This window comes from Reichenbachiella sp., assembly GCF_039944555.1.
In the GTDB taxonomy this organism is placed as follows: Bacteria; Bacteroidota; Bacteroidia; order Cytophagales; family Cyclobacteriaceae; genus Reichenbachiella.
This window is the reverse complement of the sequence record NZ_JBDUYN010000007.1, coordinates 115,344-346,029: the sequence shown is the minus strand read 5'-3', so window position 1 is coordinate 346,029 and position 230,686 is coordinate 115,344. Positions and strand designations below refer to the sequence as shown.

194 protein-coding genes (1 of these 194 running past the window's edge) are annotated in these 230,686 nt (G+C 40.6%); 59 read left to right on the top strand and 135 right to left on the bottom strand.

Annotation, left to right across the window (positions count from 1 at the left end):
• Both ABJD64_RS10075 and ABJD64_RS10070 read left to right on the top strand, forming a co-directional pair.
• Positions 1–891 carry the 3' portion of an ATP-binding protein gene (locus ABJD64_RS10075; RefSeq protein WP_348178308.1) on the top strand. The gene continues 966 nt to the left of window position 1, outside the view, so 891 of the gene's 1,857 nt are visible here — the last part of the coding sequence; its start codon lies off the left edge, out of view; the stop codon is at positions 889–891.
• Complete coding sequence (locus ABJD64_RS10070; protein WP_348178305.1) at positions 888–1,520, top strand: response regulator transcription factor; 633 nt, start codon at positions 888–890, stop codon at positions 1,518–1,520. Before ABJD64_RS10075 ends, ABJD64_RS10070 begins: the two co-directional genes overlap by 4 nt.
• A gap of 415 nt (positions 1,521–1,935) precedes the next feature.
• Here ABJD64_RS10070 and ABJD64_RS10065 read toward each other — a convergent pair whose 3' ends face one another.
• The 20 genes from ABJD64_RS10065 to ABJD64_RS09970 all read right to left on the bottom strand — a co-directional run bounded on the left by ABJD64_RS10065 (position 1,936) and on the right by ABJD64_RS09970 (position 25,960).
• Entirely contained in the window at positions 1,936–2,577 is a 642-nt protein-coding gene (locus ABJD64_RS10065) for an SPOR domain-containing protein (protein WP_348178303.1), read from the bottom strand.
• A 177-nt stretch (positions 2,578–2,754) separates the two neighbouring features.
• Entirely contained in the window at positions 2,755–4,299 is a 1,545-nt protein-coding gene (locus tag ABJD64_RS10060; RefSeq protein WP_348178301.1) for an alkaline phosphatase family protein, read from the bottom strand.
• 73 nt (positions 4,300–4,372) lie between these two features.
• Positions 4,373–5,836, bottom strand: a complete 1,464-nt coding sequence (locus tag ABJD64_RS10055) for an FAD-binding oxidoreductase (protein WP_348178299.1) — start codon at positions 5,834–5,836, stop codon at positions 4,373–4,375.
• An 18-nt stretch (positions 5,837–5,854) separates the two neighbouring features.
• Positions 5,855–6,577 (bottom strand): hypothetical protein, encoded by a 723-nt coding sequence (locus tag ABJD64_RS10050; protein ID WP_348178297.1) that lies wholly within the window; start codon positions 6,575–6,577, stop codon positions 5,855–5,857.
• A 37-nt stretch (positions 6,578–6,614) separates the two neighbouring features.
• The gene (locus tag ABJD64_RS10045; protein WP_348178295.1) at positions 6,615–7,601 is read right to left on the bottom strand and encodes a heme-binding protein; all 987 of its coding nucleotides are present in this window, start codon (positions 7,599–7,601) and stop codon (positions 6,615–6,617) included.
• A gap of 40 nt (positions 7,602–7,641) precedes the next feature.
• Positions 7,642–8,493, bottom strand: coding sequence for a 5'-nucleotidase, lipoprotein e(P4) family (locus tag ABJD64_RS10040; RefSeq protein WP_348178293.1), 852 nt, complete (start codon positions 8,491–8,493; stop codon positions 7,642–7,644).
• Between the two features lie 59 nt (positions 8,494–8,552).
• Positions 8,553–8,948 carry an antibiotic biosynthesis monooxygenase gene (locus ABJD64_RS10035; RefSeq protein WP_348178291.1) on the bottom strand — a complete coding sequence of 132 codons (396 nt, stop codon included), beginning with the start codon at positions 8,946–8,948 and terminating at the stop codon, positions 8,553–8,555.
• On the bottom strand, positions 8,945–10,144 hold the full coding sequence (locus tag ABJD64_RS10030) for a ferritin-like protein (protein ID WP_348178289.1): 1,200 nt from the start codon (positions 10,142–10,144) through the stop codon (positions 8,945–8,947). Before ABJD64_RS10030 ends, ABJD64_RS10035 begins: the two co-directional genes overlap by 4 nt.
• Before the next feature lie 10 nt (positions 10,145–10,154).
• Positions 10,155–12,098, bottom strand: coding sequence for a GMC family oxidoreductase (locus ABJD64_RS10025; RefSeq protein ID WP_348178287.1), 1,944 nt, complete (start codon positions 12,096–12,098; stop codon positions 10,155–10,157).
• The gene (locus ABJD64_RS10020; protein ID WP_348178285.1) at positions 12,095–12,535 is read right to left on the bottom strand and encodes a hypothetical protein; all 441 of its coding nucleotides are present in this window, start codon (positions 12,533–12,535) and stop codon (positions 12,095–12,097) included. Before ABJD64_RS10020 ends, ABJD64_RS10025 begins: the two co-directional genes overlap by 4 nt.
• Before the next feature lie 171 nt (positions 12,536–12,706).
• Positions 12,707–13,027 (bottom strand): helix-turn-helix transcriptional regulator, encoded by a 321-nt coding sequence (locus tag ABJD64_RS10015; protein ID WP_348178283.1) that lies wholly within the window; start codon positions 13,025–13,027, stop codon positions 12,707–12,709.
• Between the two features lie 298 nt (positions 13,028–13,325).
• The gene (locus tag ABJD64_RS10010; RefSeq protein ID WP_348178281.1) at positions 13,326–14,696 is read right to left on the bottom strand and encodes a metallophosphoesterase; all 1,371 of its coding nucleotides are present in this window, start codon (positions 14,694–14,696) and stop codon (positions 13,326–13,328) included.
• A gap of 21 nt (positions 14,697–14,717) precedes the next feature.
• Positions 14,718–16,559 carry a c-type cytochrome gene (locus ABJD64_RS10005; protein WP_348178279.1) on the bottom strand — a complete coding sequence of 614 codons (1,842 nt, stop codon included), beginning with the start codon at positions 16,557–16,559 and terminating at the stop codon, positions 14,718–14,720.
• 102 nt (positions 16,560–16,661) lie between these two features.
• On the bottom strand, positions 16,662–20,060 hold the full coding sequence (locus ABJD64_RS10000; protein ID WP_348178277.1) for a GMC family oxidoreductase N-terminal domain-containing protein: 3,399 nt from the start codon (positions 20,058–20,060) through the stop codon (positions 16,662–16,664).
• Between the two features lie 242 nt (positions 20,061–20,302).
• Positions 20,303–21,589, bottom strand: a complete 1,287-nt coding sequence (locus ABJD64_RS09995; protein WP_348195091.1) for a HAMP domain-containing sensor histidine kinase — start codon at positions 21,587–21,589, stop codon at positions 20,303–20,305.
• A gap of 409 nt (positions 21,590–21,998) precedes the next feature.
• Positions 21,999–22,787 carry a M15 family metallopeptidase gene (locus ABJD64_RS09990; RefSeq protein WP_348178273.1) on the bottom strand — a complete coding sequence of 263 codons (789 nt, stop codon included), beginning with the start codon at positions 22,785–22,787 and terminating at the stop codon, positions 21,999–22,001.
• A 100-nt stretch (positions 22,788–22,887) separates the two neighbouring features.
• Complete coding sequence (locus ABJD64_RS09985; protein ID WP_348178271.1) at positions 22,888–23,925, bottom strand: hypothetical protein; 1,038 nt, start codon at positions 23,923–23,925, stop codon at positions 22,888–22,890.
• A gap of 5 nt (positions 23,926–23,930) precedes the next feature.
• On the bottom strand, positions 23,931–24,905 hold the full coding sequence (locus tag ABJD64_RS09980) for a ChbG/HpnK family deacetylase (protein WP_348178269.1): 975 nt from the start codon (positions 24,903–24,905) through the stop codon (positions 23,931–23,933).
• Positions 24,906–25,219: 314 nt separating this feature from the next.
• Positions 25,220–25,480 carry a hypothetical protein gene (locus ABJD64_RS09975; protein ID WP_348178267.1) on the bottom strand — a complete coding sequence of 87 codons (261 nt, stop codon included), beginning with the start codon at positions 25,478–25,480 and terminating at the stop codon, positions 25,220–25,222.
• Positions 25,481–25,684: 204 nt separating this feature from the next.
• Positions 25,685–25,960 (bottom strand): hypothetical protein, encoded by a 276-nt coding sequence (locus ABJD64_RS09970; RefSeq protein ID WP_348178265.1) that lies wholly within the window; start codon positions 25,958–25,960, stop codon positions 25,685–25,687.
• 67 nt (positions 25,961–26,027) lie between these two features.
• Here ABJD64_RS09970 and ABJD64_RS09965 point away from each other — a divergent pair, with 67 nt between their 5' ends.
• Positions 26,028–26,372, top strand: coding sequence for a hypothetical protein (locus ABJD64_RS09965; protein WP_348178263.1), 345 nt, complete (start codon positions 26,028–26,030; stop codon positions 26,370–26,372).
• Here the strand turns inward: ABJD64_RS09965 and ABJD64_RS09960 are convergent.
• Positions 26,369–27,310: an SOS response-associated peptidase family protein gene (locus tag ABJD64_RS09960; RefSeq protein ID WP_348178261.1), complete on the bottom strand. Its 942-nt coding sequence runs from the start codon at positions 27,308–27,310 to the stop codon at positions 26,369–26,371. The two genes, ABJD64_RS09965 and ABJD64_RS09960, sit on opposite strands and share 4 nt — an antisense overlap.
• A gap of 284 nt (positions 27,311–27,594) precedes the next feature.
• Between ABJD64_RS09960 and ABJD64_RS09955 the strand changes: the two genes are divergently transcribed.
• On the top strand, positions 27,595–28,335 hold the full coding sequence (locus ABJD64_RS09955) for a response regulator (protein WP_348178259.1): 741 nt from the start codon (positions 27,595–27,597) through the stop codon (positions 28,333–28,335).
• A 120-nt stretch (positions 28,336–28,455) separates the two neighbouring features.
• On the opposite strand, the gene ABJD64_RS09950 is transcribed toward ABJD64_RS09955, so the two are convergent.
• Complete coding sequence (locus ABJD64_RS09950; RefSeq protein ID WP_348196108.1) at positions 28,456–28,794, bottom strand: GIY-YIG nuclease family protein; 339 nt, start codon at positions 28,792–28,794, stop codon at positions 28,456–28,458.
• 208 nt (positions 28,795–29,002) lie between these two features.
• On the opposite strand from ABJD64_RS09950, the gene ABJD64_RS09945 reads away from it, so the two are divergent.
• From ABJD64_RS09945 to ABJD64_RS09930, 4 genes are all read left to right on the top strand, one after another.
• Positions 29,003–31,414, top strand: a complete 2,412-nt coding sequence (locus ABJD64_RS09945; protein WP_348178255.1) for a TonB-dependent receptor — start codon at positions 29,003–29,005, stop codon at positions 31,412–31,414.
• Between the two features lie 4 nt (positions 31,415–31,418).
• Positions 31,419–32,279, top strand: coding sequence for a DUF4249 domain-containing protein (locus ABJD64_RS09940; protein WP_348178253.1), 861 nt, complete (start codon positions 31,419–31,421; stop codon positions 32,277–32,279).
• A gap of 96 nt (positions 32,280–32,375) precedes the next feature.
• On the top strand, positions 32,376–32,825 hold the full coding sequence (locus ABJD64_RS09935; RefSeq protein WP_348178251.1) for a hypothetical protein: 450 nt from the start codon (positions 32,376–32,378) through the stop codon (positions 32,823–32,825).
• Positions 32,826–32,873: 48 nt separating this feature from the next.
• Positions 32,874–33,998, top strand: a complete 1,125-nt coding sequence (locus tag ABJD64_RS09930; RefSeq protein WP_348178249.1) for a helix-turn-helix domain-containing protein — start codon at positions 32,874–32,876, stop codon at positions 33,996–33,998.
• A 42-nt stretch (positions 33,999–34,040) separates the two neighbouring features.
• Here ABJD64_RS09930 and ABJD64_RS09925 read toward each other — a convergent pair whose 3' ends face one another.
• The 4 genes from ABJD64_RS09925 to ABJD64_RS09910 form a co-directional block, all read right to left on the bottom strand.
• On the bottom strand, positions 34,041–34,775 hold the full coding sequence (locus tag ABJD64_RS09925; RefSeq protein ID WP_348178247.1) for an SDR family NAD(P)-dependent oxidoreductase: 735 nt from the start codon (positions 34,773–34,775) through the stop codon (positions 34,041–34,043).
• Positions 34,776–35,070: 295 nt separating this feature from the next.
• Positions 35,071–35,541 (bottom strand): peptidoglycan recognition family protein, encoded by a 471-nt coding sequence (locus ABJD64_RS09920; RefSeq protein ID WP_348178245.1) that lies wholly within the window; start codon positions 35,539–35,541, stop codon positions 35,071–35,073.
• 308 nt (positions 35,542–35,849) lie between these two features.
• Positions 35,850–36,578: a LytTR family DNA-binding domain-containing protein gene (locus tag ABJD64_RS09915; RefSeq protein WP_348178243.1), complete on the bottom strand. Its 729-nt coding sequence runs from the start codon at positions 36,576–36,578 to the stop codon at positions 35,850–35,852.
• Positions 36,575–37,561: a sensor histidine kinase gene (locus ABJD64_RS09910; RefSeq protein WP_348178241.1), complete on the bottom strand. Its 987-nt coding sequence runs from the start codon at positions 37,559–37,561 to the stop codon at positions 36,575–36,577. Before ABJD64_RS09910 ends, ABJD64_RS09915 begins: the two co-directional genes overlap by 4 nt.
• A 242-nt stretch (positions 37,562–37,803) precedes the next feature.
• On the opposite strand from ABJD64_RS09910, the gene ABJD64_RS09905 reads away from it, so the two are divergent.
• On the top strand, positions 37,804–39,477 hold the full coding sequence (locus ABJD64_RS09905) for an amidohydrolase (RefSeq protein WP_348178239.1): 1,674 nt from the start codon (positions 37,804–37,806) through the stop codon (positions 39,475–39,477).
• A 45-nt stretch (positions 39,478–39,522) separates the two neighbouring features.
• Here the strand turns inward: ABJD64_RS09905 and ABJD64_RS09900 are convergent, their stop codons facing one another.
• The 9 genes from ABJD64_RS09900 to ABJD64_RS09860 all read right to left on the bottom strand — a co-directional run bounded on the left by ABJD64_RS09900 (position 39,523) and on the right by ABJD64_RS09860 (position 49,023).
• Positions 39,523–41,361, bottom strand: a complete 1,839-nt coding sequence (locus ABJD64_RS09900) for a CPBP family glutamic-type intramembrane protease (RefSeq protein ID WP_348178237.1) — start codon at positions 41,359–41,361, stop codon at positions 39,523–39,525.
• Positions 41,362–41,490: 129 nt separating this feature from the next.
• Positions 41,491–42,762 (bottom strand): helix-hairpin-helix domain-containing protein, encoded by a 1,272-nt coding sequence (locus ABJD64_RS09895; protein WP_348178235.1) that lies wholly within the window; start codon positions 42,760–42,762, stop codon positions 41,491–41,493.
• A gap of 149 nt (positions 42,763–42,911) precedes the next feature.
• The gene (locus ABJD64_RS09890) at positions 42,912–43,571 is read right to left on the bottom strand and encodes a hypothetical protein (protein WP_348178233.1); all 660 of its coding nucleotides are present in this window, start codon (positions 43,569–43,571) and stop codon (positions 42,912–42,914) included.
• Positions 43,572–43,573: 2 nt separating this feature from the next.
• On the bottom strand, positions 43,574–45,490 hold the full coding sequence (locus tag ABJD64_RS09885; protein WP_348178231.1) for a hypothetical protein: 1,917 nt from the start codon (positions 45,488–45,490) through the stop codon (positions 43,574–43,576).
• 1 nt (position 45,491) lies between these two features.
• Positions 45,492–46,898, bottom strand: coding sequence for a hypothetical protein (locus ABJD64_RS09880; RefSeq protein WP_348178229.1), 1,407 nt, complete (start codon positions 46,896–46,898; stop codon positions 45,492–45,494).
• 144 nt (positions 46,899–47,042) lie between these two features.
• A complete protein-coding gene (locus ABJD64_RS09875; RefSeq protein WP_348178227.1) occupies positions 47,043–47,318 on the bottom strand; it encodes a helix-turn-helix transcriptional regulator in 276 nt (91 codons plus the stop codon).
• Between the two features lie 241 nt (positions 47,319–47,559).
• Positions 47,560–48,270 carry a type II CAAX endopeptidase family protein gene (locus ABJD64_RS09870; RefSeq protein ID WP_348178225.1) on the bottom strand — a complete coding sequence of 237 codons (711 nt, stop codon included), beginning with the start codon at positions 48,268–48,270 and terminating at the stop codon, positions 47,560–47,562.
• Positions 48,254–48,865 carry an AraC family transcriptional regulator gene (locus tag ABJD64_RS09865; protein ID WP_348178224.1) on the bottom strand — a complete coding sequence of 204 codons (612 nt, stop codon included), beginning with the start codon at positions 48,863–48,865 and terminating at the stop codon, positions 48,254–48,256. Before ABJD64_RS09865 ends, ABJD64_RS09870 begins: the two co-directional genes overlap by 17 nt.
• Complete coding sequence (locus tag ABJD64_RS09860) at positions 48,805–49,023, bottom strand: hypothetical protein (protein WP_348179493.1); 219 nt, start codon at positions 49,021–49,023, stop codon at positions 48,805–48,807. The genes ABJD64_RS09865 and ABJD64_RS09860 overlap by 61 nt, the downstream gene beginning before the upstream one ends.
• Before the next feature lie 213 nt (positions 49,024–49,236).
• Here ABJD64_RS09860 and ABJD64_RS09855 point away from each other — a divergent pair, with 213 nt between their 5' ends.
• From ABJD64_RS09855 to ABJD64_RS09820, 8 genes are all read left to right on the top strand, one after another.
• Positions 49,237–50,364 (top strand): helix-turn-helix domain-containing protein, encoded by a 1,128-nt coding sequence (locus tag ABJD64_RS09855; RefSeq protein ID WP_348178222.1) that lies wholly within the window; start codon positions 49,237–49,239, stop codon positions 50,362–50,364.
• A 39-nt stretch (positions 50,365–50,403) separates the two neighbouring features.
• The gene (locus ABJD64_RS09850; protein WP_348178220.1) at positions 50,404–51,393 is read left to right on the top strand and encodes an alpha/beta hydrolase; all 990 of its coding nucleotides are present in this window, start codon (positions 50,404–50,406) and stop codon (positions 51,391–51,393) included.
• Positions 51,394–51,914: 521 nt separating this feature from the next.
• Entirely contained in the window at positions 51,915–52,103 is a 189-nt protein-coding gene (locus ABJD64_RS09845; protein ID WP_348178218.1) for a hypothetical protein, read from the top strand.
• 1 nt (position 52,104) lies between these two features.
• The gene (locus tag ABJD64_RS09840) at positions 52,105–52,956 is read left to right on the top strand and encodes a leucine-rich repeat domain-containing protein (RefSeq protein WP_348178216.1); all 852 of its coding nucleotides are present in this window, start codon (positions 52,105–52,107) and stop codon (positions 52,954–52,956) included.
• A 330-nt stretch (positions 52,957–53,286) separates the two neighbouring features.
• Positions 53,287–54,180 (top strand): hypothetical protein, encoded by an 894-nt coding sequence (locus tag ABJD64_RS09835; protein WP_348178214.1) that lies wholly within the window; start codon positions 53,287–53,289, stop codon positions 54,178–54,180.
• Positions 54,181–54,190: 10 nt separating this feature from the next.
• On the top strand, positions 54,191–55,564 hold the full coding sequence (locus ABJD64_RS09830; RefSeq protein WP_348178212.1) for a hypothetical protein: 1,374 nt from the start codon (positions 54,191–54,193) through the stop codon (positions 55,562–55,564).
• A 15-nt stretch (positions 55,565–55,579) separates the two neighbouring features.
• Entirely contained in the window at positions 55,580–56,125 is a 546-nt protein-coding gene (locus tag ABJD64_RS09825; protein WP_348178210.1) for a hypothetical protein, read from the top strand.
• Between the two features lie 192 nt (positions 56,126–56,317).
• Positions 56,318–59,236: a CHAT domain-containing protein gene (locus ABJD64_RS09820; RefSeq protein ID WP_348178208.1), complete on the top strand. Its 2,919-nt coding sequence runs from the start codon at positions 56,318–56,320 to the stop codon at positions 59,234–59,236.
• Positions 59,237–59,413: 177 nt separating this feature from the next.
• Here the strand turns inward: ABJD64_RS09820 and ABJD64_RS09815 are convergent, their stop codons facing one another.
• The 14 genes from ABJD64_RS09815 to ABJD64_RS09750 all read right to left on the bottom strand — a co-directional run bounded on the left by ABJD64_RS09815 (position 59,414) and on the right by ABJD64_RS09750 (position 76,723).
• Positions 59,414–61,576 carry an OmpA family protein gene (locus ABJD64_RS09815; RefSeq protein ID WP_348178206.1) on the bottom strand — a complete coding sequence of 721 codons (2,163 nt, stop codon included), beginning with the start codon at positions 61,574–61,576 and terminating at the stop codon, positions 59,414–59,416.
• Positions 61,577–62,620 (bottom strand): PorP/SprF family type IX secretion system membrane protein, encoded by a 1,044-nt coding sequence (locus ABJD64_RS09810; protein WP_348178204.1) that lies wholly within the window; start codon positions 62,618–62,620, stop codon positions 61,577–61,579.
• 3 nt (positions 62,621–62,623) lie between these two features.
• On the bottom strand, positions 62,624–64,495 hold the full coding sequence (locus ABJD64_RS09805) for a hypothetical protein (RefSeq protein WP_348178202.1): 1,872 nt from the start codon (positions 64,493–64,495) through the stop codon (positions 62,624–62,626).
• A 7-nt stretch (positions 64,496–64,502) separates the two neighbouring features.
• Positions 64,503–67,031 carry a hypothetical protein gene (locus ABJD64_RS09800; protein ID WP_348178200.1) on the bottom strand — a complete coding sequence of 843 codons (2,529 nt, stop codon included), beginning with the start codon at positions 67,029–67,031 and terminating at the stop codon, positions 64,503–64,505.
• A 489-nt stretch (positions 67,032–67,520) separates the two neighbouring features.
• Positions 67,521–67,961, bottom strand: coding sequence for a DoxX family protein (locus ABJD64_RS09795; protein ID WP_348178198.1), 441 nt, complete (start codon positions 67,959–67,961; stop codon positions 67,521–67,523).
• Positions 67,958–68,467 carry an N-acetyltransferase family protein gene (locus tag ABJD64_RS09790; protein ID WP_348178196.1) on the bottom strand — a complete coding sequence of 170 codons (510 nt, stop codon included), beginning with the start codon at positions 68,465–68,467 and terminating at the stop codon, positions 67,958–67,960. The genes ABJD64_RS09795 and ABJD64_RS09790 overlap by 4 nt, the downstream gene beginning before the upstream one ends.
• A gap of 66 nt (positions 68,468–68,533) precedes the next feature.
• Positions 68,534–69,502, bottom strand: coding sequence for a phosphatase PAP2 family protein (locus tag ABJD64_RS09785; protein WP_348178194.1), 969 nt, complete (start codon positions 69,500–69,502; stop codon positions 68,534–68,536).
• A 76-nt stretch (positions 69,503–69,578) separates the two neighbouring features.
• Positions 69,579–70,091 (bottom strand): heme-binding beta-barrel domain-containing protein, encoded by a 513-nt coding sequence (locus ABJD64_RS09780; protein ID WP_348178192.1) that lies wholly within the window; start codon positions 70,089–70,091, stop codon positions 69,579–69,581.
• Positions 70,091–70,567: a DinB family protein gene (locus tag ABJD64_RS09775; protein WP_348178190.1), complete on the bottom strand. Its 477-nt coding sequence runs from the start codon at positions 70,565–70,567 to the stop codon at positions 70,091–70,093. Before ABJD64_RS09775 ends, ABJD64_RS09780 begins: the two co-directional genes overlap by 1 nt.
• A 24-nt stretch (positions 70,568–70,591) precedes the next feature.
• Complete coding sequence (locus tag ABJD64_RS09770) at positions 70,592–71,764, bottom strand: PLP-dependent aspartate aminotransferase family protein (RefSeq protein WP_348178188.1); 1,173 nt, start codon at positions 71,762–71,764, stop codon at positions 70,592–70,594.
• A gap of 4 nt (positions 71,765–71,768) precedes the next feature.
• On the bottom strand, positions 71,769–73,160 hold the full coding sequence (locus ABJD64_RS09765; RefSeq protein ID WP_348178186.1) for an NAD(P)-binding domain-containing protein: 1,392 nt from the start codon (positions 73,158–73,160) through the stop codon (positions 71,769–71,771).
• A 256-nt stretch (positions 73,161–73,416) separates the two neighbouring features.
• On the bottom strand, positions 73,417–73,749 hold the full coding sequence (locus tag ABJD64_RS09760; protein WP_348178184.1) for a metalloregulator ArsR/SmtB family transcription factor: 333 nt from the start codon (positions 73,747–73,749) through the stop codon (positions 73,417–73,419).
• A gap of 135 nt (positions 73,750–73,884) precedes the next feature.
• Entirely contained in the window at positions 73,885–74,832 is a 948-nt protein-coding gene (locus ABJD64_RS09755) for a bestrophin family ion channel (RefSeq protein WP_348178182.1), read from the bottom strand.
• Positions 74,833–75,307: 475 nt separating this feature from the next.
• Positions 75,308–76,723 carry a pyridoxal-dependent decarboxylase gene (locus tag ABJD64_RS09750; RefSeq protein WP_348178180.1) on the bottom strand — a complete coding sequence of 472 codons (1,416 nt, stop codon included), beginning with the start codon at positions 76,721–76,723 and terminating at the stop codon, positions 75,308–75,310.
• 200 nt (positions 76,724–76,923) lie between these two features.
• On the opposite strand from ABJD64_RS09750, the gene ABJD64_RS09745 reads away from it, so the two are divergent.
• On the top strand, positions 76,924–78,351 hold the full coding sequence (locus tag ABJD64_RS09745; RefSeq protein WP_348178178.1) for a PLP-dependent aminotransferase family protein: 1,428 nt from the start codon (positions 76,924–76,926) through the stop codon (positions 78,349–78,351).
• Positions 78,352–78,418: 67 nt separating this feature from the next.
• Here ABJD64_RS09745 and ABJD64_RS09740 read toward each other — a convergent pair whose 3' ends face one another.
• Entirely contained in the window at positions 78,419–78,688 is a 270-nt protein-coding gene (locus ABJD64_RS09740; RefSeq protein WP_348178176.1) for a DUF983 domain-containing protein, read from the bottom strand.
• 169 nt (positions 78,689–78,857) lie between these two features.
• A complete protein-coding gene (locus ABJD64_RS09735; RefSeq protein WP_348178174.1) occupies positions 78,858–79,745 on the bottom strand; it encodes a helix-turn-helix domain-containing protein in 888 nt (295 codons plus the stop codon).
• Between the two features lie 117 nt (positions 79,746–79,862).
• Between ABJD64_RS09735 and ABJD64_RS09730 the strand changes: the two genes are divergently transcribed.
• Both ABJD64_RS09730 and ABJD64_RS09725 read left to right on the top strand, forming a co-directional pair.
• The gene (locus ABJD64_RS09730) at positions 79,863–80,192 is read left to right on the top strand and encodes a PadR family transcriptional regulator (protein WP_348178172.1); all 330 of its coding nucleotides are present in this window, start codon (positions 79,863–79,865) and stop codon (positions 80,190–80,192) included.
• The gene (locus ABJD64_RS09725; RefSeq protein ID WP_348178170.1) at positions 80,189–82,819 is read left to right on the top strand and encodes an ABC transporter permease; all 2,631 of its coding nucleotides are present in this window, start codon (positions 80,189–80,191) and stop codon (positions 82,817–82,819) included. Before ABJD64_RS09730 ends, ABJD64_RS09725 begins: the two co-directional genes overlap by 4 nt.
• A 23-nt stretch (positions 82,820–82,842) precedes the next feature.
• On the opposite strand, the gene ABJD64_RS09720 is transcribed toward ABJD64_RS09725, so the two are convergent.
• From ABJD64_RS09720 to ABJD64_RS09690, 7 genes are all read right to left on the bottom strand, one after another.
• Positions 82,843–83,358 carry a hypothetical protein gene (locus ABJD64_RS09720; protein WP_348178168.1) on the bottom strand — a complete coding sequence of 172 codons (516 nt, stop codon included), beginning with the start codon at positions 83,356–83,358 and terminating at the stop codon, positions 82,843–82,845.
• Positions 83,359–83,537: 179 nt separating this feature from the next.
• A complete protein-coding gene (locus ABJD64_RS09715; protein WP_348178166.1) occupies positions 83,538–85,661 on the bottom strand; it encodes an elongation factor G in 2,124 nt (707 codons plus the stop codon).
• A 220-nt stretch (positions 85,662–85,881) separates the two neighbouring features.
• The gene (locus tag ABJD64_RS09710; RefSeq protein WP_348178164.1) at positions 85,882–86,784 is read right to left on the bottom strand and encodes a prolyl oligopeptidase family serine peptidase; all 903 of its coding nucleotides are present in this window, start codon (positions 86,782–86,784) and stop codon (positions 85,882–85,884) included.
• A gap of 118 nt (positions 86,785–86,902) precedes the next feature.
• Positions 86,903–87,691 (bottom strand): hypothetical protein, encoded by a 789-nt coding sequence (locus tag ABJD64_RS09705; protein ID WP_348178162.1) that lies wholly within the window; start codon positions 87,689–87,691, stop codon positions 86,903–86,905.
• 322 nt (positions 87,692–88,013) lie between these two features.
• Positions 88,014–90,656, bottom strand: coding sequence for an ABC transporter permease (locus ABJD64_RS09700; protein ID WP_348178160.1), 2,643 nt, complete (start codon positions 90,654–90,656; stop codon positions 88,014–88,016).
• The gene (locus tag ABJD64_RS09695) at positions 90,656–90,994 is read right to left on the bottom strand and encodes a PadR family transcriptional regulator (protein ID WP_348178158.1); all 339 of its coding nucleotides are present in this window, start codon (positions 90,992–90,994) and stop codon (positions 90,656–90,658) included. Before ABJD64_RS09695 ends, ABJD64_RS09700 begins: the two co-directional genes overlap by 1 nt.
• Before the next feature lie 237 nt (positions 90,995–91,231).
• Positions 91,232–94,225 (bottom strand): two-component regulator propeller domain-containing protein, encoded by a 2,994-nt coding sequence (locus tag ABJD64_RS09690; protein ID WP_348178156.1) that lies wholly within the window; start codon positions 94,223–94,225, stop codon positions 91,232–91,234.
• Positions 94,226–94,761: 536 nt separating this feature from the next.
• On the opposite strand from ABJD64_RS09690, the gene ABJD64_RS09685 reads away from it, so the two are divergent.
• Positions 94,762–95,976, top strand: a complete 1,215-nt coding sequence (locus ABJD64_RS09685) for an NHL repeat-containing protein (protein ID WP_348178154.1) — start codon at positions 94,762–94,764, stop codon at positions 95,974–95,976.
• A gap of 114 nt (positions 95,977–96,090) precedes the next feature.
• Here ABJD64_RS09685 and ABJD64_RS09680 read toward each other — a convergent pair whose 3' ends face one another.
• On the bottom strand, positions 96,091–97,041 hold the full coding sequence (locus ABJD64_RS09680; protein WP_348178152.1) for an alpha/beta hydrolase: 951 nt from the start codon (positions 97,039–97,041) through the stop codon (positions 96,091–96,093).
• Positions 97,042–97,466: 425 nt separating this feature from the next.
• Positions 97,467–98,453, bottom strand: coding sequence for a helix-turn-helix domain-containing protein (locus ABJD64_RS09675; protein ID WP_348178150.1), 987 nt, complete (start codon positions 98,451–98,453; stop codon positions 97,467–97,469).
• Positions 98,454–98,589: 136 nt separating this feature from the next.
• Between ABJD64_RS09675 and ABJD64_RS09670 the strand changes: the two genes are divergently transcribed.
• Together ABJD64_RS09670 and ABJD64_RS09665 are read left to right on the top strand one after the other, a co-directional pair.
• Positions 98,590–99,027, top strand: a complete 438-nt coding sequence (locus ABJD64_RS09670; protein ID WP_348178148.1) for a DUF1761 domain-containing protein — start codon at positions 98,590–98,592, stop codon at positions 99,025–99,027.
• A gap of 147 nt (positions 99,028–99,174) precedes the next feature.
• Positions 99,175–100,092, top strand: a complete 918-nt coding sequence (locus tag ABJD64_RS09665; RefSeq protein WP_348178146.1) for a hypothetical protein — start codon at positions 99,175–99,177, stop codon at positions 100,090–100,092.
• A gap of 93 nt (positions 100,093–100,185) precedes the next feature.
• Here ABJD64_RS09665 and ABJD64_RS09660 read toward each other — a convergent pair whose 3' ends face one another.
• From ABJD64_RS09660 to ABJD64_RS09650, 3 genes are all read right to left on the bottom strand, one after another.
• Positions 100,186–100,977, bottom strand: coding sequence for a response regulator (locus ABJD64_RS09660; protein WP_348178144.1), 792 nt, complete (start codon positions 100,975–100,977; stop codon positions 100,186–100,188).
• On the bottom strand, positions 100,974–102,863 hold the full coding sequence (locus tag ABJD64_RS09655) for a tetratricopeptide repeat protein (protein ID WP_348178142.1): 1,890 nt from the start codon (positions 102,861–102,863) through the stop codon (positions 100,974–100,976). Before ABJD64_RS09655 ends, ABJD64_RS09660 begins: the two co-directional genes overlap by 4 nt.
• A 106-nt stretch (positions 102,864–102,969) precedes the next feature.
• On the bottom strand, positions 102,970–103,116 hold the full coding sequence (locus ABJD64_RS09650; RefSeq protein ID WP_348178140.1) for a hypothetical protein: 147 nt from the start codon (positions 103,114–103,116) through the stop codon (positions 102,970–102,972).
• A 264-nt stretch (positions 103,117–103,380) separates the two neighbouring features.
• Here ABJD64_RS09650 and ABJD64_RS09645 point away from each other — a divergent pair, with 264 nt between their 5' ends.
• From ABJD64_RS09645 to ABJD64_RS09635, 3 genes are read left to right on the top strand one after another with little or no spacing between them, the layout of a single operon-like run.
• On the top strand, positions 103,381–105,726 hold the full coding sequence (locus ABJD64_RS09645; protein ID WP_348178138.1) for a CHAT domain-containing protein: 2,346 nt from the start codon (positions 103,381–103,383) through the stop codon (positions 105,724–105,726).
• A 13-nt stretch (positions 105,727–105,739) separates the two neighbouring features.
• On the top strand, positions 105,740–106,423 hold the full coding sequence (locus ABJD64_RS09640) for a hypothetical protein (protein ID WP_348178136.1): 684 nt from the start codon (positions 105,740–105,742) through the stop codon (positions 106,421–106,423).
• 15 nt (positions 106,424–106,438) lie between these two features.
• Positions 106,439–107,551, top strand: coding sequence for a hypothetical protein (locus ABJD64_RS09635; protein WP_348178135.1), 1,113 nt, complete (start codon positions 106,439–106,441; stop codon positions 107,549–107,551).
• A 130-nt stretch (positions 107,552–107,681) separates the two neighbouring features.
• Here ABJD64_RS09635 and ABJD64_RS09630 read toward each other — a convergent pair whose 3' ends face one another.
• From ABJD64_RS09630 to ABJD64_RS09530, 21 genes are all read right to left on the bottom strand, one after another.
• Positions 107,682–108,275, bottom strand: coding sequence for a hypothetical protein (locus ABJD64_RS09630; protein ID WP_348178133.1), 594 nt, complete (start codon positions 108,273–108,275; stop codon positions 107,682–107,684).
• A 10-nt stretch (positions 108,276–108,285) separates the two neighbouring features.
• Complete coding sequence (locus ABJD64_RS09625) at positions 108,286–108,933, bottom strand: hypothetical protein (protein WP_348178132.1); 648 nt, start codon at positions 108,931–108,933, stop codon at positions 108,286–108,288.
• A gap of 405 nt (positions 108,934–109,338) precedes the next feature.
• The gene (locus ABJD64_RS09620; RefSeq protein WP_348178130.1) at positions 109,339–109,764 is read right to left on the bottom strand and encodes an HU family DNA-binding protein; all 426 of its coding nucleotides are present in this window, start codon (positions 109,762–109,764) and stop codon (positions 109,339–109,341) included.
• Between the two features lie 446 nt (positions 109,765–110,210).
• Positions 110,211–111,071, bottom strand: a complete 861-nt coding sequence (locus ABJD64_RS09615) for a hypothetical protein (RefSeq protein ID WP_348178128.1) — start codon at positions 111,069–111,071, stop codon at positions 110,211–110,213.
• Positions 111,072–111,076: 5 nt separating this feature from the next.
• Positions 111,077–112,042 (bottom strand): hypothetical protein, encoded by a 966-nt coding sequence (locus tag ABJD64_RS09610; RefSeq protein ID WP_348195082.1) that lies wholly within the window; start codon positions 112,040–112,042, stop codon positions 111,077–111,079.
• 321 nt (positions 112,043–112,363) lie between these two features.
• The gene (locus tag ABJD64_RS09605) at positions 112,364–113,233 is read right to left on the bottom strand and encodes a hypothetical protein (RefSeq protein WP_348178125.1); all 870 of its coding nucleotides are present in this window, start codon (positions 113,231–113,233) and stop codon (positions 112,364–112,366) included.
• 329 nt (positions 113,234–113,562) lie between these two features.
• Complete coding sequence (locus ABJD64_RS09600; RefSeq protein WP_348178123.1) at positions 113,563–114,138, bottom strand: hypothetical protein; 576 nt, start codon at positions 114,136–114,138, stop codon at positions 113,563–113,565.
• A 96-nt stretch (positions 114,139–114,234) separates the two neighbouring features.
• A complete protein-coding gene (locus tag ABJD64_RS09595) occupies positions 114,235–114,894 on the bottom strand; it encodes a hypothetical protein (protein ID WP_348178121.1) in 660 nt (219 codons plus the stop codon).
• A gap of 163 nt (positions 114,895–115,057) precedes the next feature.
• Positions 115,058–115,705 carry a hypothetical protein gene (locus tag ABJD64_RS09590; RefSeq protein WP_348178120.1) on the bottom strand — a complete coding sequence of 216 codons (648 nt, stop codon included), beginning with the start codon at positions 115,703–115,705 and terminating at the stop codon, positions 115,058–115,060.
• A gap of 134 nt (positions 115,706–115,839) precedes the next feature.
• Positions 115,840–116,652, bottom strand: coding sequence for a DUF3883 domain-containing protein (locus tag ABJD64_RS09585; RefSeq protein WP_348178118.1), 813 nt, complete (start codon positions 116,650–116,652; stop codon positions 115,840–115,842).
• Between the two features lie 456 nt (positions 116,653–117,108).
• On the bottom strand, positions 117,109–117,816 hold the full coding sequence (locus ABJD64_RS09580; protein WP_348178116.1) for an ATP-binding cassette domain-containing protein: 708 nt from the start codon (positions 117,814–117,816) through the stop codon (positions 117,109–117,111).
• Positions 117,807–118,691 (bottom strand): hypothetical protein, encoded by an 885-nt coding sequence (locus tag ABJD64_RS09575; protein ID WP_348178114.1) that lies wholly within the window; start codon positions 118,689–118,691, stop codon positions 117,807–117,809. The genes ABJD64_RS09580 and ABJD64_RS09575 overlap by 10 nt, the downstream gene beginning before the upstream one ends.
• Positions 118,688–119,647, bottom strand: a complete 960-nt coding sequence (locus tag ABJD64_RS09570) for an ABC transporter substrate-binding protein (protein ID WP_348178112.1) — start codon at positions 119,645–119,647, stop codon at positions 118,688–118,690. Before ABJD64_RS09570 ends, ABJD64_RS09575 begins: the two co-directional genes overlap by 4 nt.
• Positions 119,617–120,651, bottom strand: a complete 1,035-nt coding sequence (locus ABJD64_RS09565) for a hypothetical protein (protein ID WP_348178110.1) — start codon at positions 120,649–120,651, stop codon at positions 119,617–119,619. The genes ABJD64_RS09570 and ABJD64_RS09565 overlap by 31 nt, the downstream gene beginning before the upstream one ends.
• Entirely contained in the window at positions 120,648–121,382 is a 735-nt protein-coding gene (locus ABJD64_RS09560) for a class I SAM-dependent methyltransferase (protein ID WP_348178108.1), read from the bottom strand. The genes ABJD64_RS09565 and ABJD64_RS09560 overlap by 4 nt, the downstream gene beginning before the upstream one ends.
• 254 nt (positions 121,383–121,636) lie before the next feature.
• Positions 121,637–122,287: a hypothetical protein gene (locus ABJD64_RS09555; protein WP_348178106.1), complete on the bottom strand. Its 651-nt coding sequence runs from the start codon at positions 122,285–122,287 to the stop codon at positions 121,637–121,639.
• A 226-nt stretch (positions 122,288–122,513) separates the two neighbouring features.
• Positions 122,514–123,002, bottom strand: a complete 489-nt coding sequence (locus ABJD64_RS09550; protein ID WP_348178104.1) for a hypothetical protein — start codon at positions 123,000–123,002, stop codon at positions 122,514–122,516.
• Positions 123,003–123,387: 385 nt separating this feature from the next.
• The gene (locus tag ABJD64_RS09545) at positions 123,388–123,726 is read right to left on the bottom strand and encodes a hypothetical protein (RefSeq protein ID WP_348178102.1); all 339 of its coding nucleotides are present in this window, start codon (positions 123,724–123,726) and stop codon (positions 123,388–123,390) included.
• A gap of 206 nt (positions 123,727–123,932) precedes the next feature.
• The gene (locus ABJD64_RS09540; protein ID WP_348178100.1) at positions 123,933–124,691 is read right to left on the bottom strand and encodes a hypothetical protein; all 759 of its coding nucleotides are present in this window, start codon (positions 124,689–124,691) and stop codon (positions 123,933–123,935) included.
• A gap of 376 nt (positions 124,692–125,067) precedes the next feature.
• Positions 125,068–125,508, bottom strand: coding sequence for a contact-dependent growth inhibition system immunity protein (locus ABJD64_RS09535; RefSeq protein ID WP_348178098.1), 441 nt, complete (start codon positions 125,506–125,508; stop codon positions 125,068–125,070).
• 785 nt (positions 125,509–126,293) lie between these two features.
• On the bottom strand, positions 126,294–127,118 hold the full coding sequence (locus ABJD64_RS09530) for a universal stress protein (protein WP_348178096.1): 825 nt from the start codon (positions 127,116–127,118) through the stop codon (positions 126,294–126,296).
• A 128-nt stretch (positions 127,119–127,246) separates the two neighbouring features.
• On the opposite strand from ABJD64_RS09530, the gene ABJD64_RS09525 reads away from it, so the two are divergent.
• The gene (locus ABJD64_RS09525) at positions 127,247–127,540 is read left to right on the top strand and encodes a hypothetical protein (RefSeq protein WP_348178094.1); all 294 of its coding nucleotides are present in this window, start codon (positions 127,247–127,249) and stop codon (positions 127,538–127,540) included.
• Position 127,541: 1 nt separating this feature from the next.
• Here the strand turns inward: ABJD64_RS09525 and ABJD64_RS09520 are convergent, their stop codons facing one another.
• Together ABJD64_RS09520 and ABJD64_RS09515 are read right to left on the bottom strand one after the other, a co-directional pair.
• Entirely contained in the window at positions 127,542–127,844 is a 303-nt protein-coding gene (locus ABJD64_RS09520) for a hypothetical protein (RefSeq protein WP_348178092.1), read from the bottom strand.
• A gap of 170 nt (positions 127,845–128,014) precedes the next feature.
• Positions 128,015–133,951, bottom strand: coding sequence for a carboxypeptidase-like regulatory domain-containing protein (locus ABJD64_RS09515; RefSeq protein WP_348178090.1), 5,937 nt, complete (start codon positions 133,949–133,951; stop codon positions 128,015–128,017).
• Positions 133,952–134,077: 126 nt separating this feature from the next.
• Here ABJD64_RS09515 and ABJD64_RS09510 point away from each other — a divergent pair, with 126 nt between their 5' ends.
• Together ABJD64_RS09510 and ABJD64_RS09505 are read left to right on the top strand one after the other, a co-directional pair.
• Positions 134,078–135,031: a hypothetical protein gene (locus ABJD64_RS09510; RefSeq protein ID WP_348178088.1), complete on the top strand. Its 954-nt coding sequence runs from the start codon at positions 134,078–134,080 to the stop codon at positions 135,029–135,031.
• Positions 135,021–136,187 carry a hypothetical protein gene (locus ABJD64_RS09505; protein WP_348178086.1) on the top strand — a complete coding sequence of 389 codons (1,167 nt, stop codon included), beginning with the start codon at positions 135,021–135,023 and terminating at the stop codon, positions 136,185–136,187. The genes ABJD64_RS09510 and ABJD64_RS09505 overlap by 11 nt, the downstream gene beginning before the upstream one ends.
• Positions 136,188–136,195: 8 nt before the next feature.
• Here the strand turns inward: ABJD64_RS09505 and ABJD64_RS09500 are convergent, their stop codons facing one another.
• The 5 genes from ABJD64_RS09500 to ABJD64_RS09480 all read right to left on the bottom strand — a co-directional run bounded on the left by ABJD64_RS09500 (position 136,196) and on the right by ABJD64_RS09480 (position 140,021).
• Positions 136,196–136,471: a hypothetical protein gene (locus ABJD64_RS09500; protein ID WP_348178084.1), complete on the bottom strand. Its 276-nt coding sequence runs from the start codon at positions 136,469–136,471 to the stop codon at positions 136,196–136,198.
• 12 nt (positions 136,472–136,483) lie between these two features.
• Complete coding sequence (locus ABJD64_RS09495; RefSeq protein ID WP_348178082.1) at positions 136,484–137,431, bottom strand: aldo/keto reductase; 948 nt, start codon at positions 137,429–137,431, stop codon at positions 136,484–136,486.
• A gap of 164 nt (positions 137,432–137,595) precedes the next feature.
• A complete protein-coding gene (locus ABJD64_RS09490) occupies positions 137,596–138,111 on the bottom strand; it encodes a nuclear transport factor 2 family protein (RefSeq protein WP_348178080.1) in 516 nt (171 codons plus the stop codon).
• Between the two features lie 46 nt (positions 138,112–138,157).
• On the bottom strand, positions 138,158–138,793 hold the full coding sequence (locus tag ABJD64_RS09485) for a hypothetical protein (RefSeq protein ID WP_348178078.1): 636 nt from the start codon (positions 138,791–138,793) through the stop codon (positions 138,158–138,160).
• Between the two features lie 103 nt (positions 138,794–138,896).
• Positions 138,897–140,021 carry a helix-turn-helix domain-containing protein gene (locus ABJD64_RS09480; RefSeq protein WP_348178076.1) on the bottom strand — a complete coding sequence of 375 codons (1,125 nt, stop codon included), beginning with the start codon at positions 140,019–140,021 and terminating at the stop codon, positions 138,897–138,899.
• Between the two features lie 152 nt (positions 140,022–140,173).
• Between ABJD64_RS09480 and ABJD64_RS09475 the strand changes: the two genes are divergently transcribed.
• Complete coding sequence (locus ABJD64_RS09475; RefSeq protein WP_348178074.1) at positions 140,174–141,262, top strand: phosphatidylinositol-specific phospholipase C1-like protein; 1,089 nt, start codon at positions 140,174–140,176, stop codon at positions 141,260–141,262.
• Between the two features lie 17 nt (positions 141,263–141,279).
• Here the strand turns inward: ABJD64_RS09475 and ABJD64_RS09470 are convergent, their stop codons facing one another.
• The 3 genes from ABJD64_RS09470 to ABJD64_RS09460 form a co-directional block, all read right to left on the bottom strand.
• Positions 141,280–141,681 (bottom strand): hypothetical protein, encoded by a 402-nt coding sequence (locus ABJD64_RS09470; RefSeq protein ID WP_348178072.1) that lies wholly within the window; start codon positions 141,679–141,681, stop codon positions 141,280–141,282.
• A 324-nt stretch (positions 141,682–142,005) separates the two neighbouring features.
• The gene (locus ABJD64_RS09465; RefSeq protein WP_348178070.1) at positions 142,006–145,635 is read right to left on the bottom strand and encodes a M1 family aminopeptidase; all 3,630 of its coding nucleotides are present in this window, start codon (positions 145,633–145,635) and stop codon (positions 142,006–142,008) included.
• Positions 145,636–145,678: 43 nt separating this feature from the next.
• Positions 145,679–146,575, bottom strand: coding sequence for an ABC transporter ATP-binding protein (locus ABJD64_RS09460; RefSeq protein WP_348178068.1), 897 nt, complete (start codon positions 146,573–146,575; stop codon positions 145,679–145,681).
• 200 nt (positions 146,576–146,775) lie between these two features.
• Between ABJD64_RS09460 and ABJD64_RS09455 the strand changes: the two genes are divergently transcribed.
• The 13 genes from ABJD64_RS09455 to ABJD64_RS09395 all read left to right on the top strand — a co-directional run bounded on the left by ABJD64_RS09455 (position 146,776) and on the right by ABJD64_RS09395 (position 161,662).
• Positions 146,776–147,567, top strand: coding sequence for a histidine kinase (locus tag ABJD64_RS09455; protein ID WP_348178066.1), 792 nt, complete (start codon positions 146,776–146,778; stop codon positions 147,565–147,567).
• Positions 147,564–148,265: a LytTR family DNA-binding domain-containing protein gene (locus ABJD64_RS09450; RefSeq protein WP_348178064.1), complete on the top strand. Its 702-nt coding sequence runs from the start codon at positions 147,564–147,566 to the stop codon at positions 148,263–148,265. Before ABJD64_RS09455 ends, ABJD64_RS09450 begins: the two co-directional genes overlap by 4 nt.
• A gap of 175 nt (positions 148,266–148,440) precedes the next feature.
• Positions 148,441–148,803 carry a hypothetical protein gene (locus ABJD64_RS09445; protein WP_348178062.1) on the top strand — a complete coding sequence of 121 codons (363 nt, stop codon included), beginning with the start codon at positions 148,441–148,443 and terminating at the stop codon, positions 148,801–148,803.
• Positions 148,804–148,853: 50 nt separating this feature from the next.
• On the top strand, positions 148,854–153,770 hold the full coding sequence (locus tag ABJD64_RS09440) for a 2-oxoacid:acceptor oxidoreductase family protein (protein ID WP_348178060.1): 4,917 nt from the start codon (positions 148,854–148,856) through the stop codon (positions 153,768–153,770).
• A gap of 5 nt (positions 153,771–153,775) precedes the next feature.
• Complete coding sequence (gene rsxC, locus ABJD64_RS09435) at positions 153,776–155,125, top strand: electron transport complex subunit RsxC (protein WP_348178058.1); 1,350 nt, start codon at positions 153,776–153,778, stop codon at positions 155,123–155,125.
• Positions 155,115–156,134 carry an RnfABCDGE type electron transport complex subunit D gene (locus ABJD64_RS09430; protein ID WP_348178056.1) on the top strand — a complete coding sequence of 340 codons (1,020 nt, stop codon included), beginning with the start codon at positions 155,115–155,117 and terminating at the stop codon, positions 156,132–156,134. The genes rsxC and ABJD64_RS09430 overlap by 11 nt, the downstream gene beginning before the upstream one ends.
• Positions 156,131–156,835: an FMN-binding protein gene (locus tag ABJD64_RS09425; protein ID WP_348178054.1), complete on the top strand. Its 705-nt coding sequence runs from the start codon at positions 156,131–156,133 to the stop codon at positions 156,833–156,835. The genes ABJD64_RS09430 and ABJD64_RS09425 overlap by 4 nt, the downstream gene beginning before the upstream one ends.
• Positions 156,828–157,481: an electron transport complex subunit E gene (locus tag ABJD64_RS09420; protein WP_348178052.1), complete on the top strand. Its 654-nt coding sequence runs from the start codon at positions 156,828–156,830 to the stop codon at positions 157,479–157,481. Before ABJD64_RS09425 ends, ABJD64_RS09420 begins: the two co-directional genes overlap by 8 nt.
• Positions 157,478–158,059 (top strand): RnfABCDGE type electron transport complex subunit A, encoded by a 582-nt coding sequence (locus tag ABJD64_RS09415; RefSeq protein ID WP_348178050.1) that lies wholly within the window; start codon positions 157,478–157,480, stop codon positions 158,057–158,059. The genes ABJD64_RS09420 and ABJD64_RS09415 overlap by 4 nt, the downstream gene beginning before the upstream one ends.
• A gap of 24 nt (positions 158,060–158,083) precedes the next feature.
• Positions 158,084–158,269, top strand: a complete 186-nt coding sequence (locus ABJD64_RS09410; protein WP_348178048.1) for a hypothetical protein — start codon at positions 158,084–158,086, stop codon at positions 158,267–158,269.
• A gap of 40 nt (positions 158,270–158,309) precedes the next feature.
• On the top strand, positions 158,310–159,170 hold the full coding sequence (locus ABJD64_RS09405; protein WP_348178046.1) for a ferredoxin-NADP reductase: 861 nt from the start codon (positions 158,310–158,312) through the stop codon (positions 159,168–159,170).
• A 63-nt stretch (positions 159,171–159,233) separates the two neighbouring features.
• Complete coding sequence (locus ABJD64_RS09400; protein WP_348178044.1) at positions 159,234–160,100, top strand: (Fe-S)-binding protein; 867 nt, start codon at positions 159,234–159,236, stop codon at positions 160,098–160,100.
• Positions 160,101–160,357: 257 nt separating this feature from the next.
• Positions 160,358–161,662 (top strand): M20/M25/M40 family metallo-hydrolase, encoded by a 1,305-nt coding sequence (locus ABJD64_RS09395; RefSeq protein ID WP_348178042.1) that lies wholly within the window; start codon positions 160,358–160,360, stop codon positions 161,660–161,662.
• 56 nt (positions 161,663–161,718) lie between these two features.
• Here ABJD64_RS09395 and ABJD64_RS09390 read toward each other — a convergent pair whose 3' ends face one another.
• The 3 genes from ABJD64_RS09390 to ABJD64_RS09380 all read right to left on the bottom strand — a co-directional run bounded on the left by ABJD64_RS09390 (position 161,719) and on the right by ABJD64_RS09380 (position 164,080).
• Entirely contained in the window at positions 161,719–162,732 is a 1,014-nt protein-coding gene (locus ABJD64_RS09390; protein WP_348178040.1) for a hypothetical protein, read from the bottom strand.
• 123 nt (positions 162,733–162,855) lie between these two features.
• Complete coding sequence (locus tag ABJD64_RS09385) at positions 162,856–163,527, bottom strand: hypothetical protein (RefSeq protein ID WP_348178038.1); 672 nt, start codon at positions 163,525–163,527, stop codon at positions 162,856–162,858.
• Positions 163,528–163,564: 37 nt separating this feature from the next.
• Positions 163,565–164,080 (bottom strand): DUF6515 family protein, encoded by a 516-nt coding sequence (locus ABJD64_RS09380; protein WP_348178036.1) that lies wholly within the window; start codon positions 164,078–164,080, stop codon positions 163,565–163,567.
• A 169-nt stretch (positions 164,081–164,249) separates the two neighbouring features.
• Here ABJD64_RS09380 and ABJD64_RS09375 point away from each other — a divergent pair, with 169 nt between their 5' ends.
• Entirely contained in the window at positions 164,250–164,633 is a 384-nt protein-coding gene (locus ABJD64_RS09375; protein ID WP_348178034.1) for a hypothetical protein, read from the top strand.
• A gap of 101 nt (positions 164,634–164,734) precedes the next feature.
• Here ABJD64_RS09375 and ABJD64_RS09370 read toward each other — a convergent pair whose 3' ends face one another.
• The 10 genes from ABJD64_RS09370 to ABJD64_RS09325 all read right to left on the bottom strand — a co-directional run bounded on the left by ABJD64_RS09370 (position 164,735) and on the right by ABJD64_RS09325 (position 176,909).
• Positions 164,735–165,172, bottom strand: a complete 438-nt coding sequence (locus tag ABJD64_RS09370; RefSeq protein ID WP_348178032.1) for a DUF1761 domain-containing protein — start codon at positions 165,170–165,172, stop codon at positions 164,735–164,737.
• Between the two features lie 96 nt (positions 165,173–165,268).
• Positions 165,269–166,966, bottom strand: coding sequence for a tetratricopeptide repeat protein (locus tag ABJD64_RS09365; protein WP_348178031.1), 1,698 nt, complete (start codon positions 166,964–166,966; stop codon positions 165,269–165,271).
• A 129-nt stretch (positions 166,967–167,095) separates the two neighbouring features.
• Entirely contained in the window at positions 167,096–168,316 is a 1,221-nt protein-coding gene (gene dsrP / locus ABJD64_RS09360; protein WP_348178029.1) for a sulfate reduction electron transfer complex DsrMKJOP subunit DsrP, read from the bottom strand.
• A 28-nt stretch (positions 168,317–168,344) separates the two neighbouring features.
• A complete protein-coding gene (dsrO, locus tag ABJD64_RS09355) occupies positions 168,345–169,355 on the bottom strand; it encodes a sulfate reduction electron transfer complex DsrMKJOP subunit DsrO (protein ID WP_348178027.1) in 1,011 nt (336 codons plus the stop codon).
• A gap of 6 nt (positions 169,356–169,361) precedes the next feature.
• A complete protein-coding gene (locus ABJD64_RS09350) occupies positions 169,362–170,012 on the bottom strand; it encodes a hypothetical protein (protein ID WP_348178024.1) in 651 nt (216 codons plus the stop codon).
• A 1-nt stretch (position 170,013) separates the two neighbouring features.
• The gene (locus ABJD64_RS09345; RefSeq protein ID WP_348178022.1) at positions 170,014–170,718 is read right to left on the bottom strand and encodes a hypothetical protein; all 705 of its coding nucleotides are present in this window, start codon (positions 170,716–170,718) and stop codon (positions 170,014–170,016) included.
• 10 nt (positions 170,719–170,728) lie between these two features.
• Complete coding sequence (locus ABJD64_RS09340; RefSeq protein ID WP_348178020.1) at positions 170,729–173,038, bottom strand: molybdopterin-dependent oxidoreductase; 2,310 nt, start codon at positions 173,036–173,038, stop codon at positions 170,729–170,731.
• A complete protein-coding gene (locus ABJD64_RS09335; RefSeq protein WP_348178019.1) occupies positions 173,035–173,283 on the bottom strand; it encodes a hypothetical protein in 249 nt (82 codons plus the stop codon). Before ABJD64_RS09335 ends, ABJD64_RS09340 begins: the two co-directional genes overlap by 4 nt.
• Positions 173,283–174,584 carry an alginate export family protein gene (locus ABJD64_RS09330; RefSeq protein WP_348178017.1) on the bottom strand — a complete coding sequence of 434 codons (1,302 nt, stop codon included), beginning with the start codon at positions 174,582–174,584 and terminating at the stop codon, positions 173,283–173,285. Before ABJD64_RS09330 ends, ABJD64_RS09335 begins: the two co-directional genes overlap by 1 nt.
• 132 nt (positions 174,585–174,716) lie before the next feature.
• Positions 174,717–176,909: a DUF5916 domain-containing protein gene (locus tag ABJD64_RS09325; protein ID WP_348178015.1), complete on the bottom strand. Its 2,193-nt coding sequence runs from the start codon at positions 176,907–176,909 to the stop codon at positions 174,717–174,719.
• A 251-nt stretch (positions 176,910–177,160) separates the two neighbouring features.
• Between ABJD64_RS09325 and ABJD64_RS09320 the strand changes: the two genes are divergently transcribed.
• The 5 genes from ABJD64_RS09320 to ABJD64_RS09300 all read left to right on the top strand — a co-directional run bounded on the left by ABJD64_RS09320 (position 177,161) and on the right by ABJD64_RS09300 (position 180,735).
• Entirely contained in the window at positions 177,161–177,922 is a 762-nt protein-coding gene (locus tag ABJD64_RS09320) for a DUF5995 family protein (protein ID WP_348178013.1), read from the top strand.
• A 73-nt stretch (positions 177,923–177,995) separates the two neighbouring features.
• A complete protein-coding gene (locus ABJD64_RS09315; RefSeq protein WP_348178011.1) occupies positions 177,996–178,853 on the top strand; it encodes an AraC family transcriptional regulator in 858 nt (285 codons plus the stop codon).
• Between the two features lie 93 nt (positions 178,854–178,946).
• Positions 178,947–179,348, top strand: a complete 402-nt coding sequence (locus ABJD64_RS09310) for a DUF5367 family protein (protein ID WP_348195078.1) — start codon at positions 178,947–178,949, stop codon at positions 179,346–179,348.
• 2 nt (positions 179,349–179,350) lie between these two features.
• Positions 179,351–179,848, top strand: coding sequence for a DUF1772 domain-containing protein (locus ABJD64_RS09305; RefSeq protein ID WP_348195076.1), 498 nt, complete (start codon positions 179,351–179,353; stop codon positions 179,846–179,848).
• A 32-nt stretch (positions 179,849–179,880) separates the two neighbouring features.
• Complete coding sequence (locus ABJD64_RS09300; RefSeq protein ID WP_348181978.1) at positions 179,881–180,735, top strand: NAD(P)H-binding protein; 855 nt, start codon at positions 179,881–179,883, stop codon at positions 180,733–180,735.
• A 67-nt stretch (positions 180,736–180,802) separates the two neighbouring features.
• Here ABJD64_RS09300 and ABJD64_RS09295 read toward each other — a convergent pair whose 3' ends face one another.
• Positions 180,803–181,762, bottom strand: coding sequence for an aldo/keto reductase (locus tag ABJD64_RS09295; RefSeq protein WP_348181977.1), 960 nt, complete (start codon positions 181,760–181,762; stop codon positions 180,803–180,805).
• 114 nt (positions 181,763–181,876) lie between these two features.
• Between ABJD64_RS09295 and ABJD64_RS09290 the strand changes: the two genes are divergently transcribed.
• The 4 genes from ABJD64_RS09290 (at position 181,877) to ABJD64_RS09275 (ending at position 187,202) form a co-directional block, all read left to right on the top strand.
• Positions 181,877–182,224 carry a PadR family transcriptional regulator gene (locus ABJD64_RS09290; RefSeq protein WP_348181976.1) on the top strand — a complete coding sequence of 116 codons (348 nt, stop codon included), beginning with the start codon at positions 181,877–181,879 and terminating at the stop codon, positions 182,222–182,224.
• 55 nt (positions 182,225–182,279) lie between these two features.
• Entirely contained in the window at positions 182,280–184,892 is a 2,613-nt protein-coding gene (locus ABJD64_RS09285) for an ABC transporter permease (RefSeq protein WP_348181975.1), read from the top strand.
• 122 nt (positions 184,893–185,014) lie between these two features.
• Entirely contained in the window at positions 185,015–185,563 is a 549-nt protein-coding gene (locus ABJD64_RS09280; RefSeq protein ID WP_348181974.1) for a DinB family protein, read from the top strand.
• Positions 185,564–186,287: 724 nt separating this feature from the next.
• On the top strand, positions 186,288–187,202 hold the full coding sequence (locus ABJD64_RS09275) for a HAMP domain-containing sensor histidine kinase (RefSeq protein ID WP_348181973.1): 915 nt from the start codon (positions 186,288–186,290) through the stop codon (positions 187,200–187,202).
• A gap of 43 nt (positions 187,203–187,245) precedes the next feature.
• On the opposite strand, the gene ABJD64_RS09270 is transcribed toward ABJD64_RS09275, so the two are convergent.
• Positions 187,246–190,470 (bottom strand): two-component regulator propeller domain-containing protein, encoded by a 3,225-nt coding sequence (locus tag ABJD64_RS09270; protein WP_348181972.1) that lies wholly within the window; start codon positions 190,468–190,470, stop codon positions 187,246–187,248.
• 394 nt (positions 190,471–190,864) lie between these two features.
• Here ABJD64_RS09270 and ABJD64_RS09265 point away from each other — a divergent pair, with 394 nt between their 5' ends.
• From ABJD64_RS09265 to ABJD64_RS09250, 4 genes are read left to right on the top strand one after another with little or no spacing between them, the layout of a single operon-like run.
• Positions 190,865–191,356, top strand: a complete 492-nt coding sequence (locus tag ABJD64_RS09265; protein WP_348181971.1) for a nucleoid-structuring protein H-NS — start codon at positions 190,865–190,867, stop codon at positions 191,354–191,356.
• Positions 191,357–191,380: 24 nt separating this feature from the next.
• Positions 191,381–191,956, top strand: coding sequence for a hypothetical protein (locus tag ABJD64_RS09260; RefSeq protein ID WP_348181970.1), 576 nt, complete (start codon positions 191,381–191,383; stop codon positions 191,954–191,956).
• The gene (locus tag ABJD64_RS09255) at positions 191,953–192,786 is read left to right on the top strand and encodes a hypothetical protein (protein ID WP_348181969.1); all 834 of its coding nucleotides are present in this window, start codon (positions 191,953–191,955) and stop codon (positions 192,784–192,786) included. Before ABJD64_RS09260 ends, ABJD64_RS09255 begins: the two co-directional genes overlap by 4 nt.
• A 26-nt stretch (positions 192,787–192,812) precedes the next feature.
• Entirely contained in the window at positions 192,813–195,200 is a 2,388-nt protein-coding gene (locus ABJD64_RS09250) for a leucine-rich repeat domain-containing protein (RefSeq protein WP_348181968.1), read from the top strand.
• On the opposite strand, the gene ABJD64_RS09245 is transcribed toward ABJD64_RS09250, so the two are convergent.
• From ABJD64_RS09245 to ABJD64_RS09200, 10 genes are all read right to left on the bottom strand, one after another.
• On the bottom strand, positions 195,194–196,153 hold the full coding sequence (locus ABJD64_RS09245; RefSeq protein WP_348181967.1) for an NAD(P)-dependent alcohol dehydrogenase: 960 nt from the start codon (positions 196,151–196,153) through the stop codon (positions 195,194–195,196). The genes ABJD64_RS09250 and ABJD64_RS09245 overlap by 7 nt on opposite strands.
• Positions 196,154–196,170: 17 nt before the next feature.
• On the bottom strand, positions 196,171–196,389 hold the full coding sequence (locus tag ABJD64_RS09240; protein WP_348181966.1) for a hypothetical protein: 219 nt from the start codon (positions 196,387–196,389) through the stop codon (positions 196,171–196,173).
• A gap of 25 nt (positions 196,390–196,414) precedes the next feature.
• Positions 196,415–197,125, bottom strand: a complete 711-nt coding sequence (locus ABJD64_RS09235) for a DUF4386 domain-containing protein (RefSeq protein ID WP_348181965.1) — start codon at positions 197,123–197,125, stop codon at positions 196,415–196,417.
• Positions 197,122–197,307: a hypothetical protein gene (locus ABJD64_RS09230; RefSeq protein WP_348181964.1), complete on the bottom strand. Its 186-nt coding sequence runs from the start codon at positions 197,305–197,307 to the stop codon at positions 197,122–197,124. The genes ABJD64_RS09235 and ABJD64_RS09230 overlap by 4 nt, the downstream gene beginning before the upstream one ends.
• A gap of 65 nt (positions 197,308–197,372) precedes the next feature.
• Positions 197,373–197,744 carry a DUF6567 family protein gene (locus ABJD64_RS09225; protein WP_348181963.1) on the bottom strand — a complete coding sequence of 124 codons (372 nt, stop codon included), beginning with the start codon at positions 197,742–197,744 and terminating at the stop codon, positions 197,373–197,375.
• A gap of 112 nt (positions 197,745–197,856) precedes the next feature.
• On the bottom strand, positions 197,857–200,289 hold the full coding sequence (locus ABJD64_RS09220; protein WP_348181962.1) for a TonB-dependent receptor: 2,433 nt from the start codon (positions 200,287–200,289) through the stop codon (positions 197,857–197,859).
• Between the two features lie 73 nt (positions 200,290–200,362).
• On the bottom strand, positions 200,363–200,881 hold the full coding sequence (locus ABJD64_RS09215) for a hypothetical protein (protein ID WP_348181961.1): 519 nt from the start codon (positions 200,879–200,881) through the stop codon (positions 200,363–200,365).
• A gap of 21 nt (positions 200,882–200,902) precedes the next feature.
• Positions 200,903–201,301 (bottom strand): GntR family transcriptional regulator, encoded by a 399-nt coding sequence (locus ABJD64_RS09210; RefSeq protein ID WP_348181960.1) that lies wholly within the window; start codon positions 201,299–201,301, stop codon positions 200,903–200,905.
• Position 201,302: 1 nt separating this feature from the next.
• Positions 201,303–202,061: a hypothetical protein gene (locus ABJD64_RS09205; protein WP_348181959.1), complete on the bottom strand. Its 759-nt coding sequence runs from the start codon at positions 202,059–202,061 to the stop codon at positions 201,303–201,305.
• Positions 202,062–202,065: 4 nt separating this feature from the next.
• On the bottom strand, positions 202,066–202,902 hold the full coding sequence (locus ABJD64_RS09200) for an ABC transporter ATP-binding protein (protein WP_348181958.1): 837 nt from the start codon (positions 202,900–202,902) through the stop codon (positions 202,066–202,068).
• Positions 202,903–203,057: 155 nt separating this feature from the next.
• Between ABJD64_RS09200 and ABJD64_RS09195 the strand changes: the two genes are divergently transcribed.
• On the top strand, positions 203,058–203,648 hold the full coding sequence (locus ABJD64_RS09195; protein WP_348181957.1) for a hypothetical protein: 591 nt from the start codon (positions 203,058–203,060) through the stop codon (positions 203,646–203,648).
• 52 nt (positions 203,649–203,700) lie between these two features.
• Here the strand turns inward: ABJD64_RS09195 and ABJD64_RS09190 are convergent, their stop codons facing one another.
• From ABJD64_RS09190 to ABJD64_RS09125, 14 genes are all read right to left on the bottom strand, one after another.
• On the bottom strand, positions 203,701–204,705 hold the full coding sequence (locus ABJD64_RS09190; RefSeq protein WP_348181956.1) for a carboxypeptidase-like regulatory domain-containing protein: 1,005 nt from the start codon (positions 204,703–204,705) through the stop codon (positions 203,701–203,703).
• A gap of 187 nt (positions 204,706–204,892) precedes the next feature.
• A complete protein-coding gene (locus tag ABJD64_RS09185) occupies positions 204,893–207,484 on the bottom strand; it encodes an FtsX-like permease family protein (protein ID WP_348181955.1) in 2,592 nt (863 codons plus the stop codon).
• Positions 207,481–207,828, bottom strand: coding sequence for a helix-turn-helix transcriptional regulator (locus ABJD64_RS09180; protein ID WP_348181954.1), 348 nt, complete (start codon positions 207,826–207,828; stop codon positions 207,481–207,483). Before ABJD64_RS09180 ends, ABJD64_RS09185 begins: the two co-directional genes overlap by 4 nt.
• A 198-nt stretch (positions 207,829–208,026) precedes the next feature.
• Entirely contained in the window at positions 208,027–210,630 is a 2,604-nt protein-coding gene (locus ABJD64_RS09175) for an ABC transporter permease (RefSeq protein ID WP_348181953.1), read from the bottom strand.
• 1 nt (position 210,631) lies between these two features.
• Positions 210,632–210,970 (bottom strand): helix-turn-helix transcriptional regulator, encoded by a 339-nt coding sequence (locus ABJD64_RS09170; protein WP_348181952.1) that lies wholly within the window; start codon positions 210,968–210,970, stop codon positions 210,632–210,634.
• 156 nt (positions 210,971–211,126) lie between these two features.
• Positions 211,127–213,718: an FtsX-like permease family protein gene (locus ABJD64_RS09165; RefSeq protein ID WP_348181951.1), complete on the bottom strand. Its 2,592-nt coding sequence runs from the start codon at positions 213,716–213,718 to the stop codon at positions 211,127–211,129.
• On the bottom strand, positions 213,715–214,041 hold the full coding sequence (locus tag ABJD64_RS09160) for a helix-turn-helix transcriptional regulator (RefSeq protein WP_348181950.1): 327 nt from the start codon (positions 214,039–214,041) through the stop codon (positions 213,715–213,717). Before ABJD64_RS09160 ends, ABJD64_RS09165 begins: the two co-directional genes overlap by 4 nt.
• Positions 214,042–214,298: 257 nt before the next feature.
• Positions 214,299–216,194 (bottom strand): TonB-dependent receptor, encoded by a 1,896-nt coding sequence (locus ABJD64_RS09155; protein ID WP_348181949.1) that lies wholly within the window; start codon positions 216,192–216,194, stop codon positions 214,299–214,301.
• A 91-nt stretch (positions 216,195–216,285) separates the two neighbouring features.
• A complete protein-coding gene (locus ABJD64_RS09150) occupies positions 216,286–216,936 on the bottom strand; it encodes a hypothetical protein (RefSeq protein ID WP_348181948.1) in 651 nt (216 codons plus the stop codon).
• A gap of 59 nt (positions 216,937–216,995) precedes the next feature.
• On the bottom strand, positions 216,996–219,797 hold the full coding sequence (locus ABJD64_RS09145; protein WP_348181947.1) for a multicopper oxidase domain-containing protein: 2,802 nt from the start codon (positions 219,795–219,797) through the stop codon (positions 216,996–216,998).
• A 41-nt stretch (positions 219,798–219,838) separates the two neighbouring features.
• Positions 219,839–222,430, bottom strand: coding sequence for an FAD-dependent oxidoreductase (locus tag ABJD64_RS09140; protein WP_348181946.1), 2,592 nt, complete (start codon positions 222,428–222,430; stop codon positions 219,839–219,841).
• Positions 222,431–222,492: 62 nt separating this feature from the next.
• Entirely contained in the window at positions 222,493–224,373 is a 1,881-nt protein-coding gene (locus ABJD64_RS09135; protein WP_348181945.1) for a hypothetical protein, read from the bottom strand.
• A gap of 393 nt (positions 224,374–224,766) precedes the next feature.
• On the bottom strand, positions 224,767–227,430 hold the full coding sequence (locus ABJD64_RS09130; protein ID WP_348181944.1) for an ABC transporter permease: 2,664 nt from the start codon (positions 227,428–227,430) through the stop codon (positions 224,767–224,769).
• A 7-nt stretch (positions 227,431–227,437) separates the two neighbouring features.
• Complete coding sequence (locus ABJD64_RS09125) at positions 227,438–227,776, bottom strand: PadR family transcriptional regulator (RefSeq protein WP_348181943.1); 339 nt, start codon at positions 227,774–227,776, stop codon at positions 227,438–227,440.
• 216 nt (positions 227,777–227,992) lie between these two features.
• Between ABJD64_RS09125 and ABJD64_RS09120 the strand changes: the two genes are divergently transcribed.
• Positions 227,993–229,129 carry a tetratricopeptide repeat protein gene (locus ABJD64_RS09120; RefSeq protein ID WP_348181942.1) on the top strand — a complete coding sequence of 379 codons (1,137 nt, stop codon included), beginning with the start codon at positions 227,993–227,995 and terminating at the stop codon, positions 229,127–229,129.
• 9 nt (positions 229,130–229,138) lie between these two features.
• On the opposite strand, the gene ABJD64_RS09115 is transcribed toward ABJD64_RS09120, so the two are convergent.
• Together ABJD64_RS09115 and ABJD64_RS09110 are read right to left on the bottom strand one after the other, a co-directional pair.
• Positions 229,139–229,594, bottom strand: a complete 456-nt coding sequence (locus ABJD64_RS09115) for a hypothetical protein (protein ID WP_348181941.1) — start codon at positions 229,592–229,594, stop codon at positions 229,139–229,141.
• Between the two features lie 30 nt (positions 229,595–229,624).
• Entirely contained in the window at positions 229,625–230,515 is an 891-nt protein-coding gene (locus ABJD64_RS09110) for a hypothetical protein (RefSeq protein ID WP_348181940.1), read from the bottom strand.
• Between the last annotated feature and the right edge of the window lie 171 nt (positions 230,516–230,686).

The window sequence follows — 230,686 nt, the reverse complement described above, 5'->3', positions numbered from 1 at the left end:
ACTGTGCAGAAAATAGCCAATCAGCGTACTGACTTTGAAGTAAACCTTAGGGAAAAGGAAATTGCTCTGTTAGAAAAAGGTCAGACCCTGGACCGCACGTATATTGTTATTGCAGTCACCTTGCTTGTGTTGGCTGTGGTACTCTTGCTCTACTTCCGTCAGCGATTCCTCACCACCCAACTCGCGGCGGCTGAGCGTAGAAAAAGGAACGAGCAGAAAATCAAAGACCTGCTCTACACCCAAGAAAGCAAAGCGCTGCAGTCCATGGTGAAAGGACAAGATGATGAAAGGAAACGACTTGCGAAAGACCTGCACAACCACTTTGGAAATTTGCTGGCGACCATCAAAGTGAATATCAATGTCCTGGAGCACGAATCAATTCCCAACTACCCAACGCTTACGACATTAATAGATCAGGCTTGCACCGACGTTCGGAATATAGCACACGAACTCAATATGGGCATTTCAGATGATTTTGGGCTGGTGCCTGCTTTAAAAGAGCTAACAGAGCATTTGAAAAAATCGGGCCATATACAAATTGAATTCTCTGCTTCGATGTGCAATCACCCCATGGAAACGGACGAGGAGATCACCATTTACCGCATTGTACAAGAGCTGGTAAGCAACACCCTAAAACACGCCCAAGCCAGTAAACTCAGCATCTCATTGACCTGCTTTGAAGAGGACCATTTGATCAATATTATCGTACAGGACAATGGTCATGGAATTGAAGGTGCTGTTAAACATGCTGACTCAAGCGGAATGGGCATCAACACACTGAAAAAAATGATTGAAAACCTTCACGGTGAAATGATTGTAGATAGTAGTGCAAAAAAGGGCACCACCGTAAACATCGATTTACCGTTGAAACCAACCACAGAAGCACTATGATAAAGATACTAATCGTAGATGACCATCATCTTTTCGCAGAGGGCGTAAAGTCCATGTTCAAATCTGAAGATAACATTGAAGTTACTCACTACACCGCCAATGGCAATGAAGTGCTACACCTCCTATCTGAACATGAGATCGATGTCATTCTTATGGACATGAGTATGCCTATACTAGACGGAATTGCTACCATGACACTCATAAAAGAGAAAGGCTATGATGTGCCTGTGCTCATGCTCACCATGCACCAATCAATTAAACAGGTAAAAGGTGCGTTGGGAAAAGGTGCTCAGGGTTATATTCTAAAGGATGCTTCAAAGGCCGAACTAAAGCAAGCCATTGAGCTCACAAGTCAGCGTAAAAACTACTTTCATCCAAAGATTAGCGATCAGGTTTTCGACTATTTCCGAGGAAAGTCTTCCTCCAAAAATGAGATGAATGAATTGTCAGAACGGGAAATTGAGATTATCAAGTATCTGGCCGATGGACGGAATAGCAAGGCCATTGCTAAATCACTTTTTATTAGTGAGCATACAGTAAAGACACACAGGCGAAACATCATGCACAAACTCCATGTAAAGACATCAGCAGAGCTTATTAAGCTTGCCATGGATAAAGAAATCATTTAAGGGAAGGCCCTGACGTCAAATTATTTGAGAAACATTACCTAGATCATAAATGCGCACACATTTGCCATTCCCCTCTCGATAACTATCGCGATTGCCTGACCTACCCACACGAATGCTGCTCCGCAGAAGCCGAAGTGGTATGCTTGTTTAATGTAAGCCAGTCCGTTTTTTTATTACATTCATGGCAGAGCGGTACGATGCGCCAGGAATTGTCACCAGTTTTACGTTTCACGTGTGCACCCACCTTGGCGGGATTGCTGCAATTCTTTGTTCTGCAAGTGCCCACATCCTCTTTCGTGATGCGCTCCCAATGCTTGAGCCAGGAGCTGCAGCACTCACTGGCCCGGGCTGAATTTCTGTGTATTACTTTTACTTCCATAGTAGGAGAAAGATAATTTGTGGCATCTAAACCAAATTAATATTTCAAAATCCAGGGGGCGTCTCCATCAGTTGTACTGAACGAAGTGGACGAGCTCGTAGCCTGGTCCCAAGTGTCATAATCACCTAGAGACACCCGATAAAAGCGCTGACCATCATAGGGCTCAATGAGTCTTACACTATTTCCTTCTTCAGCCATTTTATTTGCATAATCCATGGCTAAATCACCATCTATGCTACTCGATACAATAATGTAGAAGCGTCCGGTAGCAGAAGTAATTCTTTCAATTGTTCCGGGCACTGATCTAGCTGCAATTGCTGCTATTTTTTCATTGACAAATGCCAATTGATCCTGAGGATATTGCTCTTCCGGAAAAAGAGAAGATGCTTCCGAGTAAGCCGACTGAGCAGCTTCCCAACTCTCTGCTTCAAATTCCCGATCGCCGTTTTCAATATATCGATCATAATCAACCTTTTTCTTTGCCTCCTCTTCTTCACGTTTTTTCTTCCTTGCTGCTGCGGCTTGTCTCGCCCTTTGCTCTTGTCGTGCTTTTTCTATGGCCTCTTGTTCTGGTATGTACATGAACCAATACCATGCACCAACTAGTCCAATAATTACAACCACTATGGTTACAACTATGCCTGTGGTCTTGCTACCACTACTTGAATTTTCATCCATTTTCGTAATTAGTATTTATTAAGGTCTTCAAAATTGAGTTTTAAACCCATTATGCTAAAACCTCAATTTCGGCAAAAGTCTTTGGAAAACGTTGCATGCGGTAATTAATTTCATTCAAAATGAATTTAAGAACAGTGAAATTGAAGAGTTTCCTGGTATTAATTAGTGCGAAATGAGTTAGGTATTGGCTTTGAATAAACTATTATAGGACTCTTGTATATATTCTAACAGATCCGCTGATTGCGGAACACTAGAGCCTGTCAATTCTTCCATAATGGTGCCGATAAGTCTGTGAAGCTCGTTAGTTGAATGCGATGCTGCTTCAATATCCCATTGTAATGGTTCAACTTCTACATCATTTTTATTGGGGACATCCAATGTTAGCAATCCGGAAAAATCAGGTGCCGCTTTATCTCTCTCAGTAAGATGACCTTTCAGTTTAAAACAATTTTGTACTGTCTTTATAATGGACGTATGGTCGAACGGAATATAACTTGCTGATCTGGCGATTAATCCTGGTTTGATGTATGGATTAATAACCACACAAGGGACACGCACGCCAAATCGATTGAAAAGAAAACCGTCCTGACCAGGGGTGTCATTTACATCAGGATTTTTCGCCCCACCTGGTGGAGGCACATGATCATAACATCCTCCATGTTCATCGTATGTGATTATGAGCAATGTTTCTTCAAACACTTCAGACTCACGGACGGCGTTGTAAATATCTGCAATCAATCGCTCCCCTGGGCGAATATCACTTGGGGGATGTTGGTCATTTTGACCAGAGCCTCCATAATTTGGTTCGAGAAAGGAATAACTGGGCAAGTTACCCTGAGCACATCGTTTTTTAAATTCATCTAAAGTACCAAAGTTCCTTTCAAACCTTGGATCGTGCAATTTTGTCATGATCAGACGAGTCAGTGAAAAGTGATCATTACCGAATTTACCCGCTTTGTCCTTTATATTATTGGAAGAAATATTGTTACCAAATATCCCCCAACTTAGATCTATTCTTCCACCATCAATTTCGTCCTGAATCTGGTTAAAGATAGTCTTCGCATCACACTGAGCTTTTGGTCCGTTATTAACATATCCAGTGGATGTGACTGCATGTACAAAATCACGGTTAGGAAGTGTCTGGCTAGGTACTGAGCAATAATATTGATCGCAGACTGCAAAATTCCGTGCAAGTTTACTTAGTACAGGTGTCTGCTCCGGAGTATAGCATTTCATGATAGAGCGTGGGTTGGTCGGTTCATCTCCAAAACTATAGGTGCCGTAGGTCATTGCATTCTGATAATTCTGTACAAAACCTGTGTTGATGGCTGGAGGTGGATACTGCAATGGAACATTATATTCCTGAAATAGCTGATAATTGGTATCCTTAAATCCTTCGCCAGGATCCGGTTTTGGCAAAGTAAAGTCAACAGGATTGGGCACCTCTTTGCCGTGAAATGTTTTTGGTTGGCCATTCCTCTCTACCAATACTTTCTCTTTAAAGGCAATTCCGTCAGTATCTAAGTTGTCCAGTGGATTCCACATGCCATTGGTAAGCCCTTCAAATTCCTGGCCCTCAGGTGGCCGATCGTACGGTGCCTTATCTTCATACAACCAGCCAAGCAAATTATCAAACGAACGGTTTTCCAACATTAAAACCACAACATGCTTAATAGTCGATTGCAGTTTTTCAACATTTGGTTTTGGTTTCTGGTTTATCATGTTTTTGACTTCATTAGCCTTGTGTTTTATATCGAAATAGCCATCCCCGCGAGGACTTCCCAAGTCAGTCTTTCTATTTGAAAATCGTCCTGTTCAATGGACTCAAATCGGTCAGCTTCTGATTAGGGTTAAATGACGAGCCAATTCCTTGTTGAAAGTTGAAGAAATTTTTAGGATCAACTTGTTTTTTGATGGCGTTGAGTCGAGCATAATTCTCCCCGTAATACTTTTCTGGCCAATCATGGAGCAATGGGTCAATGTAATTGACATAGGCGCCAGTAGCTCCTCCGGCTTTTCCAAGAGCCTCAAAGAACTCATAGGCCCACTCAACATTTTTTAAAGCATCTCCCGGCTGGTCGGCATCCCAGATGGACTTCACTTCCGGAATAAATCGGGCATGTCGATGTACAAATGCAGTATCTGCAGGGTTTCTGGATGCTATCTCGCCTCCAGATAAGGTCCAAACACAAAAACTGAGTGGAGAAGGCGCTTTACTCATATATTCGATAAACACCTTTGCGACATCATTGTTCATACCATGTTTAGGGAGAATTAATGAACGAATGTACGCGCTGTTTCCTGACACTTTTGTGGTGTTACCGTTGAAAAATTCCCAATCAGGAAGTGTCATATTTTTGAGATCTGTATTGATTGGCTTCAATTTCAACAGGCCTTGAAGCAGGTCCAAACCTTCGGCATACTCGCCGTTGAATACGGGAGTTAGGCCCAGGACCTTGACATCTTTTGTAGTTTCAACAAAATCGGGCTGATTACCCACAAAGCCATATACTGCCATTTCATTAGGAATAGTTTCCACCCATTCGTTGTAATAACCAAGGACTTCTTCGGCCTGTTCCAAATGATAGCGCATCTGTCCAACCAGCATTTTTTCTGATTTCGGTTGATGTACTTTCATTTCCATTTCAACTACAATACCGAAATTGCCTCCCCCTCCTCCCAGGCAGGCCCAGAAGACATCCTGATCCTCTTTTGACTTGCTATCGATTCCAATATGCCTCAGTGTTCCATCCGGAGTAATAATCTTCATTGAGAGAATATTGTCAATACTCATTCCATAGGATCTGGAGACAAAACTATAACCGCCTCCTAAAACAAAACCCGGTGGAGCAACCGTCGGACAGCCTCCACCAATTGGAACCAGCCCAGTACCAGTATCAGCCATGAACTTATAAACATCGAACCAGATGACACCCATTTGAACATGTGCTGTTTGCTTATCCTTGTTGAAGGTGATTGAATTCAGGTGCTTCATATCCATCACCAGACCATCATCATTAAGACAGTAGCCGGTTGCGCTGTGACCTCCTCCTTTAATGGTAAATGGAAGGTTATGCGTAATAGCGAATTTCAGTCCGAGGGCGACATCTTCTACAACTGTAGGACGAACGATAACCAGTGGTTTCAGCTGTATGCGTCCATTGTCAATTTGTGTGGCAGCTTCATACTCAGCATCGCCGGCTTGTAAGACGTACCCACTCAACTTTTGAGCTAATTCATTAATTGCTTTAGAAATCATGTTTTAATGGTTTTATAATTAATTGTGAGTCAGTGGATTAGCCATTGGTGTTTCATGAACATAAGAATCGAATACTTGCGTATTACTGATCATTCCCTGACTGGCCATCAAGAAATCGTCGTGTTCCTGACTCTTTAAGTATTCGCTATAGGAATCTTTACTCTGCCATAAAATGTTCATGGCCACATCATAATTTGTGATAGAAACATCTCTATGCAAATTGGCTACTCCCCCTATCGCAAACGTGCATACTCCTTTATGATTTGATAAGTATTTCAGGCATAATTCCGTGAATTGGTCTATCGATTCTGCTGAATTATCCGTCAGAGAAAAGTATATGCTGTGTACCATGCGTGGTGACTCGTTACTGGCTGGGATATGGCGTCCGTCGCTAGCAATTAAATCGCTGAGATAGGAATCAAGTACTCGCCTTCCTGTACCCGCGGCCCATCTATTCACTTCTGTTACAAATTGCTTGTGACTAGTATCATTTGAATTATACAGATCAAATGCTGCTTGGTTTTCAAACACTTGATTCATCGAAATATTAAAATCCCGATCATTTTCAAGTCGGAACACGTCTTCGGCCAATTCTGCAACCCAAAAGGACAACATTCCCTTTGATTTTGACAAATAGGCAGCACATGACTCTATAAAGCTTTCCCTGTTAGCAGGTGTGCTTCCCATGGCCAATGTAAAGTATGTGCTATGCATCATCTTTGGCAGATCTTTATTACTCATCGTGTCTTATATTCTTAAATTCAGGACATCTAATAAACTATCGCTTGGTAAGTGTCCCGACTGTTATATGAGGCCATTTAATATCTACCATGGTTTTTCCATCTGCTCCTGGAACAGGAAAGTCAAGAATGACAGTTTGGGTATATTGTAATTGAAGGAATTGACTACCATCCGGATTCTCAAGTGTATTGATCCAGAAGATTGCGGACATACTATTGGCATCTGCATTCTTAACAACAAATGGGATATTTACGATTCCCCCTTCAGTGCCTGGATCTTTGGTGACGGGCGTTCCATTGATACCACCTATCGGAGAAGCATTGACTTGCATAACTATGGTATTGACGATTTTTCTACCTAAGGCTTCTTGCTCTTTGTTTGATGCTATCAAAAGCTGATTGGGGTCAAGGATTGCACTTTTTGGTATGCCTGGAGGAGGCGTAGCATCGGTATAAGGTTTCAAATAGGCCTCACTCGTATCATTGATACGTGCGCCTGTATTTGGATCTAATGTAAAAGGAGTAGCATCCGCTACTCCAAACTGAGGAGCACCGGGAAAGGTAAAAAACGGCCCCTGAGCCAAAAGAGAATCTCCATGAGGAACTGTGCCCATTCTAGCCACTGTTGCTTCCTTCTGAACGTCATTTGCTGGCAGGTTTATCCAAAGTCCGGGTTCAATATGCAAACCTTCTCCTGTCTGGGCATCTTCCACTGTTTGCAAGTATCTTAGGCCCAAATAAGTAATGTCGGGCTGAGTATTTCCTCTGTTAGGAATAGGGCCAACATCATCGGTAAATTCAAGAGTCTCATTGATGGCATTGAGCTTGACCCGGAATTTGGTACCACCGGCAAAATCTGGCAGTGCAATCAAATTGAAACCTTTTCCTACCCACTTTCCTGGCAGCTCAGTCAGTGGACCAAGTGTAGATGGGGCCTTAGCTCCCAATGCTGTTTTTATAACTTTTTTTGCTTCTGCTGTACTCAATTTTGGCGTACTCGCGCGCAGGTTCTCATTATTGCTCATTTTTTGTTTGTTTGGCGGTTAAACTGATTTTTTTACTTTCTTAGTTTCCCGAAGGCATGCCCTTCACGCTCCTGAGGTTTAGCAAGCGCATGCTGTCTTTAAACTGAATATTTTCCGAAAATTTGTAATCGTATAATCTGAAATCCCAATCTCCGTAATTGGCGTTTGGAAACACTATGAATTTTTTTCCCCAACTTCTTTTTACACTATCAACTTTCCTTTTGATATCGGCATTCGGATATTTTTTGTCATAGAATGAATGAAAATCATTCAGATTATCACCTAGCAGCATCAGGATATTTTGCTCCGTGTACTTGTCCTCAACAACCTTTCTTCTTGCGACCTTACTACTCGTCTCAGCTTTAAAAAGCATATTTTCTTTTTTTGTTTGTGGAAAGCCGAATGCTTCCAGGTTTGCTTTAGTAGCATTGACATGTGAGGTATCTCGATTTGAAATGTAGAATACGTTTACCTCCATGCTGTCCGCATATTGAAAAAAAGAAACACTTCCCGGAATAGGATTTGCCTGGCGCAATTCGACCCATTCAGTCCAGCTTGATTCGCTATAGGTCATGTTGTTTTCGTATAGCCAACCATAGAAATCACTGTTGTCAAGAGCTGTTTCATCCAAATCGGTGATAATGACTTTGTCCCAATTGGCCTTTTCGCCTTTTAGGGCCATATCCAAACGAAGCCTGGCCATATTGTATGCCTGATGACATAGTGCCTGATATTCAGCCGCAGTTTGCTGATATAGAATTGACAAGACGGCTTGTTCGTCATTGGATCTCTGTTTAACAGATGGGTTTGCTGAATTATTTTGGCCAGAATCACATCCAAAGAGCGCAACAGTGGCAAGTAAGAAGGCGATAGATTTAGTATTGATTAGCATTATAAATCGATGGTTTTATTGATTAAATAGTTAGATCCAGTTAGTAATCTCAGAATCTGCTAGACATCATGAGGCTTTTCTTCCCGTATGAAGCCAGACAAAAGGTGCAAGGCTTCTACATGCATATAGGGTTTGCCGTCATTCTTATTACAAAGAAATAAATGGCTGTATTGTTTTAGGAAATCTGTAAAAGGCCCACTTGGATTATCCTTTCCGTTTGGCCCATACAGGTGTACATCGAAAGCATCCTGATCTTGATATACTTCATAAAAAACAATCTCGCCATCATAGGGCACAGGATTATTATAGCCCTCTATATTCACTTCATGAGGAAGGTAGACCAACGTGCCAGACTCCGCTGCTTTCACTTTTTCAGCAAGCGCATTGATGGCTGTTACTGCCTCGGTTTGCTTGCCAGGTAAAATGGTCCACTTTGCTATTACGGCGACCTTCATGATTGCTCTGGGCAGTTAGTAAATTCGAAACTCGGCCCTGCCATATATTCATTATCTCCTGCGGGGATATTCATCAGTTCGGTCGCCTTATATTTCAGATCATACATGAGGGGAATTCCAGTCTTAAGAACCTCTGGGTTGCCATTGCATGCTTCATTGATATTGTTCAGCAAAGCCATATAGGTTTCGTTAAATTCCAACGTTTTCTTATAGAGGTCTGAACCAACTTCGTAGTTGTCTAGCTTTGGGTTGGGTTTGAATTTATGAACAGCTTCCCAATCCACATGAAACTTTTCTCCAGTTGGAAGGCCCTTATTTGGGCTGTCTCTATGCGCAGAATCAGTAGGAGCGTAAAATCTCTCGTAGCGGATTTCCTTAAATCTGAAATAATGAGCATACTCATCCACTCCAGGCCCGAACCATTGATAATCATTGTCCTCATCGTAGGGCTCTGAAAATATGGTACCCAGAGTTCCCTCTCCCTGACCAACAATTTCGTTGATTAGCTCTTTAGCATCTTTCAGATTACGGACATTTATTATTTTGCCACCAGCTCCATAGTAATGCTCTCCTGTAACCTGAGCTACAGTTCCCGTAAATATGGTTTTCCCTTTTGATTTGGCTTGTTTTTCCAACACTTCCAGGTCCTCTATAAGGGCAGCATAAAACTCTCCAATACCACCAAATGAACCCTGTGAGTTATCGTCATTTTCATAAAATTGTTTACCTCCTTCGGGGTGCTCAATTTTTTCAAACTCCCGGATCGTAGCTGGTGAAAAATCGTTAAGCCCAACGATAAAGCCCGGCATCACATCTCCAGGCAATTCTGTGGGATAGTCTGGCGTGAACTTGCCCTTAATTTTTTCTCCAATGATAGGCTTTCCGCCAACGGCGTTTAGCAGATTGGCAACCATCACCATGTGCAGCATCTCTTCAATCACAACGCTTCTTATAATTTCGGCGGCGACTTGATTTGTACCATCTTTTATAGAATACAACGCACAGAGATATGGGGGAATCGTCGAATGTTCGAGTTCAATTGCCTGTTGTATGCGTTCCCGTAAATGCTCAATAGTTATGGGTTCCCTTTTCTCAGCAAGCTCAATGTTTCCATTATCCGATCGTTTCAAACTTGCATCATCGGGAACAAGCTGATGGCGTTTTGGATTGCTTTTTTGACTATAAGTTAGACTCATTGTTTTGTTTTTATTTTTTTAATCTTTTAAGAATCGCTTCTGCAGTTTTGAATGCCAAAGCGCTCATAGTAAGCGTGGGATTGGAAGTTCCAAGTGTTGGCATGTTGCCGCAGCCAACCAGATAGAGGTTATCATGATCCCAAGTTTTAGAGTCAGAATCTACCACAGAATTTTCCTTGGAATTTCCCATTCGATGTGTTCCAACGATATGACCCGCACCCCAAAAATTATAACCCTTGCCATTGTATTCGACATAATCAGGATCAAGGTCAGCACTATAGGCTGTATGATCTTCTACTCCAGCATCTGCAAATATTTGATCCGAAACTTTCTTGCTGGCCTCAAAAGCTTTTTTCATATAATCAGAAGCATCATAGTGAATCACGGGTCTATAGTTACCAATCGGATCTAGATATTCAGGATCAATAGTCACCCTATTGCTTGGTTCGGGTGCTTGCTCACACTCGAAGTGTAACAACAATTGTCTGGTCACTATGCCATTGATGTGGTCCCTCAATTCTTTACCAAACATGCCACCACTTACTGCACTTGCCACATCAGATCCGGGAGAAAAGACTGGCCATCCCCAACCCCAATTATCTAATGGTATGATACACGCTGCATGTTCTTTTCTGAATTCACCATCGCGAAGAGTGGGAATATTAGTAGTAGATCCGGGGCCCCTGAACGGATAAGCCTTCTCCGGAAGCAAGCCCCAGGTCAGTAAGCATAGATGATCCATTAGATTCCGACCTACTTGATCGCTAGAATTCGCTGCATCGGAAGCCAAAAGAATTTTTGCGTTTTCTATAGCACTTGCAGCCAGCACATAAATCCTACCTTTCGTCACATGAGTTTCAAATGTGGGAAGGTCATCATTATCATATCTTTTGTATTCTATTCCAGATACTTCTTTTGTTTTTTCATCAATCAGAACTTTGGAAGCAACTGACTGCGTTCTTATCTCCAATTTCTCCTGATCCGCCCTGCGCAACGTTTTGAGCGCATTGTACTTGGCCTGAACCGGACAAATGGGAACGCAGCTGGCATTGCCTTCACAACGATGACCTTCATTTTGGTTCCAAATAGCACCTACTGGTACATAATTTTCCTTTTCGGCGGCGTCTATCTTCTCAACTTTTTTGGTCTCCGAATTCCAATATTTATTGGTTTGAAGTTTGAGTTTTTCCTCCGCCGGTTCCCATGTGATGTCTCGAAACGGGTAGTCAGGATTCGGAATAGAATTTCTTCCCTGCGGCGTACTCACAAACATGAGCTCATATTCTTTGCCATTCATGTTCACTTTATTCACAGGTCTATTAAAATGCCCCATGACATTGGCATCCAAATAGCTTTGAGGAATCTTTTTCATTGGAAAGTTGTAACCAACTCCATAATTATTTTTGCTTACATCAGGTCCTTTCTGTTCTGCTACAGATCCGGAAACACCTATTTCCAGTTCAGCCATTTCATAATATGGCATGAGATCTTTGTAGGTAATTGGCCAATCTACCCCTTGTCCATAGCGAGTTTTCATTTGAAAATCATTCGGAAGCATTCTAGGAGTTGAGCCAAGCCAATGCATGGTTGTACCACCAGGGCCACGTAGACAGTCACTGCCAAAGGGTAATGGCCCGGCCTGTACCAAATATCCCTTGGTGCTAGGCTTGTTGCAACCTTCGATCGCCTGTATATCCAGAACATCAATGGACGGTGCATCTTTAAGGTTAGGGTATGGTGAATTAGGCGCTTTTGCAGGAGCCTTATAGAATCTATCAAGATAGCTCATGTAATTACCGAAGGCATCTGTTTTGTCCATGCTAATACCAGCCTCCAATCCAGCTTCGAGCAAGAGAACACTCTTTCCGGCTTGTGTCAGTGTTTTGGCCATGATAGCTCCTCCAATTCCTGATCCTAGTATGACCACATCGTATTCCTTTTCTCTATCTTTCATGACGAATGTTTTTTGCAGTTGATGTGAATAGGTCGCTCACTCCATGAGCCATATCCGGGTTGCTTCGCACCAGGTGGATGGGTTTCTGCTGCATCCCAAACCAACCCCTGAATGTATGATTCTGCATTAATCACTTGGCCTCCCCAATTTCCCATATACCACATGGTTATGATATTCTTCGCCAAACCCCGATAAGCGGAATCGGGTATAAGATTGAGTTTGATTTCCTTGTTGATTTCGTCTTCGTTTCCGCAACTCAGAATTCGTCTTGCTTCTACGTAGAAAAAGTCGAGAATCTCGGGATTGCTATTTGCAGCAACCGTATTATAGTAAGTATCCAACATCCCAGTACCCAACAGCTCATTTTTATTAAAACCAGTGAGGTAAACTGAAATCTCAAGAAAAATCTGGAGATCATCTACTTTACTTTTTTTCATGACAATTTTGATAAGATAATTTGTATAAACATTACTCTAAATGCCTTCTCTCGTCAACAAATAAGTATTCAATTGATCCGAGAATACACACTCTTCATGCTGTAATCACATGAGATCAAATATTATGATTATAACATACTAATGAAATACCTAATCTTGGGCATTTTGATTTTATATCAGATCAAATGCCAAGGCATATTGGAATAATTGTGGGATCGTATTGATTCGCAATTTTCTATATATATTTTTTCTGTGCTGCTCTACGGTTTTTCTACTGATAAATAGATGAGTAGCAATTTGAGGATTGTTGTAATCGTTGACAACAAGAGACAATACTTCAACTTCTCGCTTGGTGAGATTTAAGAACCTATTTAGGTTTTCTTTCCTAAATGATTCTTGCCTTCTGAATCGATTAATTTTGTGTTGATTAAACGTGTCTGTGAAAGCCAAAGTTGAGGTTGTTTTTTCCGGAGATAGGTTAGGTAGGTTCATAATATAGGTTTTGGATAATATATAGGTTCGGCAAGGACCTGACGTCCTGACTAGGGTTGAGCCTTTCAGCTCGCATCAAGAAAATAGTGGATTTTTTTACGGCATCAGCATAAGATATATCTTAGAATTACTCGGTAAATATATTCTGTCACATGCTGGTATATAAGATTAGCTAAAATTTGACTATAAAACTCATTTTTTAACACTTATTTTAATTGAAAGTAAGAATTATGTCAAGTAACAGGCGCCTGTTTGTTATGCTTCCTTGCCTGTTACACATCTATGAGTTTATTGCCGTTCAAAGCTCCTCTTGATGCACCAATTTTAATTCTTCGTCAGGCAGTATTGAATAGTAAAAGGCCTTCCCCTCTTTGTTCACCTTCAAATCCAGCATAACAAATCCGTTGGCATAAATATCGCCATTGTTGTCTACGACAGATTCGGGAATGATATCCGGAATGGGACTGATTGGACTGCCTTTATACTTTGCTGTAGCCCAATATGGGTTGCCTTCATCATAAATGATAGGAACAGCGCCATTGCCAATACATCTACCCTTCTCCAATCCAAGAAAGGGCTTGTAAATCTCGAGCAGATGTTCATGACCCCAAAACCAACCTGAAACCTTGTCCAGATACTTGTCAAAGTGCTTGAGCAGATGCTTGTTATGGCTGATTTTGCCGATGTTTAAGAACCTGGAAAAAAGCTGATGGTGTGAAAATAATAGAATGCGCTTATCCGAAGCTAAACCTTTATCCAGGTGATGATGATGCCATGTCACTTCTTTAATTTGCAAATGCGTGATATCCTTCCCTACTTCAAATACATTGCGATCGTTGTGCCCCGTATCCATGCCTTGCAATTGCCAGGAACTGTTGCCCAGAACAAAGTAGCTGGCTTCCTGCTGCGGGTAGTCTGAAGCCTGAGAGTTGGTTTTAGATAAGAAATCGTAGAATGGCTGCCCTCCGCTGTAGTAATCATGATTACCTGGAAGATTGTAGACGGGAGTGTTCACACCATGTTTTTTGCGACATTTTACGATCACATCCAGGTAATTATCCTGATACTCTTCTTCAGTTCCAGAATAATAAATGTCCCCTAAATGCAAGATAATGTCTGGTTGCTGAGCAAAGAGCTGATCCAAAACCAATTCGGCCTGCTCTTCCCCCGTACCCCAATCGGCGATCAAACCAACTTTCAAATCCTTATCTGGGATGTCATAGGCAAAATCATCCAGTTGCTTGTATTTCGCATACGATGGCTTATCATGATGGATCACGTAGGCATCAATCCATACCAATACTGCCTCTACCCACTTGGGATCGCATTGGGAGAATTTCAGTTCCTCTTTCTTTTCGTCTGCCTTGGCATCCAGCCCTGCCAGTTTGAGTAGTTTGTACTCCAGCAGGATCTCCATGCAATCGTCCAACACCCCTTTTTTATCTTTTTTGAAAAAAAGGAGCAGTTTGGTAAGTAGTTGGCTGATTCGGTGAATGAGGCCGCCTTCTGCTGCTGTTCGCTTTTCAATGACCCGAGACATGGCTGTCACCATTTCATGCTTGGCATTCATGCCCTTCACTCCTTTGGCTTCCTTTTTTACGTAGTCGTTGATGCCTGACAGCAACATTGAATAGCGCGGGTCATGAAAGTTGTGATGCTTGGATTTCATAAATCGTTAGGTTGGTTTGTGTTAAAGTTTTTTTATGTACTCGATTAAAGCGGTTTTGTCATCTTCAGGCAAATCAGTGCCATACAGATGTCCTTGGTTTCCATTTCCTGTATCAATGGTATTCATTTTGAAGCCAATGCGTTCGGCGTTGGCGCCTGCGGTCACAAAGCCCATTCTTGCTGTATCGTACTCGTTGTAGCCTTTATAGAATACTTGGGCACGATCTTCAGGCTTGCTGAGCAAGTCCTCCAAGTTGGGTACCGAACCATTGTGCAGATACGGCGCTCTGGCCCAAACACCATCCAAAGGTGTATTGGCGTAGCCATAGGTCTTGCGATAAGCCTGAAAAACAAATGGTGCCTTGTTGAATTGATGGAAACGGTCGACCAGCTGATTGGTAAAGGAATATAACCTGGAAGGGTCTGTGCCTACGTCTTCCAATAAAGTAACATGTCCGGTAGCAGGTTGACCAAAACTGTGACAGCTCGCACAATTCTGTTCGTAGATGCGCTTGCCGCTTGCAGCCAAATTCTCATTGATGGCATAAGGATATTTGGCAGGTGGTAAATCGAGCAGGAAACTCACTACTCGGTTGAAGTTGGCAGGGATCACAGACTCCGGTGTGGCACCCACGGCCATGGCAGCGGCATAGTTGCGCTCTGCCAGGCTGTTGTTGTTGCCATCCCAATGCAGATAGAGGCCTTCTCTTGGACGCTGATTCCAGATCTGAGGCAAATCTACCGTACCGATGGTATTATCCACCGGAAAATTGAAAATGTCAAACTTGGTTGGGTTGAAGGTATCGGTTCTCCCCTTGCCCTGAAGTGGCTTTTTCTTCTGCCAGGCATAGGCTACGGCTTGTCCTTGCAGCGACGTTTTGGCAAAAGGGATGATCACATTTTTGTAAATCATCCGTTCAGCAAATTTCATGTCCGTAATCTTGTCGATGTATTGCATCAAAGTATCGGGATTGAACCGGGGATCGCTGGCACAGTCATAGAGAAACCACTGGAATTGTTCTAAGTCCAACTCGTGTGCCGGGCCACCCAGGATCACATTGGACGGACCACCTGGCGCAGTAGTATAAGATCCGGTATGACAGAGTGCACAATTGGGCTCCACCGACCTGTATCCGATATGTCGTTGCGCAAAGCCAATGGGCATATCTTTCCCATCTTCATAAATCACCCCCAGCGATCGATAGCCTTCCAGTCCATTCTTGGGTAGTTTTTCCTTGAAAATCTCCGGCAATACCTTGAAGATGTACAGCGGAATTCTAGCTTTCATCCCCAATCCAATGGCGCCATACTTGAATTGATCCTCATCCTTTTCGTAGCTGATCTCAGGATGGACCTTCAAGATGTTTAGCCAAAGCTGATAGACCACAACAATCAAAAGCAATAACACAGGGAATACGGTATATCGCAGGATAGGCCGCACATAAATGGCTTGCGCCCACCGCAGCGGTGCTTTCAAAGCCCATATGACATCCGCAGTCTTCAGGCGGTTCTCCTCCGGCAGACCAAACTGCAGCAGGAAAAACAAAATCAGCAGCAAGACCCCATCCCAGGCCAAAAGCCCGTAAAAGGAACCCGGATATTCTGAAGCACTGATTTGATACAACCAAAAAAGTACGATCAATCCTTTGACTACCATCATCAGCCAGTTCAAACGCGGGCGCAACCCTGGGTCAGAAACGGCGAATGCAATGACGCGACTTAATGCGATAATCAATATACCTACAGCTTGCACCCAAATGTTGTATTCGAGATACGGCAGTCCAAGCTTACTGATGAGAGTATCGGGCGCCGCAAATGCCAACACGCCAAAAATTAAATTTGCCAGGATACCGAGCCAGCTCATGCCCCGGTACCATTTCAAGATTTCGTTCATAATAGTTTAGTTTTTCTCGATTAAATCAATTGGTTTTCCACTCTCGTCGGGTGGTTAAAATGGAAATAGCGCTTAGTTGGTCTCTTCCAGGTGTTCCAGAATCACAGGGAAAACATCCTCGACGGCATTGTCGCCAAAAATGCAGTCAATGTGACCATAGCCCGGAATGACTTTGCGACTGTACAATTCTGATCCGTTGGCCTCGCAGAGCCAATCATAGGTCTCTTTCGTACTTTCGGGCAGAAAGCAGTCATTCTTTTCACCCGAAATGAATCGGATTGGGATTGCCATTCGCTCCGGATGCGGCATGTAAATGTCCTCACCTTCCATAGTGACTACATGTTTCTTACGTACCAATTCTGCCAGGTGCTCCAAGGCCGTAATGTTGGCAATACCGAAGAGTTCGTGCAAGTTGTCGTGCAGCTCCTGGTTGAGTTTGTCATGCTCGTACAACAAGGAGTACAAAAAGCTGATGCGGTGACACACCGGACTGTTGCACCATTCTTCATAGGGCAACGGATAGACTTTTAAGATCTTGTCGTACAGCTTGTTGATCCAATTGGATTCGCTGTCGACATAGGCCGTCAGGCTGTCCACGCCAGCTTTGTCCAGGAATCCCGGGATATGCAGGCCAGATTTGATTTTTGTCAAGGTAGGTGCTACGATGTGAGTAGACACCTGCGAGCAAACTGCCGAGCGCACACCTTGTAAGCCAGCTAGCATGGACATGCTCCAGGTGGTACTCCCAAAGCAATGGACCACAAACTGTACATCTTTTGCGCCGGTGATGCTTTGGACGGTTTCTACAGCTGCCGGATAGTCGTATTTCGCGATTTCATCCCCTGAAGACTGATTTTTGGAGGCTGGCAGTTCGATGCTGGCCCGATAGTCCAACAACCAAACGTCGTACTCATGCGCATACAGGTATTCTAATAAATTGGTATCTATTAAATCCGTAGAGAAGATGCTGCTGGCTACACCGAGTCCATGCGAACAGATCACAGGCCCCTTCTTTCCGCCCTGATATCTAGTTAATCTGAGGTTGACACGGTCAGCCGTAGTAAACGGGTACACTTCAGGTGCCCCTACGCGTAATGGACGCTTCTTTCTGGCCGGTGCGTTAGGATCGAAGTATTCGCTTTTCTTCAATATACCCCCGTAGACTTCCCACAGACTTCCGGCGAAGAACTTCCCGAACTTATAAGTCGCTTCTAATTTCTCTTTGACGGATGAAGCGTTGACCGGCTTCATCGTCGTCATTTGCTTCAAGAAGTCCATCGGTTCGATATGTAAAATACCTTTGCCAATTTCCTTTCCCTGGTTGTTCTCCCCTTCGAAAAGGGTGATATACAAGGTTGATGTTTCGGGCCACAGTTTGGGTCCGTCCGTCTCGTCTATTTGCTTGTATCCTTCCATGAAGAACCTATCGCCGGTTTCGGATCGCATCGGCAACGCATAATTCATTCGCTTGGTATTGAAGGCTGCGTCGTAGTCTACAAACAGATTGAAGGTGCCACCTGCAACCATCAGTGGCTCAGGTGAGAGCCCAGGCGCAATCACCGAGCCCACGATCTCTGCCTGGTGCTTAGGGTCTTCCACCATCTGGTCTACATTGTCCGTTTGGATGGTCAGTGTAAACTCGAAAGGATTGGATTCGGTCTTTCCCGAGTCATAACCTTTTTGATAATCTGACAGCTGATCCTTGGACCAGAATCCTTTCATGGTTTCGGTAAAACGAATGCCGACCGTACCTTTCTCTGGTGTTGGTCGTGGCTTCGAGGGTAAACTGTAGTCAATGGACCAGTTATTTTCTTTGGCCAAAATGGCCATGTTACGCTCTGAGATGGCACTGATAGTAAACAGCGGATTCACACCCAGTGAAGCCGGAATGATCGACCCATCCGTGATATACAATCCATCGTGTATCTCTCCTTCCGGATCAAAAACCTGTCCTTTGTGATTGATGACTCCGGACTCAACATTGTCGCCCATGATACAACCGCCCAATGGATGGACAGAAATCAGATCTTTGTCGAAAGCTTTCGTCCAGATTGGGTTTTCCATATAGGTTCCACCCAGGGCTTCGGTGCATTTTTCCAGCGTATCGTTTGCCTTTTCGAAGATAGGTTCTCGACCTACGCCCGGCCAGTTGAGTTCTACACGATTCTTTTCGTTGAGTTCGATCTGACCATCGTCATTGTCGTGAGACATGATCAGATAAGTTTGGGTGTTTTTGACCGCACCGTGATAAGCGCCACGAACTAGACTGAGTGTCGCCCTTCCCAATTCCTTGACTTTATCTACCAAACCTTCATCGGTGTCTTTTCCGATCAGGCTGGTGATGCCTGCAAAGGCTGCCGGCAGTGCTGCAGATAGTGCGCCAGGTATAGAACCTTCTTCGATGATCAAACCATTGCGGTAATTTTCCGAGCTCTCGCGGGTGTCAATAACAGAGGTAATGCAGGGTCCTACATCATCCATGTTTTCGGGATTTTTGTTGCCAAACCCAATGCCGTTGATGGGTCCATCTGTATTGTATCCGAAGCCAAGTACATCGCCATTGCCCGAAAAGCGATAGCCCAATTTATCAGACATTTTGAGTCCGTTAGCCCTGGAGCGCAACATGATCTCTGTGCTTCCCAAAGTACCCGCAGACACGATGACATGTTTGGCTTGCACAAATAACAAAGGGGCATCGAATTTCTTTCTTCCCATACCGACGGGTTCAAAATAGACTTGCCAACCGTCTTCTGATTTTTTGATGTATGAAACGCTACACTCGGTAAAAATCTCTGCGCCGTGATTATGGGCATCAGGCAGATAGTTCATCTGTGTGGTGTTTTTGGCAGTATTGTTACAGCCAGACACGCAGTCACCGCAGTTGTTGCAGGCCTTCTGCTCTACACCTACATGATTGACCTGATCTTTGAAGTTGACATTGATGGGCGTTCGATAGAATGTCTTACCAAGGTACTCACCGGATTTTTGATGCGCTGCCAGCTTATCCAAATGCGGGAAGTTCTCCGGATAAGGACTGGGTTTGAGCATTTCTTCTGCGAGCTGATATCCACGCTCCATACCGGCTTTGTCATCGATCAGGGCTTGTGGCCATTTGCCGTTTTCAAAGACCCTGGGATCTACCTTGAGTGAAACATTGGCGTTAATCAAGGAGGTACCTCCCAGCCCACAGCCTGAAAGTACATTGATGCCTTTACCAACATGAAAATTGAATAGCCCCGTATCTGAACCGATTTTAGTTTTAGGGGTATCTAACTGCATTTCGGAATTGGCCTCCAGAAGGGTATTGGGAAATTCACCCGGTAAAAACTCCTTTCCTCTCTCCAGCAGACATACCGATCGGCCTGCTCTTGCCATTCTGGATGCGGCTATGCCACCGCCGTATCCTGATCCGATAACTACTACGTCGTAATTGTCCTTGATGTCTTCAAGGGAACTTGAGATGCTCTTCATATAGGTTGGTATGATTTAAGTTTAAGTTTGACTTGTTGGTTTAGGGTATGCCAAAAAGTACATTAATGTTTTTTGATTTAGTTAGGTTCTAACTCATGCGCTGACGGTCAATGAGATTCTCATGAAATTAGAATTAAAAATAAAATCTAAATGTATCAGCGATCAATCCCAAGGAGATACAAAAAGAAATTTTCATTGTACCATTAATTGTTCAATAAGTCCAATTCTCTCATGTGCATGTCTCAGCCTACTTCCTCTGCAACTTTTTCCTGAGGCAAGTAGATTTCGAAAATCGCTCCTTTAGGTTCTCCATCCTTAATCTTTAGGATACCATGATTCTTGATGAGCAAATCCTGGCAAAAACTAAGACCGACACCTGAACCGCGTTCTCCGTCTGTTCCGGTACCAGATTCCATGAGCTTGCTTTGCAGGATGCTACGCTTCGTGACGTCGTCTATTCCTGATCCGGAATCAGCAACCGCTATACACACGGAATCTCCGTTGGCCTTCACATTCACCTTGATGTTACCACCTGATGGTGTAAACTTGATGGCGTTGTGAATGATGTTTCGTACGATGACGTTGAGATGATTTTTATCTGCGTAAACGTTAGAGTTGATATCACCTGATCGGGTGATTTCGATTCCCTTAGATTTAGTCATATCAGCAAACAGGTCTATAATACTGTGGATCTCAGCATCCAGTCCGACATTGCCAGGGTTTACTTTTAAGCTACCCAATTGTGATTGCGCCCAGCTGAGTAGGTTGGTCATAGTCTCCTGAAGGATACCAATCCGTGCCCGGATCGTGCTCAAGTACTCCATATATTTCTCCTTTTCTAGTGAATTGAGGATGGATGGGTCTAACAGGCCTTGAACCAGGGCCAACGGTGACCGCAAATCGTGAGCAACGATGGAGAACAGTCGGTCCTTGGATTTGTTTGAGTCTAATAAGGCTTGTTCTTTGTTGATGAGTTGATTATTCAAGCGCTCGGATTTTTCAAGCGCTGCTATGAGCTGGTTTTTAAAAAAAACGATGAAATAGTACACTCCAATATAAGTGACTATAATCATGGCCAACAATTGATAAAATTCCGGTGCCATTGATTTACCGGTGAATACAAATCTTAAATAATTCAGGCTCACCAGAGCAACAAAGTTGAGAAGAAAGGAAAGATGTCTTCCTACACCGTTCAGTAAGATTATTATTGCAATTGCACCGGGAAAAAGAAAATTTTCAACCTCATTGGCGCGCCCTTCCCATATCGCGTGATAGCTTCCTGTGACCACCAGAACATGATAACCCATGAGAAAAACATACATTGCCTGCTCGTAGCGCTTTCTGTTGTTTAGAATCAGCACAGGAATGGGCACCAGGATCAATGTCACCAAATCTATGACTATACCTATGTAGTTTCCAAAGATAATATTTAGTACAGAAAGGGTTATAAGTAAGCCAGTACACAGAATTGCGAGCCTATTGATGATCTGCAACTTAGCGGTATCATAGGTACTCAACGACTCACTCATGCCAAGTGAATAGAGTTTATCTAATGTCTCAATTATTCTCAATTTTGCCAACAGAACCTTTTTTCTCAAATGTAATATACCATCAACTCATGATGGGTAATTAACCTAGGTTGGTCTCAAATGTACGCCTACTTTCGCATAAATGCGATATAGAAGCAACATGAATCAGTAAAATCACCTAGGAGATACCTAATAGAGATTTTGGACAAACATGTTAAAAACGTGTTTCAGAGAGGTAAATTGCCAACCTTGGCTTCCAACTTATTGAGTATTGTCATCATGCGTTGCTATACTAGTCTGATACTTATCAATCGAAAGCAAGGCGCTGAGTCATGAGACATAAGAAGACGAATCATGTAGGTTTTATGACTCCCACAGCATCAATTGAAGGACTAGAGGAGTAAATAAATTAGATTTTTGCTGCCTGCACATGCATCCAATCGAAATTTCGTGACCGGCCTAAACTCACCCATCCTTCACTCTCCCATATTGACCACCAATCTTTATACTCAGGCTTAGCAAATTCAGCCTTTTCAGAACTCCACCTTAATCGATTTCTATTAGGGTCATAATCCATAGCTATGCCCCAACTATGCATAGATGGTTTTCTTCCGCCCCGAATAGGTCTTATATTGAAACAACCACCCCAGACGTCCAGCCTAAGGTCAGAAATCTTTTGTTGACCGTAGGTTCGCAATACCTCATCAAGGACTCTCGTCAAACTTTCTGCTACTTTTTCATGACATTTGATTCTACCTACCGACTTGGTAAGTCTCCAGGAAAGTTTGTGTCGATAAGGTAAGTTTACACTGACCAAGCCAGCACCTTGATCACCAAAAAAGGTATTAAAGCTAGGTGTATATTGTTTTGGCCAATTATTTGGATTTACATCTATGATTTCCTCTGGTCGGAAAAAAGGCCGCTGCGGATTCATAAATTCCTGTGCATAAAGTGCCTCAAAAGCAACCTGGGTGATTGGTCCCCAAAATCCATCGATAGGCTTACATGGGATATTTTTCTTATTGGCAAAGACCTGAATTGCCGCTACTATCTTGCGTTGTCTGGACCATGAAGGATGAATTGCTGAGATAGTACTAAGAGCTGCTATCGTATTAGGCCCAATGATACCATCAATAGCACCGTTATAGTTTCCTTGATTTTTCAGGATTTTTTGGATCAGTTTAATTCGTTTTTTCATGACTAGGTTAAATTAGTTTTTGTTTCTGATTTTTACGTCAATCGAAGTGTGGCTACCATTTATGGTTCAACAAATCTTTTTTTGAATACAGCATGGACAGCTATTTAGAATCCAGCAACAATTCTAGTTCAGCCTCTTTCACAGCCAATTCTATCATCAGATTACCAGCATTTGTTTCATATTGAACCAAACTGTCTTGTATATGAGTGAGTTTTTTCTGCTCTTCCTGAGTCAGACTTTGCCCGCTTTCCTTTTTATCAGCCAAGTCGGCCTCCTTATCGGACAAATCCAAAATCTTATCCTGCAGTGCCTGATATTTGGTATTTTCAATAAGTATCAACTTGCGTAGGTCAAAAATTCGAGTATCTCGTTCTTCTTTTTTTATGGCCTCCCGCTGTTCCTTGTCCTGGGCTTCCTTTCTCCACTCTTCCACTTTAAAACTTTCTGCCTTGACCTGAGAAAAGAGCTGTTTGGCAGATGTGGCAGAAGAAATTAATGCCCCAGAAAGATCGAAGGCTGGATTGGCCAGCTTCTCAAAATAGTTTTTAGTGTCTTCCTGAAGTACTTTTTTCGAATCTTCTATGCCTTTCTCAAGCGCAAGTTTGAATTGCGGTGTCAGAAACTCTCCCGATTCATCCAGAGCAAATCCTCTAAAGTCATTTTCGATTCTGAATAGTATATTGGAGAGTTCAACTTTGGCATGATTGAAACTGCTGATAAAGTTTCGCTTTTCCATCCATGCGGTCAGCCATTTGTGTATGGCAAAAATGAAAGTCAAAACAACGGTGACGATAGAAGTTATCTTTTCACCGGTTTTCCATTCTCTGGCATTTACAAACTCTGTAGTCCCCCAAATGGCAAAAGGAATAAGAAAAATAAGTATGATCGTAATGAAATTATAAAGGTTTCGGTAAAACTGCTCATTCTCAATTTTGGCCTTGTACCAGACGATATTCATAATGTTTTCATGGCAGAACGAGCGAATCAACTCCTTGCTGGCCTTATTGAGAGAAAAATCCTTCCAACTCGATGCCTCAGAAAGCATCTCTACGCGCTCTGAAAAAATTTCGGCCTGTTCGATCAATTCCTCATGATAATCAGAATCCTTTTTTGGGGTGAATGCATATTCTCTACTCATAATTATTAAAGATTTGTCCAACTGGTAAGTGGATAAAATTCGTCTTCATAGTGTTGCTTAAAGGTTTTTAAACTTCTGAGCTCAGCCATTCGACTGTCGAAATATTTGTCGTTGATGCCATGATAGTCCAGGGATTTGGCTGACGCTCGATAGCCTTCAAGCAAATTGTAATTGTCGTCTATCAGGTGAAAAACATATTCGCACACCTCGTCATCCTGCAATTTTTGAGAGGATTTGAATACTTTCCTTCTTTTCTTTTTGGCCAACTTTTCTACTTTACGCTCACTAAGTTTTGCCAAGCCAAGAGGGCCATAATGTGCTGTATGAAATAAAGAAGGCATTTTGGGGGGATTCGTCATCGATTTTGCATAGTCTCCAATAGCTTCAGCAAACTCATCGATATGATCTACTTCCTTCTGTCGAAACAAATTTTTGAAGGCTATTTGGAGTGCCATTTGGCCTACAAAAAAATCATGCTTAATTCCCGGTTTTGCATGCACAGATCTAATCGGTATGACCGGATCATAACTATTCGCCACCTTGACAAGTACGTCAAAATAATCTTTGATGAAATAGAGGGAATTAAAATGCACACTCAAGTGCTTTACTCTTCTATCCGGAAGAACCTCAACTAGTTTATCAATTTGTGCTCTTATTTCCTTTTCCAATTGTACCAATTCCAGCACGCGGTCTGCTTCTCGTTTTGGCCTTTTTATGTTGCCATAATGTTTGAACTTAGAACCCTTTTCGGTAAAAAAAGAGGCACTGGTCAAAGCATATCCTGAGCTTATGGTTAGGTGAGCACCTACCTCAACATTAGGGCTTCTGTCCAGCAGAATTTCAACTGATTTCTCAAACCCATCTTTATTGGTAAATGTGGCCACAGAATTGATCAGCCCCATTTCAGCGGCATCCACAATTCCTTTGTCAATGGCAGGTACTACTCCAAAATCATCTGCTGTGAAAATTAGCTTGGCCATAGGTCAGGTTTAAAAATCTACTTGATTAATTGAATAAGAAGAATGGCCCAAGCAAGTGTATTCGGTTGATTCAGCAGCTTGGCCGGATGAAACGAAGACACTTCGTGTCGTGTCGTACAAGATTGGAAAAGTTAGGTTCTTCATGATTCAAGATCAGTCAAATTGACAAATCTCAAAAAGCTGCTCACTAAATTTAGCAAATAATGATCAACATATGAAATTGAAGTGCGTCAAGGGCCGCTCTTCTTCTTGCTTGCAGGCCTGCATCTAAGCTTTAGTAGAAATGATCAGTCAACCGAAAGAGCTACTCTTGGTTAGTTCATCAAGCTGATCCTGGACTCAGAATACAAATCGTAAATGGCCACAAGCGATTCGTGCGTGCTGGATTCTCCAAACCATTCATAGGCACGTATCGCTTCACGGTCTTCTGTATAGGCCGCCTCGTAGGCTGATTCAAATTCATCCCAGATGATCAGTAAGTAGCTATAACTGATTTTACTCTGCCTGCCTTTTTCCAGCCATGAATCAAAAAGTTCCTCATCAAGAGGTTTCGGGTAGTCTGAGCCGTCAAACATAGGGCACCTAATCTTGTAGTTTGAAAATCTTCAGCAATTTAGGAAACCTTATGTACTGGACAAAATTGTAGTTTTTATAGAGGTCTATTCTCTGTTTTCTTATGCCTTAGTTGCATAAGGCATAGACACCGGTAAATCTCATTATATAGATTCGATGTTTTGTCATTTTTTAAATACACTATCTCTAACGTTGTGATAAATTTATCAAGCCGACAATAGTCCATCCAATCTTGCCACAAAATCTTCTTGTGTGATTTCCGCAACAATGCAAAATGCCTCTGTCATGCCTTGGGTAGAGTTTTGTGTTTTAATCAGGTCATCAAATGATTCGCGATCCGACACCCTGAAAGCATCGAATACTTCCTTCCAGGTGCAAACCTGCTGAACTTCAATTAACTGCTCACAGGCGAGTAAAAAAACATCAAACAATTGAGGATTAATATTATTTGTGAGGGTTCCTGTTGCTTTGTAGTTTTCCATGGCCTAAATTTACTAAATAAATTAGTATTTATAAACTAACCGACCTAGTTTAACTAAAATAATTAGTATGACACTAGAGCCGGGGTATTATAAATTGAAGCGCGGAAGTAGCATAATGGCTACTTACCACTTCTTACGGGTATATTTAAAAGACGGGAAAAAATATTACCAATTGGATCATATGACCGAGCAATCAGTTCGTAGAGAAACAGCCGGAGATATGCATGCCGAAGGGTATACGATAATCAAAAAATATCCACCAAACAACGGACCTAAATACAATAAAGTCAAGGCCAAAATACAGTTTGAAGACGAAGAAGGTTGCCAGTTCGAAATGGTAGCACGATCGGGCGTGGTATTAGAATACATTTTCAAGCTATTCCCAAGATTAAAAAAAGGCTTCTGGACTTAGCAAAATATTTTCTCGTAATCCAAATTTGGCCATTCATACGGCTCTGTGATTTCTTGCACGTTGCCAGGAGTGGGATTGCCCTTTCTGTCAACCAGATTGCGAACTGATCGATATTCCAGCATTTCTTCGGTATAGGACTGACAAAGTGCCTGAATTTTAGATTTAAGTAGCTCCTGCTCTACCAGACCTTTAGGACAAGGTTCCAAATAAGCCTCTATCTGGTCATAATTCAAGATCACCGGCATACGAGGACCAGTACGAGCCAGTACTTTCGGATTGTTGTGAATCTTAGACATAATGTCGTTGGCTTTGCAAGTCAAAAAAGCAACCGTATTTTTCCTAACCAGTTCACCAGAGCTCTCATCCAGTAGTTGGTTCTTGTTGAAAATACTCGCCACATAAAGCGGCTTGCCCTCAACATGTGAAATACGAAAAGGGAAAGTAGTTCCCTTTTGATGATGGTGTTCGTAGAAGGCATCGAGTGTAACCACACACCTTCGCCTGAGGGCAGCTTCGGCAAAAGTAGGCTTGTCGAAGATGGTTTCTGACTGTGCATTCAGGCTATTCATCCATGGTTGATCAAAACTCGTATAAGACTCATGAATGGTCTCGCAAGATTTGTGTACAAACCCCCACTCTGCTACAGCAAATCGCGGCTTTTTGAAATCGGTCATCATGATAAATGATGGATGTGTATGCCCGTTGACATGATGGTATTCGGGCAGCTCTGCGATCATTTCGTCTACGCTAAACTTATCTGGATCTAATGTATCCGGATCAACCTTCGGTCTTAGTCTATCCGGATCCCTTTCCAGTTCCTTTTCGATGATCAGCTCCCAGAGCTTACGAACCATGTGTTCGACCTCATCATCTGAAGCACCTTCATGAATGGCATCCTTAATCTGTCTGGTTAGTTTGGCTTCTGCATCGTAACACATAAGCCTTGGAGTTGTTGTTCAAAAGTTCGAAGATAATCAGAATTGCGAATTACAACAATTCCGAATTTTTCAGCTCACCCTTCATATTGGCCGCCATGCAGGAGTGATAATGATGCCTCCTGTCTAGCACCAAGAGAAAATATGATAGTCTTCGAAACAAGACTAATTCTGATTGAAGCCTTGATGAGGTCATGCTAAGAGCATAAGTAGTCTAATTTTTAAAAGCATTCATCGAAAGTTTTATATAAAGGGAGGTCAAATTTGTATTTTGCGCCGCGATGAAGATGCAGAAAAAATACAAGGCGGTTTATATTGACGATGACAAAGTTTTACTAAAAGTAATGACCGCCTACGCACAGCATACCAAATGCGTCGATTTATTAGCATGTTATGCGAGTCCAATCGAAGGAATTATGGCGATTGACAATCTAAAACCAGATATCCTTTTTTTAGACGTCCAAATGAAAGAAATCGATGCTTTTGCCACCATTGAAGCCCTGGACCACGACCCTATCATCATCATCGTGTCCTCTCATTGGGAAAGTGAAGAAGAACTTATTCAGGCCGGTGCCTCCTGCTTTTTGACTAAACCGCTCAAAGGGCCTGATCAGATAGATGAGGCAGTAGAAAAAGCATTGGCTTTCGATGCAAGTGCAAGCGCTAAAAGAAATACTAAAAAACCAGCCATCAAGCTGGACTCCAATCAAGAGGTCTTACCTGAATTATTCAGATCAGACTCATCAAAAGAGCAATTCGAACAAAGTGAATCCTGGGCAGACTTTATTGTCAAATTTGAAAGGGAACATCCTACTTTTTTTGAAAACTTAAACAGTGATTTTAAGAGTTTGACGCCCAGTCAGCTTCGAATTTGTGCTTATGCAAAAATTGGATTTCCGATAAAAAATATTGCCACTAACATTGACCTGACTCTAGCATCACTAGAGTCTAGCCTATCAGAAATAAAGGAAAAATTGAGCATCGAACCGGACGATGATCTACGAGAATTTTTGAGCATTTATAATTAAAAATAGATTTCCGCTTGGGGACCTTTAGTTTGCTAAACAATGTCTCCTTGGTAGGTTTTTATTCTTGTCCCCCATGGTCTTATGATTGTGTATCGTTGGTTTTTTCTCTGAGACACTCTTTTAATTGAACCATACTGCATACCGCTTCCTTCTCAATTCCAAAGATAGCTGCTCCTCCATCTTCAATGCCTCTGACCTTGATGACATGGGCGCAATATGATTGTAAAGATTGGGACGAAGGTAGGTGCCATACTTTTGGACAATGCTTGATGACAGTTTGTGACCTTTCTTATTTCTGTATCCCGATTTATGCTGTTCAAATCTTTCCTTAGGCGTCTTGCTGGTCATGCCCACATATAGACACTCCAGGACCCCATTGAATTGAGGGTTTGCCGCCCGAAATCTGGCGTTTTCAGTAAAGACACGCTTAGATAATTCTACTACATAAACTTGGTACATCAATCGTGACATAGGATTCAATATAATTATTCGTCCGTTTTGTGAGACAATTTATTCAATCAGTTTCTTAAAATCAGATCTTTCCGTGCCATTGAATCGAACAATTTCAATTGATGTCACCTGTAAGTTGTTCGGCTCGTGCGGATCGAACATCTGCAACTATTGCACGGTACATTTTTGCTTCATGATGTTTAAAACTAATATAATCATGAAACGAAATAATTATCTAAAGCTACTTGTATTGCTTTTGTCATTGCCACTAGGAACTATGGCGCAAGAACAGAAAGTCACCCTTAGTGGCTATCTAAAAGACGGTGTGAATGGGGAAGATCTCATCGGTGCCACAGTCTATATTAAGGAAATGGAAACGGGCACGATATCGAATGTTTATGGTTTCTTTTCCTTATCCCTACCCAAAGGAAACTATACCATCACCGTCAATTATTTGGGATTCGAGCCGATCCTAAGGAGCATCAATCTCCAAACAGATGAATTGCTCACTATTGAAATGAAGGCGATCGCAGAAAGACTGGAAGAAGTGGAAGTGGTCGCCGAAAGCCCTACAGAGGCTGTTCAAAATTTGGAGATGGGTACACAAAAACTAGCCGTGCAAACCATGAAACAACTCCCTACCTTATTTGGAGAAGTAGATGTTTTGAAATCCCTGCAGCTTCTACCCGGTGTGACAAGTAACGGAGAAACTTCCAGTGGATTCAATGTGAGAGGTGGATCTTCGGACCAAAACTTAATGCTACTGGACGAGTCGACTATCTACAACAGTTCTCACTTGTTTGGGTTTATATCAGTTTTTAATCCTGACGCCATCAAAGATGTCAAATTGTACAAAGGTGGCATTTCTTCCATGTATGGAGGACGTCTATCCTCTGTATTGGATGTACGTCAACGAGAAGGTAATTCCAAAAAATGGCGCGCCAGCGGTGGTATTGGATTACTGTCTAGTCGTCTGACCATAGAGGGGCCTATTGTTCCTGAAAAAGGATCCGTACTATTTTCCGGCAGGCGATCCTATGCGGATGTTTTTCTTCCTCTGGTTTCTGGTGATGCCCCCACAGTCTATTTTTATGATTTCAACCTCAAGGCGAACTATATCTTGAATGAAAAAAACAGGTTATTCATCTCAGGGTATTTTGGGCGAGACAAGTTCAAGGTTGCCCAGGTAGCAGACAATTCATGGGGTAATACGGCATTTACTGCTCGCTGGAATCACTTATTCGGAGTCAATTTGTTTTCTAATTTCACCATGGTCTATAGCAACTATTACTACGGCCTGCAATACTTAGGATCCGGTGCAGAATACAGTTGGGATTCCAACATCAATAATTTCAATTTGAAGTCGGATTTCTCCTGGTTTCTCAATGGAGGCCATACTTTGGATTTTGGTCTCAATATCAACCATTATCAATTCCAACCCGGTGAAATCAGGCCAGCTGCAGGATCGAGTGTTACACCACAGGATTTGGATAAAAAGAAAGCTTTGGAACCGGCTGTATATGCAAGTTTCGAACAGCACCTCACCGATCGGGTTTCACTGAAGTATGGGTTGCGATTCTCTTCCTATTTCAGGTTAGGCAAAGAGACCATTTTGCAATACGCCAACAATCAGCCAGTGGTCTATGATGAGCAAAACCTATCTCATGAAAACGGTACAGTCATTGGCGAAAAATATTACAGCAACAACGACGTCATTGAGAGTTTCTACGGACTTGAACCACGCTTCACAGCCAGGTATAGCATGAGCGATCGTCATTCGATGAAGGTGGGCTATAATCGCATGCGACAGTACATTCATTTGATCTCAAATACCAACTCTCCTACTGCTTTGGACATATGGACACCTTCAGGGCCACATTTAGAACCCCAGACTGCGGACCAAATATCACTCGGCTATTTTGGGGTGACCTACAATGGTCAATATGAATTTTCTGTCGAATCTTTTTACAAAAAAATGCAAAACCTTCCGGAATATGTGGATGGTGCCGATTTGAAGTTTAATAACCATTTGGAGACAGAGCTATTGACCGGTGATGGTAGGGCTTACGGTCTGGAGTTGCTCTTGAAAAAAAACAAAGGAAAGCTTACGGGTTGGCTGGCATATACCTTGTCCAGAAGCGAGCGTAGAGCTCAGGGTAGTACTACACTCGATCCCGGTATCAATGATGGCAGCTATTTTCCCAGCCTTTTCGACAAGACGCATGACTTAACCGTGGTGGGTATGTATCAATTGAGTTCCAGATTATCCCTCAGTGGTAATTTCACCTTCCAGACAGGCATGCCCATCACCTACCCTTCAGGTCGATACGAGTATGGCGGTCTCTTGGTGGCACAATACGATGAAAGAAATCAAAACCGAATGCCGAACACGCATCGCCTGGATCTTTCAGTAACCTTAAGGCCCAAAAAATCAAATAGGAAATGGAAGGGTGAATGGGTTTTTAGTATCTACAATATTTACAACAGAAAGAATGCATACGATATCACCTTTGCTCAGTACGCCAATGGGGAGGATTACTCCGATTTTCTATCACGGAAAAATGAGACAACGGCCAAAAAGAATTATATCGGCATGTTTCCCAACATCACTTACAATTTCAAATTCTAAACAGATGAAAAAAATCATTCAAAACATAGGCTTAAGCCTAATCATTAGTCTTATGACCGCATGCAGCGAAGAAATAAACCTTGATATTCCGCAAGGGATCCCACGCTTGGTGGTAGATGGTAAAATCGAATTGAATGTCGAAACCAATGAGACCGTGGTAAACGTAAAACTATCCACTACAGCCGCCTATTTCGATAGCAGCGAACCACCTTTCCTTTCTGAAGTAAGTGCATCCATTTATGATGAGACTGGGACCATTTATCCTTTGACCGCACAGGCTCCCGGTATCTATGGAAACAGGGACTTGAACGGAACTATTGGGGCAGCCTACAGATTGGTGATTACCTGGAACGATGAGCGGTACGAAGCTGAAACCATCCTCTTGTCGGTACCCATGTTGCAAGACATTCATCAGATCAATCAGGAGGCGACTTTTTTCGATGACGCTGGAATTAAGTTAGCTGTCGATTTTCAGGACCCGGTTCAGGAAAAGAATTATTATCATTTCGAGCAGTATAGAAATGATTCTTTGCTCCTTACACCTACCAATGGCAATCAATTTCAACTGATTATTAAAGATGAGTTTTTTAATGGTCAAATGGTCGAATCTTATATACCTGGTGATGAATTCAGTTTCTTGCCTGGTGATTTGGGAAGGGTAAAAATGAGAAGTCTGGACAAAAAGGCATTTAACTATTACAAGCTCTTCTATGAAAAATCAGTTGACGAGCCTTCCTTCATTGTAGGAGAAACGCCGCCGGTGGCTATCAAGGGAAATATCATTAATCAAACTACGCCAGATCATTACGGTTTGGGCTATTTCCTGGCCACACAGATTACTACCAGATCTACCAACATTGAGTGAGATACTTTTAGCGTTCAACGTAAAAAAAATGACCGCTGGCTCATGGCCGACGGTCTCTTTTCCTCACTCTCGATCTTTTTATTTGATGACTAGTATATGAATTTTAAAAAATATTTCCACAACCTATTGGATCTCCCTACAAATGATTTGGATGAATATGTCGTGACGCGAGGTATTGGATATGAGGTGCTGCACCTTAAAAAATTGTGGACTATTAAAGTCAAATGTTATGGCTCGGTAGATGTCGGTCTGATCGAGCATATCCGGGAACAAGTGCATCTATATGCCATGAATCAAACGATTCGATATATCCTACTCGACTTCAATCGACCGATTCAGTTGGATGGTCTTCAGCTCAGCATAAGATCAGGAATCGATCAAAGGTTCAAGTTTATTAAATCAACCATTGTGCTACTACCCGATTGGTCTCACAAGAAGAGTTACATCAGATTTTTGAATCTAGTTGGATTGTATAACGTTCACTTTTTTTTTAGTCTTGCCGGGGCATTCAATTGGATCACTGCACATAATAGTGCGAAGAGTTAATCTATGTTTGTGGCATTTCTTTATAACAAAAGCTAAACTTTACTGAGAATGGATTTTATTGTCCTGGTCCTGAATCTAGCTGCTGCTCAAGGCTTACTTCTATCATTTTTTCTTTACTACAAACGAAAAAACCATGTCCCTAACTTATTTATTGCCAGTTATACGCTAATCACTTCTTTTGTACTTTTTATTTTTCAATTCAAGGATCAGGGCCTGTATATCTCTGTCGAATCCATACGCTATGCCACCTTCTTGCTGATCTATATAAGTGGACCCTTGCTTTATTTGTATACGAAATACTTGATTGGAGAGAAGCAGCAGATTGACACATCCATTATCAAACACTTTGCAGCCATCCCTGTGGTTATCGGCATAGAAATGTTATTTCCCAACAGTGTCCTCTATACCCTGGACCATGCTGATGAGCTCCATCCTGAAGATGCATTTGACCAGCTTTACATTCTCGAGTATATATTGATTCTGAGTACCATAGGATACCTCCTGATCAGTTTCAAGAAGATCTGGGTGTTTGATGGCTTGGCTCTTAATCTATTCTCCAATATGGAGTCGGCCAATCTCAATTGGTTGAGGAATTTGTTGCTGCTGTTCAGTGCATTTCTATTTATTCACCTGATAGATACAAGCTTAGATTACTTACAATGGGACCTGAAATTGTCATCCTATATCATGAAGTTGGGCTTTCCAGTTTTAATCTATGTTATTAGTTACAAGGCACTTACGCAACCAGAAATCTTTAAGGAACTCCGAACGTCCGAGCTATCGATGCCACTCAAACAAAGCTATCAATCCTCCGGTCTCAAGGAAGACAAGGCGAAACAACATGTGGACAGGCTACTTACATTCATGGAGGAAGAGAAGCCCTATTTGGATTGTAATCTTACTATTGAGGACCTGGCGAAATCACTGGGTATCTCCAGGCATCATCTTACTGAGGTAATCAACAAGTATTTGAAGAAGAACTTTTATGAGTTTGTCAATGAATTCCGATTAGAAAAGGTAAAGACCTTACTACTGGATAAATCGAAAACTCATATTACCTTGGTTGGCATTGCCTTTGAAGCCGGATTCAATTCCAAGACCACCTTTAATACGCTATTTAGAAAGGAAACCGGTTTAACTCCTACAGCTTTCAGGAAGCAACATACCAACTGATTTGATTCGATTTTAATGAAATATTGGGCCTTAGAGCTTATCTTATTTCGGAAACTTCACCCCAGTGAGCTGCTCGCAAACTAGCATAAACTCATCCTGAATACTTACATCATCTGCCTTAGCATGATAAGGTCTTTGCTGCTGATGATAAAAGTAACCACCACTCACCAATGCCTCCGGTTCATCACTGACCGCCAGCCAGGACTGCGTTTCGTATCCTTTCTCCAAGTTGCCTGTAGCATCGGAGCCACCCATTTTGGTAGGCACCCAACCAGGATCTACAGCATTGACATATACGTCTGACCACAGCCGTGCGACAGCCTTGGTCAACAATAAATCATGAAGTTTGGAGTCGGAATAGTTGATGCCATTCGTACCTCCCGCCAATTGCTTCAGTCGGGGCTGCCCTCCTTCGTGCATCCCGGAGCTCAAATAGATGAGTCTCTTAGGTCGTTGGATAAGACAAGTCAGGATGTAAGGTGCGAGCGTATTGACTTTGATGATCATTTCACTGGAGGCCTGGTAGACGCCGGCATTGTGAATCACGGCATCGAAATCGCCAAAAGCATTTGCATCCGCAGCCAATTGTTTGGTCTCCTCCAGGCTAGACAGGTCGCCAATTAAAACAGTTGCTGCACCATGCAACTTTTGCAATGCCTCCTGTCCTCTTTTTTCATTTCTGGCATGCAGTACCACTTGGTGACCTTGCTGTACCAATTGCCGTGCAGCTAGCTCCCCTAGCCCATCTGCTGATCCTGTGATGAAAATGTTAGCCATGGTTAAAAATATCGCTTATTGGTGAGGGATAAGAATATGATGTTGACATGATACGTTTGGCTTTTTTGAGATTAATAATTTTACTTTTTACCAAAAATTGTTCCTGTCAGATAACGATAACTTCGACCAATTAACTTGAACAATCCCATAATTATCCCTTCGAATACTATCTCCACAAAGATTCTTGCAATCAATTCTCCAATAAACTCCACAATAATCATAACATGATCCTAGCTTTTCGATTTGTTAGATCAATCTAAATATATAGCTTCTATAATTCTTTGACCAATTATCCTTACAATCCCACATCATTTTTAAAAGTCTCCCAGGGGAAGCCTTTACCAGGATCGAACTTCCTTCCAGGGTCCAGTGTTTCGTGCCGGTCCATTTTGGAGAGACCCTTGCCTTTCAGCTGTAGACAAAGTGCCACACCCGCGTCATACTGCTGCTTGGTCAGGTATTTTCTCTTGATCGCTTCCAGAAAAGTGCCATAGGTATGAAGCCCTGAGACCAAAAATTCGATACCTACCGTGTTGGTGTTATGACCTTTGGCATGCCAGGCCTTCTGATCGATGTTCCTTGTTTGGATAATGACTCCGGAAGGGCATACGAGATAGTGTGCTGAAAGACCGAGTACATCAAGCCATTCTTTGGCGTGATAATCTTTTTGTCCATTGTCAATATATTCGCCCATGGCATGAATGATGATCTTATCAGGGTTTTGAGATCCGCCACCGAACTGACTTTCTATTGTAGCTATTTGCATAAGATGATTTTTTAGGGTTAAGAGATTAATAGTTGTGCAAGTAGTAAGCCCGGATTGACACCCATGGCTACAGGAGACGTGCTGCGATAAGTATGTCTGAAGAAGTGAAATAGGTAAGGCAGCAAAGGTCTCATTTGATATTTGTGAAAACGTATCTCAAAAGGCTGCTCCTCAATTTAAAAAATAACGAGTGAAAAATGGTATGCTTTCAGAAATTTCCTGACGGTACCCTCCCTCTAATATTTCTACTACACGAAAATAAAATCAGAAGCACTTTTGGGTCGTAGGACTATCTCTGCTACCCAAACTCAGATTAGGCCATTTTTGTCTACCAGCGTTAGTAGTTCAGATTTTAGATTTTTGCTCACGGGAATTTTTACTTTGGAAGACAATACCAGTTGATTGCCTTCTATACTTTCTATTTTGTCCAAGTGAATGATGAACGATTTCTGACATCTGAAGAATCGATTTTGAGGCAGAATTTCCTTCAAGGCACTGATGCTCATCAGTGAGATTACCGTCTTGTTCGTCAGGTGGAACTTCACATACTTCTGCATGCTTTCGATGTATAAAATATCTTCAAAAGGAACCTTAACCGCCTTGTATTCGGACTTGACAAAAATATAGTCGTCTTTGGTTTCATTAGTCTGAACACGGTCAGTTCCGGAGTCCTTTGCTTTCAGAAGGGCCAGTACTTTAGAGACAGCCTTAAAAAGTCGGTCGAAACGAACAGGCTTGAGTAAATAGTCAACCACATTGAGTTCATACCCTTCAAGGGCATGCTCAGAATAGGCCGTGGTGAATATGGTGTATGGAGGCTTGTCCAAAGCTTTTAAGAGCTCAATACCAGTCAGATCAGGCATTTCGATATCTAAAAACATGAGGTCTATAGTACGCTCGTTTAATACTGCCATGGCTTCCATGGCCGTGTGGCATTTGGCGACGATTTCAAGATTTGGGATTTTTTGGAGATGAGTCTCTACCAAATCCTGGGCAAGGGTCTCGTCGTCAACAATAATGCAGGTATAGGATTTCATAAATTGAGGTCTATTTGCAGGTTAATCTTAAACATATGGTCAGCGGTATTAATTTCGAATTGATGCTTCTCCGGATAATAGTACAGGAGTTGTTGTCGTACATTCTCCAAACCAATGCCATTCTTCTTATTGGAAGGTGTATAAGAATTTTCGGTACGGAAATGTAGTTGACCTTCTTTAACTTCTAGGTGCACAACCAATACCGCGTGCGCATTGTAAGCCATATCACCATGCTTAAAGCAATTCTCTACGATGTTGATCAGGAGAAGTGGCACAATACGTTGTGTGCCTGCTACCCCTTTGGTGACCACCTGAATATTATGCCCTCCTTTGAGTTTTTTGAGCTGCTGTAAGTCTGTGTAGTTCTTCAGCAATTCCACTTCGCGCTCCAAAGGGACCAGCGCTTGCGTCCCTTCATAAATGACATAGCGCAAGAGGTCGGATAGTTTTTCAATCATCACGGGCGCATCGTCGTGTTTGATGACACTCAAAGAGTAAATATTGTTGAGCGAATTGAATAAAAAGTGTGGACTCACCTGAGATTTGAGCAATAGTAATTCTGCCTGTAATTTTTCATTTTTTAATGCCAGGCTACGCTGACGTTCTTGTTGAAACAAGATTACGTACCAATACAAAAAAGAAATCAGGACAAAGAGCGTATAGTTGAGTGTAAAGGAGATCAGGTCCTGTTGGAGATTTTCATCCATTGGACTCAAACCAGTCAAAATGAAATCATAAAGGATATAGATAAGTATCAGGAAGAACAGCAATCCGAAAAAGTAGATTGCTTTACCTTCCCCCTTCAAAAAACGGGGAATCAGAAAGTGCAAATTCACATAAAAAATACAGGCGTATATTAGGACTTCAAAAAAAGTATAGCCCACGGCTGTGGCGGTATCACTGACGAACAGAAAGTAGTCGAGAACGAAGAAGAATATAAATATCCAGAGCAGCAGATGATGGTAGGGCTTTACGCTTTGCATGAATCAAAAGTAGGATGGTTCTACGAGATAAGTAAAGTTGTGTAACGAAATGCCATCTTTTAGGCATAAGATCCCTGATTTTATCCATAATCCCAAAAATCATGCTTTCGTTCCTACTCGTTATCACTTGGTTGATTTTATTTTTTGGTCATTCTCATTCACAACATCTTGTGCCTGAGTTTGTCCTCGAATAGACGGTTTTGCAAAGGACTGATCAAGTAAATTCCAGAAAAATGAATCAAATGAAATTAATAACACTTTCCATTTTAATGATCCTTTCGTCTTGCAAAGATGATGCAATTCAGCCGGGTCCAAGTGTAGAAGAGGCTTATGTGAACGGAAAAATATACACCGTAAATGACAACCAACTCTGGGCCGAGGCCATGCTGGTCAAAAAAGGTGTAATCGTAGCTATCGGCACCAATGAAGAAATTCAGCAGGAAGCGACATCAAGTGCAACCACCATTGATTTAGAAAACAGAATGGTGATGCCAGGCATTCACGATGTGCATACGCATCCGTTGGAGGCCGGCACACGCAACGTGCACTTTACTCTGGAGGCCGTTGAAACGAATCCAGAAAACTATGCATCAGAGATACGAAATGCCGTACGTCAAAACTCAAATTCTGAATGGGTGGTCGGTGCAGGTTTCGAAACTTATATCTTTTATAGTGAAGGTGTCAGGTCTCCCCTGGCTATCCTTAACGACATCTCAACGACGAAGGCCATCGCGATTCTGGCACTCTCGGGACATACTGTCTGGGCCAATTCCAAAGCTTTGGCCCTTGCGGGAATCGATGCCGATTCACCTGATCCAGCTGGAGGTGTCATCATGAAAGATGAGAATGGGCAGCCCAATGGGTTGCTGATGGACAATGCCGGAGATCTGTTGCTGGAGTTGGCATTTGCCACTTTTGAAAACCGCGAGGACAATGACTACTTTGGACTACTAGAATATGGACTTCCCGAACTGGCCAGCAACGGAATCACTTCTACCTGCGACGCTCGGACTTTCTGGAAAAGGAATCAGCATTTAACCTGGAAACGAGTGGAAGAAAATAATCAATTGACCGCACGGGTCAATCTGGGACTGTGGGTTTATCCGGAGGAAGAGGACGCTTCACAAATAAGTACGCTCCAATCCTTATTCTCTAACGATCCCAATTCGCTACTGAAAATAAATCAAATAAAATTGTATTCTGACGGCATTACCACTAATACCACGGCCGCCATGCATGATAATTATTTGGTTGATATATTCAACCACCCGACTAACAATGGGTTGAATTATATCAGCCAGGACCGCATCGCTCAGTATATTTCAGCATTGGAGCCTATTGGATTTGATTTTCATATGCATACCATTGGTGATCGCGGGGTGACTGAAGCATTAAATGCGATCGAGCAAGTTGGTACTGGCAGTGGAAGGCATAGACTGACTCACGTAGAGTATGTATCCCCTACTGATTATGATCGATTTAGCCAGCTCAACGTCACAGCAGATGCCCAGGTGGCTGGAGACTATACCAATCCGGACTCCTGGCATGCAAGTGATGCATTGGTGAACCCATCTCTCAATGACAATTTCATTCCTATAAAAAGTATAAAAAACGCCAAAGCTAGAATTACGCTCAGCAGTGATTGGGACGTCAGTACGCTGAACCCTTTTGTAGGTATGCAAAATGCAGTCACCAGGACCCCACAGGAATTAGCTCTTTCCGATGCCATCAAAGCCTATACGATCAATGGCGCCTATGTGATGAGACAGGAAGATCAGGTAGGTTCTTTAGAAGTGGGAAAGGAAGCAGATTTTATCGTTTTGGACCAAAACATCATCGACATTCAACCTAATCGAATCAGTAAAACCCGGGTTCTAGAAACGTATTTGCGAGGAAAACTCATTTACCAACAATAGGTAAAGCATGAACTGGCTTGCATAGCATGCGTTGAGAAGATTTTATCAACCCAGTCGCGACATGGCTATAAACGCAAATAGATTGTTAGTCATATGAAAAGCAATACTTGGTGCTATGCTGTTGGACCTTCTTATCAATAGACCGGCAATCATTCCGAAAGTGAAATAGAATATGAAGAGGTTCAGGTTGTCATGAAGTAGTGCAAAGACCGTAGACTGAATCATATTGGCTGCAATAAACTTAATACGCTTCTCCATGGCATTGAGGGCAATTCCTCTGAACAAATACTCCTCATAAAAAGGAATAAGCACCACAATGAGCAGGAAACTCAAATACGAATGATAATAAGTGCTGATCGAGGTGAAATAGTCCTGAATCGAAGTTATAACTGAGGTGCTGACGTTAGGAAGTAGTCCTACTTTGACCATCGAAAAATATACAACTCTTAGAAGAAACGCCAATCCCACCCCTGTCAATATTCCCTTTTGCATGGACCATTTTTCCGCCAACAAATAGCGATAATCATTCTTCCTGATAAACATCAGGACAAGGACAAGCATCCCAATAAAATAAAACAGGCCTGTATTGGCAGTATCCAAACTTATACGGACTACTTCATCGATGTATAAGTCATTCAAAAAGTATGAGATCAATCCTTCATAGTTGAACACGAGACTCGTTAAAAATTCCAATAACAAGGCGGCCGAGCAAATGATCCAAAAATCACGAAGTCCCCAGCGGGATGCATTTAAGGAAGAATTCAACTCTTTCCATTTGAAATGATCTGACAGATAATGTAATGGTAAAACCCAGAGATATGGCAATACGAGCAACACAACTACAATAATGACCAAGATCAGAAGTTTTAAAGCATCTGTGATTTCCCAACCGCTCAACGGAGACTTAAAAATCATCATCAGGCGATATTTGCCAAGAGCATCATTTAGAAAGTTGGAGGTATTCAACCGATTATAGGTAGCCAGAGCTGTATCAGCTGGGCTATGTTTATAATCATAAGCAAACAATTCATGCAGAGTTGCTGACGACCCATAGGACACTTCCAGGTCCTTTAAAAAAAATTCCCGAGCCTCCTGAGGTTTTCCGTTTTCTATTAAAGCTCTGGCCACCATGCCATTATCAATCCAGGCAGTGGTATCATCTTTTACGAAATCATAGGCTTGAAGTGCCTTATCAGGCTCACCTAGTTTGAGTAACAGATTTCCTTTAGTCGTTGACTCCCAGGTTTCGTCGAGAGAATCGAGACTTCTAAACAACTGCTGTTTGGCCAGATCATATCTATTCTTCGCCATAAACTGTTGGGCCAGTAGCAAGCTCAAATCCAGGGAATCATTGAGTTCTTCGGCCTTTTCTGCATGAGTGATCACCTTCAATATCTCTCCCTCTTCATAGCTATACTGATGTGCTAGTTTTTCGTAAACCTTGGCCAGTTGGTAATCAGCCCATTGACCAGGTTTTAGTTGATTTTTGTCTATAATCTTCTGACAAAAAGTAATCACAGAATCACCATATAATTGCTCGAGTTTATAAAGGAGCACCTTCTCGTTTTCAGGAAAATCTTGAATAAGATCATTCAAACAGATTTCAAATTCCTCATAGTTCGAACTGTATCCGTCGTATTCGTCGTAGTAGGCCTGATTGATGACGATACACTTTTCTATCCTTGCATCTACATCATTTGGGTGTTGCTTGAAGTAGTTGTCGAATTCCAATAATATCCTGGCATATAGAGAGTCTTTCGAATTTTTGAGAGTATTGATATAATAGGCCGAACTCTTGGGTTTTTGATCCCTACCTTGGCTATAAGCAATAGCACTCAGACAACAAAATAGCAGGCAGAAAGCAAAATTTAGAATGGTGCGCATAGATATGTGATGAAACTCCAAATGGATAAAATCATACGAAAATAATCAAAAAAACATATCCCTAATTTGGAGCCATCCAGTTGCCTACTGTGCCACGGTGAATCATCAGAAATCAGGCTATACTTATGATTAAAACCTAATCAAATCTTTAATCTGATTAAGGCTACTTTGGCCTATGCCCGGAACATTGTCCAGATCATTTAATGTCGAAAATGATCCATTTGCTCTTCGGTATTCAATGATAGCCAGTGCTTTAGTTGGTCCGATGCCTGGAAGTTTTTCTAATTCGTATTGAGAGGCTGTGTTCACACTGATAAGTATCTTTCTGGTTCGGAACTTAGTTTCTGTCAGAATGGGAGCGCTCCATGTACCGTCGAACGAGGCATCGAATACAATGCCACCATCCCACCCGGTTCCATATATGGCCTTGTCCACTTCAATGGGATAAAAGTTTTTTGCTCCGTCGCCTACCCATACCTCCTTCTCTGCCCTGGTATCTGATACGCTATTTCGCAGCATTTCTACAATGTCCGCATTGGGATGTCCGTAAGCCCAGGCGGTCCATTCTTTGGTTACTCTTAAATCACCGAAAGACATGACTGCAATTTTTGGAGTCACGGCCTCTAAAAGGCGCTTCGTCGTACCGTTTTTGGAAGCGTGATGGCCAGCCACATAGAGATCAGCATCGATACTTACAGCATGCTTATCGACCAGCAGGTCTAATGCATCTTCTTCCAAATCTCCAGTGATCAGAATAGCTGATTGGCCGTAGGACACTTTCATCACTACCGAATGATTGTTTCCATTGGTATATGCCGAGTTACTTAGATCTTGTTGGTTGATCATAGTCCCCCAAAAGAGCTTTATTTGCGGATCTCCATTACTGCAGTCTAGTGGGTCGATGATATCATTTGTGATTCCCGATGCTCCAATATTGTCGGCAATGGCCTCGTGATATCCGATGTCGTCAGACGTATTGGCATTGGAAGCCAGATCTTTAATGGCATCTTGAATGGCATTTTGATTTTTCATACCTGATCCATATGTCTTTCCATTTGTAATCACATTATTGACCGTATAGCTATCAAAAACATATTTGGCGCCCAGGGTATGGTCGAGGTGAGCATGTGTCAAAACGAATAGATCGATAGTATTATTCAGATCATTGCGTTCCGAAAAAAAGTTCTGGAGATAATCTTTAAGACGCTCTTCCGAATCTACGACTGAATTGTTTTCTCCACCAGCATCGATCAATACGACGCCACAACTAAATTCAAGGAGTGTTGCGCTTCCCTGACCAACATCAATAAAGTGGGTTTTCATACTTCCGGTGTCAGCCTGAGCAAAACAGCGAAAAACGATAAGAAAATAGGTGATAATTGTTAGGACGGGCGCTTTCATGGCTTGAGGGTTAAGGGTTAAGGCCTATCTCAAAGCGCTGCTGACATAAGTTATGAAATAAAAGGAAGGGTACCAAAAAATAGGACTTAAATTGGAGAACTACAGCATCAGATAAGAGCGTCGGCAAACACCTGTTGCATTGGCAATGTTTACTTTCCTATTTTGAATACCAAAGTTTTGTTTTGGTGATTATCCTCAAATTGCACGTAAATAACCGGTTCCTTTTTGTAACCCCTGACCTTTAGCAGACCATGGTTCAGCCACAACCCGTTAGACATTTTGCGGATGTTTTGCAAAGAGAAATCCACCCGTTTTGCTTTTCTTCTATTATTCCATTTAAGTAATTTATTTTTCGGAATCGACTGGTCTTTTGAAACTTTAATTTTGAATCGTTTAGGATCCAGAGCGGCCGGTGAAGTCCTGATCAACTGCGTTTCAAGCAGTCCCCTTTTGGCCTTCTTGAATCTTCTTGTTATATAAGTACGTTCTTTCTTATTCACGAATTTTTCGCCTATTCTGCTAGAAATAAATCCATAAGATTGGTAGGATAAAGAAGTGTGATTGCCTTTAGCAATTGAGTCAAGAGCTGAGCGAGAGGAAATCGTATTACCTTCACTTCCGTAGATATTGGCATAATTCGCAGTAGAGGTCATCGAAGTACCTCTAACCACCCAGACACAAGGAGACTTATCTAACTTACCGTTCAAGCAATGGTTTTCCTGAAATGTTGTAAACTGATTCAGATGGGAAAGACCTGAACATCCTATACAAATAATGGCTAAGACTGGAAGAAGATACATAATTCGCATGACTATTCAGATTGACTAAAAACGTTTTTCATTCCTTTCAGAAAAGCCTGAAAAATTTTCTGATTTATTCCTAAACTAAAATAAGGATCGGGCTCATCTCCCGCTAATGTACCAAAGTTTGCTCCTACTCCCAGACTTGCGTACGTATTGAAATCATAGGTTAAGGCCATGCCCAACACCTCAGCATCATTCGCAAACAACCGAGGAGAAAGCACTATCGCAATTCCGAGCTTTTTAATCGAAAAAGCAGGGTCAAAAAGTTCATTGCTAACAACGGTACGGTTTCCGAAGGTAAGCCCTGCCTCAAATAGTATTGGATACCCTTGCCTGGAGGGGCCTGCCAGTTCATTCCCTATCACAGGAAACGGAATATATCTTAGACGGAAGACACCCAATTCCTCAGCCGGATCAAGGGCCGGCAATTCTCGGTTTTTGAGCTTGTAGTTTCTATAGAGGATTTTGGCCCAGGCAAGTTTTTCTTGATCTAAAATAATGTCAGATTTTTGAACGCCTATGCCAGTAAATTTTTTATCTGTCAGTTCAACAATTAGTCTTTCCTTAACAGTATCCTCAATTGCAGTTTTACCTGCTACTAAAGCTACCAGCGTTTTATCCAAGTCAATATCCAATTTTTTGAAACCCTCCAGTTCCTTTATCAAATGTGCGATAGTGTCACTTCTGCTTACATAGACACAATTGAAATTAGAAAGAGATTCTTCAATCTTATTCTTAAGACTATCGAACTTTAAATAATTATTGTGTTTGATTGAGTCTTGCAACGTCTTGAAATATGAATAAATGACATTAGCGTCTGAGCTCTTCTTTTTAGTAAAGTCCTCACTCCAACTGTCATAGATACCCCGCAGCACCGAATCGATGCTATCAAATGGAACGGTGTTAGGAGCAATGTTTAAATTCAAGAGCTCATTTTTTTTAAAAAGAACATCCCTGAATGGCCCCGGTCTCAAGACATCATACCTTCCTTTGACAGAATCGTAATTATTGGTCAGCCTAGATGCTAGTTTGTCGAGTGTTCTTTGATAAATTTTATCTACCTCCTTTTCGTCAATATTATATTGGGAAGCTTTTAACTCTTCAAGTTCATTGACAATGATAGTAGAATCAGCTTCCCTAAAAACTTTGAGCGAGTCTATCAGTCTATTATGAATTTCGGTAAGACCTGCGTCTACAGCAGTATATTTTATTGTTTTATTGGTTTCAGCATAATTCTCTGAAAATTTCCCAAGTAAATTGTATAGAGTATCTGTTTGCTTTTTGTAATTCAGCGAACGAGAAACTGAATCAAGAGACAGACTAAAGTGTGCGTCAACATTTTTCAAAATTCCGAGATATTTCTTTTCGGCAAGAACAGGAGATAGAAAATAGTATTTCAAGCTGTCAACTAGCAAGGTTTTTTTTCTTTCTAGCTCGTCTACTCCATTTTGTAGTTTATCCAATCGGTAATTGAGACTATCTGGTTTAAATTTCTTCTCTACAGTTTGTATTTTTCTTTGAAGAAGCATATAACTTGTCTGAATGCGTGATAAACTATCTGCAAACTCTGTCAACCTGTCAAGGGTTATTTTCGTCTCTACCTCATAGCGCTGGATCGACTCCCCCAGTTCGAAATTTGGTAATTTTGTCTCCCAATAAAGGCCATTCATAAAAGGCAATGCCTCTCTTCGATAAACATTTCCAGCATAGTACAGCGTGATAATAACTTCAAGGGTAAGGCCTCTAAACGCAAACACAGGGTAAAACCTTAAAACATTGATCTGGTCTATTTTAGGTTGGCCGTCGATAGAGTTATTTACTGCATAGTAACTTAACACATTTACTTTCTTTTTCTGTGCGATGGATAAAGAGCACAACAATACAAGAACTGAAAGCAAAATAAATCGCAATCGAGATTTCACCATTTTAATTGAATTTCAATGGATAGCTGACTTGAATCGTGGGTGACGGGTCTCCCTCACTATCCTTCTTGGCTATACCTATGATAATCATAGGTGAGCCTGGTACACTATTCTGAAATGAGACGCCTACGGACCACATTGATCTGGCTTCCGTCCCAGTATCTACTTCGCCAGCCATAATACTTTTATCCAGAAATTGATAAAATCCCGCCAGTCCAAGGATAAGATTGCCCTGAGTATTATAAAGCACACCACCTCCGATTTCATACGACGATCTGGTATCAATATTATCTCCTCTGAGCACATGATGAGTAAACAAAAAATTAGTCTGGAAACGTGGATTGATCTGGTATTTAAAAGCTACTCCCAATAGGAATGGCTGCTCTACATTTTCATCCTGGACTACCGTGGTATCTCCCAATGCAGGGTTAGACATGTCCTTAGAAACCTTCACACTGTCAGGGTTGGACTTAAACATTTCTCCTGCCCCATTGATATACACGCCAATTTCCAATTGTCTTCCCTTACTACTTCTGTTTGTTTTTAATGAGGCATATAACCCACCTCCTAAATTTCCTTCGGCTCCTGAAACGGAAATTCCAGTATTGGCGGCAATAAGTTTATTATTCACTTTTTCCTTAAAACCCTCCAATTCACCTTCTACTATGTTCAAATATTGAGTCAACTGATCCTTTTTAGAACTGAGAAATACCTGTAGTTCGGAGTTGAGACGATCGATCAAGACTTTTTGCAAATCAGCGCTGAGGTTTCCAATGAATTGACTTTCTCTCTTTACAATCTCGATATACTTCTCCAGTTCATTCTTGTATGCCTGAATTAACTTACTAATCAAGGCGTCATAACTCATATTTGGCTCATAAGGTTCTTCAGTGAAGCCTTCTACCATTCTTCCTAGTGCCAAGAAGATAAGTTGTTCCTCGGGTGACGACGTATTGGTAGGCCTTTTTAAATTCTTTGATAAAAAATCCCTGATCAGTACTTCATTGTAGTCGGCTATTGAATCTACAAGTCCCTGGGCGTCTATGGAAGCATCCAGTGGAAAATCTCGACTCAAAACCGGAATAGTATCCTCACCAAAATATGCTCTAAACTCGAATTTATTTTTACCACTCGCCTGGCCTGGTTTGTGACTCACAATAGCCCTAATACTTTTAATTGACTTCCTAAGTTTATTGAGTAGTCTAATGGACGCCTCTTCGTTAAGCCCAGGACCCGTCCGAGATATCCGATTTTGAATGCTATTTTGAACCGACTGAAAAAGCGGATCTCGCTCTATCATTGGGTTCATGGCAAAAAACTGTTGCATCTGAGAAGCCTCTTGGGCTATTAGTAAGGGAAGAGTGTTGATTACAAGGAGCAATAAAAGGCCTCCTCTGAATATTGCTATCATGGTTGCTAGCTAAATTGGTTAATCCTAAAGTATTTACTTAACCAAAAAATTTCAATACCCAACCTTGGGTATTTTCATACCAAAATCATATGAAAGTGATGCGTCGAAAAAACCCCTTAGCATGAGTTAAATTGCACATTTGGCCTATACCAGATCGAACGCCAATGCATATTGAAACAACTGTGGAATTGAATGAACCTTCAGTTTTCTGTTGATATTTTTTCTATGTTGCTCTACGGTGTGTCTGCTAATAAAAAGCTGATCGGCTATTTGCGGATTGCTAAATCCCAGAACCACAAGATTGATAATCTCTGTCTCCCGTTTGGTCAATAAACTGAATTGATCCTGATGGATGCTCTTGAATCTTTCTTGATCACATATTCTTCTGAATTTATGATCATTCAATATTGTATACGGCATTTCTCATGAGCTTAGGTCTCTCATCGTGCTGCCATAATTAATGTACGAATTTGTAATTCATCATGCAAGGGTATGATTTGCTTTTTGTAATACCAAGATGTTATTAGTGACATTATTAAAATAATTATTAAAATAATGCAAGTTTATTATAAATTCCATTTGTTTCAGGTATCAACACCTACAAGAAGAAGTTCACACTTATGGCGTACGTTAAATCCTGATTAAACATCATATAACCACATTATTCTGTCTCTTTACTATCCATCATACTATTGGATTTGTAAGAAAGAATAGTGGCATAAAGATCGACCAGTATATGCAGTAAGATGGATAGCCAAAGTGACTCGGTTAGCAGAAAGGCCGCTGTAAATATCATGGCCAGTATGAAGGCCTGCATCGAGTTTTTCAGTCCGGTAGAACTAAGATGCGCCAAAGCAAATGGAAGATTGGCTAAAAGGATGGCGGGAATCAATGAGATATAGCTAAGCATAAATGAAAGTAGAAACCCCCTGTATATAATCTCTTCACAAACCCCCGCGACAAAAGAGACTAAAATGGTATACTGATATTCTCTGTGAGTGTCTGGAAACAGAAATGAGATGGGTTCATTTTCGCTCTTGAACTTTCGCGCGCTCTCCGGAGTCACTTTAATCTGGTGAAATAGCCATAATCCAAAGAACGATATAATAAAAAGGCCATGTATCCAAAATGGCTTTGTGATGAAATCTAATCCAACACTATTTAATGTATCCTGTCCAAAAAATATTGGGCTCAGAGCTATCGCTGCCAACACAATCAACTGAATAGCCGTGACTTGCATGACATGTGCTTTTTTATCAGGATGCATTGAAAGCAATTGATGTGTTTTTCCTCCATAAATTAAGGCGTACCCGGGAAATAGTATGCCTACGACTATCGCTGCAGCGACGGATATACTAGTTGTCTCCATCATTCACGTGTTTTAAAAGTTGTTGCCAAAGTCCTTTATCTTCTTTGATGACAAATTTGTTTTTGACCAGATTATCTTTATCTCCGCTACTCTCTTTAGGAACTACTGAAATGAGTTTGGCTTGCTTAATCTCCTCTTCTGAAAGTTCCTTTAATGTGAGCAAAAGGTCCAATTTATTGGAGACATGATCGAGTGCCGTTTTTATTTCATCCAGGTCCTCTACCTCGATTGTTTTAATGATCAGATTTTCAGGACCGATCTGTTCCCGACCTTGTATTTTTTGAGCAATTACCTTCAGATCATCCGGCGCAATCAGGTGATGCTTTTTGAACGAACGGCTAAAGGTCTCGTAATCTCTGTATCCTAATTCAAAGGTCAGTTCATGCACCTTTTTGGAGCCGAGCAGAATCGATCGCAGCGCCTGATCCATTTTGATCTCTTCGATAAATCTGAAAGGTGTTTTACCGGTTTCTTTTTTAAAAGCACGATGAAAGTACCTAGCTGACATACATGCGATTGCAGACAGATCTTTAAGCGTTAGCCTTTTAGATAAGTTACTCTCAACGTAATTAATGACTTTGCTGATACGATCGTCCATATTTCAAATGTAGATAGAAATGAGAAAGGCTTGTATGACGAATCTTGCCATTCTGTAGTCTGGAATCTTGCCAACAAGTATATTCCAAACCACTGAATCAATTGATCAAACAATTCTTCTCTATGCTCGATCGAGTCATGGTTTCCACCTTGAGACATGATAAAACGATATTGAATATCGCAGCTGTGAACTTTGGACACAAATCGGATGAACTATCGATGTTTAAGAATTCAATAGATTCACTATTATCCTTTTAGACTTGTCATTCAGAAAACCCTTTTCATGTCTAATCGTTGTACCGAGCAAAACCTATTGCATCATATGTTGATGTAGTTTGACTTCTAATTTTTATAGAATACTGAAACAAGCTAATGAAAGACCATTCGTTCGTTGAGCTATTTTACTTGTTTGGAGCATTTCAAGGCTTTTTTCTGTTGACTATTATTCTTTTTCGGTCTAGAAATCAGGCTAATATCCTGTTTTCTCTGTTACTAGGTTTGTTTTCATTTTATCTATTGGAACAAACTGTCTATCTAAGTGGAGATATTACCACTTTTCCGCATTTGCTCTTTGCCACCTTACCCCTTACATTCCTGATCGGTCCGCTATTTTATCACTTCGTTAGATTCAATACAAGGGAAAACCAGCGTTTTCGCATGATACATGCTTTGCACCTCTTCCCTTTTCTATATGAAGTGGTGATCATGGCTCCCTTCTACTGGCTTTCAGCTACTAAGAAGTTAGAAATTTATCATTTGATCGTTAATAGCTCAGACGAATCTTACTCTTTTAGCACTTATCAATTGGGTTATGCTATATATCTGATATCCACTGTTTGGTTCTTGGTTTTGTCATATCGACTTTTATACTTGGAGGAGATCAAGAGCCCTTCAGCGGCAAAAAAAAGACATCAACTAAAATGGATTTCCCTGATATTTATAGGCTATCTAACCCTCAACGTATTGATCGTTATGGCTTCAATCGCCGGGTTTGATCTTCCCGTGTGGTGGCCATATGCAAGTTTAATGGTGCTGACCATTCTCATTCACTTAATTGGTTATGTGTGTTTTCTAAACCCTGATCTTATTATTCGGACTGAGTTAAGAGAGAAGTATGCCAACTCCTCTATGAGCAAAGAACAAATCGAACAATACAAGGAGTCACTGCTTAAATGTATGGAAGAAATTCAACCTTACCTGCAAGAAAAGTTGTCACCGACGATACTTGCTGAAAGTATTGGCGTGAGTACGGCTGATCTATCACAGGTACTATCGGAAGGGCTCCGTACTAATTTCTACCGATTTGTAAATGAGTACCGGGTAGCACACGCCAAAAAATTATTGCTGTCTGAGTCGTATGCTGACGCAAAAATCATTCATGTTGCATTCGACTGTGGCTTTGGAAACAAAACTTCCTTTCTAAGAAATTTCAAGGAAATCACAGGAATGACCCCATCTCGCTTTAAATCTGGTTCCACTCCAGTGAGTGAACCTTTGTAAGCTTGAATTTGATGTATGCTTACCAAAAAAATAATCAAGATGGTAAGAAATGCACTTTTGTCTCTGTTTACATGTGTACACCTGACCTCATTCGGTCAGATCAACAACTTGAACCATGCAGACAACTATGAAACCGTCCCATACGGGAGTTTGGGCAGTGTTGAAAAAATAGGCAATGGAAAACAACCCATGATCCTGATTGCTGGTTGGGGATTTGATGGAAATATTTTTAGACCACTGACCGACTCTCAACAACATGAGTATACCATGTACGTGGTCACGCTACCTGGGTTTGGAAATACAAAGGCACCACCTATGCCGAAAAACAATACGTCCTATAGCGATCTGTATTGGACAAATGGAATAATCCAAGCACTGAAAGGCCTCATTCAAAGGGAACAAATGAATCGGCCGATTCTTATGTCCTATTTTACCTACAGTAACGTTATCGCACTTCGCATAGCACTTGACTATCCCGAGCTCATTGATAAGGTGGTTATTCTAAGTGGAATGGCACGTTTCATGGCAAACTATCCATCCTATGAACCCACCAGTCTGCAAAGTCGCATTTATTATACTGAGCAAGTTCTTGCCCAAAAATGGTTTAAGACAGTGAGTAAGGAAACCTGGGATCAAGGTAATTTCACACCGGTGGGATTTTCGAAGGACACTTTAACGGCACAAAAATACTGGAATCAAATGTCGTCCGTACCCATTCCCATAATGGTCAGATATCTGTTAGAATACTACTGCACTGACCTAAGTCTGGAATATGAGAAACTGAAGGTCCCAACGCTGGTGGTTATGCCACAATTCACTCAAGAGGTATTCAAAGAACCGGGCAATGCTTACTGGAGCACTTTTTTTCATCATAGTTGGTGGGGAGCGAAACCTGCCAACTCTAATTTTCACCTGATTACTATTTCTGATAGCCATGCCATGATTCTGGAGGATCAACCTGACAAACTCTTAGACGTGATCAATCTTTTTGCTAGTGGTAAACTAAGCCCGTATGATCTCAAACGATGAAGGCGAGATCAAGACTTTATGGTCAATACATAAATATAACTTATGCTATATATGATTAATATAAATATATATTTATGATTAGATAGCCATCTTTTAGATGATTAATGCCGTTGTTTACGGTAATGAAAAAAGCAATTACCATAGCGATGACATTTACATTGATCTTGATGATCATTTCATCGAAGATCTGCGCAGACCGCTTTTTCCCAGTGGCTATACCGCAAAGTGAAGTAACCTCAGAAATTGAGTTTATTCACACCAGAGAGTCAATCAATCAGAACTCTCAACTAAGCAGAAAAACGATAACAAGTCATCAGGCTTTGAGGAAGGCCTATAACCCTATCCAATCTATCACTTGGAATCAAGCGGCTAATAAGTCCAAGTTATGCACCTACGCACGCTTTATTCGATTCTGTTCACTCCAGATATGATAACCTTATTCAATAGATAATATAAATTCTATTGACGGCCCCCTTCCATTTTTAATCACTTTATCAATCAAAATTTAAGCTACATCCAAGATGAAGACTAAGACAACTATGCTCGAGTACTGCAAGAAAGTTTTAGAAGCAGTCTCTTTTGACCAGGAGCTCTTCATGAAAGAGTATCATAAATCACTTTCATGGCTCAACAGTGACGAGTCTGTTCAGCTGACCTATTGGATTCGGAACGAATCTCAATCTGGATTTGAAAACCTTAAAAGAAACTAAGATGAAAAATTTATTAATAAGTCTCCTTTTTATTGCATCTACGTTATTTGATGCAGATGCTCAAACTGGTGCCGTACGCTACGAAAGCCTCGAAGAGGCCAAAGAGAATCCTGAAAGTGTCCAATGGCTCACTCTTCGTGATCAAGGACTAAATAAGTTTCCGGTTGAAATTCTTGAATTAAGCAATTTAAAATATCTCGATCTGAGTGAAAACAACATCAGTGTATTGCCTGAAAGCATTGACCGCCTGGCTGAGTTGTTTTATCTGGATTTGTCAGGAAACAGAATTACAAAGTTGCCATCAGAGTTTTCGAATATCAAAAACCTGCGACATTTGTATCTAGGGTACAATAATTCAACAAGCTTGAAACAAGATTTACAAGTGCTTGGTGAATTGCCTCTACTGACAGTTTTGGATCTTAGTGGCGGAAAATTCAAAACTTTACCTCCCGCCATTGGTGAGCTTAAAAGTCTAGAGTTTTTGGAGCTTTCCGAGAACAAAATTGTACAGTTACCTAATGAGTTCTCATTATTAGAAAATCTTCAAATTCTCTACATTGAGAATGATGAACATTTCGATTTCGAGAAAAACATTTCTGTACTCAGTCGTTTGCCTAATCTTCGGGAATTGCACTTGGAAGGTGATCGATTTAGCCAAATCCCTTCAGAAATAAACAGCTTGAAATCTCTTGAGTATCTTTATCTTGGAAATAACCAAATTGAGGAATTGCCTGACGAAATTTTTGAGATGAAGCGCATAAAAGAAATCGATGTATCCAATAATCAAATGCCCCACCTTTTACTAGACATTTATCGTGATCATTTGGCTCCTACGATAAGAATTACTTTCTGATTATTAAGTAGCTGATTCAATTTGATAGGCAAGAAGACAAGCAACGTCTCTTGCCTATTTGCATTTGAGGTTTTTTAATTATCAACTGCTCCTGTCTACTGTTCTTCCGAATCTACAAAAAAGTCTTCATGGCTTTGTTGTCAAGTAGCTAATTTACTGTTTCCATGTAGCCCGATTTTTGATAAAATAACCTGCCAGAAAGCCTCTAAATGCTCTTTTTTAAAGGAGCATGAATAATCAACAAGGTAATTAATTTGTTATAGGACAAGAATCAAGATTATTTTGATAATGGTGTGTTTATTTATAAATTGACTTAAATAAACCACGCTTGTGAAAAATAACCAGGTCATCCTTCTCCTATTCGTAGTGACAATTATGCTAGGTTGCGACCCAATTGAAGAAATTCCCAAGTGTATTGATACACCCTATTCTTTTGGTGAAGACACTGAATTCACTACTCAAGAGGTAGATAGCACATTCAATTCGATTGATTCGCTGCTACTTGTAGATACCTTAATCTTTCCTATCGATACTCTTTCACTTTTTGATAGTCTTTTTGTTTCACATCCAGACACATTATTCCTTGTCGATTTGGATTCGGACCCGTGGGTATACGATACTACTTTGCTCAACGGTATTCAATCAGAATTGCTTGATTCAGTGTCTTTGACCCAACCAGATTCTATTTTTCTCTTCGCCAAAGATTTAGTTGAGGTGTTATCCAGTGTCGACACTTCAACGGTAACCCAAAACATTACGGAATATACGAATGCAATATGTTTGGATAATGTGGAAGAACAAACGGTCAAGGCTTTGGCTGAAGCAGAATCTTTTGCACAATATATAATTGGCAATTGGGATGTTGATGAAGTGTTTAAGTGTGAGGATTTAGAGGACATTTCTTCTAGTTATACACTGTTTACCATAAGATTTGATGTTGCTAATTTTTCTACCACCACTTTGACGCTAAAGTATTTTACCACCTTTGCGCAGCCCATCTTCAATGCCACCGGAACCATTACCATTAGCCTAACCGAAGACTTTACGGGTGATGTCGTTACAGGTCAGAGAAGTGATGGCAAATCAGTCGAATTTCAGGACCTGAATGACAATCTCAATACCAACAATTTATCTCTGGACATTTTAGACGTATTCGAATGCGGCAACGGAGAAGGCAGAATACTGAGATTAGGTAATGCTCGATTAAGATGTCGCAGATTTTAAATCTAGACTCATGAATAAAAATCAACCCCTTCTTATCCTGGCTTTTGTTTGTACAAGCTTGACAGTACTCGCGGTTCAGGAAGCAAAGCCCATACAGTCCATGCCAATTGACTCCGTTCTTTTAAAGCTGGAAACACATATCAATCTATGGTTTGACAGTTACGGTGACTCAGTATCTCAGCAATCTTTAGAAGGAGAAATTGAAAGAATCTTAAGTCGAGACGAAGACGTTCTTGACGGTGAAAGTGAAGATGCCAAAGGAAACTTTTATTGGTATGCCGGAGATTACTATCAAGCAAAATTCGAACTAGACCCTAATCGGGAAGATTATGACTGGGGGAAATATTACCTCAAAAAAATGAAAGAACTGAGTAGCACCAAATACAAAGCTGTTGCCTATGCCCATTTGGGTAACCTCAATTTTTGGAATTCAACCTATATTCATGCACTCAACGACCTGCAGCAGTCCCTCTATCTCTATAGAATATACATGTCGGATAATTCAATTAACTCACTTTTGGAGAGCAATTCTACTCCTGATTCCAGCCAGTTAAATCTCATTCTTAATGTTGTAGATGTACACAAACAACTGGCTGAAGTGCATGCTGATTTGGGCAATTTTGAATTAGCATTAAATATCTACAAAGAAATTGACTCGTTGTACAGCAAGGTGCTAATAGATAATTTCAGTGAAGCAAATAATCTAATTATAGTTCTGAGTCTCAATAAGGCACTTATTCAAAATGAATTGTTCAAAAAAAGTGATAGTAATGAACTTCGATTAAGCGTTACAGAAAACATCAGAAAAGCCGAGTCATTTTTATTTAACAACTCGATTTCTGAAGAAAACCCTGCGTATTCGGATTACTATCTGGTGAAGTCCTCTATTCTAATGGATCAGCAAGAAAATGATGAAAGCTCAGATGAGATCAATCTTTTACTCATGAAATACAGGATGGGAAACTTTGATTACGATGCCTTTGACTTACAGGCAAATTATTATATTCTAAAAGCAAAATCCCATACGCAAAGAAACGAGCCGGAACTTTCTATTCAACATCTGGACTCCGCTATTACTGCTATTGAAAAAACCAGTTATCGTCGTGACAAAATCAATGCATACAAAGACATGAATGCGATTATGACCGCATTTAGCGAGTATCAGAATCCTGAGATTTTAAAACGGCTGTATGAGCTCACCGAAGAGGACTTGTCGAGCGTATTTGTTGCTCAAAATGACATCTTAGGTAAATTAATTCAATCCAAAAAGGACCTAGCTGCAGAAAGTAAAGACAAGGAGATATTGATGTACATCACTATGGCTACAGGTTCCTTTTTACTTGTGATAATTATGATTATGGCGATCAAATTAAGATCCCGATAATGAATCAGTAAATAAATGAAAGATTATCAAATTGCGTTTTTTGTATTCTTGGGCGTCTCAATCCTTGTTATAGCTGGCTTTTTATTTTTCTTGCCCAAGCTCACCAAAGTAGACAAAAAGGATTTGATCATTCCGGATCAAGACAATAACCCTATTGCCAAGATATTAGAAGAATATTATAGGATCAGAAATAATCAAGTACGAATTTCCTTTTATTTCAGTATCATAAGTGCATCTCTTGGCTTTATGATTCTGCTTTACACGATCATGGATTTTACGATTTTGCGAGACGCAGAAAAGATTGATTATGTCAAAGCTACCGTTCCACTTGTGTCTGGAATAGTCATAGAAGCAGTGGCTGCGCTATTCTTTCGTACACAGATTAGAGCCGATAAAGAAATTCAAAAAAACATGGATGGCTTAAGAGTTCATGCACTGTTGAATGAATTCAAAGAAGGTGATCTAAAAGATCAAGCAAGGAAAGACGTTATTTATAGTCTTATCTGGAACTACAAGCTCCCTCATGACTTGGATAAACCAAATGAGCAAAAAGAGGTTTAGCTCTCTTTCTATTCACGATAACACAAATTCTTAAAAATCGCAACTTCAAAGTCAGGAACTTTTGGTTCTTTATCTCTACAGTCCATCGAAAGAATAGATTAAATGCATCGTAAAACCAGCAATTAAATTATATTTAACTGATTAGCCGATCCAGCTTCAGCATAATGATAAACACAAGGGGAAAAGAGTATAATGGAGAGATTTAAAAAGCACAGCATTGGCCCAATAGCTCTACTGATTGTGCTTGGTTTAGCTCGACTGAGTAGTGCACAAACCTGTTTGCAAAAGTTGGACAGTGTCTACATTTATAAGTATGAGGAACCCGAAAGGGCCAGGTTCTATGCCAGCGCCTTACTGGAAGATCTTGATTCGGGCAGATGTGTTACAGAGCTGGGCATTGCCGCTCTTTATAACAACATCGGGCTAACACTTTGGGAAATCAATGAGAAAAAGAAAGGACTCGATGCGCTGCAGCGTGGTCTGACTGAAGAACTCAAAAGTAAGCCAGAGACACATCCGGATTTGCTTGGACTTTACTATAACCTGTCTACTTTCTACAGAGAGTCAGCAAATTTCAAGGAAGCGGCTGACCATTTAGATAAAGCTGAATCTATTATTAACAGGCATTATGCCGATGATCAAAATAAGCAAGTCGGTTTTTTATTCAATAAAGGTGTTTACAACCGGGAAAAGGGCGACTTTCCAAAAAGCGTAGAAGCTCTGGAAACTGCTATCGGTCTTATCAATGTACCAGCAGACTCAACTCAAATTGCACTCCAAATAGAATTGGGAACCACTTACAGGAATTTTGGAGATATGGCCAAAAGTGAGACCATTCTCCTTAAGGCTATTGCATCAGCAGAAGGTAATCAGGAGCTATTGCTACTCAAAGCCATTGATCGATTGTCTGCCCTGATGATCGAGTTGGGAGACTTCTCTGATTCGGAGACCTATCTGTTGGAAAACCTTCAACGAAAAGATAGCCTTTTCCGTGATACTCCTCTCCTTAAATTAGAGACTTACAACAACCTGAGCATCTTGTACTACAGGCTCAACGACATGGAATCAGCCGAAAAGTATATCGCCAGGGGACTGGATGAGAACCAGGATATCAGAACTGTAAAACCGAAACTCCTCAACAACCTTGGTACCATTTATATGCGCGAAGGTAAATTTGAGGAAGCTGAAAAGTACTTCATTGAGAGTGCCGAAGCTTTTCAGGAAATTTATGGTAGTATCAATCCTGACTATGCAACAAGCCTGAGTAATCTGGCGGGCATCTATAAAATAAGGGGCGAGCTCAACAGGGCTTTGGATACGTATTCTAAAGTCCTGGACATGGATCGGGCCATCTATGGCACCAATCATCCCACCTATGCCACATCACTTAGCAATGTGGGGCTTTTGTATATGCAGTTTGGTAGCATGGGAATGGCTGAAAGGTTATTGAAGCAGGCCAAACAAATCCGGCTAAAGACACTCGGAGGCTATCACCCACTCTACATTAAAACAGTCAATGACCTGGCCATTTATCATCTCATCCAGGAAGATACTGTTGCTGCTATGGATGCTTTTGATCACGCCCTCGATGCGGAGATCCATCACATGCACGATATTTTTCCTGTGCTGACCGATAAGCAACGAAAACTCTATTTCAATGAGACTCGAAGCAATATTGAAAGGTATTGTGCTTTAGCTTTTCAGCCCAGTTACGTCCACACTGAGTATGCAGTACATGCGGTCAATCATTTTATCAATACGAAAGGCATGTTGTTTTATGCTTCAGAAAAAATGCGAAGGATCATTCTTTCCAGCGGCGATGAAGCTATTATCAAGACTTACAACACCTGGAGAGAAGAAAAATACTTGTTGGCACAAGCCTACCTCCTGACACAAGAAGAAAGAGAACGGCAAGGTTTGGATATTGGAGAAATGGAAACCTATTGCATCGATTTGGAGAAGGAATTGGCCCAAACTTTTCACGTCTTTCTCGAAGAAGAGAGAAGTGCTTACCATACCTGGAAAGAGATTAGTGAGGTCTTGCCAGATAGCACCGCCATGATCGATATCATTCAGTTTCGTAACTACCATGCAAAAATTGTGGATCAAGAGTTGGATCAGGGATTTGAAGATCAGGCCCACTATGTGGCTTTTGTGATCAAAAAAGATAGTGTGATTGAAGCAGTGACCTGGGATAAGGAAATTGATTTTGAGAAAGGACTTAAACTATACAATAATGCCATCAAATTCGGGGTAAAAGATAAGTTAACCCATAGGATATTCTGGGGGCCAATCCAGGAACATGTAAAAGATGTAAATCGAGTCTACCTCTCCCCTGATGGCATCTATCACAAACTTAATCCGGCTATACTTTATGATAATCAGCAACAGAAATATGTGGCTGATGAAATCGACATCACAAATATTACAAGTGGTAAGGACCTGATATACACCGAGGACAAAAAGCTGATCAAAGAGGCTCGAATTGTCGGGAATCCGGACTTTTCAAATGTCCAAACTGAGTATATGCAGCTCAAGCAGTTGGCCGGAGCAGAAGAAGAAGCAAAGGACATTACCAAAATTTTGGACGTAAGAAAATGGCATACCGAATCTTACTATTTCTCTGAGGCTACAGAGGATCAGGTCAAGGCTTTCCAGAATCCGGGTGTCATGCACATAGCCACGCACGGTTTCTTTAAGGATGATCCTGATAATATTGACCCGTTACATAGTTCTGGTATATTTTTAAGCAAGCAAGTTGGCAGCTCCAATGACGGAATACTAACCGCTTACGAGGCCATGAACATGCAGTTAGATCAAACAAGTCTTGTGGTATTGGCCGCTTGTGAAACAGGGTTAGGCACAGTTGAAAATGGCGAGGGTGTTTTTGGTCTTCAGCGGGCTTTTTTAGTGGCTGGTGCCGACAATGTCCTAATCAGTTTGGTAAAGATCAACGATCAGGCAGCCAGACGGTTCATGAACCTGCTTTACGAGCAACTGCGTGAAACAGAAAATCCTCAACAGGCTTTTTTCAATGCCCGAGCACTTTATAGACTGGAAGACGACAATCCTTACAATTGGGGAGCATACATTTTGGTAACCAAAGGGTAAGCAAAGGCCTTCGGTGAAATATATTTCCATGCCGTCCAACCAACACTTTTGGACCTATACTTCTGCAAACAATTATTGACACCAGGTTGTGAAGCATGACTGAAAAAAGATCAGATCACAGATGCTACAACTGGTAAAAAAACCTTTAATACTTAGTTCTAAATGAAGAACAGAATATCAAAATACGTCCCAAATGTTCTCTTCGGTAATGAAGTACCTTGGATCGAGCTTACTATCGCTAGGCAGGTACAATCTGATCGCATAGCCAGGATTGATTGGTTGATCTCCAACTCCGTTCCATTGGCGAACATCCGCCGGATCCAGGCTTAGTTTGTTGGCAACCATATCCAAGGTTAGAGGCTTTCTCAGTACTACGCTTTTTGCAGATGCCAGTGCTATTGGCTCTGAGCTCTCAACATGCAACTCCACCCTCCTGTCCATCACACGTCTAAACCAGTGATCTCTCTCTTGCTCAGTCCGTAGCTCTCCTCTGGCTAGTACTTGTATTTTTTCCTCAGGTATTCCCAACTTAACCAGATAATTTTTTGCAGCCACTCCTCTTTTCTCGCATAGACCCACGTTGCCTTTTTTTGAGCCAAGATAATCCGCGTAGGACAGCAAATTGATTCTTGCGAAGGACTCATCCTTAAGAGATGCGTAAAAATCTTTCAGAGCTTGCTTAGATTGTTCGCGCAGTCTAAAATCTCCATAGTCAAAATAAAGTCGCTCCACATTCCCAATAGTCTTATAAGACTTATCTGGCTCAGGCGCAACTGCTTTGGCTTTGGCCACTGCCTGACTTCGCTTTTGCACTCTTGCCGATCGATCCGGTCTGCTGGATGTCAAATTTGACGCAATAGTACCACCGTCCACCGCACTTGAATTAAATAGTTTTCTTAAATCTTTCTTTTTTGTAATTACGGGCTGAAACAAAGCATACCCTTCATAGTCTTCGGCTCTAAAAGTGACTAGATCAACAGAACCGGTATCTCTGTATTTGGACATGATTTGCCCATCTACCATTAATTCACCGGCAAAAACTAAGGACAAAAACAATTTTTCATCTGGTACTGAAAATCGATAAAGGTCCAACACTTCCTTGGTTTGTCTGTTTGAAGACAGATACCCAATGGTGTCACCAATGTTGAAATAGGTATCATCCCAAGTAGAATTGAAGGGGAAACCAATGTTGAACAAGTCTGGTGTAAAAAATGAATGACCTTTAGCACCATAAATATCATATCCACCATACCCGACATGGCCGTTGCTACTAAAAACCAAACTCTCATGTGCAGATGAGTAATAGGGTGTAATTTCATTTTCACCAGTGTTGATTACTTTTCCCATATTAATAGCTGGCAACCAAGATTCTCCTTCATCGCCACGAAGACTCATCCAAATATCGCTGCCACCCTGGCCTCCCGGCCGATCAGATGAGAAGAACAAGGTATCTCCGGTTATGGACAATGAAGGATGTTTGTTTTCGGAGTTTTTTTCATTGATGAATTCGTTGAGTATTACAGGGTCAGTCCATTTTTCATTCTCCAGTTTACTAAACTTGATCTGACAACCTGCATTACCTTTTTCGTTTTCACAAGAGGTGTAATAGAACTTATCACCTGCGGCATTGAAAGTTCCGGAACCTTCAGACCACTTTGTATTCAGTTTGTCAAATCTGTGCTTTCCACTGATATTATGATAGGTACCATTTTCCTTCAATTCAAACATCATCATATCTGGTAATAGGCCGCTATATTGACTTCCTTGATATTGTTCACCGGAAAGATTTCTGGACGTAGAGAAAACAATGTGACCGTCGGATGGGTTTTCTGTGGCTCCATAATCGTGAAACTTACTATTGAGCTTCTTGATAAATTCTACTTTGAAGTGTCTGTCCTGTTCCTGTTCTCTTTTGGCTAGCAGGCAACCTTCCCGTTGTCTGCTGGCCAGATCAAGCAATTCCGGCTCTACATCAGGCATTTGAACCAACTCCTGATAGATAGAATCAGCCAAGTCAAAATTGCTATCACGCTTGTTTAATGTTGCGTACTTATAAATAGATTTAGTTTGATATTCCTGACCCGGTGTTTCACTTAGCACTTTAAAAGTTTTCATCGCCTTGTCATATTGCAAGGTTTGCTCATAACATGTGGCTAGCTGATAACCCGCGTAGTAATTTTTCTTACTGATGGCGTACACTTTTTCATAATACGGAATGGCTTCCAAGTACCTATTGTTCGCAAATTGCTCATCACCCAATTGCTGTATTTTAGGAATGGATTGAGCAAAAAGGTTTGCAGTAATCGTAAATAACAGTATGGTTGAGGTAAATATTTTCATTTAGAACATGGGGTTGGACAGCCTTCTATATGATTTGTGAAGTTCAAAACTGTAACCAAGTGATATTTCATAAGCAGAAACGCTTCCTTCCACTTGCTCATTAAGTCCTTGATTTGTGGCATTCAGGTCAACACTAAATCCGAGTTTGAGTTGATCCACTTTCAAACCAATCAAACCGATAAAAGAATCATTTAAGCGATACCAGCCTCCTGTTTGCAGTTCCAAGCCCAAGTTGGATTTGGACGAGCTTACAAATGTAGAAACATACATACCTACATTCAGCTGCGTGCTACCATTCGAGTTGAGAACATAGGCAGAAGGGTGACCATAAAACCTAGCGCCAAGTGGAAATTGGAATACCGCAAACAACTTATAGAGCATGGATTTTCTGGCATCGTTACCATCTATTGAACCGATCTTAGGTCTATTTAGATTGTCTGCGCTCAACCCTACAGAAAAGGCATAATCCCTAATTTTATAATCGTCATTGTCATAGGTGGAATACAATGCACCAAAATTTATGACAGGATACCAAAGCGGATCGAAAGAGATTCCTTCGCCGGCCAGACTGCTGTCATACCCATCATCCAGGTATTGATTGAACTGAGATCCCCAGCGATAGCCATTACCAGAGAAATCTTGCTGTGCATAGCCGGCCTGAATACCGAATACTATTAATTGGTTTCTCAACTCAGATAGGTTCAGGACATACGCAAAGTTGCCGATTACTTTTTGATGTCGATATGTGCCTTGAAAACCACGACTTTCTCTAAAAAAAGTCAAACCCACACTGCCAAAGTATTCTTCTTTTGTTGTTACTCTGCGCAAGGGATAGGTAAGAGATCCTTGCATAAGTTCTACATAACTTTCAGTATCAGCCTTGCCAGCACGTTTATAATTGGAATTGAAGTTGATGGTTGTGATTGTACCCGGAAAAGCAGGATTCATCAAGGCACCACTGGCAAAATATTGAGAGAACTGGCCCTCCTGACCGTAAGCAAAAAAAGTATTCAATAAAAATATAAGTAGTAGCGCTTTCTTCATATATCACTTGACCAAAAGAACGGAACCCAACTTGCTGAAATTTTGTGTCTGATCTCTTTCACCAGCTGTAAAATACTTGTCACTTACGTCATTACTGATCGTATAGGCAATACTGACATTGTAATAATACACTCCTTCAGGGGCTTCTAATCCACTTTTTAGGTTTCCATCCCATCCCAGATTTTCTAAACTAAGATCTTCTCCTGATATAGTTTCTGCATATACCTCTCTATTGAATGAATCGTAGACCAAAAAAGTAACAGAAGATACCACGGCTCCACCGATGAAAGGCCTGAAAATCTTATTTTCATTGATACTGGCTCCTGGAGCGAATACATTTGGTAGATATACTTCAGGTTCTGTAAGGACTGGGGATATTCCAAGTGCAAACCTGGTAGGCGTAGGAGTTATCCAGATCAAATCCGAGGTCCGAATAGTTCCCTCTACCGGTACGGCTGCACCATTATTGTCGTTGTTGGAATCGATGGTCTTCAATGCGTGAAAAAGCGAATCACCGTCCCCAAATCTTTGAAGTGTAGCATCATATTCACGTGCATTGATAAAATTAGGGGTATTAGTGAAATCAACACCAGAATAATCCACTGAAACCGATACTTCTGCACTATCGGCCGAGGATTGGATACTCCATTCTACCTCACTAGCCAATCCCATCGTGTTTTCATCAGTAAGTAAGCTGTCTGGATTGGGTACTCTACACTCTACTTTTACCACAATACCCGGCGTATTGCTGCTCAGAGTTACATAATTCGGAGCACCGTTAATTCCCATAGGAAAAGTGGTAGCATCTGTTGTTGTAATCGCTAACATTTGGCCTTCTACATAGGAAGGTGATCCGTCGCTTGCGGTGTTAACATTGATCGTACCTTGAACTAGAAATGTCTCTTGATTAGTTGCGTTGAGCACACCCTCGTTAATGTTCATTGACGTTTGAACTAAAACAAAGTTTGGAGGTAATGATACCCTGCCTGCAGTATTCAAGTTGAGATTGTCGATGAAAATTGTATCTGCGCTACTTAAAAGAATAACCTCATTGATTGGGTTCCTATCGACCACATCTGTGAAACTAAGAGTACCGAGCTGTTTGTTGTTTACAAAATTTATGTCTGCATCAGCTATAGAAACGATTTCTCCACTGTTTGTTAAGACACCATTAAATACAGTGTTAGCTGCCAACAGCATCCTTTGGTTATTGGCAGTGGCCCCGTTAAAAGTTGTAGAGCCACCGAAAACCACTTCATTGTTATTGGAAAAAGTATCAGAAATTACGGTTTCTCCTGCAGATCTAAGTATTCCACCGTTGGTGAATGGCGTACCTAGTGTGAGGTTTCCTTCTACAGAAGTGACTGCTCCATCTGGATTCAACAACGTACCTGCCACTATCGCATTGCCGTTAATACCCAACGTTCCTGAGGTATTATCAATTGTTCCATTGATTTGAATATCGGTATCAAATCTTAATTGGCTGTTATTGTCTATACTGCCATTGACAACCGAACTAGCCGCACCGGAAACCAGGAAGTCACCATTGTTGGTAATGGTTCCGTCCATATTGGAATTTCCTTCTATAACCGCGGTCGAACCTGTGCGATTGACCAGGGCTGAAGTTGCTTCAAGGGCTCCATCACCTTTGATCTGCAGCACACCGGCATTATCCACCGTACCATTTATTCGTCCATCACTTTCAATTATAGCATTTCCTTCGTTGGTTACGTTTCCATTGAATGTGGCACTACCCCCAGCATAAAAAGTAGCACCTGTTCCAACATTCAGTGTAGTGGCCGAACCAAAATTAGTTTCTTGAGCTAACGCAATTTGGGCGATAAGTGTGAATATGATGAATGAAGTATATCTCATATTTGCTCTATTTGAAAGATCTACTTATTTCTACCCATTGTCCTGATATGTATATGAGATGAACGGTTGAAAAGTCATTAAACATCATTACATCTCCGGTTGCACTTCCCGTTTGTAAAAATGATCCGTCATTTATAGTAACTGTACCTCCTTCAGTAATTAAGATGAGCTCTTGCCCTTCTTGTCCGGCATTGATTCCAGTGATTGTACCTGTAATCTTCATGACTCTCTGAGAAGGTATTAAGGCTCCTGTAGCCGCCGTTACAGGTGGTGTACTAACCAGTGTTCCGTCTAACGCTATACCGGTAGGGACATTCAAAGTATAGCCAGCTCCTATATTAATGGCATCATTTTCTCCGTCAATATTCAATGCGTCCGTCACCGTTCCACCATTCAATACTCGAAACGCCAATTCTGCGTCTGTGACAGTATTTTTTCTAGCTTCGATATTGGCAGTGACCAATGGTGTTGACCCGTCATTCGTAGATTCAAAAACCAAGTTGGCCCCAGCTCCGATTGTTGTGTTGTTATTAAATAAGTGCAGAGTTGGCGCTGTAGATGCGGCACCTCTTACAAAACTAAATTCAAAACCGTTAGAAGTGATGTTTGTATTCGTACTGAGGGATCCTCCCAATTCGGCATTAGATCCATTGACATTCAAGCCATTAGCTGCTCCTGTAAGAGTACCTGCACCAAACGCTTGCCACGACCCGCCGTTCCAGTATTCATAGCCTGATCCCAATACGTATTTGAGTGTCCCTTCATCTCCAGATGTCAAAGTATTGCCTGTGTCCCCTATTTTTAATGCCCCCGGAAATGCCGCATCTCCATTATGATTCAAAGTGAGTGCATTATTTAAAACACCTCCATTGCTAACTTCGAACTCCAGGTTGCCTGAAAAAGAGGCTGCCGTACCATCAGTTATATTGCTCCTTATTAGTGAAATTCCTTGTAAAATACCGCCATCATCGAATCCGGCTAGCTCAATGCCTCCAGTAGTTCCTGTGACTCCTGGCGAACCTAAATCTGTAAACACCTGAAGAGAAGCATCTGAATTAGAACTGTTGCCAAAACTTGCAGCAATTCCACCGCCTCCATCAATATTTACAAGTTCAAATAGTGGTACTGCACTAGAAGGAAAGGCATCCGAATACGGTAATGTCAATCCGCTACTACTACCACCAAGAGGAACCCAGCTTCCCAAAACTCTGCCCTCAAACCCTTCTAATCCGGATTCGTTGCTATAGCGAATCATTCCATCTAAAGGTGAGGCAATATTATCTCGGGCTAAATCGTCTCCTACAGGCAATATTATGGCCTCATCAGATTTGAAATTCACAATTTCATCAAACTCAGCCGAACCATCAGCTAGTAAGGACAAGGAAGATTGCGTTTCAGTAGTTAAGTTAACGGTGGCGTCGGCGGCACCGGCAGTTGTATGCAGAAATTTTATTTCCCCACCGCTTTCATAAAACATAAAACTCCCAATTCCCCCTGAAATTCGCTTAATCTCATTATCCGAAACATTGGTTTTATCTACATACAAATCAGAGCCAATAAAATCACCAAAAATGGTGTTGGTACTGTTTTGAAAGTTGAACAAGCTTAAGCTTTGTTCAACTTGTAAAGGTGACATAGGTGTAACTGTTCCTATGCCAATATTACCTACGGAATAATTAATATCTCCTGCATTGTCAGCCCATAAGCTACCTCCTAGCCCGGACCAGGCACCTGCACTATAGCCTTCAAATTTTGAGTTGTCAGTATTGTATCTTAACATGCCATCCACAGCTCCTGCGCCTATAGGAGCCTCAGCGGTTGTTCCCTTAGGTAATTTAATCGCGTCATTTGAATCGATATCTAGACTTACCAATGGGTCGCCGGTACCTATCCCAACGTTTCCATTTGGTTCTAAATGAAGAATGGCTGATGTTTCAACTCCACCGATAAAGTTTGAAAATGTAAGCTCATTTTGTCGTAGTGCGTCACCAAAGGTATTTCCATAACCAAGCATCATCCATCCGTTAGTGCTTGCCGCACTTACATCTGTGGCCCCATCACCTAGTGTTTGAATAATCAAGCCTGACAGTTGCGACGTTTGAGTACCTAGTCCGTCTATGGTCAGTATTGCGGGCTGGTCTATGCCATTATTGGATATGTGCAGATCTGTTATTGGAGTTGTAGTACCTATTCCAACATTACCACCTGTGTAATTGATATTGCCTCCATTGTCTACCCAAAGATCGGTACCGGCAATAGCCATAGGCAACCAAGAGCCATTGTGCCAGATAAGGAGGTTACCCAGGTCACTATCAAAAACCATCATTCCGTTGTCGGTATTGGTCAAGGTCATGCCAGTCCGATCGATGGTACTTAACCTGGGAATCAAAACCCCTTGCACCTGGCCACTGACCGGTTGAATATCCAACGCCGCATTTGGGTTAGGTGTATCCGTATTGATACCGATAGAATTTTGTGCATTTACATTAATTGTAGTTAAAATAAATGATAGGGTATATAGTATTCGTCTTACCATGGCTGAAGTCTTGAATATAGTAATATTGAAATCGAACAGGTATCCATAATGCCGTATGCATTATTGTCCTGATGAGGATAAACGAGTGGGGACCGTTGAAAAGAGATCATCATATCTCCCAAGTCTTTTTGCTTTCTTTCATGAAATAGGAACAGCTGATCATTTTTCAAATATCAAAATAAACAAGTATCAATTAGTATACTTGAATAATTCGATGAATAATTTAAAAAAAAAGACCAACAGGGATTCAATGTCCTTCTTAGCATTGGCTTTCGATAAAAAACAAGACTTTCTATCACTGTTTAGGCAAAATTCAAGTACCTGGTCGGGGTAGTAGAATGAGTCCAATTGATTTTTTTTTAGTGTAAAGTCATTCTGAAGCTGGCACCAATGTCAGTATTTGTGGTACATTTTTTCATCTTAACAGTTCACTGATAAAACGGGTCGATTTTATTCCAATTTAGACACACGCATTAGTTGATCCGTATATTATCGATTATGGAGCTGCTTGGTTTGATATTGCCGTGATTGGTTATATAAAACGACAAGTGCACCCATCATGATGATATTTTTAAATACATATTGACCAAGAAATGTGAAGGAGAAAGGTGGGTTAGAAAATGATAGTTCCGGAAAAAGGAATAATGGTGAGAAGGTGAAAGCCGTATGTACCATCGCAACCACTATTACCGGCCGTCTGAAAACATTGATCATCAATAGCAATCCCAACAAGGTTTCCCACGTCGCAAGCAAAATGATTGAAACATTGGAGGGAATGAGGCCAAATGTGAGCAATTCTATTGTGCTTTTAGCGAGATCTTCTGCCGGGCTGGCACTTTGAAAAAATTTTAGCACTCCAAACCAGAGATAGACCAACCCAACAGTAATGGCCAAAACATGATTGGAGACTTTTTGTCTATTTTCACTCATCTGTCCGGGTTCATCTTTTGCCAGTATCCAACATCAATGCGTTTACCGAGTTTAAAACCCAGTTCTTCAAAATGTGCTACTTTCCTAAAGCCAAACTTCTCATGCAAAGTGACACTTTCAGAATTGGGGAGCGCTATACCGCCCAGGACTGAATGGTATCTCAAGTCTTTAAGTCTGGCCAGCAATTCAGCATATAAATGACTCCCAATTCCTCTTCCAAGGCTTTCATTTTCCACATAAATAGATGATTCATAGGTGTTCACGTAGGCACTTTTGTTGTATATGCCCGATTTCCAATCGCCTGCTTTCGCATAACCTAAAACCTTCTCATTTTCGACATAAACCAGCCATGGCAACCTCTTAGGATGTGCTTCTATCTTCTGCTGAAATTGAATGACGCTTATCGCTTCTAACTCAAATGTTGAAATGGAATTCAAAACGTAGTAGTTAAATATCCGGCCGATCTCTTCTGCATCCTGTATTTTGATATCTCTTATAAGGCTCATCTCATATTTGTTCACACCTGCCGGTACGGACGGTACGGATTAGTATTCATTTTTTTCAGTGTTAACTTATTTCCATTCCAGTTTTGCATTTTCTAAATCTGCCCTAAATACGGAGTTAGCAAGCATTTCTGTTAGCATTTGATGGGCCAATATCCTGGCTGCTTCTTCATCACTGGGATAATGAATCCCCATGATTTCCCTAGACTCCCCTACTTCATAGGCCAAATCCAAAAATTCACTTCTTTTGGTAGGCACCAATTCGCTCCAGACAAAAGCCTGGATATAGGCCCAAAGCGTATGGCCACTGGCAAAAGACGGGGTTGACATTTGAGCCATTGGCTTAAGTTTATCATTGAGTTGATAAGGCCTTGGTCTGAGTAAATGGTATTTCACCGTAAATTCCATGATACGCATGTCTCTGGTTACCCCTTCTAGTAATTTAGCGGTAGCGGGATAATTTTCAGGCTTACAGGACTCACCTAATACAGTTCTCCCTTCAAAAAACAGATGTTCTAAATTACTCTTGTATCTACTATGGCTTTTCAGCAGACCTATGTGCGGCCAATACCCTATTGGCGCCAATACTTCGCCTGCTCTCTCCTCTTGTGATTTTGTTCTTTTCTTTTGCCATGCCAATAGAAATTCTAACTCGGCCTTGGTTTGATCAGAGCTATTGGCTGGAGGTTTGACTAATGACTTTAGCTTTTCTATTTGCCCCGGATTCAAATAAATCGGAGGCACCATGATATAGATAAGTGAGCCACTATTATACCTATCAGATGGATAGTCGATCTTATCCAAATGGCTACGTTCAGCATTTGGCTCTGCACTGATGGACTGCAATGATTTATAGTGATTTTTTATTGGCTCCAGTGGATGAATATCCTGTGCGATACTACTGCAGTTGCCCATAAACAGCACCGCAATAAATATACTTAAGTATTTGATTTTTAGTTTATTAAATAAATAAACTTGATCTTTAACTACCAGTTCAAATCTTCGTAAGATTCTCTTTTTAGAAGTATTACTTTCCATAATCATGTTGTTTTTTAGTACTTGAAATGCCAGGATCAATTAATTTGTTCTGGTGTCTTGTTGATGTCTCATACAGCTATATTCTTTTCAATAAAACCTTTAAATGGCTAGTCAGCTCGGGGTGTTCATCAGTTGATATATCCAAATCATAGGTAAGCTGATCCCGGTCGAACGAAATCGTTCTCTTGCTTTGTAGTGCATTTTTCAGCCCCGTGTCATTTCTAAGGAAAATACTACTGAAGACGATTTTAAAAGATTTGGAATTATGGTCTACAGATTCAAACTTTCCGACCGTAAACTCCATTCTGGCCGTATTATGACTGACATAGAGTTGCACGGTGCCATCCCCTAACGGCCTAATAAAGCCGGTTTCCCAATGCATGAAATTGTGTTTTCCTTTTGCGATAAGCCAGGCCGTTTCGTCAAATCTTATAAGCGGCTCCTTTTTAAAATCTTCTTCTAATAGTTTGAATTCCATCTGGTCATCAAATTCAAAAGGTTCAATGGTTGGAAATCCACCCGTACCATGACCGCGCCAATTTCCCTTCAACCAGGTGAACGGTTCAATAACTTCTAATAACTCTTCCATTATAAATATTTCTGTTTGGTGAGCCATAATTCTTCTATGCGATACATATGGAAATGGTCGTGCATGAGCGTATGTCTCAATAAGATATAAGCGTTGTATTCCATATACTCATTGTGTTCGGCCTTTTTCTTCCAGATAGAATCGTCAAACGATTGCAGCAGGTCGATAAGTACTCCCCTCAGTCTCATATACTCCTCTATCTCTTCTTCAATACTCTGTTTTGAAAGCTCACTTAATGGCGTGATCTCATCAGGCAGGTAAGGCTTAAAATGTGGTTTTTCGAGTTTTTTAAAATCCTTAAAACGATTCAGGATCATTTGCTCAGCCTGTGCCAAATGACATACATGTTCTTGAATACTCCACTTACCAAAAATTCTTTGCGTCTTTAATAGTTCTCTGGGAATGCTCTTGATGAGGTTGCTCAGAATCTGTGGATTTGGTCGTATACACTCAATCATTGTATCTATATCGTTCATGTAGCCTTGAGTTGTATTTTTAAATCAAAGTGCATTTAATCCGGTTTTTAAATCCTCGATAATGTCGTTTTTGTCCTCTATCCCAACTGATAATCTCAGTAGTCCGTCGGTGATCCCGGCTTTTTCTCTCAATTCTGAGGGCACTGAGGCATGTGTCATAGAAGCAGAGTGTTGAATGATGGTAGAAACATCACCCAGAGACACTGCCAGCGTACACAAATTCAGACTGTTTACAAGCTTTCTACCCGCATCAGCACCATTTACTTCGAATGAGATCATTCCGCCAAAACCTTTCATTTGTTTTCTAGCCAGCTCGTGTTGGGCGTGCGTAGCGAGTCCGGGATAATGTACTTTAACCACTTTGGGATGAGACTCCAGGAAGTTGGCTACGGCCAATGCGTTCTCATTGTGCCTCTCCATCCTTAGCGCCAGGGTCTTTATGCCGCGGTGTGCCAACCAGGAAGTTTGAGCGGAAGGTACTCCACCAAAGATTTTGTTCGTATTCCACCGGCATTTCTCTACCAGTTCTTTAGAACCCACCATCGCACCAGCCAATAAATCCGCATGCCCCCCGATGTACTTGGTCATGCTATGCACGACTGCATCTACCCCATATTCCAATGGACGCTGATTATAGGGCGTAGCAAAGGTGTTGTCCATGACAGTCAGGATACCGTTATTTTTGGCCACGTCGACTATCGCTTCCATATCACATAGTTTCAAGGTTGGATTGGCTGGTGATTCGAGGTATAGAAGTTTGGTATTTGGTTTTATGGATTCCTTGTAAGACAGCGGCTGAGTGGCATCTACAAATGTAGTTTCAATGCCCAAAGAAGCATCCAGATAATTTAAAAGCCCACTGGTAGATGCATAAATGGATTCAGGAGCTATCATATGATCTCCTTTTTTCAAAATGGTTAATAAGCCATTGGAAATAGCCGCCATACCTGATGAAAAAGCAATAGCTGCTTCTCCATTTTCTAAGTCAGCCAATGCCGCTTCCAGGGCTTCTTGCGTGGGGTTGTTAATCCTGCTGTAGAAGTAACCCGGCATTTCGCCTTCGTGTATAGCAGCCCCTTGCTCGGCATTGGGGAAAGCAAAAGTTGAAGCGCTGTATATTGGAGTGGATATGGAGCCTTGATGGTTCGATAAATCAACACCTGCATGTACTGACTTTGTAAAAAAACTCTTTTTCATCGCCCTAGTGTTTGGTCCGTTGTTCTTGACGAATAGCTTTCGGTTCATCTGCTGAATTCTCATCGCAGGAAGAGGGAATTTTGGAGTCACAACATGATGAAACAGGAATTTCCTGCGTCAGACTATTGGGATCTATGGCTTTAGGCACTCCACATACGCCTGTTTCGGGAAGCTCCAACTGAACTTCTTTTGCAGCCTTCCAGTCACCTGTCAAAGCGGCTACTACCGATCTGACCTGTTCAAATCCGGTGGCTAACAAAAATGTTGGCGCACGGCCATAACTTTTCATACCTACGATATAGAAGTCCTTTTCCGGATGACTCAATTCCGCTTCACCATGCGGTTCCACCGACCCACAACTGTGGATATTTGGATCGATCAATGGAGCGAGGTTAACTGGACTTTCGACTATAGTATCTAGTGAAATTCTAAGCTCTCTTAGCATCTCCAAATCTGGTTTTAATCCTGTCGCTACTATGATCTCGTCAACTACCACTTGTTCAACTCCTTTATTCGATTCGCCGGTTATGATTATTCTATTCTCAGCTTTCGAAATGGCATCCACGAAAAAAGGTGTAAGGACTTCCACCTGTCTATCCTCTACCAGTTCTTTCACACGCTGCCCCACTCTTCCTCTACCGGGAAGTTCATCATTGTCCAGTCCCCCATAAGCATCTGATACATTTGATTTTCTCAGGATCCAGAACAATTTCATTGTTGGAGATTGCTTCTTTAAATCAGCCAATTCGAGCAATGCATTTATTGCAGAATGACCACTTCCTATGACAGCTACGTTCTTAGTCAGGTATCTGTCGCTATGGGTGCCTAAAATATCCGGAATCCCATAGTGTATGTGGTCTTTGTATTCAAGTTCACCACTTACAGGCAAGCCAGCCGAACCCATCGGAGTTGGGTTCTGCCAGGTTCCTGATGCATCTATGACAGCACGGGCATAGGCTGCAACAACACTATAGCCTTCAGATTGGACATGCAGTACAAAGGGCGCTGTTTCACGCCCGTAGTTTTTGATTTTGTTTATCCGTTTTCTACTGATCGAAATCACTTTGGAATTCAGTCTGATATGGGGTTTGATTTCATCAGTCTCTGATAAAGGAATTAGGTATTGTTCTATCAGCTCTCTTCCTGTGGGTATGTTATTCCTGTCGGGCTTGGTCCAATCGTATCTGGAAAGAATTTCTGACGAAGCGGAATCTATGTTGTATTTCCATGGTGAAAACATGGCAACATGCTCCCAGCTTCTGATATTCGCTGCGATTTGGTTGCCGGCTTCAAATATGATAAATGGTTGACCTTTCTGGCTCAAATGTGCGGCAGCCGCTAGTCCTATCGGGCCGGCTCCTATGATCGCAATTGGTAATTTGTTGAAGTTATTCATATTACATATCGTCTATTAGCGATATACGAATATATGAATAAATTCTTTTTATACAACCTATTCCGAAAGATTTAATCGTTTCTTTACGATAAAAGGAAGTAATTGACCTTCAGCATTCGAATTGGGGCATTATAAATGATCCGGTAAGAGTGAATCCATTACTGAAATAAATCAAGTATAAGCATATTGCAGCTGCATGAAGAAGAGTAGTCTGCTTAGTTCAGCAGGTGATTTCCAACTGAAACGTTGATATTTACTATGGGTTGAGATTATCAATGAACTGGTTAAATTGGTGCAATAGCTCCCTGTTTAAATAATACAAAGTGAACTTGTCTTTGCTTTCCGTGGTGAAAAGACCGCACTCTTTTAAAACCTTAATGTGTTGCGATATAGTAGATTGTGAATAGTCAAACATTTCAACGAGATCCTTGTTGCAGGTCACATTGTCGAGTCCATTTCCCCCATCCTTTTCAGCCAAATACCTCACCAGTGCTACCCGCAGTGGGTGCGCCAATGCATTCGCAACTTCCGCGATCTTATGATCCGAATCAATAATATAGGAGCTGGAAATGTCCGCACGAATTCTCATATCAATCGTTTATTGCAAATGTACAATATACCAAAGGTACAATTTTGGAATTATCATTATTTTGAGCAGATACTATTTGCCTACTGTATAGTCTTCTAATATCCTTCAGTATCTTCAATAATCCAGATAAGTTCGTTACAAAACGATCTCCCGATACGAAGACACAGAGTTCGTTTCTTTGTGTGTTTTTTCCAATTCGACTTTGAAAATTTCGAAAACATTGTTTCTGATGGTGTCTGCTAAGACGCCGGTGGGCAGATCATTTGAATCTGTACCAAATGGATCCTCGATTTCTTCCGAAATAATTTCAATGCCTAACATGGCGAAGGCCATTACCATTACGGCAGGGATAGTTAAATATTCGAATGCATTGATCAATCCAAAAGGTAAGATGAGGATATAGATCAAAATAAAGACTTTGATAAAGGCGCTATGTGAAAAGGGAATCGGTGTTTTCTTTATTCTTTCACAAATACCAAGTACATCGATAAAACCTTCTATGAGGTTCTTAGACTGCATTTTGTCAAAATCAGAAATTTCAGAAGCTTTATGCATATCTTCAATTTCCCTGTAGAGAAAAGAGGCCACATGATTAGGTTGATGCTCGAAAGTGCTTATATGTTCTTTCGATTCGCCACCTTCGAGGATATAATTCGCAGATTCCATATCATCTCTTAAATGCCAAACCAGCGAAATGCAAAAATTAGAGATGTGTCGACTAAAAAACCTTCTCCTTTCAATGTTTTCCGGCGGAATAATGGAGTCAAGCTGCAGTGCGAAGGTTCTTGTATCATTGATTAGCTTTCCCCAAGCCTCTCTCCCCTGCCACCACCTTTTGTAGCCGGAGTTGAGCCTAAAAACTAAAAATAGAGAAAGTATAACCCCGGTAAGGGAAAAGAACACGGTATCCATATGAAAGGCATTCTTCAAATAATGGATATTAATCAACGTAACAACCGTGGCATAGGCAGCTGACAATATGATAAGGCCCGTCAGCAGTCTCATATTTGAGCTATACTTATAAGACTTTAGTAAAGTCTTAAAAAACTCTGAATTCCACTTACTTGAATTATATGTAATCATTACTTTAAGTTTTTACCAGTTGCTGGCGTAGATACCCTATGCTTTAAAATCCTTTGTTGCGTGCTATTTTCTTACAACAACTTCCTTTTCAATTCCTCTTAAAACCATCTCTTTATAAAATTTTGTGATAGAATTTTCATTCGTAATCACATCTGTCAGCGTTGGTAAATGTACAGCCAAAAAACGTTGAAAAATCAGATAGTTAATGCTCCATTTATATAAATATGAGGAACAAATATAATAGTAACACTATCAAAACAGCTAGTACTTGACACATGTTTCTATCCTAGAAAAGTTTATGTCTCAGTCCTTGACTGAGCAATACGGCCAATTCCTACCGTTTGAGTAAATCAATAGCAAATTCTAGCTATTGTTCAATACCAGCAATAGCGTACCTTTTGGCAATTGTTCTGGTGCGACAAAGCCTTTCAGAATTTCGGGGTCTGATTTCCTTTTGAATTGGTTGTTTAGCCCATCATTCTTCCTTTAAAGAATGATAAGCCTTGCTAAATGCAGCTACCGAGCGCGTAACATCTTCTGAGGTAGTCGACCAAGAGCACACGCTTATCCTAATTACAAGTTGTCCTTTCCACTTGGCAGCACCACACCAACATTCGAGAGATTCCTGGACGGCTTCGAGTGTTTTCTGAGTAAGCTCATCATTTTCACAACAGATCAACACTTGATTAAATACAACCTCATTTAGAACTTGAAATCCCTGCTCTCTCAGTTCGCTTGAGAATTGAATGGCTCTTTGATGTAATCCAAAAACCAAAGCATCTATTCCTTCAAGACCTAGATACTTCATTGTCGCCCATAGCTCGACTATTCTTGCTCGTCTGGACATTTCGGGAGTATATAACATGCCATCTCTTTCGTCTCCGTAAACGATATATGACCCTGTGGCCTGTAGTGCTGAAACCAGAGCTTCATTGTCATGACAAAGTATAATTCCACAGTCATAAGGCGTGTTCAACGTTTTATGACCATCCACTGACCAAGAGTTGGCATTTTCAATTCCACTAGTCAAATGTCTTAATCTTTTAGAGCCAGAAGCCCATAATCCAAAAGCGCCATCAATATGTACCCACGAATTTGCCTTTTTTGCCTTCACACAGATCGAATCGAAATTGTCGAATGAACCAGAGTTTACATTCCCTGCTTGTAATACGAGTACGGTCCTGTCATCGAGTTCAGGAAGGTCTTTTTCGAGTATGCGGCCTTGATCATCAACATCCACCCACTCAATATTGTCTTTCCCCAATCCTAACAAAGCGATGGCCTTAAGAACGGTACCATGCACATGTCTCCCCGCAACAATTCTGATTTTTGGAGCATTGATTAGTCCTTTAGCATTTACGTCATAGTTTAAACGCTCATAAATCCGCCATCTGGCTGCTGCCAGACCGCACATAATTGCCATTGACGAACCGCTTACGAAACCTGCGGCTGTATCAGCTGGCAAATTGAATAATTGTATCAACCAATTTTCTACCACTGATTCAAGCTTTGAGGCTATGGGAGATGTCACATAAAGTGGTGTGTTTTGGTCCCAAAAATCTGATAGCCATTTGGCGGCCAGTGCTGTAGGTATTATGCCACCATTGACCAACCCAAAGTATCTACCGCCAATTTGAGAGACCGTTGCGGGCGACCCAAATACATGTAGCATCTCTAACACTTTCGATGCGTCCATGGAGGTTTCTGGAAGTTGTTCATCAAACTTGGCGAGTGCTTTTATGGCTTCTTGAGTTGGATACACGTTTCTTGTCATTGAATTATCCGCATAGTCAAAGGCATATTGTTTTGCTTGGTCAAATATGCTCTTGTCTGCCAATTCATTAAACATTTTTTCTCTAATATCTCCTTTCACTGTTTCTGTCGTTATCATTTGCTTTCAAACTTTTATCGCCATTCAAATACGATTAATTCATGGCCATTCGTGTCAATACCTTTCTATCAGCCACATTCAAAACTTCGACCTTGAATTCAAGCTGTATTTTTAATCCATTTCCAGATTCATAAAATTAGAGTAATTTCGATTGAGATAACAGATACAGAATTCTGTTATTTAACCATAACAGATTGGGTATGAGGAAGCCATTTATTTATGAGAAAATATCCGGACAAATCCGAACTCTAATAGATCAGGGAGTTATAAAACCTGGAGATAAACTAGAATCCGTAAGAGCGCTGAGCGTTACGAAGAACGTCAGTTTAAGCACGGCATTTAAAGCATATGAAGAATTGGTGATCAAAGATGTAATTGAATCAAGACCAAAGTCAGGATACTATGTAAAACATCAGAACCCGCAACTCTCAGAAGTATCAATGGCTTCAGATACAATATTAAAAATAAGACCACAAGGGACAGAGAAGGTAATTGCTTTTGCTCACAAACATATATCGCGACAAGGGATAGTTCAATTATCAGTATCGGCCCCTGATATAAGCCTTCTGCCAGGAGCTAAACTGAATAAATCAATGAATGAGGTCTTGCGATTGAGTAGTGACAGTTGTCTCAATTATGAAGCTGTAGAAGGGAATGAAGAACTGCGTAGACAAATTGTGCGATACGCTCTTGGTACAGAAGTGTATAATCACCCAGACGAAGTGATTGTTACTCAAGGATGTATTGAATCATTGGTTTTATGCCTGATGACTATTACAAAACCGGGAGATACCATCATCATAGAAAGACCAGCCTATTTCAGCATTTACAACATAATTAAAAATCTAGGTCTTAAAATACTGGAAGTAAATGTGCACCCTACTCAAGGGCTGAACCTGGGCTTCCTGGAAAAGTGTATTACCGAGATCAAAGTGTCCGCCTGCATTTTTATAAGCAATTTTAGCAACCCTACCGGATACTGTATACCAGACGATATAAAAGAAAAGTTGGTTGGCATCCTTGCAAAAGCAAACATTCCGCTGATCGAAGATGATATTTACGGCGAAATCTATTTCGGAAGTTCCCGACCAAGAACATGCAAGTCCTTTGATAAGAAAGGTCTCGTTCTCCTATGCTCGTCTTTTTCCAAAACCTTGGCTCCCGGATATCGTGTTGGTTGGTGTTTGCCCGGAAAATTTAAAGAACGGTTTCTTGAAATAAAGATCATGCACACCGTTTCCTCAGCTTCTCCTACACAGGCGGCAATTGCTCAATTTTTTAATTCGGGTAGATATGACCTGCATATCAAAAAGCTGAGAAAAACGGTACATTTAGAATCTATCAGATATCGCCATGTTATTGCAAAATATTTTCCTGACGGAACCAAAGTGACCAGCCCAGGTGGCGGTTATGTACTATGGATAGAATTGGACAGGAAAATCGACGCAACGGACCTTTTCTACGAGGCGCTAAATAGAGGAATAAGTATATGGCCAGGATCCATTTTTAGTGTTTCCAAAGGCTTCAGGAATTTTATCCGCATCAGCTATGGTACACCCATGAATCAAACTATTGAGGCTGGTTTAAAATTGCTTGGCGGTCTGTCTCATGCTCAAAACGCATCGTAAACAGACCAATGACAAACAACGGTCATGGTCGATGCCTAAAGTGTAGGTACTAATGGCCAGGTTTTGCCTATGAACATTTTACTCGACTGTCGTAACGAACGAAAATATTGAGCCATAAGACTCTGGACCATCTAAAGGTCAAGGGGAATAATATCGCGGCAATCGAAATTAATGCAATCGAGAACTCAAGTGTACCAAATTCACCAAACAAGGATAGAGCTACCCACATGGTAAAAAAGTAGGCTGCATTGAATGCATAACTAATAAACATAGCCCCATAGTAATAGCCTGGCTCAGGTTCAAAGGGTTGATGACAACACGTGCACTTGTCATGCATCTTGCCAAATTTTCGGATATGATATAAGGTCCCATCTTGAAACATCTTCCCTTTTCGACACCTTGGACATTTAACAGCGATTGTACTCTTCAGCCATGAATCCATATCTAATTCGTATTTGTGTTTACAAATAAACGCGATAGAGCTAAGGGATCTTGAGACAATTCAGCTATTGTATAGCACGATTCAGAGATTCTTTGAATTGCTCCGGGTTTTGCCCTACGTGCTTTTTGAAAAAGCGAAGAAAATAAGAGGCAGAAGAGAAATTCAGAAACTCAGAAATTTGGCTAATGGTCATATCTGAGTAAGAAAGTAGTCGTTTGGCCTCAAGTATCGACCGATTCGAAATCAGTTCAGTCAAGGTTTGGCCAATTGTCTTTTTGCAGATGCTATTCAGATAGGACGGCGATATATGCAATAGATCAGCGTAGTCGCTGGGTTGCTTCAATTCGACATAATTGTGATCAATGAGCAGTTCTAATTTCCGTAACTTCTGAGTGGTTGAGCTCGCAGATCCTTCTTGATATTTGCCTGAGTAATTTCTGGCAAGCTTCAATAGCAAAACATCGAGATAGCTTCTCATCAGCCTCAAATCCACATGCAGTGTTGATTTTTTGAACTCCTCAAGCATTTCTTTTACAATGAACCCAACAGCCTCTTCTTCCGGAGGTAAGAGAATCAAAGGGTCAGCCTGCAAAGAGTGAAAAAATGGGAAATCAAACAAGCTATTACTATCCAAGCGCATTTGATAAAATGATCGCTCAAAAAAGAGAATATATCCATCTGTACCTTTTTCTAAATTCCATGAATGAACCTGCCCCGGAGTCATGAGAAAAAAGCTTTGTGGTTTTACGGGATAGTCTTTGAAATCAATTCTATGCGTACCTGTACCCTTGGTAATATACAAGAGCAAATAGAAGTCATGATTATGTGGACGACTAATGAATTGGTGTGCTTTTAGGTGAGGCCTGAGTGCTTCGATATAAAAGGAGTGCTCAAGTGCTTTTGTGCTAAAACTATCTAGTTTGTATAATGGTGGAATGGATGTCTTTTTCATTGCACAGTTTTCTCTCTGAAGATGTATGACTTACGGTTCTTTTAAAGATGGTCAAAAATAACCATAACCATTTCTTTACCTACTCGTTGTATTATATGTTTTACAAAAGGGTAAATAATGAAATCGTCATTAGGTGAATTCGAAGAAATTGTATTGCTGCTGGTAGCTGTACAGCACAATGAAGCTTACGGGCTCTCTATCACGACTGCCATTGAGGAAAAACTACGACGAAATGTCACACTCAGCAGCGTCCATACCGCACTTTATCGATTGGAAGAAAAAGGATTTGTCAGATCGGAAGTTGGCGGCTCTTCTAAAGAAAGAGGTGGACGAAGCAAGCGCATTTTTAAAATTACAGCTGCAGGCAAGAAAACCCTGGAGGCAAGTAGGGAATCGCGAAACATGCTCTGGGGTATGATACCTAAAATCGCATTTGAAGGTATATGAAATTACAACCACCCCAATTAGCACAACGGTTTTTTAGCTGGTATTGCCGAAACCACCTCCATGACTCTATTCTTGGAGATCTTGACGAACGGTTTTACCTGGATCTGCAAAAACACAGTCCGCGCAAGGCAAAAATCAGATACTGGCTTGGCGTATTCAGCTTCATCAGCCGTTTTACCCTAAAAAGGGATCGAAAAACATCTTATCAGAATCCTCATGCTATGCTTATGTTAAAATCTAATCTCATTGGTTCGCTACGCTTCCTGAATAGGAACAAAGGTTTTGCATTTATCAATATCCTTGGATTGACCATAGGGATGACCAGCTTCTTGCTCATCTTATTCTTTGTCAATCATGAATTATCCTTTGATAACTTTCATCAAAATCGGGAACACGTCTTCAGGGTCAATTTCGCCTTCGAAGACAACTCAGGGAATAAGAGCACGCTTGTTAACTCCCCCCCTGCTTTTGCTCCTGGCATCCGGGGAAAGTTTCCCGAAATGACAAGGGTCTCTCAAATGAGATATGCCATGAATTGTTTGCTGGCCAATGGTGAACTTAGCTTTTACGAAGATCATGGCTACTATGCGGATTCTGTCTTTTTAGAAATATTGAAATTCGATTTTAGCTCGGGAAGTCCGAGTACGGCATTGGATGAACCGAATTCCATAGTGATTACTAAGGAAATGGCTAAAAAGTACTTTGGTCATACAAATGCCGTTGGTTCTACCCTACTCCTCAACAATGGCATCCCTTTGAAGGTCACTGGTATCATGTCTACCATACCGACAAATTCCCATTTGAATTTTGACTTTCTTATTTCATTTCCAACTTATGTTGTACCAGATGGCTACGCTTCTGACCTCACTAGTTGGGATTGGCTAGGCTTCCATACTTATGTAGAATTAGAAAACCAAACGGATCCTATACACTTTCAAGAAAAACTCGAACAGCTTTTTAGAGATATACATCCGGAAGATGATCATCCCATGCAGCCCATAGTCCAAAATCTTTCAGATATCTATCTGGGCTCTAGTGATATGACCGATGATGTGGCTAGTCACATGCGGACGGGTAGCAGACTAAACATCTATTCGTTAATGGCAATTGCTGTGCTGATACTCATCATAGCGGCATTCAACTTTTCTAATCTTTCCAATGCAATCTCTGTAAATAGAAGCAAGGGTACTGGCATTAGAAAAGTCATTGGCGCCCAAAGACGAACGATTATGTGGCAACTGCTTACCGAAACCATGGTAATTACGCTCAGCTGTTTGGTCCTGGCTTATGGTTTGTCCATACTATTGTTTCCAAAGATTGCTTGGCTAATGGAATGGGACCTTGCGCTCAGTTTCACGAAGGTGGTTTCCACTCTTCCTATAATGACGATAACTGCTATGCTAATAGGTTTGTCTGCAGGTCTTTATCCAGCCCTATTACTTTCGAGGTTTAATATTATAAAGTCACTAAAGCAAGAATTGAAAATAGGAAGCAGAAATCCTTTTCAGTTTAAAAACATGCTGATGCTGCTTCAATTCTCTATTTCGATTGGTCTTATTTCAGCCACATTTGTGCTGACGCAGCAAATCAATTATTTAAGAAATCGAGCCACAGGCTTCGATAAAGACAATGTGGTGGTAATTAAAATGCTACCAGAGGATATGTCTCGCTATTTCAAAGTGTACAAGGAGCAATTGATGCAGTATTCAGCTGTTCGAGGTATTAGCCGGAGCGATAGAAGCGTTGGTGAGGCCTGGCCATTCAGTGGGATATTAAGAACAGATGAAGGTCCTGAACATGGTAAGATGATTTTTTTTAATCTAACAGATCATGACTATTTCAAAACGATGGGTATCGATGTCCTGGATGGGCGTACCTTTTCTCAACAAAACCGAAGGGATTCTACAGACGCTGTAGTGATTAACCGAAAGGCAGCCACGTTTTTAGATCTAGATAACCCGGTGGGTCAACAGGTACACTTTTTCGATCTAGAAGGGCCTCGAACCATTATCGGTGTGGTTGAAAATTTTAACTACACCTCATTGCATCAGGATATAGGCCCTGTGGCGATGGTCCTTCCTTTTATAGATCTCGAATATATGTATGTCCGATTTGCAGATAGCAACCCGACTGACAATATCCACCTGTTAGAGACTACTTGGGAGCAGATTTCCTCAGGGGCACCTATGGAATCGAGATTCCTGGACGATAACCTGAACCAACTTTATAAATCTGAAGAAAGGCTATCCTATCTTATTCGTTTTTTTTCGGGGTTATCCATCTTCCTTGCTTCTCTGGGCCTTTATGGTATTGTGGCCTTCATGATCAACAATCGTATTAAGGAATTTGGCATAAGAAAGGTACTCGGTGCTTCGGCGCTTTCACTTCATTTATTATTTGTTAAGCAATACGTCTATCAGGTGCTGATTGCTATGACGTTAGTAGCCCCCATATTGCATTATTACCTCAATCGTTGGTTGCAAGCATTTGCCTACAGAATTGTGATTGAGTGGTGGGTATATCCGCTATCTACTTTACTCCTTTTGGTCATTGCCCTTATGACTGTGATCTATCAAACTATTAAAGCTGCCAGGGAAAATCCAAGCGGCATACTGAGGAGTGAATAAGCTATTAGGTTGAGTTTTTTAGGCTACGGAATAATGGCTTCAAACTCTCCATTAACAACTGAAATAGAGGAAGTTAAACCTACTTCAGAATTGGTTGCTTGAAACGAAAACAGACCTCTGTAGCACACTTCATTAGTAGGTGAGCGAAACTCCTGCACAGAAATTACGCCGGAGGTGGAAATGTAAGATGATATAGGCTTGTCCCCATCCAAAAAGTCAACGGTTATGCTTGTTACATTTGTAATGGCATAGTCACCTGGCCCGGTATAAAATGGAATGCCAATGGATAAATTGATGCCATCCTGCTCACCTTTCACATAAATTCCATTGGGTGTAGCATATGAAATGACTCCGTTGCCTGAACTACCACTTGAATCAAAATTCAAGTCTACATGCCCAGTCAAAACCCCTTTTACGAAAACCGAAGTGCATTTGGTATCCGGTACGTCATCCATATGTGGCGAATCTTTGACAAACCCTGCTTCCTCACATGAGGTCATGCATAATGTCATTGCGATACATAAAGTCAGAGTTTTCAAAGTAATACGGATTGCCTGGTATAAATATACAAATTTTATATGCAATGCTGTTCAGACAAAAGACAACGACCTTAATTGGGTTTTATCATTTTAAAGTGTTTGACTAGGTTTGAAATATGCTCCACTCCCGTCAAAGCAAACAAAACTGACTTATCGTTAAAAGTTGAATTTATCCTGTTTCAGTTATCGGTACTCTGATAAGCCTTGATCAACTTTTCTTGAATATCCGATGGCACTGGCGCATATTCCGCGAATTTCTTTTTGAAACTAGCTCTTCCCTGGGTTAATGATCTCAATACCGTTGTATACCTATCCAGCTCAGCCAGAGGCGTTTTGGCCTTGATAAGCTGATTAGCACCCTGAGCTTCAATTCCCAATATCGTTGATCTTCGAGATTGCAGGTCGGTCATTACTTCACCTAAAAGATCCTCAGGGACTAAAATATCCAGTTCAGTGACAGGTTCAAGGATTTTTGGGTTGGCCTTCATAAAAGCTTGTTTAAAGGCTTTCATACCAGCTATTTTGAATGCCATGTCATTGGAATCCACTGCATGCATCTTACCATCATATACCATGACTCTTACATCTCTTACATAGGATCCGGTCAATGGGCCTTCTGCCATCTTTTCCATAATCCCTTTTTGGATAGAAGGCAGAAATCGGGCATCTATCACTCCTCCTACTATACAATTATAAAAAACGAACTTTCCACCCCATTCCAGCTCAATGATTTCTTTGTTTCTTATGTTTACTCCGTTGGGTTCAGGCATTCCTTCATAGTAGGGCTCTACTTTCATATAAACCTCCCCGAACTGGCCTGCGCCACCTGACTGTTTTTTGTGTCTATACGAGGTATCCACCATCTTTTGAATAGTTTCCCTGTACGGGATTTTTGGCTTTACGAATTCAACACTTAGTTTATAAATATGTTCGATAACCCACTGGAGTACTGCCAGGTGTAATTCTCCCTGCATAGAAACGAGAAGTTGCTTGAGTTCTGATGAATACTCGTAGGTAATGGTTGAGTCCTCTTGATGAATCTTGTGCAGCACCTCGCCCAGTTTGTCGTCATCTGAATTGTTATTGGCTATAATGGCCATTTGCATTTTGGCCTCGGGAAATTGAATCGGACGAATCCCGACATCGATACCTTTTCCACACAAGGTTTGATTGGTTTCGGTTGATTTTAGTTTTAGAGTTGCACCCAGATCCCCAACTACAAGCTTGTTAATCGGATTACGCTTATGACCATCTACAATAAAAAGTTGATTGATCTTTTCAGCATGCCCATTTTGATGGTTGATCAATTCGTCACCTATTTTCACTTCGCCGGAAATTACTTTGAAGTAGGACATTTTACCAAGATTGGGCTCAAGAGCTGTTTTATAAATAAATAGAACTTCAGGGCCATTTAGGCTATGGGCAAGTTCGTTGCCATCCTCCGTTATTTCCGATTTTATATCTATAGATGAGGGTGCTACATTGTCAATAAATCCCATCATTCGCCCGCTTCCCATATCATTTTTGGCTGAAATACAAAAGACAGGAAAGACCTGATGGTTGGCCATTCCTATTTTTAGCCCTTGTTTCATTTCGTCTTCATCGAGTGTACCTTTTTCAAAGTACAACTCCATGAGGTGTTCATCATTTTCGGCTGCTTTTTCTACCAATTCATTGTGAAGCCTATTGGCTTTTTCTGTCTCGCTTTCAGGAATAGGCAATTTTTCGGGTTTTCCTCCCTGTTCTGAAAACTTATAGTATTTCATCTTGAGTAGATCAATGATTCCATTGAAGTTGGCGCCCTCGTTTAAAGGATATTGCATTAAAGTGACCGCAGACCCAAATTGATTTTTGGCCGATTCCAATGAGGCTTCAAAATTAGATTTGGGATGATCCAATTGGTTGAATACGAAGATGGTAGGCTTAGCAAACTGGTCGATATAGTTCCAAATGAGCTCGGTACCGACTTCAACTCTGTGTTGCGCATTAATCAGGAATACACAAGTGTCAGCCACTCTGACAGAAGAGGCTATTTCACCGATAAAATCATCCAGACCCGGAGTGTCAATAATATTGATCTTATAATTTCGCCATTCTGTATGCAGTGAAGTGGCGTATACTGAGCCTGATCTCTCATGCTCTATTTCATGGTAGTCAGAAACGGTATTTTTATTTTCTACAGTTCCTCTCCGATTGATCAGTCCGGCTTCAAATAACATGGTTTCAGCCAAAGTAGTTTTGCCGGACTTGGAACTGCCCAAAAGGACAATGTTCTTTATATGTTTTTCATCAAATACTTTCATGAGATGTGGCGATAAAGGGTTGGATATAAGATAATTAAATTATTCCTGAACTTATAATACCACAGGCAATAGAAGTACCAAAACTGTCATAAATCACTAATCCTATTGATATTTCTTGGTTTCTACCACTCAGCAATTACATCAAAGAACCTTTTCATTATCGGGGCTTGTCCTTACGGGCAATAGCATCCCTTAGATGCTAATCAATTTGGGTAAAGTCCTATGGTACATTGATTTTCACAACTTCCAGCAAGAAATTATCCTGCAACTTCCAATAGTCTTTTACCATGACTCCATTTACTCTTAGTCCATGATTGGCACGGTCAAATACGTGATAGGTAAAATTTCGATTGTCTTCGTTAATCAACTTATCCAAATTGGCAACGGTTTCGGGAATAGGAATGCTTTGGTCTGCATCTCCAAGCAACCAGAGGCCGGGCATATTCATTTTCTTTAGCAATGGCATAGGATCAACTCCATAGGGACCTCTTTCTTTGAGCTTTCTTGACATTTCTTCTCTGCTCAGTCCAGGATTGACGGAACCATCGCCTGTTAATTGACTATAATAATTTTCCTCTCCCACTGTCACTGTGGGTCCTGATATTAAAATACTGAATTTGAGGCCTTCTTGCATGGAAGCTACTATTGGAGTAATCCACCCTGCCTGACTCCATCCATACAATCCAATCTGGTTGGTGTCGATATCGGAGCGAGTTTTAAGGAATTCTACTCCAGCTGACACATCTTTTGCCAACAATTCGAGATTTTCTTTGCTAGTATTAAAGCGTCCAACATATGTACCTTCTGATTTACCCACGCCTCTTTTGTCGTGTGATAAAACAGCAAACCCCATTTCTACAAAGTGAAGTGCCATGTAGTGCGCAGCATTTTTTGTAGCACGCCCCGAACCGTGAACAATGACCATTGCCGGGTGCGGTCCTTTCTTTTCCGGCAACCACAGGCCACCTGAAATGGTTGTGCCTTCACTTTGGTAGGTTACCTCGTTAAAAGTAGGAATGGTTGCTGTAGTAATCGCTTCTACTTTGCTTTGGCAGCTACATAGGCAGCAAATCAGAGTAACGGCAAAGCAAATTTTAGTTTTTATAACAAAATATTCTCGCATAATTTCATCAGGCTTAATCTTCAAGATTAAGGATCAAGGAAAATGAAAAAGGTTGCATGACTGCAACCTATACTTCGCCCTTCTGCGATTAAGTAATAATGTAATCAGCTCTTTAGCACTAGTACTTGTTCCGAGATTCGGCAAGCAATTTTTCAGCTCTTGGCAGCCAGGTTGCTAACCAAACTTTCCCCCAGTTCGGATAGATTTTACTTACCGAATCCTTGCTTTCAAACAGGGCAATTGATTGTCTAAACTCACTAATCGCTTTCTCATATTGTGCATCCATGGTACTGACAATTCCTTTTTGCAAAAAGACTCTGGGATTGTATGGATAGGCCTCTTCGGCTTGTTTTAGTAAACCAAGTGAGAGATCAATATGCCTTTTTGATTCTTCTTTGTCTATGTCTATACCAGTTCGTGGGTTGAAGAAGGTAAAAGCATGTAGCCTATTCAATAAAGATTCCAGAACCAATAATTCTGATTTGTCCTCCTGTGTAGGATTTGAATTTAATTGCTCAGCCATTTTCAGATTTTGATAAGCATATTCGACATAGGAGATAAATTTATCATTATCCTTGAATAACCTTCCCACCTGGCCATATAAATGAGCTACCCAATAGAAACCAAGCCATTCATTGGGGAAATCTTCGGTAGTCTTAATTAAACTTTGCAAAGCCATTTCTTCAGTTTTCATAACACTGGCTGTGTCATGCAATTGCAAAGCGTAATAGAGTTGTTCTTCAAATAGCAGCTTTTGATAACCCTCAAGGCTGCAAACTTGCCTGTTGACCCTGGATTCAGCATCTTCTTTAGCTATGAGTTTATACAGTGATTCATTGACCGGCTGCATGGCAATGGCGGTCTGGCTGATCAAGGCAACAAAAAGTATAGATATTGACTTTTTCATTTTGGTTGTTTTTAAGTGTGTCAGAAACACTAAATGATTACGACTCCCAATATTGGCGGTTGGAAGAATTTGGTAACACGAGACTTTTCGGGTGTAGAACGAATTGCATTGAGGCTAGATGAATGTCTCTAACCAGGTTAGTAGAACCTATGGCCACCTTATCCAACATGCGTAGCGGAGTATTGGATACCTTTTGGAAACCATCATTTACAATAACTTGTCGCTTGACCTTTATGATCAAGCGACAAGAGTTTGTTCGTAAATGCCATGCAGCTTTAGAGTATTAGCCAAATTGAATTGAACTAAGTAGCTCGATTTAACCTTATTCGTTCTTCAATGTAATTGCCGGATTCAATGAGGCTGTTTTCAATACATGATAGGTAATTGTTATGAGTGCTATAACGATCAATAAGATCGAAGGCACAAAAAACAAATAGGCGGAAATTGAGATTCGATTGGCAAAGTTATCCAGCCACTGATTAATTATCCAATAAGATATGGGGATAGAGATAATGATCGCAATGGAGACCAGCTTTAAGAAATCCTGTGCCAATAGCGCAAGCAACTGGGTCACTCGTGCTCCCAATACTTTTCTAACCCCAACTTCCTTGGTACGAAGCGCAGTGGCATACGATGCCAATCCAAATAACCCCAGACAGGCGATTAGAATGGCTAATCCTGCAAAAAAACCAAACACACTGCCAAATTGCTCCTCAGATTTATATTGCTCATTGTAATGCTCATCAAGGAAAAAGAGATCGAAAGGTTGTTCATTGTAGGAAGTACGCCAATGCTGCTCAATTTTACCTATCATTTGACTCATGTTTTGTGTGGACACTTTGAGAGAATAGAATCCATTGACTTCCGGGATATACCTGAAGATCAAAGGATCAAAGGCCTTTTTTGGAGATTCATGTCTGAAATTTTTCACCACACCGACGATATTGAAAGTATCTCCCCAGAAATACATTTTTTTGTTTAGAATCAATTCAGATTTTACAGCCCCTAATAATTTAACCGCCGATTCATTGACAATTACATTGTTTTCTTCGTTTCCAAATGAGTCATCAAATTTCCTCCCATTTGCTATTTCAACATCATACAAGTCGAGGTATTGATCATCCATCGCCACCACTCGGTATTGGTTCGCTTCATTTTCATCTTGCTCTAGCAATCTGATACCTCCTGCGTTCCATCCCGGACCTCCACCTGGTATCGATGTAGAAGAAGACAAAGCACTGATTTCAGGCTCGGCAAGTAAGTTATTTCGGAAGGTATTGTAATGAACACTGTAAGTCGAATCATTATTGGAATTAGGTGTGCGTAGAATCAAAGTCTGATCAATAGACAAGCCTAAATCCTGTTCTTGCAAGAAATTCATTTGTTGATAAACTACAAAAGTGCCTGTTATGAGAATTACAGAGGTTAAAAATTGGAAGACAACCAATACCTTTCTCAAAGTACCCCCTGATCCTGAACCTTCAAATTTACCCTTGAGCACATCTACTGGCTTGAAGCCTGATAATACCAAAGCAGGATAAAATCCGGAAAGAAAGAGCCCAGCAAGCAGCATACCCAACATGCTCAACCAGAAAAACGAATCAGTGGGAAAAGAATATGGATCAGAAATCCCCACAAACTCATTGAAATATGGGTAGCCAAAGAAGATCAAGAGTAACGCGACGATCATACTCAGCAAATTCATGAATGCTGACTCGAACAAAAATTGATTGATCAACTGTCTTCTGAAACTCCCGAGTACTTTGCGAATTCCTACTTCCCTGGCTCGCTGCATGGCTCGTGCCGTGGTTAGGTTAATGTAGTTGATCCACGCGATTACGATCAGAAAGATTCCTACAATGAGTAAAAAGTAGGTCGTTAATTTATCTCCATTTTTCTTGAACTCTCCAAAGTAATTCGAGGTAAGGTGTATTTGAGCCAGGGGCTGAAGATGAAAAGCGATACCTTGACCAGATTGTTCATATTCTTCCCCTACTTTTTCCTCGATTAGCATAGGTAGTTTAGCTTCTAATGATTTTGGATCTGTACCAGCTCTCAGTTGTACATAAGTCATGAATCCATCCCAATTCCATGCTGTGTTTGCCCTTTCACTGGTGAGCGCTACATAGGAACTAAACGAATACAAAAGGTCAATCTTCATATGCGATTGCTCAGGTAGGTCATCGAACACCCCGACTACCTCAAAATCTGTACGATCATTCAGTACCACAATTTTCCCTAACGGGTCGGCATCACCAAATAGGTTGGTGGCCATGGATTTAGACAAAACCACTTTGTACAGTTCTGTGAGTACCAGAGAGTCAACTCCACTGATCAATGGAATAGAAAATACTTCAAAAAAATCTTTAGATGCATAATAGGCATTTTTTACCTTCAAATACTGATTGTTGTATTTGAGTAGCGTGTTACTGCTGTGAAGCTTTACATATTTTTCAATCTCAGGAAAAGCCTCTTTCATGTCCGGACCAATACCGGCACAGCCAGATGCCCATTGTGTAGATAGCTCTCCTTTGTTGAACCGATCTTGTTGTACTCTGTAGATGTTTTGTGCATTATCGAGGTGCTTGTCGTAATTGACCTCATAATAGACATACTGCAGAATCATAAATCCTGCGGCGATGCCTAAGCTAAGACCGAATAGATTGATGAATGAATAAACCTTTTGTTTTTTAAAAGATCTGAGTGTGATAGTTAAATAATTTTTAAACATTGCTTCGAAATTTGACCTTGAGTTTCTGTTTTTGAGACTGACATATCGCAGATATCCCAGTGCGTTGAGTATATAAATTAAATCAGCATACCACCTTCCTTTGCTGATGGTGGCGACACCAAATTTTTCATGCAAATCGCCAATGACCCCCTCTACCATATAAGGATCAATTAGCTTTTCCAGCCAATGATCGACCCATGTGGGAGGTGACGATGAGTTGTTATGATTTCGCATTAGACACCAAAAAAATCGAGTGACAGATTTGGAATAGAGTTCCACATTTTGTTTCTGATTTCTCTGGCAGAGGCTATCGCATTTTGACCAGAAGCTGTAATGGCAAAAAGATGTTTTCGTCTTCCTCCTCTTTCGGGTGTAGCTCCACCATAAGAAGAAGTGAGGTAACCCTTTTCTTCTAATCGTTTTAATACAGCATGTACTGTACTAATGGTCATGCTTCGATTCGTTTGGTCTTTTATTTCATTTTGAATAGCCGTCCCATATGCATCTCCATGCAACATAGCCACGGCTAACAAAATCAGCTCTTCTAACTCTCCTATATGTGCGCCTTTCATAATTGCTAAATCTTATTAGTTCTAATATTAGTTTCGCTTTTGTCGAAATTGATAACGCAAACCTAATTAATTTGTTTCGCTTTTGTCGAAATTGACAAAATGTATAGTACGCGATTGGGCTTTGGTACCACCTGTTGAGAAGTATTTCAATAGACACATTATATGAAAAAAAGACAATAGACTTAAATCGCCTATATAGCACAGCTACTTAACTTTATTTTGAGGACAATAGGATATTTAGATTTCCAAGGATTGAGAATGATCATCGTCCAGCTTCGATTGAATATCGATCAATACTTTGTCTATCTGATCAGATTGGCCTTTGACCAGTTTCAGCATTTCCTTTGTTTCTTCGTAAGACCTGTCAATATCAAAGAGTTGTATGAGACCCTGGATATTGGTAATTGGCAGTCTAAGATTATGGGCATTCATAAAGGCATATTCTTCAAGCTTTCTATTCTTTTCAGTGAGCTCTTTGGTACGATCTGATACGGTTTGTTCCAGATTTTCATTCAATTGATTCAGATTAGCATTGTATGCATGAAGTTCTTCCGCTTGCTGTACTATTCTTTCATTTTTTATTTTAAGTTCCTTGGTTCGCTGAGCGACTAACTGTTCCAATTCCTTTTTCTGTTTGCTCAGTTTTCTCATTCTCAATCTATAGAGCATAGTGGCGATTCCTGCTATTGATAACACAAACAATATTCTTGCCCAGATAGTGGACCACCAGGCGGGTAAAATGGTCAAACGAATACTCGTCCCCTCTTCATTCCATAAACCATCGTTATTAGACCCCTTTACTTTAAAAACATACTTGCCCGGAGGGAGACTCGTATAGGAGACAAAACGTCGGCTCCCTACATAATTCCAATCATCTTCCAGCCCTTCAATCATATAGGCATATTGATTTTTTTCAGGAGATGCGTAGTGCAGTGCAGCATATTCAAATGCAAAAACCTTGTCCGTATATGACAATTGGATCTCTTTGGTTTTTGTAATCGATTGTTTAAGAAGTGTCCTGCCATCCTCCATTTTTCCAATGGGTACTGATTTATTGAATATGGTGAAATCAGTTATTACAATTTTTGGAACGTGAGGGTCGTCCCACATATGTTCAGGAAAGAAAGCATTGAATCCATTGATCCCACCAAAAAATAATTCTCCACTTTTTGACTTGTAGGCTGTCCCTGTATTGAACTCATTGCTTTGCAGTCCATCTTTTGCATCATAATTTTTGAAGTCCATTTGATTGGGATCAAACCGTGTCAGCCCGCCATTTGAGCTGATCCAGACCTTGCCATAGTTATCTGTAATAATGTCATAAATCACTTCATCAGATAAGCCCTCCTGTTTGGTATAGGTGATAAAGGTCCCTTTTTCCTTGTTCATTTTGCAGAGACCAACAGAAGTTCCAACCCATATGGTGCCATGTGCATCTTCGTATACGGCTAACACAAAATCATTACTTAAGCTCGTTTTATCGCCAGGGGTGTGCCCGTAATTCGTGAATTTTTGAGTCTGTTGATCAAATCTGGAAAGGCCTCCTCCATAGGTTCCAAGCCATACCGTTTCCGACTCGTCAATATACATGGCATAAATTCTATTGTTTCCCAGGCTGTTAGGGTCATTGGGATGATGCTTATAATTAGTAAAGTGCCCTGTGATAGGGTCGTAGACATCCAACCCACCGCCATTCGTTCCAATCCAAAGTTTGCCGGATCGATCAATTTTAATCAATCGAACATGATCATTGCTCAATGTATTAGGGTTTTGGGGATTGTGTTTATAGCACACAAACCTATCGGCATCGGGATCATAAGCATTGAGTCCGCCTCCGTCAGTTCCAATCCACAAAATGCCATTATCGTCTTTTACGATATCGTAAACGTAATCATTGCTAAGGCTATTGATGTTACTTGAATTATGCCTATATACTTTAATTTCATTTCTCTTTCGATCAATTCTATTCAACCCCCCTCCGTCTGTACCCACCCACAAGTAATCCTCATCCTCAAAAATTGGACGTATATCATTGTGACTGATGCTATTAGGGTTCTTCGGCTCGTGCTCATAATGATCAAATTTCTGAGTTGACCTGTTGTAAACATTAGCACCTCCAATCCAGGTGCCTACCCAAATGGTTCCCGTTTGATCCTCTGATAAGGAAATCACTCGATTGCTACTCATACTGTAAGGATCATCTACGTTAGCCTCGTACCTTTTAAAGATATTCTTATCACGATCAAAGACATTGACACCAGATGAATGGGTGCCCACCCACAGCACACCAAGGCGATCTTCATGAATCACATTGATGTGGTTATCACCAATGCTTTGATGATCTTCGGGATCATGTTGGTAGCTTCTAAATTTTTTAGTCTTTGGGTCGAACTGATTTAAACCTCCTTTTTCTGTTCCCACCCACAAGATACCTTCGCGATCCTCCAGTAGAGCCAACACATGATCATTGCTCAAACTTTCAGAGTCGGTAGGGTCATTTCTGAATTGTGTAAATCCTTTTTGATTTTTGCTAAGTCTATTGAGACCGCCTCCCAGGGTAGCTATCCATATTTGGTCTTGTTGATCTTCCAGAATGGCCGTAATGGTATTGTGGGTAAGGCTTTTTGGATCATTGGTGTCATTCTTATATCGAACAAATTTATTGTTTTGGGCATCATACTTATTCAATCCGTCTTCTGTTCCCACCCAAATAGATCCATCCTTCGCTGCGGCAATTGAAAATATTCGATCATTACTCAGACTATTTGGATTTTGAGGGTCATGAAAGAATCGCTTAAATGTTTCGCTATTCAAATCGAATCGGTTCAGGCCTTTATCAGTCCCTATCCAAAAGATTCCATTCTCATGCTCAAAGATCACATTTACGATGTTGTTGCTGAGAGCGGATGTATCAGTTGAACTTTCAAAATAGACTTTGAAACCATAGCCATCATATTTGTTTAATCCACTTTCGGTTCCAAACCACATAAAACCCTGATCATCCTGGGCTATCGTATTTATACTGCTTTGAGAAAGGCCGTCTTCCAGTGATAAATGTTTGAATCTAACATTTTGTCCCACAAGCTTTGGCTCATTGATACGGCCTGTAGAGCCTGATTGTGGAATAGATTGCTGTATTGGAAAATGCAAAGAATAGGCAAAAAGAGAGGTATCAATCACAAATAGGGAAAAGCATAACATGCAAATTTTTCCTATTTGCTGAAAGTTCATAATTGGGAAAAAAAGTCCTCTCACAAAAGCATCTTTCATTTTGCTTTAACTCTAAATTAGAAAAGCGCTGAAACTTTTATTGCTTTATAGGGTGGTAAAACAATAGATTAATACTACTGCTGACTAATATTGCTGCTACTGTAAAATAACCAATTATTACCGGAAGACCATTATTCAATTTGGTTTAATTCTGAGCGGAGTCGTACACCATATCCACTAATCATCTTTTAGGATCTGCCCTGCAATTGCGAAATACCCGGTTTATTTCACAATATTAAAAAGAGCAGATAAACTGCATGATCGAGGTACATTTTGTCGGCTTAGCCCCGCTCAATTACAATTTCAGAAAACATTCAGGTTTTATGTTACCAATCGTTTTGAGCAAAGCATAGTTTTAGTGTAAATACAAATGGCGTGTGCTGCTGACAACATTTGCTAAAATCAACAACGGACACGTAAATGGTAAAAAATGATCGGGTCTTACCTAAGTGATTGATAGAACCTGCAGTTTTATACAAAACTCAAACAACATATAAATGAATAAGAATATTCAAACCCCCATCAGCTCACTGTACCAGTGGCTTTTACCCGGCCAGATCAAACAGATATTTAGGTTGGGCCTGCTCATATTTCTTGGTTTTATAGTAAGCACTTGCGGGTCGAGCGAAGAGCCACTTGTACTTACTGAAATCAGTATCTCGTCATCGAATGGTAATCGCCTGGATGTAATAGGTCAGCAAGAGACTGTGCTGTCCGTATCCGGAACCGATCAATTTGGCAATCCTATTGAAATTAACTCCGAGATACAGTGGTCAGTGGACAATGACAACGTCAGTCTCGATCAGAACGGAAAAGTAACTGCTCAGGCTGTAGGTTCCTCCATAATCACCGCTCAGGTCGAAAGCATGCAGCAGAATTTTAACCTTAATGTGTGGGATAGCTCGGCTCCAACAACGGAAATCTATGTAAGCGATGTAGGAGTAGACAGAAACGGGCCTCATTATATTCTTAAATATGATGAGACAGGCCAATATTCATCCATATACATCAATACAGGACTATCAAAACCTCAGGATATTGTATTTCTTGAAGATCAGGGCATTGTGCTTGTCTCAAATCTGTCGGGAAACAATATCAATAAATATGACATCCAGACGGGTAATCTACTGGGGGCATTCGCCACGTCGCTGGCCGGACCAACCAGAATAGATATCGGGCCTGACAATCGGCTGTATGTTATTCTATGGAACGGTGGGCAGGTGAAAAGATATGAGTTGGATGGAACCTTTGTAGATGATTTCACCACAATAAGTATCAATCAGGCCATTGGAATGGCTTGGGACAGCGATGGAAATTTCTACGTTTCCTCATTTAACAACGGTGCGAACGGCTTTGTCACAAAATTCGACGCTTCTGGTAATGACCTGGGGCAGTTCATCAGCAGTGACCTATCGGGACCTACTGATATATGGTTTGATGAATCAGGAGATCTATTTGTGAATGACTGGGCTGGCAACAGCGTGAAGAAATTTAGTGCGGACGGTACGTTTCAGGGAGTCTTTATTTCGAATGTAAGTCAGCCCGAGGGTGTGGCCTTTTTGGATGACGGCAGTATTTTGATTGGGGCCAGTGGGTCGAGTACGATAGCCATGTATTCGAAGAGTGGTGGCGCATTAAGCAACCTGGTAAACAGTGGCGGTGGAGGTCTTACAACACCAAATGCCGTGGTGACAAGGAAGGTGAATCAATGAGGCAATGAGTTAATGAGGCAATGAGTTAATTTAGAAGACTTAGGATTTATAATAACAGTATTCAAATAAGTAATCCCCGCAGCGAGCTGAAGGGGTATTAACTTTCGAATTGGCTCATATCTTCGATAAAAATGAGCTAATTAGCCTGGTCACCTTTTCGCTCTCATCCTGCTGAATGAAATGCCCTGCCTCTGGCAAGATTTCAATAGAGAGTTCATTGTCCACGTAATTCCACGTATTGTTGTGGGCTTTGGTTAGTGCGTAGGGATCTTTTTTACCATGAATGAGCAGTACCGGCATTTTGATATTGGGTAAATCCCGATTTCTGTTTAGATACTCCGGATCCTTTAGATTTTCCAACGTAGGATAATTGGCTCTGTAGTAATTGATCATAGCCGCTTTATTGGATTTTCGGAATGCTTCCTTATAAAGTGGCTTAGCTCCCGGATCTTTTACCCAGCCTGAAAACCAATTTTCAGTGAGTTGCTCATAGAATTCTTCCGATACAAAATGATCGGCATATGAAGGCTTTCTTTCGGCAATCGGTATGGGAGGTTTTTTATCTCCCGCTTTCGGGTGATTGATGCTCAGTATAATCAACTTGTCGACCAATTCCGGATAGTGAGCTGCCAACAGCCAGGCAATAGCCGCTCCCCAGTCATGTGCAACTAGATACACTGACTCTTCACCTGTATCCTTAATGACAGCAACCAAATCGGTTACCAGTTGTCCAAAGGTATAGTTCTCAACGCCCTGTGGACTATCACTGAGATTGTATCCTCGCAAGTCCATGGCAGCTACTTTATAATCGGTAGAAAGTCCAACCATCTGGTCTCTCCATGAATACCAAAAGTCAGGAAAACCGTGAACAAACAATATCAAAGATCCTGTCCCTTTTGTCACATAGTGAATTTTGATTCCATCATTGTTGGCATAGTGATGGTCAACACTATTATAAATATCATTTCCCTTCACATTTGCCTTATTGTCATGAACTGCGTTTTGACCATGAGCAAGGTTAGAAATACTAATTAAAAGAAAAATTACAATTGGGTTTTTGTACATCACCATGAAGTTAGTCTTCAGCTAAATACGCACAATTCAGCCTATTCAGTTGCTCTTTTGCAGTGAGGGATAAAGATATTGCAGTAAGCACTTAAACATAGCAGTAGAACCCAAGGCCTGCCATCTGATTTAATACCATTTGGCTAATACGAAGCATCGCAAACCTTCCGTTCTACACTATCAGGTTTTAATACTCATAAAGTATCAAAAGAGGAAATCAACAAAATCAGTAAAACCAATGATTCTAGCTCAATACCAATGTCGTTAAGTTAAGACCAACGTCTTCGCTAGGAACGAAGCGATCTCTGGTTTATGTAGACTTATTCATCTTTTAATGAGACTGCCACGCAACGCCTGCCTGCACGTAGCCGTTTCGGCAAAGGCCTGCTCGCACTGACGAAATCCTTAGTTTAACGACATTGGGTTTAACCCACCTTCGTTGAATACTTGTTGTATTTCATCTTGTACTCAACGGGGGAACATCCTGTAAGCTTTCTAAACACATTCCTAAAAGCCTTACTGTCTGAATAACCTACGTCCATCATGACTTCACCCACATTTTGTTTAGTACGCTCAAGAGATTTCTTTGCAGCCTCTACCCTCACCCGCTGCACGTATTCATAGGGCGTGTTTTGAGTGGCCGTTTTAAATCTTCTAATAAAGTTTCTTCGACTGAGCGACACATAATCAGCCATTTCGTCGATTGTCAATTGATTTGAGAAATGACCTTCAATGTAATCCTGGGCCTTTTGAATGGTTTCATCGCCATGACCTTTCTGTGCTTCGAAAATCACAAATTCGGACTGGTTGTAGCGATCAATGTCGATTTCAAATAGTTTACTGGAAAGAATCGCCATATCACGACCATTGTACTTCTCAATGAGGTAAATCAATAAATTCAGAAAAGAAAAGGCACCGCCACTGGTGTATGTGCCCTTTTCATCTGTAATGATCTTATCCTGCTGGAATATGACTTCAGGAAACATCTGTTGAAATGCTTGCGTACCGATCCAATGTGTAGTGGCCCGTTTGCCATCCAGCAATCCGGTCGCTGCCAACAAAAATGCTCCCATACATAGGCTGGCAACTTCGGCTCCACCCTGATACATTTTCTGAATCCAGGGCACAAACTCCTGGTTTAGATTCAATGAATCTTGCATATCTCCCATAATAGTGGTGACAACTACCAGGTCGGTCTTTTTCACCTGATCAATGGTCACTTGAGGTTTAATGGAGAAAAGTCCTTCATATAGCTGTGTCTCTTTGCTTAACCCAACCAGCTGAATGTCGTAGCACGCAGGCATGCCTTGAGCGGCAAGGAAGTTATTGACTTGGCCAAATAGTTTAAAGGTACCCACTATACTGCTGAGCACTGCTGGCCCTTCGGGCACAATGACTGAGATGTGTTTCATTATCAAGGGAAATTAGAATACATCAAATATAAATGCTCGGTGTGTCACTATCAACCCGCTAAGATGTCAACAATGCCCTCTAACGGACATTAGAATTGATTTTACCTTTGTTGTATAACATCTAAACTAAAAAATTATGCCTGAGATTAATGTAAGTATTGTCGCGGTCCTCATCGCCGTAGTTGCCAATTTCTTTTTTGGATTTATATGGTACACGCCTCTTTTTGGTAAAGTATGGGCGAAGGAAATGGGCTTCGACCCTGATCAAAAGCCATCTGGCGGAGCCATGGCCAAAGGAATGATCTTTATGGTTATTGGGAATTTTCTATTTGCCTGGGTTTTCGCTCATAATATGGCAGCCTGGAATCCAGTGACCTGGGGGCTGCCACCCTCTGAGGTGTCCGCAGCATCCAATGCGATGATGGCCGCCTTCTTCACCTGGATGGGTTTTTATTTTCCTATGGATTTGGGAGCTGTGGCCTGGGAACAAAAGTCCTGGAAGTTGTTTGGTATCAACACTTCTTACCACTTTCTGATGCTTGTGATTGCCGCTATGATTCTGGCACACCTATAATATTATTCAACCACCTTCCAAAGCTTTCGAGCGCATCTAAAGATGCGCTCGATTTGTTATGATCTTTCTCATTTTGGTCCATTCTGATTGGATAGCGGGAACCAAATGATCCCATTTGGTTTTATCTTTAAGGAAACAGAGAACATTATGAAAAACGTCACACTCCTGCTCATTAGCCTTATGCTGGTAGATTGCAACTCATCGCACTCACAAGACCATTCGAAGCCATCAGGAAAATTTAATGGTTATTGGTATGGCGGAAAAGCAGAGATCAGCAGTTTTGAATTGAAGCAGGCACGATACGGTGAGATACATTCCGGTGAGGCCGTCCTTGTGTTTGTTACCGAACCGTTCTCGAAATCCAAGCAAGTGAAACTGGACGATTGGAGAAATACTACCAGTGATAATGTGAGTGTGTTGAAATTAAATTTCACCAAGAAGTTTCTAACGGGAATCTACCCCTACTCTATGATGTCCTCGACATTTACTCCTGTGAAATATAACGAACACTCACAGCTAATAAAGGTCACCACTTCTTCCCAGGAATGGTGCGGTCATACCTTTACACAGCTCAACTTCGGTAAAGACAATTACAAACTCAAATCATATTCTTACTTTGAGTCTGAAGGCGATTTGGAAATAGAAATACCTAAGACCATCTTAGAAGATGAGCTGTGGACAAGAATCCGTCTGAATCCTGATCAGTTACCCATAGGAAGAATCAGTCTGTTGCCAGGCACTTTCTATTTGCGCCTCAGACACCAGGAAGCCAGGGCTCAACCAGCCGACGCAAAAATAGAAGAATTGGCCTCTTCGGACTTTTCTGATGAAGGGCATAAAAGGTACACTTTGAAATATGCCAACCGCACGTTGAAAATCTATTTTGAAAGTGATTTTCCTTATGGCATACTTGGCTGGGAAGAGACCCATTTAAGTGGTTTTGGCAAACCGGAAGCATTGACTACTACGGCCAAAAGAATCAATACCATTCAATCTGCCTACTGGAATCAAAATTCCAACGAAGACAGAAAGATAAGAAAGGAATTGGGGCTCGGTGTAGATTGATTCCCGAAAGCCATTTTTTACGCACTGCTCGCCACTCACAGGATCATTCTTTAAATGGTTATGATAGGCCCTGATGTTAAGTATGCTCATACGCTAAACTTCTTTAATGCGATTTTTTATAGATTTTAAATATCCGCGACCAATAGAAACCATAGGATGAAAATTCGACTTAAACTCGACATAACTCTTCTCACCAACTCTTGTAATTCCTGATACCTTATTTATATTGATAATATGCTTTCTCGAAATTCGAATTAGAAAATCATAACTGTTGCACAATTCTTCTTCCACCTTTTTAAGCACAGTCCTGGTTGGTTTTTTTTGAATACTTCCCCCGTCATCAAGAAATAATATTAAAGCAATCTCCTTATTGGCTTCTATTAGGATAATGCTATCGGCACTTAGAAAGAATGACTCTTTTCCCTGCAAGACTGAAACGATATCTCCCTGGTCGCCCTTAAGTTTTTTATATGAATGATGACCTGCCCATGGCTCCGGAAGATTCCCAAGAGCCAATCTGTCAATCGCGTCGAAAAGTTCAATATTACTAACTAAGATGTCCTTTTTACTATAAAAAATCGCCGGTACTTCTTTAATTCTTTTTCTGGTTATGTTGTCATCCAGTTGGGATAAAAAAATGATTGGTATAGAATATTCATCATGAAGCCTCCTGGCCGTTTCAATTCCATCGACCTTACCTTTTACATCGATGTCCAAAATTGCTACATCCGGTAGGGTTTCAAACTTTTTCAGATCGTCCAACAGATCTTCTCCTGATGAAAACAACCCCATAATTTCATACCCTCCTGATTTCAACTTGCTTTGCAGCAGTTCGGCCTGGAAAGCTCCATCTTCCAAAACAATCACTTGGATACTTTTATTCATAAATCTAGTTTATAAGGTATTTTAATTCTAAAGTGAGTGCCTGACTCGCTTTCTAAGATCTCAAATTCAGATCTCAAACTTTTGGCCAACATATGAATCATGTTTATACCAAAAGACACTTTTCCGGCAAGTTCATCTTTATCAATACCCACTCCATTATCTGCATATTCAAGTACGGCCCAATCCTGCTCTTTCGTGAGCGATATTTTGATCCCAATATCAGAAATATTTTCGAGTTGCGAATGTTTTAAAGTGTTGATTAGTAGCTCATTTATAATCTGAGCAATAGAAAAAATATCATCAGGTCTGAAGAGCATTGACTCTATATGCGTTTCGCAACTGCTCATTCGAATATTTCTTGTCGAAAGCGTGTCCAGTATGATTTCATCGAGAAATGGCTTGATATCTCGTTGGTTCTCGGCATCCTCTTCGCTATAGTTGTTTAGTAAATGATGAAATAGTTTAATGATAGCACCGAAGGTATTCCCAATATTATCCAACAGTTCACGATCCGATTTCTTAAAATATTGTTCTAAGTAAACAAAGCGACCCTGGAGCTCGCTCATGGCATTCATTGCAAAGTGGAAGTTATTCCTTGACAAAATAGTCACTCTTTCCTTTTTGATTTCCAGCAGACTGTATAAACCGGCAATCTTCTTATTCTTTGAACTCAACTGTACCATAAAAACAATGACTATTGCAAGTGCGATAAGCAAGGCAAAAATGAGCCATAGGCGTAGCTCTGCAATCCTCTCTTGCGCCCTTCTGTCTTGTTCTAACATTTCCCTCTTTCCAATTTCGTTATTCCTAAAATGTTGGTTTTCCAATTCTTTGACTAAAAGCCTTTCTTCTTCGAAGTAAATTTGCCTTAATGAATCAAGCCTAAAGTCTACCCTCAATGCTTCCTTATAGTTACTCACATCTATATATAACTTCTTGAAATACGTATGATTTTCGATTAGATGCTTTCTAGATTGTGACTCCTTAAGTAAGTCTTTGGCCTTCGTCAAGTAACGCTTACTACTATCGAAATTTTTGAGTTTCCTATGGAGTTCTCCCAGCAGATTAAATGAAGATATTTTATGTAGTCTCTTGGGGTAACTTGTCAATAAATCTAACGCTTGTCGCAAATATTGTTCTGCTGAATCCAACTCTTCAATAGTCAAATACAACTCTCCTATATTTAAGAGTGTTGAAGACCATGTCGAAGAATCACCAAGACTCATTTTAAGTGCTAAAGATTCCTGATAATACTTTTTGGAAAAAGTATAGCTGCCGGATTTAAAATGGACGATGCCCATATTGTTGATTAGGTTGGCTCTTGACTTCCCGTCATCTGATCGAGCATAATAATCCAGTGCCGTTTGAAAACTCTCTAACGATTTCGAATACTCCTTTAAATCTTCATATAAAAGGCCTAAAGAATTGTGAATGTCAGCTTGTAAGCTTTCGTTTTTGTCAAGTTCAGCCAAATCTAAAGCCCGCTGAAAGTTAACGATTGCTTGCTGTTGCAGTCCTTTTTTACGATAATTGACAGCCGCCATTTTATAACTCTGCGCAGCATCCATATTTTTTTTCAAATCGCTAAATGTCAGGCCTGAGTATTCAAAATAAGTCCCGCTGCTATCCCAGTTTTGGAGATGGTATTCAGCCAGCCCTCGGTTGAAATAAGCTTTGGCCATTGCAAGGCTATCTACCACTCGTTTTTTGGTCTGAGCTTTTTTCAAAAGACTTGAGGCAGAATCGTAATACGTGAGATTGATTAACTCGGATGACAAACTGATCAGACTGTCCAATTCTCTCGTCGTATTTGTTTCTTGCTGTTTATCTGTACAGCTGATACAAAAAAGATAAACGCCATACGATAGAAATAATAATTTTTTCACAATTGCCGGTTAACAAGGATGAACTGATAAAGATAAGATTACATCATTCACAACTCCTAAAATTGAGGTAAAATGTCGGGGTCTGCAAGCAGACCCCGAGTTACAATTAACCGCCACCCCCCTGAGGTTTCGGAACATTGTCATCACCTTCTGTAGAAACAGCAGATGGCAATGAAACTTCCGGCTGAGGGTCATTTTCTTCCGAACACCCTCCTGACAACAGGCCAAGAACGAGTGATAAGATTATACTCATCTTTTTCATTTTTCGAAGTTTTTTTAACACGTAAAAACTCCGTAGGTACGCTCCTCAAGTCTCTGGTTCAGCTACGGATTCCCTGTTCCATCGCTTGGGAGAAATTGCTTATACAGCACCGTCTTTTGTGGATCCTCAACGGGATAACCTCGATTTCCTGAGATCATCAAATAACAAGGCTAATTTGATGTTTTAGTACAGTTATAGTCTTGGAATTCCATTAGATTTGGTTTGGAATTCCAATGGATTTTAACCAACCTAGAAATGAAAAAGTGGATTTTACTGCTTCTTGCCTTATGTTCTGGATTGTTAAACAATTTGTTATTTGCACAGAAGGATGAAAAGCTCAGAGAACAGTTTTTTTTATCCATGCTCAGGAGCCCCGAAAACTACAGAGAACTAATCGAGAGCTATAAATCAGAACAGGGCAAAAATCAGGTGCTGTACGAGATTTATGAATCAGCGAAACCATTGCTAGAAAGCATACAGATTCCTATCAAAGAAATTATTCCTGAAGGTTACTATGAGGCTGCGGAGAAGCTTTTGACTGTATCAATGATGAATCCTTCCTGGTACAAACAGCAGTATGAGAATTTCATAAAAAACAACCAGGAACCCCTTGAAAATAAGTATGATTCGGCAATTGAATTTGCCAAGACCATCGATTTTCCATTGAGAAGAAGAAGTGGACAAATGGCAAAGTCAATAGATGAGAAATCCCATGAGCTTGAAAAAAGAAATTTTGTAGCAAAAATGGAGAGAAAAAAATATGAAGTTGGAAACAAATATGGCTTAGTCTCCTATTTAAACAACATCCTGGTTATGATTAGGGAAAAAAAGGTAAATAGCCGGAATCCACTGTCATCAACAGAACTTGATAAAAATTTATATTGCTTCTACCAGTTAATTAGAAGCCATTATTTTCAAGGGTCAGATTTGAGGATGTTCAAACCCATTGCTGGTACCCATCAAGGAGAAAATAGTTTTACATTTCAGGACGTTTATCAATACTTTGTCCTTTTGCTAATCGAATTGGAATATCGGACTGAAGTGGAAAATGATTTGCCAATCCCATCATTAGACAGCGGTGAATCTTTTGTGCAAGTCATGAGATACGGAGAAAGTAATTTAAATAAAATAACACCGTCCAATATACCCAAGTCTTATGCGGTCTGGGTATTTACCCAATCTAAACCTTATCCCAGGTTAATATCTATTCCGGGAGATGAAAATTTAGATAAGCAACTTTATATTAATTATTACAGTCAATATGCGGATTCCGATTCGCCAAAGACTACATTTTCTGAAGATAATTCCTATTATCACTATATCTCTCCCTTTTACCCAGCCCTTGAAAATTCAAATAAGTTATATCTAATACCTGAAGGTGTTTACAAAAAAATAGCCTTAGAGACGATTAGAAATGGTCATGACAGTTACTTCGGAGATGATGTAGAGATCATTCGAGTCCTCAATCCAAATCAGATATCGAAATATAAAGATCAAAAGAATCAAACATTTAAAACATCAGAATTGTCCTATGCTCTATTTGGAAATCCGGCTTTTCACCTTGGAGATGATAATAAGTCAGTAAAAAGAGAAGATTCTGCATCTTTCAAGGATAAAAAGAATGAACTGCTCAAATGGACGAATGACATCTTTAATCAAAGACCTTTAAACGAGTACGATCCTGATATCCTCTTGAGTGCCTTGCCAAATAGTGAAATTGAAGTACTGACACTGAATGATCTACTTAACAACGTTGGCTGGACAGGTGAATACTTCATTGGGAATAATGCCGAGGAGAGCAAAATCAAAGCCCTTACTCCACCTAAATTGCTGCACATAGCCACGCACAGATCTATATTACCATCTTCTGTAAACATGGAAGAATCACATTATGAGGCCGTGGCAAATATTTCACTATTGCTCGCAGGGTCCGCTCAATACATGGACAAGGATATTAATATTTTGTTTGATAACAAAAAGGGTCCATTGGCTGAAGAATTTGAGAAAATTGAAAAGACCTTACTGATAAGTAAGGTCTCATCCACTTATTATGACAATAATAGTTTTCAGAACAGGCTACTTCAGTTTAACAACTCCATTAAAAAAGGATACTTAAGCTTAGTTGAAGATCTGGCTGATGGCGAAATTCAGAATGACAACGACTATTACGACTTGTTGGATACGGATGAGGCCTTCTGGAAGTTGGCCTTTGGAAGCAAACCAAAACACACTGAATCAGGCTACAATAGAAATGATGGACTTTTGACGGCCTATGAAATTTTATATCTCAATTTAAAGGGCACAGAATTAGTCACTTTATCTGCTTGTTCTTCAGGAGTCGAACATCGTTCCATAGTTGGTGAAGATTTGTTTGGTCTTTCAGAAGCATTTATGACTGCAGGAGCTAAGAGCGTATTAGTAAGTTTTTGGCCAGTAAATGATATGGCAGCATCTAAATTCATGCTTCTTTTTTACAAATTCTGGCTCAATGGAAATTCCAAACGTGAAGCCCTGCAACTTGCTAAAAATGTGATTAGAACTATTCCGGAATATGAGCATCCTTTTTTTTGGGGAGGTTACGTATTATTTGGAGCAGATTAAATATCAATTACGAATGATAAGAAAAGCATTCTATATATCGGGGTCCATCATCTTGGCTAGCATTTTCATCCATTTCCAAATGGCAAGAACAAACCCAGAAGATATGGCAATGTCCACTATATTCATTGGGAATCATGAATATCTTGTAGCCACGGACTGGAAAAAGATATCCGTAAACCACAAAACCGGTGAAGACCTCAATAGTCCCGAATACGGTGGCAAGTACTATCCTCCAAAGTCGATGCAAAATCCGGACATTCAGGAATCCCGAACATCTATCGCAGATCAGCAAATGGAAATAAAAGTAGATATCAATAATGGATCAAAAGATACCTGGAGGTTGCAGTATGTAGAATTGCAAATTGTGAAGGATTATGAAACCGAAGATATTTCGCTCTCAAAAGGAAAATGGAGAGACTATACCACCAGGCTCAATCAAGTTCGTCCTGTATTCACATTAGGCAAATCTCTCGATAATACCTATCGCTATGAGCCCCCAAGACCTGTATTCATATACCCTGATGAAGAATACCAGAACAAGCGGTTCTCTTTTCTTATAAAGAACGACCCGTCCGATCCGATAAAAAACAAGATTTATAAATTTCGTTTCGAAGTATCTCTTTCCAACGCTACTGAGAAAAATAAAACCCGTAAAATTATTTCAGACAAGCACTATTTTCTAGGCTTTGTCAAGTAGGATGTATTTTTAACTATGGGAAAAACTGAGCTTGAACAACAAATAACCTCACTCTTCACTTCATCTGAAAGAGTAGAACAAATTCGTTGGTTTGTTTATTACCAACTGCAGAAAATAGACGATTTCGGCTCATATGGCGGATTTACTTCTTCATTCGTGAAGAACAAGGCGGTGAATATCCTGAAAAGTTACAAAGACAACGCCCATCAAAAGATGTTAGCCAAGTCTATAATTAGCATTCTTTATGCACATGACAAATCTGAACAAGAGGAATGGGTTGAGTCCATCCAAAATGATACATACGACCCTGATACTCGTCAAAAAACCAGTAAGTATAGGGAGTTTAAAGAGGGTGATTATAAACTCATAACCACGATACATAATGAAAAAACACAACCAACCGGAACGAAAGGATTAGAACTAGCAATCATTATCTTCGATATTGAGGTGAATGAAGAAATCTTATCTAAAACGTCAAATAAGTTCTTGTCTCCACCAAGAACAACATGGCTATCTAAAATTTTCATTTCTTTAATTGCGATATCAATTGTGCTGGTGATTTGGGTTGTTGGTTCAGAAATTACCGAGAAGCGTAATTTTGAAAAAGAAAAACATCCAGACCCCACCCTCTCAATGGATGCCGGTAGCTTTTTCTCAGAATCTTTTGAGATTAAACCTGTATCTGGAGAAAAGGGGCTAAAGCTTACAATTGATACATCAATAGATATACTAGAGGGAGGACTACACGGCCTGAACTATCTCAAGCTGGATTTTCGATTGGAGAATTTTTCGGATACAGCGCATTATTATATTGATGCAGTAGCGGTACAAATAGAAGGAAAAAGTACAACAACGACTACGCACTCGACTCCGAAACAACCCACACCAGAAGTTGTAGATTTCCTATTAAATCCTGAAAAGCAAATCTATACCATCAGCATCTATGATTCCACGAAGGGTACCGGCCGAATCGACCCGTTGCACAATAAGTATTTTAATGTGACCATTGGAGGTCAGGAGGAGTGTCAAGGATATGTATTTTCACTCAGAGTTGTTATTGAAACTCACGATAAAAACGGAACTAATAATTTTACCAATTCAGAAACCTTCGTTCTCGGATTTATGTAATCCATTAGAAATCATTGATAAGAGAGGCCATTTTAATGCGCTATTCCTCTATTTTTCTTTTCAATAAGTCCCCTATTCAGTTCTTTCACAATTATCAAACAAAGTCCTGAGTTACTTGCCTTTGATGTACCTATAAGTCGAAAACGAAATGTCCTGTAACAGGTATTTCGGCATAAACTCCATCACTTTCAGTATCCGCATCAAATTCAATCCGCAATTGATTATCATCATATATGAAATCGACCATCATATCCCCATACAGTTCAAAATATTCTCCATCTTCCGAATAGCCACCCTTAGTAATAGAAGTAGCTGCACTTATTGAGGTCAGTGTGAATATAAAACTGCCACGCAATTCATACAGTGCGTATTGAGAAGATTCCAGCGGCAATTCTGAAATGAACAGGCTACAATTCACAGTATTGAAATCTGTCAAGGATCCAATCACCTGTGAAGCCCGAATATAAAATCCTGAATTGTCGTCACCCTTAGAAAGACTGACTATGTTATCCGCAAGATCAGCCGTGGATTCGCCCACGCCCTCAAATGAGAAATCAATTGGGTCTGTATTTTTAGGAAAAATAGTAATAAAAAAGCTTCCCGAAAGTTCCTCCGTCTCTAATCTATCCTCCAGGTTTTTTGCTGTGGCCTCATCATTTTCTTTACACGAACCGATAACAATCAGAGCCGCTATCCATAAATAATATTTGACTAATGGTTTCATTTTAAGAAATCTAAAATTTGAATCCAATTGAAAATCGGGTATTATCGACCTTGTATGATGCGGCGCTTGAATCGAATAACTCCTCTTTAACTTTTCCAAATCCGAACTCCAGACCAGCATAAAACACTTTGTACCGATAGGAAAACCCTAGCGCATAGGTAAGTCCTGTTCCTCCCGGATCATCCTCATTTTCATCGAAACCAGAATCCGTATCTATACCGATATAATACACGGTGGGACGACCTTGAAAATACGTATCCAGCGCCATATTTTCATTGATTTTATAGGTGATCAAAGGCCCTAATTCTATAATTGATCCATTGAATAAAACGTACTTGGTTTCATTACCAAAAAATTCTTCGGTCCTGCTGGCAATGCTGAAGTCCAACCAATTCACAAGAATGGCTACTCCAATTTTGTTTTCCTGAAACCTGGAAATGTACCATTGGTTCCCAAATTCAAGACCAAAACCGGTGTCATCTCCCGATTCCTTACCATAAGATGACATATGAAGCTTCAGACTAAATCCATTTTTTAGCATATCCACCTCTTGTGACAAGCCTGTATGGCTTAAAGTCAGCAAAAATATGAGTGATACCAGGGTGACTCGGGCAAAGTGGGACGAGCTGATTGAGAAATTCGCAGTAAAGTTGTTCATGGTTTTTAAGTAAAGTTTTATACAAATCTTTCCTAAGATTCTGAACAGTTCAACTATGTGCAAGAATTACTAACCGGAGGTTGTTTTCAGACCACGAAGTGCACAAAAAGGCATATGAAAATTTTACCTACTCATAAGACCCTTCGGGCAAATGGCAAGAAGTGATAGGATATATGTATTTGATGAGCTAACCACGTGTAGTTTTCAGTCTAATCACGTGTGGTTTTGCTTAAAAGGACACGTGGTTTTTATTTTATCACACGTGGTTTGGTCGAATAGAACGTGTGGTTTTTGTGTTTTTCTGCGGTGATGATGAGCTTTCTCAAGATTAATTAAAGAATTAAAATGGGTGTATAAAAAGAAAAACCCCTCTACATTGCTGAGCAGGGTTTTTCAAAAAATCAACTATGCTTGTTCTAATAGCTTCTCTTCCTGAAGCTTACTATTTGCGACTTTTTCAAACTTCACTGTAGATAATCGATCCTTCAGAAGACTACTGGGTCGGAAATTGACCTTAAAGCCTTTGATTGAATATTTATTCACTGCCTCCGGCGTGTCTTCTCCAGTACTTCGAATGGATGGGGAAAATGATCCCAGCTGTCCCATATCAATCACTCTTCCTTCGGATAAATGACGTGTACTCATTTGCAAAAAAGATTCGAGGACGGCAAAGACATCAGCCGTATTGAGCGTATTCATCTCAGCGATCTCTTCGACAAATGAGCGCAGATCCAGTTTTCTGCCACGAACAATAGCAGCATAATACTTGGGAAGGCCACCTCCTACTATACCAGGCTGGCCTTTTTTGATTGGTTTATAAATAACAGACATAAAATTAAGTTTAATTGTTAACTAAAAATTCACAATAATTAAACTCTCAAAATGGTGCTTAGAATTTTGGTTAACCGTTTGCATCATACCTCAGCGTCCTGAAGTTGCTAAAAGAAGAATGCCTGCCCACTTACATTTTCTACCTATGCAGTTAATTTTTTTTAATTGAGTGCATGGGTATGAGCAAATCTAAAGGTCTGTTAGAAGCTTCTTTGATAAGGTTTGTATGGGAGGTTTGGTCGGGATTTCAAGCTCTTTAAATTAATAGTAACCAGCTATGATGTGTGAGGATTAGAAAGCACAAACCTTTCGTCCAATACATAGTTACATGCTTGTTTAAATTTATTTATAGTGGCGGACTTTCTCCACATAGGGATCCCTTTGAGGCAATCGCCACGAAAATATCTTGACTGATGAAACCCCATTCATAGCATTTGTTAGCAGCTTTATTCTAAATTGTTAAATAAGTTATTGATTAGTTCGTAGTTGTTTTTGATTCCTTCTTTTGTTCCACTTCCTCCAAGAATAGAAGAGAATAAACTAGTTGTAGTTGCTATTGAAGCTATTGACATCAGAAGAATACCAAAAAACTCTTCGCGAAGCTCTTCTATCATTTCCCGATTTGAAAAACTGTAGTGTTGATATTGAGAGAAGTATCTAAATCCAACATAGAGAAGGCCATAATCTCCGGTTTTGTCATTTTGTTTGATCCGTTCGGATTTTTTGTCTTCCGTAATAGGTCCGTCAAGTTCCTTTGGAAGTTTGATTTCTGAGGTTTCTCTTAGCTTTTTAGGAGATTTTAAAATCCATTGGGAATCATCAGGATTAACAAAAAGATGAGGTTGGCTTTTCTTGAAGGAAATTTCCCATTTTTTAATTTCTTCATTGGCTTCTATTTCTTCAAATTCTTGTAAATATTTAACTTTCTCTTCTTCAAAGAATCGAAGAAATTTAGCATAGTCACGACTCATAACGTCAATTTCATTCTTCAATGATTCAGATCCATTTCTAAAGGTTATTAAATAGACACCAGTTAGGCAGTCTGCTATTGCTCCTCTGGTAATTAAGGCAATCGGAATTCGTTTTAAGTTGTTTCTCTCATCATGAAAATCAGAAAGCAGAATATTCAGTCCGTATATGTTGGCATAAATCTGCTTACACAGATCTAGTATTGCATGCTTAAGAAGTTTCTTTTCGGAAAAAGGTTCTGAAACTGCTCTTTGACCAATTAAATTCAAAGTTTTAACCAAAGTGTCGGTGATAGAGAGAAGTATTTGATTGTTATGCTCAGTAAAGTGAGGATTCATGTAGACTACTTTAGTTTGACCTTTATTAAAGTTTCAAGTTCAGATACAAGACCAAGTAAACTGTCAGTTTTTTTTGGTCCCGAAGTAGCCTTTTGAAGTCTCTGATTAATATCACTGCTCGTAAAGTTGTTAAATTCTTCAATGTCACAATTGCTCCATTTGACTCCTGAAAGTATTTCTGTCTGAACTAATGAAGGCATGTAATTTATTTTTTCTCCAGAATCTAGTCGAAGTTTCTCCGTTGACAAGCTGTGCAATAAACTTATTCTTTCATCAGTACTGGTAAAAACAGTTATTAATGAACGACTTAGTTCCACGGGATAGAATTGTTGAACCACCTTATTTGCAAATGTAGGAAGCAGTAGATCAATTGATCCGCCTAAAATGTATCGTAGTTTTTTATTAATGTTGATGCTAGATTTTGGGAAAATAATCTTCTTTAGATGACCGTATCCACCAAACAAATGAAGCGCAAATGATTGTACGATTCCTGGAACACAATCCACCTCTTCTCGAATGAATTTATAAAAGTTTAAGCAAGCGGTTTTGTTATCTAGTTCCTGATTAATTACATCATAGTATAGAGCTATGATTTTTAAAGAGCATAAATAGGTTACAATCAGTGCATGTTTATAGATAGTATCTTTTTTAAGGAATGACACCATAGAGTCAGGACACTCTCCAGAGTCAATGATTTCTCTCTCAGGTTCCTTAGTTTTAATGAAAGTATCAATTTCTACAATATCTAAATGAAGAACCGACATTAACGCATTGTGTGTCTGCATTTGTTTGCTTCGAAGAATTGAAAAATCTGATTTGCTTCTAGACGACTCGTCGACACCTAGGGTCGCAATAACTTCCAAGTTGTATCTAGAAATCTGTTCAATGAAATATCTAACTAGCATTACGGGAGGACTAGTCTTACCGTATTTCTCTTCAAAATGGATAGGGTTAAGATAGAATTGTCTCAAAAATATTACAATGTTTGAGTCTAAGACTAAAACTATTGATGTGGGATCAATTTCTGTAAACAGGTCTTCAAATGACCTAAAGACTTTGTTTGAGAGGTTAGATGATGAAAAGTTAATCAAAGCTGAATGTTGCTGCTGCTAACGCCTGTCTATATCCTGTGGCGTTGGTGTAATTTAAAGTGTCGGAATCAAAGTAGGAAAAATCTCCGATTTTTCATCATACCTTTTTCATCCAATGTGAAAAATCGGAGATTTTTCCGGTGCATCCAGAAAGTAGATAATTCAATCTCACCACCTAATCGCCATGGGATATAGACCATGTTAGCATTGTATTATTTTTAAGGCAACATTTAGTGTTCTATAAAAGAACCTGAAATTGCAGCTATAAATATGATATTGAAATCTAGAGGCCTTAAGGAGAAGTGACATGCTTTCATATTGGTAAGTAGCTTCTGAGAGTATTGCATTCGTATTATGAGTAATTGGTAGGTCTTTGAAGTCTTTATTCAGAATTCTGAGGCGAACAATAAGTTGTCTATGCAATATATGTGGTCTACGATCTTGTAAAGATTGAAAGTTGGTCTGAATATTGAAAAATTTAGTTAAGTAATGAATTGCTCTTTCTTCAACATTTTTGCCATTGTGGTCATAAGCCATTGAGTCGCTTGTAATTTGAAATCGCTTCATTGCTTCAGCTTTGAAGTCGCCATGCTTATTATACTTATCTCGAATAATGTCGATATTGTCATAGCATTCTTGAACCCAATAACTTAAACTGGTCATTGTTTCCCATGTTTTTAAAAAAGCTCTTTGACGCTTTGTGTTTTTCCAAAAGATAACGGTATTTTCAATTCCTGAAAAATAGCTTTGATAAATAGTTTGATGACCAATCTCTTGTAGAAGCGAGAGGTGAAAAAATTCAGACTTTTGTTTTGTTAAATATGTGAGTTTGTCAAAATAGAGATTCCTCTTTACTTGATTACAAATTTCAACGTTTTTCTTGGATGTTTTTATTGCTCCTTCTACGACCTGTTTGAACATCGTTCGGATAGCTTTTCTTTTCAAGTATCCATTTATAGCGCTCTTAATCGATAATAGGAATTGTCCAGTAACAAAAACTAAAATTGTTATTGTGATGGTCGCAGCTGTATTTCTAGAAATACCAAAATATTCTTCTATTAGGTCAAGCAAAGTTTCAATTCGTTATTAATGCTAACAATTCAATATAGTTAATTAGTTAACTATATATCCATTGTATCTTTTGCTCCAAACATAATGAATCAAAGTGACATTTTCTGAAAGAAAAAAATTCTTGAAATCAACTATCCCTGGGGTCCCCCACTACTACAAGTTTGAACCGGGGCGCGTAGCCTTGTGCTCAAAATCCAAAACGCTCTTTTCAATTTAAACTAGACCTTACCAAAGAGAAAGATTCAAGATATGCCATAGGCACCCTAAGGGATAATCTTGAACCAGTTTTTCTTAGTCCATTCTTGGACCAGTTGGGGGGTTACCCACTTTTATTTGATTAGGTCAATTATTACTGCGATTCCAAAAAGCCATGCAGTGTAAAGTACCGTATAAGTTAAGGCATTTACCACTGAGGCAGGTAAGTCGCCGTTCGTTCGCCGAGCCTTGTAAAATACTACTCTCAATGCTCTTGCAAAAACCCAATAGAGAGACGCGAATATGATAAACAATGAAAGCCAAAAAAGTGCTTCGAATAGAATTAGAAGTACAATTATTGCAATTGTTATGGCTATCCAAAGGAGAATGGACAGTATTAACCCTCCAATTCCATCTCCTCCGTCAATTCCTTCAAAATCTGGTAAGGTTGCATTGTGTATGATTGTTCCAGGTTCGTAGTTCTGGAATTTTGGGTAATTGTTAATCAGCTTGGTTCCTTGATATAGTGTGTATGTTAAGAAGACAAATAAGGACGTTGAAATTAGTCCAAGCGATATGTAAAGGTTAGTTGTTAATGAGCGGTTATAGTTGATTCCTGTTAAGTAGACAGTTAATACTGTTAGACCAGTTGCAACTAAAGCAATTATGAATACTGTCTTTCCTTTTAATATAAGTCTATTCTCTTTCAAGTTGCGATAATTGTGGCTAATCTTTAGTATATGAGACATAGCCTGCCTATAGGCGGCTATGATTTCATATACAGTATTATATACTCTTTTCTTTCTTTAAGTATTTACATTTATTACTATCAGAATATTTCTTTTTGGGCTTATTAAATAAAAATCAACATTTAAGATATGGCTTTCTCCATCTGAAAATGATTGTTTGTAATATTTGAAAGCGTAATAGTTGCCATCTTCATTAATTAGTTCATCAAGTTTAAATTCGGATTGATTCTCGGCATATGAAGCAAAATGAAATGCATCCAAGTCATTCGACACAATAGGTGTTTTTGTCCAATTTTTAATTTCCCAATCGTCCCTGATTCCTTTTTGGGGGTATTTCATAAAGAATGTTGAGTCTGGTTTTACTAGTTGTTCTTTTATGTCTTCTGCTAAATTGTAGATCGAAAATGAGCTTCCATCCCCATTAAAATGCCTTTCTGAGTCTGCTTCATAAATTGGTTCAGGAAGGATAAAAGATATGCCTGTTAGGTTTTTTGTGTAATTTTTTGATTCTACAGCTTCTATCGGCCACCAAAAAAATTTTGATCCTGGAAGAACTTCGAATACGAATCCTGAAAAAACGAAAAGGCTTAACAGCCAAATTGAGTTGCTTTTGATTTTAGATTTGTCTTTCTTAAAGATTGAACTAAAAAGCTTAAAACCCACTATAGGATATCCAATTACTTGAATTAAAAGAAATATGAGAAAGATCCAAATCATTTGATTCTCATTTAGTGTTTTTATTTTTGTCCAAATTGCAGAATAACGTCCAACTAAAATTAGTGTGCCGCCCAGTTGCTAGAACTACTTAAGTTTCTGGTTCGCATTATTATATCAAGGGGCTCGGTTCGCATATTCATTTTTAGCCTTTGTCAGAAAACTTTTATTTAAGCAGTTTCAAACCTCTTGAATCTAAAGAGTCATTTAACGGTATTCGCTCAAATAGTTCTTGATTCCTTTCGCATAGCTCTTCAAGAAACTCATCAGAGTATCGAGAATCTATATTTTGTCTTATTCTATTGAATCCAATTCTCTCAAAAGAATCTTGTTGCATAGACTTTTTAATTCGTAAAGCTGCATCAAAGAAGTTTAGATTTTCTGAATCGTAGATATATTTGATTCCATAAATTTCTGAGGAATCATTTGCAATATAGATTTTACTGAATTCCGGAGTAATACTTATCAATTTTTCTAAAAAATCATCTTTATAATTTTTATTGATATTACTTCGAATTCTGTTAAAACCTATAATTTCCCATTGTTCATTTCTTAGATGTGATTTAATTGCAATTTCCGCGGTAGTGTATTTTTCCTGTCTGAAGTCACCGTATTTTAATACCGCAATAGCTACAAAATAAAACAGCGAGACTATTATGTAGAAGCGTCTCTTATAGGTTTGATTCAGGGAAATTTCCTTTACTAGAAATGACCAAAAGCCTAAGTAAAATGGCAGCAACAATATAGCTACAAGTAATACTTCTGACAATGATGCTATTTTTAATTGATCTAAAATTGTTAGCGATTCTTCCATGTGGTAGTGTTTTCTAACGCCTAGCTATCCTCCGTAGGCTGGACTTTTTAAATATCTATAAAAGTATCTTATCACACCAGGCTTTGCAAATAGCTATGTAAGCTTATGAATGATAGTATTTGTTATAAGCAGTTTTAATATTTGCATATATATCCATCTGCCTCTCTTTCAATATTTTTTAAGTCAATTTCTTCAAAGCTTGGGGTATTCTCCACTTCATAGACGCGATAAAGCCTGTATCTAGATTTGTTAAGTTCAGAAACCTTGTGTTCGTGAGCAGACATGAAAAACTGCTTAGAACCTCTGTCTTCAGTAGATCTAGCTGTGCTCTTAACTTCGATAAAGATTTCTTCCCTATTGTCATCTAATGAAATAATGTCATAACCATATGCTGTAGATTCAAGAGCAACGTGTTTTGGATAATTAGACCTTTTAAATCCTAGCTTTTGTAATTTTGATCTTTCGCTAGCCATAATGAACAACTCACCTTTATTCCCGATCTCAGCTAACCTTTCTGCTTTTTTTGCACTTTCCTCAGGTGTTAAAGGTTTTATTATTGGTACAGATGTGGTATTGGTGTCACCTACCGCACTCATTAAAAAAGCAATCTGCGAGACATAAAAGCCTAATGTCGATTTTTCTATTACACCAAAATTGTTTGAGTAAACTTTTGCTACTATTTGGGAGTTTTCCGGATTCTGTTGAATGGCTGAAATCCATTCGTCAGGTTTTAATTTTTTGTTATTTGAATAGGCTGTGAATCCAAAATCAAATAGCGAATGATACTTCATTTGAAATTCTTTATTGTTCACGAGCGTGTTCGAAAGTGAATGTCCTAAGTTCGATAATTGAGATTCAAATTCAGCTCTCTGTTCGTCATCTAGACTATGAGCGGACGATCTGCCAAAATAAAAACCGACATCCAAATAAGGTTCTTTTTTATGCATTACGAAGCTAATTTGTGCTGCATATTGCTTGTTGGTTGATCCTTTAAATAAGGTTGACCAAGTATGATTTAATGTATTCCCTCGAGTCATTGGATTTGCCTCTGGCGATACATTCGTCTTGAAGGGTCCGTATGCCAAATTGTACTTATCTGCAAAGAAATTGGCGATCCCCTTTAGTTTATTTTTGATAGCCTTAAACTGATTCCTTTCTTCTTCAGTAGATTTTGAGGACATTGAAAGTCCTGAATATGATCTTGAGCTTAGGTCATTTATGAGTTCTAAATCTTCGCTGGTTATATGCTCCATATTCTTGATCGCAATTGCTTACAACATCCAACTAAAATGAGTATGCGCCCCAGTTGCTAGAAGCACTGAATTTTCTATGTTGGATGGTTGTATCAAAGGGCTCAGTTCGCATATTCATCTTAGAATTTGTTACAGTCAGTTGTTTTGAATTTAAATAAGTGTTTTGAGTGCTTTTGAATTCCATTCATTTCCTCTCGACTTAGTTAGTACCTTACTCAACTTTCCGTTTGATAAAATCACAATCCTATCAGCTAAGTTGAGTGCTAGTTCAATATCATGGCTTACAATGAGAACGAATCTACCATTTGATTTAAGTCCTTTGATTTCCTCAATTAAAAGTTCGCTCGTACTGCGATCTGTTGCAGCCAAAAATTCATCCAAACATAAAAGAGAGGGGTTAGAAGCATTTACCGCAAAGAATGCCAAAGCTTGCTTCTGACCTCCTGAAAGATCAGAAACAATATCCTTTCTTTTGTTTCTGAGAGTCTTATGATCATTTAAAGATTTAGATACATCATCGTTAAACTCATTATTCGGAAATAAATAGGCTCTTAGAGATATTGGTCTAAATCTTAAAAACAGGTTTTGCTCTACTGTCAGACTAAGGGCTAGGTTCTGTTCACTATCCTGTCTTACTATTCCAATTCTAACATTATTTAGAGAAGTGGATATTTGGCCAAAATTAGATTCCATTTCACCAGAGAGAACTTTTAATAGTACACTCTTACCACTTCCATTATGACCCATCAGAAATGTTATTTCATCTTCAAATATTTCAAGATTTTGAATATCCAAATGAAAGTCTGGCTCTCTTTCACTTCCAAACGATTTTTCTATATGGCTAAATTTTAAACCCATCTTAAATTATTAAGGAAGTTCATATTAAGCTTATGAATCATGAAAAACAATATCACCATAATTGCAGATGAAATTAGTTTAAAAGATTCCGGTGGCAATCCAAGTTCGAGCGATATCCAAATAATTAGTTTATAGATAATAACACCAATTGCCAGAGTATAAAATACCAAAGTCAGGTTCTTCTGTTTCTTATAAAGTAACATACCGATTATCATTCCGATAAGCCCTGTAATTGTCTGACCTACTCCCATGTTTATATCAGCAGAGAAAGTACGCTGAACATAAAAAGCACCGCTCAATGCCACTAAGCCATTTGAGATTCCAAGTCCGATAGCGTATTGCTTTAATTTGGAAATCCTTAAATCCGATGATAATATGTTATTCTCACCCACTGCTCTAATTCTTAAACCCCAAATTGAATCACCATATGTCTTTAGAATGAATATAATAGACGCCAAACAGAGTGTAGAAATCAAGATCAAATAATGATTGTATTCTCGCCCTGAAAGCCAATGTCCCATCATTTGTGTTGCTTCTGCATATTGATTTGGTTTTCCAAGTAATAACCAATTAATAGAATATAGAGCCCCTGACATTAATAATCCGGCAATGAAGGCAGGGATTCTTATTACTTGGTTAAGTAAACTTGTTCCGAGCCCTGCAATAAATCCACATAGAATAGAAATAAGAATAGCCAAAACGGCTGGTACTCCTACACTAGTTAGCTGAACATACACACATCCACCAAGAACAAAACTTCCATCAGGTGTAAGGTCTGGAAATCTTAGCCAACGAAAGGAAATGAATATCCCTAAACCAAAAAAGCTGAATATGAGTCCATCTGATAACGATAATAGGAATTTATATAAAATCATTCGACAAGATCATAATTCCACTTTGTTCGAAGTTCACTTGAATCAAGTGAGAATTGACTCAGTGCATTTTTATTTATCAATACTTGTGGTTTTTCAGAAAACGCAATGGGTATTTCTCCTGGATTCACATTTTCAAACAATATTTTAACTGCAATTGTGCCCGCTTCTTCTCCTAATTTGTAGAAGTCCATGCCCATTACTGCTGTTGCACCGAAACCTACTGTTTCAGAAGTTGTTGTAAATAATGGAATCTTGTTTTCATTGCATACCTTACCAACAACTCTCATGTTCGAATGAATAGTATTATCAGGTGGTATATATAATGCGTCCACATTTCCAATCAATGATTCAACTGCTGATGGTATTTCAGCTGAGTTATTTGCAGATCGCTCTATCAAATTGAATGAGAATTCTTCTGTTTTATTTCTTAGTCTGTTCACAATGGCTACCGAATTCGTTTCACCAACATTGTACAGAACGCCCAGTTTTTTTGCATCAGGGAACATATCCCTTATTAAAGCTAATTGTCTGTTAACAGGTGGTAAATCACTGTTAGCTGCATAATTGCGTCCAGAACCTTTCCAGGCATCTGCTAAACCAGCGGCAATAGGGTCTGTGACAGCTCCTTGAACAATTACAATGCTACTATCACGTTTCTGAATGGCCTGCGAAATTGGAGTACCAAGTACATAGACTAATTCAGGCCTGGCGGTGATTATCTGATCAACGATTTGAGAAATTAATACTTCCTCACCTTGTGCGTTAAATTCTGTGAATCTTATCTGTGTTGAATCATAATGTTCAGAGTTTTTCAAAGTGTTCATAAAACCGTCCCTTAACTGCTTTATTGGATCAATTTCGACAATGGAGACTATTGCAATGTTGGTAGTATCTTTTTTTGTCTCGCATCCAAAAAGGGCTAGCGCTATGATGAAGAGGAAGCTAATTTTTCGCATAAGTCAAATTCTTTTAAAACTAGATTTGATAATTTCGTGATTTTTTGTCTATAAACGACCAATCTTGCCAATTTCTGTTTGTCTTCTCCCTTTCGTTCTGGAGGATGAAATTGCTTGTCTTTATAATAAGGTAATCCCCATGTTTGAATGGTATATAGTATATCGTCAATGATAATAACATGAGGAGGAAAAATCGCTGGCGGTAAGGGAATCCAAGCCGAATTTTCTTTGTAATCCTTATCTATCATATCTACCATTTCTTCAGCAGTCCCAACGCACAGATCAATAATTTCCTTTCCTCCTTTTGTTGTTGAATCAAGATTAAACGTTCGGGCGTATGCCTCATAAAGGGGTTTGTAAAGGTCTTTTGGGTAAGTATAAACTTTTAAATCTGCTGATTTCTTATCAATCAATTTAGTTAATTGAGATTTATATTCTGAAAAAAATCCATCTTCGACAATCTTAGCATCGGATCTGAATTGTCCAATATTTAGAGCAGGAAATGAGATTCGAATTGTTGAATCGCCATTTTTATTCGCCCGTTGCAAATCATCTGTGATAAGTTTTAAGGCTTTTTCTACACTGTAAATTGGTGCGATTTTATCAACAAAAGATTTAAGTGCCAAGCTTCCTAAAACAGTTCCAGAATAAATCGCAATTATGTCGTATATGTTAGATATGAAGATGTCCTGAGTATCTTCACTTTCTATGAACAGCAGAATCAAAGCAAAGGAAGTAATAATTGTAGCCGTGAGTATACCCAGTATCCAAGCTGTAGATGCATCTTTCCATATATAGGAAAACCCAAACAGAAGCTCTTCAAATTGAGAATGATGCCTTATTCTCAGGAATTGTATGTATATAACAAGAAGAATTAAGCTGAGAACGAGGATTATAAAACCAATCCAAAATAAGCTGAAAACATTTAACCATTTTAATCCATACCAGATTAGAATTGGTGATACAATATAACTTATAAGGATTAGTATGCTTCTAAACTTCATTTCAGAATCGCAGTATAAAACCCCCCTTTGTATTTCTCCCAATCTCCCAACAACTGTATCTCAGGTTTTGAAAGATGGGCAGCATTACAATCGTTAATAAACTGCTCTGGACTTTCCTTTAAATCACCACCATCATCTGCAGTATTTAACTTTTCATGCCTTAAGTAATCGGACTCCATTGTGGCCAATGCATAAAGGTGTCTTCTTTTAGCCTCGTTAATGACGAACGAATACCAAACATTACAATTAGAAAGGCGCTCAGATTCGGATGAATACTCAAGAATTCCTTCATCGGCATTAATGAAAAGGGAAGTGAATTTCATAACATTTGCCAATAGTTTAGGTCGTTGCTCCTTGGGGACGTGATGGTAAACACCTCTAGTAATAATGGCATCATAGAAACGAGGAAGTTCATCATTAATAAAATCCAGGTTGTAGTATTTGATATTTTTTGTTTCTGGATTGGACTGGAAGTACTTTTTTGCTTCAGGGTCAATATCGCAGGCTTCTGCTGTCACCCCTTTTATTCCATTCAGCATTCTGGTAACTTGTCCAGTTCCGCAACCTGCATCTAATATAACTAATTCTTTTTTGTTGAAGTCAAGATTTTTGACAAGATTAGAGATTATAGAAGCATTACATGCATCAATTAATGCGTGAGAGGCAATACTGAAATCATATTCAAATAATGATGTAGTATATTCTGAGTAATGTAAAACTTTGTCCTTCATAAGGATAGCAATTTACTCTTTGATAGACACAAATTCCAGTTTGGCAGTACTTGACTGTCATGATCAGCTATGATGACTGGGGATTAGAATGCACTAACCTCTCGTCCAGCACATAGCCACGCCTACGCGGCCCAGTCTTGATTTAAATTTAATACTTGTGGCGGACTTTCTCCACATAAGGACCCCTTCGGGGCAATCCCCACGAAAGTATCTTGACTGATGAAACCCCATTCATAGCATATGTTGAGCACCGTTTATTTCTTCTTCTTTCTTCTAATAAGAATGACAATCAGTATTATTGTTCCTGGGATTAGTGCATATCCAATAATGGTTCCCAAGAGTTCACCAATTTTGTAAGATGTTGAATCTTCAAGTCGAGCAGGACGTAGTTGATTCGATGGTATTACGTCAAATTGAAAAGAATTAAAGTACCGTGCTATTTCAATTTCGACCAGTTCCAGATGTTCGGTGTTGAACCAAACGGTCGCAAAATAAATTTTGTCGCGTACAAGTATAAGTTGGTTAAACTTGGTTTCTCCGTTGTTGTAGTCAGTTCGAAAAACCCTAGCACTAAGAGAGTCTATTAAAACATCCTGACTATCCACTACTTCGCCTTGACTGCCTTTAATTGTTCCATTTTGAAATCCTGTGTAGAGTTTTCTCAATTCTTCTGTTGAACTGGAGGTAATTCGATCAACTTGTGGAATAGCTGATTCAGGAACTCGACTTAGAGTGATGACTGAGTAGTTTGCCTCAGCGTAAAAAACTGTTTGACCTAATGTGTCTGTTCTTTCGAAGTTGCTAGGTAGTTCGACTGTTAATAGGTCATCGACAGTTACACGTTCCCAGTTAAGAGTTGTGCTGTCTGATTGAAACGTCAAGAAAAGGGCTAGTATAAAATTCATTTGGTCTGTGCGGTGTGGTGCTCAACGCTGCCATATCATTTGTGGCAATTCTTATGGTTTAAATTTCGGCTACAAGATAGCCAAATCTCTGATTTGGTCCGAGATGCGCAGTCTATCTCTTTTTCAATTCCATAGAACTAATCTGAGATATGGTGAGCTTCCAGAACGCAGAAAACCTTCGTTCACCACTGGACCGTCATGATTTGATTACAGAATGTTAGCAATTTTAATTCGTTATAAACGGTATCAGTACTACAAGGTGTGAAAAGGTGAAAATTACGTCAATTGTTGAAGTTCGTTCAAGTCTTGACATTACAAATACTTCACATATTTCATTATACTTCTCAAGTGAAGAATAATGGAGTATTAGAGCAATAAATGAATGAAAAGTTAGTGCTACCGCTACTTCAAGATGAATTTCACCAAAAGGGTTCGGGGTTAGATGATTATAAACAACAATTGAAATGCTCAATGATATTGTAAATACAAATGATGCTAGAAGAAATTTTGCGTTCTGCTTAATTGGAAAGATTGAGATAAGAGAAATAAAGAATGCCAGGCCGTATAGTGATCCATTTTTTTCCATCAATTGGTTGGCTAAGGAAGCCGTGATTACCTGACCTGAATCAAAAGAGTAAAGATACAAAATCGTGTATAATATTGCGCAGGCTAGCACAGCAATGCCGGCATAAGATAATTCGTTGTTTTTATTCATTCAATCAAATGATTGCCAACAATTCAATATAATTAATTAGTTAACTATATATCCATTGTATCTTTTGCTCCAAACATAATGAATCAAAGTGACATTTTCTGAAAGAAAAAAATTCTTGAAACTAACTATTCCTGAGGTCGTCAGTATTATATGTGAAGGCTAATAAGCGAAACATCCAAATGCTTGACAAGCTGCTCTGTTAAGCTACCTTTAATCAATCGTGATATGCCTGTCCTGCCATGGGTAGCCATGCATATAATTGCTCCCTCCTTTTTTTCACAATACTTATCAACGCCCTCCTCGACATTAAACGCAATTGAGATGAAACAGAGGTAGATTGTATTTATTAGTGATTTGTTGGACAAGCTGATCTGGTAGATAACCTTTAGTCTATAGCACGTAGTTCGCGAAGATCCTTTCTGGTTCTAATTGCTATTCGAGAAGCCATATAAAAAGATTTCCAAGAGGAGTCTATTTCATGATTTACAATATCAGTCAATTGAACGCTTATTCCTTGATCAATATCTAAATCAATGTCCTTAAAACCATCCAGAATCCCTTGTTTAATTGCATCTTCAAAAGATTCTCCAATCCATTCCACTTTAGGTATGAACATAAATTCGTCAGCAGGTTGAATAAATAAGCTAACTCCAGCAGTCTGGAAACGTCCACCAAAATAGTTGCTGTAGAAATACGAAATTTTGACTACCCCTCTATTGTCCATTTGTGATTATTGCTTCTAACGCCCAGCTATCCTCCGTGGTGCTTGACGTGTATTTTGTTTCAGTTACAAATTAGGAAAATCTTCGATTTTCATCACTACCTTTTTTGATCCAAATGAGGAAAAGTGAAGATTTTCCGGTGCTGATAGAAACTGCCGCTCTCGACTCTAGTAGAAAAATACCATGAATGATAGGGATGTTATGAGCTTTAACAGGAGCACTCACTTAGAATTAATACTTTCTTCGCTCTTAGCCAACTAATTATTTTTTCAATTTTTTGATTGATTGATTTGTAATCTATTGTTTCCGACTCATTATCAGGAAATTCGTTACCGATTAAACGTTTTCTGTAGAGCTTTTCTAATTGCATCAGTTTATCCGATATGATTGAATCCGATTTGCTAAAAAAGCATGTTTTATAATGGCAATTGGTGTATTTAATCCCTAATTCCAGTCGATTTACTAGTGCTTTTTCTGCATTTTCAATCCAATCTTTATCAGATATATCTAATTTGGTTTCAATATTTTGACCTACTAAACAACTTGAAATATAGGTTATGTGTAACCTCTCGATTTCATTAGAGCTCATTTTTTTCTTGATGCCAATTAGTTGGCTGTATTCAGTGCCGTCTACTTTAAAACTTATTACGTCAGACCAAATCACAACGCTTGAGGTATTCAAGACAATTTCCGTTAATTCTGCATTGTAAGAAAGAAGTCTATCTGAATGGTTAGCTTCTAATTCTTCTTCATTCGTATAGGCGATTTCAATATTCTTTTGATCTGAATTAAACGTCACTCCTTTAGAGTGGAAATTAAATGAGGTGTAGTTTCCATATTTCATGTATCCTTCAAACTTATTACCTGAAGTTGTTTTAAATTTTACTTTGAATAGATAGCAACTTCCCATATCAGCTTGACAGACAAGCGAAGAGAAAAAGAATAAAACTATTATTGCTGACCTCATATTTTCATTGCTTATAACAATTCAATATAGTTAATTAGTTAGCTATATATCCATTGTATCTATTGATTCAAACATAATGAATCAAAGTGACATTTTCTGAAAGAAAAAAATACTTGAAACCAACTATTCCTGGGGTCCCCCACTGCGCAGGTTTGAACCGGAGCACGTAGCCTTGTGCTTAAAATCCAAAATGCTCTTTTCAATTCAAACTAGACCTTACCAAAGAAAAGGGCCCAAGATATACCATAGGCACCCTAAGGGATAATCTTGAACCAGTTTTTCTTAGTCTATTCTTGGACCAGTTGGAGGTAGAAGAAATGGTCGAGTTCAGATGCAGTTTGTAGAAAGCACTTAAGCATATGCCTTATACAGTTTGTTACACACCGCTATTTATGTTTCTGAATTTCTTAAACTCTTCCTTCCAGCCATTCTTGATGTTTCGAGTGGTATCAAATTCGTCTAGAGTTTGCTCATTGCTCAAGAAAAGTTCTGTTACTGTTTGCCAGTTCGTCTTCTCTGATTTCCAATATTCAGGATCACTACCTAGCACATTCTTCAATAAGTCTCCTTCGTAAAAATCACCTTCCACTAAAATATTCTTTTCTAATTGTTCAATTGCCAGAGGGACAAGGAATGGTAACCCAATGTTTTGACCAATCATTATGCGCAAGTCTTCAATCGTGAAGTCATTAAGTTGCTTCTTTCGAAGTTCATGCATTGTTATTACCAGATAACTTTCTTCTTTAAGAGTTGGTCTCCAGCTATCCTTCTCTAGTGATTCTAGGTTTTTGTATCGCCAATTATTTTCAAGTTTCATACAAAATTGATTCGAAGCGCAGTGGTGTATAACGAACTGGCTATGATGCGTGCGGAATGAACTAATTATCGGTTCCGTCTCACACTTAGCCATGATCTAATTTTAAATTTACAAAACATGGCGGAGTTTCCAAGAACCACGGAAGTTCAAATGCCGTTGAACCCGCATGAATTCATAAGTCATGTTACCTGTTGTTTCCCTCATATAACGGCAATTCCTTAAGTTTAATTAGTTGCCAATTAGTTTCAATTGCTTCAGTCGATAAAATTTTATAATGATTCTCTATTATCGGCAAAGTTTCATATGTTTTAATGTTAGAAAATTGGTATGCAGTTAGAAAATCTTTAGACTGTTCCAGAACAAAGAGTGCACTTGAATTATACCTAATAAATGATTTAATGTTAAGTCGTTCGAATGCCTTGTATAAAGGTTTAATAGAATCTTTAATTGGCATTTTCCCAGCTTGTTTTACAAACTCTATATCAATCAGTGAGAATATTGGGAGGTTATCGACTGAATTTGAGGATTCATCTACAAGTTTGCTAAAGATCTCCGCATCGGAAAATTTAAAGTTGTTCATGCGACAAGAAAAAAAGAGAATGGAGAAAAAAAGTGCGACAATTAATTGCAGTGTCTTTATGGATAAGTAATAACAGATAACAATTCAATATAGTTAATTAGTTAACTATATTGAATTGTATCTATTGGTCCAAACATACTAAATCAAGGTGACATCTTCTGAAAGAAAAAATTCTTGAAATCCACTATTCCTGAGGCCGCCGGTATTAGATATGTAGGCTAATAAGCGAAACATCCAAATGCTTGACAAGCTGCTCTGTTAAGCTACCTTTAATCAATCGTGATATGCCTGTCCTGCCATGGGTAGCCATGCATATAATTGCTCCTTCCTTTTTTTCACAATACTTATCCACGCCTTCTTCGACATTAAACGCATGAACCACAAAGGTGTCTGCAAATTGCTCTCCTGCTGCTGAAACAAAAGCTTGCATGTTTTTTTCTACTTGCCAGATGTGCATACCAAATTCGCCAATATCCACATGTATTAAATGAATTTTAGCATCCAATGCTTTAGCCAGGGTAACCATTTTTTTAAACGGGGGCAAAATCTCAGCTTCGAAGTCTGAAACAAATACAATTTGCATATTTGAAATATCGAGTGGCTCTTTTATAATCAATACCGGAACTTCAGAATGACGAACTACCTGCTGCGAATTGCTTCCGGAAAAGAGCTCCTTTAGTCCATATGCACCTGTAGACCCCATCACTACCAAATCTATTTCATTCTTCTCCATGTATTCATTTAAGTGTGTGGTATCCTTGTTGAACCCTACGGAGTGTTTGGCTTCTATACCTTCCTGATCAGCTATTTTGACCAGTGCGTTCAATTCACCATGAATATTGTTCACTTTTTCTTTTACATCCGTATAAATGGCCTTATTTCCCTCAGTCATGGTCAACCAGTCGATTGGCACTTCGGTGCAATGTAAAAACAAGATTTCTGCATCAATCTTCTTCGCGATTTGAACAGCCATTTGGGCAGCATTTTGAGCGCTGTCGGAAAAATCGGTTAATACTAATATCTTCTTCATGATGGCTAATTTTGGTTAGGTAAAAAGTAGCTACTCATCTCAATAAATCATATGACCATTATCATATTCCGCTCTGAAAAAGGTCAGTTTGTGCAACTAAGTTATCTTAGTCTTTCAGTTGTTGCCTCATGAAATTCTTACAAACACATAGAAAAGACTTGTTGCTGATCATGGCAGACCTTGGTTATTCAGCCGAGCACTTTGAGTATGTGAAAAGAAAAGGGCGCATTCACATTGTTGATAATGAAGCTGAGCGATCCTTTTCTTACTTCAGAAGAAAAGCCACTCAGCTACATCCGGAGACTAAACAATGGGTAGAATCAGAAACATTCGAGGTTTCGATAGATGGTGATAAACCCATCGTTGTCAATCTTTGGGAAGAGGTATGCGATGCTTTTAAGGTATGGCTTGGACCATTATAGATCAGGCAATCAAGTTGCCACTGTTGATGATCCAGATAGCCAGGTGAATGATCAATAGGACAATGGCAACATAGGCAAACAACACAAAAATCAGACTCAACAGGTAGATGACCTGAAAGACAGGTCTTTGGCTAAGGCCAAAGAGTTTGGCTGATTTGATCAGACCAGGTGTTGTTTTCATTTTGCTTAAGCCTAGCTTGTCGAAAGTCTCCTCGTCGAACTGATAGGCAATGGCTAGCAGCACACCCGAAAATGCTGCCGACACCAAAAAGAAAATGGCAAGGCTCTGAGCAATGTTGAACATGGAAAAAGTGTCTGATCACATTTTAAGTTTGAATAACGAATCACTCCGGCTTTTATTGAGTTGTAAAAGCTTTTGAACTTTATTCATTCTCGGTTGTATATATCATTCAGAAACATGTATCAATTGCATCTAATCTTATTCTGTGAAACAAATTGTTCAACGTTAATATGTTAGTTGATTCTAACTTTCTTCATTTCGACATTCGCATTGATTGTAGGAAAATACATGAGCTCAATTTTAGCGGGATTTAGAGAGTAGATTCCATCATATCGTGGTATCAGGTCAATTTCAAACCTATGAGAACCTTCTGAAAGATGCTTGTAGAAAACGGCGACTTTCTCCTTAAAATACTCGCGATGGCTCTCATTACCATACATTTGTTTCTTTGAACCATATGAGCAGCCTGCAGGAATGGGCACCTCAATCATCACATAGTCAGCATCATGTTTCATTTCTAAATCCACCAGCAATTTCTCTGGCTTTCCGGCCACAAGCGTATGGTCACCATTTTCGAATCTGGTTTCCAAACTAAAATTAGTCATGTTATTTGTGGGGTTTGTCTCCCAAACTGTCTGATAAGCTGTCATATATACATGAGTAGAGCCTGACTTAGATATTTTTAATTCACTGATATCGTCGATTTCCTTTTCGAATGGAAAGGTCGATACGTTCTCCGCAAAATCGCCGGAAATTGAAAGCTGCAATTCAGTTTGCTCTTTTGATCTACTGTTTAGAGAGGCTAGCACTTCCACGATATTTGAAGTGGTATATGTATTTGAATAATGCTTAGAAGCCATTTCGGCCAATAGGAAATTTTGAATTCTATCCTTGGTCGTTCTATTCACTGAAGTATCTTCTATTAGTAGCTTCAAAGCCCAGGTGGTCGTTTTAAGAGATTCTTTGGCATAAGCCAATTGATTATTTCCCCTTGCCTTTAGATATAAAGAGCCAAGAAGATCAGACTTCAGTGAATCAATTACCCAGGTATTGTCTACCGGTTGACGATTGATCAACTTGATATAGTTGAGTTTTAATCGTTCTGTAATTTCCAAGTCTGCCACAGAATCTAATTGGTTTACAAACCCCAACCTATCCAATTTTAAATCCAACAAGGAAGAAATATAGAGCCAGTTTATTTTTAGCTCGTTAGGTTTGGATGAAATGAGATTCCAAACGGCTTCATCTTGTAGTTTTGTTTTATCTATGGGTATTTTAAATCCTTGGTTTCGAGCACTTTCCAGTGCTTCAATTACATGAAGGCTGATCCACATTTCAGTTGATCCGGTACTCCACCACCCCCAGAGGCCATTGCTATTTTGATTATTAGCAAGTCGCTGAATGATACGGCGTATTTTTCTGTCACCACTTTCTTTAACATCTATCGCCTCACTAAGTTGGCGCGAAGCCAGCATGGCCTTCAACTTACTAGCAAGCTGTTCATTGCAGCCATATTTATACTCGATAAGAAATTCGATCTTGTCTTTCACGAGCTGAAGTGAATTTGAGTGAGCGTAAATCGTGACGGGGCCATTGGATGGAGAAAACTGCCAATGGACAGCAGTGTCCCCTATCAGTGCAGCGTTGTATCCTTGTCTTTTTTCCAAGCCAACAGGATAAACCGGAATAGAACGTTCTTCTCCGTCGAAATAGCCATCTTCTCGCTTTAGGTAGTACTTAGCTTTTATTGTATCCTGGGATAAAGGAACAAGCAATAGAGAGTCGATGTATGAATCTTTGAAAGTTGAATTCCTGGCTTGCTGAATTTCCCCATCTATTTCGAATACATTTTTTACCAGGACTGAATCGAAGGTGTAGTTTAAGCTTTTTCCGATGAGCCATGTGGAATCGCCATATAGCAAAAATCTTGGTAGATTTAATTGAGCTGACAAAGGTTTAAAGGCTTTGATTTCACTTTGTGACTGTCCTGCCCGCCTTTTGGCACCTGTAGCATAGACAAATGTTTCCCATTTGGTAATATCATCTGGAAAGGTCACATCAAAACTGGCTTTTCCAAGCGCATCGGTTTTTAGTCGTGGCTCCCAAAAGGCAGCATCCGAAAAATTGGTTCGAATAGAATTGGCACTAGAGGCTGAGGCCAAAAACTCATCCGTGAGCATGGCCCCTTTACCATTGGGCATTGGCATCCCTGAAACTCCATTTTTGGTGGTGATCATGAGTATACCGTTAGCGGCCCTCGCGCCATATATGGCCACCGCATTCTCAGGATTCAAGACCTTCATCTCTGTCAAATTCGATTGTTCTATATCCAGGGATTCGAGGTCTCCAAGGTAGGGCACACCATTAATAATTATCAGTGGTTTACCCGATTGGGAAAATGATGAATTGCCTCGAATATTTATGACTGTACCTGAGCCAGGCACGGCACTAGAAGAAATACTAACTCCCGCTACTCTTCCTTGCAAGCTGCCTAGTAAGGCATCGTCGTTGCCGCTTATAGATGTGACGGCAGCGCTGAGATTACTTTTAGAAGATACACCATACCCTATCACAACTACTTCTTCTAAACGCTGAACATCCTCTGTCATGGTAACGTCAATAGATGTCCTGGCTCCGATGTGAATTTGTTCGCTTACAAAACCAACAAAACCGAAAACAAGCTCTGAACTGTATGAAGGTACTCTTAGTGAATAATGACCATCCATATCAGATACTGTCCCAAATGTGGTTCCCTTTACAACCACGGTTACTCCCGGGACAGCTTCCCCTTGGCTATCATAAATATATCCACTAACTGTCTCTCCATCTCCTGTAAATTGAAATGCGCGCTGATAGGTCTTGTAAAGTGCTTCTTTTTCTGAGGTGGCGAGAGGAAACTCACTTAGCTGTCTAAAATGCTGATTCATCAACTCATTCATTCGAATACCAAACGTGTCTTTAGGTGTAATAAGCAGGTTTTCTATCTCGTGGTAGTTCAGGCCATTTTTCCTTATGTTTATGGAATCTACTACCGCATATTCTCCTACATCATAAAGAATAATAGTCTTGTACCATCCTTCATTTAGGTCTTCAAAGAATCGGTTTTGCCTAGGGTACACCCTAAAAAAGTTAGGGTCATCTAATTTGAACATTAAGGTATTCAAGGCAGGTGGCAGTGTTTGTTGCTCATCCGGTATTGACAAATGCAAAGAACCATTCCCCTTTCTTGTCTTTGGAGGATTGAGGTAGGTTCTTGATGATATTCTTCTGTTCTTTATTTCCTCATTCCAATAGTCATCTATTCGTTTGGCAGTCCATGCAAAAGAATTGAAATCAATTACAGCCTTACGAATTGGCAAATGCTCCAGTTTTTTGTCCAGATCAATTGTTCGCATTTTTATCAATAAACTATCAATTTCATACTCAAAATGGGGTTCGTGAGCAAACCTATGGCTATAGCCTCCTTTCAATTGAAACTCCAGTGGTCCTTCGTATATTGGTCCCGTCAGCGCTGAGCGCCTTGCCCTTGCATTGTGTAAAACCGGATAAAAGCGCTCCCCCTGTCTGAAGTAAGCCAGATTGGGTCCGAAAGTATTACGGTACGGGACTACATAGCGGTATAAGTTTCGCTTCTCGTTTTCCGTAAGTGAATAATATTTCCTTTCGGACTTGGTAACACTGTTTGGCAATTTTTCCTGATCAAAGCAAAAGACTAATTTCTTTTTAAAAGGAAAATAAACACTATCCATTTCGAACTGATATGGACTGGTCCTTATTTGAACCTGATGATACCCACTGTCAATTCTAAATGAGTAAGGTTCATCTACAGACCAGCTAAAATATACCGGCTTGTGATCAACATACACGATATCAATGGGTTGTAATACACCGTCTTTTACAACAAATGGAGAGAATTGAGTAATACTATCTTCAGGGTAATATTCGTATCGATAAATGTCATTTCCAGGAAATAAAAATTTGAAACAGGCAATGGAATCCAACCTGGCTCGCTCATTCCAAAATGTGTAGTCATAGACCATCTCCTTGTTGGTTGCTGACCTATGATTGACGTTAAAAGTATTAATAAGCGTTCTGTCTTTTGCCGGTTTAATCAATGTACTCAACTCTGGCGGTTCAAAACCAAATTTCTTAGTCAATCCGTGTGCCAGTAAATCAGTATTCGAAACTGGTTTCCCATAGCTGTCGGTAACTACCACATTCATTTTTACTTTCTGTCCGGGGTATATCATAGGAGGTGCCTCCAGATTAACGGTCAGTATATTCTTACGAGATGTAATTTTATAATTTTCCTCTTTGACCCTTCCTCCCCATACGTATTGAACGGAAAGGTGATATGGACGACCGGTATTGATTTTCCTTTCTAATTGCAACTTTGATTCCTGCCCTCTGAGGATTTCTTTGTTTCCTTTATAAATAAAATAATTGAAAGGAATATTTCTTGGATTTGTTGTGCTTATGAACAATGAGTCTTTCGTACGATTTGTCCTAAAACTCAAATTTGAGGATTCATTGTCCAAAGAAATTGCCGTTTCCCGATTATCTATCTTAACCAAGTACTTGTGATATAGGGAATTGATTTTGGTAGTATAGGGTAAGTCCACTGCGATCGAATCCGCTTCGTTACCGAAGGCATCCATTCCAAATATAAAAGCTGGCATGAGGTCAGACTGACCATTTTGTAAGAATTGAAATTGAATAGAATCATTTGACAATCGATGAGAAACTATCTCTTCCTGGTGAAAATAACTGATTTCTTCTTTTTCTGTCAAACGCTCGTTGTCTGATGTCGTCAAACTGACGATGGCCTTGTACTTTAGATTGGCCTTTGGGAAATACTCCGAAGGGATAGATATCTCGGTCTTACCGGACGGTTTTAAAGGAATTTCAAAATAAGATAGCGTATCCGGAACAAACACATATTTATCAAAATATTCTGATATTTCTTCTACGACTACCAGGACTTCTAATTTTGCATCCAACAAATTCAGATCATTCTCATCCTTACCAGAAGCCAGGATTAGAACTGTATCACCCTTATATTGTTTTCGAGTAGGAACTTCCAGCTCAAGGTTATTTTTACTTAATTCATATTCTTCATATCTAAAACTCTTAGATATGTATTCTTTACCTTCTTTCTTCTGAAGCTTTATATCATAATTTTTGTCAAGCTTTAAGTTGAGCGAGTCTTCTAAAGCAAGTTGGAAATCGAAAGCACCCTTAGTTGTTGGTTTGAGTGTCTTGATATGAATGTTTTCATTGTAGCCTTTTCTTAACACTAGATCAACGGCTTTATTAAGCGGTTTTCCTTTTTCAGTAATAAAAGCTTTGAATTTTACCGTATCTCCAGGAAGGTATTTTGGTTGGCTATACACGAAATAGCCTTTATACTTTCTTTGAAATTTATAATTATTACCATACCAATCACAATGGTATTCGTCAAACATACAGGCCACCTTACGGTAGAGTTTGATAAAAAAATATTTGGTTTGTGAAATGGTACCTAGTGGATAGTTTTTAACAATAGATTTCACACCATCAATGGGAAGCTTAACAACAAACCTGATCGGCAACCAAACATATTTTAGTGGAGTCTTATAGATCACTTTGGCTGATAATCTTTTAGCCCTCGAGTTGTTGAGCGATCTGCTTACGTCAGAATAAGCGCTTTGATTTTGATAAGTGACTTTGAGCAGGCCCTGTTTATTTGTCTTTCGAATAAAATAAGACTCGGTTTTAGAATCAAATTTCAACTTTTTGCGTCCAAGCATCAGTTGGGCATCTGAAATTACTTCTCCGGACTTTTTAAATACCTTGACCTGCAAATCTGCGCTATTATTAAACGCCTCAAAAAAGAAATCAACGATTGAAAGTACATCAAGCTTAAGTTGATTTTCATAAATGTAAGCCCTCACATAGTGTCCACCGGGCAGATTTTTGCGGTATGTGCTATCTGTTGGGTATGAATCAACCAGAGTATGAAAAAAAGAAGTATCAACCTCCCATTCCTTGGTGCTATAAATTTTTTCAGCCTCTTTATCCGAGAGCTTGTAAATATAAGTTAGGTGGCTGGTATGTCTGCTTTTTATAAGATCCTGCGCAAGTACCATTTGCGTAAGTAGAATACAAAACAGTAAAATAAAGTACTTCAAATTTTGAAATAATTAATAGATTCAAAAAATACAGCATCGGTGTTACATCACCAAAGGTTAATAATATATGTTTGTTGAATGTCAACATTTGCTCTTTAAATTTTTCAATTTATCTTAACCCAAGTTATGGACGATCTGCACAAGGACTTATTTGAAAAAGAACACCTTACTGAGGAGCAGTTTCAAATCTTAGATGCGGTTTATCAGCGAAAGGTCATTTCACTTTACTATGAACTTAGACTGGTACTCTACCTGGGCATCATGCTTTTTACGGGTGGTATAGGATACATTGTATATCAAAATCTGAGTGACATCGGACACATCGCCATCATGTTTCTGCTCAGTTTGCTCATAGTCGTCGGTGGATATTACATTTTCTTGAAGTCGAAGCCCTACTCCCATACTGAAGTCACTGTGGAGCACATTTATTTTGACTATGTCCTGGTACTTGTTTCGCTGTTGATCATTTCATTGTTCACCTATGTTCAGGTCTATTTTGATTGGGTTGAGTTACTTCTTAAATGGACCTCCTTGCTAAGTGGCGGATTGTTTCTGCTTATGGCCTATCGTTTCGACAATAAGATGGTGCTATCTATGGGAATCACCGCTTTGGCGGCAGCCGTAGGCCTTACCCTGTCTCCGGTGGATTGGGCCACCGGTTCGCTTGCAGAAGGTGTAAATGTATTCTTGTTGAGCATTTGTTTTGGCGTGACCCTGCTCGTGGTAGGCCAGTTATTGGCACAAGATAATGTCAAGGCACATTTCAAATTTACCTATCACAACTTTGGCCTGTTGCTGATCTATTTTGGTGCGCTTGCCCTCATGTTTGATTCCAACTTTGAAATACTCACTGCTTCTCTGTTGGTGACTTTCTCCGCATTAATAGGCTGGTATGCCTGGCGACAAAAAGAATTCTTATTCTTCCTCTATTCATCCATTAGTGGTTACATGGCCTTCACCTACCTGGTATTCTCTGCAGATGTCGGTGATGAACTTGGGCTATTTTATTTTCCATTAAGCGCTATTGGCGGCGTTATCCTACTTGTTAAAAACAGAAGTCACTTTTCCGATGATAAATAAACTGGTAGCCTATGACCTCCTGGAGGTAAAAAAGAAACTATCCCTGGCCAAGGCGAAAACCTGGTACAAGGCCGGCTTAGTGGAAGAAGAACAGTGGAAGGGTATTCAGGCAGATTACCCATCTGATTTGTACTCCCCGACCATCTTTATGCGCATACTATTGTTTGTCGCTACTTTCTTCGGACTTTCCACTGTATTAGGACCTATCCTGTTGTTGGTAGCAGATGAGGGTATTGTGGCTATTCGGATCATGGTGTTTATTGCAGGAGTTGTCATGATCGCTTTTACCGAAAGGGTAATGATAAAGGACAAACGCCACTTCAAATCAGGAATTACGGAGGCTGGTTATTATATCGGGTTTTCATTTGTGTATTTTGGACTGATGGGATTCGGTATTGACGAAATTCTGATCTACTGGATGATGGCCCTTCTTTTTGTGTCTATAGGTACCATAAGGTATATGGACTTGCTCTCGCTCGTGGCTACGGTAGTGTGCCTGGTAGCCGTGTTGTTTTTGAGTCTAACTTCTATCCTGGCCTTTCTGCCATTTGTGATCATGATCCTGTTTGGTGGCCTGTTTATCATCAGTCAAAAGATTCAGAAAAAAACGGATTACCTGGTTTGGGAAGATCATTTTATTCTATTTGATACACTTGCACTGCTCCTTGTCTACCTGGGTGGTAATTATTTTGTGGTGCGTGAACTTAGCATTGAAATGATGGGACTTGAACTCGGTGAAGGACAGGATATTCCGATGGCATTCCTGTTTTATGGTTTTACTTTTCTGATTCCTTTGGCTTACCTGATCTGGGGTATCAGGAACAGATCGATTCTGTTCATTAGGGTGAGCTTACTTGTACTTACGCTAACCGTTTTTACCATTAAGTATTATTACAGTTTTGCACCTCCCGAAGTGTCGATCACTGTTGCAGGTGGTATTCTGATTTTGATCTCTTTGGTACTGCTAAAGTACCTGAAGAAAAGTCGAAAGGGATTTATAAGAGATCAAATTATTCAAAGTAAATGGGATAATCCTGATCTGGTGGCAGTAGTTGCTTCTCAGACTTTAGGAGGTCACCAAATTGATCAATCTGAAAGCTCTCAAATAGGTAAAGGTGGAGAATTTGGAGGTGGTGGAGCCAGCGGTGATTTTTAAGGGCAACCTTACTTCGATACTTTAAACCTGGTTTTACAATGGTTGCATTGTAGCTCTTCTTCGCTTTCATGTAGCATGATGCCTTCCAGGTTTTTTGCGGCATAGGCCTGAATCCAACCCTTTTTTGCATCAATATTATTCAGGTCGATGGATTCCATATGTATCGCTTCATAGAACTGTCCGCTATATTCCTGCCTTCCCCAGCAATTGGGACACATCCCTTCGGGTACGGATTCTTTGTCATTACTTTTAATGTATTTGATCAGCGCATTGATAATATCCATAAGCATTTATATTTAATTCCAATTGAGTTTCTTCCGTTCGGACCAATATAACTTCGGATCCAGACTAAAGGCTTTTAAGATAGACAATTCTTGCTCGTCAAGTTGAAAATTGAAGGCTTTTAGGTTTTCTTCAATTTGAATTGGTGCGGATGCACCGCTCAACACGGCGTATGGATTGATGCTATCCATACAATACCGAAGTGCAATGGCATCTACTCCTACTTCATATTTCTGAGCCATTTTTTCCAGCGCATCATACATGGCCTGATATGCCGGGTAGCTTGAATTTCGAAAGACTCTACCATTGGCCAAGGCCTCTTTGATCACTATTCTTTTTCCTGATTCCAGCAGTTTATCTGCTATAGTTGTCAGGCTATGGTCCAAGATGTTATAAGTAACTTGATAGACTTCGAAAAGTGGAATTCCTTGAACAAGGATATCCATTGCCGCTTGCAGTACCTCAATTTGGTTGTCCCCGGTAGTAGTTATACCGATACGGATATCCTGGTTTGCTTTTAACTCTGCCAGCTTATTCAAAACCTTTTCATCTTGTAAGATTCCTGATTCGAATGTTGCCGAATGCACCTGAAGTGTACTCAAGTAGGGCTTTAGTTCCTTAGAAATTTGCCATTGTTTCAGCAGCTGATTCAAACTGTGATCTTTGACTTCATGGATAGTCGCCTTGGGATCAAAATTGGCCACATAGGTGTAGCCCCATTTGGTGGCTATTTCAATTGAGTCATCGGCTTTGGTCTGCACCCAGTCTAATAATAGCTGTTCCGCCATACCATACCCTGGTGCAGTATCGAAATAACGAACTCCTTTCTCGTAAGCAGTATCAAGAACCTTTAATCCTCTTTCCCTGAATACATCCAAATCTTCATCTTCAGTTTTGTCTTGTTTGATATTAATGTATTGTGGACGACCAATGGCGGCCGTTCCGAGTCCAATTTTCTTCATTAAGCTGTTTTTAAGGATCCATACTCCTAATCACTTATAAAGATAGTGAGTGATCTCTCCCCAATGAACCTCGATGGAGTGAAAATGGCATTAATTAGTTCTCGTGCTATTTACAGTTCCTAGTATATCCTCTCTCCTTTCGCTCATACAGACTTGTTTTAGAACTATTGCCTTTCTCTCATTTTTACAACTTCTTTCAGTTTATTGGCCGGATAGCTTGAATGACGGTGAACAATTTGCCAGCGTCGATCCCTAAAAACGAAAATATCTGTGATAAGGAAATCAGCATTCCATGGCATGCCCTTGTATTCACTTTTCCAATCAATTCGGGACTGAACAATAGCCATGGTCTTGTATTTTCTAATCTTAAAATCATACTGTCTGAAGGATATCACAGTTAAAATATCCGGACGAAGCGACCCATTTACATATTGCGTTCTTCCCATGAGTTCACCATTGGACTCGGAGCTGGTGAGCGTAAATTCTTCAGCTAATGAGAGCATCATCCCTAAAGAGTCCCTGGACTTAACGGCATCGAAAAATGCAATGGATGTCAGTTTCAATTCCTGAAATACTTCTGAGTTATTGGCAAGAAAGTCGACTTTTTGTGCAGCTAGTGAACTAGTAATCAGCAGTAAAACTGAAGTAACCCAAAGTAATTTCGATCTGTATATTTTCATTTGAATAAGTTTTGTATGGCCCGGATCAAACCGTGTAACGTTTTGTTCATTTCATTCTTTTGGCAGAAATGGTAGACATCACTTTCCAGGTCTCACCTGAATCTTTGGAGTTCTCTACCCGCCATTCAAATGATTCCTCGGTGATATCAAAAAATATAATGCGATTCATGTTGGTTGTATCACGCGGCATAAAATCCATCACCACCCCTTCTGCTTGCTCTTGTGCCGTAAATGTCCCAAACATTCTACCCGGCACCTCTCCTGCGTTATTGTTGATAAAGGCTACCTTCCAGATTTTCTCTTTCGTATCATATACCCTGAGTTGAGTGAGCATCATGTCTCTTTTGAAGTAATTCCAATAGAGAAACTCATTTTTTCCCTGAAACCAAAAGTCCTGAACCCCATATCCATCTAAAATGTATTTCCATGCCCAAAAGGCGGTGTAAGTCACCTTATCCACCTTACCCAAGGGGTCAGGCATAGTCCCGGTACAATACCAGATGCCATTGAGCTGACCAAACTGCCTGGTTTCGACTGGTGCCCTGTCATTTATCTGATTAGCATACACACCAGAGCCATAAAAATCTAATACGGGAGCCGGTATGCTATCCGGGATTTGTCCATAGAGTTGAAAACAAAAAAGAATGGCTATTAGCGGAAATGTAATTTTGAGAGTTTGCATCGTAAATTCGGATTTAAATAGTTGTAAATGGCTATTCTAAACGAATTGGAATGCAAAGGTTCGCAGTATGGCATGGCAATAAATTACAATTGGACGAGTGTAATCAGATATCAGAATCCAGACTTTTCTCTTTTATATAAGCTGAGGGGGTCAGCTCAGTGAGTCGTTTGAATACTCTGAAAAAAGAAACATAATTATTAAATCCCGACTCTCTCGCAATCCCGGACAACGAAAACGTTTTGAGCATATCGCTGTCCATCAATTGGATGGCGTGTGCGATTCGATATTCATTTACAAAATCATAGAAGTTCTTTTGAACACCCTGACTCAGCAAATTCGAAAGCGCATGCCGCGATATATTCAACTGGTTGGCCACATCAGCCAAACTCAGATCGGCGTTTAGATAAAGTTTTTCCCGTTGCATGAGTTCTGCCAACTGCTCTATTTGTAAGGGATCGTATCCTTTTTCGTTGCTATCTGCTGCTGAGCTTTTATCCAATGCAGGAAAAGGCTTCTCGGGTAAGAAAAAAAGAAGAAACAGGAAAACATAAGGGATAAATGCAAGCACCACATTTTCCGACTTATCTAGCAGGTAATAATTCTCAGGATAAAACAATCGAGCCAGCCAGGTAAGAAAAACCGAAGAAGTAAATAGTATGATGACGCCCAATAGCCTTGATATCCAGGGAATGAACTCGATCTCACTTGAAGACGCTTTTGACTTGATCAAGAGGCTATAATTTCTAAACTTTTTGAACCATGTATAGGCGTATATCGAAGTCTGCATGACAATTGACCAAACCAGAAGTTTATGCTTGTAAGAGCCAAACCAATGATGATCGACATATTTTACCAGGTACTGGCACTTTGCTTCACCAGAAAGCTGATAAAACGGAATCATCAAAACCAGGTAGATCAAGGCAGGAAGCGCCTCTAGCAGAAACTTACTCCAAACCACGGGCCGATTAAATATCGAATTGATAATTACATTAAGAAATGGAGCCAGGAGTAGATAAAATATGGCTGATATAAAAATAGTGAATGTGTAGCTGCAGGAATAACCGGCATACTCAACGAGATGTTCGGCAAACATGATCAACAAGCAAGAAAAGTATCCTATTACTCCATAAAGGAAGTTCTTGTTGTGAAAAGTAGACAGAGACGTTAGTGCTATATTGATTATACTGCTCACGATGGCAGAGAAGAGAATAGCGGTGATCAAAATCATTTAAAACCTGTTTCTATCTTTTTAAATTTAAACGAACGTAATAAATTAATTAGGAATTTGTAACGTTGTCTAGCTCGGGAGCCTATTGTTAAGGCTTTGACTCAAGTCAAACATACCCAATAAGATTTTAATGAATTAATCTGATACAAAAATTGCAGACATTCAAAGATAGACTTACTGTAGTTTCGAATCTCTTGGTCCTGCTAAGTTGTGCTTCCTGCATCAGCTCAGATGATGAAATGACTGTAACTAAGCTGAGCGACTTACAGGTGATTGGTAGTCATAACAGCTATAAGCAAGCTGTTGAGCAGCCACTTCTGGATTTTGTAGCAGGCATAGACCCACAAGGCGCAGTGTCTCTGGAATACGAACATATTCCTCTAAAAGATCAATTGGACCTGGGCCTGAGAAATTTGGAGTTAGACTTATTTTACGACCCCGAAGGCGGTCGATATTCCAACCCCAGAGGCCTTGAAATTATTTTAGAGTCAGGAAATACGCCGCTGCCTTATGATGAAGATAATGAGTTAGCGCCTCCGGGATTAAAACTCTTTCATGTTCAGGATGTTGATTTCAGAAGTCATCATTTGCTATTCACCAATGGTCTTATGGAGATCAAATCATGGTCGGATCAAAACCCGGATCATGTACCCATTTTTGTACTGATCAATGCCCAGGATGAAGAAATTGAAGGTACATCATCGCCCTTGCCATTTACCACTGAGGCCTTAGCCTCCATCGATACAGAAATCAGGAGTGTATTTACTTGGGAGCAACTGATCACCCCGGACCATATCAGAGGCAATTTTGAATCTTTGGAAGAGGCTGTGCTCACTGATGGATGGCCATTGCTGGAAGAAGTGAATGGGAAAATATTATTCGTCCTGGACGAAAATAACGCCAAAACAGCCTTGTATCTGGAGAAGTTTCCAGGTCTGGTCAATTCCTCCCTGTTTGTCAATCGACCTGAAGGGGCCAGTGAGGCTGCTTTCATGGTCGTGAATGATCCCATTCGTGATTTCGACAAAATTCAACGACTGGTAAGCAAAGGATACATGGTGCGCACCCTGGCCGATTCTGAAACCAGCGAGGCGCGTACGAATGACCTCACACGGTTTGAAAGTGCACAAGCTTCCGGAGCCCATATTATTTCAACCGACTACTATATCCCTTCCAAGCTGTTCGAATCTGATTACAAAGTCGTATTTGACGACGGAAGTTATGAGAGGATTAAGGATTAAATTTCAAAACTTCATGACTAGAAATGAAGCAATTGCTCTTCATCGGTTCTGGTCTTCATGGCTTTTGGTACATGCTCATCTTTTAATATTTCCCAATCCAAGATGTAGCTGGCTGTGCTATTTTTTTCCATCAATTTCATACTATTCGTATAAACACCGGGCTCATTGCCTACCTTAAATCTAAATGTACCAAGAAAATCATTTCGGCTCAGATAATCGAAATCCCACAGTTCAATTTCTGTCCATCCCTCCTCCACTTGAAGTGTCAGATCTACATATGCGGTATCCCCGGTATCTACTCTATAATAGATCGATCCTTGTGGCCAAATTTTCTTACCTCCATGTCTTAAATACATTTCATCCTTGTCCACTTCATCAGGTAAGGTGCAATGAACTCTGTTTAGCTTAATTTTAGGCATAACTATTTCTCTTAAGTGTTTAACATTGATGTCCACTTTTTTCTGAGAATCGCAGACACAGATCGTTATTTAAATATCAGTTAACATAACAAACCTATGTCACCTAAATCAGCATTCCCATTAAGTTCTATTTATCTTTTTTATGTTAATCATAAGTGTTTATATATAAAATATACCCGCACGACAAGACGTAGTAAGCATCGGGCAACACATTAATGGTTACCCGATGGTACTTGAACTTGAAACTATTGGTGAAAGATCTAGCTACTCAGCTAAATGAATATCCACCATAGGAATCACTAGTAAAAAATCTACGAAACAGTATTAGCTCTTATCCTTTTTTTCGGAGAGCAGCATGCTATTGTTCTTTATAGTTTTATCAATCAACTTACCTAAAGGGTCTATACCAGCTCGAACTGGTTTTTGGTTAACCACTATATCCAACTGGATTTGCTGGCCGGTAATTTTATGTTTCTCCAGATAAATCAACTCCTCTTCCCCGCTGTTCGCTAATCCATAAATACCTACATCTATCCAGTCATTTGAAGAGATCGGAACTTGCGTTCCCGCACTATCCACACGGTACTTCAATGCCTCCAATGTCAAGCTTACCTGGTATTGATTGATAGAAATTTTTTCATAAAATGCGTCGGTCGTTTTATTTTCATAAAGCGTGATGGTCTCAAACAAATCTTCGATTACATATTGCAAACTGTCCGGCGTGACTTCCCTAAAGTAATTCAATAAGTCAGATGTGATAGGATAACGATCAGTCTTCATCTTTTTGAGCCCATGAAAACTATCCCAATCTCTTATGAATCGATTAAGGGCATTATTGACACTGTCTTCTGAGATGTAGTCTTGGAAGGCGTATAAGTTGATCAGTCCCTTGCCATAATGAATATAATCCTGCCCCGATTCTACCAATGCCAGAGGCATTTCCTGCCCCCTTTCTCTCGATCTTCCTTTCAGATAACTTCTCATTTGCTGCTGCAAAAGCTGTTGTACCTTATCTTCGGTAAACTCCTTCTGCAACACCATAAGCGCTGAGTATTGTGCGAGTGACTCGGAAAGCATAGACTGGCCCTGTACATGGGCCGGATTTACCTGATGTCCCCACCATTGATGCGCCATTTCGTGAGCCGTAACGTAGAAGGCCATATCTACATCCACTTCATCGTCGATCGCCAGAATAAACCCAACACCTTCTGAAAAGGGAACTGTATTTGGAAATGACTGTGCTCTATTTTTATAAATCGGAGACTCCAGAATCCGCATCTGACGATACTGATAAGGGCTGAAATGCTCGCTGTAATAGGCTAAAGAGCGTTTCATCCCTTTTATCATCCGGGCCAGATTGTATTCATGTCCTTTGTGATAGTAGATCTCAAGATCTACCGGCAAATGATCACTGGCAGGTGTCCATTGGTCCTTTATTTTTTCATAACGAGCAGATACGATAGAATAGAAATTGGACATTGGCTGCTCCATTCTGTAATGAAAATACTTGCGATCGCCAGCTATCCAAGCAGAGATCAATTCGCCAGGAGCAACCGCTGTTTGACTTGAATCCGTACCGATCACCATTTCAAAGTTGATTTCTTCTCCATCACCATTAGACCTACCTTGAAGTAAAGCTATCGGATCATCAATGTGTGCTCTTCTTAATTTTGGTTTCAAACCGTATTCAGCTCGAATCTCGTCCTCTTCCAGTTCAATATCTTCAAGGTATCCCAGGCTTGGAAAATGAAAATTATCAAGAAAGGTACCGTTGTACACTACATCCGTAGTCGAATATTCAGTAAACCCTTGTGTCTTGTAAGTCTGCTTAAACTCCATTTTGACAGAGTCACCTGGTTTCAGAGATTCATTCAATTCATAGATATAATAACTAAAATGCTCATACTCATTATTGGACTTAGCACCACCTTCAAAATCGAGATACGCTAGTTTAATTTGACTGTTGGGCAGTTTTTGAATGTGAATTTCATCAATGGGCAAATGATGCTTATTGGCCAAAATATAATACCCATCTACGATATAGTTCAGCTTGTCCGGGTAAAGCTCTACTTCCAGATTAACGTCAACAATTTTAGGCTGAGGGAGGTGCTCAAACCTTTTGAGTTTTTTTTCATAATCTGCCCTATGATCGTTCTCAGCCGACTGAGTATAATACTCATTGAGTAAGTTGGTGTTGAAGAAAATATAACTTCCGGAGCAAACAAAAATCCCAGCAGCTATGATACTAAACCTTATTAAGGGTCTGGTCATCCGCCGTCGACCCAAGTTCCAGCGCGTTCTTAGACTAGTCTCAGCCCCTCTCGCAAGGAAAACTACTGCTATGACAAATAATATCATTGAAAACGCAATCCAATACCCCTTAAACCAGAGAAAAGGTTCAAAAAAGTGTCCATAGCCATTCATATCCGAATACACACCCAAGCTGGAGCCACCAAACGTGTAAAGACCGTGATCTAATCCAAATACCCTCAGTGGGACAGCGGTGGCAAATACAAAAATCAAAACCAGTAAGTGTCCCAAAAATTTATGATTGACCAGTGACTGAAAGAAAAAACAGACTATGGTAAGCAAGAAAAGGAATGGAAAAATTTCAATGAAAAAACCGGTGAAATACACATCCAGTTGATAATGATAATAACCATTTACTGTCTGAAAAAGCATGCCTGCCACGATCAACATCAGCATCAATACGAAGCAGATAAGGATCAATCCAACAAACTTACCTCCCAGATTGATAAAGTCTGACACCGGTAGTGCATCATGTATGCCATTAATTCTGGTATCTCGTTCTTTCCATATCAATTCGCCAGAATAGAATATGATGATCGATAGAAAAAACAGTATAGTCAACTCCATGAGTTCCCCTACCAGAATATAGGTAGTTGGATAGCTATTCACGCCAAATGTTGTCCCTAAATTAAAAGAGTTGAGAAGTACTATACCCATACCGCAAAGGACAATCGTCCAGAAGGGCACCTCTTTCACAATAGATTTGAAATTGAATATGGAATAATGAATCAATTGAACCAGGTCAGCTTTAAAACCTGTTTGTACCTTAATTACCGGATTCTTACTATTGACATGTGTAGAGACGTTTTCATCTTGAAAAGCCTTTTTCTTTAATTTAGAAGACTTGTCTCTGACCACATTGAAGTTGAATCCATAATAGCCGATAACCAGGGCAACAAGACCAATTCCCGTCCACATCAAGCGATTGTACAGCAATACCCCTTCAAAAGGCACTAGCTGAACACCGCGCTCCAAAACAGTCCATAGTTTTGTAGAAATTCTGACTGACTGAAAGGTAAAGGGCTCCAGCAAGGCGGTAAGAAACAGATCGTCAGCTCCGATTGCTAAACTTATTGCCATGAGATAGACCATCAAGAAGAAAAACCCCTGAGTATAGACCACAATCAGTTTTCGACTAAGAGCACCACTGACAAAAAAGATAGCACCGCCAAAAAACAAAGTAGGCAAGATCAAATAAAGGAAAGGCTGCAGATAGTGCCAGAAGCTGAATGGCAACAAGGAATTCTCTTCATGCCATGGCATAAAATCACCGAGTACCATTCCGAAAAGTAAGCCAGTATAGATAAAAACCAGTACCACAAAGGAACCCAAAAACCGGCCAAGCAAATAATCTCTCTTCTTGATAGGATTGACGAAAAGCAAAGATTCCATCTGATATTGAAAATCTCGTAGTACAGGAACTCCCATAATCATAGAGGTAAGAATCATGAAAAGTGCGGAAACTATGCCCATAGTACGAGCGATGATGTATGGTGCGTTTCTTTTGAGGGGGCCTAGTTCTCCACCTTCAAAAAGAAAGTCAACCGATAGAATAGAAAACAGGAAAAGAATGGTAAAGTATATATATGTCTCCGGACGTTGCGCCCGATATTTGAGTTCAAATTTGAATATTTCGAATAACATAATTAATTGATTATTAGAGTGATAACTTAAATTTGAGGTAAAATCAGTTTGAAGCCTCACGTCCACTGTTTCCACCAAATATCTCTGAGAAATAAACGTCTTCTAAATCAGGCGCAACCTGCTTAAAACCATTACCAGGAGCGCTTTCACTCAAAATGTGAATAATAGGTTGACCTTGAAATAACCGGTCTGCAAGGATGGTATATTCCTTTTTGTACGATTGCAATTCACTTTTGCGAATGGTTTTGCTGTATACCTTTCCTTCGATTTGTTCGATTGCTTTCTGTGGATTGCCATTGAGCAGCACTTCACCCCGATTGATAATGGCCATGTTTGTACACAGCTCCTTTACGTCTTCTACAATGTGTGTGGAAAGAATCACGATCGTATTTTCACCAAGCTCGCTCAATAGGTTGTAAAAACGATTTCTTTCAGCTGGGTCAAGACCAGCTGTTGGCTCGTCTACTATGATGAGTTTAGGGTTCGATAGTAAAGCCTGGGCGATGCCGAAGCGCTGCTTCATTCCTCCCGAGTAACCACCGAGGTTTTTCTTTCGAGCCTCGTAAAGATTCGTTTTGTGTAAGAGAGCTTCCACTACTTCCTTTCTCTCTTTTCTACTGGTTATTCCCTTCAGTACCGCTAAGTGATTCAAGAGTACTTCCGCAGATATCTTTGGATAAACCCCAAACTCCTGGGGCAGATAACCCAATATCTTTCGCACCTCATCTTTCTGTACCAGCGCATCAAGATTGCCAAAGGAGACCTTACCTCCATCCGCCTCTTGCAACGTTGCAATGGTACGCATGAGTGTAGACTTACCAGCACCGTTGGGCCCCAGCAAACCAAACATACCTGAAGGTATTTCAAGAGAAACGTTATTGAGGGCTTTCACCCCATTGGAGTAGGTTTTGGATAGGTTAGAAATTATAAGACTATTCATAGGTTTTAATTTTTTTGTTCAAACCTATGCTCCGAACTGATGTTCCATAAATAATTGTGATCAACAACAACAAGCTGGTTATACAATGATTCCTAAGGTGTTTCAAGTGATTTGGTCACAGCTTCCGCCAAGTAGGACACCAGAATGAGGCTGTTTATCAACTTCTTTGTGCGATGAACTATCCTTGACTAATATTGAGCATGATTTCAAGGAAAGAGAGAAGTAAATTATTAGTTAGTAGATACGCCTACTGGGTATTTGCAATTGGCGTCGGTATGATGTTGTTACTCCTGGAAGAAGCTGACATAGAACCCTTCTTTTCCATTACTTCTTTCTTCTATTGGTCGCTGCTTGCCTATTGGGCAGCACGATGGACCTTTCGTCAAATCCGATCTACTCTCAGACAGAAAAGGGAGAAGACGAATGTAGAATTGCTGCACCTGCAAAGCCAGGTCAATCCACACTTCTTTTTTAATACGCTCAACAACCTATACGGTCTAATAGAAAAGGACTCCAAAAAGGCAAAGGACATGGTACTGAAACTTTCCGACATGATGCGCTATAGTATTTATGAGGGTCAGAAGGATTGGGTCATACTGGAAGATGAATTAGAGTACATTAGAAACTATATCGAACTGCACAAGGTAAGATATCATAAAGAAACGGACATCAAACTAAATCTTCATATCCAGCAGGAGGGTATCCGCGTAATGCCTTTGTTGTTCATAATTCTACTGGAAAATGCTTTTAAACATGGTGTGGAGAATCTTAGGAAAGAGGCCTACGTACACATAAATTTGATCGCCAGTGAAACCGAGATTAACTTTGCCATTGAGAATAATTTTGATATCAACGAGCAATCGGAGGAACCTGGTATCGGTTTACAAAACTTAGAAAGGAGACTTGAGCTGGTCTACCCCAAGAGGCACACGTTTTCCCATACAGCAACAAATAATATTTATAAAGCGCAATTAACCTTAAAGTCCAAATGATCAAATATCTCATCATAGACGATGAGCACATCGCTCATGAAATCATAAAGGACTATTGTGATCTGCTACCCAATATGGAATTGCAGAAGAATTGTTTCGATGCGCTGGAGGCCTTACAATATCTGAATAAGCATCAAGTGGATCTCATCTTCCTCGATCTGAATATGCCCAAGTTGAAAGGTTTTGATTTCCTAAAAACGCTACCGGCACCGCCCAAGGTAATTGTCACCACCGCTTATAGCGAGTTTGCCTTGGAAGGCTATGAACTAAATGTGATGGACTATCTGCTGAAGCCCTTCAGCTTCGAGCGCTTCCTGAAAGCGGTGAACAAGGCTATGAGTTCAACGGCAAGCAACCAGACTCTTTCAAGTGGAGTGCAAAACCCTACAAAACCGAACCGCTTATTTTTTCGGGGGGACAAAAAATATACACAGGTAGTAATCGATGATATTCTCTTCATTGAAGCGTCAGGCAACTACACCAAGGTGATTCTAAACGATGATACAATTACCATCCGTGAAAAAATCTCTAATCTACTCGAGTCCTTGCCTGCTGAAAACTTCCTGCAGGTACACAAGTCTTTCGCAGTAGCTACCCAACACATCAATAGCATTGAAGGCAATCGAATCGCTATTGGTGACCACCAAATTCCTATCGGGAAAATGTATCGCATGAATGTGAATGGGCTGTTGAAGTAGAATTAACAGACCCTGGCTCAAACCTCATGCAATCCAATTGACCTGGCTCAACATTTGACATATATCATACCTATAATTGACCTAGCTCATCTTCTCTAAATAGTTATATGAATAACTTGATTAGCAATAAGATGCCATAAGTAGCATCGTTTTTTGTCTAAAAAAATTAGAAGCCATGTATGATCAAAAAATCAAATCTACACTTGATCTGGCAGGTGATTACTATCAATCCGCAGAAGAGGAGTTATTAAAACCAGCTGAGGACATTGTGCCTTATTTGGTGTGTCGCAATGCCTATAGAGCCATTCAAAACTATCTCACAGGGTTCCTGATGAATCATGATTTGAAAGCTAACCCAGGCATCACCCTGAAAGAAATTTTATTGGATTGCAGAAATTATGATTCCAGATTTAGCAACCTTCATCTCGATCTCTTATATGATGCTCATGAAAATGAGGATGTATGGATGGATTTAGATATCGCTAATCAATTCATGAAGTTGGCGAACCAGACCAAACAGCTTGTTGTGCAGAACTAAAAAAATTGGGCGTTCGTCGGTCAAAAATCTCTTGAACTAAAGAATCGGTTATGAATTCAAAACATAGTAGAGTAAAATATCCCGGTACCCGTGTAGCTATGGATGGCAATACTGCCGCCATTATGTGTGAACGAGAGTCATCCGATGCTGCTGGTGCCTATCCCATTACCCCATCTACTCAGATGGGCGAATATTGGGCAGAAAATGCGGCTTCCGGTCATCTGAACATATCTGACAAGCCTTTGATATTTATAGAACCTGAAGGTGAACATGCCGCTGCCGCTGTCACCGCAGGATTGTCTATGACAGGACAACGTGCTGCCAACTTTTCATCAGGGCAAGGAATTGCCTACATGCACGAATCGCTATATGCAGCCGTTGGGAAAAGGCTCACTTATGTTCTCAATATTGGTGCGAGAGCGATGACCAAAGCCACACTCAACGTGCATGCCGGACATGACGACTATCATGCCATAGACGATACCGGGTTCTTCCAGTTGTTTGCCAAGAATGCGCAGCATGTGGCTGATTTGAATGTAATCTCGCACAAAATAGCCGAGATGGCCCTGACACCCGGAGCCATCGCACAGGATGGATTCCTGACTACACATTTGATTGAATCCTTGTTGATTCCGGAACGGGAACTGATCAGGGAATATCTGGGAAGACCGGACGATCTTATAGACACCCCTACTCCTGCTCAAAAGATCATATATGGAGACAAACGAAGACGGATACCCGAACTTTGGGACGTAGACAATCCTCTGATGGCAGGCATCGTGCAAAACCAGGACTCCTACATGCAGAGTGTGGCCGCACAACGACCCTTCTTTTTCGATCATATCAAAGCACTTACTGATCAGGCCTTTGAGGAATACCATCAGTTGACTGGCAGAAAGTATGAGCGGGTGATGTCATATAAGGTTGAAGATGCTGACTATCTCATCCTCGGTCAGGGAAGTGTGATTACCAGTGCAGAAGCCGTAGTGGATTATCTTCGAAAAACGCGAAAATTAAAAGTGGGTGCTGTAGATCTGGTGATGTTCAGACCATTTCCGGATGATCAGATAAGTCAGTTGCTCAAAGGCAAAAAGGGTGTAGCCATACTCGAACGACTGGACCAGCCGTTGGCTACCGATTTACCCATTGCCAGGGAAATAAGAGCTGTACTGACCAAGTGCATCGAAAACGGTGCACACAAAAAGGACAAACCCTACCCTCATCTGGCCAGCTATTCTCCTAAGGACATGCCAGCGATTTATTCCGGGTCATTTGGTATGGGTAGTCGCGACTTGCAAGCAGAGGGGATTATTGGGGCTATTGAAAACATGTTACCCGATGGCAAACACAAAAAACAATTTTACCTTTCCATTGATTTTATCCGGGAAGCAGCATTTACGCCAAAACAAAAACTTTATCAGGAGACCGTTCAGGAGGCTTATCCCCATGTGAAAGAACTGTCCGTAAGAGGATCTGAAAATCCTAACCTCATGCCTAAAGGTGCTACCACTGTCAGGTTTCACTCCGTTGGTGGCTGGGGCGCTATGACTACAGGCAAGAACCTGGCCATGACCTTGTTCGATCTTCTGGGCTACGACATCAAGGCCAACCCAAAATATGGTTCTGAGAAAAAAGGACAACCTACCACCTATTATTTGGCAGCAGCTCCTGAGCCCATCCGCATGAATTGTGAGTTTTATTTTGTAGATGTGGTACTTTCACCTGACCCCAATGTATTCAAACATACCAATGCCCTGGCCGGGTTAAAAAAAGGAGGCTCCTTCATCATTCAAAGCGACAAGAAAAATGCAGAGGAAGTTTGGGGAGATATACCAAGACATTATCAAAAACTAATTATAGATAATAGTATTCATGTCTATTATATCGATGGATTTAAAATAGCCAGAGAAGAAGCAACAGACCCGGAATTACAGTTGAGAATGCAGGGTATCGCCTTTCAGGGAGCTTTTTTTTCAGTTTCCCCATTGATGGAAAATGCTGGTCTTACAGAAGAAACACTGCTCAAAGCCATCGAAGAGCAATTACAGCATAAGTTTGGTGGAAAAGGTCAACGAGTAGTAGATGACAATATGCGAGTGGTCAGACGCGGCTTTGATGAGGTACATGAAATCACCAACAAGGTAGTCAGTGATCAATCATCCCCCCATACCAATGGTAAGGCTATTCTTCCGTTGCCAAGTCTGCTGAAGCATACCGCAAAAAGCGAATCCAATCTCAGTGATATTCATCGCTTTTGGGAGCAAACCGGCAACTTTTATATTCAAGGCCAAGGCAACGACAACATCACCGATCCGTTCATCGGCCTAAGTGTGATGCCTGCGACGACGTCGCTTTTCAGAGATATGACCGGCATACGGTTCGAACACCCCCAATGGATTCCTAACAACTGTACCGCCTGCGGCAATTGCTATACCGCCTGTCCGGATACTGCCATTCCAGGACTCGTGAATAGCTTATCGGATGTGATGAACACCGTAGTGAAGCGTGTGAAGAAAAAAAATGAAAAAGTCGAATACCTTCCAAAGGTAACTCGACAAATGGAGAGCAAGATTAGGGCTCTTCTCAAACAATCAGAAAATGGAGCTACGGTCAACGATCTCATTCAAGACATCATAGACCAGACACTAAGCGAGAACAAGAATGACTCAGATTTGTGTAAGGAACTGACTTGGTTTAGAGATGAACTGGGTGATTTTCAGTTTGCACTCACCCGTCCGTATTTTGATTTACATGAAAAAGACAAATCCGGTACAGGAGGTTTATTTAGTATCACTGTAAATCCCAATACTTGCAAAGGCTGTATGGAATGTGTCGAAGTATGCGACGATGATGCCTTGAAGCCCATTGTTCAGACAGAAGGTTCTGTAGCCAAACTGCGGGACGAATGGGATTTTTGGATGGATTTGCCAAATACCCCAAAGCAGTACAATCGCATCGATGATTTGGAAGAAAAAATTGGGCCATTAGAGACCATTCTATTGAATAAGGATGCCTATCTCAATTTTGCAAGTGGAGACGGTGCCTGTCTGGGATGTTCTGAAAAAACCGTGGTACACCTGTTTACCGCTACGGTTGAGTCACTGATGCAGCCCAGAATCAAGAAACATGTCGACCATTTGGACGAGCTTACCAAAAGGCTAGAAAGACACATTCAGTCCAAACTCATGAAAACGGTGAATCTCAGTGATGCGGACATGATGTCCAAAATCATCGTCGAAATGCATGACAGCGATTTGACCATGGCTGAAATTACCAAGAGGATAGAATCCGAAAAAGGCGGTGAACCAATCGACCAGGACTGGTTGCAAGACATGACACAATTGCTTGCAAAATTGAAGCAATTGAGATGGAAGTATACCGATGGCACCACAGGCAAAGGCAGATCTAACATGGGTATGTGTAATGCTACCGGATGTACATCGGTGTGGGGAAGTACGTATCCCTTCAACCCCTACCCCTTCCCTTGGGCCAATCATCTGTTTCAAGACTCCACTTCAATGGCCATGGGTATATTCGAGGGCCACATGGCCAAAATGGCAGACGGGTTTAAGGCGATTAGAAAAGCAGAACTCGAATTGAAAGGTAAATATGATCCATCTACACACGATAGCTTCTTTACCTATTTCAACTGGGAGCAGTTTACCGACGAAGAGTGGCTCCTTTGTCCTCCGGTAGTTGCCCTAGGTGGCGACGGTGCCATGTACGATATCGGATTCCAAAATTTGTCCCGAATGATGGCCTCAGGGAAACCCATCAAAGTGATTGTGGTAGATACACAGGTTTATTCTAATACAGGAGGGCAAGCTTGTACTTCGGGATTCATTGGTCAAATCTCTGATATGGCACAGTACGGCAAAGTATGGAAAGGGAAAGCAGAACCACGCAAAGAAATAGGGCTCATCGCTATGGCACACAGAAATACCTATGTGCTTCAAGGCACCCTGGCCAATACCAGTCAAATGATAGAAGGCTTTATTGATGGTTTGAAAACCAAACGACCTGCTCTTTTTAATTTGTATACCACCTGCCAGCCAGAGCATGGTGTGGGCGACGATCTGGGAGTTCATCAAGCTAAACTGGCGCTGGAATCCAGGGCCTATCCCATCTTTAAATATAATCCCGATTTGGGTGTAAAGGCAGAGGAAGCCTTTGATCTGAGCGGTAATCCTGCCATGGATAGTATATGGCCCACCTACCGATTGAAGTACAAAGAGAATGGAAGGGAAAAGTCAATGGAAGTAGCTATGACTTTCGCAGATTTCGCCATCACCGAGGCCAGGTTCAGAAAGCATTTTCGTCAGGCACCTCGAGATACCTGGAATGACAATATGGTGCCATTGGCAGATTTCCTGACGCTGGATATCAAAGATCGGGAAGGTAAGTTTCCGTTCATTTGGGCAGTAAATAGAAAACAATTGTTAAGTCGGGTTTTGGTGGCCAAGCCTATTGTAGAGTCATGCGAGGAAAGACGGGATTTCTGGATCATGCTTCGCGGTCTCGCCGGTGTTAAGACCGAAAAAGTAAAAGCCGTTGATTTGGAAAGCAAGGTGCGCGCGGAGATAGTTAGTAAAATAACAAAAGGCCTAATGAAGCTTGCAGGTGACGATGGGTCAGGCATTGCTGATCTGGCATTAAGTAAAACTGACGAGGTGAGTTCAGCGGTATCAAAACAGGTGGCATCTAAATCTTCCGGTGATTATATGGCTCCCTGGCTAGAGACAGAGGAATGTACTTCTTGTGATGAATGTACCAAGCTTAACTCCAAAATATTTGCTTATAACCATGACAAAAAAGCGTTTATTAAGGACCCTGATGGTGGTCCCTACCAAGATTTGGTAAAGGCAGCAGAAAAATGCACAGCCCGGGTCATACATCCGGGATTACCCGCAGATCGGAGCGAAAAAGATATTGATAAATGGATCAAACGAGCTGAAAAATATAACTGAGCAAAGTGCTAAAAATAAGTACCCATACCTTTAAGCACGGTATTCATCCACCTGAGCATAAAAACGACACCAATGGCCTACCCATTCGCCAGTTCCCTTTTGCACCGGTGATTATCTTACCCGTAGTCCAGCATATTGGTGCTCCTTCCAAAATTATCATCCGAGAAGGACAAGAAGTTGAGCGCGGACAGCTACTGGCTAAAGCCGATGGTTATGTATCTGTACCGCTGCACTCCCCTGTTTCGGGCACGGTAAGAAAGATCCAAAATGTACCCACTATCTCTGGTAAAATGGTACCAGGCATTTACCTCGAACCCTATCCCGCATCAGGCCAGGAAGTGATGGAGGGCGTTCCTATTGACGCAGATACAGCGACCAAAGAAGAAATTTTACAGGCCATTCAAAATGCAGGAATAGTTGGATTAGGAGGTGCGGCCTTTCCAACTCATGTTAAACTAAAGGTCCCTGATGATAAGCGCTGTGAAGTATTGCTCATCAATGGAATTGAATGTGAGCCCTATCTAACGACAGATCATAGGGTTATGCTCGAACAAGCGGACGATATTTTCATGGGTATTCGCTATTTGCTCAAAGCTACCGGTGCTAAAAGAGTGATCATTGGAATAGAAGCTAACAAACAGGATGCAGCGAATCATTTGGTCAAAAGTATACCCGGAGACCTGCCAATAGCAATCCGGGTGGTGCCCGTAAAATACCCTCAGGGTTCTGAGAAGATGCTCATTACGTCAGTATTAGATCGTGAAGTGCCGTCTGGTGGACTGCCAATAGACGTAAATGTAGTTGTGGTCAATGTGGCTACCACCGCTGAAATAGGGCGATTGTTGCCACATGGTCGAGGTATCCAGGAGCGTGTTGTCACAATAACCGGTCCGGCCATTAAAAAGAAAGGCAACTATTTGATACCTATCGGCACTCCACTTCGCTATGTGCTGCAACATGTAGGTATGAACGAACCTATTAGCGAAGTATACATGGGTGGCCCCATGATGGGAGTAGCAGTTTCCAACCTTGACATATCCATTGTAAAAGGAACGTCCGGGATTTTAGCATTTGGAAACAAGGAGGTAATCAGAACTCATAAAATATATCCTTGCATAAAGTGTGGTGCTTGTGTGGAAGCTTGTCCTATTTCCCTAAATCCATCGAGACTAGGAATACTCGCCAGGTTTGATGCATTCGATGAGATGGTCAATCAATACAATCTAATGGATTGCTTTGAATGTGGCTCGTGCTCTTACGTCTGCCCGTCAAATATTCCCCTGGTGCAATATTTCAGGCTTTCCAAGTCTCTGGTAAGAAAACGTAACGCTCAAACCCAGACCGATGCTAAGTAAGACTCTAAATATCAGCACATCACCACATATCAGATCAGGTACCAGTACCAGTGTCATTATGAAAAACGTGGTGTTTGCACTTATTCCCATTGCGGCTTACGCTGTCTATGCCTTTGGTCTCGGAGCTCTGTTTGTCCTGGCAACAGCTGTAATTTCATGTGTGGCTACTGAGCACGTTTTATGCAAACTATCCGGGAAAGAAAGCACCATATCAGATTGGTCAGCAGTGATTACCGGATTACTATTGGGTCTGACCCTTCCGCCTATTTTCCCACTCTGGATGACTTTTCTCGGTGGCATTGTGGCGATTGCATTAGGAAAGTTTGCTTTTGGAGGATTGGGGTATAATGTTTTTAATCCAGCTTTAGTTGGACGAGCTGTCCTGCAAGCGGCATTTCCTGTGGCTATCACTACATGGTCAGAGGTATTTTCAGACCATCGTTTTTCTGCGATTTCTTCATCAGTATTAACCTTGCCATTTTATGAGCCAGTGGTCGATGGTAATTCCGGAGCAACTCCACTTTCGGCCTTCAAGTTTGACCAGGTGTCCGTGTCTATCTCTGATTTAGCCTTTGGCCTAACTAGCGGGTCGACAGGAGAAACGTCGGCCATTGTAATCATCATCGGCGGTATCTACCTAATAGTCAGAAAGATGATGAACTGGCGAATTCCGATTTCCATCTTAGGTAGCGTTTATGCTTTAAGTGGGATATTATATCTAATTGATAATCAATTATATCCATCCCCTAATTTCATGCTCTTTTCCGGAGGGTTGATGTTGGGTGCTTTTTTCATGGCATCAGATATGGTAGGCTCTCCTATCACCTCTTGCGGAGTGATTATCTATGGTGTGTTTATTGGCGTTGTGGTGGTGGTCATACGCATATGGGGTGGATTACCAGAAGGAGTCATGTACGCCATTTTGCTTGGCAATGCGTTGTCGCCTCAAATCGACAAACTGATCAAACCGCGTGTTTACGGCACCTCAAAAAGTAATTCAAAATTATGAGCACCAGTCAACCCATATTGACAGAAAGTTCATCCGGAAACAACAAAATGCTGATTGCGATGGTCAGCATTGGCATCCTCTGCGCCTTATTGATTGTGCTCACCTATGAAGGTACACTTCCAAGGATAGAGCGGCTAAAGGCTGAAGCATTGGAAAAAGCAATATTCAAAGTCATTCCCGGAATCACCAAAACAAAAACTTTCCGGCTTCAAAAAGACGGTACTTTTCTGTTGACCACTGATAATCCAAAGACAGCAACAGTAGTTTACGCAGGCTATGATGCCCAAAATAAGATGCAGGGCATTGCCATAGAAGCCAGTGGCCAGGGATATGCAGATAAGATTCGCATACTCTATGGTTATGATCCAGGTACACAAACAATAGTTGGTTTCTACGTGCTCGAAAGCAAAGAAACTCCTGGTCTGGGTGATAAAATTGAAAAGGACCCTGACTTTCTCGTCAATTTTGAGGCATTGGATGTATCGCTAAAAACCAACGAAAACATGGTCAGACACAAGATAGTGACGGTAAAAAGTGGTAGTAAGCATAATCCCTGGGAGTTGGATGGCATTACCGGAGCCACTATTTCATCACGCGCTATCGGTGACATATTGGCCGGTAGCACCAGTGAAATGGTTCCGTTGATTTTTAATAATCGGGAGACCTTCAAAATCATTGGAAAGGAGGATGTCAATGAGTAATCAGTTGAATAAATCAAGTGAAGGGCTATTCGGATTTCTTGGTGAAAACCCCAACACGGACGAATTCATTAAGGGTATCTGGAAGGACAATCCAGTATTTGTGCAAGTCCTAGGTATGTGCCCTGTGTTGGCCGTTTCCAATACCGCAGAGAATGCCTTGGCCATGGGGCTGGCTACAGCATTTGTATTAATGATGTCTAACATTCTGGTGTCTTCATTACGCCACTTTATTCCTAAACAAGTAAGAATAGCTTCTTATATTCTTATCATAGCCACCTTTGTTACGATCACGGATTATGCCATTCAGGCGATTAGTGTAGAACTACATAAGAGTTTGGGTGCATTCATATCGCTGATAGTAGTGAATTGCCTGATACTGAGTCGCGCAGAAGCTTTTGCCTCAAAAAACAACATCGGCAGGTCTGCTTTGGACGCCATGGGCATGGGTTTAGGATTTGTATTCGCACTATTGTGTCTCGGCGCTGTTCGGGAAATTCTGGGTAACGGGAGCATTTTTGGAATGGCCATATTCCCGGACCGCTTTCAAGAATGGATTGTTATGATACTGCCAGCCGGAGGTTTTTTCACCTTGGCTTTGTGGTTATTCCTATTCAATTGGGTTAAACAAAAAAAGGCAAAATTATGAAATCGGAATCGCTTTGGTACATATTCATTAATGCCAGTCTCATCAACAATTTTGTATTGGCCTATTTTCTAGGCATATGCCCATTTCTGGGCGTTTCCGGTAAGATGGAAACCGCTACTAAAATGGGAGGAGCAGTCACCTTTGTGATGTTGATAAGTTCTGTTTGTGCGTATGGCATTCATGCTTTTCTTGTAGTCATTAACGCACCGTTTTTACAATTGATCAGTTATATCGTAGTCATTGCCTCTACTGTTCAATTGGTAGAAATGTTCATCAAGAAAATGAGTCCTGTACTGTTCAAAGCTTTGGGGATCTTTTTACCCCTGATCACAACAAATTGTGCCATACTTGGATTGGCATTATTTCAAACTAACAAAGGGTATGGTTTTATTGAAAGCTTTGTGTACGCCCTGGGTGCAGGCACCGGATTTACGTTGGCACTCGTGCTTATTGCCGGATTGCGTGAACAGCTGGAGTTTGCTGAAGTACCCAATCTGGTAAAAGGTACCGTGCTGACCTTGTTGGTAGCAGGTATTCTGTCTTTGTCATTTATGGGATTTTCAGGATTAGGAAGTTAGTATGGTTATGATAAATGTTTTAGCATGTTGAAAGAATACTTAATAAGCATCATTGGAATTGTCTCACTCATGATCATATGGATGGGTGTACAATCGATGTGGAGAAAGATGTTTTCAGCTCACCTGTCAGATGAAGACGCACTGGCTGAAAGAACAAGATGTACGAACTGTGGTTGTACCACGGTTTGCAAAAATAAAAGAGACCTATAGTTAAGAGAGCAAGATGAAAGAACCTAAATAATCAATAGATATGGCACACTTAGCAGATTATAATACGGAAAACTGGTATCAAGCCACGGTGAAAAAGACCAAACGTCTCACTCCTGCTGATACCGATGAAATACGGGAAATTTTCCTTGAAGTAGAGCAACCGGAGTTTGAATGTGAGGTGGACCAAAGCTTTGGTGTGCTGGTAGCATCCCCACCCGACGAGTCTGGCAACAACTATCACCACCGATTGTATAGTGTTGCTGATATTCCTAAAAAAAAGAAAGGCAAAACAAATCTCAGTCTCCTGGTCAAGCGCTGTTTTTATGTGGATGAATTCAATGGTGAAATCTATCCCGGGGTGGGTTCCAATTACCTATGCGACAGGAAAATTGGTGACGAAATTACTATAACCGGGCCTTTTGATTTACCATTCAAAGCGCCCGAAGACAAAACTTCCAACCTCATACTGATTGGCATGGGCACCGGGATTGCACCATTCCGTGCCTTCGTTAAACATATCTATAAAAACATTAAAGACTGGCAGGGTAAGATTCGCTTGTTTTATGGTGCCAGAAGTGGTTTGGAATTATTGTATCTGAATGACAAAGATGGTGATCTGACCAACTATTACGATCAGGACACTTTCGAGGCCATTCACGCCCTTAGTCCCCGACCACATTGGTCAGACCCTATTCAATTGGATAAAGCAATAGAACAGCGGGCGGAAGAAATTTTAGAAATGTTATCATTTACCAATACCCATATTTTTGTGGCAGGATATGATAAAGTCAATGAGAATTTGAATAAAGCATTTTCTCAAATAATGGGATCCAAAGAAAAATGGGAAACAAGAAAGGCCGAGTTGATTGCCGGTAAAAAATGGGCTGAGGTAATCTATTAGGCTTGAAATGAAACAAACCCCTTGTCAATGCGCCAAGGGAGCTGTTGAGCAAGATTTAATCGTATGTCAATCATTATTGCTATTTGCGCCTTAGGAGGTCTTACGCTATTGCTGGCTATCATGCTAATGTTGGCCAACAAGCGCCTGTATGTGTATGAAGATCCACGTATCGATACCGTTGAAGACATGTTGCCTCATGCCAATTGTGGTGCGTGCAATTTTCCCGGTTGTCGTCCTTTTGCAGAAGCACTCGTATCCGGGCAAGTGCTGCCGGGAAAATGTACAGTAAGTACAGAAGATGGTCGGCTGGCTATAGCTCAATTTCTTGGTGTGGACCCGGGGTCGGAAGAAAAGCGTGTCGCGCGACTGGCCTGTGCCGGTGGGACCAATGTTGCACAAAACCGTGCCCAATATCAAGGATTGGCTTCGTGTCAGGCAGCATCGTTAGTTTCGGGAGGTGGCAAAGGATGCTTTTGGGGATGCCTGGGTCATGGTGATTGCGAAGTGGTTTGCGACTTTGATGCCATTACCATGAATAGCCACTCAATACCCGAGGTGAACCCAGATAAATGCACCGCCTGTGGTGATTGCGTTGAAGTCTGTCCGAAGGATTTGTTTTCTCTGCAACCCATCAGTAGTCACCTATGGGTGGCCTGCAAAAGCCTTGAAGCTGGAGAAGAAGTATTGGTAAACTGCGATGTCGGCTGTACGGCTTGTGGAAAATGTGCCATGGACGCACCTGGCGAACTCATTATCATGGTAAACAATTTACCAGTCATCAATTATAATCTCAACCATCAAATGAAAGACCCCATTCAGCGCTGCCCGACAGGTGCCATAGTATGGATAGATGAAAAACAAGGAGTGATCAAAGGTCGCGAGAGCAAAAAGATCATTCGCAAGGGCGAAAGAAAATTAGGTCAGTCATAAGAGTTGACTTTCACTTATGATTCGTCTGAGGTATTTTTGAGCGTAACGATCATGCAGTCGACCTCGGAGGCAGAACTTCTACTACGTTTATTGGGGAGCATCAAATTCACGTTGGCCATAGGCATCGAATGAATGTGAATTAGCAGTTGAGATAGGTCTTTGCAAAAAAATAAAAAAAGGAACATTCTTTAGGGATATTCTAAGCTGTCCGGCCTTTAGGTAAATAGAAACTAAATACATCATACAAGAAATAGAAAATGATCAATATTAATTACTTATATACTTCATTGCTAATTGGACGACTAATGCTTGCCGGGGCTCATTTGCACGCACAGGACACTTCATTGATCTCCAGATCATACACCAACGAGGCCAGCAAAACAGTTAAAGACAAGAAAGTGCAAAAGTCCTTTGAAATCATCGATGAGTTTGAATCGCAAACCACTAAAGATCTGATTACGCTAACCGAAATACCGGCGCCTCCTTTCGGAGAAAAAGAACGCGGGCTGGCCTTTAAAGTGATGCTTGAGCAGGCAGGAGCTGATAAGGTATGGGTAGATGAAGTTGGGAATGTCTTGGCTCTTAGAGAAGGGACAAAAGGAGATCGAACAATTGTGCTTGACGCCCATATTGATACCGTTTTCCCAATGGATACTGACCTCACGGTAAAGATAAAAGGTGATACATTGATTGCCCCTGGCATAGGAGATGATACCAGGGGGCTGGTGATGGTACTCACTGTACTTCGCGCTATGACCGCAGCAGAAATCAAAACACAGGCTAATTTGCTGTTTGTAGGAACTGTAGGAGAAGAAGGTCTAGGTGACCTAAGAGGAGTCAAACACCTGCTGAGAGAAGGTGCTGAGTTGTCTATTGATTCATGGATTTCTATAGACGGAGGCAGTCTTGGCCGAGTGAATAATGGCGCCTTGGGTTCTACCAGATACAGAGCCATATTTAGGGGGCCAGGTGGGCATTCCTGGGGTGCTTTCGGACTGGCCAATCCACATCATGCACTTGGAAAAGCTATTGATTATTTCACCACATCGGCTTCTCAAAATATATACGAAGGTCCGAAAACTTCTTACAACATAGGTAGAATTGGCGGCGGGACTTCTGTTAATTCCATTCCGTTCGAATCCTGGTTCGAGGTGGACATGCGCTCGCTGGACCCTGGTCGGCTACTCGCGATAGATAGTCTGTTCAAAACTTCTGTAAATCAAGCGGTGAAATATTACAATGATTCAGGAGTCAATGGTGAAATAAAACTAGAACTGCAAAAGATTGGGGACCGCCCTTCTGGAGTTCAATCCAAGGATGTGCCATTGATCCAGCGAGCCTTAGCAGCAACCGCAACATTAGGCACCTCTCCTCGTCTCACTACAGGATCCACCAATGCCAATATCCCTATTGCTAAAGGCATTCCGGCTGTAACAATAGGCAGAGGTGGAAGAAGTGGCAATGCACATTCACTCGACGAATGGTGGGCAAATATAGACGGAGCCAGCGCGATTAAACTGGCGTTGCTGATTGCCGTTCTTGAGGCTGGACTCGGGAAGTAGGATTGGCAAAGGCTCTCAGTTTGCGTGCTCTTTGAGATCTGTAGAAGCTAATGAATTCAATTATCCTGATACTTGAATTCTATGATAGGCTTACCATCTTTTTTCGACGTTTCTATTCTAAGCCCACTGGCAAATTCTTTCCTAGTCAGCTCTTTCAGATGAATCTCTTTTAATCCCTTGAGAGCGATTGGAGTGTAACGCCATCTAACTTCCGAGAGTTCTACTTGCTTGTTTCTATCATAAATACGAATCCATTCGGTCCATTGACTAGTATGACTGATCAATAAGTAGTTATTTATCAATTCACCAGACAAGCCGGAATCATACATAAAATCACCCAAATAATACAGCTTTTTGCCCATCACTCGATAAGCTTGTGTTCCTTGATAATCATATTCCAATTCACCTTCCACCTGAAGATAAACCTGCAATAAGCCAACGTCAGCTTGGTACTCAACTTTATAGTGATTTGAGCCAGATGTATTTTTATAAAATATCGAATACGAGGTTTCTACTTTTTCAAAAGACTCCAAATTCAGAGAGTCTGCAATTAGCTTAAGGTAAAAATCTATATCCTCCGACTTTTCTTTAAATAGGGTGATACTATTCTCATGAATCCAACCTGCTCGCTGATCTGAGGCATCGACATAGTACCACTGACCGGTTGCAGTATATGCCATATAGGTAATTTCGAGCTGTTCAAAAGCTTTCAGTGTATCAAGTGCTACCCCTTCAGGATCATGGGATCTCCTAAGGACAGGAGAATAATATGATTTCACAATGGCAAAAGGATACTCGAATGGAGCCCGTTCATATAAAATATAAGGCTCACCTGTATAATTTCTGGAATTTTCAGAGTCTACTTCCTGTTTATCGATGGCTTCAGCATCGGCAGCTTCTTGTCTGACTGTATTCACCTCTTCAGGAGGATTAGTTTTGCCGACATCCACGGTATCTAAGGCCTGGTTCTCATTTCGTAGGTTTGATGTTTGATTAGAAGAAGGTGACGAACACTGAAACTGACACAAACCAAATAATACAATAAAAAGTAATCTTGTTAGGGTTTCCATAGCTATGAATAGGTGGTTTACTGGCTACTAAACTATCTTTTTATTTTCTTTTGTCAAAAACAGATCACCTTCTTTAGGGTAGTCAGTAGATTTTTGGGCTCACCCAATTTTATACACTCTCACTTAATTCAAGGCTTTATTGACCATAAGCTCATGCTCAGCCTCATAAAAAAGTATGGGTGCCATCAATTTTTTGACCGCCTTATCCAGATTGGTAAAGTTGGATTGCGGAATATGCAATGGGATTTTATACAAACGAGAGTCCTTCTTGTCGAATGGGCAGGCCACTTTGGAATTATGCAAATAAGGAATAAGAGTAGCATTGCAATTGAGAGCTATTCGCTCAATCTCATGTTCCTCGAATAGCCTAATCAGTGCAGTGTTGATGCGCTCAAAAAACTCGATGGTTTTCGCCAGGCGAACCCTTGATCCCGCCCTCGATTTGCCTTTTTTGTTTAGGTATTTAATTTGACTTACCCCTTGCTTCTTCCGGGTCATATAGGCCGAAAATGTAGTATGATAGACATTGGATTTTCCCTGCATTACACAAATGGCTGCATGACCCGACTCTATACTTAGATAGAGCACCAATGTTTCATTACCGGTAATATTCAGCTGATCATCGAGGGATAAATGCAGCGGTAGTCTGATTTGGCCCACTGCATCACTCCTATCATCATTTAGTAATACGGTATGCTTTCTATAATCATATTGATATAAACGGAAATTAGTTTTTACTCTTGAGAAGAGCTGCTCAATGGGCATATCAAACAGATTAACCGTAGTTTGGCTCATAAACGATTAGCGACTTAGATCTTCGCAAGATAATACCTTATGGATTTCTAACTACTTCATAGTTTAGTTCATTGCTGTTGGTAATCACTTCTTGATAGTAATAGCCATCTAACTCGAAATACTTTTGTCCATCCAATATGATCATCTCAGTACCTTCTGGCAATTCAGAAACTCTGGCTCCCACAGGTGGCTGCACAACTTCGTATTCATCTGAATTCACGATTTTTCTATAGAAAATGCCATTATAATAATAGAATGGGTTTGACCTGACATATATTCTAATGTGAGAGACAGGAAGGGTTCTGACTCTCACGCCAACGGGTGCTCCAACCACTACGAACTTTGAGTTTCTGGGCTTATAAAAAACGCCGTTTACGTAGCGGTAGTCAACGCCTTTGTGAGCCACAACCACATGTGTTTTGTGCACCTTTTTTACAACTCGGCCGCGCGAAACTACGACTACCTCTTTGCGTGGTTTTCTTTTCTGGGCATAGCTTTGAAAGGCTGCTAGGGATATTAATACTAAAAAGGATGTTTTCAATAGAAATTTCATCTGTTTATAATTTGTTTGAGTCTTTTAGACTCAGATCAGGACAGATGGTTTATTCATCAACATTTCTACATCGCCATAAAAAATAGAAGTACAAGACTATGCGCTTTTTTTGTAAGCGTCTCTGAAGTGCTTCTGGCTAATTTGCCTACATAAAAACAAAAGCCTGAATATGATAACTCATTTCAAAAACAAATATGGAAGTATAGAGATGTATTGTAACCAAGAGGAATTGGATACTTATAGAATAGTAGCCAAGGGAATTATTAGTTTAAGTCTTCTTCGTAGGTACCTGGTACATCTCAAAAAAATGGATCGTGAGAGTTCTGGTAAATTCAATCATATTGTGGATACGTCTAACGTCATTCTAGCCAATCCGCTTAACCCTATATATCTCAGAGCCATTTCAAAACTTGAGCACATACATCTGTATATCGTTATTGTGCCGTCTGCATTCCTGCGGTTTTTAGTGAATTTGACCAAATGGATCAATAAACCTGATTATGTGTTCAAATCTGGAGAGCAGTTCGATTTGTCGACGTTAGTCAAAAAATGAGATCAAATTTGTTACCTCATAAACGAGTACGGTCAAAAAAATCAGGGTATCAATGATATTGACACCCTGGTTTTTAGTTTAAAGTTGAGATACTGGCCCCCTTACATATAAATCAATACAGCAGCCACTACTATCAATGATAGCAGATGATAGCTTGTATTGATCCCGAATAGTTTCCATGATTTTTTCTCCCAGGCTACTCCTCCCAAGTCAATAGGCAGAAAGAAACCAAGCCAGGTAAAAAAGGCAGCGTTGGCAATGTTGGCCATTTTAGACATTTCTGAAGGACCTTGTCCCCAGGTCATGGGATCCCAAACTGCGATGTTGTGGGCAAAGACGTAAGCGAGGAAAAAGTTGCCAACGACCATAAAGATCATCCCTCTGGCCATAACAGAACCCTCAGGTTTCTCATTAGGGTCAAACCCCATTTCTGTGGCCCAGGCCTTACCAAATAGTGGTGTGTACCAGATAAAACCCAGAATAAAGTTTAGTACCACGGCGACAATCACCGCAACGAAGTTGATTTGTATTTCAGGCATTTTTTTTATAAATGTTTGATTTAGAACAAGATAGCCAATTGTCGGAATAATCAAAAGAAGAGAAATGAGATAGTGTTGAACTGGGCTACAGCCCGACTATTTCCCGGCAACCACCAACATTCTACCTGACTTGGAGCCGTTAATAGCGCTCCAAGCTGAGGTTAAAAGTAGGTCGACTACACCATCGTCATTAATGTCACCAATGCCGGTAGCGTCAAATCCGAGTGTTTCACCAACCACTTGACCAGTAAAGGTACGAAGAAGACTCCCATCTTTTCCTGAGTACACGTAAACTTTGCCACCCGAAGGTGCAGCGGATGCATGTTGCCAGGCGCCGATGACAAGATCATCATAACCGTCATTGTTCGTATCACCGGCGTCTGCCACGCCAATGCCAAAACCATCACCTGCGCTCTCACCGGTAAAAGTGTGCAATTGCTTTCCGTCGGCTCCCGAATGTATATAAGCCCTTCCGGTGGATCGGCCCAGAGCAGCATTCGCGAAGTCCGATGCGTAAACATCCTGAGTACCATCTCCATTGACATCTCCTACCACAGACATAAACATACCACCAAGGCTACCACCGGTGCTGTCAGCCTCCATTGTGAGAAAGGCTTTCTCCGCCACATTCTTATATACATATACGCGACCCTGTTTTTTAGAACCTGCCGATGGAGCTCCCATCATGATGAATGTTGACCCACGTGAAGTCTTTCCACCAACCGCAGTACCAAAACCATCTCCAGCCCTTTCGCCATCCCATTTTTGAAGTATTGAACCATCTTTCCCCGAGTACAAATGCACACGTCCGGCATGTTCTATTTTATCGCTGTTCAGCGGTCCTCCCCATACCTGATAAGGCTCACTTACGAGTACATCTCCAAAGCCATCTCGATTGACATCTCCAACACCGCGAACACCAATACCAAAGGCACCTTTTTCATCTGCCCCTTTCCATTCGTAAATGACTTTTCCATCAATACCGGAAAACACCCAAGCCTTGTTGACATAAGGAGCGCCGGCTACTACATCAGGAACACCATCTGCATTAACATCTCCCGCTGCCTCTATACTCATACCCAGTTGACCATTCGCATCCTTAGCTGCATATGACCATAGTAGTTCTCCACTTTTGCCCGAGTAAACATAGATTTTTCCAGCATTAGTTCCTCCCTCCTTGTTCGTTGGCGCTGAGGTAGTTATATCCATGATACCATCTCCATTCACGTCTCCGATATTTCTACCTATCCAACCAAATTGGTCGTTCTGGCTTTCACCTTTCCAGTCGTGGATCACCTTGGCTCCTTGTTCAGTAAATGGATTGGCATATTCTTCAGGTGTAGGAAATAGCTCTTTATATCTTGGATCGCTTTTTAGCACGGCCCCGGCTGGGCTAAGGCCTACATTGGTAATGTTATAGGCATTCGTTGCTTTAACCTTAAGTAAAGACTCAAAGGCCGCATCTTTATTATCGGCCAGTGCATAGGCCACGCCGAGGTTAAATTGAAATTGTACATTTTCAGGTTGAGCATTTAGCGCTCTTTCATAAAAAGACAAAGATTTTTCGTTATTTCCTTTTCTTCTGTGAGCCAGACCGAGCATTCCGAGCGCTGCAGGGTGATCAGGATTTTCAGAAATAAAAGCATTCAAATCGGTTATGGCCTCATCGACTTTACCCGAATTTATTTTCTGAAAGGAAGTTTGGACTATCTTTCCTTGATTTGTTTGCGCCAGGCCCTTTGGACATGAGATATTCATTAGGGACACAATGGCTAGTAAGATGACTTTGTTCATTTCTATTCTATTTTGAGTTTGAGATAAAAATGAACATACACGATCAGAACAGGGTAAAACCCGATCAAATTTTACTCTTAATACATTTTTTAGAGTAATGACTTTGGCTAGAATTGAATTAATAAAGCACTAGCTTTTATTGTATCTAAGGGTTCCCTGTTCAATAGGTATGAATGCTTTCACCAGTATAGTAAATATAAAAAAGCCCATCGCCCAAATACCTGCTGTTACGCCTATTTCAATCCATGTTGGAAAATACTCAACGATGTCACCCCATGGCCCTGGAATGAAACCTGGTATGATCAGTCCCATTCCCTTTTCTATCCAGACTGCCACAAAAAGGAGTATACAAGCAAGATTAAGCCATTTGAGGTCCTTACGCAGCAAATGAATAGTAAGTATACAAGTAGCAATTACATTCATAGTAATAGAAGTATAAATCCAGGGCATTAAGGCATTCTTTCCCTCTAGACCGAAGTAGAGATAAACCGCACTGATACTATGATGTGTAGGTGCATAGAATTCTTTGAACAATTCACTGATGAGCATGATCAGATTGACCTGGGCCGCAACGGTTACCACCATCGATATTTTTCGAATAGTAGTATGTTCAATTTTATAGGAGGAGTTGTTTTTAATGACCTGAAGAGCAAGAATAATCAGTGCAGGACCGGCCGCAAATGCAGAGGCCAAAAATCTTGGTCCCAGCAGGGCGTTGTTCCAAAAAGGACGAGCAGGCAGGCCGGCATAAAGAAAGGCCGTGACCATGTGAATTCCAACTGCCCAAAATACCGAAATCATTACTCCTGGCAAGTAAACCCTTCTATTGGGTTCTTTTCCCTGATATTTCTTCATCAGAATATAGAGAGGGACAGTCAGATTAATAAATAAATAGCCATTCAAGACAATCACATCCCATGAGAGCATTGAATTAGGGAAATTAAAGGTACCAATACCTGGGATCAGATGCCATGCATTGGCCGGACCACCTAGATCAACAGTAACAAAGGCGAGACACATAATGAGGGCAGCCACGGCCATTCCCTCTCCAATTAGGACCGCTCTGGAAAAGTCGACATCTTTAAGCACGTAGGTCGGCATGACCAACATCACGGCCGCCGCAGCCACCCCAACCAAAAATGTGAAATTTGATATATAGAGTCCCCAGCTCACACGGTCTGTCATGCCGGTTACTATTAACCCTTCTGAAAGCTGAATATAATAGCTATAGGCCCCAAGTAGCATGATTAAGGTAAGCGCACCCATCCAGACATGATACTTAGTATTGCCCGTAGTAGCCGAATCCAGGCCGTCTCTGACCAAACTGAAAAATATAGTTAGTTGTTTCATTTAAGTATTCTTTTAGCAGTTTGTCGAATTAGTCCATGAAGTACCAAAACTTCGGTTCCGTACCCAGGTCCTCTTTAAGCCTGAATACTTTTTTATTTGCCAATACCCACCTGATCTCACTGTTAGGATCGAGAAGGTTGCCAAAGATTCTTGCTCCTGTTGGGCATGCTTCTACGCAGGCCGGATTTTTTCCTTCGCGTGATCGCTGAATACAAAAGGTACACTTCTCCATAACTCCCTTTTTTCTTAGGCGATTTCCCAGGTAGTGTTGATTTTCATTGACCTCTTCTTCCGGAACCTGAGGGTTTGACCAATTGAATCGTCGACCGTCGTAGGGACAGGCAGCCATACAATATCTACATCCGATACACCAGTCATAATCAATAACAACGATCCCATCCTTCTCCTTCCACGTTGCCTTCACAGGGCATACCTCCACACAGGGAGGGTTCTCACAATGAAAGCACTGGGTACCCATGTAGAAATGTCCTTCAGCGGGTACCTCATGATAGTAATCATCCTCGGCGAGTTCAAAATTGAGTTGTCCGTTCTCATGCTCATGAATCCGAATATATTGCATCTGAGACCCACGATCCTGATTATTTTCCTGAACACAAGCATTCACACAATCCATGTAACCCTGGCATTTAGAGATGTTGAAAGCATAGCCGTACAGTACATCTTCCCTGGCTCCTTGAGCGGAAATGTTTGCATGTTTACCATTATTCAACTCATAGAGCCTTGCCAGTCGCTGAACGGTACCCTCTTTCTCTTCATCTGTCATGAGCTGGTAATTGCCCTTGAAGTACTCTTCCCACTCTAGTGATTTCTTTTCTCTGGTATCGTCTGAAGCGGTAACGCTACAGGCGCTATTGACCAGTCCCGTCCCTGCTAGCAGTCCTGCGGTGAGAGACTTGAGCATATTTCTACGATCTGTGACCTTGTTGAAAGTCTGATCTGTGCCATCTGGCTTAGAATTGCCATTGCAACCGCAATTGCCCGATCCACAATTAGTGTCTTTATCTGTTGGTTTGTCCATGCTATTTTAGTCTGCGGTTTGTTCTATCAGTTTAACTGTATTGAGTCGAGCCGGCCACCTGCTTTCAAATGCCGGACTATGTGGATTATGGCAATTCACACATGAATTGATGATCCGCGGCGGTGCCCATCCGCCGAGCCTTTTGCCATGTGCTCCTCCTTGCCATTCTTTATGCTGTGTGGCATGACACTGGCTACAAAGCTTATAGCTGTGATTGACATTGATCTCACGGCCCGTAAGTGACCGAAGTTGATCCAGGTTACTATCATTGTGACATGTGATGCAGTTCATCACTTCGGCTTCTGCATGTTGCAGTTTGATATTCCAGTGCGCTTTTTTAGAATTTTCGCTATTCAGGTTTCCCAATTCATTCAGGGGCTTGGTATGGCAACTGCTACATGGAAACGAATTCAGGTGATTGCTTCTGTTAGGAATATAGACTTCACCATGGATGCCATCGACTTTTACTTTGTCCAGATCCTTTAGGTATTCCTCGGATGATATAGCATATTGGATACTGTCAACACTTCTGGCGTTTAGCTGTTCATTAATTGTCTGATGCCCTACGTGATGAATGGCGCCGTCCTCATGCCAACAAGATGTCGCAGTCAGCACTATGGAAATACAAAAAACCAATTTTACTTTTTCTAGCATCATATTAATTAGGTTTTCGGAAGAATTGATCTGTACTGTCCCATTTCGCCTTCAATGTGGCAAATTCTTGAACAGGTACATGACACTGACGACAATTGACCCTATAGGGATGACTGACCTTGATCTCGTTAGGAGCTGCTGGTCCGGCATGACAGGCCAGGCAGTTTTCCCGCATCTGTAATGAGTGAGGTATGACTGGTGGGCCACCTTGTAGAGCGCTACCTTTAATCTCGGGATGGCTTATTTTTACCCAATTGGTTTTTTTGAACAATTGACCTGATTTGGGTGCTGCGTGACATTGACGGCAATTCAGCATCTCCGGATGTGGTGTCACTGGTGCATAGGCTTTGAATCGATCAACATATCCGCCATTTTCATGGCATTGTAAACAAGACTTCCCACCAATTCCCTGCTCACTTACTAATGGGTGTGGAATGATTGGTGGTGCTCCCGGGTAGGCCCGATTTTCATAATAGTCCTCAAGACTGCGTTTAAAGCTATCTCCATCAGGCATGTTTTCGTAATCCAAAGCATATTCAGACCTTCTGAAAACACCACTTTCGGCTGGTAATGATGGGACATAGTCCTCTGGCTCATATCCCAGGCTTGCACGCTCCTGATTGGTTGTCAATGACCGATCTAAGACGACTATGGCAGAGATCATCAACAAAATGAAAATAAAAATGGATATGCCTCGCTTTTTCTTCATGGCCATTCGCTTATACTTTCTCTATTTTGATCGCACATTTCTTATAATCCGGCTGTTTTGAAATAGGACAAAAGGCATCTAGCGTCAACTCATTGATCAATTTACCCTCATCAAAGAAGGGCACAAATACATGTCCTCGAACCGGCTTACCACGTTCGTTCACAGATGCTGGCAAATCAATCTTACCTCTTCTGGATACCAATCGAACTTGATTCCCATTGCGGATGCCCATCTGCTTGGCGTCATCCGGATGAAGCTCTACATAGGCTTTGGGTACGGCCTGATGCAATACCGGAATTCTCCTCGTCATAGAACCCGTATGCCAGTGTTCTATCACGCGCCCCGTGTTCAATAAGAATGGGTATTCCTGATCTGGTTCTTCAGGAGCTGCTTCGTATGGCCTTGCCCATATCCAGGCTTTACCCTCAGGTTTTCCATAAAAATCGTAGGTATTGCCCTTGCAGGCGGGATCATACTTTCCATGAAAACGCCATTGCGTACTTTTTCCATTCACGTAAGGCCATTGGGCACCAGGTTGACTTTTCAATACTTGGTACGGTGCCATTCCATGTTTGGCTCCTTCATGAAATAGTGAGTATTCCTTCCATATTTCTGGAATATGCTCTTCATAGCTCCATGGAAATTGTTTTTCAAATCCCATTCTTCGAGCAACTTCGATGATTTGCCAGGTATCGCTCATGCAATCTCCAGGCGCATCTACCAGCTGTTCAAAATGTTGCGTTCTACGCTCTGAATTGCCGTACATTCCTTCTCGCTCGATCCACATGGCAGAGGGTAGAATAACATCAGCTATATCCGTGGTAGGTGTTGGGTAGACATCGGAAACTACAATGAATCGATCTTCTTTTAAGGCCCCATCCCGATATCGGTTAAGCTTAGGCATGGTCACCATAGGGTTGGTCACCTGAATCCACATGAATCGTACTTCTCCCCGATCCAATGCCCTGAACATCTCAACTGTATGTAGACTAGGTTTTGGCGGAATGTTTTCAACGGGTACTTTCCAAATTTCTGCGGCCATTTTACGATCCTTTTCATTCATGACCACACCATGAGGCAACTTATGTGTTAAAGTACCTACTTCTCTTACGGTACCGCAGGCACTAGGCTGACCAGTCAATGAAAAGGGGCTATTACCGGGAGTAGAAATTTTACCCACCAATAAGTGGATATTATATACCAGATTATTAATCCAAGTACCCCGCGTGTGCTGATTCATTCCCATACACCAGAATGAGGTTACTTTCTTGTTGGGGTTGCCATAAACGGCTGCCAGGTATTTAATGTCTTTCGCAGAAACCCCTGACATCTTCTCCACTTTATCGGGTCTATAGTCCTTCAAAAATTCCTTGAATTCATCCAAATCGATTCCTGTGGCTTCATCCTTGAATTTGAAATTATCCTCTAGGCCATAACCTATATTGGTCTTTCCCTTTTTGAATGCGCAATGCTTGCGTACAAACTCCTGATTGACCCAGCCATTATTAATTATTTCGTAACAAATAGCATTAGCAATAGCTAAATCCGTTTGAGGTTTGAACAAGATCGATCGGTCTGCCGCCGTACTTGTTCGTGTAGTCCTGGTGGCCAGATCGATGATTTTAACATTGCTCCGCTTGAGCCTTTGATCCAAAAGCCTTGAAAATAAGACAGGATGCATTTCCGCCATATTATTTCCCCAAAGGACAAATACGTCAGCATGGTCGATGTCTTCATAACAACCCATGGGTTCGTCCATACCAAAAGTCGTAAGGAAGCCAGTTACGGCACTGGCCATACATAATCGAGCGTTGGCCTCCAGATTATTGGTTCCGATCGCACCTTTCATAAACTTGGAGGCTACGTAGCCATCAGGAATAGTCCATTGGCCTGACCCATACATGGACACCGAATCCTTTCCATGTTTATCGATAGTTTCCTGCATTTTAGATGCCACAAGGTCTAGAGCTTCATCTATGGAAGTTTCTACTAGTTTGCCGTTCTTTCTTACGAGCGGTTTCGTCAATCGATCTTTGGCATAAAGAGCCATGACCGAGTGATACCCTTTGACGCAACACAGGCCTTTGTTTACCGGAGAATCCGGGTCGCCTTTTACTGCAACGGCCTTTCCTTTCTGCAACCCTATTTTCAATCCGCAACCTACTCCACAGAATCGGCAAGGAGATTTTTTCCAGGTGATTTCACCTGCGGGAAGTTCTTGCTCCTGTTGGTCAGCGAAAACAATACCCGGAAACATGGCAGCGGCAGCGGCCAAGGCAGAGGCAGCGGCCAGTTTTTTTACAAATTCTCTTCTATTCATTGTGACGTATGGTTTTCATTTTCTTCAAATCCGGATACTAACGTGTAGTGCTTTATTTCTTGGATTTCATTCAGCTGATTCAGGCAGATATCCTCATCACTTTCATCCAATGTATCAGTTACTAAGACCAATACATCCTTGTTTTGTGCTGGCAGAACCTCACACCAGTCAAATTGATTCAATTTATCAACGAGGTTGTTTTTTTCACCCTCTTTGGGGAATACCAAGTAACTTTTGACGAGCATTATTCTTTATTTTCTTTGGTTGTAAAAAAAGTCGGGTTGAAGGTGATCATCACCCAGGCCCAGTTGGCCAATTCGTCTTTGTCTCCTCCTCTTAGGTCGACAAGTGTCTCCGTACCAAACATCTGTGAATACCCAAATGCCAAACCAACTTCGGTACTAACCTTATAGTTGGCAGTGATATCTATTTCTGTACCCAATGATTTAGACATGGCCTCAGGCTGCGAAGTGGCAGAGTTGAATACTTCACCGTCTGCATACAATAGATGAGCGGCTATTGTTGTATTGAAATTGTCAGTAAAAGCACCTTTATACCCGAACTGAAAATCATTGAGGCCTACGCTTCCATTGTGGTTTCCCACGTAGAAATAGTCCATCAAACCATTAAACTTGTGATTGGTACCAAAATATGGGTTAAAAGCATTGTTCTCGCCTGATACTGCTCCAGATGGGTCACTTTCGTCATTTCCTGAAATATGTTCGAATCCAGCAAAAAGCTTATGCTTATCAGTAAGCTTGTAAGCTACATCCAAGCTATAGAGAATGCCCTTGACAGAGGTATTGCCATCGTCTGGCATGTCTCCAAATTGGCCATATATTGCTGCATTTGCCGTGAAAGCCTCCATATTGTAGGTCAACCTGCCTCCTACTGTTTGTTGAAAATAGGTAGTACCGTCGTTGATCAGGGGGTCTCCACCCTGATTGCCCAAATTCATGAGTAGTACGCTAGCTTTCAGGTTATCGAAAGACTTTTGTGCCCACAGATATTGAAATGTCTTGTAACTGGAGCTGACTGAGTAATAATTACCAACTAATCTGGCACCATCCTGATTATACGCGAGACCCACATGAATTTTAGCCCCATTGGGAGACAGCTGCAATACCGCTGCATCGTGACTTCTGGCTTGCTGCGCCCAGCCTACATTGCCAAACAGACGATGGTCATCATATGCTATCTCCTGACGGCCTAGCTTTAGGCCAACTGTTTCATTGAATTTTAATAGTGCCCAGGCTTCATGAATTGTGGTGGTGGCACCATCTGAAATCACCAATTGCGGCTGACTCCCCCAGACACGCACATCCTGTAGGACAATCTTAATGTCGTAATTTTCCGAATTATAATCGAGATTGATTCGTGAACGTTGCTCTACAAAAAAAGCAGCATTCTGACCGGGGCTTGGTAGTTGTTTGAACCCATGTCTATATTCTGCTCGAGGTCTGTATTGCCCAGAAAGTGTGAATTGTGCATAGGAGACAGAAGAACAGAGAAGTAGTGCTCCCAGTAAAGCAAAGGATTTTTTCATGGTAGTTTAGAATCTGATTAGTTACTATTTCAATTGTGAAAATCAGAAAAATTCTAACTACTACTAGTGATATCATTCAGTAAAAAACATGATATATATCAGGTCCATCTTTTTTCAGCATTGAGCTGACACCTACCTTACGAAGGTGTAAATGTATTTTAGCGTTACAGCATTTGATGTAGGTACCTGATTGACATCATTTGGTCTTTCATTTATAGCAGATTGATTGTTGTAGACCAAAAATGCGTCGTGTCCTTCTCTGAAATTGTAGCGCAATCTGATGTTGCTGCTGAGCCTTTCTTCCAGGCTATTGTACTGAATGAACGAAACCATTGACAGATGAATATTGAGCGCTGTAGTCAAATTAATACTACCAACACCTGCCTGAATCGATTCATTTGTTTCACTGAAGTCAATACGATTGAGTTCGAAGCGTAAACCCAGGGACAAGTACTTCGATACATTCCATAGCGGATTCACTCTTATTGATCTTCTTGAACCGTTAAAAAAAGAGCCAAATTCAACATCCACAGACGATCTAAGGTTATTTGCTGGTGAGGTGCTATAAGACAAAGTCATTCGATCATAATCATACTCCCCGATTGGAATGTTTATGCGTCCAAGAAAGTCAAAATCCGAAAACAGCTTGTTGTATAAATGTGAATATTCTACTGTAAATGAAGCTCGAGTTAAAAAATCGAAGCGCCAACCGGCTTCCAACGTGTAATCGCGTAAGGTATGTGTATCATTCTGATAAATGGCATTTCCCGTGACGTACGGAGTATGTCTCAGTAGCAGTGAGTGCTCTTTCAGTAGTTTACCATATCTGAATCCCTGATATATACTTGTGATATCGTTTCTGAATATGAAACCCATTGCGGGGTTATAGTGCTCCCCTATCCTGGAATACTCTGTTTCGTACCCGAAGCCGTCCAGTGCCCTTTTCTCCCAAAAGAGATAAACGGATCCCCTGTCCAAAACAGATATATTATCAATTTCATTAAAGGTATCGGACGCAGTTTGGGCCCACTTTACAGACAAATAATCTGATGCCGATAATCTGAATATTCCATCAAGTCCGTAATTGATATTACGGTCTCCGTCTTTATTAATTCGTGAAGTCAGCATGCCACCAACAAACGAATAATTATTAAATAGTTGATTTCTAAACCGAACTACGCCAAAGTTTTCTGTTGGATTTGCATCAAAGCTTGACGTTTGCAAGTCCATGATACCAATATCTAGTTTTTTTACTCTACCTGTTAATCGAATTCCACCAAGAATTTTGATAGGTTGACCGTCTTCGGTTAGTCCCACTCTTCTGCTATAAAACAAACGCGTGTCTCCGCCGGTATTGAAGGCAAAAACGCCAGACCGTTCTTGAAAAAATTGTCTTCTTTCAGGAAAGAACAGAGAAAATCGAGTGAGGTTGACCTGAGTAATATCAGCCTCTACTTGCGCAAAGTCAGTATTGAGGGTAGCATCAAGTGTCATGTTATTGGACAAGCTATATTTCACATCAAGACCTACTTGTGTATCCGTACTAAAGTCATCCTGATCACCCATTGGTTCTAATTTTTCCATGCCGGTTACCAGAAACGGTGCTACGTATACAGGACGTTTGCTACGAACCCCTTTCAAAAGTATTTTCTGTGCTTTGGATGGCTTCATCCTGGCAAAATTCCATTGTGGAGGAATAGCTGGAAATATCAGCCGTTCGTTGAGTGCACTGATTCTACGATGTATGATCAGGCCCATAATGACATTCCCATTGTCATTTTCTTCAAATCTCAAACTCGTAAAGGGAATTCTCATCTCCGTAAACCATCCTTGTTCATTTTGGGTGACAGCCGTATCCCAAAATGCATTCCAGCTTATGTTGTAGAAATTGGAACCTTCCGCATCATTAATCACCTCAGCATCTAGTCTATTACCTGTAGGAGTAGTAGAGAAATTCAGCATATTCTCATTGTCATTATAAGAGTCGATGAGTACATTGAAAAAGTCTCCCTCCAAATCCAGGTCTCTGATCATAGAATTGCCTTGAATGTCCCTTGAGTTAGCGGTATACATTTTTCCGGAGAGATAAAGGTACTTGTCGTCATACCCTATTCGAATTTCTGTTTTTTCTGATGGCGGCTTGCCAAACGTGGGGCTATAAGCGATTAAAGGCAACGGTGTTAGTTTTTCCCAGCCTTCTTCGTCAATGGCTCCATCGATTTTTATAGTACCCACCATTCGCTCTATGACCAGGGTGTCCGTGGGTTGGGCCACTGCAACATTAAAGGTTGTTAGTAAGAAAAAAATGAGTAGTACTTTGTTCATATCATTCTTGATTTCGATTAATACAAAGATTACCCTGAGGGTAATGCTCTGTTATTTACGGGTTTAGATTTGTTTGATCGTGAAAACGTGATGAAATGAAATGATCGATTGTATGAACAGAATTGATAGATAACCTTCAAGTGCATTAAATTCATGCATGTATTTCATTTCGATTGCAAAGTGTCAGCAGCTGATTTAGACATTTGTCATTACTTTAGTCAGCTTAAAATCTCGCAACCAAACCAACGACAATGAAACCAACACCTCAGGCTCAAAACATTGATGAAGTCATACGGATCTTAGAAGACATCATCACTCAATCCAAAACCGAAAGCAGTCCCTTGGGTTATTTTGCTGCTCTCTATCTACTGGTTACATCTCAGGTAAAAAAAGGAATTGAAGAGAATTTCTTTGACGATGGCCCAAGAATGGAGAAACTCGACGTGCTATTTGCAAACAGATATCTTGCAGCCTATTATAGTCATCAGCAGAGTCAATCAGCTACCCTTTCATGGGAAAAATCATTTGCATTATCCTCAAAGTATTGGCCCATTGTCTTACAACATCTTTTGATGGGCATGAACGCACATATCAATCTGGATTTGGGTATAGCGGCAGCTCAAGTGATGAAAGACAAGAATATTGACGATCTGGATGGTGATTTCAATAAGATCAATGAAGTGCTCTCGTCCCTGGTGCACAAAGTACAACAGGACCTGGCCGAAATTTGGCCAACGCTTCGGTTCATTTTAAAACTAACAGGCAAAGTGGATGATGCCTTGACTGATTTTAGCATGAAGCTCGCGAGAGACGGTGCATGGAAATTTGCCAAACAACTGTCCGAATTAGACGAGTCGAAACAAGAAGAATTCATATCCCTACGTGATCATAAGGTGGCTGATAAGTCCAAAATTATTGCCTTTCCTGGTTGGTTAGTCAGCACTCTTTTTAAGGTCATTCGCCTAGGTGAACGCGGTTCAATATCACAGAAAATTGTAAAGCTTAGAGATTGATGAGACTTTTTCATAAGATATAGTTCAATGACAGCAACTTGATACTTGTTAATTAGTTATAATATTATTCATTATGACCAGGGACATTATAGACATCAATGATTTTACTGTTTTAGTAGAAGAATCATCTTCAGAGTCGACCATTACCGATTCATGCTATTTCGATGAGCCCGTTATCGGCGTGGCCTTTTATGGTGCCGGAGATGTGAATCTGACTGTTCGGTTTGATAAGAAAGAAATAGACTTCCATCGCACGAAAGGCCTGGCACTTTCCTTTTATGCTAACGAAAAGGTAGAATTCAAGCACACGATTTCTTCTGGCAAACCGCTACAATGTGTACTCATAGCCACAGCTGTAAGCAATCTGGAGAAGTTGCCTAATGAAGAGGGAGAAATATTTGAACAGCTACTTCATCAATTAGTTAATCCTAGCGATCCTTATGTAGAGGGGCCTCAATTTTTTATGACACCAACCATGCAGATGGTGGTAGACCAGGTCTTCGACATTCAGTATGAAGGCAAAACCAAAATGATGTTTTTCCGAAGTCAAATGACCACGCTCTTGTCTCATTTTTTTGGCCAGTTGGCCACCATGAAAGAAAATGTTATGAAGGCCCCAGAACGAGAAAAGCTGTACGAAGCGAAACAGATTCTACTTGACAACATGGATACACCTCCTTCTCTTACTGAGCTTTCCAGACTTATTGGCCTGAACAGTTTCAAGTTGAAGAAGAACTTCAAAGCCCTCTTTGGCGTGCCCGTATTCAAATACCTGCAGAATGAGCGCCTAACTAAAGCGCATGAATTATTGAGAAAAGAGGATATGTCTATCCAGGAAGCCGCCTGGCATGTCGGATATGACAGTTTAAGTTCCTTTTCTAATGCCTTTGCTAAGAAATACGGGTTTCGCCCTAGCGAAATAAGTCGATAATACCTTTCGAACAAATCTCACTCCTTTTCGGACAAATAAGATGGCGCATGGCCCAGCATCTTTGCCTCATATTAACATCTAAACGAAAAGGAAATGAAAATAATAAGAGCAATTTTAGTTGCCATACTCATCTGGCTTTTGGGTGTGATGGTATTCATGATGGCGTACTCAGTTCGACTGGTGAACGATCTGGAATTACAGTCTAACCTGGCACTTGCAACAGCCCTGATTCCACTAGGTTGGTATGGAACCAAGTATTATTATCGTAAGGGAAGCAAGTTGCATGGCCAACTGCTTGGCCTTGTCATGGTTTCGACTGCGATCTTCCTTGATGTGATTATCACGGTACCCCTATTGATCATACCTGCCGGAGGTAATTATTTGGAATTTTTCGGAGCAATTAGCTTCTGGCTGATCGCTATGGAGTACTTCCTGGTCATTCTCATTTATTGGAGGCTTAATGTCAAGACACCAGTTTATACCAAAGTCGGATAGCCATGGAGTTTACCTTAAATAAATCGATTCTCTATGTAGCTGTGTTGTTGACCGGACTTTCGGCTGGACTGTTTTATGCCTGGATGGTCTCTGTCATACCCGGAACGAAACGTGTTGGAGACCTGGTATACCTGGAAGTTATGCAATCGATCAATCGAGCCATTCTCAATCCAGGGTTTTACCTCATATTTTTTGGAAGCCTGCTTCTGCTTGCAAGCAGTACAATTCAACAATATCAAATCTCGGTAAACCTGAGTTTCTGGTTGCTTCTTTCAGCCGCGCTCTCCTATTTGATTGGAACAGTCGGAGTAACGATGTTAGGCAATGTACCGCTCAATGAGATGCTGGACAAAATTGACCTGACGACACTGGAACCCAATCAACTATACGATATAAGAATACGGTTTGAGCCTAGATGGAATCAGCTCCATATGTTTAGGACAGTCTTTTCTGTCTTGGCTTTTTCCGCAAGTTTACTTGCAATCATTATAAATAAATAATTGATAAACAGTTAGTTAAAAACTATAATAACATGAAAAAGAATCGAATTTTAGTCATCGGAGGAACCGGTAAAACCGGTCGAAAAGTAGCTGAACGATTGTCAGCTCAAGAGCAAATTGTAAGAATTGGGTCAAGAAATCAAAGCCCTGCATTTGATTGGAAAGACTCATCGACGTGGGACGCTGCGCTAGAGGGCATGGATCAGGTATACATTACCTTTCAGCCGGACTTGGCTGTACCAGGTGCCTTGGAAGCCATTGAAGAATTGACCAAAAAGGCAAAACATGCCGGTATTGGTAAGCTTGTACTCCTTTCCGGTAAAGGTGAAAAAGAGGCTGAACTTTGTGAACAGGTAATCATTCATTCGGGACTGGACCACACCATCGTCAGGGCCAGCTGGTTCAATCAGAACTTTAGTGAAAGTTTCTTTCTGGATCCTATCGTTGCTGGTCATGTAGCGTTGCCGAAGGCTGAGGCCCTGGTTCCTTATGTAGATACAGATGATATCGCTGATGTCGTGACTGCTGCATTGACGCAGCCTGGTCATAACGGTAAAATATACGAGCTCACCGGCCCTGAACTTTTGAAGTTTGAGGAAGTTGTCGATCGCATTGCAAAGGCAACAGGTAGAGAGCTTCAATTTACGCCCATCACACTATCGGCTTATATCAAAATGCTTGAAGAGTATCAGGTACCCTCCGATTATATATGGTTGATCAATTATCTATTTTCGGAGGTCTTGGACAAGAAGTCAAACGCTGTAGTTACCAATGACATTGAAAAGGTGTTGGGTCGAAAACCTAAAGACTTTACCACCTACGTCAACGAAACTGCAGCCTCAGGCGTCTGGAATACACCTGTGGGTGATTTACAGTCTGCAGGTTAAAACTCCTTTCAGTTGTTCCGATGCCGACAAATACGGTTTCGGAACAACCTACTACCAAACTGATCCGCTACTCTTCTGACCGATCAGTCGGCTGCGCCGGAGCCAAAGCAAAGTCTGCTATAGTCGCCCACAGCTCGTCTGTCATGTCAAAGTCTACTGCATCCAGCACAGGGCTGAGCTGCTCCAAGTTTCTCGCACCTACAATCGGTGCAGTAATACCAGGATTCGAAGCAGCCCAAGCAATAGCTAAAGTCACCGGGTTATAATCGTTGTCTTTGGCAAAGTCCGTAAACTTTCTGACCGTCTTCAAATTGGTCTCAGCTTCATATCGTTTCTGATACATCTTACTCGTTTCGAACCTGCCCTGCCCTTTTTTGTCCAAATACTTGCCAGTCAAGTAGCCACCTCCAAGAGGGCTATAGCTAAAGACACCTAGCCCCTGGTCTATGGCTAGTGGGAGAATTTCAGACTCACATTGGCGCTTGAGCAGGCTGTACATCGGCTCAATACATGATATCGGAGCAAAACCCATTTTGTCGCAAATAGCAATCGCCTTCATAATTTGCCAGGCGGCAAAATTGCTTAGACCTAGATATAGCACTTTACCTTGTCGTACAAAATCGTTGAGCGTGGATAAGGTCTCCTCAAGAGGCGTATTTTCATCAAAGTGATGGATATAGTAAACGTCTACATAATCTGTCCCCAGGCGATTCAAACTGGCTTCTAAGGCTTTGGTTAAGTGGAAGCGACTCGCCCCTCTTCCGTTGACATCGTCTGACATTGGGTAATAACCCTTTGTTGCCACTACTACTTCTTCTCGATGATCTTTGATTAGTCTTCCAAGTATTTCTTCAGATTTGCCTCCGGCGTAGACATTGGCACAATCGAAGAAATTTATGCCTTTATCGCGACAGGCAGCATATACTTTCTGGCTCATGGCTTCGTCCGAACCATCACCAAAAGTCATGGTACCAAAGCATAGCGAGGATACTTGTAAGCCCGAATTACCTAGTCTGTTATATTTCATTTCGATGAGATTGTTTGATCAAATATATGCTCTTTACTCTTTTTGGTGACTAGGGTTTCTTTTATGCGTGTGAATATTTTTTTTATATTTGTCTTACAAATACGAATGTAATAAATGAAAGGTACACACTTAGGTGAATTTGAAGAGTTGGTTCTCCTGTCAACCGCCGTACTGGATGGAAATGCCTATACGGTAACGATAGTCAATGAAATTGAACAGAAAAGTGGCAGAGCACTTACCTTGAGCACCATACATACCGTACTGGTCAGATTAGAAAAGAAAGGATATTTGCTCTCATACATGGGAGGTGCCACCGCCGAGCGAGGAGGAAGAAGGCGACGGCTTTATAAGATAACGGCAGATGGCTATAAATGCCTCAGCGAAGCCAGGGAATTGCGCAGCAAAATGTGGGAAGTCATGCCGAAACTAAGTTTTGATTTCAGAACATACCAATTAGTATAAGTCGATGGTTTACAAAAAAATTAATCCATCTATTTGTCTTACAAAATGAACAATTATGAATCGTAAATCGCCACCACCCTGGATGGATCGAATACTGGAATGGTACTGCTCCGAGCAGTTCATTGAAGAAGTCCAAGGCGATTTGCACGAGTGGTACGATAAGATTTCGGGTAAGGCAAATAGTCGCATGACCAACCTGAAATATCTGCTTGCTGTCTTTCAATACTTCTCTTTCTTTCGAACAAAACCTTTCCAAAAACTCATTAGTCACCCAAACTACTTATCCATGAAAAGCATCGCATTAATCACTTTCAGAAATTTTAAAAAGAATAAACTGTCCGGAATTGTGCGTTTGACAAATCTGGTGTTAGGCATAGGGATTTTCCTACTGTCGCTGATTTACATCAGATATGAATTGTCCTATGAAGCTTATCATGAGAAAGCCGACAATATCTATCGGGTTGGTTTTGCTTTTGAAGCTAGTCCCTGGGCAGCTATTCCAGTTGGTGTCGGGATCTTTGCACTTGAGAATTCACCCGAAGTGAAAAATATGACTCGATTTCTCAGAATTTGGAACACAACGATCAAATATAAGGATCGCCAATTCTATGAAACCGGTGGTTTTATGGCTGATAGCTCTGTTTTTAAGATGTTTTCATACCATATGCTTCAGGGAGATCCTAATACGGCGTTGCAAGAAAAAATGTCAATAGTCCTGACGCAAAGTATGGCTCAAAAATACTTTGGCAATGAGGACCCTATTGGCAAAATGCTTACAATTTCCAGAGACTATGATTCGGAGACTGGTGAGCAGCACACCCGAATGGTGACTGGAGTAATTCAGGACATTCCTGAGCAATCACATTTACGATTTGATTTCCTTCTCCCTGCGCATACGTTTGATGATGATTTTCTTAGACAATGGCGAAATTTTTGGGTTTACACTTTTCTAGAAATAGACGATGGAGCTGATTTTGAAATCACAAAAGCCATCATAAAGAATAAACATGTTACGCTAAGAAACTACGATGAAGACATTATCAGCAAGATAGATATACTGCTTACTCCATTGAAAAAAATACATCTGTATGCCAACCATGAAAAAGAATATGCCGACAACGGGAACATCTACTATGTGTACATTCTCTTCTCCATTGGACTGTTTATTCTCATTGTTTCCAGTATCAACTTCATTAATCTAACCATCATCCATGGTCTTGACCGAGCTAGAGAAGTGGGTCTTCGAAAAACTGTGGGTGCCAGCCGGTATCAATTGATTCTTCAGTTCATGTCTGAGAATCTTATACTGCTATTCATTGCAGGAACATTGTGCCTGCTCTTACTGGGCCTACTTGAACCGCTTTTTCAGCAATTTTCAGGGTTGAATTTGCCTCTTAATGTGATCAACAATCCCGAAATAATCATTTCTCTGATTGTACTCCTGACCATTTTAGAACTGGTCAGCGGCATTTACCCTGCACTCGTACTCAGTAGATTCCGTCCAGCTGACATCATTAAGACTGGCGGTCAATCTACGCCGCTGAAGCGAGTGAGCATTACCCGAAAAGCGCTGATAGTTATGCAGTTTACCATATCCCTGATTTTGGTCATTGGGTCTGTAATTGTTTATGATCAATTGAATTTTATTCAAAATAAGGATTTGGGATTTGAGAAGGATCAAATCCTACTGATCGAGCTCAATTCGTCAGTTGGAACCTCCTTTGAAGCTTTCGAAAATGAGTTGCGAGGTGTGCCAGGTATACGGTCTATTTCTACCTCCTCTTCGGTTCCAGGGTATAGAATTATGATGGAGGGAGCCAAACAATTAGGAAGTGATGAGGAAATCGACACTCGGCTGTTATTTACCGACGAAACATTCATGGAAACCTACGATATGAATCTTGTAGCTGGCAAGTCTTTTAAAGAGCAACTCCCAGAAGGAGAAACAGAATTTATATTGAACGAAACGGCTGCCAGGGAACTATTTGGTAGCGATGATCCGATCAACCAACCCATTGTTTCTTCTCATGATACGGGTTATGTCGTGGGAGTAGTAAAGGACTTCAATTTCAAATCGCTTCATTCGGACATCGACCCCCTCACCATCCAAAACAGGAATCTGATGAACTTTGGATTTGCCTCTATTAAATTCAAAGCGAAAGCCACCTCATCTGTGATGCAAGCCATAGATAAGGCAAGTAGAAAAGTATATCCTAATCTTCCGCTTTTGAGTTATGAATTTCTCGACGAGCGTTTCGAACAACTTTACCTTGCCGAAAGTAAACTTAAGACTATCGTTTGGGTATTCTGTGTGATCACAATTTTACTAACCGTATCAGGCATTTTGGGTATCGCCACATACTCTGCCAAGAAAAGAGCCAAAGAAATAGCAATTCGGAAGGTACTAGGAGGAAACATTGCAGAAATGATTACGATCCTGTCCAAGAGCTTTCTATACCTTTTGTTGGTCTCTCTGGTGATTGGGTTGCCCGGTGCATTCATTCTCTCTGATTGGTGGCTTCAGGATTTTGCTTATCGCATAAGCATTAATCCCATCATATTTGTGGCCTCGGCGCTAATCATGGCGGTATTGATTATGTTGAGTTTTGGGTTTATGACATTAAAAACAGCTCAAACAAATCCGGCAGAAGTGCTTAAAAGTGAGTGATAAGCATGGTCGATTGAATCAACCATTCATCACTCATCTAACACCCCAAATCATTTTGCTTTTCAAGGCTAATAGGCCTTCATACTTTTGATTCATCACTTAACATGTAAAATCAAAATATTATGAAAAGGAATGTAATATGGATGGGTCTATTTTTATTACTGACGACAGCGTGCGGCACAACTCAAAACAAGACCAATGCCGAATCGCCTCAGGAAAATACGCCCATTACCAAAGAACAAGTACTTGCCGCCTGGGAAAGGATGACAAATATGGTAATCAACTCTACTGAGAAGATGCCTGCTGAATTTTTCTCCTATTCACCCATAGAGCCCCTTGCCAGTTACGGAGCGCTAGTCAATCATACTGCCGGTGCGAATTACCTCTTCGCTGCTACCGTGAAACTTGAAAGGCCGGAACAGAATGAAATTGATACTGACGACAAAGAAGCAGTGGTCGGAAATCTTAGCGCTTCATTTAAATTTATAAAAAACGGCATTCAGCAGTTGACCAATCAGGATTTGAATGAAGAGATTGAATGGTTTGGTTCTAACATGTCCAGATTGAACGCCATCTTAACCATGACAGATCATTTACAAAGAGAGTATGGCAAAAACATTACTTACCTCAGGCTTAAAGGTATAGAACCTGAAAGATCAGCTGGGTGGTAATCTCTGGTATTTGACAAATGAGGCTGTAGCAAAAGTCAACCGGACAATTCGTAGGAGGTATCTCACTCCGCACGGCATGACCAACTTTTGAAACAGTCTCATTTTATTTAATTGCATGCAAACTGAATTTCGTGATCGTTTCAAACCTGCTCATGGCTTAAGTCAAAATCGTTCACCTATTACTCTTCTTATAGGTAATTCAAACGTTTTCAGAAAGCGGATAAGCTTTAAAACTATTCAAGTCCCCACTCCACTTCTAAGTTAATTCTCGCACTTTTTCAAGATTAAAACCCGCCTTTTAAATTTTCACGACAACTAGTGAGGCTAAACTTATTAATTAAATTATATTCTAAGTACATTTAGGACTGATGAAGTTGCAAGCATAATTTGACTCGGATATTCTCGGAGCGTTCTTATTCTTAGACATTGAAATTCTTAATGGTTAAAATATAAGCGTTTAGAAAATATTCAGTCTCACATTCAAGCCGACCCAACCACAGTTCATATTTTTTTGAGCTATTAGTGCCAATTTAACCCATCGCAATTTTCATCTTGCTATTGTGCAGAGCGTATGTTTGGTCAAAAAATACTTACATCTATACTTTTAATCGTTAATATCGACTCGTCGGAAATTTATCAAGGCATAAATTTTTGGATTTTTGTACTGTTGGCCCTTGCGGTCGCGATTGGTATCTATGCCTTGTTTCGGCTTTATATACGAAGAGTGCGAATACAAAAAAAGGTATTAGAGAGAAAGGTTGAAAAACGCACTTCAGAAATTTCTACTCAAAAAGAAGAACTTCAGAAACAATCAGAAGCCCTAAAAAAGGCTTATGAAGAAATCAAGACAAAGAACACTGCCATTGAAGAAGCATTTGAGCATCTAACCAATTCTTTTGCTAAACTGTCCGATGTGAACAGGGAAAAAGATGGAATTATTAGTATAGTCGCTCATGATTTAAGGACTCCACTCAATAACATTGAGGGTCTCATTCAGCTGGTATCTCTGGATGGTAATTTGAGTGAAGATCAAAAAGATTATATAGCCAAAATCCGTACCGTGGTAAAACATGGTAATGAAATGATTAGAGATTTACTGGATATTAATCAGGCCAAAAATCAGAAACCAGAACTGACTATTACGGAGCTCAGCATAAATGACTTCATCGAAGGCTGGCGAACTAGTTTTGAAGAAGCTTTGTCATCCAAAAAGCAAAAATTAATTTTATCAGGGGACTATAAGTCTGTTATACTCAAATCCGACATTGGACTCCTTTCAAGAATAATGGACAATTTGATGTCAAACGCCATCAAGTTCTCAGAGATAGGGAAAGCGATTGAGATTGAAATCAATCCTATCGATGATCTCCTCAAAATAATAATAAAAGACGAGGGTCCGGGAATAAGCGAAGATGATCAGTTGAAAATGTTCAAACCTTTTACCCGATTAAGTGCCAAGCCTACCAATGGAGAGCCTTCCAATGGCCTTGGATTATCCATTGTCAAGAGTTTAAGCAAACAGCTGAGAGGTGAAGTAAGTGTCAAAAGCCAAATCGGTTTTGGAACTTCTTTCGAACTAATGATTCCAATCAACGTGGAAAACGAAGTCCGGAATAAAAACAAAATAATTCCATCATGATATAGAGGTCATATGAAAGATCACTTCTGAGCGCTGAACTAGACTAATCATTCTGTAGATAATTATCCTCTTCAAGCATATCCTTTATTTCATACAGTACATCATCCAGACTATTGGATTGGCCTTTGAGCAATTCAATCAGTTCCATTTTTTCTTCTTGAGATTGAACCAACTCAAAGAGCTGAATGATTCCTTTTATATTAGCCACAGGTACTCTAAGATTATGTGCATTAACAAAGGCGTAATCTGAGAGTTTTTTGTTTTTTTCCAGAAGCTCTTTCGTTCGTTCTTTTACCTTTTGTTCAAGTGCCATATTAGCTTCTTCGGTCATTTGCTGTTGCCGCTTGATTTCAGCTGTTCTTTCCTCGACCATGATTTCAAGCGCTCGGTTTCGTTCCTCTATATTGACTTGTAACTCTTTCTGTTTTCTTAGAATTCTCATTGTTCGCCACCTATCGAAACTTAAAATACCCAGAATTCCGACAATTAAGTAGAGGCCCCTAGCCCACCAGCTATGCCACCAAGGTCGAATTATTGTAAGCGGATAGGTAATAGTCTCACTCCAAATACCAGCACTCCCTATAGCCTTTACTTTAAAAGTATAAGTCCCATATCCCAAATTTCTATATTCTGCCGAGATATTCTCATTGAGAATGCTCCAGTCCTTATCTAATCCCTCTAGTTTGTATTTATACTTGACCTTATGAGGTGCTAACCAATCGATGGCAGAAAAACTGAAAGACACATGATCAAGGTAATGAGGAAGGGCCAGCAGATATGGATAATTTTGGAAGGGTACGATCGATTCAATTGATTGAAGGAGTCCTTTGGCATGAGCCAACGAGGTCTGAATTGATCCGTTGCTTAGCCTTCTGAAGTCAACAAACTCTTGACCGATAGATACTCCATCTAATTGCAACTTCGGAGCTTTAGTGTTTGGTTGGATATTGTCAATGTCCAGCATAGCAAGCCCCTTGCCAGTGCCCCACCACATACGGTTGTAGGAATCAAGACAAACTGAATTAATCACAACGTCGAGTCCCTTTAGTCCATCCTGTTGCACAAAAGTGTTGAATTTATAAGCGTGTTGTTGATTCTCTTCCCCTGGCCTATCTGTCTGCGCAAGCCTAGTAATTCCTCCTTCTGTACCAACCCAAAGGTTAGCATTATTATCCTGAATGAGTGATAGTGTGATGCTATTGGTCAATCCGTCAGCCGCAGTGAAAGAATAAAGTTTTTCATCTAATGAAGAGTCATTTTCACTCATTACAAGCTTATTTAATCCCTCATCGGTACCGAGCCAAATATTTAGCTCATGGTCTTCAAATATGGAATTGACGCTGTTGTTCAGAATTCCTTCGTCTTTCGTATAGGTAAAAAAAGATTTGCCGTCAAATTTACTCACTCCGCCTCCGAAGGTTCCTATCCACAAGTCGCCATTCGATGCCTCAGTGATCGTCCAGATGTGATCGTTGGCAAGCCCATCCTTTTGACTGTACGTAGTAAAGAACTTTCCATCATACTTTACCAAACCACCGCCTTGGGTGCCAAACCACAAATTGCCGGCTCTGTCTTCAATCATAGAATATATATCTCTATGAGGAAACCCTTCTGGCGTATCGAAAGATGTAAACGAATGTCCGTCATATTTTAGCACACCGCCGCCATAGGTAGCAAACCACATATTACCATTTCTGTCTTCCAGCATATCCATTACAGAATACTCTAACAGGTCTTCATCATCCATGTAAACTGTAAAATATCCATCAGCATATTTGTATATCCCCCAAACATCTGAACCGAACCACAAATTACCTTTCTTATCTTCGAAAATGGACCACACCGAATTGCCGCTTAAGTGCTTATCTTCTGTAAATGAAGTAAATGAGTTGGTTTTAAACTTAGTAACACCGCCGCCATCTATACCAAACCACATATTACCTCTTTTGTCGGCATACATCGAGCGTATAAAGTCATAGCTAAGTCCTTCTTTCTCGGTGTAAAACGTGAAGTAAACTTCCTCGAGGTCCTGGCCATGACTAAAATTCATTTTGCACACCCCTCCTCCATCAGTTCCCAGCCAAATATCTCCATTGGCGTCCTGATTGATGTGCCATATTCTATTGTTGAACAGGCCTTCATCTTTGCTGTAAGTGATAAAAGAATTGCCGTCGTATATACTGACACCCCCTTCTGAACCTATCCAAAGGTTGCCATCACTGTCTTGAAATAGAGAGCGAATATTATTGTCAGGTAAACCGTCTGCGACGTAAAAGTTCTTAAAGGATTTGCCATCAAATTTACATAGACCGTTTCTGGTACCAAACCAAAGGTTTCCGCTGACGTCCATTAAAGAAGCCCATACACTATTGTCTGAAAGGCCGTTTTTTGTAGTATAGTTAGTGAAGAATTCCTTTGTCCCCCTTTTTGAAAACCTGGACAGACCTCCTCCATTCGTACCAAACCATATATCGCCATCCTGGTCCTCGGTAATGGTTTCTAAATAGATTCCGGCAAAGCCTTGCTCTATACTATAGTTGGTAAACGTATTTCCATCGTATCTGCTTATCCCTGAACCATCTGTTCCAAACCACAGGTTACCTTCTCGATCCTTTAGAATTGTTACAATGATATTATTAGGCAAACCCTCATCGACTGTAAATGTCGTAAAAGTGTTACCATTATACCTTGTGACACCACCTCCATAAGTACCAAACCACATATTGCCCTTGGCATCCTCATATATGGCGTCTACATAAGATGACGGCAATCCTTGTCCCACATCTAAAAACTGAATATCGTGTAAAGCAGCATCCCTAAAGCGCATGGATTGTGCTGGTGTTGGTACGGGCCAGAAGGCTACGTTGATCTGGGGAGCAAAAACAGTATCATCACTCTGTATGAGATAGCCGGTGCTCGGAATCTCTTTTTTGACAGGATGAAGAATTGCCCCAATTCCTGGTCTTATTTCAGTTATTACCGCCGAATCTTTGATCGTCAGTTTTGGTTTTCCAGCCTTTACTTTAGAAAGAAGGTTTCGTTTGGGCTCAGAGGCATTTACTTTTATCGTTCTCCCCTTTGCAAGGTTTACAATCAGTGAATCGTCATTTACCGCGGCGATCTTAGGTTTACCAAAATTCAGTTTTTTCCTTAGAATAACCGTATTATTCCAATCCTCATCTCGGTCTTCTGACCTCCTTATTTTTTCAGGCTCACAGCTGCATAGGCTGCCGAAGAGAATTAAAATAAATGGATAGAATTTTATCATCACATCATGATACAAACCATATATAATTTAACCAAAACTGCCAAGACCGTCAACTATACCTTGTATACGGCCTTCTATTTCGTCCTAGAAGACCTAAGTAGCACGTTAATATGTATGCGCAAACATATTTGGCGCGGTGACCAGTCAATTAAGTAATATCAATTTCATTGTGTAGCCGTGACTTACACAGGACACTGAATCAAAGAAATTGTATACAATTTCAAGTAGATTGTGGCGAAGGGTAAATGCAATATACCAACTGATGAACAATCAGACACGAACTTTAAATAAAACTATTTTCGATACGTTAGTTTGAATTGGAACGCTATTTGTAATAGGCGTACGAGTTTCAAAAACTGAAATAAAACAAGAAGACATTCTAATCATTACAACCATGACAAAACATATTTTGAACATTTCCCCGGTGTCTCTGCTCATCATTGCGGCATTCATAATTTCAATATCGTCTTGTAAGAGCCGGAAAAACCTCGCTCAAGTAACGGCACCTGTAGAGGAAACCGAGCAACAAGTAGAAGAAGAAATTGCAGAGGTAATAGAAGAAGCACCTGCAGTTGAAGAAAGAATACCTGAGAAAATCATCTCTAAAGAACAAAAATTGAATGGCTACTTCAATGCAGTTTCTTCAGCCTCGTCCGTTTCATCTGCGAATGCGAGTATTGAGGAAGCACTGACTATGTTTAGCAATTCTGATGCACCGGTACTAATAGTGATCTATAATGACGGGGCTAGTCCGGACTATGATGAACCGACTACTATAGCCAAATATCTAGACTACCTAAAAGACACAAAAAGTAAACCGGCCCAAGTGGAAGAAGTGGTTTACAACATCAATGGACAAATCAAAGAGTTGGTGCTGAAAAAATAATAATTCACAAAAAGAAATAACAATATGCAATTCATAAAATACACATTGCTTTCGTTGGCACTGGTACTAACAGCTAGCGCCTTCGCACAGAGCAATATCGATCCAAAAAGAAAACAGGCGATTGATTCCCTGGCATTGGAAAAGGTCAAAGACCTGAGCAAATACATCAGCATCATAGGAAACAAGGATACTCAGTTTTCTGAGGCCCAGCGTGTGATGGACAGAGCCGAAGAACTTTTTGCTGATGACAGCGAGATGGGCGTTTCTTCTTTGAGTAAAGAAGAAGTAACCTACTACAAGGTCAGAGAATACTTTGAGCGTTTAATGGCGCTCAACTACGACAAGGTAAAGATTCAATGGTACGATATTCACTATGTAAGTGACTTAGAGCAACAACCAGATGGAACGTTTGTAGGTGTTATTACCATTTACCAGAGGTTCGAAGGCAGCTCAAAGGACGGCTCACTGAATTACAAGGACACCACCAAAAAGGACATCACCATCTATGTGAAAAAGAAAGAAACACAGATTGCCGGTAGAATAATTGAATTCTGGGATGTGATGTTGGGCGACATTCGGGTAACTGAGACGTCTGCATGAAAACAATTCTAACAGCGCTTTATACTGTATTGGCTTTTCATATCTCGGTGGGTCAGGGACTCACCAGAGACATGAAAGACACTGAAGACCAACTTCGTGCTTCAACTAAGCAAATCAATCAGTTTTTTCGTAGGTTCAATGGCGAAGAAGACGAGAACGGCAAACGGTATTATGCCTCAGACAAAAGATATCGTGATCCGTCATTAAGAAAGAAATACATGCCGGTACTGTTTGATGTGCAAACCAGCCAGATTGACCCTGTTCAATCTAAGGCGTTTATCAAACGTATCACGGACAAGAGGGGTCCTGCCTTTCTCGATTTTCACAGGGATCACTGGTTTGCTGAAGTCAATACCATATTTAAGTATAAAGGAAGACAACTCTCCGGTACGCTTTACATGAGATTGCAAGCACAAGGTCAGGGATATGAATGGATCATCGATGATGTAGCATTCAGTCAATTCAAAAAATGGTTTGACAAGGATACTACAGAGACCAAAAAGTTCATCCATCCGATGAGTCATGAATTGGGTTTCATGACTTTGCGAAAAGCATTTAAGAATAATGAGCATGCGGAGCAGTTTACAGGAAGGAGTTTTCAGCCAGACTTTCTTACTATTTTTCTTTATGAGTTGAATCAGGGAAACCTGGAGTTTGTTTCAGTAAAAAATATGAATTTTCACTTTTTTGCCATTGATGGCTACTACTTTTCACTGTCGAATTTCAATAGACCCGGATACAACTCAGGATGGCTCATTTCAGATTTGGTACCCCTGGCGAATGAAGACCAAAAACAACAAATGCTGGACTACATTTACGGCAAAAATTAAAACCAAGAACCTATCTTTATCCACCTATGAAAAACGTCTTTCTGCTGATATTTTGCTTTTCCTTTTTACCAGGTTTGGCACAGACCGAAGTCGATTCAACTCAATATGATGAGGTCAGAAGTTTGGTGAGTTTTTACAGATACATGCTCAATACTGTTGGAGCCGAAAAAACCTCTGTGAGGGATAAAGAAGTAATCATTACAGAAAGTTTTAAAAAGGTTTTTGAAAATCCAGAAGTGCAAATTGAAGATGATTTGGTTCAGGATAGAAAGGTGATCACCAACAAGGATGTGACTGCCTACCTCAGAGATGTTGATTTCTTTTTCAAAGACGTTCAATTTGATTTCCAAAACATGGTCATCGAAAAGATCGAATCAGACAGCATAGATTTCTACTATCTAGTTTCCTTTGAAAACACCGTGAACGGTACTACGATAGATGATGAAAACTACATCGGTACAAAAAAACGATTCATAGAGGTCAACCTGAATGAGGAGACCAATGATCTGAAGATCGCAAGCGTTTACAGTACAAAATTAAGTCGTGAAAAAGAGCTACAGCTATGGTGGGAAAGCCTTTCTTTTGGATGGACTACCCTATTCAATGAATATGTTCCCTTTGATTCAATTTCAAATGAGGTCCTGCTAAAGATTGCCTCGCTCGACAGTTTAAACCTATCGGGAAATCAGCTTCTTACTGATTTAGAACCTCTATCTGCCATGAAGCAGTTGAAGGTACTCAACATAAGCAGCACCAAAATAGAGAGTCTCAATCCGTTGCGCTATGCACGAAAACTCAGAAAACTTGAAGCTCAAAATACAAGAGTTGCTGACCTTTCGCCTCTACAATATTTTAAAAGTTTGGCTTACCTCGATGTTTCGTTCACAGAGGTTGATGATATCACGGTTTTAGGAAGATTAAAAGAACTCTTTTATCTTGATCTATCGGACACGAAAGTTGAAAATTTCCAAACGCTAAAAGAGTTAGATGGCTTAAAACACATCAATCTTTCCAATACCGCTTTTGATGACCCTACGCTGCTTTCGGAAAACGTTTCATTACAAATCGTAGATTTATCCAGAACGTCGGTTGACCATTTATTTGTCTTTCAAAGCCTGCCTGATGTAACACAACTAGGTCTTTCAGAATCTAAAATCGTAAATCTCAGAGGGTTAGAAAATCACCCTAAACTGGAAATACTCACTATTAATCAGACATCCGTCGAAAATTTAGCGCCTCTTCAGGAAGTTCCTACACTGAAAAAGGTCTATGCAGACCTGTCAGGCATCACCGAACAAGTAGCATCGGCTTTCATGGCCAATCATCCTGAAGCCGTGGTAGTCAGCAACAGTGAGCAAGTATTACAATGGTGGGCATCTCTATCAGCCAACTGGAAAGCGGTTCTAAGCGAAAGAATAGGTATAAGTGAGCCTTCCAAGGAAGATTTAGTCAAGCTTCTAAATATCGATTCATTAGACGTCTCAGACAAGAAACTCTACACTTCGGAGCCATTAAAAAGATTCAAAAGATTGCGGTATCTTGATATCAGTTATAATGACCTGACCAGCTTTGATTTTACCAGTGACATGTTGGATCTTGAGCACTTGAGAGCTGTTAATTTACCTGTAGAATCCTCAAAAGGATTAGAGCAAAATGCTAACCTTCAGTTCCTGGATCTATCTGAAAGCAATCTCAAAGATATCCAAACCCTTACCCAGCTACATAAGCTTAAGCGGATAGATGCGGAACATACCAATCTGGATGAGCAGCAAGTCATTGAGTATTTAGCCGTCAATCCGGAAACAGTGATTGTTTTTCAAACCGAGAAATTAAACAAATGGTGGTCTGAACTCACCCCAGCATGGAAAAATGCCCTCTCTGCTCCTAATCCTGATACTTATCAATTGCACCGCTTAGTCGAACAAAAAGAAATTCTTATAGAAAATCAAGCTATCACTTCCCTGGTTCCTCTCGAAGCATTTATAAGCCTTGAGTCGATTACGCTGAACGGGATTCGGGTGTTGAATCTAAATGAATTGTACAGTCATCAGAATCTTCACCATCTCACCTATACGAACGGCCCACTCCAGACACTTGAAGGGATCATTAAGCTTTCAAAATTGGAATCACTCAATATTTCAAACACGGCAGTAGAAGATCTGAGAGATTTATATTACATGAACACGCTGAAACACCTCAACTGCTCCGGAACCGGCATTAAGAATCTGAAGGGTCTGGATAAACTTATTCGGCTCGAAAGCTTAAATGTGAGCAACACACGGATTTGGCGATTGGAAAGACTCTACGGAATGAATAAACTCAAAACATTCATTTGTAACAACACGCGTCTAAGTCAGGGCAAAGTAGATACTTTCCAGTACCTGCTTCCCGAGTGTGAAATTACTTTTTATTGAGCAATCGAAATAATTACCTTTCCTTTCGCTCTTCCGGTTTCCAAGTACCTCATGGCTTTTGCTGCTTCCTCAAGTGGATAGGAACGATCAATCACTGATGATATCTTACCTGAGGCCAACAAATTTTTTAGTTCGTTCATATCGCGCTGATTGGCCTTAAAGTCCACCATTTTTATTTTCTTTCCTCCTAACAAACCGGCACGTATCATGTGTCCTACACCTCCAAAGCCTACCACCGCACATCTGCCCTCTTCTGAGAGTAAGTTTTTATAATCGGCTAACGACAAGTTACCTACTGCATCGAAAATCAGGTCGTATTTTCTGCCACTTTGCGGTAGGTCCTCGTTGGTGTAATCAATAACCTCATCTGCACCTATGGATTTAACCAGTTCTAAGTTTGTCGTGCTGCAAACACCCGTAACATGCGCATCATAGATTTTGGCTATTTGAACTGCAAATGTTCCTACACCACCCGAAGCGCCGTTGATCAATATTTTTTGACCGGATGAAATTGGGCCAAACTTCCGTAGTCCATTCAAGGCGGTAAGTGCAGCCACAGGTACAGCCGCAGCTTCCTCAAAACTTATGTTTTCAGGCATCACTACTAAGCCTTCCTCTTTCACACGGACATATTCTGAAAGCCCTCCTAAACCGAAATTGAAAATGTCACCAAAAACATTATCGCCCACTTTGAGCTGCCTTACCTTGTCTCCTACCTGTTCAACCGTACCGGCAACATCCGCACCCAAAATATTGAACTTTGTAGGTTTGGCTATTCCAGTCATCAACCGCATGAAATAAGGAATGCCTCTCATAACGTGCCAGTCGAGTGGATTGATTGCCGTTGCCTTTATTTTTACCAAGACTTCGTTTTCCTGAGGCGTAGGCCTGTCTATTTCCTCAAGTTTCAAAACCTCAGGGCCACCGTATTTATAGTTTGTTATTGCTTTCATCTGTCTATAATTTGTTTTTAATCAGGTAGCACCTCGCAGGTATACCCGAATGTTCGTATGATATCTATCACATCATCTTCTTTAAGTTTTGAGCGTGCTTCCACTCTCAAAACTTTGTCAACATCTTGAAGATCAACACTCCAATCGGCTATGTATGGATGCTGATTAAATATCCATTCTACGCGCTCGATTCGGCGTTTGGATTTGATATCTGTTTTGAATACTAAAATCTCCATGAGTTTCGAAATTTAAGTGCTGTATCTAAATTATGTCCACCTTCGGCTGTCTGATCCCCATAATCATCATCCAAAGGCAAAGTGAAAATTCTCCCAAGTCAGCAGGTAACGTCAGGTTTAACAAAATGAGATTCTCTGTGTCGAAATCAGGGTACAGAAAGAACCATAGCAAGTCAATCATATCACCTAGCCCTCCCAGCATTAATAAAACACCAATTGCTTTGGGGAACCAACCGGATTTGTAAACCAAATAACCCAATGGAAACAAATACAGTCCAAAGAATATTTGAGACACATAGTAACCGGTGCCATGCAGCTCTAGAAAGAAGGTAACAAGGGCGTTCAACTGATTGGTATCAAAACCACTCAAGTAATCTTGTCCACTTAAAAGAATCAATGGTGCTGCATGATTGAGCATATTGATACTATAAATAGAAACACATATCAATACTGAAGCCACCAGAAGTTGAGCCTGGAACTTGTCTATCGATTTAAGTAGTTGATAGACCACAAGTCCAAAGAAAAAATAGGCCAAGGTCATGACCAGGTCACTGACCATTCCTATTCGGAACAATAATGCATTGGCCGCTATGTTGTTGGCCGTAGCCAACGCGTCATCGGCAACGAAAATTTCCTGACGGACAAAAAATTCAGAAAAAACGCCTGTAACTATCAAAAGTAGAAACAGAAATCCGGCAAGCCTGGCTGTTGGTTTATTAGGTCCTAAGTTTATCATAATCCCAAATATTTAAAGGACTCATAGACAAAGAACACCGGCCATACGATGGCTTTAAAAAAGCCTCCTACTCCCATCCAAAAACCAACTGACGTGGAAATAAAATAATAAGCCGCTCCGAAGAAGCCAAGGATATAAAAACAGCTTCCTCTTGATCCTAAATGTTTATGTTTTTCATTCATAACTTTTGTTTTAATTGTTCAAAATTTTAGTTGTTCAGTAATCTGCGCCAGCCCTGCTGTGTCAATTACTCAGTAAATTCGATGATGTGAGCGCTCACCGTTATAGTTCGGTTATAATAAAAGGGCGGAACCCCGCCTAGATGCTCTTCGGTGACTATATTGACTATGGCCCGTGATCCGGATTTCAGGTCAGCTTCTCTTATCATACTGGCATAGGCCTCTGAATAGAGCTGTTTCCTATTCATTCCTCCGAATATTAAGACATAGTCCACATCGGCACTCCCACTAACCTCAGAGACGATCTGGTAGTTGTTTTTGGCCAGATGCACTTGGGTTGAGTTTTGATTGTGATTGTATATGTAAGCCCCACTTACTCCACAGGAGTTCAGGCAAATACTTAGCGAGACTATCGCCAAACCATAGCATATCTTTTTCATAATTACTTTATTAGATGTGATTTAACTTTTCAAAAGAGTAACCATCGTCTAAAAATCAATGGGCTACTCGAAAAAATGTACTAGTTGATTTGAAATCAAAATGAACAAAGTGCTAGAAATAAACTCTGTACATCAGGTTAGGAAAAAATCCAAATTGTGTGAGGTAGCCAATAGAGTTGGGTTCGCTCTCGTCATAGAATTCAGATATTTTTCCAATGTTATTTGTGACATTGTCAAAGGTCAGGTTAAGTTCATGGGTCGCTTTTGGCTTGTTCCATTTGTAGCTCGTGGATAACGTGATGGTATAGATATCCTCGAGACCATGTTCGTAGGCCCTTTGATAATCCCAAAACTGGTTACTGTCAGGTTCTACAGCCAAATTGCCCTGATCGTCGCGTAGCAGTGGTATGATTTTTCTCCCGCCCCCAATAAAGGCTTTGCCTTCCAGGCTTAAGACTTGGTTCTGCTTTCTGCCAAGGTTCTGGAATTCTTTCCCAAACAGAATATTCACCATGTAGTTGCTGCTATACTGTGTATTGCGTTCTATTCCGTCCAGGGCTTTGTACTTTGATTGAAACAAAGAGCCGTTGACCATGAAATGGTAGCCATTGTGAAAGAACCGCTCTAGTGTAGCCTCTATGCCATAGTTTTGCCCTGTTCCTTCATTGACCAGATCTACATATCGGAAGTCTATGCCTTCGTTGATGGTTGAAAAGATACTCGTGTCGCTGTTTTCCACAGGCAGGTTGTAAAGATCCTGATAGTAGACCTCAAGATTCAGACTCAAATGATTGCTGATCTTTTTCTTGTACCCAAGCACGTAGTGGTGCGCCCTTAGCAAATCCAGGTCCTGATTGGGCTCGGCAATAGTTCCGTTCGCTTGTTCAACCCTGGCAAAATAATGATGAACGCTCTCCATGGTACTGTGATTGCCATACCCGGCATGAATAGCATTGGTATCATTGATTTTCCAGTTTAAAGCTAAACGGGGCTCTATAGTCGACTTGTTGTTATACAAAACGTTCATGTTGTGAATACCTGCAATCAGGGTGATGCTTTCGCTCGGTCGGAATTTCCAACTTATGAAGTTTCTTACCGTTGAAATGTGCTCTTTGAAATCTATTGATGTAAATCGGGCGTTGCGATCATCTCCAAGCTTGCTCTGCTCATAGTCGTAATCAAAATAGGCGTATTTGGTTCCCATTTCAATTTTATGGCTGGCACTGATCTTATTGCTGTAAGTCAATGCTCCCCTAAAGGTAGATTTCAATAGCTGGCTCTTGAAGTTCAGGACTCTGTTGACGGCTGAGTCCCTCAGGAAGTTGTTTTGAGTGTCATAAATTTCTACCAGGCCATATTCGTATACTTTATCCTCCATGCGCTGGCCTGAGTAGGCAATCGTCGTGCTTATAAAGCTATTGTTGTTAATTGGCATGAGATGAGTGACACCCAGATTTCCCATATTGGCTACCTTATCGTAATCCTCATGAATTTCGGATCGCATAGATTGATCTCCGGGTGTTTGCCAGATGTCAGGTGTGATATCTTCGAAAACAAAATTGCTGACTCCGCCTAATCCAAAAATGGAAAAAGTTCCAGCGCCTTTGCTAGGCAAAAACACCTTGAAAGCGGCATCCTGAAATTTGGGTATACCGTTCACATCTACCAAACCTAAATCGCTGATCAGAGAAACAGTAGAGTATCTGTAATTGGCTACATAGGAACCATTGTACCCTTTTTTAAATGGTCCCTCTACGGTAAAGTCTGTTCCCAAAAGACCAAAGCCAAAAACAGATTCGAACCTTTCGTTGTTTCCATTGCGCAGTTTTACGTCATACACGGCAGATAGAGCATCGCCATACTCGGGGGAGAAAGCACCCGTATAAAAATCCGAAGTAGCCAGCATGTTATTGTTGAGGGCGCTGATAGAGCCTCCGGCTGCATTTTGATCTGCAAAGTGGTTGGGATTTGGAATTTGTATCCCTTCCAGACGCCATTGCATATATTTGGGAGAGTTTCCTCTTACGATGATGTCATTACTACCATCCTGTGTGGCTGTCACTCCTGCGAAATTGGCGACGATACGAGAGGGGTCGTTGAAGGTACCCGGGTAACGCTTGGTTTCATCCGGTGATATGGATCTTGCACTAATCAATGCCATATCGTTGATCGCCTCACCCTTGTTGGCAGAGGCCCGCACCACCAAATCTTCCATTTTAATAACAGACTCCTGCAGGCTCAAATCCAACACGACCTCCTTACCGGAGTCAACAATGATATTGGGTATGGTTTTGCTTGTATAGCCGAGGTAAGACAACTGCAAGGTAATTCTACCCAATGGGATACCCTTGAGTTTGAAACTTCCGTCTACTCCGGTTACCCCACCAATCAGTGGATCTGAATCCGGAATCAAAACAGTGGCACCTATTAAGGGCTGCTGACTGTCTGCATCTTTCAATGTTCCTCTTACCGTTTGTGTGAGGGTTTGACCTTTGACTGCCAGTGAAAAAAAGGCAATAAGGGTCATGAAACTAAATTTTTTCATTTTAGTTGGAATTAGTGGTTTATGCCATAGGCATCCCTATGGGTTATACTTTTCTAGTGTGGTGTTCTGAAGGCTATTTCATCGGATCGTCTATAAGTTCGATCCCGGAATTGCCCGTGGTTTTATATGATGTATAGATAAATTCATTCTCCTCTCCTATCAGATGGCTATTGTTGAGCGCAATTGACATAGAGTCCAATTTGAAGTTTCTTAGGTGGATGTGAGCACCATCCTCTCCCAGTACCCCTCCAATAAATGGGGTGATTACCCTGGCACGAACGCTGACCAAACTGTCTCCGTCAATAGAGAAATAGAGGGTATCATTGATATTTTCGAGCTGGGGTAAATAGCTACCCTCCTGATCAAATGTCAGCTCGACCTTATAAACTCTGCCCTGTTTGACCTGTACTTCCCATAATCCAGAAAAATGTAAAAACTTAAATTCCTCAACGGGTACGGATGTGAGCTGATTCGCCAATTTAGTCTGCTCGTTTATAGTTTGAATATCTCTTCGCAGGATCATCAGGCTACTGACAAACAATGCCAGGAGTATGCCTGCAACTGTTAACAATACTTTTTTACTTGTTTGCATGGTTTATATCAATTGGGCTCTTCAACTAGTTGTAGACGCTGTATCAGAACTTGTTTTTTCATTTTTCAGATATTGGCGATAATATTTATTCATGTCGTCCATAGTCAGGTTCAATAGACTCATGGCCTTAAAAAACCTTGGCAACTCCTGAGTAATAAAGTCCTCTTTTCTGAGCGCATTGGTCTTGATTCGGCCATCGTCAGCTACAAAGTAGCCAATGCCTCTTTTGTTATAAATGATACCTTTTTCTTGCAGGTAATTAAACGTTCGCATAACTGTATTGGGGTTTACTTCTATATTGACAGCCATTTCTCGGACTGACGGAATACGGTCTCCCGGATTCCATTTTTGCAACAAAATGTTCTCGCAGAAGTGATCTGCTATTTGTAAATAAATCGCCTGGTCGTCTCTGAATTCCATCTTACACCTCCCGATCTTTAAGTCCCATGTACGCAATTATCCAGGAAAGTGGAGCCAGTATCCACCAGAATGCCCATTGTGCACTCAACCAAATTCGATAAATTGTTGTACCCTCAAGGGGGCTAACTTCAGAAAGGCATTCCTCTCCCTCTTCCAGCAAGTCTGCCATAGAAAAATAAATAAGAAAGCCTGCGACTATTGCTAGTAAAATCAGAACAAATACCGTCTTTGGAAATACATATCCTTTGAAGTGTGCAGCTCCCACTAAAAATATGCCCTGAAGTACGAAATAATACTTCATTGTCGACACTGCAAACTCACTCAGGGGATCGAAGTTTTCAAACTTCATATTCCCATCGATCATCAGTCCAATTGGATTAGCTGCCAGCGTATATATGTAGTAAGTAAAGCTATAAAGCACCACCCATCCAATTGATGTTAGCAGCCACATACAAAGAAATTTTTCAAAAGATGAGGCCGGTAAAGTAAGGTAGCTGTAGCTTTTTAATGAATCACTTAAATCATTGAAAGACAAGCTTGTAAGCACAAACCCTCCAATAATTAAAGTAAAAGCATAGCCTGTGCCATGTTCAAAAAACACCATACTATCGTCCAGAATAATCGACAACAATAGGCCAACAAAAAAGAGCATACCAAAAGTGATTTCAAAAGCAATGAAAATCCCTCTCAGGCTCCTGAACAATTCAAGTCTGAGTAGCTTCAAAAAACGATTGATATCGAAATAATTCTTCAATTGCATAAGATTAGTTTTTGAAGATTTTTTGAATTTTCTCTTTATTATTTACCACTGCATTAAACAATATCTCGAGATTCATGTTGGACTCCTGAGCCGTGATGTTCTCCTCTACTATAGTATGACCACTAAAGGTGGACTCGGCATGAACGACTCTATCATGGTTAGGCAAATCTGCTTGTTTAGTTACCATCAATTTCTTTGAGATTTGCTCATAATCCTCGAAAAAGACGATCTGTCCCTCGTCCAGTATGATAATTGGATCTATCAGATTTTCCATGTCTCGTGCCTGATGCGTGGAGATGATGAAACTTCGATCTTCGTGAATCGCGTTGGCCACCACTTTTCTAAATTGACTTTTGGATGGAATATCCAGACCATTGGTAGGCTCATCCAGAATTAAAAGTCTACAATCCGTGGCCAACCCAAAGGACAAGAGAAACTTCTTCTTCTGTCCATACGACAGTGCGGATAGTTTTTGATCCGCAAGCAATTTGAACTCCTTGATGTACTCTTCAAAGAGGTCATGATTGAATCTTGGATAGAATGGACTATACAGCTTCACAAATCGACTCATCTTCATCGATGGCAAATGAAACTCTTCGGTGACCAGGTAAATTTCTTGCAGAAACTCAGGGTAACGGTCTCCAGGCGTATGCTCTCCTACCAGTAAGCTCCCTTCTTTTGGGAACAGTAACCCCGCGATCAGCTTCAACAAGCTAGACTTACCTGCACCATTCTTGCCCAACAAGCCATAAATATTGCCCATGGGAAGAGACAAGCACAACTGATCAAACAGCACCTGCTTCTGACGATAACTAAAGGAAAGATTCTCTATCTGAACCATAATTTAAAGAAGTAATCTAGTGTACTACCATACTAATACACTGCAATAGTAAGAAATGTTTCGTTAAATGTTAATTATTTTTAAAAAAAGTTGAAATATTGATACCTATAAGGTTTCAAAAACCTTATAGGTATATAGGTTTGGAAAAATAAAAAATGAAAGGACTAGAAAAATTCGAACCGGATACTTACTACCACCTCGTAAATCATGCCGTCGGTACTGAGAACCTATTCCGGACGGATGAAAATTATCACTACTTTTTACGAAGGTATGCCCACTATATACCATCTGTATGTAGCACACTTTGTTACTGTTTAATGCCAAATCATATTCATTTTTTAATCAAAACCAACAGCGAAGAAGCACTCAAGAAACATCCCAAATTTAAAAACGACTATCACAAGTTAATTATGCAGCAGATAAGCAATCTGCTCAACGCCTATGCCAAAGCCTACAATAAAAAATACGAACGCAAAGGTGCTCTTTGGATTGATTACACTAAAAGGTTCAAAATCAAATCAGAGAACTACCTAACTGCCACTATCAATTATATTCATCAAAATCCGATCAAACATGGGTTTACTCAAAATCTTGAGGCGTGGCAGCATAGTTCGTTTCATTCGCACACCTCCGAAAAACCAACTTTACTATCAAGAATAGAGGTCTTAGATTGGTTTGGCGGAATCAATGAATATGTAAAGTTTCATTCCCAAAACACCGCTGGGTTACGGGATGAATGGGAGTAATAAAATATAAACCCATAAGGTCTTTAAAACCTTATGGTGTAGATCCCTAAATTTAATACCACTCATACTCAATATAAGCTACCAAATCGAATGAGGGCTCCTCAATCCAAGATGCTGTACTACCTTCGCGATTATAGTTTGTACCTTTTGTTTTAGCTTTTTTTATTCCGAACCAGGTTTGAGGAAACTCCCGCGCCTCGCACTCCTCGCGTTGTGATTTTGTCAATTTCTGTTTGACCAGTTCATTATTCTCATCCAAATAAACCATTAGACTATTATTCCAGATTTCCGAATTTGGTATTTTCCAAGGTAAAGCATTCGCCTCATGCTGCGCTGCCAGTCTTGCCCCCTCCTTATCCATGATCCACTCAAAAACAAGAAAAAAGTCTTCTGCGACGCTAAAATTGTACGACGTAAAGTCAATTGATATCCAGCCTTTTTTGACTTTAGATCCAAAGATCACACTTTCACCGAGCAGGTCTTTGTCTGGCAAATCGTCTTCACCAACTGACATGATCCTACATCGTATGTTAAAACTATCGAGGTCATTCTTATAAATATGAAGATTGGCTTTTTTAATATCAATCACAGATTGCGGCATTACGATTTTAGTAGCCCAGGCACTACCGCCCACCGAGCTAGGAAGTGTTTCGCCCCAACGTGTAAATCCGGGTATGCCAGGCGATTGCTGACCTATAACATCCGACTTTACCTCCCCTGATGGCGTAATGCGAATTTCTTTAAGTACTGCTGTGTTTTCTTCCAGAGGTACTATCAGATTTACTAAATTTAGTGTATCTATTTTTAGCTCATGTTGCACAAAACCAATAGCTGAAAAAGTAATTGGCGCGTTTATCATATTTGATGGTACAATAAGTTTAAATGATCCATCCTCAAAGCCACAGGTGCCAACAGATGAATTGATAATTCCTATGTTAGCAAAGGCCACTGGGGTATTATCATTCTTGTTAGTAACTATCCCTGATATTAGGAATTGCGCATGACCAGACATGGCGACCAGCAGGCATAAGCTGGTCATTAGTAATTTTGAGTTCATTGTATTTTGAGTTTTGACTTTAAAAAATTCATTAGTCTGCCTGATGAAACTGATAAACTTAGGACAGTTCCGCAGTTTTGACGACAAGCAGATGAGTAGATGCAGCTTCGTCGTACAAGGTTGCATAGTCATCCAAAAGCATAACCAAATGGACCTTTTGGATGAGCTAATCAAACAACTAAATACGCTACTCCACCTTCAATCCATCAACTGGGTTGGCCTTCGCTAGCTTTCTAACTTGTGTATAAATCGTAACCAAAAGTACGCCTACCAGAAGTATCACCGATATGACGAGACCAGAGTAGTTCATAGGCATGTGGTAGGTAAATACTGTATCAAATAAGGTCTCCATGAGTACATATCCTGCCGGGGCTCCCAGGAGCGTAGACAACACAAAAAGTAAAACATACTGTTTGGTAATAATCATCGCTACATTCTTCAGGCTCGCTCCGAGCACCTTTCGAATACTAAACTCCCTGACCCTTCCCGATATGTTGAGCGTAATCAGGCCATAAAGGCCTAAACTGGCTAACAGAATGCACACGAATGCCAAAGCACGCATGAATTCGGCTGCACTATCCATATAGTCAAAGTAACCCGAAAAAACACCTTCCTGATAGCCCCCCTGGAAAGGTGTATTTGGAAAATGACTTATCCACTGTTCTCTAAGTGCTTGATATACTTCGCTCTGCTTGCCGGTTCTCACTTTCATAGACAGGTAACGAAAATCTTGCGTGCCGGCAACTTTGAAAATGGTTGGTTCAATTTTATAGTCAAAATCCCAATTGTGGAAATCCTTTACTACTCCAATTATTTCGTACCTGGCACTATCGATTTTTACAATTTCAGCAAGTGGATTCTGTAGAGAAAGGTTATGGACAAATTGTTCATTGACTACCAGCGAACGATTGTCACTTTCGAAATTAGGTTGGAATGCCCTACCCTCTAGTATCTGCAAGCCCATGGTTTCAAAATAGTTGGCTCCGACTGCAAACTGACCCACCTCATATTGACGCTCAGGGGTATCCACTACTACATCCCGCAATCCATGTCCTAAATGCTGACTCGAACCAGAAATCGATAGGACATTCGGGTTCTGTGACATGACTGCATACAGTTGATCAAAGGCTGATTGGTCGGGAACATCGGTATACAAAACCTCATTCGGTTGATACCCCCAACTTCTATTGATTTGATAGTCCTTGTTTTGCGTCATCCAGACACCACCTGAAATCGCAATAAAGGCCAAAGCCAGCTGAAGCGTTAAAAATATTTTGGTCAGGGGGTTCTTCTTTCCAAGTTGTACAGATCCACGAAATATCCCTATAACCTGAAATTTGGATATATAAAAGGCGGGGTATATGCCTGATGCCAACCCGGTAAGGAGCAACATGGATAACAAGAAAATCCAAAGATTCAAGTCCAGCAATACTAGTTCTAAACCCCTTCCAAATAACCCATTAAACCATGGAATAAATGTGCTATACCCTAGAAAAAGTCCAAATAACAGTGCAAAGGACATGACCAGAATATTCTCAGCCAGAAATTGAAAAATAACCAAGCCTCTATTGGCACCGATTACCTTCCTTACACCTATTTCTTTCAACCTTTTTGATGCAGATACAATGGCGATATTGATATAGTTGAAGCAAGCCAAAGTCAGAATGAAAAGAGCCATGATCGAAAGAATGACCCAGCCTTCCTTTCTTGTGCCATATGAGATGCCATTTCTTATGTCATTCGACGCTTCATGCAAATCAGCGATAGATACAAATGAAAATGATTCAATGGGACGTTCGGGATTAGCATCATTTTGTAATTTTTTATACTTATTCATACCTCTTTCGACTGCCTCTATATTAGCTGGTACATTCACACGTATCAGCGTGGCATTCAGTGACCTGGTCCAATCCGCAAGGTCATAAGCTTGATCTGATTTGCGGATGTTTTCAAAATTGACCAAATAATCAAAATGAATGGCATGTGCTTTCGGGAACGGCTCTATTACGCCGGTGACGGTGAAGGTTTTGACACTTTCATCCTCAAATTTCATCAGCAAATCCTCTCCTACGGGATTTAGGTCTCCAAAATATTTGACAGACATCTCATCCGTGAGTATGATGCTGTTAGGGTCATTCAAAGTACCGGAAGTACCCCACTGCATAGGAAAGGTGAGCATGTCCAAAAATGAAGGGTCTGCAAAACGAACACGCTCATGAAACACTTTATCTCCATGCTTGAGTACAACGTTTACATCTTCTACCCTGCAAATCTCAGTGATTTGCGGAAAGTCCCCCTTTAGCATTTGAGCGAGAGGTGTCGGTGTTTGCCCGTATTGTACCAACTCGCCATCCTGATAGGAATGTGCTGTGGTCAAAAAGACTTCATGTCTATTTTGGTGGAATTGATCAATACTAATGTCCTGATCAATAAAAGCATAAACGATCAGGCAAATCCCAATCGCAACAGATAGTCCAAAAATATTGATGAAAGAACTGAGTGGGCTCCTCATCATACTTCTCATTGAGGTTTTAAAATAGTTTTTTAACATAGCGTTATTATTTGAGTTTTTGAATCCTTCGAAAGGCCGGATTATGCTTGGCCTAAAAAGCAATAGTATGTCGATAGCAATTTTAAAATCTGCCGTCCTTCGACTGGAGTTGAGTAATTTCTCCTGATATAATTCTAATAAATCCCCCTCTACATAGGCGTGCAAGTCCCGATGACAAAACCATTTGAAAAACCTGAGTAGCAATTTTGGAGGCAGTTTTTGATTCATACACTAAGGGCAAATTTCACATCTAGTGCCAACCCTGGAATCGAATTCCACAGTTCGTTTCGCGTGCTTCGAGTATATTCCAGGGCATTTTTACCTTCAGCCGTAATTTCGAAATACAACTTCGGCCTGCCTGCTCTTTCCTGACTGGTATCACCTGGTGCTGACTTCAAGTATCCTTTTTGTTCTAATCTCTTGAGGGCCGATTGCAACGCCCCCACGCTAACCTTTCTAGACAACCTGGTTTCTATCTCCTTTTTGATGGATACACCATAGGCCTCTTTGTAGAGCACGCCAACCGTCAGCATGACGATTTCTTCGAACTCCCCTAGTTGAAATTTTTTCATATCGATTGATAATTAATTCCTAATTGTAGTATTACAAATGAAATACATATTGCTTTAATTTCCTAATTGTAGTAATATTATATATATAAAAGCGAAGTTGATAGACAATTAAATCAAAAAAGCCTGTTCAGGCCATCTCGGCTTAAACAGGCTTTTAACTAGTGTCTGAGAGATGTAATCTTCACCTCTTTATTGGATTTATTCTACTTTGAGTCCATTTACAGGATTAGAGTTGGACACTCTGCCTGCTTGATTAAATACTACCACAAACAACACAAAGACCAAGCTTCCAATCGCTATGAGAACACCTGAGAAATTCATCGGCATCGTATCATCAGGGTAAACCATACCTAGCATGGCTTCAATCATAATATAGCTTATTGGCGCACCGATACCCAAGGCAACAGTAAAAAGTATCACATATTGTTTCGTGATTATTTTGACGATGCTTTTAAACCCCGCCCCAAGCGCTTTCCGAATGCTAAACTCCCTGACCCTACCTGACGCGTTTAACGTTACCAGTCCGTATAGTCCCAATCCCGCAAGCAAAATGGCTATGGTAGCAATGACCTTCATGATCTTGGCATGACTAGCAATGTCATTAAAGTACCAATTCAATATATCTCTTTGAAAACCACCCTGAAATGGGTTTTCAGGGAACAAGTGAGTCCAATGACCTTGAAGTGCATCATAAGTTTCTATTTCCGAACCTGGTCTGACTTTCATCGTCAAGTAGTTGTAGTCTTTCCGATCTGCCAGAGTCACTATGGTTGGTCGTATTTTGTCATAAAAACTATGGATATGAAAATCCTTGATCACACCAATCACCTCATATCTGTTGCTGTCAATTTTAACTACCTGCCCTATGGGCTCAATCAGACCCAGATTCTTGACCAGCAATTCGTTGACCATTACGGTTTGTTTGTCCGCTTCCTGGTGGTCGATAAAAGCACGCCCCTCTTTCAACTCCAATTGCATAGTTTTCAAATAATTAGCATCCACAGCCATTTGACGAACTTCATATGTTCGATCCGGCATTTGGAGTTTGACGGATGTCTTATCTTTTCCCAAATGATGACAGGAACCGGACATTGATAGAACGTTGGGGTTTTGTGACATAGCGGCGTACAACTGATCATACCCTGAAAGGTCAGGCACTGGCGTGTATAGCGCGTCATTTTGATTATACCCCCAACTTCTATTGGCCTGATAGTTAATATTTTGAGTGAATATGACCCCGTTGGTAATGGTGATACAGGCAAGAATGAGCTGAAGCCCAAGTATAATTTTGGTCAGAGGGTTCTTCTTTCCAAACCTGACTGACCCCTTCATAATGTTTACAACCGTAAATTTTGAAATATAGAAAGCCGGATAAAGGCCTGAGGCTATCCCTGTAAAAAGTAAAATTGAGGTGAGATACAGCCAAAGGTTATGATCCAAAGGACTAAGATTGACGAATAAACTGAACGTCTGGTTGAACCAGGGAAGGAAAATAGAGATGGCCAACGTAATTCCAAGAAGAAGTGCAAAGAGCGTGACAAATATATTTTCGGTCAGAAACTGAACAATGACCAGTTGCCGGTTGGCCCCTATGACTTTTCTGACTCCAATTTCTTTCAGTCTTTTGGCTGCTGATACGATGGCAATATTGATGTAATTGAAACAAGCGAGCACCAGCATGAATATGCCAATAATGGGTAACACAACCCGTGCCTCACGGGAGACATATCCAGTAAAGTACCCGGTAATGTCCTCGTATTTTTCCCTCAATGTGGCCAACTGCTCCAATGAAAAAGAAGAAATAACCATCTCGCTTTGAGCAGCAGCGTGAAGTGCTATATAGCGATTCATTCCCTGTTCGATCATTCTTACATCCTCGGGCTCATTGACTTCAACCAATAGTGCATCTATGAGTTGATTCCAATCCATGACGTCGTAGTTAGGATCCGCGATCTTCATATTTTCAAAATTGATCAGAAAGTTGAATTTGATGGCATGCGCCTTCGGTAATGATTGAGCCACACCGGTGATAGTGAAGGTTTTGCTATTGTCCATGTCAAACTTCAGTAGTAAATCCTTTCCAATTGGATTTTCATTCCCAAAGTATTTGATGGACATTTCATCACTCAAAATCACGCTATTCACGTCGGCCAGAGAAGCCCGATTTCCCCATTTCAAGGGAAATGAGAGCATTTCTAAGAACTCAGGGTCTGTATACCGCACCTGCTCGTGAAATACGCGATCTTCATATTTGACTATAGTATTTCTGTCATTAACTCTGCATACACTTTTCAATTGAGCAAAATCCTGATTCAGCAGTTGTCCAAGAGGTCTTGGCATTTCACCATATTGCTTCTGGGTTCCTTCCTTATCTGCAAAAAAAGTAGTCAGGTAAATTTCATTTTTTTTCTCATGAAAGCTATCTATGCTCACATCATAAGTAAGGAATCCATAGACTACCAGGCAGATGCCAATGGCCACAGAGAGCCCAAAAATATTGATGAATGAACTGAGTGGGTTCCTCATCATGCTTCTGATTGAGGTCTTAAAGTAATTTTTTAACATGATTATGTGAATTAATTTTGAGTGAGTTTGACTGTTTATTCTTTTCCAGGCGTAAGGTTGACAACATCGTATAACATCGAACAAATAAAGTAATCGAGCTTTTCGAAGACCTTGCTCTTCGACACGATCATAGAAGAACTCTTCCAGATCACCGTGCAATTCTTCATATCTTTCTGATCTGCAATACCATTTAAAGAAGGTATGTACCAGTTTTGGTATTTGGACTTTCTTGCTCATTCTATCCAGCCTGCCATTTAAAAGCCATTTTAGGAATCTGATTTCGCAATTTCATTCTTAGCTCCATAGAGTCATCCAATGCTTTTTTACCAACCGGTGTAATGGAAAATAACCGTTTCCGTTTTCCGCCCCTCTTAGATTCGGCTTCACCAAGATGCGACTTGAGCATCCCTTTTTCTTCGAGTCGATAAAGAGACTTGTGAACTGCGCTGACATTAACCGAGCGTCCGGACTGCTCCGAGATCTCTTTGGTGATTGCAACGGCGTAGGCATCTTCATACAACACCCCTACCGTCAGTAGCACCAGCTCTTCAAATTCTCCGAGATGTAATCTTCCCATAATGATTAAATTTACTTTTGTCAGCAATATACGAAAGAGTATTGATTAAGTTTACTTTTGTCAGTAATATAGTATCAGCATCTGCCAAGATTTCATAAAAAAAGCATTCATAACTCTTATGAATGCTTTTTGATCTGACTTGTCAGTCTTAATCTTCTACTCTACTCTGATTCCTTCAACCGGGTTTGACTTGGACACCTTGCCAATCTGAGTGGAGATTGTAGCCATCAAGACAGTTATCAAAATAATCACTGCCAGTAGGACTCCAAAATAATTCATGGGTATGTGATATGGATAAACCAAATCAAGAAGCGCATCAATTAAAATATAACTGATGGGGGCACCTATCGTTAGTGCTATGGCAAACAAAACTACGTACTGTTTGGTGATGCTAAAAGCTAAGTTTTTTATCTGAGCACCCAGTACTTTTCTGATGCTAAATTCTCTGACTCTTCCGGAAACATTGAGTGTAACCAAACCATACAAACCTAAACTTGCCAACATGATGGCTATGAAAGCTACTGCTTTCATAAATTTGGCATGGCCTCCGATCTCCACAAAATAATTACCAAATACTTCATTTTGATAACCACCCTGAAAAGGAGTCTCCGGGAAGAGATTTGACCAATGTGATTGTAATGCCTCGTAACTCTCTTTTTCTTTGCCATCTCTGACCCTCATAGAGAGATAGCGATAGTCATCCGCTTCTTCCAACCGAAGGATTGTGGGACGTATTTCATTATAGAAGCTAAAAATATGATAGTCCTGGGCAACTCCTATGATTTCGTAGCGCATACTATCTATTTTAAACACCTGACCGATGGGTTCTTCAAGACCTATTTGTTCTACTAGTAGCTCATTAACGATGATGGCTTTTTTATCACTCTCGTACCCTTCACGGAAATTTCTACCTTCCGCAAGTTGCAGCTGCATGGTCTCTAGATAGGTCGCATCAACCGAGAGCTCCCAAACTTCATATTGATGATCCGGCAAATGAACTATGCTTACACTTACACCTTTGCCCAAATGATTCCTGGACCCAGATACAGCCAAAACATTCGGATCCTGCTCGAGTAAAGCACTTAATTGCTCATAAGCAGGTCGATCTGGTACTTGAGTATATAAGACTCCTTTTGGATTATATCCCCAACTTCGTTTGGCTTGGTATGTGCTGTTTTGACTAAAAATAATCCCGTTCGTAATAGTAATGCAGGCCAATATCAATTGGACACCTAGGAAGATTTTGGTCAAAGGATTTTTCTTCCCAAATTTCACAGAACCCTTGAGTATCCTGACCACCTGAAACTTTGAAATATAAAATGCCGGATAAATCCCGGATGCCACTCCGGTAAAAAGTAAAATGGAAAACAAGAATATCCAAAGTGCAGGATCAAAAAGACGCAACTCTACATCCAGGTCGAACAGCTGATTAAACCAAGGTAGAATCAATGCTTTTCCCAGTACCAAGCCAAAAAGCATTGCGAAAAATGATATGAAAATATTTTCGGCTAAGAACTGGATAATAAGTGCACGGCGGTTAGCCCCAATCACCTTTCGAACACCTATTTCTTTGAGCCTTTTGGCCGCCGAAACAATGGCTATATTGATATAGTTGAAACAAGCCAAAAGAAGCATAAACATCCCAATAATCGGCAAAATAATTCGCGCCTCATCTTCAACACTACTTGAAATATCACCTCTTATTTCGTTAGATTTTTCGTGTAGAGTAGCCAGTTGTTCGAAGGCAAACGAGGAAATAGCCCAGTCTGTTTCTGCTTTGTTTTGTAAAATCCTGTACTTCTCCATTCCCTGCATGATGATTTCCAGATCAGAAGTCCTTTCGACCTGAATTAGGGTTGCATTTACATAAGCACTCCAACTGGTTAAATCATATTCCGGATTGGATACTCGGAAGTTTTCAAAATTGATAAGGAAATCAAAATCTATGGCGTGTGCCTTAGGAAAAGGCTCTGCTACACCAGTGATCGTAAACGTTTTGCTCCTGCCATCAGCAAATTTCATCAATACATCTTGACCGACAGGGTTCTCTTCTCCGAAATATTTGATGGACATATCTTCACTGAAGATAATGCTATTCATATCCTTCAAAGAGGCAGCTAACCCCCATTTCAGTGGGAAAGTGAACATTTCTAAAAACTCCGGGTCGGTAAACCGTACCCTCTCATGAAACACCTTATCCTTATATTTTAAAATGACGCCGTTATCTTCTACACGGCACACTTTCTTGATGTGTGTGAAGTCTTCTCGCAGCATTCTTCCTAGCGGTGTTGGAGTTCGTCCGAACTGCTGAACAGTGCCATCACGATCCGCAAAAAAAGTCGTGAGATAAACCTCATATTTGTTTTTATGAAAGCGGTCTATATTAATGTCTTGTTCAATAAAACCATAAACGAGCAAGCAAACGCCAATAGCAACAGAAAGTCCAAACACATTGATACATGAACTCAATGGATTCTTCATCAAACTCCTGATGGAAGTCTTGTAGTAGTTTTTAAACATAATTAAGTGATTAAATTTTGAGTGAAATTGACCGAACCGAATGACTGAGGGCCTTATCATTTTGATCACCTCCATTCGGTAAATATTTTTTGCCTTTGCTACGCCAGATTCTAACTTGTTTACTTCAAAGGCTTCTTCCAAATCGCCTTGCAATTCCTCGAAAAGTTCAGGCTTGCAGAACCATTCAAAAAAGCGCTCAAATTTGGAAGGTATCTTCGACTGACTCATGAAAGGCTCAATTTGGGTACCTGACTCCACATTTCTTCTCGCAACTCTTTGGCCTGCCTCAAAGCAGCTTTACCGCTGTTGGTAAGTGTGTAAAAGCGCTTACGGCGCCCTCCTCTCTCTGTGGTTGCTCCACCTATATGAGAATCAATAAAACCCTTTTCTTCCAATCGACTTAGGGCTGCATGCAGAGCCCCACGGCTCAATACTCGCTTTAGTCTTTCGCTTAGCTCTTGCTGTATTTTGAGTCCATAAGCTTCATCATCCAATATCAGAATTGATAGCAATACGATTTCCTGAAATTCGCCCAAGTTAGTTCCCTTCATATTTGTTTCTTATTTGAAGACTAAATGTAGGGAAACTTTATTTGTTTCACAAATGAAGACCTAATGAAGGACTGTCGTTTCCTGTAATCTCTTTCACTTATTTATCGCACGAACCGGACTGTCTGATCAATGATTATTTTGTAAAGTTCGGTTGAAATTGAGCTTGACTATTTAATGGAAGACTCATGCGTTTAATCGCAACTACAGTTTTTTTTTGCTAACCGAGGATCATTCAAGGTCAGTGAATTAGGATTTCCTCAAAAATCAATGCTCAAGAATACTCTTAAATCTCTTCCTTTCCCCATGATGTGTGTCCCAAACGGAAAGTACGCTTTATCCAACAAATTTGTGGTTTTGGTACCGATTACCACCGCACTGGACTCGCTTTGATGTCTCAGGGAGAGCCCTAAATCCAAAAGAAAGTAATGCTCGGCCTCGTTCACTCCCCAAATGCTCCTTACTACTTCTTTTGGTAAGCGATTAAAATTTCCTACCTGGCTTGCGCCAATTGAAAATGACAACGCACCAAGCACTTTGATATTTTTCTTATAAATCAACCGTAAGTTGGCTCTGGCTGGTGGAATACCAATCAGAGGCTCTCCATTTTCCAAAAAACCATCGACGACTGATCCTCTAATCACAGATCCGGACAACTCAATGGCCAGATTATCTTCCTTTGTCAGATCCGAAACCGAATAGGTGAGTTGGCAATCTATTCCTTCAATTCTTGACTCACTTAGGTTAGTATAAGTATATGAACCAGAATTAACTAAAGTTTCCGTAATTCGATTGTTGATGAACGAAACCCATAAACCTACCTCATAGCTAAAGGCTTTTCTCCGTCCGTAAAAATCCCACTCCAGATTGTAGCTAGTCTCAGGGTTTATATCAGCATTGCCATAGAACACACCTCGCCCACCGGTAAAAACACCTGTTGATTCGATGGTCTCAGGATATCGGAAATGCCGACTAAGGCTAATAGAACTATTGAGTATCGTTCGAAAAGAGTACTGATACATTGCCCCTAAAGTAAATTTCGAAAAAGTATTGACTTGATCCTCAGAGCCCAGTTTTGCAAGATCTCCTCTAACTGAAAATAACAATAAATGCTTATCCAAACCATGCTCGATCAAGCCAAACAAACCACCGGCAGCATCCGATCTGGATACCTTTTCTTCCTGAGTCAAAGTGGATTGCAAATCTTCCTCCAAACGTTTTTCCTCGAAAAGTAATCTGTAGTAATCAAATCCAACTTCGAAGTTCCACTGAGTAATCGAACCACTAAGGACAGATCTAACACCGTAACTGCGCTGTGTATAGTTTCTGTTTTCGAATGAATTGACAGTATTAAAATCAGAAGCGAAATTGGTTCGATTTTGTTGAATGTCGTACTGACCGTACCATAAGCGGTTTTCAAAAACCAACTCTTTTGAAAAATGCCATTTCAATTTTAAGTCTGAACCGATCCTATATCGCGTACGCAAATCACGCAGTTCCAGCGGGTTGTTTTGAAACCCCCTGGGTCTTTCCCAATCACCCTTGTGCCAATTACCACGCCATTCCAAGTGCAATTTAGACGTCTTGAGAGCATATCCTAAGGACAAGCTGCCAGCACTAAAAGCCGAATGCTCAGCCTCAGCTCCATCTGCATACTGAAAATTATTTGCTCGCTTGAATAAACCTGAAAAATTAAGCCCTGATTTCCCAATCACATCTCCCAGGTTTACTGCATACGTTTGCTGCCTGTTATTACTGAAATACCCCAGGGACAGGGCTCTTTGTTTTTCAAACAGGACTGCACCGTCTTCAACAAGCAAGACTCCACCAATACTACCTGTACCATAAATGACGCTTCTGGCACCGTGCAACAATCTGACCGAATGTAGATTCCTGGGATTTAAATCATCAGCGAGGTAGCCAGTCTGATCAAAGCCAGTCATTAGCTGTCCATTCCGTTCTATCCGCACCCTGGATCCTACTAAACCACGAACTACCAATGGATAATTTTGCTCGTGCACTTTGAATGTGCCCTTACCCCTGGCAAACACGTCAATGAAGTGATCATCTTCCAGATTAGCTGGTGAAATGAGGCCGATTGAATCCAAGCCTGCAAACTGTACAACTACAGTATCCAACACTACTGTACTTGCCAAGGAATCAACTCTTTGCTGACTTTTAGAAACATTGATTTGAATAAGGCAAACAATCAGAAGACAGCTATAGCGTGAAGGATTCATTCAATATCTACAAAACTATGCGACTCCAACGTAAAGTGGTATTACCTCCACCCTCTCTGGTTACCAGTTGAAATTTGAAATATTCTCCGGTAACAACCTGAATCAAAAATACAGGTTGGTCGGCTTCATCCAAATTAACCGTCTTGTCCCCGATTACCAAATTGGCATAGGCCGCCAAAAGTGCCGCCTCATCAGGCTTTCCGTTGGTATCTACATCAATCGCCGGGTCGAAGTTAAAAACACCATCTGAACTAAGTGCGGCCGTCATTCCGTCAGAAACGGTTATGAAATTATTGAACCCCGCTTGTCCGGTACCTATCTCCTCGCTCAATTCCGATACGTCTACGGCTTTTACAGCTTCAGTTGCATCTGTGTTTCCCTTCAATAGAATTCCAGGTCGTCCACCATTGGCAGTTTTATAAGTAATTATCAAAAGGTCCCAATTAAAGTTTGCCTCATCATCAAGTTGGGCCACTCTTCCGGTATCACCAACGGTAAGCGCCAACCCACCACCATTAGGGAAATTGTTCGGGTTAATACTAATTGTACCTTCGAAAGTTGATGTATCTACTACAGGATCAGGCTCATCATCAGAGCAAGAAATTAGATAGACTAAACAAAGGAACAGAGCAAAGTATTTATTGACTACAAAATTCATATTAAAATATGGTTTTTAATTTTAGTTTGATTAATTCATTAATAGACATTACAAATAATTTAGCACATGGTTATTCCCTTGTCTAATAGGGCAATTTGGCCATCCATAATATCATTGTTCCACTGAGGATAGGGACTATCGTCTGTAGGAATTGGAATCAATAAGTCTCCTGGTTGAGTGCCGACATTGAGGTTGGTTAAGTTGTTTTGATCAAAAAATGTGGTTGTACCGGGATCATAACAGAGCATTTTCAATGTTTCTTCAGTAAGTACTTTTTTGGCTTTCCCCACGTCCAACGTAAAAATTTGTTTAAGACTCAATGGTGGGAAAACGTTCTGGGCACTTGCTTCTTCGGCTGGCAGGGGAATGTAGTTCGGTAAGTTATTGTTTCCATCGACCACTTCTACGGCCTGCATCATTCCCCAGTCCTCATGTTGAAGCAGATGACAATGGTTAACATACTTTCCTGTATAGTCCCAAAATCTACTTCTAAAGATTACTCTTCCTCCATTGTGAGGTACATAAACTGTATCCTGCCATCGGGGAATTGGGTTTCCATCATCGTCCAGTGGAAGTAATTCGTTGCCTTCATAATCCTGAATACTCCTTACATAAAACGGATTTTGGTGCATATGAAATGGATGGTGTACCGCAGTAGTTTTTAAGGTTGATCCTGTACCTCCTGGGTTCTTAAAAGCAGGTACTCCATATATATAATCATTTGGATCACTGGCGATTCCACCCTTTTTCAAATAAGAAGTCATTGAATAGTTATAAACTGACCATTCTTCCGCCGAATTCACCAGCATTTTATGTTGAGCAGTATCCCATCCATGATCATGAGCGGTGTCGGACCCGTATTTTTTACCATCTATAAGCATGGCGTTATACAAATTACTTGCGGCACCTCCAGTAGCTTTTTGTCCATCTGGAGTTACTATATTTTCTGTGACTCCAACTACCGAATTATTGACTGAAAAGTGGCCAAAACCAGAGTACATTACTCTTCTGGCTCTTATTTTTCCGGAATTACCAGATGCGCTGAGGGATATAGGTTTTCCATCTAAAGTTGTAGCATTAGAGGGCAAATATGCAGAAGTGGTCTCATTATTATCTGATATTGTGATTTCATCAACACCTATGGGCATGAGCATTTCTTCTGCGACGAGCTTAGTACCGTTGTATACCCAATCTAACATCAAAGAACCGTCAGAATTTTTCATGGGAACCGGAAGACTCCCTGCTTCTCTTTCTACTACATTGAATTGTGCAATTTTCAAATTGGAAGCTGATGTTCCAACTTTGTTTTTATCAACTGCTTCCACCATGTCCTGGACCCAAATGGTATACGTATCTCCAGCAATTGCATCTTCGGGTACAGCCACGAGAAAATCAGCCCTATTAGCTACTCCTATGGTGATCCATTCAACCGGCATGTTCCGATAATCACCGTTTTCAGCAAAGAGATTGATTCCATCATACGCAATGTTGTTTAGACAAATCCTGTTGTCTGAAACTTCATCTGTAAACCACCTTTTAGCAGCAGAACTTGCATTTTTTGGCGGGTTGGAGCTTCCATTTTTATTGCATCTGGAAGCATCATTGTATAGATTATTCAATGGATTGATTTGTGTAGGGCCACTCTTCGGATCTCCTTTCACGATCATAAATCGAACATAGCCCTGACCATCGACACTTCCATTAAGCACTCTCAATCGGATAACCTGATTAGCAAAAACTTGCTGCTGAGGTATTTGCACCCCATTTACGGTAAGCGACTGACCGTTGACAGTTGGTTTTACAACAGTCTTTTTAGCTTGACCACCCTTCTTAATTTTGGTTGAGGTTTCGCCATCCACAGGAACCCCTTCAAAAATCCTCTGGATCAATAAAGGAAGTTCTTTGTAATCGTTGTTGCTATAAAGATTTTTTAAATAGTCATCTACAGGGCCTTCTACAATAAGAAATCCAGCCATACCACTGGCAACCTGATCATAAGTTGCCCCATGAGGATGTGGATGATACCAATGTGTTCCGGGGTAATGAGGGGTACCGTTGGGTCGTGGAAGTTTAAAATTGTAGAGTGCTGTGGCTATTTGTTCATTGTCCAATAGAACTGGACCATTTCCCTCCAAAACTCTATTGACATAGTCTTGATAGGGAATCACTCTGAGCAACACATTGTCCGAGTGGATGCTATATTGGGTGGCCTCCTGAGATTGGTGATCTATCCCTGGAGAAACATGAAGGCCATGGGTGTGTAAATTGGTTGTATGCTGTTGATGAGGGCCATACAAATGACTATTGATTTGCCAATCTTTTGTGTCAGAGGGGATTCTCGTGTCACCCATCACCTTTCTTGAACCTTGGAGAACAGCTAAATATCCGTTGTTTCCGCTCAAGGAATTGCTAAATAAAATGGTCAGGTTTTGGCTTCCTCTCAGCCTAAAAGTTGGGCCAGGAACCGTGCCGTTGTAAGCAAACAGGTTCGCGCTCTGTCCAGTACTTGCCCCGGTTGAATTCCGGTCTACATCAAGAAAATGTAGGTTATCAAAACTTCTGTTACCAACAATACTTTTAAGCCCTGTGCCCCTCAATCCTATTTTATTCGTTAGGTTAAACTCTTTTGGTGTAAACCAATTATTGGCATCTGATTGATCAGGAGGTGTTCCGTTTTTTATCAAGCCTTTTTCTGCCTTATTGTCTGAAGGAGAGACATTAGCTCCATCACAAGACGGAATAATTCCGGTCGCCAATGCGATGCCTCCGGCACCAAGAGCGGCATCTTTAAAAAAGCCTCTGCGACTTTCCACTTGTGCCTCTTTGATCGGTTTATATTTTGTGTTGGTTTTCTTTTTCACGATAGATTGATTTTTTTTAATTATTACATATCATTATTTAGCTATTCATCGACTGGTTTTTTGTCTGGAGCAAATTGCTCATCTTCGTTGAGACAAGGATTGGGATCAGGATCCTGAGTAGAGGCAGAAACCCAATCTGTACCTTGACCTAGCCAGATGCCATTGACAGACAGCCACGATGCCCATGGCAAACCGAAATTGCACTGTAGCATGGCTTCTGCAGCATTTAATGCTCCTTGTACCCATCCTTGTACATTCGAATAGCATTCACCAATAATGAAGACATTTTCATTATCAAGTGGTTTTCGAATTCTGGGTATTTGCTCGCTCTTTGCAAAACCTGATCTCCAACTGTGCCATCCGGCTCCCCAGGGGTCCTTACTCCAATCTTCAAAGTGGACATAATATGGAAGAGGGAGACTGTCGTAATCAGCCATCCTGTCGTGAAGCATTACTATTTGTTTATGGGCTTCTACACCCATCGTCAAGCTGCCGTGTCTGGGTCCGCCAGCTTGTGGGTTGCGAATATTCAAATTTTCAGTGGGTTTCCCTGAGGCCTTATTGAACAAGTGCGCTTGTTGTGTTTGGGACCCTGAGAGATGATCATAAGGTTGGCCATCCTGAAGCGCTCTCCAATACCGCGTTGCGTCTCCGCTTGTATAGCTGGCAAGCATAACCGCAGGTTTTTCCATGTCCACATAATTCCCTCCTTTGGGTATGAGTGTTGATGATGGCGGCACCGCCCTATTATAACACCAATAGTACAATTGTCTTAATCCCAAATCAGTTCTCGTTCTTCCTACTGGATAGAATTCGGACTGTTTGAGCGGGCTATTTTTATCAGGTAGATTGTTATATGGATTATTCGGACTGTTTTCCAACCACCAGGGCTTGGGATAGGCGACAAACATTCTCATAGCCAGGATATCATGTACCGAATTCCGCAATAGACTTTGCACCCCTTGGCTTCCGAAAAAGAAATTATTTTGATTGATCAATTCGAGTGACCTTCTTGGCAATGCGAGAACCAAAAAATTACAAGTTACAAGCTTGAATTGCTTCAAGACAGCCATAGACTCATCTCTTTCCTTAGATCCAGGTTGAGAAGCATTGGCTTTTATTAAATTTTCTTGATACATGTTCAAAGCCGCTGCACCTGAGATGGATAACTTCGGACCTTGCTGACGAGCATAAAACAAACATTGATATTGAGGAAAATCGCCAGTTGCTGAATCAGTTTTCGTAAATGCAATCAGTTGTTTCTTAACGACATCAACAGAGCTGTTTTTGTTGATTCCCTTTTCATCTAGTTTCCTAAACTGATTAAACAATTGTTGAGGAATTGCTGAATAACCTTCTTTTATATGTCTCCAGGCTGTTTGTTCTGAATAACTGCTAGTATTGTTATAGGTAAGTCCTCCTAGATCTGTCCCATCTGATTTTACCGAAAAATAATAGTTCTCATCAATATTGGTTTCTACTGTACCGGCATTACCTTCTTCATTATAGCCACTATCATCCTCCAGAAAAGCCACAGCTTCTTGTGTGAGGTAATTACGCTTTAGTGCCCACCAAGACCAATCAAAGAAAGGCCTTCCGGTAATTTTGGTTTTTTTCTTGGCCTGTTCATATTGATCAGCTATTTGTTTTACCCTATCCCAATCTCCGGAGTTGAATGCAAAATGATACAGTACATAGGAAAACGACCATCCATTTGCATTGCCAGGAATGGTGACCACAGTTGGGCTTTTTTCATTTGGATTAAAATTCGATTTAAATGTTATTCGAACCGAAGGATACGGTCTACTGGCTGATGCGGGTATTTCTACTATACTCGCCACATTGCGGTAATTGGCCAGGTTTGTATTAGAATTTGCGCTTGGTAGTGTATCCGAAAAAGCCAAGTCGGTTATGTAATTACCCAAGTCGAAACCTGCATTAAGAATATTCTTTTCTGTTTGACTTATGTTTGGGTAGGATTTCCAGGCCTCGCTAGACTTGGGGTTACCATTGGTGTATAGGTCTCCTCTTACATTGACAATATTGTTTTCTTCAATATTTAATTCCTGATAATAAAAAGGTTCATCGGACAGTCCCAGTGCCTCTGCTGTTTCCCATACGATTTTCATTTGTCGATCAAAACGAAAACCTCCAAATTCGGCAAATCGCAATGGCCCACTGTCCTCAGCATCAACACCTTCTATAGGTGTAGACAGCAATCTTCCTCCTACCCGCCCCGAATACTCGAATAATTTTACATCCAACTTCGTTTTGCCTTTAAGCTGTAAAAAATTAGCTATAGGAGAACTGGCTCTAGGAGGCTGGGCCTTTACTTTCGGAGTACTGCTACTTCTCTCCGAATAACTTACAGGTGTAGCCGAACTATCAACCAGTGCTAAACGCAACGCAGCATAAGCACCAGACACTCCCGCACCTACGACTACAGCATCAAAGTTTTCGCTCTCGACCAGTGATGAGTCAAGTTCGGGGAGAACATCAAGAATAGGTTTGGTGACAGAACAAGCAGCGCTAGTAGCACCCATTCCAACAGCAGCTCCTGCTCCAAGGGCTGCATTTTTTAAGAAATCTCTTCTAGAATTTGATTCTGTATTTTTATTTTTTTTCTTACTCATCGGTCAGGTTTTTTTTAAATAAGGAGTTTCAATAAGGCTATAACTGGATCTAGGTCGCAATTCTATTTCCCCACTTCTTTCAGAGGAGGGATTTCAAAATTGGTTTCTGTATCTGTCAGGGCACCATCCCTTCCGCCAAGGAGAACAAAGCTGAACGAGTATCCCTTGCTTTGAGCTACACCGTGACACCCCATACAACCGCCCATATTATAAGCCTGTCTGTTGAGTGCCGTGTTGGGGTTATTTCTCAAAAAGTCGATCGTATTGTTAACTCCAATACCAAAACCCTCATAATTGGCTATTGGCTGAGTGCCAGGAGGTTGCCCTTGGAAATGCTGAAGACCTTCATTGGTTTCAATTACAACATTGGCCAGATAAACAGGTAAACCAATTCCTTGAGGATCATTCTCGCTAATTCGGTATCTAGGCTTTTTACCTGCAGCCTCTAGCAGGCTTGAGCTGTTTACATCAATGGCCATGAATTGTGTGCCTACCAGTTGATAATTTCTCCAGACAGAGTTGGCCGGCAGCAGATTATGCACCATTTTATTGACTTCAGCGGTTGCCGGAGCCAGAGGATCGGTTGGATTGCTCAGAATAGGAAACTTAGGTACTACGCGATATACTCCATTAGTAGCCGTATCGCTAATGTCGATAGGAGGATAAAAACCCTGCGGATATTTGTAACCTCCGGGAATGGTCTCTGCTCCAGGGTCCACTTCAGGATTATAATAATTAGAATACGTGTATTTGGTGGAAGGCAGTCGCAAAGAAGTATGCTCCCAGGTTGCGAAGATGAACGTGCCGCCGATGGGATTAGCATCCTGTTCGCTATTCGTCAAATGAACTCTCTGAATGATATGCAAGCCAATTAAACCAAACAAATCTTCATAAGCTACAGGAAGTTTAGTTGCTGGATCGGTTTCATAATAAATGGCCCTGCTCGTATGATATTTAGTGGTGTCATCTACTGCAGGATCGAGTTTGACCCATGCGGCTTTGAATTGCATCGACCCAATCAATGGAGGAACAGAGTCACCAGAAGTATTGATTCTTTTATATTCAGTAGCTGTGGAGTCAGCATCATAACCAGTTTTGATGGCATAGTTAGTACCGGCTGTTTGACCTTTAGGACCAAATTTAGATGAAGTACGATAGGGCAATCTTAGTTTAGCAGAGTCAGCATCCATACTTATTGAATCGGTGTTATCAGTATAAAGCTTATTGGCGTTTATATAGTTGTAGTAGTCATAATTCAACTTTACTTCGTACAAAACGGGAACAGAATCAGAAGGAACTCCCTTCCATACCCTTGGCCCAACTGGTCTATGTAATATGGGGTTGGCATTTCCATTCGGATATTTGGTCTCCAAGACCTCAGAACCCACTTCTGCCGTTTCATCGAAGGTATTAAAGGGTGTCATTTGTTTCCGGGCCTGGGCCAAAACCCTTGTAACTCCTGATAAGGAACTGTGTTTCATATTCGGCAACGTATCCGTATTAGCAGGTCTAAGAGGGCCATATTCGGTGCGGAAGTTCCATGGAAATAATGCAGGCACATTGTTTCCATTAGTTTGATTAAAAATTTCTCTCTTTTCTTTGAAGGTTTCCCACACTAATAGGTCACCAGGCTTGGATGCGGCAAAAGTTTTGTTCACATCAGGAATTCCACGAAGAAATCCATTTGTAGTATCTGGAATAATAGCAGGCCAGCTTAGGGCAATAAAGCTGTTCCAAGCAAAAATATCAAAATCAGGCTGTGCTCTTGGGTTTGTGTTCGGAGGGGCAATTCCATTGATGTCTATCTGTAAATTATTCGTTGTGTCGCTATTAGTAAACCACAAAATTTCATTTGAATCTGCCTTATAAAAAAAGGCGCCCGTAAGTAGAAAAACGAATAATAGAATAGGTAAGCGCAGACGAGCGCTTTCTAGAAATGGCATAGTTCGGTAGGTTTGGTTGGAAATAATAAAATTATACTATAAATATAACAAAATAAATGACAGTAAAACCATTATTTCAACACTTCATTGGCGCACTAAATCACCATCAATTGACTGAATAGCACCTCTACTCCTTTCAATAAGTTAAATATATTGGAGACAGGTATTATAAAGGGAACAGTGCTTTTTTGCGGTTTTAAGGTCTAAAAAAACAATCAGAGATTTGATCAAATCGTAATGAACCTTCTCATTTGTTAGTTCTTTGAAAAGTTTGCTTAGCAAAATTCTATTTATTTCACAAATAAAAATCTTATATAAAACACATAAAAAAGCAGAGTGGTAACTTTAAGATAGTTCCCACTCTGCTTTGATATAACTCTTCTGTCTCACCGGTTAATCTTGCCTGAGGGATTCCATCGGATTGCTCATAGTTGTCTTGATTGTTTGAAAACTTACGGCCACACCTACTATGGCTACAATAGCCAATGTGGAGGATAAATAAACCCAAAGGCCTACTGTAGTCCGATCTGCAAAATTTCGCAACCAATAATCTGTTACGAAATATACCAGTGGCCATGAGACAATGGTTGCAAAGATGATCAGTCTTGCAATTTGGGTAGATAACAGCCTAACCAACGTACTGGTGCCTGCGCCAAGAATTTTGCGAATACCGATTTCTTTTCTACGAATTGAGGCCGTATACGTCACCAAACCAATGAGACCCAGACAAGCAATGAAGATGGAAAGTGTGGCAAACAAAACGAACATCTGCCCGGTTGTTGATTCCGATTTGTACAGATTTTGATAGTCTTCGTCGAAAAAGAAATAATCAAAGGGCTTATCGTTCGAATGTCTCAACCAGGCATTTTCAACAAATGTGACGGTTTCGCGAATATTCTTGCTGTTCTGCATTTTCACACTTACGTAGCCACCATTGTTGTTGGGTGCCAACTCTAACAAGACTGGAGCAACACTATTGTGAAGTGACTCAATATTATAGTCTTTGACTATTCCGATAATCGTCAGCAGCTGCCCCTTTTTCCATGGTGTAATCAGATGAGCACCCAAGGGCTCATCGATACCTAATGACTTTGCTGCAGATTCATTGAGCACAACTGCGTTGGAATCGGAAGCAAACTCTTTTGAGAAAAAGCGTCCGGCTGAAATTTCAAAACCCAACAATTCCTTGTGTTCATAAGAGACTTGGTTATTTTTAAAGAGATAGACTTCATTGTTATTATTCTTCCGATAAGATCGAGTACCATAAATTTTCCCGGGGATAGTTTCTGAGTTAGCGACGGAACTGATGTTGGGATTTTTCAATAGCTCATTTTTAAATACTTCCAGGTTATTATTTAACCAATCCGGTCTCTCTATCACCAGGATTTGCTCTTTATCAAATCCGAGATTTTTGACTAGCATATAATCAATTTGACTGTAGACTACAATCGTACCTGCAATAATGACGATAGAAGCAGAAAACTGTAGTGTTACCAGCAAATTTCGCAACCAACCAGACCTCCCTGGAGAACTGAAATTACCCTTTAGTACCTCTACCGGCTGAAACCTGGAAAGCACAAAGGAAGGATAGCTTCCTGCCAGAATGCCCACCACAATAGCGAGACCTGCCATGGCCAACCAGGCGATATAATTCGATGTGATATCGAAGGCTAGGTCATTTCCAATTAGGCCTATAAATGACGGCATGGAGGCGATGGTTATTACGAAAGCAAGTGCGCAAGCCATTAGTGAAAGGACCACCGATTCTAATATGAATTGAAATATTAGGTTTCGCTTAGTTGATCCGACCACTTTTCTAATACCAACTTCCTTGGCTCTGGTTGCTGAATGAGCGGTTGCGAGATTAATAAAATTGAATATCGCAATGAATAGAATAATTACGCCAATCAAAGCATAGGCATGGATGTAAGTAATATTACCAGTAGGCTCTAGTTCTCCGGTAGCAATGGAGTAAAGGTGGATATCTTTGATAGGCATGAGATTAAAACCGACTGAATTACCCGCTTTTTCCCAATCATCAATAGTCATTCCCGTATAATATTCTATTTCCGGTGCAATATGGTCATAGAAGATCTGCTTCATTTTCCCTTCCAACTCGTCTGTTTTGGTCTTTTCTTTTAAAACTGCATATGTGTATAAATCGGTACCAATCCAATGATTGGTATTGTTGATTGGTTTTGTATTTAATGATCCCAACATACTAAATTGGATGTGCGAATTCGGAGGAACATTCTCCAAAACTCCTGTTACGCTATAGAACACCGTATCTTCAATGACAATTTTTTGACCCATTGGGTCCTGGTCTCCAAAATACTTCCTAACGTAATCCTCTGTCAAAATAATCGATTTGGGATGTTGCAATGCAGTTCTAGGATTACCTTTCAATAGCCTAAAATCAAATACGCTAAAGAATCCAGAATCTGCGAAGAGAATTTGGCTCTCATTGATCTTTTCATTTCCGTTGTCTACCAATAGAGCACCACTTCGAAGTACTCGTGTAGTTCTTACTACTTCCGGGTAGTTATCCATCATGGATCTGGCCATTGGAGCAGCTACTGTAGCTCCATTACGAAGCTGACCTCGGATAACAGACTCCGTTCTAACTCCATAGATATTTTCATGATTAGCATGAAATCTATCATAACTCAGCTCATTAAAAATATAAAGAGATATGAATGTAAAGCTTGCCATTCCTACGGCGAGCCCTAAAATATTGATCAGAAAATAGCTCTTATGCTTTAACAGGTTTCTGATTGTGGTGAAGTAAAAGTTTTTGATCATTGCTGTGTATATGAGTGTTTTGATTGTTGTTTTCCTTCGCTGATTCCAAAATTCCTCTTTTGCCATCTTTGGTATCTCGCCGAAATCTGCTACCGCTAATTGGAATGCCTCTTTTTCATCATGGCCTTCAGCCATTAAATCTTCTATGTGATCTCTCAGGTGAAGCTCCATTTCGCGAATGGAGCCATGATCAAAGGCTCTGTGCCCATAAAAATTCCTTAGCCATTGATCGATCGAATCCTCCAGGTTAAACATGGTCTAGTTATTTTACTGTTGGCTTTGCATTCCAAATTTCATTGAGTACGGCATTCACCTGGGACCATTGTTTCTGTTCTGACACCAAAGCCTCCTTGCCTAACTTCGTAATTTCATAGTATTTCCTAGGCCTCGTTTCATTTTCCATAGTCCATTTGGACTGAATGAGTCCCTCCTTTTCGAGTCGATGAAGAACTGGATAAAGCATGCCATCAGAGTATTTCATTTGACCGCCAGATATCTCTTTGATCTTCTTAATGATCAAATAACCATAGCTATTTCCTTGTTTTAAAATACCGAGTATGATGGGTTTAGTAGAGGCAGCAGTTAAGTTTTTTGAAATCATATGATTATTTATTTGATAATTTTATATGCATAGATAAATACTAATACATAGAATACCAAAGTATACTTCGATTAAAAGCAAGAATAAGGCATGAGCTAATAAATTACTCTTTCCGGTCGACACCTCACAGTTCGTCATATATCCCACTGCTCGTCACAATCTTCTTCATTTGTACAGGATGCCAGCATACTTTCGTGCCAAACGAATAGCAAAGCCATGAAAAAATTGATAACCACGATCTTGGGTCTTTTAATAGGCCTTCATGTCATCATTGGGTGCAGTTCTTCAATCTCAGGAGAAACTTCCAATTCCAACAATACTGAGTATGAGACAGAAAGATTCAACAAACAGGATCGTGAGAAAGCGATAAGGTTAATTAGCTCCGGCAAATGGGATCAGGCATTGACTTTTTTGATTGACTATACTAACAAAAATCCCAAAAATGGAGAAAGTTGGTTCTATTTAGCGAGCGCATATCATGGCAAGCAGGATTACAAGAATGCCATTGACGCCAATCAAAAAGCCGTTGAGCTTTCACATCAGATGAGAGCCAGTGCCTATTACAATTTGGCATGTGCCTATTCATTGACCAATGACTTAGACAATGCCTCAGAAGCTCTTAAACTGGCTCAACAAAGTGGATTTCTGGATTATGACTTACTTCGAACCGATAAGGATATTGAATTACTTAGAGAAAATGACTTTATTGAGTTGCCACAAACATACGAGTATGACAGAATAGTTCACAACGGTATTGAGATCAAATATCATATCATTCTCCCCGAAAACTACAACAAGTCCAAAACCTACCCTGCCATGCTGGCCTATCCTCCCGGAAGTCAAGGGATGACTTCGGCAGATTGGGCTTTATCAGAGTTTTGGGGCACAACAGCTGGAAAAAAGGACTGGATTATAGTTGTTCCGGTAGCCCCAAAAAATGGCTGGATCAATCATCCTTCACATCACGCTTTGAATGACTTACTCAAAACTGTTAAAAGAAATTATGAGATCGAAGGCGGCAAATTTCACATGGTGGGGTTTGAATCAGGTGCTCGGCCAGCAGCTACTTTTGCATTGATGTCAAAGCAGTATTTCCAAAGTCTGACTATTATTTCTAGTTATGCCCTGGAACGATGGGATGACGAAGATTTGAGGAGTTTTAACATTATGCCTGTAAAAATGATTGTCGGCGGTGATGACGAACACGGGCTAGCGGCGGCACATCGCGTAGAAGGCCTATTCAAACAGTTCGAAGTGAAGTATGATTTAGAGATTATACCCAATGAGGCTCGTCATTTACCGAGTTTGAGAAATGCAGGTTTGATTGAAAAAATTGAAGACTTTGTGCGTTAATATCGGAAGTTACTGATGTTGTTTTCGACCGCCACCTTCTCTACTTATCAATAAATAAGCAAAGAAATAAAATAGTACAAAAACGGCATTGCTGTATAGAGTAATAGCAATAGCAGAGGTCAAAAGAAAAGTACTGAATGAAAATATCCAAAGCAGTAAATTGACGAATACAATTCGTTTCATAATCGCCAGTTGGATCGCGTCTGAATAAATTAACACCAGGTTCAACACCGACAGCATAACTTGAAATATCGTATATGACATGCTGAACATCAAGAATAAATCCCAAATACCATTGCCACCTCCTGTTTGCGCTCCTTGCATGGACTCGAACAAAGATTTCAGTTCCGGAGATGCCTGATCATAATTTACAAAAGTAGTTAAGTGCCCCAGGTAATGACCAAGTCCATGCAAAAGAATAAGGTAGTTAGCTATCTTAAAATAGAGAGAATATTTCTTTAGCATCTTGATTTTTACTTGACCTTTAGGTTCAATTTATTCAGATTCAGTTAAATAATTTGTCATTATTGTCCAGTAGTTGTCTCTAAATTCATCGGAATCCAGATTGAAGTGTTTCTTGAATGCATTTCTATACGATACACCTTCTCCCAAGTCCTCGAAATATGCTTTCAGGTTATCAATGTTCGTCCCATTTCCATTTTCTTCGTCAAGCAAGTATCTCACTCCAAGTTCGAAAAAACCATAATACTCCGTCGTGGTATTGGCGTCGGTCACAGACTCAGGAAAATCCGACCAGACGACTATACCTATAGGATTACCCTCACCCGGTACATCTTTCATCTTTTCCTGCCAGGCCTCAAGTTCTTCTACGGCCTGAATCCTATGGTTTCTTGCACCATAGTTACCAAAACCCTCTCTCATCCACACCGAGCTTGAGTTACTTCGATTTGGAGTACCTATCAATAAAAATTCGATCACATGGGTAATTTCATGCTGAAAAACGTACTGCCACATCTGGTGATCCCCAAAGAAATTCGGGCCATCCTTTGATCTTATTATAATACCATCACGATAGGCTACCGCCCTATTCCATTGATCGTAGTTAGTTAGAATATCTATTTTTCCATCACTTTGTAATGGAACAAAGTCAAAATCTTCATTGACAAGATTGAATCTGGTCATTATGTCCGTCAACGATTCCTCCGCTTTTTCAGACACCTCTTTTCGCCATGCCTGACTGGATTTGTCGCTATACACAACAAAGTTCTCACCCTCATAGGGTTCCCCGTCATGAAATAAACTTGGCCAGCCATTGGACCAGGTACCTCGCCATTTAGCCTGTGTTGTTTTTGGTTCGTCATCTTTAGAACAATTGCTAAAGACAGTGACTATAAATATGGGTAAAAGAATAGAGCTTACTTTCATGACATCAAGTTTTGGTTTTGCTATTAATAACAGTCCAAACTATGCAATCACACAAATATGGCCTCAAAACTTTTCTGACTTTTACCTGAAATTTGCCTTAAACCAAAAACCGACCTATGATTATATCGGTCTATTGGCCTAGTATCCTTCCGTTAAATGTGGTCAGCTCTT

Bases quoted from the DNA above. Each gene is read 5' to 3' on its own strand.
- ABJD64_RS10070 (WP_348178305.1), top strand. From the start codon at position 888: ATGATAAAGATACTAATCGTAGATGACCATCATCTTTTCGCAGAGGGC.
- ABJD64_RS10065 (WP_348178303.1), bottom strand. From the start codon at position 2,577: ATGGATGAAAATTCAAGTAGTGGTAGCAAGACCACAGGCATAGTTGTA.
- ABJD64_RS10060 (WP_348178301.1), bottom strand. From the start codon at position 4,299: ATGATAAACCAGAAACCAAAACCAAATGTTGAAAAACTGCAATCGACT.
- ABJD64_RS10055 (WP_348178299.1), bottom strand. From the start codon at position 5,836: ATGATTTCTAAAGCAATTAATGAATTAGCTCAAAAGTTGAGTGGGTAC.
- ABJD64_RS10050 (WP_348178297.1), bottom strand. From the start codon at position 6,577: ATGAGTAATAAAGATCTGCCAAAGATGATGCATAGCACATACTTTACA.
- ABJD64_RS10045 (WP_348178295.1), bottom strand. From the start codon at position 7,601: ATGAGCAATAATGAGAACCTGCGCGCGAGTACGCCAAAATTGAGTACA.
- ABJD64_RS10040 (WP_348178293.1), bottom strand. From the start codon at position 8,493: ATGCTAATCAATACTAAATCTATCGCCTTCTTACTTGCCACTGTTGCG.
- ABJD64_RS10035 (WP_348178291.1), bottom strand. From the start codon at position 8,948: ATGAAGGTCGCCGTAATAGCAAAGTGGACCATTTTACCTGGCAAGCAA.
- ABJD64_RS10030 (WP_348178289.1), bottom strand. From the start codon at position 10,144: ATGAGTCTAACTTATAGTCAAAAAAGCAATCCAAAACGCCATCAGCTT.
- ABJD64_RS10025 (WP_348178287.1), bottom strand. From the start codon at position 12,098: ATGAAAGATAGAGAAAAGGAATACGATGTGGTCATACTAGGATCAGGA.
- ABJD64_RS10020 (WP_348178285.1), bottom strand. From the start codon at position 12,535: ATGAAAAAAAGTAAAGTAGATGATCTCCAGATTTTTCTTGAGATTTCA.
- ABJD64_RS10015 (WP_348178283.1), bottom strand. From the start codon at position 13,027: ATGAACCTACCTAACCTATCTCCGGAAAAAACAACCTCAACTTTGGCT.
- ABJD64_RS10010 (WP_348178281.1), bottom strand. From the start codon at position 14,696: ATGAAATCCAAGCATCACAACTTTCATGACCCGCGCTATTCAATGTTG.
- ABJD64_RS10005 (WP_348178279.1), bottom strand. From the start codon at position 16,559: ATGAGCTGGCTCGGTATCCTGGCAAATTTAATTTTTGGCGTGTTGGCA.
- ABJD64_RS10000 (WP_348178277.1), bottom strand. From the start codon at position 20,060: ATGAAGAGCATCTCAAGTTCCCTTGAAGACATCAAGGACAATTACGAC.
- ABJD64_RS09995 (WP_348195091.1), bottom strand. From the start codon at position 21,589: ATGAGTGAGTCGTTGAGTACCTATGATACCGCTAAGTTGCAGATCATC.
- ABJD64_RS09990 (WP_348178273.1), bottom strand. From the start codon at position 22,787: ATGAAAAAACGAATTAAACTGATCCAAAAAATCCTGAAAAATCAAGGA.
- ABJD64_RS09985 (WP_348178271.1), bottom strand. From the start codon at position 23,925: ATGAGTAGAGAATATGCATTCACCCCAAAAAAGGATTCTGATTATCAT.
- ABJD64_RS09980 (WP_348178269.1), bottom strand. From the start codon at position 24,905: ATGGCCAAGCTAATTTTCACAGCAGATGATTTTGGAGTAGTACCTGCC.
- ABJD64_RS09975 (WP_348178267.1), bottom strand. From the start codon at position 25,480: ATGTTTGACGGCTCAGACTACCCGAAACCTCTTGATGAGGAACTTTTT.
- ABJD64_RS09970 (WP_348178265.1), bottom strand. From the start codon at position 25,960: ATGGAAAACTACAAAGCAACAGGAACCCTCACAAATAATATTAATCCT.
- ABJD64_RS09965 (WP_348178263.1), top strand. From the start codon at position 26,028: ATGACACTAGAGCCGGGGTATTATAAATTGAAGCGCGGAAGTAGCATA.
- ABJD64_RS09960 (WP_348178261.1), bottom strand. From the start codon at position 27,310: ATGTGTTACGATGCAGAAGCCAAACTAACCAGACAGATTAAGGATGCC.
- ABJD64_RS09955 (WP_348178259.1), top strand. From the start codon at position 27,595: ATGCAGAAAAAATACAAGGCGGTTTATATTGACGATGACAAAGTTTTA.
- ABJD64_RS09950 (WP_348196108.1), bottom strand. From the start codon at position 28,794: ATGTACCAAGTTTATGTAGTAGAATTATCTAAGCGTGTCTTTACTGAA.
- ABJD64_RS09945 (WP_348178255.1), top strand. From the start codon at position 29,003: ATGAAACGAAATAATTATCTAAAGCTACTTGTATTGCTTTTGTCATTG.
- ABJD64_RS09940 (WP_348178253.1), top strand. From the start codon at position 31,419: ATGAAAAAAATCATTCAAAACATAGGCTTAAGCCTAATCATTAGTCTT.
- ABJD64_RS09935 (WP_348178251.1), top strand. From the start codon at position 32,376: ATGAATTTTAAAAAATATTTCCACAACCTATTGGATCTCCCTACAAAT.
- ABJD64_RS09930 (WP_348178249.1), top strand. From the start codon at position 32,874: ATGGATTTTATTGTCCTGGTCCTGAATCTAGCTGCTGCTCAAGGCTTA.
- ABJD64_RS09925 (WP_348178247.1), bottom strand. From the start codon at position 34,775: ATGGCTAACATTTTCATCACAGGATCAGCAGATGGGCTAGGGGAGCTA.
- ABJD64_RS09920 (WP_348178245.1), bottom strand. From the start codon at position 35,541: ATGCAAATAGCTACAATAGAAAGTCAGTTCGGTGGCGGATCTCAAAAC.
- ABJD64_RS09915 (WP_348178243.1), bottom strand. From the start codon at position 36,578: ATGAAATCCTATACCTGCATTATTGTTGACGACGAGACCCTTGCCCAG.
- ABJD64_RS09910 (WP_348178241.1), bottom strand. From the start codon at position 37,561: ATGCAAAGCGTAAAGCCCTACCATCATCTGCTGCTCTGGATATTTATA.
- ABJD64_RS09905 (WP_348178239.1), top strand. From the start codon at position 37,804: ATGAAATTAATAACACTTTCCATTTTAATGATCCTTTCGTCTTGCAAA.
- ABJD64_RS09900 (WP_348178237.1), bottom strand. From the start codon at position 41,361: ATGCGCACCATTCTAAATTTTGCTTTCTGCCTGCTATTTTGTTGTCTG.
- ABJD64_RS09895 (WP_348178235.1), bottom strand. From the start codon at position 42,762: ATGAAAGCGCCCGTCCTAACAATTATCACCTATTTTCTTATCGTTTTT.
- ABJD64_RS09890 (WP_348178233.1), bottom strand. From the start codon at position 43,571: ATGCGAATTATGTATCTTCTTCCAGTCTTAGCCATTATTTGTATAGGA.
- ABJD64_RS09885 (WP_348178231.1), bottom strand. From the start codon at position 45,490: ATGGTGAAATCTCGATTGCGATTTATTTTGCTTTCAGTTCTTGTATTG.
- ABJD64_RS09880 (WP_348178229.1), bottom strand. From the start codon at position 46,898: ATGATAGCAATATTCAGAGGAGGCCTTTTATTGCTCCTTGTAATCAAC.
- ABJD64_RS09875 (WP_348178227.1), bottom strand. From the start codon at position 47,318: ATGCCGTATACAATATTGAATGATCATAAATTCAGAAGAATATGTGAT.
- ABJD64_RS09870 (WP_348178225.1), bottom strand. From the start codon at position 48,270: ATGATGGAGACAACTAGTATATCCGTCGCTGCAGCGATAGTCGTAGGC.
- ABJD64_RS09865 (WP_348178224.1), bottom strand. From the start codon at position 48,865: ATGGACGATCGTATCAGCAAAGTCATTAATTACGTTGAGAGTAACTTA.
- ABJD64_RS09860 (WP_348179493.1), bottom strand. From the start codon at position 49,023: ATGTCTCAAGGTGGAAACCATGACTCGATCGAGCATAGAGAAGAATTG.
- ABJD64_RS09855 (WP_348178222.1), top strand. From the start codon at position 49,237: ATGAAAGACCATTCGTTCGTTGAGCTATTTTACTTGTTTGGAGCATTT.
- ABJD64_RS09850 (WP_348178220.1), top strand. From the start codon at position 50,404: ATGGTAAGAAATGCACTTTTGTCTCTGTTTACATGTGTACACCTGACC.
- ABJD64_RS09845 (WP_348178218.1), top strand. From the start codon at position 51,915: ATGAAGACTAAGACAACTATGCTCGAGTACTGCAAGAAAGTTTTAGAA.
- ABJD64_RS09840 (WP_348178216.1), top strand. From the start codon at position 52,105: ATGAAAAATTTATTAATAAGTCTCCTTTTTATTGCATCTACGTTATTT.
- ABJD64_RS09830 (WP_348178212.1), top strand. From the start codon at position 54,191: ATGAATAAAAATCAACCCCTTCTTATCCTGGCTTTTGTTTGTACAAGC.
- ABJD64_RS09825 (WP_348178210.1), top strand. From the start codon at position 55,580: ATGAAAGATTATCAAATTGCGTTTTTTGTATTCTTGGGCGTCTCAATC.
- ABJD64_RS09820 (WP_348178208.1), top strand. From the start codon at position 56,318: ATGGAGAGATTTAAAAAGCACAGCATTGGCCCAATAGCTCTACTGATT.
- ABJD64_RS09815 (WP_348178206.1), bottom strand. From the start codon at position 61,576: ATGAAAATATTTACCTCAACCATACTGTTATTTACGATTACTGCAAAC.
- ABJD64_RS09810 (WP_348178204.1), bottom strand. From the start codon at position 62,620: ATGAAGAAAGCGCTACTACTTATATTTTTATTGAATACTTTTTTTGCT.
- ABJD64_RS09805 (WP_348178202.1), bottom strand. From the start codon at position 64,495: ATGAGATATACTTCATTCATCATATTCACACTTATCGCCCAAATTGCG.
- ABJD64_RS09800 (WP_348178200.1), bottom strand. From the start codon at position 67,031: ATGGTAAGACGAATACTATATACCCTATCATTTATTTTAACTACAATT.
- ABJD64_RS09795 (WP_348178198.1), bottom strand. From the start codon at position 67,961: ATGAGTGAAAATAGACAAAAAGTCTCCAATCATGTTTTGGCCATTACT.
- ABJD64_RS09790 (WP_348178196.1), bottom strand. From the start codon at position 68,467: ATGAGCCTTATAAGAGATATCAAAATACAGGATGCAGAAGAGATCGGC.
- ABJD64_RS09785 (WP_348178194.1), bottom strand. From the start codon at position 69,502: ATGGAAAGTAATACTTCTAAAAAGAGAATCTTACGAAGATTTGAACTG.
- ABJD64_RS09780 (WP_348178192.1), bottom strand. From the start codon at position 70,091: ATGGAAGAGTTATTAGAAGTTATTGAACCGTTCACCTGGTTGAAGGGA.
- ABJD64_RS09775 (WP_348178190.1), bottom strand. From the start codon at position 70,567: ATGAACGATATAGATACAATGATTGAGTGTATACGACCAAATCCACAG.
- ABJD64_RS09770 (WP_348178188.1), bottom strand. From the start codon at position 71,764: ATGAAAAAGAGTTTTTTTACAAAGTCAGTACATGCAGGTGTTGATTTA.
- ABJD64_RS09765 (WP_348178186.1), bottom strand. From the start codon at position 73,160: ATGAATAACTTCAACAAATTACCAATTGCGATCATAGGAGCCGGCCCG.
- ABJD64_RS09760 (WP_348178184.1), bottom strand. From the start codon at position 73,749: ATGAGAATTCGTGCGGACATTTCCAGCTCCTATATTATTGATTCGGAT.
- ABJD64_RS09755 (WP_348178182.1), bottom strand. From the start codon at position 74,832: ATGATTACATATAATTCAAGTAAGTGGAATTCAGAGTTTTTTAAGACT.
- ABJD64_RS09750 (WP_348178180.1), bottom strand. From the start codon at position 76,723: ATGATAACGACAGAAACAGTGAAAGGAGATATTAGAGAAAAAATGTTT.
- ABJD64_RS09745 (WP_348178178.1), top strand. From the start codon at position 76,924: ATGAGGAAGCCATTTATTTATGAGAAAATATCCGGACAAATCCGAACT.
- ABJD64_RS09740 (WP_348178176.1), bottom strand. From the start codon at position 78,688: ATGCATGACAAGTGCACGTGTTGTCATCAACCCTTTGAACCTGAGCCA.
- ABJD64_RS09735 (WP_348178174.1), bottom strand. From the start codon at position 79,745: ATGAAAAAGACATCCATTCCACCATTATACAAACTAGATAGTTTTAGC.
- ABJD64_RS09730 (WP_348178172.1), top strand. From the start codon at position 79,863: ATGAAATCGTCATTAGGTGAATTCGAAGAAATTGTATTGCTGCTGGTA.
- ABJD64_RS09725 (WP_348178170.1), top strand. From the start codon at position 80,189: ATGAAATTACAACCACCCCAATTAGCACAACGGTTTTTTAGCTGGTAT.
- ABJD64_RS09715 (WP_348178166.1), bottom strand. From the start codon at position 85,661: ATGAAAGTATTTGATGAAAAACATATAAAGAACATTGTCCTTTTGGGC.
- ABJD64_RS09710 (WP_348178164.1), bottom strand. From the start codon at position 86,784: ATGCGAGAATATTTTGTTATAAAAACTAAAATTTGCTTTGCCGTTACT.
- ABJD64_RS09705 (WP_348178162.1), bottom strand. From the start codon at position 87,691: ATGAAAAAGTCAATATCTATACTTTTTGTTGCCTTGATCAGCCAGACC.
- ABJD64_RS09700 (WP_348178160.1), bottom strand. From the start codon at position 90,656: ATGCGAAATCATAACAACTCATCGTCACCTCCCACATGGGTCGATCAT.
- ABJD64_RS09695 (WP_348178158.1), bottom strand. From the start codon at position 90,994: ATGAAAGGCGCACATATAGGAGAGTTAGAAGAGCTGATTTTGTTAGCC.
- ABJD64_RS09690 (WP_348178156.1), bottom strand. From the start codon at position 94,225: ATGAACTTTCAGCAAATAGGAAAAATTTGCATGTTATGCTTTTCCCTA.
- ABJD64_RS09685 (WP_348178154.1), top strand. From the start codon at position 94,762: ATGAATAAGAATATTCAAACCCCCATCAGCTCACTGTACCAGTGGCTT.
- ABJD64_RS09680 (WP_348178152.1), bottom strand. From the start codon at position 97,041: ATGTACAAAAACCCAATTGTAATTTTTCTTTTAATTAGTATTTCTAAC.
- ABJD64_RS09675 (WP_348178150.1), bottom strand. From the start codon at position 98,453: ATGAAACACATCTCAGTCATTGTGCCCGAAGGGCCAGCAGTGCTCAGC.
- ABJD64_RS09670 (WP_348178148.1), top strand. From the start codon at position 98,590: ATGCCTGAGATTAATGTAAGTATTGTCGCGGTCCTCATCGCCGTAGTT.
- ABJD64_RS09665 (WP_348178146.1), top strand. From the start codon at position 99,175: ATGAAAAACGTCACACTCCTGCTCATTAGCCTTATGCTGGTAGATTGC.
- ABJD64_RS09660 (WP_348178144.1), bottom strand. From the start codon at position 100,977: ATGAATAAAAGTATCCAAGTGATTGTTTTGGAAGATGGAGCTTTCCAG.
- ABJD64_RS09650 (WP_348178140.1), bottom strand. From the start codon at position 103,116: ATGAGTATAATCTTATCACTCGTTCTTGGCCTGTTGTCAGGAGGGTGT.
- ABJD64_RS09645 (WP_348178138.1), top strand. From the start codon at position 103,381: ATGAAAAAGTGGATTTTACTGCTTCTTGCCTTATGTTCTGGATTGTTA.
- ABJD64_RS09640 (WP_348178136.1), top strand. From the start codon at position 105,740: ATGATAAGAAAAGCATTCTATATATCGGGGTCCATCATCTTGGCTAGC.
- ABJD64_RS09635 (WP_348178135.1), top strand. From the start codon at position 106,439: ATGGGAAAAACTGAGCTTGAACAACAAATAACCTCACTCTTCACTTCA.
- ABJD64_RS09630 (WP_348178133.1), bottom strand. From the start codon at position 108,275: ATGAAACCATTAGTCAAATATTATTTATGGATAGCGGCTCTGATTGTT.
- ABJD64_RS09625 (WP_348178132.1), bottom strand. From the start codon at position 108,933: ATGAACAACTTTACTGCGAATTTCTCAATCAGCTCGTCCCACTTTGCC.
- ABJD64_RS09620 (WP_348178130.1), bottom strand. From the start codon at position 109,764: ATGTCTGTTATTTATAAACCAATCAAAAAAGGCCAGCCTGGTATAGTA.
- ABJD64_RS09615 (WP_348178128.1), bottom strand. From the start codon at position 111,071: ATGAATCCTCACTTTACTGAGCATAACAATCAAATACTTCTCTCTATC.
- ABJD64_RS09595 (WP_348178121.1), bottom strand. From the start codon at position 114,894: ATGATTTGGATCTTTCTCATATTTCTTTTAATTCAAGTAATTGGATAT.
- ABJD64_RS09590 (WP_348178120.1), bottom strand. From the start codon at position 115,705: ATGGAAGAATCGCTAACAATTTTAGATCAATTAAAAATAGCATCATTG.
- ABJD64_RS09585 (WP_348178118.1), bottom strand. From the start codon at position 116,652: ATGCATAAAAAAGAACCTTATTTGGATGTCGGTTTTTATTTTGGCAGA.
- ABJD64_RS09580 (WP_348178116.1), bottom strand. From the start codon at position 117,816: ATGGGTTTAAAATTTAGCCATATAGAAAAATCGTTTGGAAGTGAAAGA.
- ABJD64_RS09575 (WP_348178114.1), bottom strand. From the start codon at position 118,691: ATGATTTTATATAAATTCCTATTATCGTTATCAGATGGACTCATATTC.
- ABJD64_RS09570 (WP_348178112.1), bottom strand. From the start codon at position 119,647: ATGCGAAAAATTAGCTTCCTCTTCATCATAGCGCTAGCCCTTTTTGGA.
- ABJD64_RS09565 (WP_348178110.1), bottom strand. From the start codon at position 120,651: ATGAAGTTTAGAAGCATACTAATCCTTATAAGTTATATTGTATCACCA.
- ABJD64_RS09560 (WP_348178108.1), bottom strand. From the start codon at position 121,382: ATGAAGGACAAAGTTTTACATTACTCAGAATATACTACATCATTATTT.
- ABJD64_RS09555 (WP_348178106.1), bottom strand. From the start codon at position 122,287: ATGAATTTTATACTAGCCCTTTTCTTGACGTTTCAATCAGACAGCACA.
- ABJD64_RS09550 (WP_348178104.1), bottom strand. From the start codon at position 123,002: ATGAATAAAAACAACGAATTATCTTATGCCGGCATTGCTGTGCTAGCC.
- ABJD64_RS09545 (WP_348178102.1), bottom strand. From the start codon at position 123,726: ATGGACAATAGAGGGGTAGTCAAAATTTCGTATTTCTACAGCAACTAT.
- ABJD64_RS09540 (WP_348178100.1), bottom strand. From the start codon at position 124,691: ATGAGGTCAGCAATAATAGTTTTATTCTTTTTCTCTTCGCTTGTCTGT.
- ABJD64_RS09535 (WP_348178098.1), bottom strand. From the start codon at position 125,508: ATGAAACTTGAAAATAATTGGCGATACAAAAACCTAGAATCACTAGAG.
- ABJD64_RS09530 (WP_348178096.1), bottom strand. From the start codon at position 127,118: ATGAAGAAGATATTAGTATTAACCGATTTTTCCGACAGCGCTCAAAAT.
- ABJD64_RS09525 (WP_348178094.1), top strand. From the start codon at position 127,247: ATGAAATTCTTACAAACACATAGAAAAGACTTGTTGCTGATCATGGCA.
- ABJD64_RS09520 (WP_348178092.1), bottom strand. From the start codon at position 127,844: ATGTTCAACATTGCTCAGAGCCTTGCCATTTTCTTTTTGGTGTCGGCA.
- ABJD64_RS09510 (WP_348178088.1), top strand. From the start codon at position 134,078: ATGGACGATCTGCACAAGGACTTATTTGAAAAAGAACACCTTACTGAG.
- ABJD64_RS09505 (WP_348178086.1), top strand. From the start codon at position 135,021: ATGATAAATAAACTGGTAGCCTATGACCTCCTGGAGGTAAAAAAGAAA.
- ABJD64_RS09500 (WP_348178084.1), bottom strand. From the start codon at position 136,471: ATGGATATTATCAATGCGCTGATCAAATACATTAAAAGTAATGACAAA.
- ABJD64_RS09495 (WP_348178082.1), bottom strand. From the start codon at position 137,431: ATGAAGAAAATTGGACTCGGAACGGCCGCCATTGGTCGTCCACAATAC.
- ABJD64_RS09490 (WP_348178080.1), bottom strand. From the start codon at position 138,111: ATGAAAATATACAGATCGAAATTACTTTGGGTTACTTCAGTTTTACTG.
- ABJD64_RS09485 (WP_348178078.1), bottom strand. From the start codon at position 138,793: ATGCAAACTCTCAAAATTACATTTCCGCTAATAGCCATTCTTTTTTGT.
- ABJD64_RS09480 (WP_348178076.1), bottom strand. From the start codon at position 140,021: ATGATTTTGATCACCGCTATTCTCTTCTCTGCCATCGTGAGCAGTATA.
- ABJD64_RS09470 (WP_348178072.1), bottom strand. From the start codon at position 141,681: ATGCCTAAAATTAAGCTAAACAGAGTTCATTGCACCTTACCTGATGAA.
- ABJD64_RS09465 (WP_348178070.1), bottom strand. From the start codon at position 145,635: ATGTTATTCGAAATATTCAAATTTGAACTCAAATATCGGGCGCAACGT.
- ABJD64_RS09460 (WP_348178068.1), bottom strand. From the start codon at position 146,575: ATGAATAGTCTTATAATTTCTAACCTATCCAAAACCTACTCCAATGGG.
- ABJD64_RS09455 (WP_348178066.1), top strand. From the start codon at position 146,776: ATGATTTCAAGGAAAGAGAGAAGTAAATTATTAGTTAGTAGATACGCC.
- ABJD64_RS09450 (WP_348178064.1), top strand. From the start codon at position 147,564: ATGATCAAATATCTCATCATAGACGATGAGCACATCGCTCATGAAATC.
- ABJD64_RS09445 (WP_348178062.1), top strand. From the start codon at position 148,441: ATGTATGATCAAAAAATCAAATCTACACTTGATCTGGCAGGTGATTAC.
- ABJD64_RS09440 (WP_348178060.1), top strand. From the start codon at position 148,854: ATGAATTCAAAACATAGTAGAGTAAAATATCCCGGTACCCGTGTAGCT.
- ABJD64_RS09430 (WP_348178056.1), top strand. From the start codon at position 155,115: ATGCTAAGTAAGACTCTAAATATCAGCACATCACCACATATCAGATCA.
- ABJD64_RS09425 (WP_348178054.1), top strand. From the start codon at position 156,131: ATGAGCACCAGTCAACCCATATTGACAGAAAGTTCATCCGGAAACAAC.
- ABJD64_RS09420 (WP_348178052.1), top strand. From the start codon at position 156,828: ATGAGTAATCAGTTGAATAAATCAAGTGAAGGGCTATTCGGATTTCTT.
- ABJD64_RS09415 (WP_348178050.1), top strand. From the start codon at position 157,478: ATGAAATCGGAATCGCTTTGGTACATATTCATTAATGCCAGTCTCATC.
- ABJD64_RS09410 (WP_348178048.1), top strand. From the start codon at position 158,084: ATGTTGAAAGAATACTTAATAAGCATCATTGGAATTGTCTCACTCATG.
- ABJD64_RS09405 (WP_348178046.1), top strand. From the start codon at position 158,310: ATGGCACACTTAGCAGATTATAATACGGAAAACTGGTATCAAGCCACG.
- ABJD64_RS09400 (WP_348178044.1), top strand. From the start codon at position 159,234: ATGTCAATCATTATTGCTATTTGCGCCTTAGGAGGTCTTACGCTATTG.
- ABJD64_RS09395 (WP_348178042.1), top strand. From the start codon at position 160,358: ATGATCAATATTAATTACTTATATACTTCATTGCTAATTGGACGACTA.
- ABJD64_RS09390 (WP_348178040.1), bottom strand. From the start codon at position 162,732: ATGGAAACCCTAACAAGATTACTTTTTATTGTATTATTTGGTTTGTGT.
- ABJD64_RS09385 (WP_348178038.1), bottom strand. From the start codon at position 163,527: ATGAGCCAAACTACGGTTAATCTGTTTGATATGCCCATTGAGCAGCTC.
- ABJD64_RS09380 (WP_348178036.1), bottom strand. From the start codon at position 164,080: ATGAAATTTCTATTGAAAACATCCTTTTTAGTATTAATATCCCTAGCA.
- ABJD64_RS09375 (WP_348178034.1), top strand. From the start codon at position 164,250: ATGATAACTCATTTCAAAAACAAATATGGAAGTATAGAGATGTATTGT.
- ABJD64_RS09370 (WP_348178032.1), bottom strand. From the start codon at position 165,172: ATGCCTGAAATACAAATCAACTTCGTTGCGGTGATTGTCGCCGTGGTA.
- ABJD64_RS09365 (WP_348178031.1), bottom strand. From the start codon at position 166,966: ATGAACAAAGTCATCTTACTAGCCATTGTGTCCCTAATGAATATCTCA.
- dsrP (WP_348178029.1), bottom strand. From the start codon at position 168,316: ATGAAACAACTAACTATATTTTTCAGTTTGGTCAGAGACGGCCTGGAT.
- dsrO (WP_348178027.1), bottom strand. From the start codon at position 169,355: ATGGACAAACCAACAGATAAAGACACTAATTGTGGATCGGGCAATTGC.
- ABJD64_RS09350 (WP_348178024.1), bottom strand. From the start codon at position 170,012: ATGATGCTAGAAAAAGTAAAATTGGTTTTTTGTATTTCCATAGTGCTG.
- ABJD64_RS09345 (WP_348178022.1), bottom strand. From the start codon at position 170,718: ATGAAGAAAAAGCGAGGCATATCCATTTTTATTTTCATTTTGTTGATG.
- ABJD64_RS09340 (WP_348178020.1), bottom strand. From the start codon at position 173,038: ATGAATAGAAGAGAATTTGTAAAAAAACTGGCCGCTGCCTCTGCCTTG.
- ABJD64_RS09335 (WP_348178019.1), bottom strand. From the start codon at position 173,283: ATGCTCGTCAAAAGTTACTTGGTATTCCCCAAAGAGGGTGAAAAAAAC.
- ABJD64_RS09330 (WP_348178017.1), bottom strand. From the start codon at position 174,584: ATGAAAAAATCCTTTGCTTTACTGGGAGCACTACTTCTCTGTTCTTCT.
- ABJD64_RS09325 (WP_348178015.1), bottom strand. From the start codon at position 176,909: ATGAACAAAGTACTACTCATTTTTTTCTTACTAACAACCTTTAATGTT.
- ABJD64_RS09320 (WP_348178013.1), top strand. From the start codon at position 177,161: ATGAAACCAACACCTCAGGCTCAAAACATTGATGAAGTCATACGGATC.
- ABJD64_RS09315 (WP_348178011.1), top strand. From the start codon at position 177,996: ATGACCAGGGACATTATAGACATCAATGATTTTACTGTTTTAGTAGAA.
- ABJD64_RS09310 (WP_348195078.1), top strand. From the start codon at position 178,947: ATGAAAATAATAAGAGCAATTTTAGTTGCCATACTCATCTGGCTTTTG.
- ABJD64_RS09305 (WP_348195076.1), top strand. From the start codon at position 179,351: ATGGAGTTTACCTTAAATAAATCGATTCTCTATGTAGCTGTGTTGTTG.
- ABJD64_RS09300 (WP_348181978.1), top strand. From the start codon at position 179,881: ATGAAAAAGAATCGAATTTTAGTCATCGGAGGAACCGGTAAAACCGGT.
- ABJD64_RS09295 (WP_348181977.1), bottom strand. From the start codon at position 181,762: ATGAAATATAACAGACTAGGTAATTCGGGCTTACAAGTATCCTCGCTA.
- ABJD64_RS09290 (WP_348181976.1), top strand. From the start codon at position 181,877: ATGAAAGGTACACACTTAGGTGAATTTGAAGAGTTGGTTCTCCTGTCA.
- ABJD64_RS09285 (WP_348181975.1), top strand. From the start codon at position 182,280: ATGAATCGTAAATCGCCACCACCCTGGATGGATCGAATACTGGAATGG.
- ABJD64_RS09280 (WP_348181974.1), top strand. From the start codon at position 185,015: ATGAAAAGGAATGTAATATGGATGGGTCTATTTTTATTACTGACGACA.
- ABJD64_RS09270 (WP_348181972.1), bottom strand. From the start codon at position 190,470: ATGATAAAATTCTATCCATTTATTTTAATTCTCTTCGGCAGCCTATGC.
- ABJD64_RS09265 (WP_348181971.1), top strand. From the start codon at position 190,865: ATGACAAAACATATTTTGAACATTTCCCCGGTGTCTCTGCTCATCATT.
- ABJD64_RS09260 (WP_348181970.1), top strand. From the start codon at position 191,381: ATGCAATTCATAAAATACACATTGCTTTCGTTGGCACTGGTACTAACA.
- ABJD64_RS09255 (WP_348181969.1), top strand. From the start codon at position 191,953: ATGAAAACAATTCTAACAGCGCTTTATACTGTATTGGCTTTTCATATC.
- ABJD64_RS09250 (WP_348181968.1), top strand. From the start codon at position 192,813: ATGAAAAACGTCTTTCTGCTGATATTTTGCTTTTCCTTTTTACCAGGT.
- ABJD64_RS09245 (WP_348181967.1), bottom strand. From the start codon at position 196,153: ATGAAAGCAATAACAAACTATAAATACGGTGGCCCTGAGGTTTTGAAA.
- ABJD64_RS09240 (WP_348181966.1), bottom strand. From the start codon at position 196,389: ATGGAGATTTTAGTATTCAAAACAGATATCAAATCCAAACGCCGAATC.
- ABJD64_RS09235 (WP_348181965.1), bottom strand. From the start codon at position 197,125: ATGATAAACTTAGGACCTAATAAACCAACAGCCAGGCTTGCCGGATTT.
- ABJD64_RS09230 (WP_348181964.1), bottom strand. From the start codon at position 197,307: ATGAATGAAAAACATAAACATTTAGGATCAAGAGGAAGCTGTTTTTAT.
- ABJD64_RS09225 (WP_348181963.1), bottom strand. From the start codon at position 197,744: ATGAAAAAGATATGCTATGGTTTGGCGATAGTCTCGCTAAGTATTTGC.
- ABJD64_RS09220 (WP_348181962.1), bottom strand. From the start codon at position 200,289: ATGAAAAAATTTAGTTTCATGACCCTTATTGCCTTTTTTTCACTGGCA.
- ABJD64_RS09215 (WP_348181961.1), bottom strand. From the start codon at position 200,881: ATGCAAACAAGTAAAAAAGTATTGTTAACAGTTGCAGGCATACTCCTG.
- ABJD64_RS09210 (WP_348181960.1), bottom strand. From the start codon at position 201,301: ATGGAATTCAGAGACGACCAGGCGATTTATTTACAAATAGCAGATCAC.
- ABJD64_RS09205 (WP_348181959.1), bottom strand. From the start codon at position 202,061: ATGCAATTGAAGAATTATTTCGATATCAATCGTTTTTTGAAGCTACTC.
- ABJD64_RS09200 (WP_348181958.1), bottom strand. From the start codon at position 202,902: ATGGTTCAGATAGAGAATCTTTCCTTTAGTTATCGTCAGAAGCAGGTG.
- ABJD64_RS09195 (WP_348181957.1), top strand. From the start codon at position 203,058: ATGAAAGGACTAGAAAAATTCGAACCGGATACTTACTACCACCTCGTA.
- ABJD64_RS09190 (WP_348181956.1), bottom strand. From the start codon at position 204,705: ATGAACTCAAAATTACTAATGACCAGCTTATGCCTGCTGGTCGCCATG.
- ABJD64_RS09185 (WP_348181955.1), bottom strand. From the start codon at position 207,484: ATGAATCAAAAACTGCCTCCAAAATTGCTACTCAGGTTTTTCAAATGG.
- ABJD64_RS09180 (WP_348181954.1), bottom strand. From the start codon at position 207,828: ATGAAAAAATTTCAACTAGGGGAGTTCGAAGAAATCGTCATGCTGACG.
- ABJD64_RS09175 (WP_348181953.1), bottom strand. From the start codon at position 210,630: ATGAGCAAGAAAGTCCAAATACCAAAACTGGTACATACCTTCTTTAAA.
- ABJD64_RS09170 (WP_348181952.1), bottom strand. From the start codon at position 210,970: ATGGGAAGATTACATCTCGGAGAATTTGAAGAGCTGGTGCTACTGACG.
- ABJD64_RS09165 (WP_348181951.1), bottom strand. From the start codon at position 213,718: ATGAGTCAGTCGAAGATACCTTCCAAATTTGAGCGCTTTTTTGAATGG.
- ABJD64_RS09160 (WP_348181950.1), bottom strand. From the start codon at position 214,041: ATGAAGGGAACTAACTTGGGCGAATTTCAGGAAATCGTATTGCTATCA.
- ABJD64_RS09150 (WP_348181948.1), bottom strand. From the start codon at position 216,936: ATGAATTTTGTAGTCAATAAATACTTTGCTCTGTTCCTTTGTTTAGTC.
- ABJD64_RS09140 (WP_348181946.1), bottom strand. From the start codon at position 222,430: ATGAGTAAGAAAAAAAATAAAAATACAGAATCAAATTCTAGAAGAGAT.
- ABJD64_RS09135 (WP_348181945.1), bottom strand. From the start codon at position 224,373: ATGCCATTTCTAGAAAGCGCTCGTCTGCGCTTACCTATTCTATTATTC.
- ABJD64_RS09130 (WP_348181944.1), bottom strand. From the start codon at position 227,430: ATGTTTAACCTGGAGGATTCGATCGATCAATGGCTAAGGAATTTTTAT.
- ABJD64_RS09125 (WP_348181943.1), bottom strand. From the start codon at position 227,776: ATGATTTCAAAAAACTTAACTGCTGCCTCTACTAAACCCATCATACTC.
- ABJD64_RS09120 (WP_348181942.1), top strand. From the start codon at position 227,993: ATGAAAAAATTGATAACCACGATCTTGGGTCTTTTAATAGGCCTTCAT.
- ABJD64_RS09115 (WP_348181941.1), bottom strand. From the start codon at position 229,594: ATGCTAAAGAAATATTCTCTCTATTTTAAGATAGCTAACTACCTTATT.
- ABJD64_RS09110 (WP_348181940.1), bottom strand. From the start codon at position 230,515: ATGAAAGTAAGCTCTATTCTTTTACCCATATTTATAGTCACTGTCTTT.